General features: G+C 61.8%; 201 protein-coding genes, 1 tRNA gene, 2 pseudogenes and 3 riboswitches (1 of these 207 only partly in view). Of the genes and pseudogenes, 104 read left to right on the top strand and 100 right to left on the bottom strand.

Translation table 11 applies throughout. The features are described 5' to 3' along the window. From PKE98_RS02110 to gabD, 3 genes are all read right to left on the bottom strand, one after another. Nucleotides 1-60, bottom strand: partial view of an HDOD domain-containing protein gene (locus PKE98_RS02110; protein ID WP_271193615.1) — the 5' portion only. 1191 nt of this gene lie to the left of the window's left edge; 60 of the gene's 1251 nt are visible here — the first part of the coding sequence; it begins with the start codon at nt 58-60; its stop codon lies beyond the left edge, outside the window. A 139-nt stretch (nt 61-199) separates the two neighbouring features. Beyond that, nucleotides 200-1480 (bottom strand): 4-aminobutyrate--2-oxoglutarate transaminase, encoded by a 1281-nt coding sequence (gene gabT, locus PKE98_RS02105; protein ID WP_271193614.1) that lies wholly within the window; start codon nt 1478-1480, stop codon nt 200-202. A gap of 348 nt (nt 1481-1828) precedes the next feature. Continuing rightward, on the bottom strand, nt 1829-3277 hold the full coding sequence (gene gabD, locus PKE98_RS02100; protein ID WP_271193613.1) for an NADP-dependent succinate-semialdehyde dehydrogenase: 1449 nt from the start codon (nt 3275-3277) through the stop codon (nt 1829-1831). Nucleotides 3278-3648: 371 nt separating this feature from the next. Between gabD and PKE98_RS02095 the strand changes: the two genes are divergently transcribed. Further along, nucleotides 3649-3725 (top strand) — tRNA-Arg (locus PKE98_RS02095). A gap of 353 nt (nt 3726-4078) precedes the next feature. On the opposite strand, the gene PKE98_RS02090 is transcribed toward PKE98_RS02095, so the two are convergent. Next, on the bottom strand, nt 4079-4675 hold the full coding sequence (locus tag PKE98_RS02090) for a TetR/AcrR family transcriptional regulator (protein WP_271193612.1): 597 nt from the start codon (nt 4673-4675) through the stop codon (nt 4079-4081). Nucleotides 4676-4805: 130 nt separating this feature from the next. Here PKE98_RS02090 and PKE98_RS02085 point away from each other — a divergent pair, with 130 nt between their 5' ends. From PKE98_RS02085 to PKE98_RS02060, 6 genes are all read left to right on the top strand, one after another. Then, nucleotides 4806-6038, top strand: coding sequence for a serine hydrolase domain-containing protein (locus PKE98_RS02085; protein WP_271193611.1), 1233 nt, complete (start codon nt 4806-4808; stop codon nt 6036-6038). Nucleotides 6039-6058: 20 nt separating this feature from the next. Further along, nucleotides 6059-7162, top strand: a complete 1104-nt coding sequence (locus PKE98_RS02080; protein ID WP_271193610.1) for an extracellular solute-binding protein — start codon at nt 6059-6061, stop codon at nt 7160-7162. Continuing rightward, nucleotides 7155-7616, top strand: a complete 462-nt coding sequence (locus PKE98_RS02075; protein WP_271193609.1) for a DUF3237 domain-containing protein — start codon at nt 7155-7157, stop codon at nt 7614-7616. Before PKE98_RS02080 ends, PKE98_RS02075 begins: the two co-directional genes overlap by 8 nt. A 247-nt stretch (nt 7617-7863) precedes the next feature. Continuing rightward, nucleotides 7864-8658, top strand: coding sequence for a TorF family putative porin (locus PKE98_RS02070; protein ID WP_271193608.1), 795 nt, complete (start codon nt 7864-7866; stop codon nt 8656-8658). A gap of 21 nt (nt 8659-8679) precedes the next feature. After that, the gene (locus tag PKE98_RS02065) at nt 8680-10545 is read left to right on the top strand and encodes a CocE/NonD family hydrolase (RefSeq protein ID WP_271193607.1); all 1866 of its coding nucleotides are present in this window, start codon (nt 8680-8682) and stop codon (nt 10543-10545) included. Nucleotides 10546-10609: 64 nt separating this feature from the next. Continuing rightward, nucleotides 10610-11197 (top strand): DUF3237 domain-containing protein, encoded by a 588-nt coding sequence (locus PKE98_RS02060; protein WP_271193606.1) that lies wholly within the window; start codon nt 10610-10612, stop codon nt 11195-11197. A 1013-nt stretch (nt 11198-12210) separates the two neighbouring features. Here the strand turns inward: PKE98_RS02060 and mhpT are convergent. The 4 genes from mhpT to PKE98_RS02040 form a co-directional block, all read right to left on the bottom strand. Next, nucleotides 12211-13401 carry a 3-(3-hydroxy-phenyl)propionate transporter MhpT gene (mhpT, locus tag PKE98_RS02055; protein ID WP_271193605.1) on the bottom strand — a complete coding sequence of 397 codons (1191 nt, stop codon included), beginning with the start codon at nt 13399-13401 and terminating at the stop codon, nt 12211-12213. 63 nt (nt 13402-13464) lie between these two features. Next, a complete protein-coding gene (locus tag PKE98_RS02050; protein WP_271193604.1) occupies nt 13465-15339 on the bottom strand; it encodes a feruloyl-CoA synthase in 1875 nt (624 codons plus the stop codon). A 104-nt stretch (nt 15340-15443) separates the two neighbouring features. Then, entirely contained in the window at nt 15444-16892 is a 1449-nt protein-coding gene (locus PKE98_RS02045; protein WP_271193603.1) for an aldehyde dehydrogenase, read from the bottom strand. A 28-nt stretch (nt 16893-16920) separates the two neighbouring features. Then, on the bottom strand, nt 16921-17751 hold the full coding sequence (locus tag PKE98_RS02040) for a p-hydroxycinnamoyl CoA hydratase/lyase (protein ID WP_271193602.1): 831 nt from the start codon (nt 17749-17751) through the stop codon (nt 16921-16923). Between the two features lie 245 nt (nt 17752-17996). Between PKE98_RS02040 and PKE98_RS02035 the strand changes: the two genes are divergently transcribed. Both PKE98_RS02035 and PKE98_RS02030 read left to right on the top strand, forming a co-directional pair. Further along, the gene (locus PKE98_RS02035) at nt 17997-18467 is read left to right on the top strand and encodes a MarR family winged helix-turn-helix transcriptional regulator (RefSeq protein WP_271193601.1); all 471 of its coding nucleotides are present in this window, start codon (nt 17997-17999) and stop codon (nt 18465-18467) included. Nucleotides 18468-18472: 5 nt separating this feature from the next. Continuing rightward, nucleotides 18473-20062: a tannase/feruloyl esterase family alpha/beta hydrolase gene (locus PKE98_RS02030; protein ID WP_271193600.1), complete on the top strand. Its 1590-nt coding sequence runs from the start codon at nt 18473-18475 to the stop codon at nt 20060-20062. 119 nt (nt 20063-20181) lie between these two features. On the opposite strand, the gene PKE98_RS02025 is transcribed toward PKE98_RS02030, so the two are convergent. The 3 genes from PKE98_RS02025 to PKE98_RS02015 all read right to left on the bottom strand — a co-directional run bounded on the left by PKE98_RS02025 (nt 20182) and on the right by PKE98_RS02015 (nt 23235). Continuing rightward, nucleotides 20182-21261, bottom strand: a complete 1080-nt coding sequence (locus PKE98_RS02025) for a polyamine ABC transporter substrate-binding protein (RefSeq protein ID WP_271193599.1) — start codon at nt 21259-21261, stop codon at nt 20182-20184. 102 nt (nt 21262-21363) lie between these two features. Beyond that, nucleotides 21364-22215, bottom strand: coding sequence for a sugar phosphate isomerase/epimerase family protein (locus tag PKE98_RS02020; protein ID WP_271193598.1), 852 nt, complete (start codon nt 22213-22215; stop codon nt 21364-21366). Between the two features lie 15 nt (nt 22216-22230). Then, nucleotides 22231-23235 carry a fatty acid desaturase family protein gene (locus PKE98_RS02015; RefSeq protein WP_271193597.1) on the bottom strand — a complete coding sequence of 335 codons (1005 nt, stop codon included), beginning with the start codon at nt 23233-23235 and terminating at the stop codon, nt 22231-22233. A gap of 138 nt (nt 23236-23373) precedes the next feature. Here PKE98_RS02015 and PKE98_RS02010 point away from each other — a divergent pair, with 138 nt between their 5' ends. The 5 genes from PKE98_RS02010 to PKE98_RS01990 all read left to right on the top strand — a co-directional run bounded on the left by PKE98_RS02010 (nt 23374) and on the right by PKE98_RS01990 (nt 27653). Then, on the top strand, nt 23374-24267 hold the full coding sequence (locus PKE98_RS02010) for a LysR substrate-binding domain-containing protein (RefSeq protein ID WP_271193596.1): 894 nt from the start codon (nt 23374-23376) through the stop codon (nt 24265-24267). Between the two features lie 186 nt (nt 24268-24453). Then, nucleotides 24454-25683: a sensor domain-containing phosphodiesterase gene (locus tag PKE98_RS02005; protein WP_271193595.1), complete on the top strand. Its 1230-nt coding sequence runs from the start codon at nt 24454-24456 to the stop codon at nt 25681-25683. 108 nt (nt 25684-25791) lie between these two features. After that, a complete protein-coding gene (locus tag PKE98_RS02000; protein WP_271193594.1) occupies nt 25792-26328 on the top strand; it encodes a DUF3455 domain-containing protein in 537 nt (178 codons plus the stop codon). Nucleotides 26329-26415: 87 nt separating this feature from the next. Further along, a complete protein-coding gene (locus PKE98_RS01995; protein ID WP_271193593.1) occupies nt 26416-26955 on the top strand; it encodes a sigma-70 family RNA polymerase sigma factor in 540 nt (179 codons plus the stop codon). Then, nucleotides 26952-27653, top strand: a complete 702-nt coding sequence (locus PKE98_RS01990; protein WP_271193592.1) for an anti-sigma factor — start codon at nt 26952-26954, stop codon at nt 27651-27653. Before PKE98_RS01995 ends, PKE98_RS01990 begins: the two co-directional genes overlap by 4 nt. A 283-nt stretch (nt 27654-27936) precedes the next feature. Here PKE98_RS01990 and PKE98_RS01985 read toward each other — a convergent pair whose 3' ends face one another. The 6 genes from PKE98_RS01985 to PKE98_RS01960 form a co-directional block, all read right to left on the bottom strand. Next, nucleotides 27937-28491, bottom strand: coding sequence for a DUF2442 domain-containing protein (locus PKE98_RS01985; RefSeq protein ID WP_271193591.1), 555 nt, complete (start codon nt 28489-28491; stop codon nt 27937-27939). Continuing rightward, nucleotides 28488-28727, bottom strand: coding sequence for a DUF4160 domain-containing protein (locus PKE98_RS01980; protein WP_271193590.1), 240 nt, complete (start codon nt 28725-28727; stop codon nt 28488-28490). Before PKE98_RS01980 ends, PKE98_RS01985 begins: the two co-directional genes overlap by 4 nt. A 186-nt stretch (nt 28728-28913) precedes the next feature. Continuing rightward, nucleotides 28914-29174, bottom strand: a complete 261-nt coding sequence (locus PKE98_RS01975; RefSeq protein WP_271193589.1) for a BrnA antitoxin family protein — start codon at nt 29172-29174, stop codon at nt 28914-28916. Between the two features lie 156 nt (nt 29175-29330). Then, complete coding sequence (locus PKE98_RS01970; protein ID WP_271193588.1) at nt 29331-31445, bottom strand: hybrid sensor histidine kinase/response regulator; 2115 nt, start codon at nt 31443-31445, stop codon at nt 29331-29333. A gap of 361 nt (nt 31446-31806) precedes the next feature. Continuing rightward, nucleotides 31807-32415 carry a DUF6338 family protein gene (locus tag PKE98_RS01965; RefSeq protein ID WP_271193587.1) on the bottom strand — a complete coding sequence of 203 codons (609 nt, stop codon included), beginning with the start codon at nt 32413-32415 and terminating at the stop codon, nt 31807-31809. A 160-nt stretch (nt 32416-32575) separates the two neighbouring features. After that, on the bottom strand, nt 32576-33688 hold the full coding sequence (locus PKE98_RS01960) for a DUF1615 domain-containing protein (RefSeq protein WP_271193586.1): 1113 nt from the start codon (nt 33686-33688) through the stop codon (nt 32576-32578). Nucleotides 33689-34041: 353 nt separating this feature from the next. On the opposite strand from PKE98_RS01960, the gene putA reads away from it, so the two are divergent. After that, nucleotides 34042-37974: a trifunctional transcriptional regulator/proline dehydrogenase/L-glutamate gamma-semialdehyde dehydrogenase gene (gene putA, locus PKE98_RS01955; protein ID WP_271193585.1), complete on the top strand. Its 3933-nt coding sequence runs from the start codon at nt 34042-34044 to the stop codon at nt 37972-37974. A gap of 342 nt (nt 37975-38316) precedes the next feature. On the opposite strand, the gene PKE98_RS01950 is transcribed toward putA, so the two are convergent. Further along, on the bottom strand, nt 38317-39471 hold the full coding sequence (locus PKE98_RS01950; protein ID WP_271193584.1) for a type IV pilus assembly protein FimV: 1155 nt from the start codon (nt 39469-39471) through the stop codon (nt 38317-38319). A 282-nt stretch (nt 39472-39753) separates the two neighbouring features. Beyond that, entirely contained in the window at nt 39754-42636 is a 2883-nt protein-coding gene (locus PKE98_RS01945; protein WP_271193583.1) for a putative bifunctional diguanylate cyclase/phosphodiesterase, read from the bottom strand. A gap of 224 nt (nt 42637-42860) precedes the next feature. On the opposite strand from PKE98_RS01945, the gene uvrD reads away from it, so the two are divergent. From uvrD to PKE98_RS01930, 3 genes are all read left to right on the top strand, one after another. Next, a complete protein-coding gene (gene uvrD, locus PKE98_RS01940; protein WP_271193582.1) occupies nt 42861-45050 on the top strand; it encodes a DNA helicase II in 2190 nt (729 codons plus the stop codon). A gap of 127 nt (nt 45051-45177) precedes the next feature. Further along, on the top strand, nt 45178-46944 hold the full coding sequence (locus tag PKE98_RS01935) for a hypothetical protein (protein WP_271193581.1): 1767 nt from the start codon (nt 45178-45180) through the stop codon (nt 46942-46944). Nucleotides 46945-47043: 99 nt separating this feature from the next. Then, on the top strand, nt 47044-47910 hold the full coding sequence (locus PKE98_RS01930) for a Tim44 domain-containing protein (protein WP_271193580.1): 867 nt from the start codon (nt 47044-47046) through the stop codon (nt 47908-47910). A 43-nt stretch (nt 47911-47953) separates the two neighbouring features. Here PKE98_RS01930 and pdxR read toward each other — a convergent pair whose 3' ends face one another. Beyond that, nucleotides 47954-49432, bottom strand: coding sequence for a MocR-like pyridoxine biosynthesis transcription factor PdxR (pdxR, locus tag PKE98_RS01925; protein WP_271193579.1), 1479 nt, complete (start codon nt 49430-49432; stop codon nt 47954-47956). Between the two features lie 218 nt (nt 49433-49650). Here pdxR and PKE98_RS01920 point away from each other — a divergent pair, with 218 nt between their 5' ends. From PKE98_RS01920 to PKE98_RS01905, 4 genes and pseudogenes are all read left to right on the top strand, one after another. Further along, nucleotides 49651-50289 (top strand): FMN-binding negative transcriptional regulator, encoded by a 639-nt coding sequence (locus PKE98_RS01920; protein WP_271193578.1) that lies wholly within the window; start codon nt 49651-49653, stop codon nt 50287-50289. A gap of 10 nt (nt 50290-50299) precedes the next feature. Further along, nucleotides 50300-50749, top strand: a pseudogene (locus tag PKE98_RS01915) (GNAT family N-acetyltransferase). A 24-nt stretch (nt 50750-50773) separates the two neighbouring features. Next, a complete protein-coding gene (locus PKE98_RS01910) occupies nt 50774-51448 on the top strand; it encodes a GNAT family N-acetyltransferase (protein ID WP_373877802.1) in 675 nt (224 codons plus the stop codon). A 433-nt stretch (nt 51449-51881) separates the two neighbouring features. Continuing rightward, a complete protein-coding gene (locus tag PKE98_RS01905; protein WP_373877794.1) occupies nt 51882-54413 on the top strand; it encodes a fused MFS/spermidine synthase in 2532 nt (843 codons plus the stop codon). A 158-nt stretch (nt 54414-54571) separates the two neighbouring features. On the opposite strand, the gene PKE98_RS01900 is transcribed toward PKE98_RS01905, so the two are convergent. The 23 genes from PKE98_RS01900 to rpmH all read right to left on the bottom strand — a co-directional run bounded on the left by PKE98_RS01900 (nt 54572) and on the right by rpmH (nt 79146). Continuing rightward, the gene (locus PKE98_RS01900) at nt 54572-57931 is read right to left on the bottom strand and encodes an Ig-like domain-containing protein (RefSeq protein ID WP_271193576.1); all 3360 of its coding nucleotides are present in this window, start codon (nt 57929-57931) and stop codon (nt 54572-54574) included. Nucleotides 57932-58124: 193 nt separating this feature from the next. Continuing rightward, nucleotides 58125-58598, bottom strand: coding sequence for an MEKHLA domain-containing protein (locus PKE98_RS01895; protein ID WP_271193575.1), 474 nt, complete (start codon nt 58596-58598; stop codon nt 58125-58127). Nucleotides 58599-58712: 114 nt separating this feature from the next. Next, on the bottom strand, nt 58713-60563 hold the full coding sequence (gene glmS, locus PKE98_RS01890) for a glutamine--fructose-6-phosphate transaminase (isomerizing) (protein WP_271193574.1): 1851 nt from the start codon (nt 60561-60563) through the stop codon (nt 58713-58715). 11 nt (nt 60564-60574) lie between these two features. Beyond that, a complete protein-coding gene (locus PKE98_RS01885) occupies nt 60575-61345 on the bottom strand; it encodes a DeoR/GlpR family DNA-binding transcription regulator (RefSeq protein ID WP_271193573.1) in 771 nt (256 codons plus the stop codon). A gap of 223 nt (nt 61346-61568) precedes the next feature. Next, the gene (gene glmU / locus PKE98_RS01880) at nt 61569-62927 is read right to left on the bottom strand and encodes a bifunctional UDP-N-acetylglucosamine diphosphorylase/glucosamine-1-phosphate N-acetyltransferase GlmU (RefSeq protein WP_271193572.1); all 1359 of its coding nucleotides are present in this window, start codon (nt 62925-62927) and stop codon (nt 61569-61571) included. A gap of 189 nt (nt 62928-63116) precedes the next feature. After that, a complete protein-coding gene (locus PKE98_RS01875) occupies nt 63117-63542 on the bottom strand; it encodes a F0F1 ATP synthase subunit epsilon (protein WP_271193571.1) in 426 nt (141 codons plus the stop codon). A 44-nt stretch (nt 63543-63586) separates the two neighbouring features. Continuing rightward, entirely contained in the window at nt 63587-64963 is a 1377-nt protein-coding gene (gene atpD / locus PKE98_RS01870; RefSeq protein WP_271193570.1) for a F0F1 ATP synthase subunit beta, read from the bottom strand. Nucleotides 64964-64993: 30 nt separating this feature from the next. Further along, nucleotides 64994-65854 (bottom strand): F0F1 ATP synthase subunit gamma, encoded by an 861-nt coding sequence (gene atpG / locus PKE98_RS01865; protein ID WP_271193569.1) that lies wholly within the window; start codon nt 65852-65854, stop codon nt 64994-64996. A gap of 62 nt (nt 65855-65916) precedes the next feature. Next, complete coding sequence (gene atpA / locus PKE98_RS01860) at nt 65917-67461, bottom strand: F0F1 ATP synthase subunit alpha (protein WP_271193568.1); 1545 nt, start codon at nt 67459-67461, stop codon at nt 65917-65919. Nucleotides 67462-67482: 21 nt separating this feature from the next. Then, complete coding sequence (locus tag PKE98_RS01855) at nt 67483-68019, bottom strand: F0F1 ATP synthase subunit delta (RefSeq protein WP_271193567.1); 537 nt, start codon at nt 68017-68019, stop codon at nt 67483-67485. Between the two features lie 14 nt (nt 68020-68033). Beyond that, nucleotides 68034-68504 carry a F0F1 ATP synthase subunit B gene (locus tag PKE98_RS01850; RefSeq protein ID WP_271193566.1) on the bottom strand — a complete coding sequence of 157 codons (471 nt, stop codon included), beginning with the start codon at nt 68502-68504 and terminating at the stop codon, nt 68034-68036. Nucleotides 68505-68558: 54 nt separating this feature from the next. Beyond that, nucleotides 68559-68816, bottom strand: a complete 258-nt coding sequence (gene atpE, locus PKE98_RS01845) for a F0F1 ATP synthase subunit C (RefSeq protein ID WP_002555987.1) — start codon at nt 68814-68816, stop codon at nt 68559-68561. 127 nt (nt 68817-68943) lie between these two features. After that, nucleotides 68944-69813: a F0F1 ATP synthase subunit A gene (gene atpB / locus PKE98_RS01840; RefSeq protein ID WP_271193517.1), complete on the bottom strand. Its 870-nt coding sequence runs from the start codon at nt 69811-69813 to the stop codon at nt 68944-68946. 16 nt (nt 69814-69829) lie between these two features. Then, nucleotides 69830-70237 carry a F0F1 ATP synthase subunit I gene (locus PKE98_RS01835; RefSeq protein WP_271193516.1) on the bottom strand — a complete coding sequence of 136 codons (408 nt, stop codon included), beginning with the start codon at nt 70235-70237 and terminating at the stop codon, nt 69830-69832. 172 nt (nt 70238-70409) lie between these two features. Next, nucleotides 70410-71282, bottom strand: coding sequence for a ParB/RepB/Spo0J family partition protein (locus PKE98_RS01830; protein ID WP_271193515.1), 873 nt, complete (start codon nt 71280-71282; stop codon nt 70410-70412). A gap of 9 nt (nt 71283-71291) precedes the next feature. Then, nucleotides 71292-72080 (bottom strand): ParA family protein, encoded by a 789-nt coding sequence (locus tag PKE98_RS01825; protein ID WP_271193514.1) that lies wholly within the window; start codon nt 72078-72080, stop codon nt 71292-71294. 18 nt (nt 72081-72098) lie between these two features. Further along, a complete protein-coding gene (gene rsmG, locus PKE98_RS01820; RefSeq protein ID WP_271193513.1) occupies nt 72099-72746 on the bottom strand; it encodes a 16S rRNA (guanine(527)-N(7))-methyltransferase RsmG in 648 nt (215 codons plus the stop codon). Beyond that, nucleotides 72746-74638: a tRNA uridine-5-carboxymethylaminomethyl(34) synthesis enzyme MnmG gene (mnmG, locus tag PKE98_RS01815; RefSeq protein ID WP_271193512.1), complete on the bottom strand. Its 1893-nt coding sequence runs from the start codon at nt 74636-74638 to the stop codon at nt 72746-72748. The genes rsmG and mnmG overlap by 1 nt, the downstream gene beginning before the upstream one ends. A gap of 511 nt (nt 74639-75149) precedes the next feature. Next, nucleotides 75150-76517: a tRNA uridine-5-carboxymethylaminomethyl(34) synthesis GTPase MnmE gene (mnmE, locus tag PKE98_RS01810; protein WP_271193511.1), complete on the bottom strand. Its 1368-nt coding sequence runs from the start codon at nt 76515-76517 to the stop codon at nt 75150-75152. A 96-nt stretch (nt 76518-76613) separates the two neighbouring features. Next, nucleotides 76614-78353, bottom strand: a complete 1740-nt coding sequence (gene yidC / locus PKE98_RS01805) for a membrane protein insertase YidC (protein WP_271193510.1) — start codon at nt 78351-78353, stop codon at nt 76614-76616. A 2-nt stretch (nt 78354-78355) separates the two neighbouring features. Beyond that, entirely contained in the window at nt 78356-78601 is a 246-nt protein-coding gene (gene yidD / locus PKE98_RS01800; RefSeq protein ID WP_122449903.1) for a membrane protein insertion efficiency factor YidD, read from the bottom strand. After that, nucleotides 78594-78998 carry a ribonuclease P protein component gene (gene rnpA, locus PKE98_RS01795; protein WP_373877801.1) on the bottom strand — a complete coding sequence of 135 codons (405 nt, stop codon included), beginning with the start codon at nt 78996-78998 and terminating at the stop codon, nt 78594-78596. Before rnpA ends, yidD begins: the two co-directional genes overlap by 8 nt. Nucleotides 78999-79011: 13 nt before the next feature. After that, nucleotides 79012-79146, bottom strand: coding sequence for a 50S ribosomal protein L34 (rpmH, locus tag PKE98_RS01790; RefSeq protein ID WP_002551315.1), 135 nt, complete (start codon nt 79144-79146; stop codon nt 79012-79014). A gap of 553 nt (nt 79147-79699) precedes the next feature. On the opposite strand from rpmH, the gene dnaA reads away from it, so the two are divergent. From dnaA to gyrB, 4 genes are read left to right on the top strand one after another with little or no spacing between them, the layout of a single operon-like run. Beyond that, nucleotides 79700-81169 carry a chromosomal replication initiator protein DnaA gene (dnaA, locus tag PKE98_RS01785; RefSeq protein ID WP_271193498.1) on the top strand — a complete coding sequence of 490 codons (1470 nt, stop codon included), beginning with the start codon at nt 79700-79702 and terminating at the stop codon, nt 81167-81169. A gap of 36 nt (nt 81170-81205) precedes the next feature. Then, nucleotides 81206-82309 (top strand): DNA polymerase III subunit beta, encoded by a 1104-nt coding sequence (gene dnaN, locus PKE98_RS01780; RefSeq protein WP_271193497.1) that lies wholly within the window; start codon nt 81206-81208, stop codon nt 82307-82309. Nucleotides 82310-82326: 17 nt separating this feature from the next. After that, the gene (recF, locus tag PKE98_RS01775) at nt 82327-83430 is read left to right on the top strand and encodes a DNA replication/repair protein RecF (RefSeq protein ID WP_271193496.1); all 1104 of its coding nucleotides are present in this window, start codon (nt 82327-82329) and stop codon (nt 83428-83430) included. Nucleotides 83431-83434: 4 nt separating this feature from the next. After that, the gene (gene gyrB, locus PKE98_RS01770; RefSeq protein WP_271193495.1) at nt 83435-85852 is read left to right on the top strand and encodes a DNA topoisomerase (ATP-hydrolyzing) subunit B; all 2418 of its coding nucleotides are present in this window, start codon (nt 83435-83437) and stop codon (nt 85850-85852) included. A gap of 95 nt (nt 85853-85947) precedes the next feature. On the opposite strand, the gene phoA is transcribed toward gyrB, so the two are convergent. The 5 genes from phoA to glyQ form a co-directional block, all read right to left on the bottom strand. After that, nucleotides 85948-87387 carry an alkaline phosphatase gene (gene phoA, locus PKE98_RS01765; RefSeq protein ID WP_271193494.1) on the bottom strand — a complete coding sequence of 480 codons (1440 nt, stop codon included), beginning with the start codon at nt 87385-87387 and terminating at the stop codon, nt 85948-85950. A gap of 219 nt (nt 87388-87606) precedes the next feature. Further along, nucleotides 87607-88380, bottom strand: a complete 774-nt coding sequence (locus tag PKE98_RS01760; protein WP_271193493.1) for a lysophospholipid acyltransferase family protein — start codon at nt 88378-88380, stop codon at nt 87607-87609. Between the two features lie 30 nt (nt 88381-88410). Next, nucleotides 88411-88947, bottom strand: coding sequence for a D-glycero-beta-D-manno-heptose 1,7-bisphosphate 7-phosphatase (gene gmhB / locus PKE98_RS01755; protein ID WP_271193492.1), 537 nt, complete (start codon nt 88945-88947; stop codon nt 88411-88413). A 3-nt stretch (nt 88948-88950) separates the two neighbouring features. Beyond that, nucleotides 88951-91005 (bottom strand): glycine--tRNA ligase subunit beta, encoded by a 2055-nt coding sequence (gene glyS, locus PKE98_RS01750; protein ID WP_271193491.1) that lies wholly within the window; start codon nt 91003-91005, stop codon nt 88951-88953. After that, the gene (gene glyQ / locus PKE98_RS01745) at nt 91002-91949 is read right to left on the bottom strand and encodes a glycine--tRNA ligase subunit alpha (protein ID WP_108095231.1); all 948 of its coding nucleotides are present in this window, start codon (nt 91947-91949) and stop codon (nt 91002-91004) included. Before glyQ ends, glyS begins: the two co-directional genes overlap by 4 nt. A gap of 90 nt (nt 91950-92039) precedes the next feature. Between glyQ and PKE98_RS01740 the strand changes: the two genes are divergently transcribed. The 3 genes from PKE98_RS01740 (at nt 92040) to PKE98_RS01730 (ending at nt 93961) form a co-directional block, all read left to right on the top strand. Further along, nucleotides 92040-92591: a DNA-3-methyladenine glycosylase I gene (locus PKE98_RS01740; RefSeq protein WP_271193490.1), complete on the top strand. Its 552-nt coding sequence runs from the start codon at nt 92040-92042 to the stop codon at nt 92589-92591. Between the two features lie 153 nt (nt 92592-92744). Next, nucleotides 92745-93632 carry a lysophospholipid acyltransferase gene (locus PKE98_RS01735; protein WP_271193489.1) on the top strand — a complete coding sequence of 296 codons (888 nt, stop codon included), beginning with the start codon at nt 92745-92747 and terminating at the stop codon, nt 93630-93632. A 59-nt stretch (nt 93633-93691) separates the two neighbouring features. Further along, a complete protein-coding gene (locus PKE98_RS01730; protein WP_271193488.1) occupies nt 93692-93961 on the top strand; it encodes a PilZ domain-containing protein in 270 nt (89 codons plus the stop codon). A gap of 143 nt (nt 93962-94104) precedes the next feature. Here PKE98_RS01730 and PKE98_RS01725 read toward each other — a convergent pair whose 3' ends face one another. From PKE98_RS01725 to def, 5 genes are all read right to left on the bottom strand, one after another. After that, on the bottom strand, nt 94105-94407 hold the full coding sequence (locus PKE98_RS01725; RefSeq protein ID WP_271193487.1) for a tetratricopeptide repeat protein: 303 nt from the start codon (nt 94405-94407) through the stop codon (nt 94105-94107). A gap of 12 nt (nt 94408-94419) precedes the next feature. Beyond that, nucleotides 94420-95793, bottom strand: coding sequence for a Trk system potassium transporter TrkA (gene trkA, locus PKE98_RS01720; RefSeq protein WP_108095227.1), 1374 nt, complete (start codon nt 95791-95793; stop codon nt 94420-94422). Nucleotides 95794-95867: 74 nt separating this feature from the next. Next, the gene (gene rsmB, locus PKE98_RS01715; protein ID WP_271193486.1) at nt 95868-97196 is read right to left on the bottom strand and encodes a 16S rRNA (cytosine(967)-C(5))-methyltransferase RsmB; all 1329 of its coding nucleotides are present in this window, start codon (nt 97194-97196) and stop codon (nt 95868-95870) included. Next, complete coding sequence (fmt, locus tag PKE98_RS01710) at nt 97193-98143, bottom strand: methionyl-tRNA formyltransferase (protein ID WP_271193485.1); 951 nt, start codon at nt 98141-98143, stop codon at nt 97193-97195. The genes rsmB and fmt overlap by 4 nt, the downstream gene beginning before the upstream one ends. Nucleotides 98144-98197: 54 nt before the next feature. Beyond that, nucleotides 98198-98704 carry a peptide deformylase gene (gene def, locus PKE98_RS01705; protein ID WP_271193484.1) on the bottom strand — a complete coding sequence of 169 codons (507 nt, stop codon included), beginning with the start codon at nt 98702-98704 and terminating at the stop codon, nt 98198-98200. 153 nt (nt 98705-98857) lie between these two features. Here def and PKE98_RS01700 point away from each other — a divergent pair, with 153 nt between their 5' ends. The 3 genes from PKE98_RS01700 (at nt 98858) to tsaC (ending at nt 101693) form a co-directional block, all read left to right on the top strand. Continuing rightward, a complete protein-coding gene (locus tag PKE98_RS01700) occupies nt 98858-99883 on the top strand; it encodes a LysM peptidoglycan-binding domain-containing protein (protein ID WP_271193483.1) in 1026 nt (341 codons plus the stop codon). A 96-nt stretch (nt 99884-99979) separates the two neighbouring features. Next, entirely contained in the window at nt 99980-101071 is a 1092-nt protein-coding gene (gene dprA, locus PKE98_RS01695) for a DNA-processing protein DprA (protein ID WP_271193482.1), read from the top strand. Between the two features lie 64 nt (nt 101072-101135). After that, nucleotides 101136-101693 carry an L-threonylcarbamoyladenylate synthase type 1 TsaC gene (gene tsaC / locus PKE98_RS01690; protein ID WP_271193937.1) on the top strand — a complete coding sequence of 186 codons (558 nt, stop codon included), beginning with the start codon at nt 101136-101138 and terminating at the stop codon, nt 101691-101693. Nucleotides 101694-101696: 3 nt separating this feature from the next. On the opposite strand, the gene PKE98_RS01685 is transcribed toward tsaC, so the two are convergent. Then, entirely contained in the window at nt 101697-102674 is a 978-nt protein-coding gene (locus PKE98_RS01685) for an NADPH:quinone reductase (RefSeq protein WP_271193481.1), read from the bottom strand. 181 nt (nt 102675-102855) lie between these two features. Between PKE98_RS01685 and hemF the strand changes: the two genes are divergently transcribed. Genes hemF through PKE98_RS01670 form a run of 3 tightly spaced genes read left to right on the top strand, consistent with a single transcriptional unit; the run spans nt 102856 to nt 104993 of the window. Continuing rightward, nucleotides 102856-103776 carry an oxygen-dependent coproporphyrinogen oxidase gene (hemF, locus tag PKE98_RS01680; protein WP_271193480.1) on the top strand — a complete coding sequence of 307 codons (921 nt, stop codon included), beginning with the start codon at nt 102856-102858 and terminating at the stop codon, nt 103774-103776. Further along, nucleotides 103776-104594: a shikimate dehydrogenase gene (aroE, locus tag PKE98_RS01675; protein WP_271193479.1), complete on the top strand. Its 819-nt coding sequence runs from the start codon at nt 103776-103778 to the stop codon at nt 104592-104594. The genes hemF and aroE overlap by 1 nt, the downstream gene beginning before the upstream one ends. 12 nt (nt 104595-104606) lie before the next feature. Continuing rightward, nucleotides 104607-104993, top strand: a complete 387-nt coding sequence (locus PKE98_RS01670) for a DOPA 4,5-dioxygenase family protein (RefSeq protein WP_271193478.1) — start codon at nt 104607-104609, stop codon at nt 104991-104993. An 83-nt stretch (nt 104994-105076) separates the two neighbouring features. Here the strand turns inward: PKE98_RS01670 and PKE98_RS01665 are convergent, their stop codons facing one another. From PKE98_RS01665 to betC, 4 genes are all read right to left on the bottom strand, one after another. Further along, nucleotides 105077-105577: an anti-virulence regulator CigR family protein gene (locus tag PKE98_RS01665; RefSeq protein ID WP_271193477.1), complete on the bottom strand. Its 501-nt coding sequence runs from the start codon at nt 105575-105577 to the stop codon at nt 105077-105079. Between the two features lie 143 nt (nt 105578-105720). Continuing rightward, complete coding sequence (locus PKE98_RS01660) at nt 105721-107295, bottom strand: SulP family inorganic anion transporter (RefSeq protein ID WP_271193476.1); 1575 nt, start codon at nt 107293-107295, stop codon at nt 105721-105723. Between the two features lie 129 nt (nt 107296-107424). Further along, nucleotides 107425-108363, bottom strand: coding sequence for a choline ABC transporter substrate-binding protein (choX, locus tag PKE98_RS01655; protein ID WP_271193475.1), 939 nt, complete (start codon nt 108361-108363; stop codon nt 107425-107427). Between the two features lie 15 nt (nt 108364-108378). After that, entirely contained in the window at nt 108379-109905 is a 1527-nt protein-coding gene (gene betC, locus PKE98_RS01650; RefSeq protein ID WP_271193474.1) for a choline-sulfatase, read from the bottom strand. A gap of 122 nt (nt 109906-110027) precedes the next feature. On the opposite strand from betC, the gene PKE98_RS01645 reads away from it, so the two are divergent. Further along, nucleotides 110028-110918 (top strand): choline sulfate utilization transcriptional regulator, encoded by an 891-nt coding sequence (locus PKE98_RS01645; RefSeq protein WP_271193473.1) that lies wholly within the window; start codon nt 110028-110030, stop codon nt 110916-110918. Nucleotides 110919-111042: 124 nt separating this feature from the next. After that, entirely contained in the window at nt 111043-111966 is a 924-nt protein-coding gene (gene pbpG, locus PKE98_RS01640; RefSeq protein WP_271193472.1) for a D-alanyl-D-alanine endopeptidase, read from the top strand. 54 nt (nt 111967-112020) lie between these two features. On the opposite strand, the gene PKE98_RS01635 is transcribed toward pbpG, so the two are convergent. Further along, a complete protein-coding gene (locus tag PKE98_RS01635; protein WP_271193471.1) occupies nt 112021-112905 on the bottom strand; it encodes a LysR family transcriptional regulator in 885 nt (294 codons plus the stop codon). 238 nt (nt 112906-113143) lie between these two features. Here PKE98_RS01635 and PKE98_RS26980 point away from each other — a divergent pair. Together PKE98_RS26980 and PKE98_RS26975 are read left to right on the top strand one after the other, a co-directional pair. Beyond that, nucleotides 113144-114163: pseudogene (locus tag PKE98_RS26980) on the top strand (methyl-accepting chemotaxis protein); the annotation flags it as partial. 39 nt (nt 114164-114202) lie between these two features. Then, nucleotides 114203-115066 carry a methyl-accepting chemotaxis protein gene (locus tag PKE98_RS26975; protein ID WP_373877800.1) on the top strand — a complete coding sequence of 288 codons (864 nt, stop codon included), beginning with the start codon at nt 114203-114205 and terminating at the stop codon, nt 115064-115066. 172 nt (nt 115067-115238) lie between these two features. Here PKE98_RS26975 and trpA read toward each other — a convergent pair whose 3' ends face one another. Continuing rightward, nucleotides 115239-116048, bottom strand: a complete 810-nt coding sequence (gene trpA, locus PKE98_RS01625; protein WP_271193469.1) for a tryptophan synthase subunit alpha — start codon at nt 116046-116048, stop codon at nt 115239-115241. Then, on the bottom strand, nt 116045-117262 hold the full coding sequence (trpB, locus tag PKE98_RS01620; protein WP_271193468.1) for a tryptophan synthase subunit beta: 1218 nt from the start codon (nt 117260-117262) through the stop codon (nt 116045-116047). The genes trpA and trpB overlap by 4 nt, the downstream gene beginning before the upstream one ends. Nucleotides 117263-117392: 130 nt before the next feature. Here trpB and PKE98_RS01615 point away from each other — a divergent pair, with 130 nt between their 5' ends. Next, nucleotides 117393-118280, top strand: a complete 888-nt coding sequence (locus PKE98_RS01615; protein ID WP_271193467.1) for a LysR family transcriptional regulator — start codon at nt 117393-117395, stop codon at nt 118278-118280. 229 nt (nt 118281-118509) lie between these two features. On the opposite strand, the gene cobJ is transcribed toward PKE98_RS01615, so the two are convergent. The 4 genes from cobJ to cobG form a co-directional block, all read right to left on the bottom strand. Next, nucleotides 118510-120171, bottom strand: coding sequence for a precorrin-3B C(17)-methyltransferase (gene cobJ, locus PKE98_RS01610; protein WP_373877799.1), 1662 nt, complete (start codon nt 120169-120171; stop codon nt 118510-118512). A 121-nt stretch (nt 120172-120292) separates the two neighbouring features. Continuing rightward, nucleotides 120293-121042 carry a precorrin-2 C(20)-methyltransferase gene (locus tag PKE98_RS01605; protein ID WP_271193465.1) on the bottom strand — a complete coding sequence of 250 codons (750 nt, stop codon included), beginning with the start codon at nt 121040-121042 and terminating at the stop codon, nt 120293-120295. Next, nucleotides 121039-121665, bottom strand: coding sequence for a precorrin-8X methylmutase (locus PKE98_RS01600; protein WP_271193464.1), 627 nt, complete (start codon nt 121663-121665; stop codon nt 121039-121041). The genes PKE98_RS01605 and PKE98_RS01600 overlap by 4 nt, the downstream gene beginning before the upstream one ends. Then, nucleotides 121665-122990: a precorrin-3B synthase gene (gene cobG / locus PKE98_RS01595; protein WP_271193463.1), complete on the bottom strand. Its 1326-nt coding sequence runs from the start codon at nt 122988-122990 to the stop codon at nt 121665-121667. Before cobG ends, PKE98_RS01600 begins: the two co-directional genes overlap by 1 nt. Before the next feature lie 112 nt (nt 122991-123102). On the opposite strand from cobG, the gene cbiE reads away from it, so the two are divergent. From cbiE to PKE98_RS01580, 3 genes are read left to right on the top strand one after another with little or no spacing between them, the layout of a single operon-like run. Continuing rightward, nucleotides 123103-124305 carry a precorrin-6y C5,15-methyltransferase (decarboxylating) subunit CbiE gene (cbiE, locus tag PKE98_RS01590; protein WP_271193462.1) on the top strand — a complete coding sequence of 401 codons (1203 nt, stop codon included), beginning with the start codon at nt 123103-123105 and terminating at the stop codon, nt 124303-124305. Between the two features lie 3 nt (nt 124306-124308). After that, nucleotides 124309-125406 (top strand): cobalt-precorrin-5B (C(1))-methyltransferase, encoded by a 1098-nt coding sequence (locus PKE98_RS01585; RefSeq protein ID WP_271193461.1) that lies wholly within the window; start codon nt 124309-124311, stop codon nt 125404-125406. Next, entirely contained in the window at nt 125403-126119 is a 717-nt protein-coding gene (locus PKE98_RS01580) for a cobalt-precorrin-6A reductase (RefSeq protein WP_271193460.1), read from the top strand. The genes PKE98_RS01585 and PKE98_RS01580 overlap by 4 nt, the downstream gene beginning before the upstream one ends. A gap of 69 nt (nt 126120-126188) precedes the next feature. Here the strand turns inward: PKE98_RS01580 and PKE98_RS01575 are convergent, their stop codons facing one another. The 9 genes from PKE98_RS01575 to PKE98_RS01535 form a co-directional block, all read right to left on the bottom strand. Continuing rightward, nucleotides 126189-127670, bottom strand: a complete 1482-nt coding sequence (locus PKE98_RS01575; RefSeq protein ID WP_271193459.1) for an aldehyde dehydrogenase family protein — start codon at nt 127668-127670, stop codon at nt 126189-126191. A gap of 50 nt (nt 127671-127720) precedes the next feature. Next, nucleotides 127721-128719 (bottom strand): aminoglycoside phosphotransferase family protein, encoded by a 999-nt coding sequence (locus PKE98_RS01570; protein ID WP_271193458.1) that lies wholly within the window; start codon nt 128717-128719, stop codon nt 127721-127723. 5 nt (nt 128720-128724) lie between these two features. Then, a complete protein-coding gene (locus PKE98_RS01565; RefSeq protein ID WP_122449875.1) occupies nt 128725-129069 on the bottom strand; it encodes a cupin domain-containing protein in 345 nt (114 codons plus the stop codon). Nucleotides 129070-129186: 117 nt separating this feature from the next. Next, nucleotides 129187-129549, bottom strand: a complete 363-nt coding sequence (locus tag PKE98_RS01560; protein WP_271193457.1) for a cupin domain-containing protein — start codon at nt 129547-129549, stop codon at nt 129187-129189. Next, the gene (locus PKE98_RS01555) at nt 129542-130825 is read right to left on the bottom strand and encodes a nucleotide disphospho-sugar-binding domain-containing protein (protein WP_271193456.1); all 1284 of its coding nucleotides are present in this window, start codon (nt 130823-130825) and stop codon (nt 129542-129544) included. Before PKE98_RS01555 ends, PKE98_RS01560 begins: the two co-directional genes overlap by 8 nt. Before the next feature lie 43 nt (nt 130826-130868). Continuing rightward, nucleotides 130869-131966 (bottom strand): ABC transporter ATP-binding protein, encoded by a 1098-nt coding sequence (locus tag PKE98_RS01550; RefSeq protein ID WP_271193455.1) that lies wholly within the window; start codon nt 131964-131966, stop codon nt 130869-130871. Then, nucleotides 131959-132765 (bottom strand): ABC transporter permease, encoded by an 807-nt coding sequence (locus PKE98_RS01545; protein ID WP_271193454.1) that lies wholly within the window; start codon nt 132763-132765, stop codon nt 131959-131961. Before PKE98_RS01545 ends, PKE98_RS01550 begins: the two co-directional genes overlap by 8 nt. Continuing rightward, the gene (locus PKE98_RS01540) at nt 132762-133622 is read right to left on the bottom strand and encodes an ABC transporter permease (protein ID WP_271193453.1); all 861 of its coding nucleotides are present in this window, start codon (nt 133620-133622) and stop codon (nt 132762-132764) included. The genes PKE98_RS01545 and PKE98_RS01540 overlap by 4 nt, the downstream gene beginning before the upstream one ends. A 115-nt stretch (nt 133623-133737) precedes the next feature. Then, nucleotides 133738-134793, bottom strand: a complete 1056-nt coding sequence (locus tag PKE98_RS01535; protein WP_271193452.1) for a polyamine ABC transporter substrate-binding protein — start codon at nt 134791-134793, stop codon at nt 133738-133740. Between the two features lie 221 nt (nt 134794-135014). Between PKE98_RS01535 and PKE98_RS01530 the strand changes: the two genes are divergently transcribed. The 4 genes from PKE98_RS01530 to PKE98_RS01515 all read left to right on the top strand — a co-directional run bounded on the left by PKE98_RS01530 (nt 135015) and on the right by PKE98_RS01515 (nt 139547). After that, the gene (locus PKE98_RS01530; protein ID WP_271193451.1) at nt 135015-135938 is read left to right on the top strand and encodes an FCD domain-containing protein; all 924 of its coding nucleotides are present in this window, start codon (nt 135015-135017) and stop codon (nt 135936-135938) included. A 206-nt stretch (nt 135939-136144) separates the two neighbouring features. Continuing rightward, complete coding sequence (locus tag PKE98_RS01525; RefSeq protein WP_271193450.1) at nt 136145-137425, top strand: nucleotide disphospho-sugar-binding domain-containing protein; 1281 nt, start codon at nt 136145-136147, stop codon at nt 137423-137425. Between the two features lie 157 nt (nt 137426-137582). Continuing rightward, entirely contained in the window at nt 137583-138584 is a 1002-nt protein-coding gene (locus PKE98_RS01520; RefSeq protein WP_271193449.1) for a response regulator, read from the top strand. 9 nt (nt 138585-138593) lie between these two features. After that, nucleotides 138594-139547: a sensor domain-containing diguanylate cyclase gene (locus tag PKE98_RS01515; RefSeq protein ID WP_271193448.1), complete on the top strand. Its 954-nt coding sequence runs from the start codon at nt 138594-138596 to the stop codon at nt 139545-139547. Between the two features lie 630 nt (nt 139548-140177). Here the strand turns inward: PKE98_RS01515 and PKE98_RS01510 are convergent. The 4 genes from PKE98_RS01510 to cobW all read right to left on the bottom strand — a co-directional run bounded on the left by PKE98_RS01510 (nt 140178) and on the right by cobW (nt 146845). Further along, complete coding sequence (locus tag PKE98_RS01510; protein WP_271193447.1) at nt 140178-140921, bottom strand: vWA domain-containing protein; 744 nt, start codon at nt 140919-140921, stop codon at nt 140178-140180. Next, the gene (locus tag PKE98_RS01505) at nt 140846-141844 is read right to left on the bottom strand and encodes a magnesium chelatase ATPase subunit I (protein WP_373877793.1); all 999 of its coding nucleotides are present in this window, start codon (nt 141842-141844) and stop codon (nt 140846-140848) included. The genes PKE98_RS01510 and PKE98_RS01505 overlap by 76 nt, the downstream gene beginning before the upstream one ends. A 63-nt stretch (nt 141845-141907) precedes the next feature. After that, complete coding sequence (gene cobN, locus PKE98_RS01500) at nt 141908-145651, bottom strand: cobaltochelatase subunit CobN (RefSeq protein ID WP_271193446.1); 3744 nt, start codon at nt 145649-145651, stop codon at nt 141908-141910. 141 nt (nt 145652-145792) lie between these two features. Then, complete coding sequence (cobW, locus tag PKE98_RS01495) at nt 145793-146845, bottom strand: cobalamin biosynthesis protein CobW (RefSeq protein ID WP_309298737.1); 1053 nt, start codon at nt 146843-146845, stop codon at nt 145793-145795. 113 nt (nt 146846-146958) lie between these two features. After that, a riboswitch (cobalamin riboswitch) is annotated at nt 146959-147156 on the bottom strand. 59 nt (nt 147157-147215) lie between these two features. Then, a riboswitch (cobalamin riboswitch) is annotated at nt 147216-147380 on the top strand. Nucleotides 147381-147490: 110 nt separating this feature from the next. On the opposite strand from cobW, the gene PKE98_RS01490 reads away from it, so the two are divergent. From PKE98_RS01490 to PKE98_RS01470, 5 genes are all read left to right on the top strand, one after another. Continuing rightward, nucleotides 147491-147676, top strand: a complete 186-nt coding sequence (locus tag PKE98_RS01490) for a CbtB domain-containing protein (RefSeq protein ID WP_271193445.1) — start codon at nt 147491-147493, stop codon at nt 147674-147676. A 10-nt stretch (nt 147677-147686) separates the two neighbouring features. After that, nucleotides 147687-148403: a CbtA family protein gene (locus tag PKE98_RS01485; RefSeq protein WP_271193444.1), complete on the top strand. Its 717-nt coding sequence runs from the start codon at nt 147687-147689 to the stop codon at nt 148401-148403. A gap of 79 nt (nt 148404-148482) precedes the next feature. Then, nucleotides 148483-148896, top strand: coding sequence for a cobalamin biosynthesis protein (locus PKE98_RS01480; RefSeq protein WP_271193443.1), 414 nt, complete (start codon nt 148483-148485; stop codon nt 148894-148896). Beyond that, a complete protein-coding gene (gene cobM / locus PKE98_RS01475; RefSeq protein ID WP_271193442.1) occupies nt 148893-149648 on the top strand; it encodes a precorrin-4 C(11)-methyltransferase in 756 nt (251 codons plus the stop codon). Before PKE98_RS01480 ends, cobM begins: the two co-directional genes overlap by 4 nt. Before the next feature lie 105 nt (nt 149649-149753). Continuing rightward, on the top strand, nt 149754-150251 hold the full coding sequence (locus PKE98_RS01470; protein ID WP_271193441.1) for a GNAT family N-acetyltransferase: 498 nt from the start codon (nt 149754-149756) through the stop codon (nt 150249-150251). Nucleotides 150252-150301: 50 nt separating this feature from the next. On the opposite strand, the gene cls is transcribed toward PKE98_RS01470, so the two are convergent. Next, entirely contained in the window at nt 150302-151741 is a 1440-nt protein-coding gene (gene cls, locus PKE98_RS01465; protein WP_271193440.1) for a cardiolipin synthase, read from the bottom strand. A 123-nt stretch (nt 151742-151864) separates the two neighbouring features. Here cls and PKE98_RS01460 point away from each other — a divergent pair, with 123 nt between their 5' ends. Further along, on the top strand, nt 151865-152386 hold the full coding sequence (locus PKE98_RS01460; protein WP_271193439.1) for a DUF3617 domain-containing protein: 522 nt from the start codon (nt 151865-151867) through the stop codon (nt 152384-152386). A 197-nt stretch (nt 152387-152583) separates the two neighbouring features. Further along, nucleotides 152584-153789 (top strand): zinc metallochaperone GTPase ZigA, encoded by a 1206-nt coding sequence (zigA, locus tag PKE98_RS01455; protein ID WP_271193438.1) that lies wholly within the window; start codon nt 152584-152586, stop codon nt 153787-153789. A 7-nt stretch (nt 153790-153796) separates the two neighbouring features. Here zigA and PKE98_RS01450 read toward each other — a convergent pair whose 3' ends face one another. Next, complete coding sequence (locus tag PKE98_RS01450; RefSeq protein ID WP_271193437.1) at nt 153797-154150, bottom strand: NADH:ubiquinone oxidoreductase; 354 nt, start codon at nt 154148-154150, stop codon at nt 153797-153799. A gap of 105 nt (nt 154151-154255) precedes the next feature. On the opposite strand from PKE98_RS01450, the gene PKE98_RS01445 reads away from it, so the two are divergent. Beyond that, entirely contained in the window at nt 154256-155218 is a 963-nt protein-coding gene (locus tag PKE98_RS01445) for a CobW family GTP-binding protein (RefSeq protein ID WP_271193436.1), read from the top strand. 24 nt (nt 155219-155242) lie between these two features. Here the strand turns inward: PKE98_RS01445 and PKE98_RS01440 are convergent, their stop codons facing one another. Both PKE98_RS01440 and PKE98_RS01435 read right to left on the bottom strand, forming a co-directional pair. Beyond that, on the bottom strand, nt 155243-155551 hold the full coding sequence (locus tag PKE98_RS01440) for a Txe/YoeB family addiction module toxin (RefSeq protein ID WP_271193435.1): 309 nt from the start codon (nt 155549-155551) through the stop codon (nt 155243-155245). Then, the gene (locus PKE98_RS01435) at nt 155517-155801 is read right to left on the bottom strand and encodes a type II toxin-antitoxin system Phd/YefM family antitoxin (RefSeq protein WP_271193935.1); all 285 of its coding nucleotides are present in this window, start codon (nt 155799-155801) and stop codon (nt 155517-155519) included. Before PKE98_RS01435 ends, PKE98_RS01440 begins: the two co-directional genes overlap by 35 nt. A 279-nt stretch (nt 155802-156080) precedes the next feature. On the opposite strand from PKE98_RS01435, the gene PKE98_RS01430 reads away from it, so the two are divergent. Continuing rightward, nucleotides 156081-156962: an alpha/beta fold hydrolase gene (locus PKE98_RS01430; RefSeq protein ID WP_271193434.1), complete on the top strand. Its 882-nt coding sequence runs from the start codon at nt 156081-156083 to the stop codon at nt 156960-156962. Nucleotides 156963-157040: 78 nt separating this feature from the next. Here PKE98_RS01430 and PKE98_RS26970 read toward each other — a convergent pair whose 3' ends face one another. From PKE98_RS26970 to PKE98_RS01400, 6 genes are all read right to left on the bottom strand, one after another. Beyond that, nucleotides 157041-157532 carry a DUF3301 domain-containing protein gene (locus tag PKE98_RS26970; RefSeq protein WP_373877792.1) on the bottom strand — a complete coding sequence of 164 codons (492 nt, stop codon included), beginning with the start codon at nt 157530-157532 and terminating at the stop codon, nt 157041-157043. A gap of 91 nt (nt 157533-157623) precedes the next feature. Beyond that, complete coding sequence (gene ybaL, locus PKE98_RS01420) at nt 157624-159303, bottom strand: YbaL family putative K(+) efflux transporter (RefSeq protein ID WP_271193433.1); 1680 nt, start codon at nt 159301-159303, stop codon at nt 157624-157626. Between the two features lie 248 nt (nt 159304-159551). After that, nucleotides 159552-160043 carry an acyl-CoA thioesterase gene (locus PKE98_RS01415; protein WP_271193432.1) on the bottom strand — a complete coding sequence of 164 codons (492 nt, stop codon included), beginning with the start codon at nt 160041-160043 and terminating at the stop codon, nt 159552-159554. A gap of 179 nt (nt 160044-160222) precedes the next feature. Continuing rightward, entirely contained in the window at nt 160223-161020 is a 798-nt protein-coding gene (locus tag PKE98_RS01410; RefSeq protein WP_271193431.1) for a substrate-binding periplasmic protein, read from the bottom strand. Nucleotides 161021-161070: 50 nt separating this feature from the next. Continuing rightward, nucleotides 161071-162468 (bottom strand): glutamine synthetase family protein, encoded by a 1398-nt coding sequence (locus PKE98_RS01405; RefSeq protein ID WP_271193430.1) that lies wholly within the window; start codon nt 162466-162468, stop codon nt 161071-161073. Nucleotides 162469-162475: 7 nt separating this feature from the next. Then, on the bottom strand, nt 162476-163876 hold the full coding sequence (locus PKE98_RS01400) for an aspartate aminotransferase family protein (protein ID WP_271193429.1): 1401 nt from the start codon (nt 163874-163876) through the stop codon (nt 162476-162478). A gap of 119 nt (nt 163877-163995) precedes the next feature. Here PKE98_RS01400 and PKE98_RS01395 point away from each other — a divergent pair, with 119 nt between their 5' ends. The 3 genes from PKE98_RS01395 (at nt 163996) to PKE98_RS01385 (ending at nt 168438) form a co-directional block, all read left to right on the top strand. Then, nucleotides 163996-164775 (top strand): SDR family NAD(P)-dependent oxidoreductase, encoded by a 780-nt coding sequence (locus PKE98_RS01395; protein ID WP_271193428.1) that lies wholly within the window; start codon nt 163996-163998, stop codon nt 164773-164775. Nucleotides 164776-164847: 72 nt separating this feature from the next. Then, nucleotides 164848-165513, top strand: coding sequence for a GntR family transcriptional regulator (locus PKE98_RS01390; protein WP_271193427.1), 666 nt, complete (start codon nt 164848-164850; stop codon nt 165511-165513). Nucleotides 165514-166683: 1170 nt separating this feature from the next. Then, nucleotides 166684-168438, top strand: coding sequence for a cation:proton antiporter (locus tag PKE98_RS01385; RefSeq protein WP_271193426.1), 1755 nt, complete (start codon nt 166684-166686; stop codon nt 168436-168438). Nucleotides 168439-168539: 101 nt separating this feature from the next. On the opposite strand, the gene PKE98_RS01380 is transcribed toward PKE98_RS01385, so the two are convergent. Both PKE98_RS01380 and PKE98_RS01375 read right to left on the bottom strand, forming a co-directional pair. Next, nucleotides 168540-168947, bottom strand: coding sequence for an SMI1/KNR4 family protein (locus PKE98_RS01380; protein ID WP_108095324.1), 408 nt, complete (start codon nt 168945-168947; stop codon nt 168540-168542). A 162-nt stretch (nt 168948-169109) separates the two neighbouring features. Next, the gene (locus tag PKE98_RS01375) at nt 169110-170222 is read right to left on the bottom strand and encodes a hypothetical protein (RefSeq protein ID WP_271193425.1); all 1113 of its coding nucleotides are present in this window, start codon (nt 170220-170222) and stop codon (nt 169110-169112) included. A gap of 175 nt (nt 170223-170397) precedes the next feature. On the opposite strand from PKE98_RS01375, the gene glsB reads away from it, so the two are divergent. Further along, on the top strand, nt 170398-171306 hold the full coding sequence (gene glsB, locus PKE98_RS01370; RefSeq protein ID WP_271193424.1) for a glutaminase B: 909 nt from the start codon (nt 170398-170400) through the stop codon (nt 171304-171306). Between the two features lie 198 nt (nt 171307-171504). Here glsB and aspA read toward each other — a convergent pair whose 3' ends face one another. After that, on the bottom strand, nt 171505-172935 hold the full coding sequence (gene aspA, locus PKE98_RS01365) for an aspartate ammonia-lyase (protein ID WP_271193423.1): 1431 nt from the start codon (nt 172933-172935) through the stop codon (nt 171505-171507). Nucleotides 172936-173108: 173 nt separating this feature from the next. Between aspA and PKE98_RS01360 the strand changes: the two genes are divergently transcribed. The 4 genes from PKE98_RS01360 (at nt 173109) to PKE98_RS01345 (ending at nt 176376) form a co-directional block, all read left to right on the top strand. Further along, entirely contained in the window at nt 173109-174011 is a 903-nt protein-coding gene (locus tag PKE98_RS01360) for a LysR substrate-binding domain-containing protein (protein ID WP_271193422.1), read from the top strand. A gap of 285 nt (nt 174012-174296) precedes the next feature. Next, nucleotides 174297-174788: a 5-(carboxyamino)imidazole ribonucleotide mutase gene (gene purE / locus PKE98_RS01355; protein ID WP_271193421.1), complete on the top strand. Its 492-nt coding sequence runs from the start codon at nt 174297-174299 to the stop codon at nt 174786-174788. Between the two features lie 63 nt (nt 174789-174851). Next, a complete protein-coding gene (locus tag PKE98_RS01350; RefSeq protein WP_271193420.1) occupies nt 174852-175931 on the top strand; it encodes a 5-(carboxyamino)imidazole ribonucleotide synthase in 1080 nt (359 codons plus the stop codon). A gap of 199 nt (nt 175932-176130) precedes the next feature. Further along, the gene (locus tag PKE98_RS01345) at nt 176131-176376 is read left to right on the top strand and encodes a GlsB/YeaQ/YmgE family stress response membrane protein (RefSeq protein ID WP_271193419.1); all 246 of its coding nucleotides are present in this window, start codon (nt 176131-176133) and stop codon (nt 176374-176376) included. Here the strand turns inward: PKE98_RS01345 and PKE98_RS01340 are convergent. After that, the gene (locus tag PKE98_RS01340; RefSeq protein ID WP_271193418.1) at nt 176363-177247 is read right to left on the bottom strand and encodes a LysR family transcriptional regulator; all 885 of its coding nucleotides are present in this window, start codon (nt 177245-177247) and stop codon (nt 176363-176365) included. The genes PKE98_RS01345 and PKE98_RS01340 overlap by 14 nt on opposite strands. Nucleotides 177248-177336: 89 nt before the next feature. On the opposite strand from PKE98_RS01340, the gene PKE98_RS01335 reads away from it, so the two are divergent. From PKE98_RS01335 to PKE98_RS01325, 3 genes are all read left to right on the top strand, one after another. Further along, nucleotides 177337-178101, top strand: coding sequence for a sulfite exporter TauE/SafE family protein (locus PKE98_RS01335; protein WP_271193417.1), 765 nt, complete (start codon nt 177337-177339; stop codon nt 178099-178101). 35 nt (nt 178102-178136) lie between these two features. Next, complete coding sequence (locus PKE98_RS01330) at nt 178137-178667, top strand: DUF3299 domain-containing protein (RefSeq protein WP_271193416.1); 531 nt, start codon at nt 178137-178139, stop codon at nt 178665-178667. A 96-nt stretch (nt 178668-178763) separates the two neighbouring features. Continuing rightward, nucleotides 178764-179684 carry a ZIP family metal transporter gene (locus tag PKE98_RS01325; RefSeq protein WP_271193415.1) on the top strand — a complete coding sequence of 307 codons (921 nt, stop codon included), beginning with the start codon at nt 178764-178766 and terminating at the stop codon, nt 179682-179684. A gap of 93 nt (nt 179685-179777) precedes the next feature. Here the strand turns inward: PKE98_RS01325 and PKE98_RS01320 are convergent, their stop codons facing one another. From PKE98_RS01320 to PKE98_RS01310, 3 genes are all read right to left on the bottom strand, one after another. Next, entirely contained in the window at nt 179778-180827 is a 1050-nt protein-coding gene (locus PKE98_RS01320; RefSeq protein WP_271193414.1) for a GGDEF domain-containing protein, read from the bottom strand. 45 nt (nt 180828-180872) lie between these two features. Next, the gene (locus PKE98_RS01315; RefSeq protein WP_271193413.1) at nt 180873-181769 is read right to left on the bottom strand and encodes a D-hexose-6-phosphate mutarotase; all 897 of its coding nucleotides are present in this window, start codon (nt 181767-181769) and stop codon (nt 180873-180875) included. A 144-nt stretch (nt 181770-181913) separates the two neighbouring features. After that, entirely contained in the window at nt 181914-182312 is a 399-nt protein-coding gene (locus PKE98_RS01310) for an acyl-CoA thioesterase (protein ID WP_108095192.1), read from the bottom strand. Between the two features lie 300 nt (nt 182313-182612). Here PKE98_RS01310 and PKE98_RS01305 point away from each other — a divergent pair, with 300 nt between their 5' ends. Further along, complete coding sequence (locus PKE98_RS01305; RefSeq protein ID WP_271193412.1) at nt 182613-183902, top strand: MFS transporter; 1290 nt, start codon at nt 182613-182615, stop codon at nt 183900-183902. Here PKE98_RS01305 and PKE98_RS01300 read toward each other — a convergent pair. Next, nucleotides 183886-185196, bottom strand: coding sequence for a PQQ-dependent sugar dehydrogenase (locus tag PKE98_RS01300; RefSeq protein WP_271193411.1), 1311 nt, complete (start codon nt 185194-185196; stop codon nt 183886-183888). The genes PKE98_RS01305 and PKE98_RS01300 overlap by 17 nt on opposite strands. 292 nt (nt 185197-185488) lie before the next feature. Here PKE98_RS01300 and PKE98_RS01295 point away from each other — a divergent pair, with 292 nt between their 5' ends. The 24 genes from PKE98_RS01295 to argE all read left to right on the top strand — a co-directional run bounded on the left by PKE98_RS01295 (nt 185489) and on the right by argE (nt 211111). Then, on the top strand, nt 185489-186460 hold the full coding sequence (locus PKE98_RS01295) for a phosphate ABC transporter substrate-binding protein PstS family protein (protein WP_271193410.1): 972 nt from the start codon (nt 185489-185491) through the stop codon (nt 186458-186460). A gap of 166 nt (nt 186461-186626) precedes the next feature. Continuing rightward, on the top strand, nt 186627-188915 hold the full coding sequence (locus PKE98_RS01290; protein WP_271193409.1) for an ABC transporter permease subunit: 2289 nt from the start codon (nt 186627-186629) through the stop codon (nt 188913-188915). A 3-nt stretch (nt 188916-188918) separates the two neighbouring features. Continuing rightward, nucleotides 188919-190598 (top strand): phosphate ABC transporter permease PstA, encoded by a 1680-nt coding sequence (gene pstA, locus PKE98_RS01285; RefSeq protein ID WP_271193408.1) that lies wholly within the window; start codon nt 188919-188921, stop codon nt 190596-190598. Between the two features lie 169 nt (nt 190599-190767). Continuing rightward, nucleotides 190768-191601 (top strand): phosphate ABC transporter ATP-binding protein PstB, encoded by an 834-nt coding sequence (gene pstB, locus PKE98_RS01280; RefSeq protein ID WP_271193407.1) that lies wholly within the window; start codon nt 190768-190770, stop codon nt 191599-191601. Nucleotides 191602-191755: 154 nt separating this feature from the next. Continuing rightward, the gene (gene phoU / locus PKE98_RS01275) at nt 191756-192487 is read left to right on the top strand and encodes a phosphate signaling complex protein PhoU (protein ID WP_271193406.1); all 732 of its coding nucleotides are present in this window, start codon (nt 191756-191758) and stop codon (nt 192485-192487) included. 235 nt (nt 192488-192722) lie between these two features. Next, on the top strand, nt 192723-193631 hold the full coding sequence (locus PKE98_RS01270; protein ID WP_271193405.1) for a response regulator: 909 nt from the start codon (nt 192723-192725) through the stop codon (nt 193629-193631). 207 nt (nt 193632-193838) lie between these two features. Next, nucleotides 193839-194738, top strand: coding sequence for a peptidoglycan DD-metalloendopeptidase family protein (locus PKE98_RS01265; RefSeq protein WP_271193404.1), 900 nt, complete (start codon nt 193839-193841; stop codon nt 194736-194738). Nucleotides 194739-194809: 71 nt separating this feature from the next. Further along, nucleotides 194810-196660 carry a diguanylate cyclase gene (locus tag PKE98_RS01260; protein ID WP_271193403.1) on the top strand — a complete coding sequence of 617 codons (1851 nt, stop codon included), beginning with the start codon at nt 194810-194812 and terminating at the stop codon, nt 196658-196660. Between the two features lie 1102 nt (nt 196661-197762). Beyond that, nucleotides 197763-197865, top strand: a riboswitch (guanidine-I (ykkC/yxkD leader). Nucleotides 197866-197911: 46 nt separating this feature from the next. After that, nucleotides 197912-198928 (top strand): ABC transporter substrate-binding protein, encoded by a 1017-nt coding sequence (locus PKE98_RS01255; RefSeq protein WP_271193402.1) that lies wholly within the window; start codon nt 197912-197914, stop codon nt 198926-198928. 91 nt (nt 198929-199019) lie between these two features. Continuing rightward, entirely contained in the window at nt 199020-200045 is a 1026-nt protein-coding gene (locus PKE98_RS01250; protein WP_271193401.1) for a fatty acid desaturase family protein, read from the top strand. Nucleotides 200046-200048: 3 nt separating this feature from the next. After that, entirely contained in the window at nt 200049-200825 is a 777-nt protein-coding gene (locus PKE98_RS01245) for an SDR family NAD(P)-dependent oxidoreductase (protein WP_271193400.1), read from the top strand. Further along, nucleotides 200825-201577: an SDR family NAD(P)-dependent oxidoreductase gene (locus tag PKE98_RS01240; protein ID WP_271193399.1), complete on the top strand. Its 753-nt coding sequence runs from the start codon at nt 200825-200827 to the stop codon at nt 201575-201577. The genes PKE98_RS01245 and PKE98_RS01240 overlap by 1 nt, the downstream gene beginning before the upstream one ends. Further along, nucleotides 201574-202461, top strand: a complete 888-nt coding sequence (locus PKE98_RS01235; RefSeq protein ID WP_271193398.1) for a DMT family transporter — start codon at nt 201574-201576, stop codon at nt 202459-202461. Before PKE98_RS01240 ends, PKE98_RS01235 begins: the two co-directional genes overlap by 4 nt. After that, nucleotides 202458-203225 carry a creatininase gene (locus PKE98_RS01230; RefSeq protein ID WP_271193397.1) on the top strand — a complete coding sequence of 256 codons (768 nt, stop codon included), beginning with the start codon at nt 202458-202460 and terminating at the stop codon, nt 203223-203225. The genes PKE98_RS01235 and PKE98_RS01230 overlap by 4 nt, the downstream gene beginning before the upstream one ends. Beyond that, nucleotides 203213-203851, top strand: a complete 639-nt coding sequence (locus PKE98_RS01225; RefSeq protein WP_271193934.1) for a cysteine hydrolase family protein — start codon at nt 203213-203215, stop codon at nt 203849-203851. Before PKE98_RS01230 ends, PKE98_RS01225 begins: the two co-directional genes overlap by 13 nt. Continuing rightward, a complete protein-coding gene (locus PKE98_RS01220; RefSeq protein WP_271193396.1) occupies nt 203848-204630 on the top strand; it encodes an N-acyl homoserine lactonase family protein in 783 nt (260 codons plus the stop codon). Before PKE98_RS01225 ends, PKE98_RS01220 begins: the two co-directional genes overlap by 4 nt. Next, a complete protein-coding gene (locus PKE98_RS01215; RefSeq protein WP_271193395.1) occupies nt 204627-205424 on the top strand; it encodes a hypothetical protein in 798 nt (265 codons plus the stop codon). Before PKE98_RS01220 ends, PKE98_RS01215 begins: the two co-directional genes overlap by 4 nt. Continuing rightward, nucleotides 205421-206257, top strand: a complete 837-nt coding sequence (locus PKE98_RS01210) for an ABC transporter permease (protein WP_271193394.1) — start codon at nt 205421-205423, stop codon at nt 206255-206257. Before PKE98_RS01215 ends, PKE98_RS01210 begins: the two co-directional genes overlap by 4 nt. After that, on the top strand, nt 206257-207126 hold the full coding sequence (locus PKE98_RS01205) for an ABC transporter ATP-binding protein (RefSeq protein ID WP_271193393.1): 870 nt from the start codon (nt 206257-206259) through the stop codon (nt 207124-207126). The genes PKE98_RS01210 and PKE98_RS01205 overlap by 1 nt, the downstream gene beginning before the upstream one ends. Nucleotides 207127-207408: 282 nt before the next feature. Beyond that, on the top strand, nt 207409-208041 hold the full coding sequence (locus PKE98_RS01200; protein ID WP_271193392.1) for a phosphatase PAP2 family protein: 633 nt from the start codon (nt 207409-207411) through the stop codon (nt 208039-208041). Then, entirely contained in the window at nt 208041-208466 is a 426-nt protein-coding gene (locus PKE98_RS01195) for a hypothetical protein (RefSeq protein WP_271193391.1), read from the top strand. Before PKE98_RS01200 ends, PKE98_RS01195 begins: the two co-directional genes overlap by 1 nt. A 257-nt stretch (nt 208467-208723) precedes the next feature. Next, the gene (locus PKE98_RS01190; protein WP_271193390.1) at nt 208724-209140 is read left to right on the top strand and encodes a RidA family protein; all 417 of its coding nucleotides are present in this window, start codon (nt 208724-208726) and stop codon (nt 209138-209140) included. A 102-nt stretch (nt 209141-209242) separates the two neighbouring features. Further along, nucleotides 209243-209920: a DUF1028 domain-containing protein gene (locus tag PKE98_RS01185; protein WP_271193389.1), complete on the top strand. Its 678-nt coding sequence runs from the start codon at nt 209243-209245 to the stop codon at nt 209918-209920. 42 nt (nt 209921-209962) lie between these two features. Next, complete coding sequence (argE, locus tag PKE98_RS01180; RefSeq protein WP_271193388.1) at nt 209963-211111, top strand: acetylornithine deacetylase; 1149 nt, start codon at nt 209963-209965, stop codon at nt 211109-211111. Between the two features lie 98 nt (nt 211112-211209). Here the strand turns inward: argE and PKE98_RS01175 are convergent, their stop codons facing one another. Continuing rightward, complete coding sequence (locus tag PKE98_RS01175) at nt 211210-212046, bottom strand: MurR/RpiR family transcriptional regulator (RefSeq protein ID WP_271193387.1); 837 nt, start codon at nt 212044-212046, stop codon at nt 211210-211212. A gap of 224 nt (nt 212047-212270) precedes the next feature. On the opposite strand from PKE98_RS01175, the gene PKE98_RS01170 reads away from it, so the two are divergent. The 5 genes from PKE98_RS01170 (at nt 212271) to PKE98_RS01150 (ending at nt 217397) form a co-directional block, all read left to right on the top strand. Then, nucleotides 212271-213323 carry a polyamine ABC transporter substrate-binding protein gene (locus PKE98_RS01170; protein ID WP_271193386.1) on the top strand — a complete coding sequence of 351 codons (1053 nt, stop codon included), beginning with the start codon at nt 212271-212273 and terminating at the stop codon, nt 213321-213323. A 127-nt stretch (nt 213324-213450) separates the two neighbouring features. Continuing rightward, on the top strand, nt 213451-214569 hold the full coding sequence (locus PKE98_RS01165; protein WP_271193385.1) for an ABC transporter ATP-binding protein: 1119 nt from the start codon (nt 213451-213453) through the stop codon (nt 214567-214569). Next, complete coding sequence (locus PKE98_RS01160; RefSeq protein WP_271193384.1) at nt 214566-215468, top strand: ABC transporter permease; 903 nt, start codon at nt 214566-214568, stop codon at nt 215466-215468. The genes PKE98_RS01165 and PKE98_RS01160 overlap by 4 nt, the downstream gene beginning before the upstream one ends. Then, on the top strand, nt 215465-216322 hold the full coding sequence (locus PKE98_RS01155; RefSeq protein WP_271193383.1) for an ABC transporter permease: 858 nt from the start codon (nt 215465-215467) through the stop codon (nt 216320-216322). Before PKE98_RS01160 ends, PKE98_RS01155 begins: the two co-directional genes overlap by 4 nt. Next, a complete protein-coding gene (locus PKE98_RS01150; RefSeq protein ID WP_271193382.1) occupies nt 216312-217397 on the top strand; it encodes a DmpA family aminopeptidase in 1086 nt (361 codons plus the stop codon). The genes PKE98_RS01155 and PKE98_RS01150 overlap by 11 nt, the downstream gene beginning before the upstream one ends. Before the next feature lie 109 nt (nt 217398-217506). Here the strand turns inward: PKE98_RS01150 and PKE98_RS01145 are convergent, their stop codons facing one another. Then, nucleotides 217507-218427: a LysR family transcriptional regulator gene (locus tag PKE98_RS01145; protein WP_271193381.1), complete on the bottom strand. Its 921-nt coding sequence runs from the start codon at nt 218425-218427 to the stop codon at nt 217507-217509. A gap of 176 nt (nt 218428-218603) precedes the next feature. Here PKE98_RS01145 and PKE98_RS01140 point away from each other — a divergent pair, with 176 nt between their 5' ends. The 7 genes from PKE98_RS01140 to PKE98_RS01110 all read left to right on the top strand — a co-directional run bounded on the left by PKE98_RS01140 (nt 218604) and on the right by PKE98_RS01110 (nt 227168). Next, on the top strand, nt 218604-219383 hold the full coding sequence (locus tag PKE98_RS01140) for a carbon-nitrogen hydrolase family protein (RefSeq protein ID WP_271193380.1): 780 nt from the start codon (nt 218604-218606) through the stop codon (nt 219381-219383). A 243-nt stretch (nt 219384-219626) separates the two neighbouring features. Next, the gene (locus tag PKE98_RS01135) at nt 219627-221114 is read left to right on the top strand and encodes an aldehyde dehydrogenase (protein WP_271193379.1); all 1488 of its coding nucleotides are present in this window, start codon (nt 219627-219629) and stop codon (nt 221112-221114) included. Between the two features lie 22 nt (nt 221115-221136). Further along, nucleotides 221137-222516 carry an aspartate aminotransferase family protein gene (locus PKE98_RS01130; protein ID WP_271193378.1) on the top strand — a complete coding sequence of 460 codons (1380 nt, stop codon included), beginning with the start codon at nt 221137-221139 and terminating at the stop codon, nt 222514-222516. 199 nt (nt 222517-222715) lie between these two features. After that, on the top strand, nt 222716-223690 hold the full coding sequence (locus PKE98_RS01125; RefSeq protein ID WP_271193377.1) for an ABC transporter substrate-binding protein: 975 nt from the start codon (nt 222716-222718) through the stop codon (nt 223688-223690). 76 nt (nt 223691-223766) lie between these two features. After that, nucleotides 223767-224570, top strand: coding sequence for an ABC transporter permease (locus PKE98_RS01120; protein WP_271193376.1), 804 nt, complete (start codon nt 223767-223769; stop codon nt 224568-224570). Nucleotides 224571-224590: 20 nt separating this feature from the next. Next, on the top strand, nt 224591-225394 hold the full coding sequence (locus PKE98_RS01115) for an ABC transporter ATP-binding protein (RefSeq protein ID WP_271193933.1): 804 nt from the start codon (nt 224591-224593) through the stop codon (nt 225392-225394). Nucleotides 225395-225539: 145 nt separating this feature from the next. Further along, nucleotides 225540-227168 (top strand): GMC family oxidoreductase, encoded by a 1629-nt coding sequence (locus PKE98_RS01110; protein ID WP_271193375.1) that lies wholly within the window; start codon nt 225540-225542, stop codon nt 227166-227168. A 738-nt stretch (nt 227169-227906) separates the two neighbouring features. On the opposite strand, the gene PKE98_RS01105 is transcribed toward PKE98_RS01110, so the two are convergent. After that, nucleotides 227907-229247: a hemolysin family protein gene (locus tag PKE98_RS01105; RefSeq protein ID WP_271193374.1), complete on the bottom strand. Its 1341-nt coding sequence runs from the start codon at nt 229245-229247 to the stop codon at nt 227907-227909. A gap of 125 nt (nt 229248-229372) precedes the next feature. Further along, complete coding sequence (phoR, locus tag PKE98_RS01100) at nt 229373-230671, bottom strand: phosphate regulon sensor histidine kinase PhoR (protein ID WP_271193373.1); 1299 nt, start codon at nt 230669-230671, stop codon at nt 229373-229375. Nucleotides 230672-230686: the final 15 nt, after the last annotated feature.

The following is a 230686-nucleotide window of genomic DNA, read 5'->3' as shown; positions in this document are numbered from 1 at the left end:
CGTCCACGGGTCTTGCGCGGCTATCACAATGCGCGGTGCAGCTTTGAAATCCTTGGTCATCGACTTCCTCCTTAAGCGCACACCTTAGCCAACGGGATGACCCCTCGCCAACACTCCATTTGTCGCATGGCCATTGGATAAAAACAGGCAAAAAAAAGACCCGCCGAAGCGGGTCTCAAACTTGCCGAGCTGGTGAGCCCTAGGCGAGTTCGTCGAAGCACTCAGCGACAATGGCCAGGCCTTTGTCCAGTTGCGCCTCAGGAATGGTAACCGGCATCAGGAAGCGGATGACGTTGTAGTAGGTGCCGCAAGACAGCAGGATCAGGCCTTTTTCGCGTGCGCGCGCCACGATCTTGCCAACCAGCTCAGCCGCCGGCTTGTGGGTGTCGCCGCCTTCGAACAGCTCGATAGCGATCATCGAACCCAGGCCACGAACATCACCAATCACCTTGTGCTTGGCCTGGATGTCGCGCAGACCAGCCTTCAGGCGTTCGCCCAGGGCTTGCGAGCGTTCCAGCAGTTTTTCTTCGTCGAACACTTTCAGCACAGCCAGGGCCGCGGCGCAGGCAATCGGGCTACCGGCGTAGGTGCCGCCGAGGCCGCCCGGTGCGATGGCGTCCATGATTTCGGCTTTACCGCTGACGCCGGAAATCGGGAAACCGCCGCCAACGGATTTGGCGAACGTGGTCAGGTCCGGAATCACGCCCAACTGCTCGGTGGCGAAGAAGGTGCCGGTACGGCCAGCGCCGGTTTGCACTTCGTCCGCGATCAACAGAATGCCGTGCTGGTCGCACAGGGCACGCAGGCGCTGCATAAAGGCTTTGGAGTTAGTGTAGAAACCACCTTCGCCCTGTACCGGCTCGATGATGATGGCGGCGATGTCGGACGGCTGTGCATCGTTCTTGAAAATGCGCTCGATGCTCGCGATGGACTCGTCTTCGCTCACACCGTGCAGCTCGCACGGCGACTGGGCGCGGTACACACCGGCAGGCATCAGGCCCATGCCAGCGGAGTACGGCACCACTTTACCAGTGAGGCTCAGGGTCATCATGGTGCGGCCGTGGTAAGCGCCGGTGAAGGCGATTACGCCAGCACGGCCGGTGGCGGCACGGGCGATCTTCACGGCGTTTTCCACCGCTTCGGAACCGGAGGTCACCAGCAGGGTTTTCTTGGCGAAATCACCCGGTACGCGCTTGGCGATTTCTTCGCACAGTTCTACGTAGGGTTCGTACGCCAGCACCTGGAAACAGGTGTGCGACAGCTTGGTCAGTTGCTCTTGCACCGCCGCAACCACTTTGGGGTGCAGGTGGCCGGTGTTGAGCACGGCGATACCGCCGGCGAAGTCGATAAACTCACGGCCTTCCACGTCCCAGACGGTGGCGTTCTCGGCGCGCTCGGCGAAAATCGGGTGAATCTGGCCCACACCGCGCGGTACGGCGGCAATGCGGCGTTGCATCAGGGATTCGTTCGTCTTGCTCATGGTGCGTTCCTCATTCGCCGCTGATCGGGCGGCGCAGTGGGATATAAACGCAACCGGGAAGGGCGCGCGCAGCATTCGATGATCGACTGCGGCGCCTGCCAGTTGCTCAGGTTCTTTATTACGGTGCTGCGTGCCCGGGTGGGCCGGCTCTTTGGTTCCACCCCGGGGTACTTCAATCACTTCTTGATGCTTTTGCTCTTTGTGCTCTTGGGCTTAATGCCGCTCGAGAGCTTTGGGGCTAAGGCCAGACAAGGCGAAATGCCGGCGAAAAGCGCAGCGTACATTCGTACGTGAGCATCTGAGGCAGCATTTCAACGCAGTATGGCCTACGACCCGAAGGTCGATTAGTTACACACCCAGGCAGAGGTATTTGATTTCCAGGTAGTCCTCGATGCCGTACTTGGAGCCTTCACGGCCCAAGCCAGACGCCTTGATACCGCCAAACGGCGCCACTTCGTTCGAGATCAGGCCGGTGTTGATACCCACCATGCCGTACTCCAACGCTTCGGCGACACGGAACACACGACCCAGGTCGCGGGCATAGAAGTACGAAGCCAGACCGAACTCGGTGTCGTTCGCCTGGGCGATCACATCGGCCTCGTCTTTAAACCGGAACAGCGGCGCCAGCGGGCCGAAGGTCTCTTCTTTGGCAACTGCGGCGTTCTTCGGCACGTCGACCAGGATGGTCGGCTCGAAGAAGCTGCCACCCAGGCTGTGGGCCTTGCCGCCGAAGACGATTTTCGCGCCTTTGCTCAGGGCGTCGGCAATGTGTTCTTCAACCTTGGCCACGGCCTTGTTGTCGATCAGCGGGCCGGTGGTGGTGCCGTCTTCCAGACCGTTGCCGATCTTCAGCTTGGCGACGGCCACTTTCAGTTTTTCCACGAATGCGTCGTACACGCTGTCTTGAATGTACAGACGGTTGGCGCAGACGCAGGTCTGGCCGTTGTTGCGGTATTTGGAGATCAGCGCGCCTTCAACGGCAGCGTCCAGATCAGCATCATCGAACACGATGAACGGCGCGTTACCGCCAAGCTCCAGCGACACTTTCTTGATGTCGTGGGCGCATTCAGCCATCAGCTGACGACCGATTTCAGTCGAGCCGGTGAACGACAGTTTGCGCACGATCGGGTTGCTGGTCAGTTCGCTGCCAATATCGCCGGCGCTACCGGTCACCACGCTGAACACGCCTTTCGGAATGCCAGCACGCTCGGCCAGTACGGCCAGGGCCAGGGCGGAGTACGGGGTCTGGCTGGCAGGCTTGAGCACCATGGTGCAACCGGCGGCCAGGGCCGGGCCGGCTTTACGGGTGATCATCGCCGCCGGGAAGTTCCACGGCGTGATGGCGGCGGTAACACCGATGGGCTGCTTGAGCACCAGCAGACGCTTGTCCGGCTGGTGGCCCGGAATGACGTCGCCATACACACGCTTGGCTTCTTCGGCGAACCACTCCAGGAAAGAAGCAGCGTAAGCGATTTCGCCCTTGGCTTCGGCCAACGGCTTGCCCTGCTCGAGGGTCATCAGGCGACCGAGGTCGTCCTGGTTTTCAATCATCAACTCAAACCAGCGACGCAGCTTGTTCGCGCGCTCTTTGGCCGTCAGCGAACGCCAGCCCGGCAAGGCTTTTTCAGCGGCTTCGATGGCACGTTTGGTTTCAGCGCCGCCCATTTTCGGCACGGTGCCGAGAATCTCGTTGGTGGCCGGGTTGTTGACCTTGATGGTCTGGCCGCTGTCCGCGTCTACCCACGCGCCGTCGATAAAGGCTTGCTGGCGAAACAATTGAGCGTCTTTGAGTTGCATAGCCGTCTCCTTTAGCCCGCCGCCATGGCGACAGGCAAAATTGTTGTAAGTCGTCGCAGCGCGAGCTGCAACGAAGAATAGTGGATGACACCTGGAACGGATTGAGCGCTGATGACGGGCTTTTGGAACAGCCAAAGATCGCTGGGTTCGGTCTTGGGCTGTGAGCGTCGAGGGCGTTTGAAATCTCAAACGAATCCTAGGGTCGTCACCGCTAAAGGGCAATAGGATGTTCGAAAAAATGTACGAAAAACCTTAAAAGCTGGTGTTTTTTTGATCAGGCAAGCGCAAGGATTAGTACTTTCGTTTGATAAAGCGAACAAAACGCCCGCCATGGACGCCTGCGAGCGACATGCGTATCATGGCGCCGCGCTGCACCAGTAGCTCAGCTGGATAGAGTACTGCCCTCCGAAGGCAGGGGTCGTGGGTTCGAATCCCGCCTGGTGCACCAACTAAATGAGAAAGCCCCAGGTGAATGCCTGGGGCTTTTTTGTTTCCGCACTTTTTATACGGACATGAATACTAGTGCCTAGGCTTATCCAGCAGTTCCAGGATGGCCCCCCTAATCATGAAGCCTTGATATCTCCGCGGATCAGGAAATTGTTGGAAAGTCCGAGTCGAGAAATGGCATACCGAGCCCGCTGCGACTTGTTTTAGATACCTTTCTTCCCAGCAAAAATCCGCCCACGCCCTCCAACCACGACGCTCACAAATCATGGCCAAAAGGCTTGGGCGGCAAAAAAACGCCTCTCGCGTGGCGTTCTACAGGCGGCTAGCGCGGGGAGCGCGAGCCGCAAGAGGCGGTCAGGGTTTCAACCCGTCGAACAGGGTCTGGGTCAGTTGGCGGATGCGCTGGGCGTGGGCGTCGAAGTCCGGCACGTCGTCTTGCACCAGGCGCATAAACAACATGGAGCTGTAGTCGTTGAGGAAGTAGGCGACGAAGTCGACATCCACCGTGGTGCTGAGCATTTTCCGTTCTTGCAGTTCGCGCAGCAGGCTGGCGATCTCGCGCACCAGCCCGGCGTTGAAGTCCTGATCGGGGGGCGTGGTCGCCATGCTGAGTGGGGAAAGTTCTCGCCAGATGGCTGGCGGAAGGACGCTCAGTTCATGGCGCACGATCAGCGATTCGAGGTGGCACATGGCATCCACGGCGTTATCGAAATCAGGAATCTGCGAGCGCGCGTCAATGATGGCTTGTTTGTCGGCATGCTCCACCAGGGCCAGGAGTATTTCCTGTTTGCTGCCGAAGTAGTTGAACACCGTTGGCGTCGACACCCCGGCCTGCACCGCAATCTGCTCCACCGTCGTGGCCGCATAACCCTGCGTTTCGAAAAGCCCCAGCGCCGCTGTGACAATCGCTTCCCTGCGCGCCTTTTTTTGTCGTTGCCGTAAACCACTCACGCCACGCCCTCCTGAGCCAAGCTGATAAGTGGCTGATTCTAGGTAAATTTAGAACGCGGTCAATATTTTTAGTTGACTATAACTTTTTATATGAATAAAACATGTCATCGCCAACGACGAGACATGCCCCATGGATAGCGAGTTCGCTCAGGCCCTGCTGGGTGCTTATAAAGCGGGTGCCGAACCCACCCCAACGCTGATGCAGGGCTTTCCACCCGCCGCCGAGCACCGGGTGACCTGGCATAACTTCATGAGCCCGCCCCACAACCGCTGGGCCTTTCATAATTTGGGCCGCATTCGCCCAAGCATCAGCGTGGAACGCGGCGCCAAGCCGAGTGCACCGCTGGCCAGCGCCAGCCAAGCGCTGACCGACTTCAGCTTCGAGAGCGCTGCCGGCCACACCGTCACGCTGCAGCAGCACCTTGAGGCCAGCTACACCGATGGCTGGCTGGTGATGAAAAACGGCGCGGTGCTGCAAGAGGACTACTTCAACGGTCACCAGGCGCACAAACGCCACATCATGTTTTCGGTGACCAAATCGCTGATCGGGGTGCTGGCCGAAGGCATGGTTGGCGCCGGCCAGCTGAGCGAATCCGCCCTGGCCAATACCTACGTACCGGAGTTGACCGGCAGTGCATTTGGCGATGCGAGCGTGCGCCAACTACTCGATATGGCCGTGGCGATTGACTACGACGAGGTCTACGACGACCCGCTCTCCGGCAGCTCTCAATTTGGCTATGCCTGCGGCCTCACCGTACCGCCGCCCGGCATCAATGCCAGCCAGTCGCTGTACGAATACCTGCCGGCCACCCGCAAGAATGGCGAGCACGGCGGCTTCTTCCATTACGTCACTGCAACCACCGAGGCCCTGGCCTGGGTGATGGAGCGCGCCAGCGGGCGTAGCTGCGCCGAGCATTTGCGCGAGGTGTGGCAGGGCTTGGGCTGCGAGCGCGACGGTTTTTTTGTGGCCGACCCCTGGGGCCGCAACGTCGCCGGTGCGGGCTTCAATGCCACTCTGCGCGATATGGCGCGCTTCGGTTCGCTACTGCTGGCCAAGGGCGACGCGCACGGGCAGCAGCTTATTCCAGCCGCCGCCATTGAGTCCGTGCTGCAAGGTGGCGACCCTGCCATTTACGCCGCCAACGAGAACTTCGCGCAGTGGAGCCCCGGCGCTACCTACAAAAGCCAGTGGTATGTGTACCCCGGTGAAGCGCTGCTGGCGGTGGGCATCCATGGGCAGATTCTGTATATCGATTTCGCCCAGCAGGTGGTCATCGTCAAGCAATCTTCACTACCGATTGCCGAGAGCGTGCTGGATGTCGATACCTTGCGCCTAGTCCGTTCCCTGGCCAGGGCGCTATGAGCCAACCCCTTGGAGTTGCCATGAAAAATGTGTTGAAACACAGCGTGCTCGCACTACTGATGAGTGGCGCCAGCATGGTTGCCCATGCCGAAAAAATTGGTGGCGAGCTGCGCATCTACAACTGGATCGAGTACCTGCCCAAGGACGTGCTGGAGGACTTCAAAGCGCAGACCGGCATCAATGTGCTCTACGACGTGTTCGACAGTCCACAGACCCTCGAAGCCAAGCTTCTAACGGGTACGGCGGGCTATGACGTGGTGTTCCCCAGCAGCAGCCAGGTGCCCAATCTGGTCGGTGCCAATGCCCTGCAGCCGCTCGACCGTCAGCAACTGCCGCACTGGAACCAGCTCGACCCGGCGTTCATGGCGCAGCGCGAGCAGCTCGATCCCGGCAACCGCTACGCCGTGCCCTACCTGTGGGGCAGCACCTTGCTCGGCTACAACAAAGCCAAAGTTGAAGCCGTGCTGGGTAAGGACGTCGACATGCGTGACTACGACCTGCTGTTCAAACCCGAGAACATCGCCAAGCTCAGCCAATGCGGCGTGGCCATTCTCGACAGCCCGGATGAGGTGGTGCCTATCGCGCTGCACTACCTGGGGCTGAACCCGAGCAGCAGCAACCCGGCCGACTATGCCAAGGCCGAAGCCCTGATTAAATCCATCCGCCCCTATGTGCGTTATTTCAACTCGGCCAAGTACCCGCAAGACCTCGCCAATGGTGATATCTGCGTAGCACTTGGCTGGTCGGGCGGCATGCTGGCTGCGCGCACCATGGCGGCAGCCGCGAACAACGGCATTGATATCCGTATGGCCTTGCCGCGCCAAGGCACGCTGCAATGGTCGGACGATATGGTCATACCCAAAAGCGCAAAAAACGTTAAGCAAGCGCACGTCTTTATCGACTACCTGCTACGCCCGGAAGTGATCGCACGCATCACCAATCAGATCGGTTACCCCAACCCCAACCCGGCGAGTACTGCGCTGATTGACCCGCAGCTACTCACCGATAAAAACCTGTTCGTGCCCGAGGCCGACCGCCATCTGCTGTTTCAGATCGAGCCACCGAAACTGGCCGCGCAACGGTTGCTGACACGGCTGTGGAACCGGATTCGCTCCGATGCCTGAGCCCGCCCTGCAATTGGCCATGTACCTGAGCGTGCGCATCGGTGCCGCCATTGAACGCGGCCGTACCGACCAGGGCCAGCGGATCGACTACCCGATTCTCGGTGGCCGGTTCGCAGGCCCGGGCCTGGCCGGGGAAGTGCCCGCCGGCGGTGCCGACTTTTATCTGGAACGCGACGACGGCAGCGGCGTGCTCGATGCCCACTACCACCTGCACTGTGACGACGGTGCGGTGATTGGTGTGCGCAACCGCGGGCTACTGACGCTGACCGAAGAAGGCCAGCGGCTGGCACAGCGCCAATGGCCAGTGCCTGAAAGTGAATATCGCTGCCGCTGCGCGCCGCAGTTTCACACTGACAGCCCGCGCTATGCCTGGCTCATGCGCCACCTGTTTATCGGCAAGGTCAGTTACCCCAGCCACGACCAGGTGTGCATCGAGTTTTACCGAGTGGATTGATACGCGCCACCCAACCTGAAAACAGGAGTAATGAGCACCACCAAGACGACCGACAGCCCACCTGCACCACCGAGCAGCGCCCCTTCGTACAAGAAAAATTTCGACTCGAACCTTCGAGCCGGCGGGGTCGCTTTGCCCGAAAAAACATAAAGCCCTCCCGCAACCGTGGCGATGGGCGACAAACAACAACAGATCCACCCGCGGTTTTTTCTGCCACATCAATCACAACAAAACGGAGCAGAAACACATGAACAGATTAATCAAATGGGGCCTTGCCAGCGCAGCCCTGAGCTTTTCCCTCAGCAGCCACGCCCTCGACCTGACCCCCGAGCTCATGCTGAACCTGAACCTCATTGCAGCCAGCGACTACCGCGTCGGCGGTTTTTCCCTCACTCAGGGCAACCCCGTGCTGCAAACCGTCGGCAACCTGGTGCACAAGCCGACCGGGCTGTTCGCCGGCGTCTTTACCAGTAACGTCGACTTTGGCACCGACACCCGCCGCGAGTACGACTACTTCGTGGGTATTGCCCGGCCACTGAGCGAGAACACCCGCTTCTCCCTGGCCTACGTCGCCTATGACTACCCCAAAGACAGCTGGGTCAATTTCAACGAATGGGTAGGCACCTTCAGCTACAAAGGCGCTACCGCCGGCTTTAAATACACCAACAACCTGCAGAATCCTCCGGCCCTGGAAGAAGCCCAGGCAGCTCTGGCGCCGCTGGGCATCAAGGTGCCCGACCGCGACAACGACCGGATCATCACGTGGGTTGAATACACCCAGCCCATGCCGTACCAAAGCCTGTTGAATGTGCGCTACGGCTATAGCGATACGCACGATGAAATGGCCTACCGCTCTGGCAGCGGTGACTACCGCAGCACCTATTACGACTGGAGCGTGTCACTGAGCAAACAGCTGTTGGGGCTCGACTGGAAAGCCACCTACATCGACACCGACCTCTCGAAGGCTGAATGCATGTCCGCGTTCGGCCGCGCCGGCGATTGCTCGGCCACTGTCGTGGCTTCAGTTTCCAAATCCTTCTAATTGTTCTGGGGCAGTTCTCCTATGTACTCGAATCTTCTTACTTATCCCCTGCGGCTCGGCACCCTGGCCCTGGCCTTGTCGATGGGCACCAGTGCCGTTGCGCTGGCCCAGGCTGCGCAAAGCGAAGGGTTGCCGCCAGCCGAGCGCAGCTACCAACCCTTTTGGGCCAAGCGCGTCACCGGCTATTTGAAAGCGGCCGACGGCACCGAGCTGCGTTACTCGGTACTGCTGCCCAAAGCCGAGGGCAAGTTCCCGGTGCTGGTGCGCTATAGCGGCTATGACTCCGGCAGCATCGGCGGCGCCGCGTATCTGGGCGACAACGAAACCTTCTCGGTCACCACCGATAAACAACTGGTCGAGCAAGGCTATGCGGTGATGGGCGTGCAAGCCCGCGGCACCGGTTGCTCGCAAGGCACCTTCGACTTCCTCGGCCCGCAATACGGCACCGATGGCCGTGATGCCATCGAGTTTGCTGCAAGCCAGAGCTGGTCCGACGGCAACATCGGCATGTTCGGCTGGTCCTGGGCCGGCATGTCGCAGCTGATGACCGCCGAGGAACAACCCAAGCACCTGAAAGCCATCGCCCCCGGCATGGTGCTCGGCGATGCCCGGGGCGATAGCTGGGCACCGGGCGGCGTGCCCAACCAGGAATTCACCACCACCTGGCACTGGTTCGTCGACCAGCGCTGGGAGGCGGTGAAGGCCAGCGCCAACGCCGAAAACGACGAGCGCTGCCTGAAGCAAGTGGCCGAAAACCAGGGCAAGGTGGTGGCTACTTCGCTGATGTACAACATGATCCGCCACCCCCTGCGCGATGAGTGGGTGCAGCAGCGCAGCGCCCCGCGCGATCGCGCCGCCCGCATCAAGGTGCCGGTGCTGTCCATGCAAGCCTGGCAGGACGAGGCAGTAATGGCCCGCGAGGGTTACTACCAGGAACGCCTGGACCCCAAACAGCTGTGGATGGTGCAAGCCAGCGGCGGCCACAACCTGTATGAGTCCGAGCGCTTTCGTAAGAAGCTCGTCGCTTTCCTCGACCACTTCGTCAAGGGTCAGAGCAACGGCTTCGAAAAAACGCCGCGTGTAGAGGTGTGGCAAGAAACCGTGGCCGAAAACCGCGAAGGACGCCACGGCGCCAACGAAACAGCCCACCCTACATGGACCATTGAACGCGACAGCTTCCCGATCAAGCCCAAGGCGGTGACCTTCGCCCTCAGCGAAAACGGCCAACTGATCGAAAACGGCAAAGGCAGCGGCGCCCCGGATGGTTACAACTATCCGATCCCGGGCCCCGAGGTGAACACGTTTCTTAAAGACCACGCCTGGGGTCCGCAACATCCGATCTGGCGTGAAGGCAGCCTGGCCTACACCAGTGCGCCGCTGACCCGCGACCTGCTGACCTACGGCACCGCCAGCGCAGACATCTGGCTGACCACCTTCCTGTCACCCGATGCTGACCTGCAAGTAACGGTCACCGAAGTACGCCCGGATGGTCAGGAGGTATTCGTGCAACGGGGTTGGCTGCGCATGTCGGCGCGCAAGCTCGACGAAGCGCGCTCTACCCCGCTTCGCCCTTGGCTGTTGGATACGCCGGATGCCATCCAGCCCATGCTGCCCAATGTTCCGGCGCTGGGCCGCATGGAAATTCCGCCGTTCTCCCATGCATTTCGCAAGGGCTCAAAGCTGCGTATCTGGATCGACGCCCCATCCCGCACCGGCGGCTATGGCTTCAACTACTTCTCCATTACCAGCCGCAACAGCGTGGTGCACGACGACGCGCACCCCTCGCAATTGGTACTGGGCGAGCTGACCGGCATCGCTGTTCCAAGCGCCCTACCGGCCTGCGACACCTTGCTCAAGCAACCTTGCCGTCCAGATCCATTGAAATAACTCACCCCTCACCGTCGGGACTCTCACCCGACGGTTCTTCCCAAAATCGTACGAGACACAACACATGAAACTCCAACACACCTTATTGAATACCTGCACCGGCCTCGCTTTGCTGTTGGCGGCCACCATGGGCCACGCCGCCGAACTGAAGGAAAAAGTCGCCAACCGCCTGACCAACGACCTGGTGCTGCAAATCAATGTGCAACTGGGCCCGCGCGAAGAAATGGGCAAAGGCCCGGACGGCCTGCGCCTGAACTACCCGATAGCCGGCGGCACCTTTATCGGCAAAGACATCGACGGCAAAGAAATGAAAGGCACCGTGGTGCCTGGTGGCGCCGATATGTCGGTGATGCGCGAAGACGGCGTTACCCGCATCAACGCCCTGTACCGGCTGAAAACCGATGACGGTGAAATCATCATCATCGATAACGCCGGCATCTGGCGCATGAACGAGTCTGGTCTGGCCAAAAAAGCCAAAGGCCTGGAGCTCAAAGACATGAAAGAAACCGACTTCTACTGCCGCACCGTACCGGCCTTCAAAACCCAGCCGGGCAAACATGCGTGGATGAACGACTACATTTTTGTCGGCACCATTGATGGTGTTAGCGAGCATGAAGTGTTGATCAGCGTGTACCGCATGGGCGGCGCGTAAGTTACCCGCACACAGAAATCGCGGCCTTGGCGCCGCGATTTTTTTTGCCTGCTCGCGGGCCAATACCACCGTCATTCCAGCGAAGGCTGGAATCCAGATTCTTTCAGGCGTACACGTTCGCTCCAAAATTCTGGATTCCTGCCTGCGCAGGAATGACGTGGATTTGCGGGCGAAGACCACCGTCATTCCAGCGAAGGCTGGAATCCAGAGTCGTTCAGGACTGCACCGTTCGTTCCGCAATTCTGGATTCCTGCCTGCGCAGGAATGACGTGGATTTGCGGGCGAAGACCACCGTCATTCCAGCGAAGGCTGGAATCCAGAGTCGTTCAGGACTGCACCGTTCATTCCAAAATTCTGGATTCCTGCCTGCGCAGGAATGACGTGGATTTGCGGGCGAAGACCACCGTCATTCCAGCGAAGGCTGGAATCCAGATTCTTTCAGGACTGCACCGTTCGTTCCAAAATTCTGGATTCCTGCCTGCGCAGGAATGACGGGGATTTGTGGGCGAAGATCACGTCATTCCAGCGAAGGCTGAATCCAGAGTCGTTCAGGCGTGCACCGATCGTTCCGCAATTCTGGATTCCTGCCTGCGCAGGAATGACGGGGGTTTGTGGGCGAAGACCACCGTCATTCCAGCGAAGGCTGGAGTCCAGAGTCGTTCAGGCGTACACCGTTGGTTCCGCAATTCTGGATTCCTGCCTGCGCAGGAATGACGGGGGGGTTGCGGGCGAAGATCACGTCATTCCAGCGAAGGCTGGAATCCAGAATCTTTCAGGCGTACACCGTTCGTTCCAAAATTCTGGATTCCTGCCTGCGCAGGAATGACGGGGGAGTTGCGGGCGAAAGATGTTTTACCTGGCCTCTGCGCGTTTCAATTACCCAATAAAAGCGTCCAGGCTACAGCTCCGTTTTGTGCGCAAAAAAACCGCGTTACAACGGTCAAGTCGTAGCGCGGCAAAGGTCATCCTCAGTCGAAGCCAGTGGAGCTGAGGAGTCTGTCGCTCGGGTTAATTCAGGCCTGGCTGTCACGCTTCAACAATACGGCCGCCGCACAGGCGGCAATCGCCACCAGCGGCGAAGCGGCGAGCAGCAAACCGCTTACGCCCGCACCGGCCGCCAGCAATTGCCCCGCCGCCAACGGCCCGCTCATGGAGCCCAGACGCCCCACCGCCACCGCAACGCCTACACCGGTGGCGCGCACCGGCGCGGGGTACAGGCGTGGCGCCAGCGCATAGAGAATCAGCTGGCCACCCACAGCGCAGGCACCTGCAGCCAACCCGGCTACGTACAACCCGTGAAGGGACTCAACGGTACCCAGTGCCAGCAGCGCGGCCAGCATGCCCACGTACGCCAGCACCACGGCCAGCAAGGCCTTGCCCTGGTCCATCAAACGCCCGGCCAGCAACGAGCCGGCGACGCCGCCAATGTTGAACAGCACTTGAATGGTGGCGGTATCCAGCCGGCTTAACCCGCGCGAAATCAGCAAGGTCGGCAGCCAGTTGAGCAGCATGTAGAGAATGGTCAGGGTGCAGAAACAGGCCCCCCACAACAGCAGTGTCGAAACACCGCGGCGCTGGCCGAGCAAGTGCTGGGCAATGGCGCCCACGGGCAGTGCCTGACTGTGCCGCGTGGCCGGCGTTGGCAGCCAACGCATCAGCAATAGGGCAATTACCAACGGCGCAACGCCGCCCACATAAAACACCAGGCGCCAGTCACCACTGACGGCAAACATGCCGATCAGCGCGGCGACCGCGCCGCCTAACGGCACCCCGCAATAGGTCAGGCTCACCGCCAGGTTACGCAGCCCCGGGCTGGCCACTTCCGATGACAGCGCAATCAGAATCGGCAGCGCCGCGCCCATGCCCAACCCGGTGACCAGCCGCGCCGCCAGCAGGTGCTCGTAAGTGGCGCTATGGGCAGTCAGCAAGGAGAACAAACCGAACAGCACCACCGCCGCAATCAGCACACTTTTGCGCCCGAAGCGGTCGGCCAGCCAGCCTCCGAACACCGCGCCAGGCAGCAAGCCGAATAGGCCCGCGCTAAATACCCAGCCCAACGCGGCCGGGCTCAGGTTAAAGCTCTGGGCCATGGCCGGCGCGGCGACGCCCACCGCTTGCAGGTCTAGCCCTTCGAGCATGGCAACGATAAAACACAAGGCGATGGTGCGCAGCGACGAGTCGGTCTGCGCAAATGACGTGGGCATAGAAACCTCGATTGTTATTGTTGGGTGCCGCGCCCCACCGCCCATGGCGGGGGGCGGGAAAGATCAGGCCTGGTAGCGGATGATTTGCGGTGCCTGGCCGCGATACAGCGCTTCGACCAATGCGCTGCGGTGCTGCAATACGGCGCGTTGGTTGAGCGAGCCTTTGTCGGTGATTTCACCGCGGTCTATGGAGGGCGCCTCGCTCAATAGGCTGATCCATTCCAGCCGATTGGCGTTGCCGGTGGCCTGGCGGTTGAGGCGCTGCAACCAGGCGGCGAACCAGGCGCGCACGCGCTCGTGGGCCAGTACCTGAGCGTCGCTGGCCGCCGCTGGCAAACCTGCCAGCGCACGGCAGTCGGCCAGGCGCGGGAACACCAGCAAGCCCAGGCATTCGCGGTCCGGCCCAGCGACCACCACGTCTTGCACGTAGGGCGTGCCATCAAGCACCGCGCGGTTTCGCAGGGGCCCGACGCTGACGAACACCCCGGAGGACAGCTTGAAGTCTTCGGCAATGCGGCCGTCGAACATCAGGCCCAATTCGGGCTGCTGGGGATCAGCGAATTTCAGCGCATCGCCGGAGCGGTAGAAGCCTTCGCTATCGAAGGCTTCCAGGGTTTGCTGCGGCGAACCCCAGTAGCCGGCCATGATGTGCGGACCGCGAAAGCGCGCTTCCAGCTTGCCGTCCACCGGCACCAACTTGGTTTCGCAGCCGGGTGCCGGCAGGCCGACGTATCCGGCCATCGACAACGGCCCGGTGGTGAAAGTGCACGAGGGCGATGCCTCGGTCATCCCCAACCCGGCCATCATGCGGATGCGTTCGCCGCACTGCTGTTCGGCCACCCGGTCGAGGCGGTCCCAGATGCTTTGCGACAAGCCGGCAGCGGCGAAGAAGAACAGCTTGGCCTTGGCAAAAAAGCGCGTGCGCAATTCGCTGTCCTGCTCCAACGCATTAACCAACTCTTCCCAGCCCTTGGGCACGGTGAGGTAGGCGGTGGGCGAAATGGCCTTGAGGTTCTTCAACGTGTCGGCCATGCCCTGCGGTGTCGGCTTGCCGTGGTCGATATACAGGCTGCCGCCGTTGTAGAGCACGATGCCGACGTTATGGCTGCCACCAAAGGTGTGGTTCCACGGCAACCAATCCACCAGCACCGGCGGCTCCAGCGCGAACTCGGGGAAGGTCTGCAACAGCATCTGCTGGTTGGCGCAGAGCATGCGCTGCGTGGTGGGCACGGCCTTGGGCAGCTTGGTGGAGCCGGAGGTAAACAGGAACTTGGCGATGGTGTCGGGGCCGGTTGCCTCAAAGGCCAGGTCGGCGGCGGCGACATCGGTGGGCGTGAGCAGTTGGGCAAAACTCACACTCGGGCGGCCGGGCACTGCTCCCCGGGTGAATACCAGGGGCAGGTCGGGCGCCAGCAGTTTCTCGATGGCGCGCTGGTAGGGCTGGGCATCATCGGCGAACACCAGGCCAGGCTGCAGCAGGTCGAAGATATGGCGCAGTTTTTCCAGGTCTTGCGACAGCAGCGAATAGGCCGGCGACACCGGGCAATACGGCACGCCGACGTACTGTGCGGCGAACGCCAGCTGCAGGTGCTCCAGGTCGTTGCCGGAAAGAATCACCAGCGGGCGCTGCTCGCTCAGCTCGTAACCCAGCAGGGCTTGGCCAATGGCGCGCACGCTGGCGAGCATGTCGCCGTAAGACAGGGTTTGCCATTGGCCATCGTCACCACGCTGCGCCGCAAAAACAGCCTCGGGTTTTACCCGCGCCCAATGCACCAGGCGCTCAAGTAAACGCGCCGGCAATGGCCGCAACTGCTCTTGCGGGCGCAGATAAATCGAGCCGTCGGCAGCGTGGGTAATCGCCACCCCCGGGCTGCCGATGGCCACTTCGCGATAGCGCACCACGTGGTCGGCGTGGGCTGCTACTGGATCTCCATTCACGTGCCTTTCCTCTGTCCGGCGCCCGCACACACGCCAGGGCGGCGCGGGCGCTCACTTGTTTTTGTTATGTCGGGATACTGCGTCGTTGCTAGTTTTTGCTGCGCTCAAATCGGGTAATGGCGGGGGCCGTTCTGCACCGTCACCCAGCGCAACTGGGTGAAATGTTCAATGGAGGCCCGGCTGCCAAAGCTGCCGTAGCCACTGGACTTCACCCCGCCAAAGGGCATTTGCGCTTCGTCGTGCACGGTGGGGCCGTTGATATGGCAGATGCCCGATTCCACCCGCTGCGCCAGCGCCAGGGCGCGCGACACATCGCGGCTGAAAATCGCCGCCGACAGGCCGAATTCGGAGTCGTTGGCCAGGCGCAGCAACGCCTCGTCGCCCTCACCGCGCAGCACCACCGCCACCGGGCCGAAGGACTCTTCACGGTACAGGCGCATGCTGTCGGTGACGCCGTCGAGCAACACCGGCTGCATGATGCTGCCGTGCAATCCGCCACCGGCGGCCAGGCGTGCGCCTTTGCTCACGGCATCGTCCACCAGGGTTTGAATGCGCTCGCCGGCTGCCGCGTCGATGAGGGAGCCGAGCACCGCAGTCGGGTCATCCGAAGGCCCCGCACGCAGCTCGGCCACCTTCGCGGCAAGCTTGTGCACAAACGCATCGGCCACCTTGGTATCGACAATCAGGCGCTCGGTAGACATGCAGATCTGCCCCTGATTGAAGTAGGCACCAAAGGCCGCAGCAGCGACTGCAGCATCCAGGTCGGCATCCTCCAGCACCAGCAGCGGCGCCTTGCCACCGAGCTCCAGCAAGGCCGGTTTCAACTGCCGCGCGCACAGCTCGGCGACGATGCGCCCCACATGGGTGGAGCCGGTGAAATTCACCCGCCGCACCGCCGGGTTGGCAATCAAGCGGGCGACGATGGCGGGGGCATCTTCCGGGGCGTTGCAGATCACATTTACCACCCCGTCACCGAGGCCGGCGTCATGCAGCACCTGGCCGATCAAGCGGTGGGTAAACGGGCTGGCTTCGGAGGCCTTGAGCACCACCGTGTTGCCGCAGGCCAACGGCATGGCCAGGGCGCGTACGCCGAGAATCACCGGCGCATTCCACGGCGCAATGCCCAGCACCACACCGCAGGGTTGGCGCAGGCCCATGGCGAAGCTGCCGGGCACATTGGAGGGGATGACCTCGCCCAGAATCTGCGTGGTCATCGCCGCCGCTTCGCGCAACATGCCGGCGGCCAGTTGTACGTTGAAGCCATACCAGTTGGCGGCCGCACCGGTTTCTGCGGCGGCAGCCATAAACTCGCCGGCGCGGGCTTCCATCAGTTCGGCGGCCTTGAGCAAGCGCATGCGCCGCTCGCCGGGCGCCAGCGCTGCCCACGCCGGAAACGCACCCTGGGCTGCCGCCACAGTGGCATCGGCATCGTCGAGGGTGGCGGCTGCTACCCGTGACACCACCTCACCGGTGAACGGGCTCAGCCGGTCGAAGGTGCGGCCATCGGCAGCAGCAGCTGCCTTTCCGGCAATTAACAACGGCACGTCGAACATGAAAACCTCCTGGCGGTTAAGGGCGTGATCAGCGCTTATAGGCTTGCAGACCCGGCTTGATGCTCTTGTCGTCGAGGAACTGTTTCATGCCCTCCTCGCGGCCGCCTTCGGTGTCCAGCAGGCGCGACTGATCGAGCTTGGCGTAGAGGTAATCCTCGTTCTGCTCCCAGGTGAGTTCGCGGCAACGCTTGAAGCCGATCTTGGCCGCGCGCAGTACCACCGGGTTTTTCTCCAGCAGATTGTTGGCCAGCTCCAGCACGGTTTCACGCAGCTGCGCCAACGGCACGCTCTGGTTGACCAGGCCCATGGCCGCGGCTTTCTGCCCGCCGAAGGTTTTGCCGGTCATGATGTAGTACAGGGACTCGCGGTGGCCGCAGGTGTCGGCCATGGCCTTGCTCACCAGGTTGCCCGGCGGAATACCCCAGTTGATTTCCGACAGGCCGAAGGTGGCTTCATCGGCACAGATGGCCAGGTCGCACGCCACCAGCGGGCTGAAGCCGCCACCAAAGCACCAGCCGTTGACCATGGCGATGGTCGGCTTGGTGTACATGCGCAGCAGCTTCCATTGCCAGTACGAGGCTTCGCGGCGGATTTTCTCCTGAAGGATTTCCGGGCCGGCGTCCACTTCGCGGAAGTACTCCTTGAGGTCCATGCCGGCAGTCCACGACTCACCGGCACCGGTCAGTACCAGCACGCGAGCTGCGGCGTCCTGCTCCAGGGTTTCCAGCACGTCGGCCATTTCGCGGTTGAGGGTGGGGCTCATGGCATTGCGCTTATCCGGGCGGTTGAGCGTGACCCAGGCAATGCCCCCGTCCACGTCCACTTTCACGGTCTGCCAACGGCCTTCGTAGGTACTCATGTCACTGCCTCATGTCTGGGTTAGATGAGGCGAAATTAAGCCGCTTTTTTAGTTATGTCAATTAACTATATTTTCATTTTTCCTCGCCTTATATCTGCCTTTAGCCCAATAAAATAGAGCTAATCCCTGATAAACACTGACGTTATCGATTAATTTAAATAACCAAATCGCAAGAACACCTGTGCGGGCGAGTCAAAAAATTATTAACATGCCTAACCAGTTTTCCCCGCCCTCAGGACCTTTCCATGCCCCGCAAAGCCAAAACCCAGGCGCCGCCAGCCGACCCGGCCACGCTCGACAGCGCCTTAGGCAACCTGGTGGGGTATGTGATGCGTCGGGTACAGCTGAAGATCTCGCAGCACCTGGCCACCCGCCTGGAAAGCCATGCCATTCGCCCTGCGCAGTTCACGGCGCTGAGCATCATCGAGCAGTCTCCGGGCCTGATGCAGGCCGACCTGGCCAAGGCCCTGGCCATCGAGCCACCGCAAGCGGTGTTGATGGTGAACAAGCTGGAAGAACGCGGCCTGGCAATGCGCGTGCGCAGCAACCCGGACAAACGCTCCTACGGCCTGTTCCTGAGCAAAGCCGGCGAGCAAATGCTGAAAACCTTGAAAGAGGTGGTGGTGCAAAGCGACCTGGATGCCACGGCCGCTTTGAGCGCGGAAGAGCGGGAGCAGTTGCTCACCTTGCTCAACCGGCTGTACCGCGAAGGCTGATGCGCATGCGCAGCGTATTTCAGGCGCTGTGCCTGCTGGTACTAAGTGCCGCCGCCCACGCCGCGCCGCCCTTACCCGTGGTGCAACCGGTCATGGCTTGCGCCGCCCTGGCCGGCTTCGACCTCAGCGCCATCGGCGGTCCTGGCAGCCGGGTTACCACGGCGAAGGAAACCACCGCCAACAACAGTGCGGTCTGCGCCGTGGTCGGCGTGCTGGCGCCGAGCATCGGCTTTCGCCTGCAGTTGCCGCTGCGCACCTGGAACCAGCGCTACCTGCAAATCGGCTGCGGCGGTTTCTGCGGGCATTTCGTCAGCACCACCTTCGCCGCCGACGGTTGCGCACCACTCACCAGCGGCGGTTTTGCCACGGCCACCACCGACATGGGCCACCAAACCGCCGGCGGTGCCTTTGGCCATGACCCGCAGCAGCGTATCGACTTTGCCTACCGCGGCGTGCACCTGACGGCGCTGGCGGCGAAACGGCTTATTGCCCAGTTCTATCGCCAGGCGCCGGCATTCTCGTATTTCAGCGGCTGCTCCGACGGCGGCCGCGAAGCACTGATGCAAGCCCAACGCTACCCGGACGAATTCGACGGCATTCTTGCCGGCGCGCCCTCGCTGATTTTTGTGGTGCAAAACGGCCTGTATCACCCCTGGCAGGCCAGGGCCAACCTGGACGACAGCGGCAAGCCGATTCTGCTGGCCAGCAAATTGCCGCTGCTGCACCAGGCCGTACTGAAACAATGCGACGGCCTCGACGACCAGATCGATGGCCTGCTGAGCGACCCGCGCGCCTGCCAGGTGGACCTGTCGGTGCTGCAATGCACGCCGGGCGCCGATGCAGCGACCTGCCTGAGCAACGCTGAAATCGGCGCCGTTCGGCGTCTATACGACGGCCCCCGCGACAGCGCCACAGGCGAGCGCCTCACCATCGGCGGCCCGCAACCGGGCTCGGAGTTGGCGTGGGGACTGTTTGTACCCGGCAACGCCGAGCACCCCACCAATAGCCAACTGGTGGCACAGGAGGCCCTGAGCGCAGTGGTGTTCGAGCCCAATCCGGCCGAAGGTTTTCGCGTCGCCGACCTGCCATTTGATCGCGCCACGCTTGATCGATTGCGCGTTACGCACCCGCTGTACGACGCCAGCAATCCCGATCTGTCGGCCTTCGCCAACGCCGGGCACAAGCTGCTGCTGTGGCACGGCTGGTCAGACCAGCACATTACCCCGCTCAACAGCATCGCCTACCACGAGGCGTTACATCGCCAGTTGGGCAGCGTGCAGACGGAGGCATTCGAGCGTTTGTACCTGCTGCCCGGCATGTACCACTGCGCCGGCGGCGAAGGACCTTCGCAACTAGACCTGCTGACGCCATTGATGCAGTGGGTGGAACAGGGGCAGGCACCGGCGGGCATCGTCACCCAGGTACCGGGCACAGGCGCGAGCCGCCAGGTATTTCCGTATCCGGCGGTTGCGACTTATGACGGGAAGGGGGATCCGAAGCAGGCCAGCAGCTATCGGGCCGGGCCGGCGTTGGTCACGCCGCCACCGGTGCGCTGGTTGGGCGAAGACTGGCTGAAACCTTTCGCCCCCCGCTGACGGCGCAATGCCAGCCTTGGCGGTTCGCCGTCAGGCCGCCTGGTGCGCGGAGCACACCCTACCTGTCAGCGTTGAACCCGTAGGGTGTGCGCCGCGCACCAAGCGATTTCAACCTGACCTCACTTCTGCGCGCGAAAATCCGCCCAGGCGCGGGTCCGCTCACGCAGCACCTTGGCCGGCAGCATCTCTTCGCTGAACAACTTCGCCCGCACCTGCTGCGGCGGGTAGATGTTCGGGTCTTCGCTCACGGCCTTGTCCAGCAACGGCGTGGAGGCCTTGTTGGCGTTGGCGTAGTAGAGCGAATTGGTCAGCTCGGCCATCGACGCGGGGCGCATCATAAATTCGATAAAGGCCTTGGCCGCTTCGGGGTGCGGGGCGTTGGCGGGCATGGCCATGGAGTCGGCCCACATCAGCGTGCCTTCACGGGGAATGCGGTAAATCACTTCGAAGTTCTGCTTGGTTTCAGCCACTTGTGCTTGCGCGGTGCTGGCGTCGCCGCTGTAGGTCAGTGCGATGCAGATGTTGCCGTTGGCCAGGTCCGTACTCAGGGTGCCGTAGCCGATATAGCGCACGTTGGGGCGCAGTTTAGCCAGCAACTGCTGCGCCGCTTTGAGGTCGGCGGGGTCTTTGCTGTAGGGCGATTTACCGAGGTAGTTCAGGGCAATGCTGATCACTTCCTGAGGGGCATCCAGCACGGCGATGCCGCAGTCTTTGAGTTTGCTGGCGTACTCGGGTTTGAACAGCAGATCGAGGCTGTCGATGGGCGCATCGGGAATGCGTTTTTGCACGGCTTGCAGGTTCATCGCCAGGCCTGTGGTGCCCCAGGTATAGGGCACGGCGTAGCGGTTGCCGGGGTCAACCTGGGCAAATTTGGCGAGAATTTCCGGGTCGATGTTGTCCAGGCCCTTGAGCGTTTGCGGGTCTACCGGTTGCAGCGCCTTGGCCGGCAACAGGCGGCCGACGATGGTGTTGGTGGGGAACACCACGTCGTAGCCGGTGCGGCCGGTGAGCAGTTTGCTCTCCAGAATCTCCAGGCTGTCGAAGGTGTCGTAGTGCACTTTGATGCCGGTCTCGGCTTCGAAGTCTTTCAGCGCCTGCGGGCCGACGTAGTCGCCCCAATTGTAGATATTCACCACCTTCTCTTCGGCATGCAGCGGCAACGCCATGCCCACCAGCAACCCCAATGCGATCAGTCTCATGCTAACTACCCCGGTTCTGTGTTTTTGGTTGTTATGTGCAGCACAACGGGCAGTACAAATCGGCAACGCGAAGGCCGGTCTAATGCCGGCTCAGAGAATGGATCAGTGGGTGGGTTCAGCCTCCAGTTGCTGCCAGAGTGCTTCGGCCCAGCGCTTGATCGTCAGCGCTTCCTGCCAGCGGTCTGACAGCTCCAGGCCGTCGGCGCCGGTAATAGCATAGGGCGGCGGGCCCAGTTCGCAGAGAAACACGCAGGTGGCATCGGCGCCATTGCGCGCACGCCAACTGGCCATGCCCTCTTTCCACCAGGTTTGGAACTGCTGCACCCAGGGCTGATGCTGGGCAAAGCCGATCTGGATCTGCACCTGTTCGGCTGTGGCGATACGCCCTTGCAGGCAGTCGGTGCGTTCGTGAATGCGTTGGATAAACCCCTGATCGCGGGCGCTGATAGGCAGGGGAAATTCGCGGTCGACCACAAAGTGCGAAAGGTCGGCCGTCAGCTGCAACTCGGGAATGGCATCGAGCACTTCGAGGGTGAAATACAGGTCGTTGAGGATGCCATTGCGATGGGTTTCCAGCAGCAGATCAAAACCCATCGCGCGTGCCTGTTCCAACCAGCGATTGATCAGGGGAATGGCGCCGGCCACGCTCACCGGCATCACCTGGGCGATGGTATTGACCTTGACCGCGTTCACCTCTCGGGCAAATTCCAGCAGCGGCTGCATCTCGTCCATGCGCCGCGGAAACAGGTTGACCATGCTTTTCAAACCGTACTTTTCGAACAGCGGCACGGTCTCGCGGTAGTAGGGCAATTCATCGGTATTGGGGTCCAGGCAGATGCCGGCAAACCCCGCCTCTGCCGCCATGGCGAAGTTTTCTTCATGGCTGCGTTCGGGCTGTGTCGGGTGCTTGAGTTCCATGCCCCACAGCGATTGAAACACTTCAAGTTTTTGCATGCGGCCGCTATCCCATCAAAACGAGGTAAGGAACGAAGCGGCGTTACCACCACTGATATGCCCGGCTTGCAGCAGTGGCAGGTAGTCCGACGAATCCGCCGACGGGCCTTCCATCATCACCACCCGCGACACACGAAACCGGTGGAAGCTTTTTACCTGTGCCCAGAATGGAATCAGCATCTGTTGCTGATCGCCATACAGCTCGCGGTGCACAGCCGGCAGCCGGTACCAGGGCGTGGTCGGTTTGGCGTGGTGGGCATTGTGAAAGCCGAAATTGAGCACCAGCACATTCACCCATAGGTGGCGGACCGACAACGGGTTGCTGAAGGTATGCGCCTGTTCGTAGGTGCGGTCGCCTTTGTAGGGCGCCGGCACTTTTTCAAACAGGGTGGGCGTGCCGCCGTAGTCATGCTGCGGCGCATCCATAAAACGCAGCACCGTCATCATCAGCAGATAGGCCACGGCGTAAAGCAACGCGGCAAACGGGAAAAACCACAGCAACGCCGCGAACAGGCTGCCACGCAACACGATAAACGCCAGGTTGCGCGCACGCTGCGTTTTGCGCTGGGGAATGATAAAGGCGCCGAACACCATCACGCCGTGCATCAGCACATCGTGGGCGGGGATATACAACCACTCCAGCACCTGGATGGTTTTCAGCACCAGCGGGTGGCGGGCAAACCATTTGTCGTACTCGAACCAGATGATGTCGGCGTTATCCACATGGTGGCGAAAGTGCTTGAAGCGGATGTCTTCATAGGTGCCGTAGCAACTGCCGGTCACCCAGGTCAGCAACTTGCCGAGCCGGGCGTTTTGCTCATTGGTTCTGAACACCGTGTTATGCGCGCATTCGTGCAGCAGGTAACCGGCGATGATCATGGCGTGCGCCAGCCACAAGGTGGCCAGCAGGTTGATTGCCAGGTGCGCGCTGAACAGCCCGGCAATGCCCAGGCCATAACCGGCCAGCACATAGGCCAGTGCCAGGCCGTGGTACATGGCGCCGCGGGTTTCCTTGAACATCCCACTCTCCAGACAGGTGCCCCTCACGAGGCATTTCTTGCGGCCCAGAGTGACAAAAAGCCAGGCTTGGGGGATATCAAAAAAACAGCATGCCTGATATGACTAGCACGCATACCAGAACAGCCGCTGAGCCGCGCCATGACCCGCTTTCCTTCCCTCGATGCCTTGCGCACCTTTGTGCTGGCGGCGACTTACCTCAACGTCAGCCGCACCGCCGAGGAACTATGCCTGACCCAGTCGGCCGTCAGCCGCCAGCTCAAACAACTGGAAGCGCAACTCGATGTGCAGCTGTTTCACCGCACCAACCGCGGCCTGGCCCTGACCGATAGCGGGCAGCAGTACTTGTCGCAGATTCAGAAACCCATGCAGCAGATTCACCGCGCCACCGCGCAACTGCTGCCCAGGGCCCGCACCCTGAGCCTGTTTGTGGACGGCGCCTTTGCCCACACCTGGCTGGTGAAACGCCTGCCGCAATTTCGCGCGCAGTACCCGGATATCGAACTGGAGCTCAAGCTCGGTGCCTCGATGTTTACCCTCACCGGCAGCACGCTGGGGAGCGGCGCCGATGTGCAGATCATCTTTGGCAGCCCTCCCTGGCCCGGCTTCACCGCCCAGCCTCTGCTGCGCATGGAGGAATTTCCGGTGTGCAGTCCGGCCCTGCTCAATGGCGACGTGGCCCTGCGCACCCCGGCCGATTTGCTCAACCACACCCTGATTCACGAAGGCGACCGCAGCACCTGGCGCCGCTGGCTCGCCAGTGCCGACGCCCTGCCCTATGAAAGCGCGCGGGCCACCACGGCGCACGACTCGCTCACGTGCCTGAGCATGGCCGTCGACGGCCAGGGCGTGGCCATTGGCGACCCGCTGACTTGCGCCGATTACCTGGCCGCCGGCGTGCTGGTCAAACCGTTCGACCACCAGGTGCTGCTGAGCGAAACCTTCTGCCTGGCGGTGGCCGAAGGGCAACGCAGCCACCCCGGCGTGCAGGTGTTTTGCCTCTGGCTGCAGGGGCTATTTACGCCGCTGGGCTGACTACAGCCCGTCGCGGGCAGCCGCGAAAACCTTCAACTTTCCGCCGGTGCCGTGATCCACAGGCAACCAACGCCCGCGCCGTGTGAACACTCACCTGCATCCGGTCGCAAAATAGGTTGGCCGCAGTGGCCAGTTGCCAAGTTTCGGGCTTTAGTTTCAGGTGTTGTATATCTGGAGGCTCATGGAATGACTGCCGCGCAACTTGCCGACCTAATCGCGTTGAGACCGCAAGGGATCTCTGATTCCAGCTACATCGACCGCGTGCTCAGGGCCCTGCGCACGCATTTGGGCATGGACGTCGCGTTTATCGCCCAGTTTCGTGTGGACGACCGCGTGTTCACCCATGTCGACGCCGAGGGCCCGGCGCCCATCAACCCCGGTGACACCCTGGCGCCTCAGGCCGGCTACTGCCAGCGTGTGGTCGATGGGCTATTGCCGGAACTGATCGCCGACACCTCGCTGTGCCCGCTGGCCATGGAGCTGCCGGAAACCACCGCCATTCCCATCGGCGCACATTTGAGCGTGCCTATCTGGCTGGGCGACGGTCGCCTTTACGGCACCCTCTGCTGCTTCGGCTATGTGGCAGACGAGACCTTGAGCGAGCGCGACGTGCAAGTAATGCGCGTGTTTGCTGACCTGATTGCCGATCAGCTCGACAGCGAGCTCAAGCGTGTGCGTGATCGGGTGCAGAAGCATCGGCGTATTTCCGAGATTCTGGCGGGCGACCAACCCACCATCGTCTACCAGCCCATCCTGGCTTCGCAGACGCTGGAGCTGTGCGGCTGGGAGTGTCTGGCGCGCTTCAACACGCAGCCCCAGCGCAGCCCGGACAAATGGTTTCTCGAAGCAGCCGAGGCCGGGCTGGGTGTAGACCTGGAGTTGCGGGCCATTCAACTGGCGGTCAAAGCGCTCGCCGACCTGCCGGGCCACACCTACCTGGCGCTTAATTGCTCGCCGCAGTTGGTGTACAGCGGGAGGCTGACGCCGCTGCTGCAAAACCTGCCGCCACGGCGGTTGGTGTTGGAGATTACCGAGCATGCGGCGGTGGCCGACTATGTGCGGCTGGAGCAGGCGTTGGCGCCGTTTCGCCAGCGCGGGGTCAGGTTGTCGATTGATGACACGGGGGCGGGGTATGCGAGCATGCGGCACATCCTGGAGCTGAGCCCGGACATCATCAAGCTGGATATGAGTATTACCCAGGGCGTTGATAACGACTTCAAGCGTCGGGCGCTGGCGTCTTCGTTGATCGCCTTTGCGCGTGAGACGGGGAGCAGTGTGGTGGCCGAAGGGGTTGAGACGCAGCAGGAGCTTGAGACCTTGCGGGCGCTGGGGGTGCATAAGATTCAGGGGTATTTACTTGGGCGGCCGCAGCCGTTGGCGCAGGCACTGGAAGCGGTGAGAGCCAAGGCCGGTTAACCGGCCGCCTGCATTATTTTTGCGCCGCTGCATCCAAAAAGCGTTGCCGTGTGTAGTACCTCCAGCAGCCAAATGCGCTGCACGCAGATCCCTACTGGAGAGAACCGCATGAACAACAAAAAACTGCTTGGCCTGGCCTGTACTTCGCTGATCGCCGGCTGCCTGCTGGCACCGGTTGCACAGGCCGCCATGGAATTGCCCGAGAGCGTCAAAGTGCCCGACGGCCACAAGGTGACGCTGGAAACCGTAGGCAAGGGTGAAATCACCTACGAATGCCGTGACAAAGCGGACGCCGCCGGCCAGACCGAATGGTTTTTCGTCGGCCCCAAAGCCGTGCTGAGCGACCGCAGCGGCAAGCAAGTGGGCACCTATTTTGGCCCACCGGCAACCTGGCAAGCCCAGGACGGCTCGAAGGTCACCGGCACTCAGGTGGCGGTCGCGCCTTCCAGTGCCGGCAACCTGCCGTATCAATTGGTGAAGGCCAACCCGGCAGAGGGCAGCGGTGCCATGAGTGGGGTGACGTACATCCAGCGTGTTGCGCTTAAAGGCGGCGTAGCGCCGGCAGCCCCCTGCACCAGCGCCGATAAAGGCAAACGTGAAGTGGTGAGTTACCAGGCCGACTACATTTTCTGGGCCGCCAAATAACCGGAAACGTTCGTGACATATGGGCATTCGCAAAGTCGTCTAGGCTGCTTTGCGCATGCCCCTTCACTCCCTGCGACGGCTCACCCCTTGCCCGAACTCACCTTTGATTACGACGCTACGCTGGCTGCCTGTGCACGCGGCGAGCGCCAAGCCTTGCAGCACTTGTACGAACAGGAAGGCGCACGCCTGCTGGGCGTTGCCCGACAACTGGTGCGAGACACCGCCTTGGCGGAGGACATCGTGCATGACGCCTTTATCAAAATCTGGACCGGCGCTGGCAGCTTCGACCCGCAACGAGGGTCGGCACGCGGCTGGATATTCAGCGTTACTCGCCACCTTGCCTTGAACTACCTGCGCAGCCAGGGCCGAGAAGTACAGGTGCAGGACACCGCTCTCGATGCCCTGGCCATAGCCACTGAACGACTCGACTGGAGCGGCGTAATGCAGGCCGAGCGCATTCACCTGTGCCTGGACCAACTGGAGCCCCAGCGCCGTAGCTGTGTAATTCACGCCTACGTCGACGGTTACTCCCACGCTGAAATTTCACAAAAGCTGGCGACCCCGCTGGGCACCGTCAAAGCCTGGATAAAGCGCAGCCTGGCGGCATTGCGGGGGTGCATGGGATGACGGACGCGCGCGACGCCGAACTCGAGGAACTGGCCGGCGAATATGTGCTTGGCACCCTGGCAGCCGAGGCGCGTGCCCAGCTGCAGCAACGACTGCCGTCCGAACCGGCCTTGCGTGCAGCGGTAGACCGGTGGGAGCAACGCTTGCACCCGCTGACCGAGCTGGCTCCGGCGCAAACGCCTTCCCGCCTGCTGTGGACGCGCATTGAACGCAGCCTTGCATTTGCCCGCCCGGCCCAACCGGTGGCTACTGGCTGGTGGAACCTGCTTGCCCTGTGGCGGGGGTTGAGCCTGCTTGGGCTCACCGCATCATTGGTGCTGGCGGGTTGGCTGGTGATTCGCACCGTGCCGGTGGGTTCGCCTACTTATCTGGTGGTGTTGGTGGCCCCGCAAAGCAATGCGCCGGGCTGGGTGGTGCAAGCGAATGATCCGCGTGAAATCCAGTTGATTCCGCTGGGTAGGGCTGAGGTGCCGGCGGACAAGGCGCTGGAGTTCTGGACCAAGGCCGATGGCTGGCAAGGGCCAGTTTCACTGGGATTGGTTAAGCCTGGGGAGACGTTGCACGTGCCTTTGGACAAGTTGCCGCCGTTGCAGGACAACCAGTTGTTTGAGCTGACGTTGGAGCAAAAGACTGGCTCGCCGATTGGTAAACCGACGGGGCCGGTGCAATTTATTGGGCGGGCGGTGAAGGTGATCTAGGCTGTTGGCATTGCTTGTCGCGGGGGTATTCATTACCGCTTATGCCAAGCGGTGTTGCACGGTCCTGTAGGAGAGGCTTCAGCCTCAATTGCTTTCCCAAATATTGAGGCTGAATGTTGTCGAACGAACAAAGTAGCGCTGGCTACTTGAATAAATATCGTAGGAACAGCTCTGGGAAAAGCGTGGAGACTGACGCGGCGCAGTACCTCGGTGAAATGGCCCGCGCGCTGGTGGATGCCTCTCATCCGTTGGTGTAGGCGCTAGGCGTATAAAAAACGGGGCCTCAGAGGGCTCCGTTTTTGTTGGTGGGCTTGCGCTTGCTGGCGGATTTTTTCGGTTTGGTTGAGGCAGCCTCGACGCAGTATTGCCCGCGCTCGGATTCAGCCACGGGATAGCTACCGGCACCATGCAGCACTTCCCAGCCTTTGCAGGCCAACGCGATGTGGTAGGGAATGGGGTTGGGGCCCGAACTGTAGGCGGTGATAGTGCGGCGGGTGAGGTGCAGTGCCTGGGCCGCGCCGGTAAGCGACAGCCCGTGGCGGTGCATCCAGTCCTTGAAGGCGCGTTTGGGCATCGCCTGGCCCGCTTGCTCCATGGCCAACCGATACAGTGTGGCGGCCGACACTTCGATGTCGCCCGGCCACGCCACGTCAAAGCCCCACTCGCCTACCTGCGCCTGCTGAAATAACGCCGGGTCTTGCAGGGGCGTTAGCACAGCGAAGGTGTGTATCGCTTCAGCCAGGTTTACGTTCAAGGCACGGCCGTCGCTCCAGGTCAGGCGCAGGCTGTGCTTGGCCGGCAGCGGCTCAACGGCGGCAATTCGCAGCTTGCTGTTCATGCGTCGCTCCTGTGGTTTTGTTCGTCCCAAACCCGGCTCAGCAGGGGCTGGTGGTGCAGGGCCCATTCAAGCGCTTCTTTTTGCGCGCGCTTGTTGGCGCCATTACGGCTGACTCTCAGGGGGAGAATTTCCACCAGCGATTCACCATCGGCGGTCTGCAGGTGAAAGTGCGGCGGTGGATGGTCGTTGGGGTAGATTTTGATCTTCCATGCGCCGGTGCTTATCAACGTAGCCATTGTATTCCTGCTAGGGAAATTTTTTCCCTATTAGAAATGGCTCATCGACAACGAACAACCCACGAGCGCGGACAGCGTGCGAAGGCACCTGGACGATTTTTTGTGGGAAAAGTAACCCGGTGTGCTCGGTTTACTGCACCAACGAAAACGGGGCCTCGAAAGGCCCCGTCTTTTAAGTGTTTTGCGCTAGGCGCTGTGCATCTGTTTGGGGTCGTTTTCGACCAGCCAAGTGCTCAGCGCCAGGTTGATGCGCTTTTGCCAATCGCCGCCTGCGCTGCGAAAGGCTTCAAGAACCTGCGGATCGAGTTGCAGGTGCACCTCTTCCGGTTGGCGCCGCTCTTCGCGGGAAAAGGGCGCAGCAAGGCGCGCTTTGGCGGCGGCAGCGGCTGCTTGGGGGTCGCCAAACAGCTCTTCGAGCAATTCGTCGGTACTTTGTAGTTCAGTCATCCGGTTCCCTCTGCGTACCGCCGTGCCCGGCCGGTTCGCTTCAATTCTTCTTTCCACACGCTTGTATCCAGAAATACACAGACAAAACTCCGACTCTCGCTCAGCGCCAGGAGTTCAGCTGATACGACAAGTTGCAGGTTGAAAATGTGAAGTGGGTTAGGCGAGGGCCAGTTTCAGCATATCTACCAGCGCTTGCGGACCGTAGGGTTTGCTGAGCAGGTGGATATCGGGAGTGAGCTGGTGATTGCGCGAAATGATGTCGCGAGTGTGGCCGCTGGTGAATAACACGGGAATCGCGGGCGTTTGCAGTTTGGCCCAAGCGGCCAGATCAGCGCTTTTCACGGTGCCGGGCATTACCACGTCGGTGAAAATCAGGTCGACATGGGCGCCGCTTTGCAGCACGTCCATCGCCGCGTCGCCATTGGCCGCAAGCAGCACCGTGTAACCTAACTGCTGCAGCAACTCGTCGACGGTGCAGCGTACGTCGGCGTTGTCTTCGACCACCAGAATGATTTCGCCGCCGGTACGGGTTTCTTCATTGCCGGTTGCCACCGCCGGGCGCGGGTTCTCGGCCAGTGTGCTACGGGGAAAATACAGGTGCACCGTGGTGCCCTCGCCGGGCTGGCTGGTCATTTCGATATGCCCGCCGCTCTGTTTGACGAAGCCGAACACCATGCTCAACCCAAGACCGGTGCCGTGACCGTTGGGTTTGGTGGTGAAAAAGGGCTCGAAGGCATGCCCCAGCACCTCGGTGTCCATGCCGCTGCCGGTGTCCGCGACGCACAGGTGCACGTACTCACCGGCTTTGATCTCTTTGCCTTCGCAGAAGGCTTCATCGAGTACCACGTTATTGGCGTGGATCTGGATGGTGCCCTCGCCATGCATGGCATCGCGCGCATTGAGCGCCAGGTTGAGCAGGGCATTTTCCAGCTGGTTGCGGTCCAGGTGCACACTCCAGGGTTCGGCCGTGAGTTGCAGGTCGATCTGAATCATTTCCCCGAGGGCGCGTGGCAGCACTTCGCCCAGGCCGTCGTACAGGCTCGTCAGGCTGTACACCGCTGGTGACAGCGGTTGCTGCCGGGCAAAGGCCAGCAGTTGCGACGACAGCTTGGCACCCTTGTCCACCGCCGCCAGGGCCGAACTCAACCGCCGCTGCACATTGGTGTTGTCCGGCTCCTGGCGAGCCAGCAGGTGCAGGTTGGAGGCAATCACCTGCAGCAGGTTATTGAAGTCGTGGGCGACACCGCCGGTAAGCCCACCAATGGCCTCCAGCTTCTGCGCCTGGCGCAACCGCGCCTCCACGTCAGAGCGGGCCTGCACCTCGGCGGCCACCCGTTGCTCCAGCGTGTGCGTAAGCTGCAGCAGCGACTCTTCGGCCACTTTGCGTTCGTGAATATCAAAAATAAGCCCCGGAAAACGCAGCGGCTTACCGGTGTCGTCGAACTCGCAACGGCCACTGGCTTGTACCCACAAATATTCACCATCAGGCCGTCGAATACGGTACTCGGCGTTGTAGGGGCCGCCTTGTTTAAGGGTGTATTGAATAAGGCGGTTAACGCGGGGGAGATCGTCCGGGTGGATGACGGCATTGGCGCTGGCGATGGGCAGGTTGTCCAGCGGTTGGTCCAGCGGGTAGGAAAACGTACGGGCGAAACGTTCGTCACCGGAAAGCTGATCCTTGGCCACGTCCCAAACAAACGAGCCGAGCAAGGCACCGGCATTGAGGGCCAGTTGCAAGCGTTCGTCGGCGGCACGAAACGCCGCTTCCGCTTCGCTGCGTTGCTGCTCGGACACCACCTGAGCGGTGATTTCGACCACGATGGCAATCACACCGGCTGGCTTGCCGTGGTCGTCACACACGGGGCTGTAGTGCAGGTCTAGCCATACCGACTCAGGCTTGCCGTTGCGCAGCAACTCCAGTTCTTTTTTGGCGTAAGAAAGCGTACCGCCGGCCAGGCAGACATCGACGATATTACGATTGAAGTCGGCGACCTCCGGCCAGCCCAGCTCAACGGGAGTTCCCAATAGATAGGGGTGACGGCCGCCGGCAAAAATGGCGTACGCATCGTTGTAGATCATGTAACCGGGGTGATCCCAGAGCATCACCAAAGGTACCGGAGATGCCAGCAACATCTGCACGTTGGTGCACAGGCTTTTAGACCAGGTGTCGATGGCGCCGAGGTCCGTGCTCGCCCAATCGAACGCACGAATCCGTTCGGCCATCTCGCCACCCCAGCCGACACACGCATGGCTATCCATTAGAAAAGACATCGTCCCACCCTACCCCGCAACCCTGCGCCCGCGCCCACGAGTGCCTGCGGGTTTGGAGCGCGACTGCCGGGGAAAATTCAGAGAGTTTTGGGGGCATTAATGCCGGGCAGTCAATCTACTGATAGGCGTTGCGGGAGGCGACTGTTTGTGGCGCGGAACGTGCGCGGCGTCGGGCTGGAATAGAACACCCGCTGGCCGCAGAAACGTTCGGCGCCAATGCGTGATCAGGCAACCGGTTTTTTAGGTGGCGGGGGCGCAACCGACGCCTTCGGACGAACGATAGTGGCCGGAAGAACAGTCTTGCCATCTTCTGCCAATGCAGGACGCGAGCGACCTTGCAGAGGTTGGGGGGCTTTGGCAGTCATTTAGCTGTCCTCAGTTGTGGAGGCGAGAATTCTATCCACTGCACTTTTGCAACGTCGATTAGCAAGACCTCCGCCTTTAGCGGAGTCTCGTCTCCCTTATCGTCAAGCCAGCTTGGTTCCTGCATAACAAACTGTCCAGCACTAGGATCCGAAGGCCATTCTGATGGCCACCCGTATAGTCGTCTTTCATCCCACAGGTGCAGAACGATAAACCGCCGATAGCCGGCGAAAGCACTAAACCACTCCGACGAATAGGAAGTCTTGGAGGTGATTTTGCTGTTTCTAAGTAACCTGTGAAGGCTGTCATTATTGGCTATGTAACAAGAGCCCAAACCTAGGCTCACCGCCACCAGAAACGAACAAAGGGATTGAGCTACGGCGTTCCAGTAACCGACGGAAAAGAAGCGATCCCCAACCGCCATCAGCCCCCACCCAAGCGTGGCCACCACCCCATGAATGACAAACGTAAAAATCAACGCCTGAACAATCTGCCCAAAGCTGTCGGGGCGTTTGAAGGCGGTGAGTGAATAAAAGATCCAGGCGGCGAGAAAGCCTGGAATCAGATACTGCAGTAGCGGGATCACTTCCCTGACCAGATCATCCATCTCAACTCCCTGAGCACCTGACTGGAAGCCGTAACTTACACGCCGATACGGGCGCGCAGATATCGCCTCGTTCTCCTGCTCAAGGGTGAGTTGGCGATGATCATTGGCAGATCATTCTCTGTTTGCCGAGATTACCCAGGGCGGTCTACCGAGCCCGTGGCTACTTCCCACCCCGCTGCACACACCGCTGATAACGCTCATCCACGCGCTTGGCAAACCAGGCGGTGGTGAGGTTTCGGGTGATTTTCGGGCTTTTCAGGGTGATGCCCGGCAGGACCGCACGGGGCACGGGTTTACCGGCGCGCTGGTCGGCCAGCGCGAACAGGTCGGCGTACAAGTCGGTTTCTTCGAATGCCTGGCTTTCGCCTTTCTCGAGCGCACGGCGAATCGCGGTGTCGCCAAGGCCCAGGCGTTTGCCCAGGGTGCGCACGGCTTTTTCGGTGGAGCTGGGTAATAACGAGCCCGGCACCAGCAAGTCGCCGTCCAGAGTCAGTTCGATACCCGTCAGTTGGCTGACGGCGCGTTGAAAGGCCGCGTTGCGGCTGGCGTACCAGCCCGCATTGAAATCGGCGAAGCGGTACAGCGGCTCGGGGTAGTCAGCCGGGTAGCCAAGCAAATGCAGGGTGCCGAAGTACAAGCCGCCTCGGCGCGTAAACACTTCCTGGCGCAAGGTGCCGTTGTACGTATAGGGATAATCGCGGGCGTGCTGCTCGGCGAAGGCGATGCTCACCTGCATCGGCCCGCCGGTATGCACCGGGTTGAAGGTGCCGAACAACTGGCCGCCCAGCGGCACCATGCCGATGAAGTCATCGAAGATGGCGCTCAACTGTTTTTCGCTGCGCACGGCGGCCAGCCGCTGGTTGTAGGTTTTGCCGCTGGGCGATTGCAGGTCCAGCGCGGCACTGACCAAAAAGCCTGGAATATGCAGGCGCGACGCGCGGCGGTCGATTTCCTGCCTCGCAATTTTGCCCAAGCCCGGCACCTGGGGGTCGGCCTGATAGGTAGATTCCTGCTCCGTCACGGCGAGCACCGAACACAGGTTGCTGACGCTGGCGTCGAGCTTTTGCGTGGTGAATGCCACCTGAATGTCCGTCGCCCAGCCTTGGCGATCCTTGACGGTGCCGGGCAGCAGCTTTACCACCGTGCGTTGAATTTCCACCGGGCTGGGCTGGGGGGGTTGTGTCTGGCGGGAACCGCAGCCAACCAGGCTCAGCAGTGCCAACACCAGCAAAAAATGGGCACTGGAAAAGCATGAAGGGTGTTGAGTCGACATGAAAATTTCCGTTAGCAAGCGAGGCGGTGGCGCAGTGAAGACACACGCAACGGCCTACAGGTTCAGCGCTAATCGAGCCGGTGCCAATCGTTCATTGGTCGGTTTTATCAGTGGGAATTCGGGTTGCACCTTTGTCAATGCGGCGGCAAAAACGATCCATTTTGTAGCAACCTGAATCCGCCAAAGCCCCGTATGCACCGGGCAGGTGCGTAAAGGTAACCACTCTCCAGACCCCGTCGTCCAAGGCCTACACACCTTTGAGAGAAAAAGGTTGCGCCTGGTTGCACCTTTGACTTCCAACGGGTTTAATCCACGCTGAATTTGCATCGCTTCATCCTATTCAGGAAACCTCCATGGCCACTACCACCCTTGGCGTAAAACTTGATGACGCCACCCGCGAGCGTCTCAAACTGGCAGCTCAGTCGATCGACCGCACGCCGCATTGGCTGATCAAGCAGGCGATCTTCAATTATCTGGAGCAGGTGGAAGGTGGTCTGACCCCGCCCGAGCGCTCCGGTGTCGCCGCCGCCCTGGGTGAAGAGCCATTGGAAGCCCTGACCGAACAAGGACTGCAATGCTTCCTGGATTTCGCCGAAAGCATCCTGCCGCAATCGGTGCTGCGCGCCGCCATCACCTCCGCCTACCGCCGCCCCGAGCCGGAAGCCCTGGCCATGCTGCTGGAGCAGGCGCGGTTGCCGAAGGACCAGGCCGAGGCCACCAATAAACTGGCCATGGGCATCGCCGAAAAACTGCGCAACCAGAAGAGTGCCGGCGGCCGTCAGGGCTTGGTGCAGGGGTTGCTGCAGGAATTTTCTCTGTCCTCGCAAGAAGGTGTGGCCCTGATGTGCCTGGCCGAAGCGCTGCTGCGCATTCCGGACAAAGCCACCCGCGACGCTTTGATCCGCGACAAGATCAGCAACGGCAACTGGAGCCAGCACCTGGGCAACAGCCCGTCGATGTTCGTCAACGCTGCGTCCTGGGGCCTGTTGATCACCGGCAAACTGGTGGCCACCCACAACGAAGCGGGCCTGGCCACCTCGCTCAACCGCCTGATCGGCAAAGGCGGCGAGCCGCTGATTCGCAAGGGCGTGGACATGTCCATGCGCCTGATGGGCGAACAGTTCGTTACCGGCGAAACCATTGCCGAAGCCCTGGCCAATGCGACGAATATGGAAAGCAAAGGCTTCCGTTATTCCTACGATATGCTCGGTGAAGCGGCCCTGACCGACGCCGACGCCAAGCGCTACCTGGCCTCCTACGAGCAGGCGATTCACGCCATCGGCAAGGCCTCCCACGGCCGCGGCATTTACGAAGGCCCGGGCATTTCCATCAAGCTCTCGGCGCTGCACCCGCGTTACAGCCGTGCACAGTACGAGCGGGTGATGGAGGAGCTGTACCCGATCCTGCTCGGCCTCACCCAACTGGCCAAGCAATACGACATCGGCCTGAACATCGATGCCGAAGAGGCCGACCGCCTGGAGCTGTCGCTGGACCTGCTTGAGCGCCTGTGTTTCGACCCGACCCTGGCCGGCTGGAACGGCATCGGCTTTGTGATTCAGGCCTACCAGAAGCGTTGCCCGTACGTGATCGATTACGTCATCGATCTGGCCAAGCGCAGCCGCCATCGCCTAATGATCCGCCTGGTAAAAGGCGCCTACTGGGACAGCGAAATCAAACGCGCCCAGGTCGAGGGCCTGGAAGGCTATCCGGTGTACACCCGCAAGCCGTATACCGACGTGTCCTACATTGCCTGCGCACGCAAACTGCTCGCCGTGCCGGAGGCCATTTACCCGCAGTTCGCCACCCACAACGCCCATTCGCTGTCGGCCATCTACCAGCTTGCCGGGCAGAATTATTACCCCGGCCAGTACGAGTTCCAGTGCCTGCACGGCATGGGCGAACCGCTGTACGAGCAGGTGGTGGGCAAGGTAGCCGATGGCAAGCTGAACCGACCGTGCCGCATCTACGCGCCGGTGGGCAGCCACGAAACGCTGCTGGCGTACCTGGTACGTCGCCTGCTGGAAAACGGCGCGAACACCTCGTTCGTCAACCGCATCGCCGACCACAGCATTTCCATCAAAGAGCTGGTGCTCGACCCGGTTGTGCAGATCGAACAAATGGCCGCCGCCGAAGGTGGCCTGGGCCTGCCGCACCCGCGCATCGCCCTGCCACGCGCGCTGTATGGCGAGGCGCGCCTGAACTCCGAAGGCATCGACCTGGCCAACGAGCACCGTCTGGGTTCGCTGTCCTCTGCGCTGCTGAGCAGCACCAATAACCGCTATGTCGCCCTGCCTATGCTCGGTTGCGACACCCCGGCGCCCGCAGCGGCCGAAGCGGTGAAAAACCCCGCTGACCAACGCGACACCGTGGGCCATGTCAGCGAAGCCAGCGAAGCCGACATCAAAAGCGCCGTGCTCTGCGCGGTGTCCAGCGGCCAGATCTGGCAAGCCACCACGCCCGGCGAACGTGCCGCCGTACTGGAACGCGCCGCCGACCAGATGGAAGCGGAAATGCAGCAGCTCATGGGTCTGCTGGTACGTGAGGCGGGCAAGAGCTTTGCCAACGCCATCGCCGAAGTGCGTGAAGCCGTGGACTTCCTGCGCTACTACGCCGCCCAGGCGCGGGACTTCTTCAGCAACGACAGCCACCGCCCGCTGGGCCCGGTGGTGTGCATCAGCCCGTGGAACTTCCCGCTGGCGATCTTCTCCGGCCAAGTGGCCGCAGCGCTGGCGGCGGGCAATACCGTGCTGGCCAAACCGGCCGAGCAAACCCCGCTGATCGCCGCGCAAGCGGTGCGCATTCTGCTCGAAGCTGGCGTACCCGGCGGCGCCGTGCAGTTGCTGCCGGGGCGTGGCGAAACCGTGGGCGCGCGGCTGATTGCCGATGAGCGTGTGCGCGGCGTGATGTTCACCGGCTCCACGGAAGTGGCCGGCATTATTCAGCGCAATATCGCCGGTCGCCTGGATGCCCAGGGCCGCACCATTCCGTTGATTGCCGAAACCGGCGGCCTCAACACCATGATCGTCGACTCCTCGGCCCTCACCGAACAGGTGGTGATGGACGTGCTGTCCTCGGCCTTCGACAGCGCCGGCCAGCGCTGCTCGGCGCTGCGCGTGCTGTGTGTGCAGGAAGATGTGGCCGAGCGCGTGATCGAGATGCTCAAAGGTGCCATGGCCGAATACAGCCTGGGCAATCCAGAGCGCCTGAGTACCGATATCGGGCCGGTGATCGACGCCGACGCCAAGGCCGGCATCGAAGCGCATATCGCCGCCATGCGGGAAAAAGGCCGCAGCGTGTTCCAGGCCGCCCGCGCCAAAGCGGATGAAATCAAACGCGGCACCTTCGTGATGCCAACCCTGATCGAGCTGGACAGCTTCGGCGAACTGCAACGGGAAATCTTCGGCCCGGTGCTGCACGTGGTGCGCTACCAGCGCGCCAACCTGGCCAGCCTGCTGGAGCAGATCAATGCCAGCGGCTACGGCCTGACCCTCGGCGTGCACACCCGCATCGACGAAACCATCGCCCAGGTAGTGAACAGCGCCAAGGTCGGCAACCTCTACGTAAACCGCAATATCGTCGGTGCCGTGGTCGGCGTGCAGCCGTTCGGTGGTGAAGGCTTGTCTGGCACCGGCCCGAAAGCCGGCGGCCCGCTGTATATGTACCGTCTGCTGTCCACCCGGCCGCAGGATGCGGTGGCCAAGCAACTGAGCGGTGCCAGCAAGCTGCCCGCCGAACAGAGCAACGCCCTGCAAGCCTTCGACGACTGGGCCGCGCAACAGGAACCCGATGTCGCCGCCCTCAGCGCCCAGTTCAACGAACTGGCGCAAAGCGGCAGCGTGCACGTGCTGCCCGGCCCGACCGGCGAGCGCAACACCTACAGCCTGCTACCGCGCGAACACGTGCTGTGCCTGGCCGAGGAGCGCAGCGACTTGCTGGTACAACTGGCCGCCGCCCTGGCGGTAGGCAGCCGGGTGATCTGGCAGGACCAGCCACTGACGCAGGAACTGTTCAAGGCGCTGCCCAAAGAGGTGCAAAAACGCATCCAGCTGGTGAGCGAGTGGAGCACCAGCGACGTGGGTTTCGACGCCATCCTCCACCACGGCGACTCCGACCAGCTGCGCGCTGTGTGCGAACTGGCGGCGCAACGCAAAGGCGCAATCATCGGCGTGCATGGCTTGAACAAGGGCGAGACCGATATTCCGTTGGAGCGGTTGCTGATCGAGCACGCCTTGAGCATCAACACCGCAGCAGCGGGCGGTAATGCCAGCCTTATGACCATTGGCTAATTTCAACCCCCGTCGTCCCAGCGCAGGCTGGGACTCAGAGTTTCGGAAGGAACGTATTCCTGCAAGATGCTAGGTCCCAGCCTTCGCTGGGACGACAGGGTTTAGATGGATTACTGAAATGAACCCCGCGGCCTTCGGGCCGCACCCAGGCTCTTGCTTCAAGCGCCTGACCCCGGCCGATACCGCACTCACCTGAGCTGCGCTTCAGGCCACGCGCTTCGCATCCATTGCGAGGGCTACCCGCCCAGCGATGCGCGCCTTCCCTAGAGCACTTCGGTGCCCTGCGCCGGCTTACCCAGCCGGTGCGGGTTTTTAGGCTTTTCCTTTAATGCTGCGCCGCTATCAACGATTGGCAGTCGGTTGCACCTGCGCCAGGTCGCCCTGCGGTTCGCCTTCCTTGTTGAGCTTGGCCAACCGAGCCGTCAGCTCCGCCAACTGGCTGTCCTTCAACACAATCAGGCGCTGCAATTTATCCAACTGCGATTGCAGGTCTGCCACGCGGCTGGACAACTCCTCACCCTCGCGACGCGCCTGGGCCAGCTCTTCCTGCGCCAGAGCCAGACGGTTGTCGGCTTCCTGCTTGGCGGCGGCCTTGCTGCCCTTGCTGCCGTCCTTGTGTTCGGCACGGCCGCTGCCGGCTTCGCCTACCAGGCTAAGTTTGTCGCTGGCAGCTTGGGCGGCAGGTGCGCTGCCGGCTTCGCTGCGCTTACGGGCGTCCAGCTGCGCCAGCGCTTCGCTGCGGCCAGTGGCGTGCAGTTGCTCGCGGGTGGGCAATTGCAGGGTTTGCGCACTTTTCAGGCGGTTGATATCGCCATTGCTGAACGCGTCGGGGTTCAAGCGCTGAATCGCCAGCATGGCCTGATGCGGCGAGGCGTCGCCACGGATGGTCTGGGCGATATCCCACAGGCGGTCATTGGTGCGCGTGCGGTATTGGCCACCGGCCAGCGGGCCTTCGCTGGTTTTCTCTGCCGCTGGGCTGGCGACTGCTGCGCGGTTGGCGACAGCGGGGACGGGAGCCGCAACCGGCGCTTTCACCGTTGGCGCGGCAACGGCCACAGGCGCGCTCACTGGCGCCGGCGCGGCAAAGGCGTAATTTGGCGGATCGATCAGCAGGCTGTATTCACGCAGTTGCAGGCCGTCCGGGGAAACCACTTCCACGAGAAAATTAAGGTACGGCTCGGTGATCGGGCGCGAGCTGGTCACGCGGATCATGCTGTGCCCGTTGGCATTGAGCGTGGTGTCGAACTTGAGCGACAGAACGGCGCCGTCACGCTCAATGCCGGCTTTCCTGAAGGCCTCGGGCGAGGCCAGGCGCACTTTCAATTCTTCGGCCCCCAGGTCACGCACGCCTTGCAAGTCGATCTGCGCGCGCAGCGGCTGGCTGAGGCTGGAAAGCACCTGCGCCTCGCCCACGGCCAGGGCGTGCGCGGTGTTGGGCAGCAAGGCCGCCGAGGCCAAGGCCAGAGCCGTCAGCAGGCGGGGATACTTCTTGAGCATGTCGGCTCTCCTTATCGTTAAACCACGCTGGGCGCGTGCGGCCGCGCATGATGGCGGGGTTGGCGATAAGCAATTGCGAGGTCCGGCACAGGCTGGTGAAGGCGGGACGAGCGAAGAGTGAATTTGTGCAGCAGGTACGGAAAAAACCACGAAGGTGTCGCAGTTGCCAACCCCACCACCGTCGTCCCAGCGCAGGCTGGGACCCAGAATGGCTCAGCAAACGCTGTCCTTTGCGGCAATCTGGATTCCAGCCTGCGCTGGAATGACGGTGGCAGGCGCCTATCAGGACGCGATACTGCTCTGCTCCAGCAGCAACTTCGCAAAATGCTCCGCCGCCAATGGCCGGCTGATCAGAAAACCCTGAATTTCGTCGCAGCGCTGGGCCTTGAGGAAGTCCATCTGCGCCTGGGTTTCCACGCCCTCGGCCACCACTTTCAGTTCCAGGCTGTGGGCCATGGCAATAATGGCGCGGGTGATGGCGGCGTCTTCGCCGTTGGCCGACAGGTCGCGGATGAACGACTGGTCGATCTTCACGAAATCCACCGGGAAGCGCTTGAGGTAACTCAGCGACGAGTAGCCGGTGCCAAAATCGTCGATGGCCAGCTTCACGCCCATCTGCCGCAGCTGGTGGAAGGTGCTGATCACATTTTCGACGTTATCCAGCAGTTGGCTTTCGGTCAGCTCAAGCTCGAGGAAGTGCGGCGCCAGGCCGGTTTCATCAAGCACCTGGCGCACCAGGCTGGTGAGGTTGCCTTGGCGCAACTGGTGTACCGAGAGGTTGACCGACACCCGAATGTCCGCAAGCCCCAGCATTTGCCATTCGCGCGCCTGGCGGCAGGCTTGGCGCAGCACGAACTCGCCAATGGGCGCGATCAACCCGGTTTCTTCGGCCAGGCTGATAAAGTCGCCCGGCGGCACCAGGCCCAGGTCCGGGTGGCGCCAGCGCACCAGCGCCTCGGCCGAGGCCAGGGTGTCGGTGGCCAGGCACAGTTTGGGTTGATAGAACACTTCCAGCTGACCCAGCTCGATACCTTTGCGCAGCTGGTTTTCCAGTTGCAGACGCTCCAGGGTGCAGGCCTGCAGGTTGTCGGTGAAAAACTGGAACGTGTTACCGCCCAAGTGCTTGGCGTGCTGCATGGCCATGTTTGCCTGGCTGATCAATGCGCTCATTTCCCGCGCGTTTTCCGGCAGCAGGCTGATGCCGATGGAGGCGCTGACCACCAGCTCCTGGCCGCCCACCGTCATCGGCATACGCAGTTTGGCGAGCAGCCGGCTGGCCATGCGCGCGAGGTTGGAGAGGCTGCCGTAGTTGTCGAGAATCACCGCAAACTCATCACCCGACAGCCGCGCCAGGGTGTCGGCCTCGGGCATCGACTGGGTCAGGCGCCGGCTCATCTGCCGCAGCAACTGATCGGCCACTTCATGGCCGAGGCTGTCGTTGAGCATCTTGAAGCGGTCCAGGTCGATATGCAGCAGCGCCAGCGTGCTTTCGTCCTGGCGGGCGCGCTGACTGGCCTCGTGCAGCCGCGCCTTGAACAGCGTGCGGTTGGCCAGCCCGGTAAGTTCGTCGTAGTGAGACAGGTAGCGCAGGCGCTCTTCGGCTTCACGGCGCGACGACAGGTCGGCGAAAAAGCCGACGATATGGCTCACCCGCCCGCGCGCATCGCGCACCACGTTCAATTGCAGCCACTGCGGGTAGAGCTCGCCGTTCTTGCGAGTTTCCACCAGCTCGCCCTGCCATTTGCCGCTGTGTTCCAGTTCCTGGCGAATGACTTCGTACTGGCGGCGCGTGTCGCGGCTGGTGATCATGCGCGCCACGCTGTGGCCGTGCACTTCCTCGGCGCTGTAGCCGGTCACGTCGCTGTAGGCCTGGTTGACGGCCAGCACCTTGTAGTCGGGGTCGAGAATGATGATGCCTTCGCTGGCAGCCTCGAACACGATGCCGGCCAGGCGCTGCTCTTCGTCGCGCATTTTCCAGGCGGTGATATCGCGGCGGGTGCCGAGCATGCGCGTTACCCGGCCGCTGGCGTCGCGCTCCACGGCGCGGCCACGGTCTTCGATCCACAGCCACTGATTATTGGCGTGGCGCACGCGGTATTCGATCTGGTAGCCGTCGCTGAGCCCTTTCATATGCTCCACCAGGGTACGGCGCAGCAGCGGCAAGTCTTCGGGGTGCAGGCGCGGCTTGAGGTCGCGCAGCATCACCGTGACGGCTTCGGGATCGAGGCCGAAAATTTCCTTGAGCCGCGAGTGATGCACTTCGTCGGTGATCAGGTTCCAGTCCCACATCCCCAGTTCGCTGGCTTCCAGGGCCAGGGCCAGGCGCGCTTCGCTTTTGCTCAGGGCGTGACTGGCGGCGTCCAGCTCCAGGGTGCGCTGGGCCACGCGCATTTCCAGGTCGTTGTGAGCGTCACGCAGTTCGCGCTCGGCGCGGCGGCGCTGTTCGATCTCGCGTGCCAGTTCGCCATTGAGGCCTTCGGCTTGAGACTTGGCGTGCTCCAGGCGGCTGATCAGCGCCTGGTTATGAAACCGTTGCACCAGGCTGCGCTGCACCAGGCGATTGATCTGCCAGGCCACCACCAGCAAGGCACCGAACAGAATCAGGCCCAGCACGCCCCAACCCTGTTGCATGGGTTGGCCTACGAACAGCAGGTACACCACGGTGGGCACCAGGCACGGCAGGGCAAAGGTCAGAAACGCGGTGAGGCTGACGGCGTAGGCCACGCTGGCAGACAAGATGGCCGCGCTGATCAGGCCGAACATCAGCACTTGCTGGAAGAAGGCGTCCGGCGGCACCAGCGCGATAGCGCCAATGGCCAGGGCCACGCCGGAGCAGAAGGCACCGAGCAGAAACATCTGCCGCCACATCGGTTTGGCTTGGCGCGAGGGCAAGGCGGCGTTGAACGCGGCCACCTGAATCAGCCGCAGCACCGCCAGCAGCACTACGCCCACCAGCCAGCCGGCCAGCAGCAGGTCGCCGCGCGGCTCCCATAAGAGGTAAGCGCAGGCCAGGCCGCATAGCAGCATGAAGAGCGTGGGAATGCGTGAGCCCTCGTACAACAGACGAGTGCGTTCCACGGCCATGTCGGTGGCGAACAGCTGGCGAATTTCCCGATCGGTCTCTGCCAACGGCAGTTCGAGAGGACGCCTGGAATTAGCGGTCATAGGCCCTTTTCTTGTAATGGTTGTGCCTAGTCGTGGCCGGAGCATACACAAGCCGCGCCCGTCTCCCAAGGCTCAATATCGGCATTTTCAACATGAATACCCCGTACTTTCGATAGAAGGCCGAGCGTTTGCCTACAGACTCGCCAGTCGTCGCTATTGGTACGGGTGTGCAAATGGGACTTGCGGCGTTTGCCCTCACTACCCCAGCCCCCTAGAATGCCGCGATGCGCGACGACCTCTCCCTTCTGCTCAATTCCCTCAACGATGCTCAACGCCAGGCCGTAGCGGCCCCGGTGGGGCGTCAGTTGGTTCTGGCCGGCGCAGGTTCCGGCAAAACCCGCGTGCTGGTGCACCGTATCGCCTGGTTGATCCAGGTGGAAAACGCCTCGCCGCACTCGATTCTGTCGGTGACGTTCACCAACAAGGCCGCTGCCGAGATGCGCCATCGCATCGAGCAGTTGCTGGGCTTGAACCCGGCCGGCATGTGGGTGGGCACCTTCCACGGCCTGGCGCACCGCCTGTTGCGCGCGCACTGGCAGGAAGCCGGGTTGAGCCAGAGCTTTCAGATTCTCGATAGCGATGACCAGCAACGCCTGGTCAAACGGGTTATCCGCGAACTGGGGCTGGACGAACAGCGCTGGCCGGCCCGCCAGGCCCAGTGGTTTATCAACGGCCAGAAAGACGAAGGGCTGCGGCCCAAACATATCCAGCCCAGCGGCGATATGTTCCTGGCCACCATGCGCAGCATTTACGAGGCCTACGAAGCGGCCTGCCTGCGCGCAGGCGTCATCGACTTCTCCGAGCTGCTGCTGCGCGCCCTGGACCTGTGGCGCGACCACCCGGGCTTGCTGGAACACTACCAGCGCCGTTTCCGCCACATTCTGGTGGACGAATTCCAGGACACCAACGCCGTGCAATACGCCTGGCTGCGCCTGCTCGGCAAAGGCGGCGACAGCCTGATGGTGGTGGGCGATGACGACCAGTCCATCTACGGCTGGCGCGGTGCCAAGATCGAAAACATTCACCAGTATTCCAGCGACTTCCCCGACGCCGAGACCATCCGCCTGGAGCAGAACTACCGCTCCACGGCCAGCATTCTCAAAGCCGCCAACGCCCTGATCGTCAATAACAGCGGGCGCCTGGGCAAAGAGCTGTGGACCGACGGTGGCGACGGCGATGCCATCAGCCTGTACGCCGCGTTCAACGAGCACGACGAAGCCCGTTACGTGGTGGAAACCATCGAAGACAACCTGCGCAAAAACGGCCTGCTGCGCAGCGAAATCGCCATTTTGTACCGCTCCAACGCCCAGTCGCGGGTGCTGGAAGAAGCGCTCTTGCGCGAGAAGATCCCCTACCGCATCTACGGCGGCCAGCGCTTCTTCGAACGTGCCGAAATCAAGAACGCCATGGCTTACCTGCGCCTGCTCGAAGGCCGTGGCAACGACGCGGCACTTGAGCGGGTGATCAACGTACCGGCCCGTGGCATTGGCGAGAAAACCGTCGAAGCCATCCGCGAGCACGCGCGCCACAGCGACCTGTCAATGTGGGAAGCGCTGCGCCAGCTGGTCGCCAACAAAGGCGTGACCGGCCGCGCCGCCACCGCACTGGGCGGGTTTATCGAGCTGATCGAAAACCTCGCCGCCAAGGTGATGGACATGCCCCTGCACCTGATGACCCAAACGGTCATCGAGCAGTCCGGGCTGATCACCTACCACAAGGAAGAAAAAGGCGAAAAAGGCCAGGCCCGGGTGGAAAACCTTGAGGAACTGGTGAGCGCCGCGCGCAACTTCGAGAACAACGAAGAAGATGACCTGACGCCGCTGGCCGCCTTCCTCGGCCACGCCTCGCTCGAAGCCGGCGACTCGCAAGCCGACGAACACGAAGACAGCGTGCAGCTGATGACGCTGCACAGCGCCAAAGGCCTGGAATTCCCCCTGGTGTTCCTGGTGGGCATGGAAGAAGGCCTGTTCCCGCACAAGATGAGCCTGGAAGAACCCGGCCGGCTTGAGGAAGAACGGCGCCTTGCCTACGTGGGCATCACCCGCGCCATGCAGAACCTGGTGCTCACCTACGCCGAAACCCGCCGCCTGTATGGCAGCGAGACCTACAACAAGGTCTCGCGGTTCGTGCGCGAAGTGCCGCCGGCGCTGATTCAGGAAGTGCGCCTGTCCAACAGCGTCAGCCGTCCGTACGGCAGCAGCAACAAAGGCGCCAACACCAGCAGCATGTTTGCCAACGCAGAAGTGCCGGACACCGAATTCCGCCTCGGCCAAGCGGTGAAACATGCGTTGTTTGGCGAGGGCGTGATTCTCAACTTCGAAGGTGCCGGAGCTCAGGCGCGCGTGCAGGTGAACTTCGCGGCTGAGGGCAGCAAGTGGTTGATGATGGGCTACGCCAAGCTTGAGCCGCTTTAACCCCTGCGTTTTCTGTTAGAACCAATCGCGGCTAAAGCCGCTCCTACGGGTACGCGTGAAACCTGTGGGAGCGGCTTTAGCCGCGATGCTTTTGCGCCCCCCATTTTCGGTCGAAAGGATTCTCGCCGTGCGCCTCTCTCCTGTATTGGCTTTGCTCGCCTCTTTTCTTATCCCCCTCACGGCCGTTGCCGGCTGGTTTGGCAAAGACGGCCCGGCGCTGTCGGTCGAGCGCAAAGTCAGCCATTACCGCGACTGGAACACCGGCATGCGGCGCGAGGAGGTGACCATCATGCTGCGCGTAAACGGGCGCCCGCTAAGCAACGAAAAACTCGGCCTGGCCTTGGGCGCCAATGAGGAAGACGCCCAGCTGACCACCGTGTTCGAAGCCGTCAGCGCCGGCCCCAACGATGCCCTGGTGCTGTACCGCACCAGTGGCAATTTCGAGTTGGCCCGCCTGTATATGGAGAACGACCGCCTGCGCAGCCAGTCGCTGGTGCGCGACCTCACCCAGAACTGGTTTACCGACGCCCGCATGCCTGGCTGGATTTCGGTGCAACAGGAAAACCATCTGCACCTGGTGCAAATCAACCCACTGCGCGTGGTGGATATCGGCTCTGGCGTGCTGCTGGATGTGCGCGGCGATATCGCCCTGATGGCTGAAGAGGGTTACCACCAGCCCACGTCGAGTATTCACGCGGTCAGCATCAGCCAGGGCAAGCCGGTGGCTGAACTGCCGCTGGAGAAAGCCTGCTTTGCGCTGCCGCAGTTCGAGTTCACCCATCCGCTGGTGTACGCCAGGTTCCCCGAATCGACGCTGGAACAATTGATGTTCCAGCATGGCCCGGCGTGGTTTGACACCAACTTCGAGCTGGCCTCCGGCGCCACGCCCCAGCTGCGCTTGAAGGCGACGCAGAAACTGCCCCGTCCGGCGCTGGAGCGCTGGTATGTCGACCTGCGTGAAGAAGGCGACGGCTACGCCGACAACCGCGATACCCTCGATCTGCAACCGCCCGCGTGCCCCAACAACGCCAACCCGCGCCTGGGCGCGGACAAAGAGCCCTACCCATCGAAGTCGGTGATGGCCGAAGACTTCTGCCTTAACGATGACTACCCCGGCGTCACCGCCGCCATACGCCAGCAGCGCTGCGTATTGCCAGCAACGAGCCGGGTGGTGGTCAAAACGCCACACTGGCAGATAGAAGCGCTGCGCTTTGCCTACCGCCCGCAAAACGGCAAGGCACCGATCGAGCAGCTTGTTTATCAGTTGCGTCAGGGCCAGACCGTCAACCGGGCGATAGCCGGCGACGGCGGCGAAGACTTGCGCTTGCGTGAGGTGCTGCCAATTGGCGAGGGGCAAGCGCTGATCAAAGCGCGGGGCGATGGTGCTTACGAGCTGTTCCATGCTTACTCCGATGGCGCTGGCAAACTGCGCCTGCAGCACCTGGAAACCCTCTCCTACTCCTCCAGCCCTCTGGACACCAGCAAGCCTGGCTGGGTGTACCAGCGCAGTCGCGGCGTGCTGATCAAAATCCAGCCGTTCGGCTTTGAACGGGTGGGCAGCGGCTTGCTGGATATCCGCGGTGAGGAGCTGCTGTTCCAGTACGTCAATGACGGCAGCAAAGGCCTGATGCTGATCAGCATGCCGTTTCAGCCCGAACCCCAGGCCCCCGGGGTGGGCGATGACGCACCGCGCTACCAGCTGAGTGCGGGCTGTCGCCTGGCCGATGACCCGGATTGGGAACTTGCCGTGCCAGCGGCAGACGCCACGCTGACGGAGTCGGCGGCCTGGTTCAGCCGTAACTTCGATTACACGAACGGCAAGCCGGGCAGCATTGTCCTACATAAAGATCATCAGTTGCGCGTTAAGCTTGGCTGCGGTCCTGACAGTCAATAAGCGTTAGGGCATAAATCCGGAAACATACTGCCGCTGGTCATCATCAAGCGCCCTGTGCAACATGGCGCGCGTTGAATCCATTTAAGAGAGTTGTGAACCATGAAGCGTTTCATCAGCCTGGCCATGATGCTTTGCGTAGCGTTGACGCTCAGCCTCGACGCCAATGCAAAGCGCATGGGCGGCGGTAAATCCTTCGGCTCCGCGCCTACCCACCAAACCCGTCAGGCCACCCCGCCGGCCAGCCAAGCGGCTGCGCCGGGTAAAGCCGCACCGGCCGCTGCTGCAGCCGGCGGCGCCTCGCGCTGGCTGGGCCCACTGGCAGGCCTGGCCGCTGGCGGCCTGCTGGCCTCCATGTTTATGGGCGGTGGCTTCCAGGGCATGCAAATATTCGACTTCCTCATCATCGGCCTGATCGCCTTTGTGATCTTCCGCTTTATCGCCGCACGTCGCCGTCAGCAAGCCGCTGGGCAACCGGCTGGCGTGGGTGGCTATGCACCGATGCAGCGTGATCTGCCGCCGAACCAACCGGTTATTCCGCCCGCCAACACCATTTTTGGTGGCAGCAGCGCGGCAGCCGCAGCGCCAGTGATCAATGCGCCGAGCTGGTTCAATGAGCAGCGTTTTGTCGAAGCCGGCAAAGAGCACTTCATGGCCCTGCAACAGCATTGGGACGCGGCGGAAATGGACAAGATCGCCGAGTTCGTGACCCCGCAGATGCTCAGCTTCCTGAAAACCGAGCGCGCCGATCTGGGCGACGGCTTCCAGTCCACCTACGTGGAAGACCTGCACGCACAGCTCGAGGGTATCGACGAACTGGCTGATAAAACCGTAGCCACCCTGACCTTCAGCGGCACCGTCAAAACCTCGCGTTTCGACCAAGGTGAAGCCTTCAGCGAAAGCTGGCGCATGGAGCGAGCCAATAGCGAAAACGCACCGTGGCTGGTGGCCGGTATTCGTCAGAACTAAGTCATTGGCTACACAAAAAACCCGGCGCTTTGCTCCGGGTTTTTTATTGCCTCCACGCTTTCTTCAGCGCCGCCAGCGCAATGGCGATATGGGCTTGGTTAACCCCGGCAAAGCCCAGCACCAGCCCGGCACGCTCGTCGGCACTGCCCGGTGAATCGTCCAGCCAGTAGTCACTCAGGGCATTGAGCTCCACACCCACCGCCGCCGCCTTTTCCACCAATTCCAGCTCCCGTGCCCGGCTGGCCACCCGCACGCTCAGGTGCAGGCCGGCGTCCACCGCAGGCAATGGCTGACAACCGGCCACCTCGCTCGGCCAACCTTTGAGCACGGCATCGCGGCGCGCCTGAGCCGCGCGGCGCATGCGGCGGATGTGCCGCTGGAAATGCCCCGCCGCAATAAACTCGGCCATCACTGCCTGGGTGCCGATTTCCGAATGGCGCACCCCCAGGGCGCGCACCTGACTGAATGCGGCCGTCAGCGCCGGCGGAACCACCAGATAGCCCAGGCGCAAACCGGGGAATGCGATCTTGGAAAAGGTGCCCACATACAGCACCCGACCATGCTGGTCCAACGCCGCCAGCGGCGACAACGGCGTGCCCCGGTAACGGTACTCGCCGTCGTAATCGTCCTCGACAATCCAGGCCTGCTCGCGCGCCGCCCATTCCAGCAACTGCAAGCGGCGTGGCAACGACAGGGTCACGCCCGTGGGGTATTGGTGCGAGGGCGTGACATACGCCAGGCGGCAATCCTTGAGCCCGGCCAATTGCCGGCTATCAAAGCCGTCTTCGTCCACCGCCACGCCATGCAGGCGCGCACCGGCCAGGGCAAACGCTTTGCCGGCGGCGCGGTAACCGGGGTTTTCCACTGCCACGCCATCGCCAACATTCACCAACAGTTGCGCGCACAAACTGATGGCCTGCTGAGCGCCACTGGTGATGATCACCTGCGCCGGGTCACACACCAGCCCACGGCTATTGCGCAGATAGGCGGCGATCAGCTCGCGCAGCTGCGGGTCGCCGGCCGCAGCGCCATAACCGAGGCTGGCCATGGGCGGGCGACGCCAGAAATTGGCCTGCAGGCGCGCCCAGGTTTCGAAGGGAAACAGGTCAAAGGCCGGAATGCCGACGCGAAAGGCCCGCGGCGCATCCAGGCGCGGCTCGGGCAGATACTGAGTTTGCAAACGATCGAGCAGGTTGCTGTGCGGCACGCTGCTGGGCGGCTCGACCGGTTTCTTCGCCGTCTTGCCACGTCCCTTGGTGGCCAATTCCGCCACGTAGGTGCCATCGCCAATGCGCCCCTGCAGATACCCTTCGGCATACAGCTGGTCGTAGGCACGCACCACGGTATTGCGCGACACCCCCAGGGCTTCTGCCAGATCGCGAGTAGCCGGCAGGCGCACCAGGCTGCCGAGCTGGCCGCCGAGGATGCGCTCACGCAGGGCCTGATAGAGCTGGCGTGACAAACCCTGCTTGCGGTCCAGCTGGATACCCGAAGGGTCAAACGGAAGCGGCGTCGGTGGCATAACGAAGAACCTGTAGGAGCGGCTTAGCCGCGATACTGTTGGCGTTGATAGGGCTCCGTTTGAAACCTTTGCAAGCGGCCCAATCGAGGCTGACGCCTCTCCCACAACAAAGCGTCGCGGTTTCTCAGCCTAAATTGGCCCCATGAAAATAGCCATAAATGGCTCTTACAACAGACCAATAGCTCCCCTAGCATCAGTCCATCTGTTGGAGAGCCACCATGTACACGCCTGCTGCATTTCGCGAAGAAGACCTGCCCACCCTGCACGCGCAGATGGTGCAAACACCCTTGGCCATTCTGGTCAGCCAAGACGAAAACGGCATGCAAGCCAGCCATCTTCCCTTGCTGCTGGTGCCGGGCGCCGGAAACCTGGGCACCTTGAAAGGCCACTTCGCCAAGGCCAACCCGCAATGGAAAACCTTCCAGGCAGGCGCCGAAGTGCTGGTGATCTTCCCTGGCGAGCAGGCCTACATCAGCCCCGGCTACTACCCGAGCAAAGCCGAACACGGCAAAGCGGTGCCCACCTGGAACTACATCGCCATTCACGCCTACGGCCAGGCCGAAACCTTCGATGACCCCGAACGCCTGCGTCTGTTGCTGAGCGAATTGACCGCCCACCACGAGCAAGGCCGCGCCCAGCCCTGGACCCTCGACGAAGCGCCGCCGGCCTATATCGACAGCATGCTGCGCGCCATCGTCGGCTTCGAACTGCCCATCGAACGCCTGGAAGGCAAATGGAAACTGGGCCAGAACCGCGACAGAACCGACTACGACAGCGTGCGCGCCAACCTGGCCGGCAGCGGCCTGAGCAACGAGGCCCAACTGGCCGCCCGCATGCCACCCCACGGCTCCCAGTAAAGGAAACCCAATGAGTACCTTGAGCATCCGCGCCATCACCGCCGCCGATCACGCCGCCTGGCTGCCGTTGTGGCAGGGCTACCAGCGCTTCTATAAAACCGTGATCAGCGATGACACCAGCGCCACCACCTGGCAACGCTTCCTCGACGGCGCCGAACCCATCAACGCCGCGTTGGCCTGGCAAGGCGACAAAGCGGTGGGCCTGGTGCACTTTATCTACCACCGCTCCACCTAGACGGTCGGCAACTACTGCTACCTGCAAGACCTGTACGTAGACGAAGGCATTCGCGGCGGCGGTATTGGCCGCCAACTGATCGAACACGTCTACCAGCAAGCCAAGGCCGCCGGCGCTTCTCGCGTGCACTGGCTGACCCACGAAACCAACACCGACGCCATGCACCTGTACGACAAGATCGCCGACCGATCCGGCTTTGTGCAGTACCGCAAACTCTTCGCTTGAATTGCCAGGAACCGACCCATGAGCCTGACCCCGCACCTGAACTGGACACCCGTCGTCGCACCCACCCGCGACACCCTGCAAGGCCGCACCGTACGCCTGGAAGCCCTCGACCCGGCACACCATGGCGATGACCTGTGGCAAGCTCTGCAAGGCCCCGACTCCGACCCGTTACTGTGGGACTACCTGCCCTACGGCCCCTTCGCCGAGCGCGCGGCCTTCGACACCTGGCTGAGCAACAACGCCGCCAGCAAAGACCCCCTGTTTTTCGCCGTGGTAGAACAAACCAGCGGCCAGGTACAAGGCCTGCTCAGCTACCTGACCATCGCCCCGGTGCACGGCAGCATCGAGATCGGCCATATCTGCTACGGCCGCGTGATGCAACGCAGCGTGCAGGCCACCGAAGTCATTTACCTGCTGGCCAAGCACGCCTTCGACCACGGCTACCGCCGCCTGGAATGGAAATGCAACAACGGCAACGCCCGCTCCAAGCGCGCCGCCGAGCGTTTCGGCTTCAGCTACGAAGGCCTGTTCCGCCAGCACATGGTCATCAAAGACCGCAACCGCGACACCGCCTGGTACTCCATCATCGACAGCGAATGGCCCGAGATCGCCAAAGGGTACGAACGCTGGCTGGCTGTGGATAACTTTGATGGAGCGGGGCAGCAGATTGCGGATTTGAAGGCGTTGCGCGAGGCCTAGAGACGGCTAAAACGCTTCTCTGCTAACAGATTGTGGCCCCGGATCGTCGGACCCCCGCCTACAGGGGGCGACGGCATTTTATGCCCCCCTCAGTCATTCCCGCGCAGGCGGGAATCCAGAATCTGCTGGGGGATAGACGTACTCCGGCAAGCGCCTGGGTTCCGAATCGACGCCCTCACGCCTACAGCGGACGACGGTGTTCTTCACTCCCCACGCCGTCAGTCCCATGCACAGCTTTAGTGCAACTGGCATCGCTGAAAATTGCCGAAGAAATGAATGCAAAACCTCCGGCCAAACAATAGCCAGTGACCGTTGCTCGTCAGGCGGCGAGCAACCTGTTTTACTTCGGGACCGGCCACTGCGCCGGTCTCGTTCGTTTGAAGCCGCACCCGCGTTTTACCCGCACCCGCCATTGAACAAGGACCGCTACACAATGCCGTCTGCGAGCCGTTCAAAGACTCCCGCTCACACCTCCCGCGTCACCCCCGTTGCGGCCAGCCCGGCCCTGCTTATGTGCGCCTTGCTGCTGTTTGTTTCCGGCGGCGCGGCGCTGATTTACCAAGTGCTGTGGATAAAACAGCTGTCGTTGGTGGTGGGCGTGGAGGTGTACGCCATTACCACGGGCGTTAGCGCGTTTTTTGCCGGTTTAGCCTTCGGCAGCCTGGCCTTTGGCCGCCTCGCCGACCGCCTGGCGCGCCCCGTTTTGCTGTACGCCGGGCTGGAAGTGATGGTCGCCGTGTTGGGCATTGCCGCCACCTATGGCCTGGGTAATGCCGCCGGTTTATTTGCCCGCCTGGAAGCGCAGATCGGGCTGCTCGCCTGGTTGCTGCCGTTCGCCCTGGTGGGCGTTCCGGCCCTCCTGATGGGCGGCACCTTGCCGGTGCTGATGCGCGCCATTGGCCCCGCCACCGACCAGCTTGGCAGCGCCGGCGGCCGTTTATATGCAGCCAATACCGCCGGCGCCATTGCCGGCACGCTGCTCACTGCCTTCGTATTGATTCCCGCACTGGGTGTGCGCGGCACCGCTTTTGCTGCCGCCGCGCTCAACCTGCTCGCCGCCCTCGGCGCGCTGTGGCAACACCGCGGTCAACGGCTATTGCCGGCCACGCCCATGCTCGAGCGCAACCCGCGCAGCAAGGCCGCGCGCCTGGCGCTGGTGCTCTATAGCGTCGCCGGCGGGGTGGCGCTGGGTTACGAAGTGCTATGGTCGCAAGCCATCGTGCAATTTATGAGCACCCGCACGTTCGCCTTCTCGGTAATGCTCGCCACCTACCTTGCCGGGCTGGTGCTGGGCAGCGCCCTGTATGCCCGACGTGCCGATACCCTGCGCGACCCATGGGGCCTGTTCGGCCTGCTGATCGCCGGCGCCGGTCTGCTGGCCCTGCTGGAAATCGCCGGCCTCGGCCGCTGGCTGGTGGATGCGCAAAGCCACGTGGAGGCGTGGGTGCTGATCAGCACCGACAATGAACTGGCCGGCATGTGCGCGCGGTTTCTGGTGGCGGCGCTGACCATCGTTTTTCTGCCCACCACCTTGCTTGGCGCCGCGTTTCCCCTGGCCCTGCGCCTGGCCGTGGACAGCCGCCATGTGGGGCGAGATGTGGGCGCCATTGTGGCGTTGAACACCCTTGGCGGCATTGTCGGTGTGATGCTCTGCGGCTTTGTACTGATTCCGTTTCTGGGCCTGGTGCACAGCCTGGGCCTGCTGGCGGTGCTGGCCGGGTTGATCGGCTTGGTTGCCGTGAGCTTTGGCGAGCGGGTGACACACCGGCTGCGCAATGCGGTCACCGTAGTCGCTCTGGCGTCGGTGGCCGTGGGCCTCTTCACCCCGCCGCAAACCCTGGCAGACCTGCTGCCGGGTGCGCAGAAAGGCACGCTGGCCTTTTACGAAGAAGGCAGCGGCGGCACCGTGGCCGTTGTCACCCAGGGCAACCCGCAGCAACGCTTCAACCGCCTGTATATCCAGGGCGTATCCAACACTGGCGATGCCATGCCGTCGTTGCGCTATATGCGCCTGCAAGCGCTGCTGCCGCTTCTTATCCACAGCGGCGAACCGCGCTCGGCACTGGTCATCGGCTTTGGTACCGGCATCACCGCCGGCGCCCTGCTGCAATACCCGGCGCTGGAAAAGCCGGTAGTCGCCGAACTGCTGCCCGCCGTGGTCAGCGCTGCGTCGCTGTTCAAAGGCAACTTCGACGCCGCCAGCGACCCGCGCTTGGACATCCGCCTGCGCGACGGCCGCCGCGAACTGCTGAGAAACGCCGATACCTACGACCTCATCACCCTTGAACCGCCGCCGCCCTCGGCCGCCGGGGTGGTGAACCTGTATTCGCGCGACTTCTACCAACTGGCCGCCAGCCTCCTGAACAGCAACGGCATCGTCGCCCAATGGCTGCCGCTGCCCACCCAAACCCTGGACGAAAGCCGCGCTTTGGTACGCGCCTTTCTCGACGTATTCCCCCACGCCTCGCTGTGGACCACCGAATTCCACGAGATGCTGTTGGTCGGCTCCCAGCAACCCATGCCACTGGATGCAACCCGCATTGCACAACGCTTCGAACAGCCCAGCGTTGCGACCGCCCTGCGCCAGGTCGGCATCGCCAACCCGGCGGCCCTGCTCGGCACCTGGGTAACCGACCGCGCCGGCCTGGAAAGCTTTGCAGGCGACGTCCGTGCCGTAACCGACGACTACCCGCGCATCGAATACGCCCCCTGGGTAAAGCACGATGAAATCATCCGCACCCTGCCCGCCCTGCTCGGCAAAACCACCCGCCCACCGCTGACGAATGCCGACCCTGCGCTGGTGAATGCCGTGACGGTCCAGCAAGAGCGCCTGCAAAGCTTCTACGGCGTGGGGCTGCTGGCCTATCAAGGCAAACGGCAGGAGTGGGAACAGGCGGTGCGGGGGGTGATGCAGCGCGATAGCGGCAATCCGTACTACCGGTGGTTTCTGGGGGTGGGGTTGTAAGGGGCCGGCGAACGAATAGCACTGGTATACAGGAGCGGGCGGTCGGGTTAAACAAAACGCCCCGATAAGTCGGAGCGCTTTTTTAGGGCTAAGAGGTGAACATATTTCACTTCATCAACGCGATGAGAGGGCCTGGACCCGGTACGTTAATCGCCCTTTTATTGATAGGTTACCGTGATCGAATCGCTCAATGTACCCGAGGTGGCCCGAATCGTGACTGGTCCGGGCGTCGTGCGGCCAAACACAAAAGTGGCAACTCCGTTGGCGTTGGTGTTGGTGGTGGAGCCAACGACTTTATCCCCGTCCCATGCCACTCCAACACCGGCGCCAACCAGGTTGCCGTGGGCGTCCGTAAGGGTGGCACTGAGCGTTACAGTTCGATTGATATTGGCGGTAGCAGGCGCCGTTAGCACCAAGCTTGCAGCAGGCCCGGCCGCAAACGTTACGGTGGCGGAGCTTTGCACCGTACCGACGCGAGCGGTCACATCGGCTACCCCGGCTGTGGTCGCACTGGTCAATACCACCGTGGCCACGCCAGTGGCATCGGTCGTGGAAGTTGCACTGCCCAGCGTGCCAGCCGGGGTGCTCCAGTTCACCGTTTGCCCTGCACCTAACGCGCTGCCATTGGCATCTTCGACACGCGCACTCAGGGTAGTGGTGCTGGTGCCGTCGGCCGTAATCGAGTCTGCTGCCGGGCTCAAGCTAATAGCTGCCGCGGGGGCAAGAAAGGTTACCGTCGCCGAACCGCTTGCGCTGCCAGAGGCGGCTTGCACGGTAACGGTGCCTGCAGTGGTCGAGCTGGTCAGCACCACCGTGGCAAGACCGCTGGAATTGGTGGTGGAGGTGGCGCTGGCAAGACTGCCTGCGCTGGTGCTCCAGCTTACGGTGACACCCGCCCCCACACTGTTTCCATTGGCGTCTTCAACACTGGCGCTCAGGGTAGTTGTGCTGGTGCCATCGGCAGTGATTGAGGCCGCTGCCGGGCTCAGGCTAATAACCGCCGCGGGGCCGAGAAAGATAACCGTCGCCGAGCCGCTTGCGCTGCCGGAGGTGGCTTGCACGGTGGCGGTGCCGGCGGTGGTCGAGCTGGTGAGCACCACCGTTGCGATACCGTTGGCATTGGTGGTGGAGGTGGCGCTGGCGAGGGTTCCGGCGCTGGTGCTCCAGCTTACCGTGACGCCCGCCCCCACACTGTTGCCATTGGCGTCTTCAATACTGGCGCTCAGGGTGGTGGTGCTGGTGCCATCGGCGGTAATGGAGGCCGCTGCCGAGCTCACCGCGATAGCCGCCGGTACATCGGCGCTATAGATAACCGTGGCCGAGCCGCTTGCGGTGCCAGAGGTGGCTTGCACGGTAGCGGTGCCGGCGGTGGTCGAGCTGGTGAGCACCACCGTGGCGATACCGTTGGCATTGGTGGTGGAGGTGGCGCTGGCAAGAGTGCCGGCGCTGGTGCTCCAGTTTACGGTTACACCCGCCCCCACACTGTTGCCATTGGCGTCTTCAACACTGGCGCTCAGGGTGGTGGTGCTGGTGCCATCGGCAGTAATCGAGGCTGCTGCCGAGCTCACCGTAATAGCCGCGAGCACGCCTGCGCTGTAGATAACCGTCGCCGAGCCGCTTGCGCTGCCGGAGGTGGCTTGCACAGTGGCTGCGCCTGCGGTGGTCGAGCTGGTGAGCACCACCGTGGCGACACCATTGGCATCGGTGAGCGAGGTTGGGCTGGCGAGGGTGCCGGCGCTGGTGCTCCAGCTCACGCTGACGCCAGCGGCCACCGGGTTGCCGTGCACATCGCTAACGGTCGCAAGCAATGAGGAGGTGGCAATACCATCGGCGGTTATCGAGGCCGGCGTTGCTTCCAGTTGCAGCGCGCTGGCTGCGCCGGCGGTGAAGGTGACGGCAAAGGTGGCGCTTGCCGCGCTGGCCGCTGCCTGCACGGTGGCAGTACCTGCGGTGGTTGAGCTGGTCAGCACCATGGTGGCGACGCCGTTGGCATCGGTGCTGGAGGTGGTGCTGGCGAGGGTGCCGGCGGTAGTTGTCCAAGTCACCGTATGGCCTGCCCCTACTGGCTGGCCCTGGGCATCGGTAACAGTGGCGCTCAAGGTGGTGGTGTCGGTGCCGTTGGCCTCGATTGAGGCGGAACTGGCAACCACCGCCACTCCCACGGACAACACCATTACCGTCATCAGATTGGAGGTCACCGCGCGTCCGCCGCGGTCGATACCGTTGGCCTGAAGGCTGTAGGTGTTGCTGCCGTTGGCGTTATAGGCCGGCAGGTGGAGCATTGTTTGCGTACTGCGGGTGTTGGCGGCGATAAAACCGGCAGCGCTGCCTGTCCACGCCAGGCTTTGCAACATATCGGCACCCGTTAGTTGCAGCGGCACGGCAGTGTTTTCCGTGCCGGAGATAACAGCCTGCAGGCGCAGCTCGACGAGGTCTTTTTTAACGTTCAGCACGATTTCGTTGTTGCGCGATACCAGGTCATAGCGCATGCGCTCGAGCAGGCGGCTGGCCATCAGGTTGTCGCTGGAAAGCTGCCTGGCCAGTGGTTCACCCAGGCGGTACGTGAAGGTCAGATTGGCCGAGGTATCGGTTTGCCCGCCCAGGCCAAACCGGTGGTCCAGGTTCAGCCCCATCAAGGGCACGGGGTTGTAGATCACACCCACCGTCATTGAGTTTGGGTCTTTCTTGCGATCAGCACCGGAAAACAGGCTGACTTCATCGCCGTAGTACTGCTCGTAGGCCAACTTGCCGCCCAGTTGCGGGTAGGTCGGCAGGTAGCCTTCGGCGCGCACATCCCAGCCTCTGGCCGGGCGTTCCAGGTAGTCATCGAGGTCGGGCGAGGTTTTCCAACTGGACAGTGGCTGGTAGGTGTTGGCGCTCAGTTTGAGAAAGTCGGTCCAGGCTTCTACGCCATAGCCTATACGCTCGTTTTTAGCGGTGAGGTCACGGTCGTAGAAGCTGTTTAGGCCCAGCAACCAGTTGCCGACATCGTGCCGATAGCCCAGGCCCAGGTTGACGGTGTTGCGATAGTCCTTGGTGTAGGTGTTAGCCCGGCGTATACCGGCCTGGCTGAAGACCATACTGTTACCGGCCTTATAGAAGGGCACCAGGAGATCAAGGCTGCCGCTTTTGACACCGTGTCGGCCCGCGCCCAAGGCCAGTGCCGACGTGATGCCGTGGCTGCTGAACCATTGCTGGGTTGCCCCGCTCGCAGTGCCGCTCAACGCGCCGCCGGCCCGTGCCATTGCTTCATCAACGCCACCGGTGCGGTCACGCATGGCACCGGCTGCCAAGGTTCTGTCGGTGAACGTGCTGTCGGTGTCCGCCGCGAACCACCCGTGCGAAGCCTGCTCATTGTTCTGTGGTTTGGCGGGTGCCGGCGCGGCTGCGCTGCCCAGTTCGGGCAACTGCTGGGGCGTGGCGCCCGGTTGCCCGTGGGCAAGAGCAGGAAAGAGGGGGGAAAGGACGATGCAAAACGACAGGTACAGCGTTAGCAGGCCTCGGGCTATCGAGCGCATAAAGGTGACTTCCACGGATGGGGTTTTTCAGGAAGTCAGAATCTTCGTGGCGTCGACTGCTTGCAGATGCAAGCAGCGTCTGTGCAGGCGGGGGCGCTCTCCTTGGCAGGGCTAGGAGACCGTAACGGCTGCCCCCAGTAGATGGGTGCCGGATGTGTAGGCAGTGGCGTACGCCTGCGCCACGCTGGGCAGCTTAGGGCTCGATCAACTTCCAGCTGTCGAAGCTGGCGGCCTGGCCAATCTTCTCGCCTTGTTCATCAAGCACATTCCACACGGCAGCTTTTTCAATCCAAAACCGTTGGCCGTTTTTGGCGATACGCACGCCGCGGTAGTCGGTAACGTGGCCTTGGCTGCTCACTTGTTCAAGAAAACGTTGGCGTTCACTGCGCTCCATTGGTTCGGCGGTCAGCCGGGAGGGCGTGGCGGTGAGTTCGTCCCAGCTGTAACCCCATAGCGCCAGGGTAGCGGCGTTGCCGTAGTTGAGAACGGGGTCGCCCTGGTTGCCGTGGGAGAGCAGCGTGCGTGGCGCGTAATAGGCAGCGTCGGCCAGTTGCTCGGCACCAAGGTCGAGCGCGCCGGATAACAGGTCGTGGCCGAGCCAATGACGGTAGCTGGTGAGGATGCGGCGAACCTGAAGGATGGAAGCGGGCGTTTTCCAGGGTTGCATGGTGAAAGGCCTTTTCCGGAAGGGGTGGCCAGCGTGGCCCGTATAAGAAGGGCACGATAGAGGAAAGGCTTGAGTACGGCTGTGGATAACCTTATCCACAGCCGTTGAAAGGTCCTATTCGACTGTCACGCTCTTCGCCAGATTGCGCGGCTGGTCAACGTCCGTGCCACGCAGCACGGCCACGTAGTACGACAGCAGTTGCAGAGGCAGGGTGTAGAGAATCGGCGCCAGCGCATCGGAGATATGCGGCATGTTCACCACGTGAGTGCCCTCGCCATTGCTCATGTTCGCCTCGCCGTCAGCGAACACGATGAGCTCGCCGCCACGGGCGCGCACTTCCTGCAGGTTGGATTTGAGCTTTTCCAGCAGCTCGTTGTTTGGCGCCACGGTGACCACCGGCATATCGGCGTCAACCAATGCCAGCGGGCCGTGTTTCAGCTCACCTGCCGGATAGGCTTCGGCGTGGATATAGGAAATCTCTTTGAGCTTGAGCGCGCCTTCCATTGCCACCGGGTACTGAGCGCCACGGCCAAGGAACAAAGCGTGGTGTTTTTCGGCGAACAGTTCGGCGATTTTCTCTACGGTGCCGTCCATGGCCAGGGCTTCACCCAGGCGGGTGGGCAGACGACGCAGTTCTTCGACCAGTTCGGCCTCCACGCCTTTGGCCAGGGTGCCGCGCACTTGGCCAAGCGACAGGGTGAGCAGCATCAACGCCACCAGCTGCGTGGTGAACGCTTTGGTGGAGGCCACGCCGATTTCCGGGCCGGCCTGGGTCAGCAGGGTCAGGTCGGACTCACGCACCAACGAGCTGATGCCCACGTTGCAGATGGCCAGGCTGGCCAGGTAGCCGCCGTTGTCCGGGCCTTTGGCTTTGCCGTTGCGCAGGGCGGCCAGGGTGTCGGCAGTTTCGCCGGACTGCGAGATGCTGACGAACAGGGTGCCGGGCTGCACCACCACTTTGCGGTAGCGGAATTCGCTGGCGACTTCGACTTGGGAGGGAATGCCGGCCAATTCTTCCAGCCAATAACGGGCAACCATACCGGCATGGAAGCTGGTGCCGCAGGCAACGATCTGCACGTTCTGCACCTTGGCGAACAGCTCGGCAGCTTGCGGGCCGAAGGCTTGTACCAACACATGGTCGGTGCCAAGGCGGCCTTCAAGGGTGCGCTGCACGACCTTGGGCTGTTCGTGGATTTCCTTGAGCATGAAATGGCGGTATTCGCCCTTGTCGGCGGCCTCGGCGCCTTCGTGGTATTGCACGCTTTCACGCACCACGGGCTGACCGTCGACGCTCCAGATCTGCACGCTGTCGCGGCGGATTTCGGCGATATCGCCTTCTTCCAGGTACATGAAGCGGTCGGTGACCTGGCGCAGGGCCAATTGGTCGGAAGCGAGGAAGTTTTCCCCCAGGCCCAGGCCGATTACCAGCGGGCTGCCACTGCGGGCGGCGAGCAGGCGGTCGGGCTGTTTGGCGCTGATTACGGCCAGGCCGTAGGCGCCGTGGAGGTCTTTGACGGTGGCTTTGAGGGCAACGGTGAGGTCGCCCAGCGCTTTGAGCTTATGGTCGAGCAGGTGGACGATGACTTCGGTGTCGGTGTCCGAGCTGAATACGTAACCCAGGCCTTGCAGCTGTTTGCGCAGGGCTTCGTGGTTTTCAATGATGCCGTTGTGCACCACCGCCAGGTCACTGCCGGAGAAGTGCGGGTGGGCGTTGCGCTCGCTCGGTGCACCGTGGGTGGCCCAGCGGGTGTGGGCGATACCCAGGCGGCCCGCCAGCGGTTCACCGGCCAGGGCCTGTTCCAGCTCGCTGACTTTGCCGACGCGACGACGGCGCTCGAGCACACCTGCGTTATTGAAGACGGCCAGGCCGGCGCTGTCGTAGCCGCGGTATTCCAGACGTTTCAGGCCTTCGACGAGGATGGCGGTGATGTTGCGTTCAGCGACGGCGCCGACGATGCCACACATGGTTTATCTCCTTAAGCAGGTAGCGCCGCGCAAATGAGGTTAACCCCACGCGCGGTGATGGATGCACGTGCCTCGACGTCGAGGCGGTCATCGGTGATCAAGGTCTGGACGCTGCTCCAAGGCAGTTCCAGGTTGGGAATCTTGCGGCCGATCTTGTCGGACTCGACCATCACGATCACTTCGCGGGCGACATCAGCCATTACCCGGCTGAGGCCCAGCAGCTCGTTGAAGGTGGTGGTGCCGCGCGCCAGGTCGATGCCGTCGGCGCCGATAAACAGCTGGTCAAAATCGTAAGAGCGCAGCACCTGTTCGGCTACCTGGCCCTGGAAGGATTCGGAGTGCGGGTCCCAGGTGCCGCCGGTCATCAGCAGCACCGGTTCGTGTTCCAGCTCGCTCAAGGCGCTGGCCACGTTCAGCGAGTTGGTCATCACCACCAGGCCGGGTTTGTGGCCGAGCTGGGGAATCATCGCCGCCGTGGTGGTGCCGCTGTCGATGATGATGCGCGCGTGTTCCTTGATGCAGGCGACCCCGGCGCGGGCGATGGCTTGTTTGTACTGCGAAACGGGTTGCGCGCTGTCGGCAATCAGCTCTTGCGGCATGGGTACCGCGCCACCGTAACGGCGCAGCAGCAGGCCATTGGTTTCGAGGGCGGCGAGGTCTTTGCGGATGGTGACTTCCGAGGTGGCGAAGGCTTTGGACAGCTCGTCGACGCTCACTTCGCCATGCTCGGCAAGCAAGGAGAGGATCGTGTGGCGACGTTGCGGAGTGTTGCGCTTCGACATTCGTAAGTTTCGATTCGAAAGATAAGTGCGCGAATCAAAACAAAACGAAGGTTTTGCGTCAAGGGGGAGGTCGGAGAATTATTTAGCGGCTGTCAGCAAAAAACCGAGCGTTTGGAGATTTTTATTCGGCGGGAGATTCTGGATTCCCGCCTGCGCGGGAATGACGGCGATAACACCCAAATAGGCGTTATCCCCGTGCAGGCGGGGATCCAGTGGCAAGCGGTTACTTCTTGACCGGGCGCTTCCAGCCTTCGATGTTGCGCTGTTTGGCGCGGCCAACGCCGAGGGTTTGGGCGGGGACATCCGCGGTGATCACCGAGCCGGCACCGGTGGTGGCACCGTCTCCGAGGGTGACTGGCGCAACCAGCGCGCTGTTGGAGCCGATAAACACGTCGGCGCCCAACACAGTGCGGTGCTTGTTGGCGCCGTCGTAGTTGCAGGTGATGGTGCCGGCGCCGATGTTGGTGCGCGCGCCAATCTGGGCGTCGCCCAGGTAGCTGAGGTGCCCGGCTTTAGCGCCTTCGCCCAGCACGGCATTTTTCAGTTCCACGAAGTTACCCACATGGGCTTTGGCGCCCAGTACCGAACCGGGACGCAGGCGGGCAAACGGGCCGCAGTCGGCGCCTTCACCCACTTCGGCACCTTCGAGGTGACTGTTGGCTTTGACGATGGCGCCTTTGCGCAGCGTGCTGTTTTTGATCAAGCAGTTGGGGCCGATCTGCACATTATCTTCAAGGATCACCTGGCCTTCGAGAATGACGTTGATGTCGATGAGAACATCGCGGCCGACGGTGACTTCACCACGCACATCGAAGCGCGCCGGGTCGATCAGCGTCACGCCCTGGGCCATCAGGCGGCGGCCGGCACGGTACTGGTAGTGACGTTCGAGCTGGGCCAGCTGGATGCGGTCGTTGGCGCCAAGCACTTCCATTTCATCGCCGGCCTGTTCGGTGGCGACCACCAGGCCATCGGCCACGGCCATGGCGATTACGTCGGTGAGGTAGTACTCGCCCTGGGCATTGCTGTTGGACAGGCGGCCCAGCCAATCGGCCAGACGTTTGCCCGGCACGGCGAGAATGCCGGTGTTGCCTTCGCGAATGGCGCGTTGCGCGTCTGTGGCGTCTTTCTGTTCGACGATGGCCTGCACGCTTCCGTGTTCGTTACGCAGAATGCGGCCGTAGCCGGTCGGGTCGGCGAGTTCAACGGTGAGCAAACCCAGCTGCTGCTCGTTCACCAGCGCGAGCAGGCGTTGCAGCGTTTGCTCTTCAATCAGCGGCACGTCGCCGTAGAGAATCAGCACGGTGTCTGCCGACAGTTTGGGCAGCGCCTGAGCCACAGCATGGCCGGTGCCGAGCTGCTCGGCTTGCAGCACGAAGCTGAGGTCGTCTGCTGCCAGTTGCTCACGGACTTTATCGGCGCCATGGCCGATCACCACCTGCATGCTGCTCGGCGCGAGTTTGCGCGCGGTGTCGATAACGTGTCCCAGCATGGATTTGCCGGCGATGGGGTGCAGCACCTTGGGCAATGCGGAACGCATGCGGGTGCCTTGGCCGGCGGCGAGGATGACGATATCGAGTGACATGGGGCGGGGTCCTGAGCAGGTTGAATGTGGGGTTCGGTGAACGCGGTGTTCAGCGAGCAATGCACAAGAACTTCTAGAACAACTACGAGGCGGAACGCTCGCCCTAAGCGGGCGAAAAGCCTATTTCAGAAAAAGAAAAAGGGTAGCCAAGGCTACCCTTTTACTTCATCGCGATGAAGAGCTGCGGGGTTAGCCGCCGAACTTCTTGCGAATTTGCTGAACGGTGCGCAGCTGGGCTGCAGCCTCGGCCAGACGGGCAGCGGCGGCACTGTAGTCGAACTCCGAGCCTTTCTCTTGCAGAGCTTTCTCAGCGGCCTTAACGGCCTCTTGAGCAGAAGCTTCATCCAGGTCGTCTGCACGTTGCACGGTGTCGGCCAAAACCTTAACCATGTTCGGTTGCACTTCCAGGAAACCACCGGAGATGTAGAACACCTCGGTGTCGCCGCCTTGCTTGATCAGACGAATCGGGCCCGGCTTCAGGTCTGTGATCAACGGCGCGTGGCCCATGGCGATACCAAGATCACCCAAGCTGCCGCTCGCAACCACCATCTCCACCAAACCGGAGAAGATTTCGCCTTCTGCGCTGACGATATCGCAATGGACTGTCATAGCCATTTGCTTGCCCTACCCTGATTAGCGCCCGTTGCCGGGCGCTGGGATTACAGTTTCTTGGCTTTCTCGATAGCTTCTTCGATGCTGCCGACCATGTAGAACGCTTGTTCTGGCAGGTGGTCGTAGTCACCGTTGAGGATGCCTTTGAAGCCAGCAATGGTGTCTTTCAGGGAAACGTATTTACCCGAAGCACCGGTGAAGACTTCAGCCACGAAGAACGGCTGCGACAAGAAGCGCTGAATCTTACGAGCGCGGGATACGAGTTGCTTGTCGGTTTCCGACAGCTCGTCCATACCCAGGATCGCGATGATGTCTTTCAGCTCTTTGTAGCGCTGCAGAACGTACTGAACGCCGCGAGCGGTGTCGTAGTGGTCCTGGCCGATCACGTTCGGATCGAGCTGACGCGAAGTCGAGTCCAGTGGATCTACCGCTGGGTAGATACCCAAGGAAGCGATGTCACGGGACAGAACGACGGTGGCGTCCAAGTGGGCAAAGGTGGTCGCTGGCGACGGGTCGGTCAGGTCGTCCGCAGGTACGTATACCGCTTGGATCGAGGTGATCGAACCTTGCTTGGTCGACGTAATACGTTCTTGCAGAACGCCCATCTCTTCGGCCAGGGTCGGTTGGTAACCTACTGCAGAAGGCATACGGCCCAGCAGTGCGGATACTTCGGTACCGGCGAGGGTGTAACGGTAGATGTTGTCGACGAACAGCAGAACGTCGTTACCTTCGTCACGGAATTTCTCAGCCATGGTCAGACCGGTCAACGCTACGCGCAGACGGTTGCCTGGTGGCTCGTTCATCTGACCGTAGACCAGCGCTACTTTGTCGAGAACGTTGGAGTCCTTCATCTCGTGGTAGAAGTCGTTACCTTCACGAGTACGCTCACCCACACCGGCGAACACGGAGTAACCGCTGTGTTCGATCGCGATGTTACGGATCAGCTCCATCATGTTTACGGTTTTACCAACACCGGCACCACCGAACAGACCAACCTTACCGCCTTTAGCAAACGGGCAGACCAGGTCGATAACCTTGATGCCGGTTTCCAGGAGGTCGTTGCCGCCAGCTTGCTCCGCGAAGGAAGGTGCCGGGCGGTGAATGCCCCAACGCTCTTCTTCGCCGATCGGACCGGCTTCGTCGATTGGGTTGCCCAGTACGTCCATGATCCGGCCCAGAGTCGCTTTACCGACGGGTACGGAGATGGCTGCGCCGGTGTTGCTGACGTCCAGACCGCGCTTCAAGCCTTCGGTCGAGCCCATCGCAATGGTACGAACCACGCCGTCGCCCAGCTGCTGCTGAACTTCGAGGGTGGTTTCGGCGCCTTGAACTTTCAAGGCGTCGTAGATGCTCGGAACCTGATCACGTGGGAATTCCACGTCGATCACGGCGCCGATGATTTGTACGATACGTCCGCTACTCATAGCTGGATCCTCTGAATATTTGAACCGGTATCAAACCGCGGCAGCGCCGCCAACGATTTCCGAGATCTCTTGGGTGATCGCCGCCTGACGTGCCTTGTTGTAGATCAGCTGTAGATCGCTGATCAGATCACCGGCGTTGTCAGTCGCATTCTTCATCGCGATCATCCGGGCTGCTTGTTCAGCAGCGTTGTTCTCGACCACCGCCTGGTAAACCTGCGACTCCACGTAGCGCACCATCAGGCCGTCAAGCAGCTCTTTGGCGTCGGGTTCGTAGAGATAGTCCCAGTGATGCTTGAGATCTTGATCCGGATCGGCTTCCAGCGGAATCAACTGCTCCACTGTCGGCTTCTGCGTCATCGTGTTGACGAACTTGTTGGAAACCACGGACAGGCGATCAATACGGCCATCCAGGTAGGCATCCAGCATCACCTTGACGCTGCCGATCAGATCATTGATCGACGGCTCTTCGCCCAGGTGGCTGATTGCAGCAACGACGTTACCGCCGAAGTTGCGGAAAAACGCCGCACCCTTGCTGCCTACTACGCAGATATCAATCTCTACGCCTTGTTCGCGGTTTGCCGCCATGTCCTTGACCAGGGCCTTGAACAGGTTGGTATTCAAGCCACCGCACAGACCACGGTCACTGCTCACCACCACATAACCCACACGCTTTACTTCGCGGTCGATCATGAACGGGTGACGGTATTCCGGGTTAGCGTTGGCAAGATGACCAATCACCTGGCGGATACGCTCCGCGTAAGGACGGCTGGCAGCCATGCGCATTTGTGCTTTGCGCATCTTGCTGACAGCGACCTTTTCCATGGCGCTGGTGATCTTTTGCGTGCTTTTGATGCTCGCAATCTTGCTGCGAATCTCTTTTGCGCCTGCCATGCAACACCTATATAGGTACACCTATCGGCCAGCAGGATGGGGGCCTGGGCCCCCATCGCGGCTTACCAGGTTTGGGTGGCTTTGAACTTCTCGATACCGGCTTTCATGCCAGCGTCGATTTCGTCGTTGAAGTCACCCTTCACGTTGATCTTGGCCATCAGATCGGCCAGATCGCGGTTGAAGTAAGCAATCAGCGCTTGTTCGAAGCTGCCGATCTTGGCGATCTCGACGTCGACCAGGTAGCCACGCTCGGCGGCATACAGGGACAACGCCATGTCGGCGGTGGACATCGGCGCATATTGCTTCTGCTTCATCAGCTCGGTAACGCGCTGACCATGCTCAAGCTGCTTGCGGGTGGCTTCGTCCAGGTCAGAGGCGAACTGGGCGAAAGCGGCCAATTCACGGTACTGAGCCAGAGCGGTACGGATACCACCGGAGAGCTTCTTGATGATCTTGGTCTGAGCGGCACCACCAACACGCGATACCGAAACACCGGCGTTCACTGCCGGACGGATGCCGGAGTTGAACATGGCCGATTCCAGGAAGATCTGACCGTCGGTGATGGAAATCACGTTGGTCGGAACGAACGCGGAAACGTCGCCAGCCTGGGTTTCGATGATCGGCAGAGCGGTCAGGGAACCGGTTTTGCCAGTCACAGCGCCGTTGGTGAACTTCTCTACATACTCTTCGGAAACGCGGGATGCGCGCTCCAGCAGACGGCTGTGGAGATAGAACACGTCGCCTGGGTAGGCTTCGCGGCCTGGTGGCCGACGCAGCAGCAGGGAGATCTGGCGATACGCCACAGCCTGCTTGGACAGATCGTCATAAACGATCAGCGCGTCTTCACCGCGGTCACGGAAGTATTCGCCCATGGTGCAACCGGCGTACGGTGCAATGAATTGCAGCGCAGCGGATTCGGAGGCACTGGCAGCGACGATGATGGTGTTAGCCAACGCGCCGTTTTCTTCCAGCTTGCGAACCACGTTGGCGATGGTCGATTGCTTCTGACCGATTGCCACGTAGACGCAGTAAATGCCGCTGTTTTTCTGGTTGATGATGGCGTCGATGGCCAGAGCGGTTTTACCGATCTGACGGTCACCGATGATCAGCTCACGCTGACCGCGACCAACCGGGATCATGGCATCGACGGCCTTGTAGCCAGTTTGCACTGGCTGGTCGACCGATTTACGCCAGATCACGCCCGGTGCAACCTTCTCAACCGCGTCGGTAGCGACGTTGTTCAGCGGGCCTTTACCGTCGACAGGGTTACCCAGGGCATCAACAACGCGACCCAGCAGTTCCGGACCAACCGGAACTTCGAGGATGCGGCCGGTGCACTTGGCGCTCATGCCTTCAGCCAGCGACTGGTATGCACCCAGAACCACGGCGCCGACAGAGTCGCGCTCAAGGTTCATGGCCATGCCATAGACGCCGCCCGGGAACTCGATCATTTCACCGTACATAGCGTCGGCGAGACCGTGAATACGCACGATACCGTCAGACACGCTGACGATGGTGCCTTCGTTGCGGGCTTGGGAGGCCACATCGAGCTTGTCGATGCGACCCTTGATGATTTCACTAATTTCGGAAGGATTGAGTTGCTGCATTGCTCTGCTGCCCCTTCAAACTCAAAGTTTCAATGCTTCGGCTAGTTTCGCGATTTTGCCGCGAACTGAGCCATCGATTACCAGGTCGCCGGCGCGGATTACGACGCCACCAATAAGGCTGGCATCCTCCGCAGCGTGCAGGCGCACTTCCCGGCCGAGCCGTGCACTGAGAACCTTGGCGAGTTTGTCTTGCTGTTCGTCGTTCAATGCAAAGGCACTGGTTACATCCACGTCGACCGATTTTTCCTGTTCGGCTTTCAACAGCTCGAACAAATCGGCGATTTGCGGCAGCAGCGCGAGACGGTTGTTCTCGGCTAGTACCTGGATGAAGTTCTGCACCTTGGCATCGAACTTGTCACCACACACTTCAATAAAAGCGGTGGCCTTGTCTGTACTCGTCAAACGCGGGGCCGTAAGCACGCGCTGTACGGTGGCGTCTTGCGACACCGCCGCAGCCAGGCCGAGCATGGCTGACCAATTGGCCAGTTGCTGGTGGGCCTGAGCGTACTCAAAAGCTGCCTTGGCGTAAGGTCGGGCCAACGTGGTCAGTTCTGCCATGATCGCGCCCTCGCTTAAATTTCGGCTGCCAGTTTGGAAACCAGCTCCGCATGCGCGTTTTGGTCGATAGTGGCGCCCAGAATCTTCTCAGCACCGCTGATCGCCAAGCCACCCAGTTGGGCACGCAGGGCGTCTTTGACGCTGTTCAGTTCCTGTTCGATCTCGGCCTGAGCCTGAGCCTTCAGGCGCTCACCTTCGACACGGGCCTGATCGCGAGCTTCGTCGACGATCTGGGTAGCGCGCTTTTTGGCTTGCTCAATGATTTCAGCTGCCTGAGTTTTGGCTTCGCGCAGTTGCTGACCCACTTTCTCGTGGGCGAGCTCCAGGTCGCGAGCCGCACGGCTTGCAGCGTCCAGTCCATCAGCAATCTTCTTTTGACGCTCTTGCAAAGCCGCGATGACCGGAGGCCACACGAACTTCATGCAAAAGAGCACAAAGATGAAGAAGGCAACGGACTGGCCAATCAGGGTTGCATTAATGTTCACGCCAACACCTCGCTCGTTCGTTGTCCGTCAAACCAATCACTCGTAAACGAGTGATTAGCCTGCGAGTTGACCAACGAAGGGGTTCGCGAAGGTGAAGAACAGTGCGATACCAACGCCGATCATGGTCACGGCGTCCAGCAGACCAGCCACGATGAACATTTTAACTTGCAGCATCGGAACCATTTCCGGCTGACGCGCAGCGCCTTCCAGGAACTTGCCGCCCAGCAGGCCGAAACCAATGGCGGTACCCAGGGCACCCAGGCCAATCAGCAGTGCAACGGCGATCGCGGTCAGACCAACTACAGTTTCCATCTTTCCTCCCGACTTTTTATGTCGTATTGGTTAAGGTTTTTTAAGGTAAAGCGGTAAAGCAAAATTGCTTGCCCTTGCGGGCTGCGGCCCCAGGCAGAGGCCGCTCACTGCCAGCGCTTGCGCGCTATCAGTGGTTGTCTTCGTGCGCCATCGACAGATAAACGATGGTGAGCATCATGAAGATGAACGCTTGCAGGGTGATGATCAGAATGTGGAACACCGCCCATGCCCACTGCAGCGCCACACCCAGACCGCTCAGCCACAGTAGACCACTGCCGAACATCACAGCGATCAGAATGAACACCAGCTCACCGGCGTACATGTTGCCGAACAACCGCAGTGCCAACGAAATAGGCTTGGCGACCAGGGTGACGAATTCCAGCAGGAAGTTGACCGGAATCAGAAGGATCTGAACCGCGATGTTCTTGCTGCCGAATGGGTGCAGGGTCAGTTCACCGATGAAACCACCGATGCCCTTGACTTTGATGCTGTAGAAAATGATCAGCGCGAATACCGACAGGGCCATGCCGAGGGTGGCATTCGGGTCTGTGGTGGAAACGGCGCGGAACGGAATGTGGTGGTCGCCCGAGATCAGGATGGCCAGCTGTGGAATCCAGTCCACCGGCACCAGGTCGACGGCGTTCATCAGAAACACCCAGACGAAAATGGTCAGAGCCAGGGGCGCGATAAGCTTGTTGCGACCGTGGAAGCTGTCCTTAACGCTGGTGTCGACAAACTCGATCATCACTTCAACGAAGTTCTGCAGACCGCCAGGTTGGCCGGAGGTGGCTTTCTTGGCCGCCATGCGGAACAGCAGGATGAAGATCAGACCCAGCGCTACGGACCAGCCGAGGGTATCTACGTGGAAAGCCCAGAAGCCCATTTCTTTGGCTTCTTGTGCAGTGTGGGCAAAGCCCCAATCACCGGTCTGCGTTTTCCCGAAAGTCAGGTTCTGCAAGTGGTGCTGGATATAGCCCGAAGCGGTTTGTTCTGCCATGTTTGCCTCAAACGCCCTAAGGTCTCAAAAATCTTGTTCTAGTGAGCAGCGGTGCAAACCAATTGACCAACTGGGTCAGGAAGAACACGCCGAACACTGCCAGCGCATCCAATGGTTTTACCCCTGCGAACGTCAGCGCAAAGAGCACTGCCGTCAGAATCAGCTTGCCCGCTTCACCGGCATAAAAAGACCGGACTATCGCTTGGGCGGCCCGGGCTCCGGTAAACCGGAATGCCTTGTGGGCGAAATACATGTTCGGTAGCCAGGCGATCAAACCGCCGAGCGCGCCAGAGTACCCACTTACCGTACCGCGCCATTGCCACAAAACGACGGCTGCGATTAGCAATACGACGAGTTGAACGAGCAACACGGGAAACACCGGCAAACGATGGAACGGCAGGCGGTTGGGCGTGCGTGCATCCATCACATGTTCTCCGGCTTTCGGCCTCTGGTGTCAGTCGCCGTACAATCAACGACTTGGCATAGTTTGTGCCGACAAAATGCGCGCAGAGTATAGGGGGCGATCCCCCCCTATTCAACTGCTCGGTAGTGATTTCCGACTACCCGCTACATGACTAAGTATGTCAGCGAAGGACTTATCGGATGTGGGCAAGAACGCCTTGCAACTCATCCAGCGAGTTGTAGCGGATAACCAGTTGGCCTTTGCCCTTCTGCCCATGCTTGATCTGCACCGGAGAGCCCAGGCGCTCTGCCAGGCGCTGCTCCAGCCGACTGATATCCGGGTCGACTTTTGCCGCCACTACAGGCTTCTCTTTGGTGCTCAACCACTGGCGAACCAGTGCCTCGGTTTGGCGCACTGTCAGGGCTCGTGCGACAACATGTCGCGCCCCTTCAACCTGCTGTTCAGCCGGCAAACCGAGCAATGCACGGGCATGGCCCATTTCCAGATCGCCATGGGACAGCAGGGTCTTGATTTCTTCAGGCAGGGAGATCAAACGCAGCAGGTTGGTGATGGTCACCCGCGACTTGCCCACCGCTTCGGCCACTTGCTGTTGCGTCAGCTGGAACTCTTGCTGCAGCCGTTGCAAGGCCACGGCTTCTTCAATGGGGTTGAGGTCTTCGCGCTGGATGTTTTCGATCAACGCCATGGCGATGGCCGCTTCGTCCGGCACCTCGCGAACCATGGCCGGAATCTTGTCCAGGCCTGCCAGCTGGCTGGCTCGCCAGCGACGCTCTCCGGCAATGATCTCGAAACGGCCGGTACCGATCGGCCGGACCACGATCGGTTGCATCACGCCCTGGGCGCGAATGGACTGGGCCAGTTCTTCCAGCGCCGTGCTGTCCATGTCGCGGCGCGGCTGGTACTTGCCGCGCTGAATCAGATCCAGTGGCACATATTGCAGCTCACGGGTATCGACCTGCGCGGCTTCTTCCTGCAAAGCGTTGACACTGGTGCCGCCCAGCAGGGCGTCCAGTCCGCGTCCGAGACCTCGTTTTTTGCTGGCCATGGATAATCCTTATGCTTTTGCGGTTCGTGTGGCACTGCGCTGACGCCGGGACAGTTCACCGGCCAGTGCCAAGTAGGCGAGGGCGCCACGGGATTGCTTGTCGTACGCCAGCGCCGGCATGCCGAAACTCGGCGCCTCGGCCAGGCGGACGTTGCGGGGAATCACGGTGTCGTAGAGCTGATCACCAAAGTGTGCTTTGAGCTGCGCGGACACGTCGTTGGTCAGGCTGATGCGCGGGTCGTACATGGTGCGCAGCAGGCCTTCGATTTTCAGCGACGGGTTCAGCAGCTTGCCGATGCGCTGGATCGAGTTGACCAGGTCGGTCAGTCCTTCCAGTGCGTAGTACTCGCATTGCATCGGAATGATCACGCCATCGGCCGCCACCAGAGCGTTGACCGTCAGCATGGACAGTGAAGGCGGGCAATCGATGAGGATGTAGTCGTAGTTTTCGCGGATCGGCGCGAGCGCCTCGCGCAGACGGTTTTCCTTGGCCGGCATATCCAGCAAGGCCACTTCGGCGGCAGTAAGGTCGCGGTTGGCCGGCAGCAGTTGGTAGCCGCCATGTTCGGAAAACTGCATGGCCTGACCCAGGTCGCACTCGCCGATCAACACGTCGTAGATCGAATGCTCCAACGCCAACTTATCCACACCACTGCCGGTGGTGGCGTTGCCTTGAGGATCAAGGTCGATCAACAGCACACGACGCTTGGTCGCAACCAGTGAAGCCGCCAGATTGATGCAAGTCGTGGTCTTGGCCACACCGCCTTTCTGGTTGGCGATGGCGAATACTTTAGCCATGGTCAGCGTCAGTCCCGGTCATATGATGCGGCGCAGTATCAACAGATGGCGCTGACCTTGGCAACCGGGAACCTTGAGGACGTGCGTTGCAGCCAATTTAAAGTCGGCCGGCAGCGCTTGTAGCTCGTCATCCGGGTGCACGCCTTTCATGGCCAGCCAGCGGGTGTCGGTGTCACCGAGATGGCGAGTCCAATCGGAGAAGTCCTGCAGCGAGCTGAAGGCTCGCGAGCAGATACCGGTGAACGGCGTCGGCGGGGTGAACGCTTCTACCCGGCTGTGGATAACGTCCAGGTTGGCGAGCTTGAGTTCGAGTTTCACCTGGGTAAGAAAACGGGTTTTCTTGCCGTTGGAGTCCAGAAGGGTGAACTGGCGCTCGGGAAACATGATCGCCAAGGGAATACCCGGCATACCGCCGCCACTGCCGACGTCCAGCCAGGTGCTGCCACCTTCGGCGACGTAGGGCACCACGCTCAGGCTGTCGAGCAGATGGCGCGAAACCATTTCGTTTGGGTCGCGTACAGCGGTCAGGTTGTAGGCCTTGTTCCACTTGATCAGCAAGGCCAGGTAGCCCAGCAGGTGGCTGTGTTGCTGTGCGTTGAGTTCGACGCCTAGTTCGGCGGCACCACGGGACAATTCTTCGGCATGTTGCGCGGTAACCATGGACATCAGGCGCTTTGCTCCAGCTCACGACCGGCACTGCGTTTCTTCAGGTTGATCATCAGCAGGGAAATGGCTGCCGGCGTTACACCTGGAATACGCGAAGCCTGCCCCAGCGTTTCCGGACGAGCCTGGCCAAGCTTGCTTTGAATCTCTTTGGACAACCCGGCGATGGCGGCGTAATCGATATCTGCCGGTAGCTTGGTATTTTCGCTGGCACGCAGACGGGCGATCTCGTCTTGCTGGCGATCGATGTAGCCGGCGTATTTGGTCTTGATCTCGACCTGTTCGGCGACCTGCACGTCGTCATGACCAGGGCCTGTCACCTCGATAAGGCCGGCGTAGTCGATTTCCGGACGGGTCAGCAGGCTGAGCAGGTTGTATTCGTGGGTCAGCGGCGTGCCGAAGCGTTCGGCAATGGCATCGCCTTGCGCGGTGTTCGGGCGCACCCACGTGCTTTTCAGGCGCTGCTCTTCCTGCTCGATGCCTTCGCGCTTGGCACAGAACTCGGCCCAGCGACGGTCATCGACCAGGCCCAGCTCGCGGCCTTTTTCGGTCAGGCGCAGGTCGGCGTTGTCTTCGCGCAGAATCAGGCGGTACTCGGCACGGGAGGTAAACATGCGGTACGGCTCTTGGGTGCCGAGGGTGATCAGGTCGTCGACCAGCACGCCGATGTAAGCCTCATCGCGACGTGGGCACCAGCTGTCTTTACCCTGAGCCCGCAGAGCGGCGTTGGCACCGGCCAGCAGGCCTTGAGCGCCAGCTTCTTCGTAGCCGGTGGTGCCGTTGATTTGCCCCGCGAAGAACAGGCCGGCAATCACTTTGGTTTCCAGGCTGTACTTCAGATCGCGCGGGTCGAAATAGTCGTATTCGATGGCATAGCCCGGGCGAACGATATGAGCGTTTTCCATACCGCGAATCGAGCGCACCAGTTCCAACTGCACATCGAACGGCAAAGACGTGGAAATGCCGTTGGGGTACAGCTCATGGGTATTCAGGCCTTCGGGCTCAATGAATACCTGATGGCTATCCTTGTCGGCAAAACGATGAATCTTGTCTTCAATAGACGGGCAATAGCGTGGGCCAATGCCTTCGATAACCCCGGAATACATCGGCGACCGGTTGAGGTTGGCGGCGATGATTTCGTGGGTACGGGCGTTGGTGTGGGTAATCCAGCAGCTGACCTGACGGGGATGCTGTTCCTTGTGACCCAGGAAAGACATCACCGGGATTGGGGTATCGCCAGGCTGCTCGGTCATTACCGAGAAATCGACCGAGCGACCGTCGATGCGCGGTGGGGTACCGGTTTTCAAACGACCAACCCGCAGCGGGTGTTCGCGCAGGCGCTGGGCCAGGGCAATCGAAGGCGGATCCCCGGCACGGCCGCCGGAATGGTTCTGCAAGCCGATGTGGATAAGTCCGCCGAGGAAGGTGCCTGTGGTTAACACCACGGATTCTGCGAAGAAACGCAGGCCCATCTGGGTAACCACACCCCGCACCTGGTCCTGTTCCACGATCAGGTCGTCACACGATTGCTGAAATATCCACAGGTTCGGCTGGTTCTCCAGCGTTTCGCGAATCGCCGCCTTGTAAAGCATGCGATCGGCTTGGGCGCGGGTGGCGCGAACGGCTGGGCCTTTGCGGCTGTTGAGCACACGAAACTGGATACCACCTTTGTCAGTGGCCTCAGCCATGGCACCGCCCAAGGCGTCAATTTCTTTCACCAGATGGCTTTTACCGATGCCGCCAATGGCAGGGTTGCAGCTCATATGCCCGAGGGTGTCGACGTTGTGGCTAAGCAGCAGGGTTTTTACGCCCATGCGTGCAGCAGCCAGCGCTGCTTCAGTGCCGGCATGGCCGCCGCCGATAACGATGACATCAAAACGGGAAGGGAAATCCACCACGCACCTCGTGCCTGTTGAGAATTGGGGGAGGCTTTTAACTGACCAGGCGTCTTTTAGCCGACCGGGGAACTTGGGAAAAGCGGAAAGGCGGCAAGTATAGGGATTTAGCAGGGTTGAAAGAAGCCTTTTGAACAAAAAATAGCCAATGGCTCAAGGGGGCGAGGTCGGTCGGTTAATAAAGAAAGAGAGAAGAGAATTTTTTAAAGCTTTGTTTTTATGTTTATTACTTATGGGCACCGTTTCTGTGGATAGATTGCTGCAAGCCAGCGGCCACGGGGTGTATGGAATTGTATAAGGCTGTGGTCATCTGGGGTGGAGCCTTCTGGATAACCGCCTTAAACCTGTGGATGGAACGCTTACTTGTGCACAGGCCGATTCGTCCCCAGGTTTGCCCCCTGCTTATCGACTGGGCTTAAGGGCTGTTATCCACAGGGTTTAATTTCGCCCTGTTGATTATTTCAGGCGTGAAAAAGCCCGGGCTGGCCGGGCTTGATTCACTCGTGATGGGCTATTTGCCGATGCAAAAGCTCGAGAAGATGCGACCTAGCAGGTCATCGGAGCTGAATGCGCCGGTAATTTCGCCCAACGCTTGCTGCGCTATACGCAGGTCTTCGGCAAGCAGTTCGCCAGCGCCTGCGAGGGTCAGCTGTGTATAACCATGTTCCAGAGACTGACTGGCGTGGTTAAGCGCCTCCAGGTGCCTTCTGCGGGCGCTAAAGCCGCTCTCGGCGGTCTGTTCGTACCCCATGCAGGCTTTGAGGTGGTCACGCAAAAGCTCGAGGCCCGCGGCTGAGCGCGCGGACAGGCTGATGGTCACGTGGCCATCCTCGCTTACCTCCAGCGCCACAGGCTCGCCAGAGAGGTCGGCCTTGTTGCGAATCAGCGTAACCTTGGACGGATCGGGCCGCTGGCTCAAAAACTCCGGCCAGAGCGCGAAAGGATCGCTGGCTTCTGCGGACGTGGCATCTACCACCAGCAACACACGATCGGCTTCACCAATGGCCTTGAGGGCACGCTCGACGCCGATCTTTTCCACATGGTCATCGGTGTCGCGCAGGCCGGCGGTGTCGACCACATGCAAGGGCATACCGTCGATGTGGATATGTTCACGCAACACATCGCGGGTGGTGCCGGCGATTTCCGTGACGATGGCCGCTTCGCGACCAGCCAGTGCGTTTAGCAGACTGGATTTGCCGGCATTCGGGCGGCCGGCGATCACCACCGTCATGCCGTCGCGCAGCAGGGCGCCCTGATTGGCTTCACGCTGCACGGCAGCCAGATCGCTGCGCACCTCATTAAGCATCGCCAGAACATGGCCGTCGGCGAGGAAATCGATTTCTTCTTCCGGAAAGTCGATGGCAGCTTCTACGTAGATACGCAGAGAAATCAGCCGTTCGGTAAGCCCATGCACGCGGCGGGAAAACTCGCCCTGCAAGGAGCGCAAGGCGTTACGTGCCGCCTGTTCGGAGCTGGCCTCGATGAGGTCGGCAATGGCTTCGGCTTGCGCCAGGTCGAGCTTGTCATTGAGAAAGGCGCGTTCGCTGAACTCACCTGGCCGTGCCAGACGAGCCCCCAAACGCAGACAACGGCGCAACAGTAAATCCAGCACCACTGGACCCCCGTGGCCCTGCAGTTCCAATACGTCTTCGCCGGTAAACGAGTTGGGGCCGGGGAAGTACAACGCCAGGCCTTCATCGAGAACAACGTCCTGTTCGCCATGGAACGGTCCGTAATGGGCATACCGTGGCTTCAGTTGACGCTGGCTGATGGCCTTGGCAATTGCCTGGGCCTTGGGGCCGGAAACGCGAACGATACCGACGCCGGCACGACCCTGGGCGGTGGCAACCGCTGCAATGGTTTCTCGAACGTTGCTCATGGCGCGCTTCTCTTCACAAATAGCATTCGGCAAATAGCAAAACGCCCCGCCACGTATTGCTCGGGCGGGGCGCTCATTCAGCTTAGCAAGCCAGGCTTAGGCGTTGGCGGCCTTGGTAGCGGCTTCGATCTTGCGGGTGATGTACCACTGCTGAGCAATGGACAGGCAGTTGTTGACTACCCAATACAGCACCAGACCCGCTGGGAACCACAGGAAGAAGAAGGTGAAGATGATTGGCATCATTTTCATGACCTTGGCCTGCATCGGATCCGGCGGCGCGGGGTTCAACTGCTGCTGGATGAACATGGTGGCACCCATGATCAGCGGCAGAATGAAGAACGGGTCTTTGATCGACAGGTCGGTGATCCAGAACATCCACGGCGCCTGACGCATCTCGACGCTTTCCAGAAGCACCCAGTACAAGGCGAGGAAAACCGGCATCTGCACCAGAATCGGCAGGCAGCCCCCTAACGGGTTGATCTTCTCTTTCTTGTAAAGCTCCATCATGGCTTGCGACATTTTCTGCCGGTCATCGCCATGCTGTTCTTTCAAGGCAGCCAGTTTCGGCGCCACTGCACGCATACGTGCCATGGACTTGTAGCTGGCAGCCGACAGCGGGAAGAAGAAGCCTTTGATGATCATGGTCAGCACGATGATCGACCAGCCCCAGTTACCCAGGATGCTGTGGATATGTTGCAGCAGCCAGAAGATCGGCTGAGCGATAAACCACAGAATGCCGTAGTCGACTGTCAGTTCCAGGCCTGGCGCGAGAGAGCCCAAGTGTTTCTGGATTTTCGGACCGGCGTAGAGAATGGCCGACACTTCACCTTTGCTGCCCGGCGCCACGTTCACGCTTGGAGTGGTGAAGCCGACGATGTAGTTGCCTTGGGTGTCTTTGCGGGTTTGCACACTGTTGTCGTTGTCCTGGCTTGGAATCCAGGCGGTCACAAAATAATGCTGCAGCCAGGCGACCCAGCCGCCTTTGACGGTTTCTTTGACCGGCGCCTTGTCGATGTCTTTCATCGACACTTTTTTGTAGGCCGAGTCATGCGTCGCCATGGCTGCACCGAGGTAGGTGGCAGTGCTGGTGGCGGCGGTCTTCGACGGGTCATCGCTGTTGTCGCGCTTGAGCTGGGCATACATGTTGCCGGCCCAGGCGGTAGTGCTCTGGTTGTCGATCAGGTAACGCACATCAACCTGGTAGGACGACGGGTCGACGCAACCTGGTTTTTTCAGTTCCTGCTCTTTGGCCGAGCACTCCGGGTTTAGACCACGCTTGAAGCTGAAACGCTTGATGTAGTTGACGCCGTCTTTGGCGAAGGTCAGATCCACTACCAGAGCGTTCTGGCCGTCGGCCAGTTGGTAGCTCTTCTGCGCGCTTTGCCATACCGCACGACCATTGGCGGAATCCGGGGCGTTGCTGCCGATCAGACCGCTTTGGGCCAGGTAGGTACGTTCGTTTCCGTTGTCGAACAGCTGGAACGGAACATCCGGACGATCCTGGCGACGCGGGTATTGCGGCAGGGTCAGTTGGACGATGTCGCCACCGCTTGGATCAATGGCCAGCTCAAGTACGTCAGTCTTAACCCGAATCAGGTCTTTGCTGGCCTGTGGGGCAGCAGCAGTGGCTTCAGGTTGAGCGGACGGCGCGCTTGGCACATCGCTAGCGCCAGTACCGGCGGCAGGGACGTCGGGCAGCGCAGCGGTATTGCTGGTCGCAGCGGCGGTGTTCGCAGTCGGCAGAGCCGTTTGGCCGTAGTCTTCGTTCCACTTGAGAACCATGACATAGGACACGATTGCGAGCGCGGCGATCAGGATCGAGCGTTTAATATCCATGATTACTCGGCCATCGAAGGGGGTCGGGAAATGGGGGCGCCTGGAACCGGATCGTAACCACCGGGATTCCATGGGTGACAACGACCTAGCCGACGGAGCGTCAGCCAGCCGCCGCGCATGAAACCATGGTGTTCAATGGCTTCATACGCGTAGCAGGAGCAGCTGGGGTAAAAACGACAGTGACTGGCCATCAACGGACTGATGGCGTAGCGATAAACCTGAATCGAAGCGAGTGCCAGTTTACGCATGGGGACTGTCGGTAACCCCTGCTAGCGGAAGGACTTCCGGGCTTGGCTTACTACGTGCCAAGCGTTTCCAGAGCTTGCCGAACTGGATAGCCAATTCGGGATTTTCCAGATCACCTAGGCCTTTGCGCGCGACAACCACAATGTCCCAGCCCACCAGGTTTTCCTGGTTGAGACGGAATGAATTGCGGATGACTCGTTTGAGGCGATTGCGCTCAACAGAGAGCTTGACGCTCTTCTTGCCGATAACCAAACCCAGGCGGGGATGATCGAGATCGTTGTTGCGCGCGAGGAGCAGGACGTTCTTACCCGGAACCTTACCGCTGGGGGAGTCAAAGACTGTCTTGAATTGTCGAGGGGTCAGCAGACGCTTTTCCCGACCGAAGTCTTGACTCACCACCGATGCCGAATTATCAAACGGCCAGACGCTTACGGCCTTTGGCACGGCGACGGGACAGAACAGCGCGGCCGTTCTTGGTAGCCATACGGGCACGGAAGCCGTGGGTGCGAGCGCGCTTGATAGTGCTTGGTTGGAAAGTGCGTTTCATGGTGCGTTACCTGGGTTATCGACAACGGGCCGGAATGGCCCCCGTTTTAAGAGACCGGCAATTCTAGAGAAACCAGGCGGTCAGGTCAATTTCCAACCAACATTTCTGTAAGGAGGGTCTGGTTTGGGGGATGCGGGTAAATAAAGAATATTAAGAAGAGAGATTTAAATCTTTTTTAATCTATTAACTACTCTTAGCTAATGACCTTTCTGTGGATAAGGTGCTTCAGGCTAAGCCCTTCAAGGCGTGCGGCGGATAATAACCCTGTCCAGAACAGGTGTGTAGCCTGTACCGGTCCTGCGCATAAGCTGGGGATGAAAGGGGCTTTTATCCACAGGCAGGTTTTCCACTGGGTTCTCCCCAGGCTTATCCCGCAGGCTTATAGGCGGTTATCCACAGGGTTCAGGTTAGCCGGATTTTTCAGTTGGAAATCCATTAACACGTTGATTTTACGTGGTGAAAACTTTGGCTCGCATGTGGATAACTACCCTGGGGTGTGGGTACAATGCCGGCTGTTTTGGGCCTCGCGGCCTATTTGTCTTAGGGGATTTCTGTGTCTGTGGAACTTTGGCAGCAGTGTGTAGAACTTCTACGCGATGAGCTGCCGGCCCAGCAATTCAATACCTGGATTCGCCCGCTGCAGGTTGAAGCCTCCAGTGATGAGCTGCGTGTCTTTGCGCCCAACCGCTTCGTGCTGGATTGGGTAAACGAAAAGTACATGGGCCGACTGCTCGAGCTGCTGCATGAGCGCAGCGAGGGCATGGCTCCGGCTATCTCCTTATTAATAGGCAGCAAGCGAGCCGCTGTAGTCCGCTCGCCGATGCCTGCGCCTCAACAGCCGGTTGCCGCGCCTGTCAGTGCGCCGGTGCGCGACGAGCCGGTTGCGATGGCTGTCTCGAGTGAGCCGTCGCGCGCAAGTTTCGACCCCATGGCCGGTGCCAGTTCTCAGACTGCTCCAGTTCGTACCGAGCGCACCGTGCAGGTTGAGGGCGCGCTCAAACACACCAGCTATTTGAATCGCACCTTTACCTTCGAGAACTTCGTCGAAGGTAAGTCCAACCAGCTTGCTCGCGCGGCCGCATGGCAGGTGGCGGATAACCCCAAGCATGGCTACAACCCGTTGTTCCTTTATGGCGGCGTGGGCTTGGGTAAAACCCACTTGATGCATGCGGTGGGCAACCATCTATTAAAGAAGAATCCGAACGCGAAGGTCGTGTACCTGCATTCGGAGCGGTTCGTGGCCGACATGGTCAAGGCCCTGCAGTTGAACGCCATCAATGAGTTCAAACGCTTCTACCGTTCGGTGGATGCGTTGCTGATCGATGACATCCAATTTTTCGCCAAGAAAGAACGCTCGCAAGAAGAATTCTTCCACACCTTCAACGCCCTGCTTGAGGGTGGACAGCAGGTCATTCTTACCAGCGACCGGTATCCGAAAGAAATCGAGGGGCTGGAAGAGCGTTTGAAGTCCCGCTTTGGCTGGGGACTCACGGTGGCCGTGGAGCCGCCCGAGCTGGAAACCCGCGTAGCGATTCTGATGAAAAAGGCCGACCAGGCCAAAGTCGATTTGCCCCACGATGCTGCCTTCTTTATCGCGCAACGCATCCGCTCCAATGTGCGTGAGCTTGAAGGCGCGTTGAAACGTGTTATCGCACACGCACACTTTATGGGCCGCGATATCACCATCGAGCTGATTCGTGAGTCGTTGAAGGACTTGTTGGCGCTGCAGGACAAACTGGTCAGCGTCGACAATATTCAGCGCACCGTTGCCGAGTACTACAAGATCAAGATTTCCGACTTGCTGTCCAAGCGCCGCTCCCGTTCGGTAGCGCGGCCACGGCAAGTGGCTATGGCGTTATCCAAAGAATTGACCAACCATAGCCTGCCGGAAATCGGTGATGCCTTCGGCGGTCGTGATCACACCACTGTATTGCACGCATGCCGTAAGATTGCTGAACTTAGGGAAGCCGACGCGGACATCCGCGAGGATTACAAGAACCTGCTGCGCACGCTGACCACCTGACCCATTACGCAGCCCACGAGGCAAAGGGACGAGACCATGCATTTCACTATTCAACGCGAAGCCCTGTTGAAACCGTTGCAACTGGTCGCTGGCGTGGTTGAACGCCGGCAGACGCTGCCGGTGCTGTCTAACGTGCTGTTGGTGGTAGATGGCCAGCAGCTGTCGTTGACCGGTACCGACCTTGAAGTCGAGCTGGTCGGTCGCGTGACGTTGGAAGAGCCAGCTGAATCTGGCGAAATCACCGTACCGGCGCGCAAGCTGATGGATATCTGCAAAAGCCTGCCAAACGATGCGTTGATCGATATCCGCGTTGATGAAACCAAGTTGGTGGTCAAGGCTGGCCGTAGCCGCTTCACCCTCTCCACCCTGCCTGCCAATGACTTCCCTACTGTGGAAGAAGGCCCGGGTTCGTTCACCTTCACGCTGGTACAGAGCAAGCTGCGTCGCCTGATTGAGCGCACCAGTTTCGCGATGGCGCAGCAGGATGTCCGTTATTACCTGAACGGCATGTTGATCGAAGTGCAAACTGGCGTATTGCGTGCTGTTGCCACTGATGGTCACAGGTTGGCCATGTGCTCGATGGAAGCCGGGATCGAACAAGCGGACCGCCATCAGGTGATCGTGCCGCGCAAAGGCATTCTGGAGCTGGCTCGTTTGCTGACTGAGCAAGACGGCACGGTGGACATCGTATTGGGCCAACATCATATTCGCGCCACCACTGGAGAGTTCACCTTCACCTCGAAGCTGGTCGACGGTAAATTCCCTGACTACGAGCGCGTACTGCCAAAAGGTGGCGACAAGTTGGTGTTGGGCGACCGTCAGGCGCTACGTGAAGCATTCAGCCGTACCGCCATTCTTTCCAATGAGAAATACCGTGGCATTCGCCTGCAACTGGCCAATAGCTTGCTGAAAATTCAGGCGAACAACCCTGAACAGGAAGAAGCTGAGGAAGAAGTGGTCGTTGATTACAACGGCGGCGCGTTGGAAATTGGTTTTAACGTCAGCTATTTGCTTGATGTACTGGGCGTGATGACCACCGAACAGGTTCGCCTGATTTTGTCGGATTCCAACAGCAGCGCCCTGGTACAAGAGTCGGACAACGACGACTCCGCTTACGTCGTCATGCCGATGCGCCTCTGACCCTGAATCGAGTCTAGATGTCCCTCAGTCGCGTCACGGTCACCGCGGTGCGCAATCTGCACCCGGTGACCCTCTCCCCTTCCCCCCGCATCAATATCCTTTCCGGCGCCAACGGCAGTGGTAAAACCAGCCTGCTGGAAGCCATTCACTTGCTTGGTCTTGCCCGTTCGTTCCGCAGTGCTCGTCTCCTGCCGGTCATTCAGTATGAGCAGGAAGCGTGCACCGTATTCGGTCAAGTCGAGCTGGCCGAGGGTGGCCAAAGCAACCTTGGTGTTTCTCGCGATCGTCAGGGTGAATTTCAAATTCGCATTGATGGTCAGAATGCACGCAGTGCAGCACAACTGGCTGAAGCATTGCCGTTGCAACTGATTAACCCGGACAGTTTTCGCTTGCTGGAAGGCGCACCCAAGATTCGGAGACAGTTTCTGGATTGGGGAGTGTTCCACGTGGAACCTCGCTTTATGCCGGCCTGGCAGCGCCTCCAGAAGGCGCTGCGGCAGCGAAACTCATGGCTGCGGCATGGTACACTTGATGCCGCTTCGCAAGCGGCCTGGGACCGCGAGCTGTGCCTTGCCAGCGACGAAATCGATGGCTATCGCCGCAGTTATATCCAGGCCCTTAAGCCGGTATTCGAAGAGGTGCTTCGGGAGCTGGTGGAGCTCGAGGGGCTTACCCTCAGTTATTACCGCGGTTGGGATAAAGACCGGGAATTGCAGGCCGTACTGAGCACGACGCTTCAGCGTGACCAGCATCTCGGACATACCCAAGCCGGTCCGCAACGCGCTGATTTGCGCTTGCGATTAGGCGCTCATAACGCCGCCGAAATTCTTTCGCGGGGCCAACAGAAGTTGGTGGTGTGTGCCTTGCGAATTGCCCAAGGGCATTTGGTTAGTCAGGCACGACGCGGCCAGTGCATCTACCTGGTGGATGATCTGCCGTCCGAGTTGGACGAGCAGCATCGAAACGCGTTGTGCCGTTTATTAGAAGATTTGAACTGCCAGGTGTTTATCACCTGTGTAGACCATGAATTGTTGCGGGGAAGCTGGCGCACGGATACGCCGGTAGCGATGTTCCACGTGGAACATGGCTGTATCACCCAGACCCACGACCATCGGGAGTGAAGGCATGAGCGAAAATCAAACGTACGATTCGTCCAGCATCAAAGTGCTGAAAGGCCTGGACGCCGTACGCAAGCGGCCCGGTATGTACATCGGTGACACTGACGATGGTAGCGGTCTGCACCATATGGTTTTTGAGGTGGTCGACAACTCCATCGACGAAGCCCTTGCCGGGCATTGCGACGACATCAGCATCATCATCCACCCGGACGAATCCATCACCGTGCGTGACAACGGCCGTGGTATTCCGGTGGATGTGCACAAAGAAGAAGGCGTTTCCGCAGCCGAGGTCATCATGACCGTGCTGCACGCCGGCGGTAAGTTCGACGACAACTCTTATAAGGTATCCGGCGGCCTGCACGGCGTAGGTGTTTCGGTAGTAAACGCCCTCTCCGAGTTGCTGCTTCTGACCGTACGCCGTAGCGGCAAAGTCTGGGAGCAAACCTACGTGCACGGCGTGCCTCAGGCACCGATGCGTACCGTGGGCGACACCGATAAAACAGGTACCGAAATCCACTTCAAGCCCTCGGCTGAAACCTTCCAGAACATCCACTTTAGCTGGGACATCCTGGCCAAGCGTCTGCGTGAGCTTTCCTTCCTGAACTCCGGTGTCGGCATCGTTCTCAAGGACGAGCGCAGCGGCAAGGAAGAGCTGTTCAAGTACGAAGGTGGTCTGCGTGCGTTCGTGGAGTACCTGAACACCAACAAGACGGCGGTCAACCAGGTATTCCACTTCAACGTTCAGCGCGACGACGGTGTGGGTGTGGAAGTCGCTCTGCAGTGGAACGACAGCTTCAACGAGAACCTGCTCTGCTTCACTAACAACATTCCTCAGCGCGACGGCGGTACCCACCTGGCGGGTTTCCGGTCCGCGTTGACGCGTAACCTGAACGCTTATATCGAGCAGGAAGGTCTGGCCAAAAAACACAAGATCGCCACCACCGGTGACGATGCCCGTGAAGGTCTGACGGCCATTATTTCGGTGAAAGTGCCCGACCCTAAATTCAGCTCGCAGACCAAAGACAAGCTGGTTTCCTCCGAGGTGAAAACCGCGGTCGAGCAGGAAATGGGCAAGTACTTTTCCGACTTCCTGTTGGAAAACCCCAACGAAGCCAAGGCCGTGGTCGGCAAGATGATCGACGCAGCACGCGCCCGTGAAGCTGCCCGTAAGGCGCGGGAAATGACCCGTCGCAAAGGCGCCCTGGATATCGCAGGATTGCCGGGCAAGCTGGCCGACTGCCAAGAGAAAGACCCTGCCCTTTCCGAACTGTACCTAGTGGAAGGGGACTCTGCTGGCGGCTCCGCCAAGCAGGGACGTAACCGCAAGACTCAAGCGATTCTGCCTCTCAAGGGCAAGATCCTGAACGTGGAACGCGCACGTTTCGACCGTATGATTTCGTCGCAGGAAGTCGGCACGCTGATCACGGCCCTCGGGTGCGGTATCGGTCGTGAGGAATACAACATCGACAAACTGCGCTACCACAACATCATCATCATGACGGACGCCGACGTCGACGGCTCGCACATTCGTACGCTGCTGTTGACCTTCTTTTTCCGCCAACTGCCTGAGCTGGTCGAGCGCGGCTACATCTATATCGCTCAGCCGCCGTTGTACAAAGTGAAGAAAGGCAAGCAAGAGCAGTACATCAAGGACGACGAGGCCATGGAGGAATACATGACCCAGTCGGCCCTCGAAGATGCCAGCTTGCACGTCAATGAAAACGATCCGGGCATCGGCGGCGAGCCGCTGGAGAAACTGGTCAACAACTACCGCATGGTAATGAAGACCCTCAAGCGTCTCTCGCGCATCTACCCGCAAGAGCTCACCGAGCACTTCGTGTATCTGCCGGCGGTAAGCCTGGACAACCTCAGCGATCAAGCCGGTATGCAAGCCTGGTTGGAGAAGCTCAACGAGCGCCTGCGCACCATGGAGAAATCCGGCCTGGTGTACAAAACCAACCTGCGTGAAGACCAGGAGCGTCATCTGTGGCTGCCGGAGGTCGAGTTGATTTCCCACGGCGTTTCCAACTTCGTCACCTTCAACCGCGACTTCTTCGCCAGTAACGACTACAAGACCGTCACCACCCTGGGCGACCAGTTGAACAGTCTGTTGGAAGAAGGCGCCTACGTGAAACGTGGCGAACGCAAGAAGCCGGTGAACACCTTCAAGGACGCGCTTAACTGGCTTCTGGCCGAGAGCACCAAACGTCACAGCATCCAGCGCTATAAAGGGTTGGGCGAAATGAACCCGGACCAACTGTGGGAAACCACCATGGACCCGGATGCGCGTCGCATGCTGAAAGTGACCATCGAAGACGCCATCAGCGCCGACCAAATCTTCAATACCCTGATGGGCGACGAAGTAGAACCGCGCCGTGACTTCATCGAAGCCAACGCCTTGGCGGTGTCGAACCTGGACTTCTAAGCCTCGGTTTGAACCTACCAAATAAAAACCCCAGCCATGTGCTGGGGTTTTTGTTTTAACGGCCTAAAACAGCCCTCCCTGGCCGTTTAAACCACTTACTTCAAACCCAACGCATTCCGCATGGTGAAGTACAGGTCAGTCTGATCCGTCAGGCCAGTCACGTTCGCCGCATGGGGGCCGTAAGCGGCTACGCGAAGTTGAGTACCGGTGTGTTCCTGCGACGACCCTTCCGAGTTGCCGTAGCTTACCGCCATCACGGCGCCGTCTTTGGTGTTCAGCGCTTGAGTCAAACCTGGTGCCGAGGTTTCCAGTGCCACGATCTGACTGGAGTGCGCATGGTCGGCAGTCACGATAACCAGGGTGTTGCCGTCGGCTTTGGCGAACGCCAAGGCCATCTGTACGGCTTCATCCAGGTCGACGGTTTCGCCGATCTGGCCACAGGGGTTGGCGGCGTGGTCCTGTTTGTCGATAGAGGCTCCTTCTACCTGCAGGAAGAAACCGTTGCGGTTGTCCTTGAGCAGGTCGATGGCTTTTACCGTCATCTCAGCCAGCGTCGGTGTGCTGGCGGTGCGTGCCGCGTTTGGCTGGCAGGTGACTGGCGCCTGGTTCAGGTTGCCGTGGTACGTGGCGGTCGGGCCGATCCAGCGGGTCGGCATATTGCCTGGCGAGAACAGGCCAATCACCGGCTGTTTCTGGTTGGCTACGCGAATCTTCTTCAGAGCGGCCGCATCTTCTACCAGCACAAAGCCGCGATCGGCCGCTTGCTGACGCAGGGTTTTGCCTGACCACTTACCGGCTTTGGCGACTTCAGCAAAGGTCGTGGCGCCGCCGCCCAACGTGACGTCAGCACGTACGTTAAGCATCTGCTCGGTAATCGAGCCGGCACCGCCCTTCTCCAAGGCATTGCTCGGGCATTGGGCGGTGGTCGCGACCGGGCCATAGCACTTGCGGCCTGTAACGTGGGAGAACAAGGCCGCCGGGGTAGCGTCTTGCAGCTCAGCAGTGGACACGTTACCCGTGGCCATGCCACGCAGTTTCGCCAGCTCCAGAATGGTCTGGTGCGGCTTCTCGTGGATATCCACACCCAAGGCACCGTTATAGGTTTTAACGCCGGTGGACCAGGCTGTGGCGGATGCAGCCGAGTCGGTCACGTAGTCAGGCTTGCCGGTGTCTTTATGCAGCGCGTAGTGGGTGTATTGGCCGGTCAGCGGCAACGCGTCGATGCCTTTGAAGTAACCACCTGCGCCTTGTGCGTAGTTACGCGCCAGGGTGATTTCTGAATCGCCCATGCCGTCGCCGATAAGCAGAATCACGTTCTTGGCTTTGCGGTCGGACAGCGAGGCTTTGATCGAGTCCGTCAAGTCACGACCCACGCGGCGAGCGCCGGCGTATTCGGTGATATCGCCACGGGCTTCGCGGTTGTACAGGCTCTTGCTCACTTTTTCGTCGTGATCATGGGCAGCGCTGACAGTGGAGAAGGACAGCAACGCGGCAGAAACGGCGAGGGAAAGGGCCAGCGGTAAGGCGGTAGTCATCGATAAGTCCTTATGCGGATGAGCAGGAAGAGGAGGTGTTCTCGCGACTACTGCCAGCAAAACTGGACCGACGAGATAAACAAGCAAACCGACAATAGGGATGCTTGGTTAACGTCGCGTTACAGCGAGCGGGGCAATGAGGATTTGTGTGAAGTGCTCGGCCAAATGCAAAAGCCCCAGCACGGTGGCTGGGGCTTTTCTTTTCAAATCAGTCGGTTGCTAGAGCTGAACCGGCGTTTCACTAATGGGGTTGTCGCCGTACAGCGCGCCAATCTCACGCTGGGTTTTCTCCACCCAGTTGAACGCGCGCTCATTGAGTTCTGCGATCGCCCGCGGGCCCGTGCCTTCGGCGAACATCGCCGGGCCAATAACCACCTGGATGGTGCCTGGGGTCTTCCACCAGCCCTGTTTCGGCCAGAACTCGCCGGCGTTATGGGCAATCGGCAGCACTGGCAGGTTGGCGTTTACTGCCAGCGCAGTGCCGCCACGGGAGAACTTGCCAATCTGTCCGGCCGGTACGCGGGTGCCTTCGGGAAAAATCAGCACCCAGATATTTTGCTGCAGGCGTTCATGACCCTGCTTGGCCAGCTCTTTCAACGCCGCTTTTGGATTATTACGGTCAATGGCAATGGGTTTGAGCATGGCCATGGCCCAACCGAAAAACGGCACATACAACAGCTCGCGCTTGAGCACCTGGCTCAGCGGGGCGAAATAGCACGAAAGAAAGAAGGTTTCCCAGGTGCTCTGGTGCTTGGAAAGGATCACGCAAGGCTGGGTGGGCACGTTTTCAGCGCCTTGTACTTCATAGCGAATGCCGAGCAGCACTTCAGTCAGCTTCACCGCAAAGCGGCACCAGTTAACGTTGATAAAGCGATAACGGGCTTCAAAGGATTGGAACGGTGCGACGAAGAAACTCAGGCTGCACCAGAGCAAGGCACTGCCGCCGAGGAGGATATAGAAGAGGAAAATTCTGATGGCCAGCACGATCGACATTTAGCGTTATCCGTCGCGGGCAATCCCCGCCTATTGGGTGTGGAGTAACTGCGCGGCAACCGCCGCCAAATCGTCAAATATCAATGTCCCTTCGGGCAACGCGCCCTCCAGGGTCTTTTCACCTTTGCCGGTCTTCACCAACACAGGCTGACAATCGACGGCCAACGCCGCTTCCAGGTCACCTCGACTGTCACCAACAAACCATACGCCTGCAAGATTTGTGTCGTAATGCGCAGCGATGGATTTCAGCATGCCGGGTTTGGGTTTGCGGCACTCGCAGCCCTCGGCAGGCCCATGTGGACAGTGCACCACCAGCCCCAGTTCACCGCCCTGCCCGGCTACCAGTTCGCGCAGACGAGCGTGCATCGAATCGAGCACCGCAGCCGAGTAATAGCCGCGCGCCAGGCCCGACTGGTTGGTGGCGACCGCCACCGTCCAGCCGGCTTTGCTCAGTTGCGCAATGGCCTCGACAGCGCCGGGGAGTGGAATCCACTCCTCCAGCGTTTTGATGTAGGCGTCGGAGTCGTAATTGATCACCCCATCGCGGTCGAGTATCAGCAACTTCACGGCTTACCCCAGCAGCGAGATGTCGGCCACGCCCAGGAACAGGCTGCGCAGCTTGGCCAACAGCGCATACCGGTTGGCGCGCACCGACGGGTCTTCGGCATTCACCATTACCGCAGCGAAGAAGGCATCTACCGGCTCGCGTAAGCCGGCCAGTTGGGCCAGCGCTTCGCTGTACAGACGGGCTTGCGCCAATGGCTGTACGGCGTGGTCGGCTTGCTGAATCGCGGCATTGAGCGAGAACTCGCTCGGCGAATCGAAGTAATGCGCTTCGATACCCGCAGCCACGTTGCCGTCGGCCTTGCTCAACAGGTTGGACACACGCTTGTTGGCCGCGGCCAAGGCTTCGGCTTCCGGCAGTGCACGGAACGCCTGCACGGCTTGTACGCGCTGGTCGAAGTCCAGTGGCGACACCGGGTTTACCGCACGCACGGCCTGGTACACGGCCACGTCGACACCTTCGTCTTCGTAGCGCGCACGCAGGCGGTCGAAGATAAAGTCCTGCACCAGAGACGCCAGGCCGTCATTTTTCACCTTGGCGCCGAACTGCTCGATGGCGAAGGTGATGGTGGCGGCCAGATCGAGGTCCAGTTTCTTCTCGATCAAAATGCGCAGAATGCCAAGGGCAGCGCGACGCAGTGCATAGGGGTCTTTGCTGCCGGTGGGCAGCATGCCGATACCGAAGATGCCGACCAGGGTGTCCAGCTTGTCCGCGATGGCCACGGCCGAACCGGTCAGCGTGCTCGGCAACTCCGCGCCCGCACCACGCGGCATGTATTGCTCGTTCAACGCCAGCGCAACATCTTCCGGCTCGCCGTCATTGAGGGCGTAGTAATAACCGGCGATGCCTTGCATCTCCGGGAACTCGCCGACCATTTCGGTGGCCAGGTCGCACTTGCTCAGCAGGCCTGCACGGGCAGCACGCGGGCTGTCGCCGCCGATACGCGCAGCAATGAACGCCGCCAGCAGGGAAACGCGTTCAGCCTTGTCGAATACCGAGCCCAACTGAGCCTGGAATACCACGTTGGCCAGGCGCGCGTTGAAGCTGTCGAGCTTCTGCTTCTTGTCCTGCTTGAAGAAGAACTCGGCGTCGGTCAGACGGGGGCGAACCACCTTCTCGTTGCCGGAAATGATCTGCGCCGGGTCTTTGCTTTCAACGTTGGCCACGGTGATAAAACGCGGCAGCAACTTGCCGTTGGCATCCAGCAGGCAGAAGTACTTCTGGTTGTCCTGCATGGTGGTGATCAGGGCTTCCTGCGGCACGGCGAGGAAACGCTCCTCGAACGAGCACACCAGCGGCACGGGCCACTCCACCAACGCGGTCACTTCGTCGAGCAACGCTGGCGGCACGATGGCGCTGCCCTTCTGCTCGGCGGCCAGGGTGTCGACGCGCTTGCTGATCAGCGAACGACGCTCGGCGAAATCAGCCAACACATAAGCGCTGCGCAGGTCTTCGAGGTAGTTGGCGGGCGAGCTGATACGCACGCTGTCCGGGTGGTGGAAACGGTGGCCACGGGACTCACGGCCGGCTTTCTGCGCCAGAATCTCGCAATCGACCACCTCGTCGCCAAACAGCATCACCAGCCACTGGGTCGGGCGCACGAATTCTTCTTTGCGAGCACCCCAGCGCATGCGCTTGGGAATCGGCAAGTCGTTCAGCGACGAGGTCACGATACCGGCCAGCAGGCCCACAGCCGGTTGGCCGGGAATGCTCTGGCTGAACTTCAGCTTCGGGCCGCTGCGGTCGATGGCGGAGATATCCACGCCGCATTTTTTCGCGAACCCCAGGGCCGCCTGGGTCGGGTTGCCGTCGGCGTCGAAGGCGGCCTGCACGGGCGGGCCGTCCATGTTCACGCTGCGATCAGGCTGCTGCACGGCCAGTTGATCGATGACCACGGCCAAGCGACGAGGCGCTGCGTAAACGCGGCTGCCGCTGTAGCTCAGGCCCGCGCTTTTCAGGCCTTTTTCGATGCCGGCCAGAAAGGCGTCACCGAGAGTTTTCAGGGCTTTGGGTGGCAGCTCTTCAGTGCCCAGCTCTACCAGAAAATCTTGCGCACTCATTCTGCTGCCTCCAGCTTGGCCAATACTTCATCGCGCAGATCCGGCGCCGCCATCGGGAAGCCCAGACGCGCACGTGCCTGCAGGTAGCTCTGGGCTACCGAACGGGCCAAGGCCCGAACACGCAGAATGTATTGCTGACGGGCAGTCACCGAAATCGCGCGGCGAGCATCCAGCAGGTTGAAGGTATGGGAGGCCTTGAGCACCATCTCGTAAGTCGGCAGCGGCAGCTGCAGCTCGATCAGACGGTTGGCTTCGCTTTCATAAAAGTCGAACAACTCGAACAGCTTGTCGACGTTGGCGTGCTCGAAGTTATAGGTCGATTGCTCCACTTCGTTCTGGTGGAACACGTCGCCGTAGGTGACCTTGCCGAACGGGCCGTCGGTCCATACCAGGTCGTAAACCGAGTCCACGCCTTGCAGGTACATGGCCAGGCGTTCCAGACCGTAGGTGATCTCGCCGGTCACCGGATAGCACTCGATGCCGCCCACTTGCTGGAAGTAGGTGAACTGGGTGACTTCCATGCCGTTGAGCCAGATTTCCCAGCCCAGACCCCAGGCGCCGAGGGTTGGCGATTCCCAGTTGTCTTCAACGAAACGAATGTCGTGCACTAATGGGTCCAGACCGATGCGTTTCAGCGAACCCAGGTACAGCTCCTGGAAGTTGTCCGGGTTGGGCTTCAACACCACCTGAAACTGGTAGTAGTGCTGCAGACGGTTGGGGTTTTCGCCATAGCGACCATCACCTGGACGGCGGCTGGGTTGCACATAGGCGGCGTTCCAGGTTTCCGGGCCGACGGCGCGCAAAAACGTGGCGGTGTGGAAGGTGCCGGCGCCGACTTCCATATCGTAAGGCTGAAGCACCACACAACCTTGCTCGGCCCAATACTGTTGGAGGGCGAGGATCAAGTCTTGGAAGGTGCGCACGGCAGGCGTAGGCTGGCTCACTAATTTCACCTGTACTGAGGCTGCGACAGAAAGGGCGGGAGTATACCCGATTCACCCCGCAAACCACCCTCACCCTCCCCTAGGAGCCCTATGCCACGCTGCTTCTGGTGCAACGACGACCCGCTGTACATCACCTACCACGACGAAGAATGGGGCGTACCGCAGACAGATGCCGGTCACCTCTTCGAAATGCTGCTGCTCGAAGGCTTCCAGGCCGGGCTGTCGTGGATCACCGTATTGAAGAAACGCGAACGCTACCGCCAGGTGCTGTTCGGCTTCGATGCCGGGCGGCTGGCGCAGCTCACCGATGAAGAAATCGAAGGGCTGATGCAAGACCCCGGCATCATCCGCAACCGCCTGAAGCTCGAGGCCGCACGCAAAAATGCCCAGGCCTGGCTGCGGCTGGCGGACCCTGTGGCGTTTCTCTGGTCGTTTGTTGGCGGCGTTCCCAAGGTCAATCACTTCCCTGGGCGCAGCCACGTGCCCGCCGTCACGGCGGAAGCCGAAGCCATGAGCAAAGCCCTGAAGAAAGCCGGCTTCACCTTTGTCGGCCCGACGATTTGCTATGCCTTTATGCAAGCCACCGGCATGGTGATGGACCACACCCAGGATTGCAGCCGCTACGCCCAATTGCGCGGTTAACGTAGGGCGACTATCCGCATCGCGGATATCGCCGTTTCGTCGTCGATCGGTGCGGCGAATATCCCTTGCAGGGATATTCGCCTTACGACACCTGTGCCCCGGGCGGTCCACGATGGGTACAATGGGCCCCTGTTCGAATTCGGGGAATTTGCGGTGGAGAAGTTCAAAGGTGCGTTGATCGTCGGTTTTCTGCGCCTGTTCGCCTTGTTGCCTTGGCGTGCGGTGCAGGGCCTCGGCGGTTTTATTGGCTGGCTGATGTGGCGCTTTCCCAACGGCTCGCGCAACGTCGCTGCCATCAACCTGAGCAAATGCTTTCCCGAACTGGATGCCGCCGCCCACGACCGGCTGCTGAAAAAAAGCCTGATGGACATCGGCCGAACCCTTACCGAAAGCGCCTGCGCCTGGGTCTGGCCAGCGGAAAAATCGCTGAAGCTGGTGCGCGAAGTCGAAGGCCTCGACGTGCTGCAGGCCGCCCTGGCCTCCGGTAAAGGCGTGGTCGGCATCACCAGCCACCTGGGTAACTGGGAAGTGCTCAACCACTTCTATTGCAACCAGTGCAAACCCATCATTTTTTACCGCCCGCCGAAACTCAAAGCTGTCGATGACCTGCTGCGCAAACAGCGCGTGCAGTTGGGCAATCGCGTCGCTCCGTCCACCAAGGAAGGCATTCTCAGCGTGATCAAGGAAGTGCGCAAAGGCGGCTCGGTCGGTATTCCGGCTGACCCGGAGCCGAGTCTGTCGGCCGGGTTGTTCGTGCCGTTTCTGGCCATTGAGGCGCTCACCAGCAAATTCGTGCCCGGCATGCTCGCCGGCGGAAAAGCGGTCGGCGTGTTTCTGCATGCCCTGCGCCTGGAAGATGGCTCGGGCTACAAGGTGATTCTCGAAGCCGCCCCCGAAGGCATGTACAGCACCGACACCCAAGAAGCTGTCGCGGCCATGAGCCAGGTGGTCGAGCGCTATGTGCGCGCCTACCCCAGCCAATATATGTGGACCATGAAACGCTTCAAAAAGCGTCCCGCAGGCGAGAAGAAGTGGTATTGATGCCGCGCCGGATAGCTATTACTGTCTGAGCACCGACGCCCGGACATGACAGGATAAGCATGGATAACAAGCGCGAGTTCCGCCGCAGCCCCCTCAAGGTTCAGTTGCGCATTGATCATCCAGTGCACGGCAAAATGATGGTCACTACCCGCGACATTTCCGAAAGTGGCGTTTTTGTGGTGATTGATGATGCGCGCAGCCTGTTGAACATCGGTGAAGTGTTCAGCGGTCAGGTTCAGGGGCTGCCAGTAGAAGCGCCCGTGGTACGCCTGGAAGTGGTGCGTTTCGAACCCAGCGGTGTTGGCCTGGTCTTTCAGCACGATGCGTAGGTTGGGTTGAGCAAAGCGAAACCCAACGATACCCAGAAAGACGCCCCAACCCCGCTGCTGGTCAGGACGCCTGAGCTTTCCTCTTAACCGTTTGAAACGGTACTGGATTCAATCTCTCCGTATCGTTGGGCTTCGCCTTTGGCTCAACCCAACCTACGCAAAAAAACGCTCATTTCCTTTTCTGCCTGCTTGTCGCCCTTGCCCTGCGCGGCGCGGATGCCCTGCCCCCAGGCCGTTCGCGCAGCGGCTGTGTCACCCCGCGCCAGATGCGCCTTGCCCAATAACTTCCACGCCGCCGAATAGCCAGGGTCGAACTCGACACAGCGTTGCAGGTGCTCGATCGCTTTGGCATGGTCGTTCAGGTCGAGGTAACCCTTGCCCAGGCCGAAACGCAGCAGGGCGTTATCGACGCCTTTACCGAGCATTTTTTCCAGCGAATCGAGCATCGCGGTAGTCCCTTAAAAGAAGGTCAGGCCAACCTGGAACAGGCGCTCGACGTCGCGGATGTACTTCTTGTCCACCAGAAACAGAATCACGTGGTCGCCGGATTCGATCACGGTGTCGTCGTGGGCAATCAACACTTCCTCGTCGCGCACCAGGGCGCCGATGGTTGTGCCCGGCGGCAAGGCGATGTCCTCGATGGCGCGGCCGATCACCTTGCTGGATTTCGCATCGCCATGGGCAATCGCCTCGATGGCTTCCGCTGCACCCCGGCGTAGCGAATGCACGCTGACGATATCGCCACGGCGCACATGGGCGAGCAAGGTGCCGATGGTGGCCAGCTGCGGACTGATGGCGATATCGATCTCGCCGCCTTGCACCAGGTCGACATACGCCGGGTTGTTAATCAGCGTCATCACTTTGCGCGCGCCGAGGCGTTTGGCCAGCAACGACGACATGATGTTGGCTTCGTCATCGTTGGTTAGCGACAGGAAAATATCGGCATCGCTGATGTTCTCTTCCACCAGCAAATCGCGGTCCGAAGCGCTGCCCTGTAGCACGATAGTGCTGTCCAATGTCTCGGACAGATAGCGGCAGCGTGCCGGGTTCATCTCGATGATTTTCACCTGGTAGCGGCTTTCGATCGCCTCGGCCAGGCGCTCGCCAATATGGCCGCCACCGGCGATCACGATGCGTTTGTTGTTGTCCTCCAGGCGGCGCATCTCGCTCATCACGGCGCGGATATGCGCCTTGGCCGCAATAAAAAACACCTCGTCATCGGCTTCGATCACGGTGTCGCCACGGGGCAGAATTGGCCGGTCGCGGCGGAAAATGGCGGCCACACGGGTGTCGACGTTGGGCATATGTTCGCGCAGTTGGCGCAGTTGCTGGCCCACCAGCGGGCCGCCGTAATAGGCCTTTACCGCCACCAGTTGCGCTTTGCCTTCGGCGAAGTCGATTACCTGCAGAGCGCCTGGGTGCTCGATCAGGCGCTTGATGTAGTTGGTCACCACCTGCTCCGGGCTGATCAGCACGTCCACCGGAATGGCGTCGTTGTCGAACAGGCCGGAGCGGGTCAGGTAGGCCGCTTCACGCACGCGGGCAATTTTGGTCGGGGTGTGGAACAGGGTGTAGGCCACCTGGCAGGCGACCATATTCACTTCATCGCTGTTGGTCACGGCCACCAGCATATCGGCGTCGTCGGCACCGGCTTGACGCAGCACAGTGGGGAACGAGCCCTTGCCTTGAATGGTGCGGATATCCAGGCGATCACCGAGGTCGCGCAGGCGGTCACCGTCGGTGTCGATCACGGTGATGTCGTTGTGCTCGCTGGCCAGGTGTTCCGCCAGGGTGCCACCCACCTGACCGGCGCCGAGAATAATGATCTTCATCCGTGTGTATCCCTAGACCTGCTGTGAGCGGCCCCGAAAATAGCAGACCTGTGCCGCCGCTGCACAGGCGCGCTTCAGGCGCGCGGCGCGGCGGCGATCTTGATCAGTTTGGCGTAATAAAAGCCGTCATGGCCGCCCTCTTGCGCCAGCAATTGCCGACCATGGGGCTGTTTCAGGCCGGGCGGTTGCTGGCCCTGCTGGCCGGCGATATCCAGCTCACGGGCGCCTGGCGTGCGGGCCAGAAAGGCCTCGATGACTTCGGTATTTTCCGTGGGCAACGTCGAGCACGTGGCATAGAGCAACACACCGCCAACTTCCAGCGTGGGCCACAGCGCATTCAGCAGTTCGCCTTGCAGTGTGGCCAGGGCGGGAATGTCGTCAGCCTGACGCGTCAGTTTGATATCCGGGTGCCGGCGGATAACGCCGGTGGCCGAGCAGGGCGCATCGAGCAGAATGCGCTGGAACAGTTTGCCGTCCCACCAGGCATCGGTGTCGCGCGCATCGGCGGCGATCAGCTCGGCATTCAGGCCCAGGCGCGCGAGGTTTTCTTTCACCCGCACCAACCGTTTGGCTTCGAGGTCGATGGCCACCACGTGGCTTAGGGCGGGCTCGGCTTCAAGTAGATGGCAGGTTTTGCCGCCAGGGGCGCAGCAGGCGTCCAGTACCCGTTGGCCGGGCGCCAGATCCAGCAGGTCGGCGGCCAGTTGTGCGGCTTCGTCCTGCACGCTTACGCGGCCTTCGGCAAAGCCCGGCAAGGTGGTGACATCACAGGCCTCGGCCAGCACGATGCCGTCGCGGCTAAAGATGCAAGCGCTGGCTTCAAAGCCGACCCGTTGCAGTTCGGCCAGGTATTCATCGCGGCTGCCCAGACGGCGGTTCACCCGCAGAATCAGCGGCGGGTGGGCGTTGTTGGCGGCGCAGATGGCTTCCCAGTGTTCGGGCCAGAACGCCTTCAAAGCTTTTTGCAGCCAGCGCGGGTGGGCGGTGCGGGCCATCGGGTCGTGGTCAATTTCCACCAGCAGCGCTTGCGCCTCACGTTGGGCGCGTCGCAGCACGGCATTGAGCAGACCCTTGGCCCAGGGCTTTTTCAGTTTCTCGGCGGCGCCGACGGTTTCGCCGATGGCCGCATGGGCGGGAATGCGCGTGTAGAGCAGTTGGTACAAGCCCACCAGCAGCAGTGCTTCCACATCACGGTCAGCCGTCTTGAACGGTTTCTGCAACAGGCGTTCGGCCAGTGCGCTCAGGCGTGGCTGCCAGCGGGCGGTACCGAAGGCCAGGTCCTGGGTCAGGCCTTTGTCGCGCGCTTCCACCTTATCCAACTGCTTGGGCAGCGAACTGTTCAGCGACGCTTTGCCCGACAGTACGGAGGCCAGCGCATTGGCCGCAGCCAGACGCGGGTTCATGCGCCGGCCCCCAACACGGTACCCACGGCGAATTGCTCGCGGCGGCTATTGAACAGATCGGCAAAATTCAGCGCCTTGCCGCCGGGCAATTGCAGACGGGTGAGGCGCAAGGCGTTTTCGCCACAAGCCACCACCAGACCATCACGACTGGCGTTGAGGATTTCTCCCGGCGCGCCGTGGCCGTCGGCCGGTTGCGCGGCCAGCACTTTCAACGCTTCGCCATTTAACGTGCTGTGGCAGATGGGCCAGGGATTGAAGGCGCGAACCAGGCGCTCCAGTTCCACGGCCGGGCGGCTCCAGTCCAGACGCGCTTCGTCTTTATTGAGTTTATGGGCGTAAGTGGCCAGGTCGTTGTTCTGCACGTCGCCCTGCAAGGTGCCGGCGGCCAGGCCTTCGATGGCCTGCAAAACGGCAGGCGGGCCGAGTTCGGCAAGGCGGTCGTGCAGGCTGCCGCCGGTGTCGTCGCTGGTGATGGCCGTGGTGACCTTGAGCAGCATCGGGCCGGTGTCCAGGCCCGCTTCCATTTGCATTACGGTCACGCCGCTCTCGGCATCGCCCGCTTGCACGGCGCGCTGGATCGGCGCCGCGCCACGCCAGCGTGGCAGCAACGAGGCATGGCTATTGATGCAGCCAAGGCGCGGGGTATCGAGCACCACTTGCGGCAGGATGAGGCCGTAGGCGACGACCACCATCAGGTCGGCATTCAGGCCGGCGAGTTCGGCCTGGGCCGCCGGGTCGCGCAGCGTCGCCGGCTGCAACACCGCAATATTGTTCTCCAGGGCCAGCTGCTTTACGGGGCTGGGCATCAGCTTTTGCCCACGGCCGGCCGGGCGATCCGGCTGGGTGTAAACCGCCACAATTTCGTGTTGGCTGGCGAGCAGGGCTTTGAGGTGTTCGGCGGCAAACTCGGGGGTGCCGGCGAAAACGAGGCGCAGTGCTTGGCTCATGTTGTATCTCTAAAAGAAAAAAGGCTTGCCGTAGCAAGCCTTTGTGGGAGGCGGTTACACCTGCTGGCGGTGCGCTTTTTCCAGCTTCTTCTTGATCCGGTCGCGCTTGAGCGTAGACAGGTAGTCCACAAACAGCTTGCCGTTGAGGTGGTCGCACTCGTGCTGAATGCAGATGGCGAGCAGGCCTTCGGCGATCAGTTCATAGGGCTGACCATCGCGGTCCAGCGCCTTGATTCTCACCTTCTGCGGGCGGTCGACATTCTCGTAGAAGCCCGGCACCGAAAGGCAGCCTTCCTGGTACTGGTCCATCTCATCGGTGAGCATTTCGATCTCGGGATTGATGAAAACCCGCGGCTCGTTCTTCTCTTCGCTGAGGTCCATCACCACCACGCGCTTGTGCACGTTGACCTGAGTGGCAGCCAAACCAATGCCCGGCGCGTCGTACATGGTTTCAAACATGTCGTCGATCAACTGGCGCAGCGCGTCGTCAACCTCGGTTACGGGCTTGGCGATGGTACGCAGGCGCGGGTCGGGAAACTCGAGGATGTTTAGGATTGCCATATGCGTTGTGTGATGCACTTGTGGAATAAAGTCAAAATCCGCTGCTAATATGCTGAGCAGCATTGAAAAACGGCTTCAGGCCGCGGCTTCCGAGGGTTTCGGAGCAGCCCTTGGGCGTTCTACGTGAAGACACATAATAAAGGGATTCACCGCATGAGGAAATCACTACTCGCCCTGCTACTCCTAGCCGCCTCTGGCTTGGCTCAGGCCGAAGTGCAGCTCAAGGAAGGTCATCCGGACCGCTACACCGTGGTCAAGGGCGATACCCTCTGGGATATTTCCGGCAAGTTCCTCAGTGAACCGTGGAAGTGGCCAGAGATCTGGCACGCCAACCCGCAGGTCGAGAACCCTCATCTGATCTACCCGGGCGATCAGCTTTCGCTGACCTATGTTGACGGTCAGCCACGTCTGACGCTCAACCGTGGCGCGTCGCGCGGCACCATCAAACTGTCGCCGCAAGTGCGCAGCACGCCGATGGCCCAAGCCATTCCGACCATTCCACTGGAAGCCATCGACAGCTTCCTGCTGAAAAACCGCATCGTTGATAGCGACGAGGAATTCATCAAAGCCAACTACGTTGTGGCCGGCACGGCCGAGCGGGTAGTGAGCGGCGCGGGCGACCGCATTTATGCACGCGGCACCTTCGATGAACAGCACCCGGTTTATGGCATTTTCCGCCAGGGCCGCACCTACACCGACCCGGACACCAAAGAGTTTCTGGGCATCAACGCCGACGACATCGGTGGCGGTCAGGTGATTGCCGAGGAAGATGGCGTTGCCACCCTCACCCTCACCCGCACCACTCAAGAAGTACGTAACGGCGATCGGCTGTTCCCAACCGAAGAGCGTCATGTGAACTCCACCTTTATGCCGAGCGCACCGACCACCGAAATCCGTGGCCTGATTCTCGACGTACCGCGCGGCGTTTCGCAGATCGGCCAGTTCGACGTGGTGACCTTGAGCAAAGGCAAACGCGACGGCCTGCAAGAAGGCAACGTGTTGGCGGTGTACAAAACCGGCGAAACCGTGCGCGACCGCGTCACCGGCGAGCAGGTAAAAATCCCCGACGAGCGTGCTGGTTTGCTGATGGTGTTCCACACTTACGACAAACTCAGCTACGGCCTGGTGCTCAGCGCCACGAGGCAGCTCGAAGTGATGGACAAGGTTCGAAACCCGTAACCAACCAAAACCCCCGCCGATGCGGGGGTTTTTGTTTCTGGGGTCTTGTAGGAAATATCCCTGAAATACCCCTCTTCTCGATCAAGGACTGATCTTATGCAAAACACCTCCCCTGCCGAACTGGAAGCGCGCGTGCGCTTGCACTGCCTGCCGGACCTGGGCACCAAACGTTTCCGTACTCTTATCGACGCGTTCGGCAATGCCTCGTCCGCACTGAGCGCACCGGCCGCCGCCTGGCGCGCATTGAAACTACCTGCCGCCTGCGCCGAAGCCCGGCGCGACGAAACCATCCGCCAGCGCGTAAACGCCTCACTGGCCTGGCTGGAACAGTGCAACCACCACCTGGTGATGTGGGACCACGCCGACTACCCCGCCCTGCTCGCCGAACTGCCCGACGCGCCGCCGCTGCTATACGTGGCCGGTAACCCGCAGCTGCTGCAGCAACCCCAACTGGCGATTGTCGGCAGCCGCCGCGCCTCTAAGCCAGGCATGGACACCGCCCACGCCTTCGCCCGCAGCCTGGCCGGCGGCGGCTTTGTGATTACCAGCGGGATGGCCCTTGGCATTGATGGCGCGGCGCACCAGGGCGCGCTGGCCGTGGGCGGCAAAACGGTTGCCGTACTGGGCACCGGTTTGAACCAGATCTATCCACCACGCCACCGCCATCTGGCTACCGATATCGTGGCTCAAGGCGGCGCCATGATTTCGGAACTGCCGCTCGACACCCCGCCCCTTCCTGCCAGCTTTCCGTTGCGTAACCGCATCATCAGCGGCCTGTCGCTGGGCGTGCTGGTGGTGGAAGCCAGCCCTTCGAGTGGCTCGTTGATCACCGCGCGCCTGGCGTTGGAACAAGGGCGCGAGGTGTACGCCATCCCCGGTTCCATCCACCACCCCGGCGCGCGCGGTTGCCATCAGCTCATTCGCGACGGCGCGGCGTTGGTGGAGTGCGTCGAGCATATTCTCGAAGGCCTGCGCGGCTGGCAGAACGTGGCGCCGGCGCCGAAGCGTCGAGCCGGGCCCGTTGCCGTCAAACACCCACTGCTGAAACTGCTGTTTGCCGCGCCGCAAACCGGCGAAGCCCTGGCGGTGGCCAGTGGCTGGGACTTGCCCAAGGTGTTGGCGGCGCTCAGTGAACTGGAAGTGGAAGGCCGTGTGGCCAACGAAGGCGGTGTCTGGGTGGGCCGTTAAGCGGCGCTTCGGTACACTTCCTACAGTGAAAATGGCCCGTAGTGAAAATGACCCCGAGGTGGCGATGACCAGCAGTTGGCGTATCCAGCAGGTAGCGCGTGTAGTGCGCAATGGTGGCGTGATTGCCTACCCCACCGAGGCCGTGTGGGGCCTGGGCTGCGACCCGTGGGATGCGCAGGCGGTCGAGCGCCTGCTGGCCCTCAAGCAGCGCCCGGTGGAAAAAGGTTTGATTCTGGTAGCCGACACCATCGAGCAGTTCGACTTTCTGTTCGAAGACTTCCCCGAGCTCTGGCTCGACCGCCTGGCCAGCACCTGGCCTGGGCCCAACACCTGGCTGGTGCCGCATCAGAATCTGCTGCCCGGCTGGATTACCGGCGAGCACGAAACCGTTGCCCTGCGCGTGAGCGATCACCCGCTGGTGCGCGACCTCTGCGCCCAGGTCGGCCCGCTGGTTTCCACCTCGGCCAACCCCGCCGGCAAACCACCGGCGCGCAATAGCCTGCGTATTCAGCAGTACTTCCCCGATCAGCTCGATGCCGTGCTGACCGGGGCCCTCGGCGGGCGCAAGAACCCCAGCGTTATTCGTGACCTGGCCACCGGCAAGGTGCTGCGCGCCAGCTAAGCCCTAGGGCAGCAGCACCGTGGAGCCGCTGGTTTGCCGACCGGACAGGGCGGTATGGGCAGCGGCGACATCCTTCAGGGCAAAGCGCTGGTTGATATCCACCGTGATCTGCCCGCTCGCCAGCATGGCGAACAGCTCATCGGCCATGGCCTGCAGGTTGGCCGGCGTATCGGCATAGCTGCCCAGGGTTGGCCGGGTGACATACAACGAACCCTTGCCCGCCAGTACGCCCAGGTTCACGCCGCTGACCGGCCCGGACGAGTTACCGAAACTCACCAACAAACCCCGCGGTGCCGTGCAGTTAAGCGACGTTTCCCAGGTGTCTTTGCCGATGGAGTCGTACACCACTGGGCATTTCTTGCCATCAGTCAGTTCCAGCACCCGCGCGGCCACGTCTTCATGGCTGTAATCGATGGTCGCCCAGGCACCCAAGGCTTTGGCGCGTTCGGCTTTGGCCGCCGAGCCCACGGTGCCGATCAGCTTTACTCCCAACGCCTTGGCCCATTGGCAGGCAATGCTGCCCACGCCACCGGCAGCGGCGTGGAACAGGATGGTTTCGCCGCCTTTGAGCGGGTAGGTCTGGCGCAGCAGGTACTGCACCGTCAGGCCCTTGAGCATCACGCTGGCGGCCAGCTCGAAGCTGATGCTGTCGGGCAGCTTCACCAGATGCGCTGCTGGCAAGGTGTGCACTTCGCTATACGCACCCAGCGGGCCGGTACCGTAGGCCACGCGGTCACCGACCTTGAGGTGGCTGACCGCACTACCGACTGCCTCAACTACGCCAGCGCCTTCCGCACCCAGGCCGGAAGGCAAGGAGGCCGGGGAATACAGGCCGCTGCGGTAATAGGTGTCGATAAAATTAAGGCCGATGGCATGGTTGGCCACGCGCACCTCGTTCGGGCCTGGGGCGGCAGGTTGGAAGTCCACGTACTCAAGAACCTCAGGACCACCGTGCTGGGCAAACTGAATGCGTTTGGGCATGGAAAATTCCTATTAAATGACCGGCGAAGCCCTCTATCCAACGCTTGTGCCTGACGGGCGTCAACACCGAAGCGCCCGAGAGCGGTGGTATGCTTGCGCCCCTATTCGGGCCGAGAGCCCCACCGCCAGCGGCTTCTGGGCGGCTAACCGGTTTTTAATTTTGCGTGTTGAAGGTGATGGTGTGAGTGAACGTTCCGCGGCCGTGAAGGCCTACCTGCTCGATCTGCAAGACCGTATCTGCGCCGCCCTGGAAACCGAAGACGGCAGCGCCCGTTTTGTCGAAGACGCCTGGGAGCGTCCGGCAGGGGGCGGCGGCCGTACCCGCGTGATCGAAAACGGCGCGGTGCTGGAAAAAGGCGGGGTCAACTTTTCCCACGTGTTTGGCACCGGCCTGCCGCCCTCGGCCAGCGCCCATCGCCCGGAACTGGCCGGCCGTGGTTTTGAGGCCATGGGCGTGTCGCTGGTCATGCACCCGGAAAATCCGCACATCCCGACCTCTCACGCCAACGTACGGTTTTTTATCGCCGAGAAAGAGGGCGAAGAAGCCGTGTGGTGGTTTGGTGGCGGCTTCGACCTCACCCCGTACTACGGCAATGACGAAGACTGCCAGCACTGGCACCGCGTGGCCGAACAGGCCTGCGCACCCTTTGGCGCCGACGTGTATCCGCGTTACAAAGCCTGGTGCGACACCTACTTTCACATCAAACACCGCAACGAGCCGCGCGGCATCGGCGGCCTGTTTTTCGATGACCTGAACGAGTGGGATTTTGACACCTGCTTCGCCTTTATCCGCGCCATCGGCGATGCCTATATCGACGCTTACCTGCCCATCGTGCAAAGGCGCAAAGGCACCGCCTTCACCGCCCAGCAGCGCGAGTTCCAGGCCTTCCGCCGTGGCCGTTATGTGGAATTCAACCTGGTGTACGACCGCGGCACGCTGTTCGGCCTGCAATCGGGCGGGCGCACCGAGTCCATCCTGATGTCCCTGCCGCCGCACGTACAGTGGGGCTACAACTGGAAACCCGAAGCCGGTAGCGAGGAGGCGCGGCTGACCGACTATTACCTGCAAGACCGCGACTGGTTGGGCGAGGCGGCGCACTGATGGACCGTTATGGCGTTTTCGGCAACCCCATCGGCCATAGCAAGTCGCCGCTGATTCATCGCCTGTTTGCCGAACAAACCGGCCAGCAACTGAGCTACGAGCCGCTGCTGGCGCCGCTGGATGGCTTTACCGCCTTTGCCCGCGATTTCTTCGCCAACGGCCGTGGCGGCAACGTCACCGTGCCGTTCAAGGAGCAGGCTTACCAATTGGCCGATAGCCTCACCCCGCGTGCCCAACGCGCCGGGGCGGTGAACACCCTGAGCAAACAAAACGACGGCGGCCTGCTCGGCGACAACACCGATGGCGCCGGCCTGGTGCGCGATCTCACGGTAAACGCCGGCCTCGACCTCAAAGGCAAACGCATTCTGCTGCTGGGCGCCGGTGGCGCCGTGCGGGGCGTGCTGGCGCCGCTGTTGGCCGAGCAGCCCCATTCGCTGGTGATCGCCAACCGCACGGTGGAAAAAGCCGAAACCCTGGCGCGGCTATTCGCCGACCTGGGCCCGGTCGCCGCCTGCGGGTTCGACTGGATGGAAGCGCCGGTCGACCTGATCATCAACGGCACCTCGTCGAGCCTGGCCGGCGAGCTGCCGCCCATCTCGCCCAGCCTGATCAAAGCGGGCCATACCGTTACCTACGACATGATGTACGGCAAAGGCCTTACTGCCTTCAACCAATGGGCCAGTGGCCACGGTGCCGCACGCACGCTCGATGGTCTGGGCATGTTGGTGGAACAGGCGGCCGAAGCGTTTTTACTCTGGCGCGGTGTGCGTCCGGACAGCGCCACGGTGCTGGCTGAACTGCGGCGCCAACTGGCCTGAGTGGAGAACGGCATGACGATCGAAGCAGACAACAGCCCTACCGAAGAACAAATTCGCGGCTGGCATGCGCACGTCTACTTCGACGCCAGCACCGTCGAGCAAGCCCGCCGCCTGTGTGAAGAAGCGGCCACGCTGTTCGAGCTGAAGATGGGCCGTGTGCATGAAAAGATCGTCGGCCCACACCCGGCCTGGAGCTGCCAACTCGCGTTGCGCCCGGCCGTGTTTGCCCAACTGATTCCGTGGCTGGTGCTGCACCGCCAGGGCCTGTCTATTTTCGTTCATCCCATTACCGGCAACGACTTGGTCGACCACCGCGATCATGGTTTGTGGATCGGCCAGCCGATGGTCATGAACCTCAGCGTGTTCAATCAGCAGCCGCCAACTCAGTTCGACCTGTAGACGTTGTTTGCAGGAATCGAGGCTGAAGCCTCTCCTACAAGGATTGCGCTCTTGGTAGGAGCGGCTTCAGCCGCGATGCTCTTCTAGTTCAGAACCCCCTCCAGAATGGTGTAAACGATGCCGGTGGTAATGGCGATCAACACCACATCACTGCCTACCCGCCTCCATTCATAGCCGTTGTACTGCGGCAAGCCGTGCAGAGCGCGGGCGTCCAGGCGTTTGCCGTAGCCGTGGGGCAGGGGTCGGCCATGTTCGATACGCACACCGGGCGGCAGGTCGGGGCCACGGCCGATCTGGGCGCGATGGTCATAGAACTGCTGACGCACGGGGGCAAAATCCTGCGGGGGTTGGCCATGGCGGTTGTTGGCTTGTTGCGGCGGGCGCTGCTGGTTCTGTTGTTGGTTATGCGCCGGCTGACCGCTTTGTTGATTTCCCTGATTGCCCTGCGGCTCGCGCCCCTGACCGGGCTGGCCATTGCGAGGGTTCTGCTCCTGGCCCGGACCGCCTTGCGGGGCGGCGGTGGCCAGGCTGCTGGCCAACAGGGCGGTAATGCAGAGGCTGGCGATCAGGCGGGAAGTCTTCATGGTCTTGCTCCTTGCTCCGCGCCGCCTCGGCAACATGACTGGGCGGCGGGCCAGCGAGTATTGGCGCTGGTTGCAGGATTAGGCGTGACGCGCTGCTGAAAATTCCTCTGTATCAGGACTTTTACACAGCACTGAGGCAGCGCTTACAACGGCGGCTGAAACTCGATGGGGCATTGGTCCGGGCCTTCCAGCTTGAGCAACTCCTCCACTATCTGCGCCTTGGCGTTGCGCAGGCACAAGCTGCGACCCAGGCCGCGTAAACGGCGGGCCTCCTGGTGCAGCATGGTGACGCCGGCGTAGTCGATAAAATTCATATGCTGCCCCTCGATCACCACCCGCCTGGCCGTGCTGCGTTGCAGGCGCAACTGCACGAAATGGCAGGCCCCGAAGAAGATCGAACCCTCCAACCGCAGAATCTCCTCGTCACCGTCTACCCATTGCTGCACCCGCGGTTGCGAGGTGCGCTTGAGGTAGAAAAACAGCGAGGCCAATACGCCTGCGTAGATCGCGGTTTGCAGCTCCAGCAGCAGCGTGGCGGCCAGGGTCAGCAGCATTACTACAAATTCGGAACGGCTAACACGATACAGCGCGCGAATGCCGGCGAAATCGATCAACCCCCAGCAAATCAGCAAAATGCTCGCGGCCATGCTCGGCAAGGGGATATGAGCGATCAGGCCGGCGCCACACAAGGCAAATACTGCCACCAGCAGCGCCGAAAACACCCCGGCCAGCGGCGAGCTGGCGCCGCTTTGCAGGTTAAGCCCTGAGCGAGTAAACGAGCCGGCCGACAGGTAGCCGGAGAACCACGCGCCGACCATATTCGACAGGCCCTGGGCGCGCACCTCCTGGTTGGCATTGAGCATTTGCTGGGAGCGGCTGGCCAAGGTGCGGGAAATCGACAGGCTGGTCACCAGGCCCAGCATCCCGCACGCCACGGCCGTGGGCAGCAGGCGCAGCACTGTGGCCGGGTCCAGGCTCAGCGGGCTGAACGGCGGCAGTGAACCACTGAACGCGGCTACCCGCGGCACGCTGGCAAACAGCGTCGGCAACGCCCATACCACCAGGCTGCCGAGCACGATGCCCACCAGCAACGCCGGCGCTCTGGGCCACAGCTTGCGAATCACCAGGCTGCTGCCCAGGCTGATCGCTGCCACTGCCAAGCAAGCTGGGTTGAAACGGGGCAACAAAGCCAGCAGGTGCACCAGGCTGTCATAACCTGTGGCCTGGCTCGGCAGGTCGATGCCCAGCAGATAAGGCAGTTGCCCCAGGGCAATCACCACCGCAGCGCCGGCGCTAAAGCCGACCACCACCGAGTGCGAGACAAAATTCACCAGCGAGCCAAACCGCAGCAGGCCCAGCAGCCATTGGAACAGGCCGGCGAGAAACGTCAGCAGCAGCACCAGTTCCACATAATCGGCGCTGCCGGGCACGGCGAGCGGGCTCACGCTGGTAAACAGCACCACGGAGATGGCGGCCGTAGGCCCACAAATCAGGTGCCAGGACGAGCCCCACAAGCAGGCGACCAGTACCGGCACCACGGCGGCATACAAACCGTACTCGGCCGGCAGGCCGGCGATCAGGGCGTAGGCAATGGACTGCGGCAAGGCCAATACGGCGCCGCCGAGGCCCACCAGAAAATCGCGGCGAACGGAGCGGCCTGTTTGCGCAGGCAGCCAGGCGAGAAAGGGGAAAAGCTTCAGGCGTGCAGGCCAGTGCATGAACATCTCAGAACAAAGGGCTTGTGTAGGGTGTGCTCTGCGCACCGAGCGATCTGTCGGCGAACGCAATGGTGCGCACAGCACACCCTACGGCATTGCGCCCGACCTGAAAACGTCGGGCGCTTTCGCTTACAGCTTGGCTTTTACCGCCGCCAACGCATCACCACCGTCTTTGGTCTTCACGCCCTCAAGCCATCCGTTCAACACCTCGGGGTGTGCGGCAATCCAGGCCTTGGCGGCCTCGGCATTGCTGCCCTTCTTGTCGGCCACCTGGGCCATGATGGTGTTCTCCATTTCCTGGGTGAACGTCAGGTTGGTGAGCAGCTTGGCCACGTTCGGGCACGCCTGTGCATAACCTTTTCGCGTCAGGGTATAAACGCTGCCGCTGGCGCCGAAATACTTCTCGCCGCCGGTGAGGTATTTCATCTTGAATTGCACGTTCATCGGGTGTGGGGTCCAGCCCAGGAAGGTGATAAAACGCTCACGTTTCACCGCCCGGCCGACCTCCGACAACATCGCTTGTTCGCTGGACTCCACCAGCTTCCATTGGCCCAGGTCGAACTGGTTTTTCGTGATGATTTCCTGCAGCGACTGGTTGGCCGGAGCACCGGCGCCAATGCCATAAATCTTCTTGTCGAACTTGTCGGCAAATTTGGCAAGGTCGGCATAGTCATGCACCCCGGCGGCGTACACGTAATCGGGTACAGCCAGCGTGAACTCTGTGCCTTCGAGGTTTTTGTTCAACTGCACCACGTCGCCGGTTTTCACGAACTTGTCGTAGTGCGCTTGCTGCGCCGGCATCCAGTTGCCGAGGAAAACGTCCACCAAACCGTCTTTCATACCGCCGAAAATAATCGGCACGGCCAGGGTGTCGACCTTGGCTTTGTAGCCCATGCCGTCGAGCAAAAAGCTGGCGACGGCGTTGGTGGCGGCAATGTCGCTCCAACCCGGATCGGCCATGCGCACGGTGTCGCAGCTTTCGGCCGCCTGAACGGTGCCAATGCTCAGCGCCAACGCGCCAACGCCTGTGAGCAAAGCTGTGGATAACTTGGTGGATAAAACTTTCATGGCGTCCCCTTGGATTTAGTTTTTAGTGTGGGCAGGTGGTTGCGGAAAGCGGGCCTTGCGCTCGAGGTCGTCGAGGTCGATGTGGTTGCGCATATATTGCTGGCTGGCATCGGTAAACGGCTGGTGATCCCAGCTCTTGAGGGTGCCCAGGCTCAGCGCGCTGGCAACGAAACGCCGTCGCCGCTGGCTGGCCAACACCTGGTGGTGAATGGCGGGAATATTCCATTTGCTGCGGGCCTCTGCGAGGAATGCCGCAAACACGGATTGATGGGCGTGCGACTGGCTCAGCTCCTCCAATTCGAACGGGTCTTGCTCGGTGTTGTAGAGCAGGCACGGGTCCTGCTCCGAATACATGAACTTGTATGGGCCGCGGCGAATCATCATCAGCGGGCTGTTGGTGCCCTCGGCCATGTACTCGCCAAACACCTCGTCATGCCCGCCCTCGCCGTTTAGATGTGGCAGCAGCGAGCGGCCATCCAGCGGCAATTCGTCATGCAGTCGGCCGCCGGCCAGCGCTATGAATGTCGGCAGCAGGTCGGCGGTGGAGACCGAGGCTTTTACCCGCCCGGCGGCAAAATGCGCCGGGGCGTGAATCACCATCGGCACGCGGGCGGCCATTTCAAACCAGTGCATTTTGTACCAGAGGCCCCGCTCGCCGAGCATGTCGCCGTGGTCGCCCGAGAACACGATGATGGTGTTATCGGCCAGGCCGGTCTCTTCGAGGGTTTCCAAGAGCTTGCCGATATTGCTGTCGATATAGCTGCAGGCGCCGAAGTACGCGCGGCGGGCGTCGCGAATCTTGTTCTCGGGCAGCGGCTTGTCCCACAGGTCGATCACCTTCATCAACCGCTCTGAATGCGGGTCTTGCTCGCTTTGTGCGCGTGGGTGGCGCGGCAGCGGAATGTCTTGGCCTTCGTACAGGTCCCAGAATTTTTTCGGGATGGTGTAGGGGTCGTGGGGGTGGGTCATCGAAACGGTCAGGCAGAAAGGCTGCTCGGGTGCCTCGCGCACATGGTCGAACAGATACTGCTGCGCCTTGAACACCACCTCTTCATCGAAATCCAGCTGATTGGTACGCACGCACAGCCCGGCCTGCAGCACCGACGACATGTTGTGGTACCAGCTTGGGCGTACATCGGGTTCGTCCCAATTCACCGCCCAGCCGTAGTCAGCAGGGTAGATATCACTGGTCAGGCGCTCTTCGTAACCGTGCAACTGGTCTGGCCCGCAAAAATGCATCTTGCCCGACAACGCCGTTCGGTAACCCAGGCGGCGCAGGTAGTGGGCGTAGGTGGGCACATCGGCCGGGAAGTCGGCGGCGTTGTCATAGGCGCCGATCTTCGACGGCAGCTGGCCACTGACCAGGGTGAAGCGCGACGGCGCGCAGAGCGGGCTGTTGCAATAGGCCGAATCAAACACCACGCCCTCGCTGGCCAGGCGGCTTAGGTGCGGCATTTTGATTGGAGATGCGGGATCGTGCAGGGGCAGCAGCGGCGCGGCCATTTGGTCGGCCATGATGAAAAGGATGTTCGGGCGTTTCATGTGGCGGGCTTATCCTATGCGGATCAGTTATGCGATGCTTCGATCTTCTGCCTCACGCCTTCAGGGGTAAAGCGCATGACCATGCATGTTTCGGATAACCACTGCTTATGCGAGATGGCAGCGTGAGCCTGCCGCTGGATTTGCTCCGCGTCTTTGAAGCCGCTGCGCGTTCGCTGAGTTTTACCAGCGCCGCCGCCGAATTGGGCACCACGCAGCCAGCGGTGAGCCAGCAGATCAAGCGGCTGGAAAAGGAACTGGCGGTGCGCTTGTTCGACCGTATCCACCGCGGCATTACCCTCACCGACGCCGGGCAGGTGCTGCTGGTGCATGTGCAACAAGGGCTGGGAACCATCGATGCCGGCATCACCGCCATCACCGCGCAGAACCAGCATGAGGTGCTGCAGGTCTCCACCGACTTCGCCTTCGCTGCCTATTGGCTGATGCCGCGGCTGCCGCGGTTTCGCGCGGCCAACCCGCACCTGGATGTCAGCCTGATCACCAGCGACCGCAGCATGACGAGCCTTCGCAGCGACATTGATATCGCCATCACCTTCGGCGACGGCCGCTTCAAACACACCGAAGCCAGCCGGCTGTTCAGCGAAGAAGTGTTCCCCATCTGCAGCCCGCGCTTGCTTGAAGGCCGCACCTTGCCGCTGAGCAACGAGCAGCTCGCCGGCATGCCGCTGCTGCACCTCAAGCCCGATATGAGCAGCCGCTGGTTCGACTGGAACGGCTTGTTTCAAGCCCTGGGCATTACCCAGCAGGTGGGGCCGGCGGCGCTGAGTTTCGACAATTACACCCTGCTGATTCAGGCCGCGATTGCCGGCCAGGGCGTGGCGATTGGCTGGAGCCACCTGGTGGATGAGCTGCTGGAACAGGGTGTGTTGTGCAAGGTGATCGAGGGTCAGGCGCAGTCGCGGTTTGGCTATTACGCCGTGTTGTCGGAACGCAAACGCCGTGCGCGGTTGTTGCAGCCGTTTGTGCAGTGGCTGCATGCGGAGCTGGGGTTGTGACTCGTCGATTCGTGTAACGATGGGTTTCGCTGCGCTCTACCCATCCTACGGGGTGTTTCCTATACTGCGCGGGCCGGCAAGGACTGCTGTGGCGCCCTTATCCTCTGCCTCGTGGACCGTCCTTGTGAATATTCGCCCTGCCCTCTCCCGTTTGCTGTTTTGCAGTTTATTCGCCATCAGCGCCGTTTCGGGCGCGGCTGAAAAGATTACGGTCAAAACGCAGCCGCTCAAGGTGCAGGAGCTTGCCTCCGGCAGCGCGCTTCTGGTCGACCTGAAAACCAACCAGGTGCTGTATTCCAGCAACCCCGACAAAGTGGTGCCCATCGCGTCGGTGACCAAGCTGATGACTGCCATGGTCACCCTCGACGCCAAGCTGCCGATGGACGAAGTGCTGCCGGTGCAGATCCAGGACGTAAAGGAAATGCGCGGCGTGTTCTCGCGGGTCAAGGTCGGCAGCCTGGCCACGCGCCATGAAATGCTGTTGCTGGCGCTGATGTCGTCGGAAAACCGCATGGCCGCCAGCCTCGCCCACCACTACCCAGGCGGCGTGCCGGCATTCGTTGCCGCCATGAACAACAAGGCCAAGGCCCTGGGCATGGCGCACACCCGCTACGTGGAGCCCACCGGCCTGTCGGAGCTGAACGTCTCCAGCGCCAACGACCTGGTGAAACTGCTCAAAGCCAGCCAGCAATATCCCCTGCTCGGCCAGCTCAGCACCACGCCGGAAACCACCGCCAGCTTCAAGAAACCCAACTACAGCCTGGGCTTTCGCAACACCAACCACCTGATCTACAAAGCCAACTGGAACATCCAGCTGACCAAGACCGGCTTTACCAACGAAGCCGGCCACTGCCTGGTGATGCGCACCATGATGAACAACCGCCCGGTGGCCTTTGTGGTGCTGGATGCGTTCGGCAAATACACCCATATCGCCGATGCCGGTCGGTTGAAAACCTGGGTGGAGACCGGCCGCGTGTCGCCAGTGTCGGCGGCGGCATTGGCGTATAAGCGCTCCAAGCAAGGGGCGCATCAGCTCGCCGCTGAGTAACCACCCTCTTACCAGTCACCGTCGTCCCCGCGTAGGTTGGGCTTCGCCTTTGGCTCAACCCAACCTACCGCTCACATAATCCAAAAAGCAGGTAATCCGCGAAGCCAGCGCGGTGTTGCGGTAATACACCGCATGAATCGGCTGGCGCACATCCACCGTGTGCGCTTCCAACACCTGCACCAAGCGCCCGTCCTCGCGGTCCTGGCGCGTCATAAAGTCCGCCAGGCACACCAGCCCAGCCCCCTCCAGCGCCAACTGCCGCAGCGTTTCGCCGCTGGAGGCCTTGATGCTCGGCGTCACCTGCCAGTACTGACCGCACTCATGGCGCAGCGGCCATTGGTTAAGGGTTTCCGGCTGGGTAAAACCAAGCAGGCTGCGCCCGTTCAATTCCTCCACCGTCTGCGGCGCGCCGAACTGCGTTAAATACCCCGGGCTGGCCAATACCCGCAGGCGATTGCTGCCCAACGGCCGCGCATGCAGCGTGGAGTCGCGCAGCGGGCCAATGCGAATGGCCACGTCGGTGCGCTGCTCGATCAGGTCGATAATCTGGTCGCTGCTGTGCAGCTCCAGTTCGATATCCGGGTACTGCGCGCGAAAGCCGGCCACCAGCGGCACGATCACGTGCAGCATAAAGGGCGAGGCGGCGTTCACCCGCAGACGTCCCGCCGGGCGCTGGCGGCGCAAGGCCATCTGCTCTTCGGCATCCTCCACACTGGCGACAATTTTCCGCGCCTGCAGCACGAAGGCACGGCCCTCCTCCGTCAACTCCAGGCGCCGCGTGGTGCGGTGCAGCAAGGTGACTTCCAGCTTTTCTTCCAGCCGACTCAGGGCACGGCTCACGCCGGACGCTGTTTGCCCGAGCTGTTCGGCCGCGGCCGTAATGGAGCCGCTGTCCACCACTGTGGTGAGCGCGAGCAGTTCGTCGAGGGTGGTTTTCATTGTTGACCCACAGTCAATATCGGCCGGCTAAAACATTGGTTTTACGCACGAGTGTGCCGCGCCTTTAAGGTCCGGCGCCAGGTGGTCGCCGTATAAAAGTGGCTCAGGCGGCGCATTCGGCGTCGATGCATCGCGAGAACTGGTTCAAAAACAACAAAACCTCCAGGTTTCCTACCCACAAACCCGTTAGCCATACCCTTGCGCCGTAGCTAGACAAGGCGCCAACACTGGAGTGTTTATGAACGAATGGTTCGGCAATATCAGCGTCAATCGCAAACTCGGGCTGGGCTTCGGCCTGGTGCTCGTGCTCACTGTCATCCTTGCCGTCACCGGCTGGACCAGTCTGGGCAGCCTGATTAACCGCAGCATCTGGATGGGCGATATTTCTCAGCTCGACGCGGCCCTGACCAAGCTGCGCATCAGCCGCCTGCAATACATGCTCGCCAATGGCGACGAGACCATTGCGCAAAACGTGCAGGTGACCCTCGAAGGTTTTGCCGCGCAGCAGAAGAGCCTGCTGGAAACCTTCAAAAGCCCCGAGAACCTCAAGCTGCTCAATGAGCAAACGGCGCAAATCGAGGCCTACCAGAAATCGCTGAACGCCATGCGCACCGCCTACAAGGCCAACAACAGTGCACGCACCGACATGGGCACGAATGCCGAAGCCGCGTTGCAGCTGCTCGACATCCTCAATGCCGACGCCCTGCAACGTGCCAGCGAAGACCCGAGCCGCCTGGACACCTTCCAGACCATTACCCGCACCCGCGAGCAGCTAGTGCTCGCCCGCTATGAAGTGCGCGGCTACACCGCTAGCCCAAGTGCCGACACCGAGCAGAGAGCCATCAAGCAACTCGATGCTGCCGTCGCCGGCCTGGAAAGCCTGAAAGGCCCATTCGGTGCCAGCCACAGCAGCGAGCTAACGCAGCTCGAAGGCCACTTGGAAAGCTACAGAGCTGCGCTCGGCCGCTTCAAAGTGGCGACCGATGCCATTGTGCAGGCTCGTAAAGAGATGACCGACCAGGGCGCCGCCATCGTCAGCCTCAACGACGAACTGAAAAAAATCCAGATCACCCGCCGCGATATCGAAAGCGCCGAAGCCCGGCAGATGCAACTGGGCGCCACCCTGCTCGCCCTGCTCTTCGGCGTGCTTGCCGCCGTGTTGATTACCCGCCAGATCACCCGCCCGTTGGCGCAAACCCTGGCCGTGGTGCAACGCATTGCCGATGGCGACCTGACGCACACCCTGCACATCACCCGTCGCGACGAACTCGGCGTGCTGCAACAAGGCATCCAGCGCATGGGCGCAACCCTGCGTGATCTGATTGGCGGCATCCGCGATGGCGTCACCCAGATTGCCGCCGCCGCCGAAGAGCTGTCGGCCGTTACCGAACAAACCAGCGCCGGCGTCAACAGCCAGAAGATCGAGACCGATCAGGTGGCCACTGCCATGCACGAAATGTCCGCCACCGTGGCCGAGGTCGCCCGCAACGCCGAAGACGCCTCGCGCGCCGCCAGCGTCGCCGACCAGGAAGCCCGTGACGGCGACAAGGTGGTCGGCGAAGCCATCGCCCAGATCGAACGTCTGGCCGATGAAGTGGCGCGCTCCACCGACGCCATGTTTGTGCTGCAACAGGAAAGCGACAAGATCGGCAGCGTGATGGACGTGATCAAGGCCGTGGCCGACCAGACCAACCTGCTGGCGCTGAACGCCGCCATCGAAGCGGCGCGTGCCGGTGAAGCCGGCCGTGGCTTTGCCGTGGTGGCCGACGAAGTACGCAGCCTGGCCCAGCGCACCCAGCAATCCACCGAAGAAATTGCCGGGCTGGTAGCCGGCCTGCAAAGCGGCTCGCAACAAGTGGCCACCGTGATGAGCAACAGCCGTAGCCTCACCGACAGCAGCGTCGTGCTCACCCGAAAGGCCGGCACGGCCCTGGAAAGCATCACCGCCACGGTGAGCAACATCCAGGCAATGAACCAGCAGATTGCCGCAGCGGCCGAAGAGCAAAGCGCCGTGGCCGAAGAAATCAGCCGCAGCATTCTCAACGTGCGCGATGTGTCGGAACAGACTGCGGCGGCCAGCGACGAAACCGCCGCCTCCAGCGTTGAGCTGGCGCGGTTGGGCGGCAAGTTGCAGGAGTTGGTGAGCCACTTCCGCGTGTAATCGGTTTCTTTGCATGGCGTAGGGCGGATACCGCCCATGGCGGTATCCGCCGCTGCGATTGATGCGGCGGATATCCGCAAAGCGGATATTCGCCCTACGCCATTTGATCCGTGCACAAAAAAACCGCCATGCCCGAAAGGACATGGCGGTTTTTTATTGGGCGAAGCGGCGGTTATTTCCGCGCGCCACGCACCCCTTCAGCCAGTTCGGCGCACAGGCCCAGCACGCCTTTGACGGCCTCCTGCGAGCTGCCGGCATTGGCGATATGGTCGATCAGCGCCGAGCCCACCACCACACCATCGGCCAGGCGCGCGATGGTCGCAGCGTGTTCGGCGGTGCGGATACCAAAACCGATGCTGATCGGCAGGTCGGTGTGGCGACGCAGGCGGGCAACCGCCTGTTCCACGTGATCCAGCGTGGCCGAACCCGAACCGGTCACGCCGGCTACCGACACGTAGTACACAAAGCCCGAGCTGCCGTTGAGCACTTTCGGCAGGCGTTTGTCGTCGGTGGTCGGGGTGGTCAGGCGGATAAAGTCCAGGCCAGCGGCTTGCGCCGGGTCGGCCAGGTCAACGTTATGTTCTGGCGGCAGGTCGACCACGATCAGGCCATCGACGCCCGCCTCTTTCGCATCGGCAATAAACGCCGGCACGCCGTATTTGTGAATCGGGTTGAAGTAACCCATCAACACCAGCGGCGTGTCGCTGTTGCCTTCGCGGAATTGGCGAACCATCTGCAAGGTTTTCTTCAAATCCTGCTTGGCGGCCAGGGCGCGGATGTTGGCGAGTTGAATCGCCGGGCCGTCGGCCATCGGGTCGGTAAAGGGCATGCCCAGCTCAATCACATCGGCGCCGGCAGCCGGCAGGCCTTTGAGAATTTCCAGCGAGGTGTCATAGCCGGGGTCGCCGGCGGTGATAAAGGTCACCAGCGCGGCACGGTTCTGTTGTTTCAGTTCGGCGAAACGGGCTTGCAGGCGGCTCATATGTGTTCTTCCTGTTCGTCGTAGTGGTGCATGACGGTTTGCATATCCTTGTCGCCACGGCCGGACAGGTTAATCACCATCAGGTGGTCCTTTGGCAGGCCAGGTGCGCGTTTGAACACTTCAGCCAGGGCGTGGGCGCTTTCCAGCGCGGGGATGATGCCTTCCAGGCGGCAGCATTTATGGAACGCGGCCAGGGCTTCGTCATCGGTGACAGAGGTGTATTCAACGCGACCGATATCGTGCAACCAGGCGTGTTCCGGGCCGATGCCGGGGTAGTCCAGGCCGGCGGAAATGGAGTGCGCGTCGATGATCTGGCCGTCGTCGTCTTGCAGCAAGAAGGTGCGGTTGCCGTGCAGCACACCCGGTACGCCGCCGTTCAGGCTGGCGGCGTGTTTGCCGCTTTCGATGCCGTGGCCGGCTGCTTCGACACCGATGATCTGCACGTCTTTGTCATCGAGGAACGGGTGGAACAGGCCCATGGCGTTGGAACCACCGCCGATGCACGCCACAAGGGAATCCGGCAGGCGGCCTTCCTGGTCCAGCATCTGCTCGCGGGTTTCTTTGCCGATCACGGCCTGGAAATCACGAACCATTGCCGGATATGGGTGCGGGCCGGCTACGGTGCCGATCATGTAGAAGGTGCTGTCGACGTTGGTGACCCAGTCGCGCAGCGCTTCGTTCATGGCGTCTTTCAAGGTGCCGGTGCCGGCGGTGACCGGAATCACCTTGGCGCCCAAGAGCTTCATGCGAAATACGTTGGCCTGTTGGCGATCAATGTCCGTTGTGCCCATGAAAATTACGCATTCCAGGCCAAAGCGGGCGGCTACCGTGGCAGTCGCCACGCCGTGCATGCCGGCGCCGGTCTCGGCGATGATGCGTTTTTTGCCCATGCGCCGTGCAAGCAGAATCTGGCCGATGCAGTTGTTGATCTTGTGCGCGCCGGTGTGGTTCAGCTCTTCGCGCTTGAGGTAAATCTTGGCGCCGCCGCAGAACTCGGTGAGGCGTTCAGCGAAATACAGCGGGCTCGGACGGCCCACGTAATCGCGCTGAAAGTAGGCCAGTTCCTTGAGGAAGGCTGGGTCTTCTTTGGCTTTTTCGTATTCGGCGGCCAGATCGTGGATCAGCGGCATCAGGGTTTCGGCAACGTACTGGCCGCCGAACGAACCGAACAGGCCGGTGGCGTCGGGGCCGGTGCGGTAGGAAGTCTGGGTCATGGGGTGGCTCCTGCTGGAAGCTGGATTTCGATGGCGTTCACTGTAGGCGCGACGGTCGCGGGAATAAAGCGATAAGATGGCCGTAATCTGTTAGAAAAACTCACAGGTTCCCAGTCAGGATCTTTAGAAAGTGGCTCGCGATCTTCCTCCTCTGAACGCATTACGTGCCTTTGAAGCCGCCGCGCGGCTGCAAAGTATCAGCAAAGCCGCGCAGGAACTGAGTGTGACGCACGGCGCGGTTAGCCGGCAGATTCGTGTGCTCGAAGACGATTTGGGTGTGGCATTGTTCAGCAAGGACGGGCGCGGCCTAAAACTCACAGATGCCGGCGGGCGGTTGCGAGATGCCAGCTTTGATGCCTTCGACCGTTTGCGCAGCGCCTGTGCCGAGCTAAAACAGCAAACCGCCGATGCGCCGTTCGTGCTGGCCTGCCCCGGCAGCCTGCTGGCGCGCTGGTTTATTCCGCGCCTGGACCGGCTTAACCGCGCGTTGCCGGAGCTGCGTTTGCAGTTGTCGGCCAGCGACGGCGAGCTGGACCCACGCCGCGCCGGTATCGACGCCACGCTGTGGTTTGCCGAGCCGCCGTGGCCGGCGGATATGCAAGTTTTCGAGCTTGCCGCGGAGCGCATTGGCCCGGTTCTGAGTCCGCGCTACGTTGGTTTCCCAACCCTCAATAAAGCCGCCCCTCATCAGCTTTTAAGCGAACCGCTGCTACACACCACTTCACGCCCGCAGGCCTGGCCGCAATGGGCACAGAGCCAAGGGTTGAACCGCGCGCAGCTGCAGCTGGGACAGGGGTTCGAGCATTTGTATTACCTGCTGGAAGCAGCGGTGGCAGGCCTGGGCGTGGCCATTGCACCGCAGCAACTGGTGGCCGATGAACTGGCGGCCGGAAGGCTGGTGGCGCCTTGGGGGTTTGTGCAAACCAGCGCGCGCTTGGCGCTGTGGGTGCCGGCCCGAACGCCGTCGGCGCGGGCGGCGAAGTTGGCGCAGTGGTTGGCGGGGGAGTTGGGGCAGTGATCAACGGCTGGTGCGCGGAGCACACCCAAGAGCGACGCGCGTTGGCTTTTGTAGAGTGTGCTCCGCGCACCAAGCGATGGCGCAGGCGGCTAATGTTTCCTGGCGTAAACGCGGACAAAGCAACGCCACCCATTGTCGCCGCGATGATATTCGGCTGGCCATTCTGGATCCCAGCCTGCGCTGGGATGACGGTGGGGTGAGTACAGAGCTGTACCAGACGGTGGGTGTTTTACGCGCCCGGGTACGACCTTGGCGTATACACCCAGTCCACCTCACTACCGGCCTTGGCAAAGCGCCGCGTGGTACTGGAACCGATGATCACCATGGTGCGCATATCCACCTGCTCGGGCCGCAACTCGCCAAGGGTGGTGACGGTCAGCGCCTCTGCCGGACGGCCGATATCGCGGCCCAGTACCACCACCGTTTGCGGGCTGCGTTGTTCGCGCACCACGTCCAGCGCACGTCCCAGTTGCCAGGGGCGGGCGCGGGAGATGGGGTTGTAGAAGGCCAGGGCGAGGTCCGCGAGGGTGGCGTGTTTGAGGCGAAGCTCGATCACGTCCCAAGGCTTGAGGTTGTCCGAGAGCGAGATCATGCAGAAGTCGTGGCCCAGCGGCGCGCCGGCCTTGGCGGCGGTAGCGAGCGAGGCGGAAATGCCGGGCAGGATGTGCAGTTCAACGGCATGCCAGTGCGGGTCGCTGCTGGCTTCCAGGGCTTCGAGTACGGCGGCGGCCATGGCGAAGACGCCGGGGTCGCCAGACGACACCACCACCACGCGCCGGCCACTGGCAGCGAGCTCGAAGGCATGGCGTGAGCGCGCCAGTTCTTCGCGGTTGTCGCTGTTGTGCAGCACCTGATCCGGGCGGAACGGGCCGGCCATGGTCACGTAGGTTTCGTAGCCCAATACGTCTTCGGCTTCCTGCAACGCACGCTTTACCGCTGGAGCGGTGAATTCGCTGGCGCCGGGGCCCAGGCCCACTACGGTGAGCCGGCCACGGGGTTGGCCGAGGCTGTGGATAGCCACCGGCTGCGCCGCGATGGCCAGGTGCAGGTTTTCACTTTCCAGACGCTGATGTTCAAAGGGCAGGGCGGCTTCATCGCTGAAGCGCAGCGGCACGCCGAGGCTGTCGGCGGTGCCGTGCAGGGCGTTGTCGGTCATGCGTTCACGCGGACACAGCAGGCAGGCCAGGGCGTGGGCGCTGATGCCGGCGGCGGCCAGGCTGGCGTGAATCCGTTGGCTATCGGCCGGCGGATCGAGCACCACCACGCTGCGCGGATGAATGAGCAATTCATCGGCGCTGCCGTTGGCATCGGTGCTGATGCGGATGCGCAGGTGGGCATCGTCGGCCAGCGGTAAGCGCGCCTGTTCCAGCCACGGCGCAGCGCCCTCGATGCGCACGGTTTCACCGCCGAGCAAGGAGGACACAAAGCGTTTGCCCTGGTCGATATCGCCCAGCACGTAGCCGCTGGGTGGGTTGAGCACACAGGTGTCGAAGCGCAATTCACCGCTGGTGGTAATGGCGGGCGCCACCTCCAGGGCGGCGGCAATTTCCCGCGCCAGTACGTTTACGCCCGCCAGGCCGCCGAGCAGCGGCACCACAGCGCTGCCGTCTTCGGCCACGGCCAGTACCGGCGGCTCGGCGCCTTTGCTGTGCAGGAGTGGCGCCAGGCAGCGGATGACGATGCCGGCGGCGCACAGCGCGATGACCGGGCGGTTGCTTTGATACAGCTCGCGCAATTGGCTGGCGAAGTCGCTGTAACTGATGTCGGCGGCGACGCGCTCGGCCAGGCCGTACACCTGGGCGCTGGGGTAGAGCGCCTGGATGCGCCGGGCGGTGGTGAGGGCGCCGGTGCCGAGGATGATGATGGCGGGGGACATTGGGGCTCCGGATATTTATGGAGGGCCCGTAGGAGCGAGCTTGCTCGCGAACCGTGGAACCGAGGTTCTTCAGGTAGACCGCGTAACGGCTTTCGCGAGCAAGCTCGCTCCTACAAAGGCGGTGCTGGCGGCGTTTTCAGGCCTGCCATTTCTCGCCAGGCACGATAATCAACGAAAAATACGGCGACGCCATCGGGTCCACGTCCGCCAGCGGCACAATCCGTTGGTTCTCCATGGTCGCGCGTTCCACATAGTGCGCACGCTCGGCCAAGCCCAACTCGTCGAGCACGCCACGCACCTTGTCGAAGTTGCGCCCCAGCTTCATCACCACGGCCGCATCAGTAGCCGCCAGGCGTTGCTTGAGTTCGTCCGCCGGCAACACACCGCTGAGCACAGCCAGACTCTGATTGCGGTACACCAGCGGAATACCCAGCACCGAGGCGCCGCCCAGCATCGAGCACACCCCCGGCACCACTTCGGCGAGGTAACGGCTGGCCAGGCGGTCGTGCAGGTACATATACGAGCCGTAGAAAAAGGGGTCGCCTTCGCAGATCACGGCCACGTCGCGGCCGGCTTCCAGGTGTTCGGCAATCTGCTCGGCGCAGGTGTCGTAGAAGTCGCTGATGATGTCTTCGTAGCTCAGCGGTGGCGCGAGCTTTTCGGTGGTCACCGGGTAGACCATGGGCAGCCGTTGCTGCGCTTCGGTCAGGTGGCCGGCGATGATGCCGAAGGCGTTGCCGTGCTGGCCGGCGGCAACCTTGGCCTTGGCCACGAAGTAGCCGATGACCGGCGTGGCTTGCAGCAAACGCAGGGCTTTGAGAGTGATCAGCTCCGGGTCACCGGGGCCGACGCCAATGCCGAGCAGGCGTCCCTTCGCGCTCATCACTCCACCTCCGTGGCCAGGGCATTGACGGCGGCCGCCGCCATGGCGCTGCCGCCACGGCGACCGCGCACGATCACATACGGCACGCCACGGCTGTCGGCGGCGAGCAGGTCTTTGGATTCGGCCGCGCCGACAAACCCGACCGGAAAGCCCAGGATCAGCGCCGGTTTTGGTGCGCCGGCATCGATCATTTCCAGCAGGTAGAAGAGGGCAGTCGGCGCATTGCCGATCACCACCACGGCGCCTTCCAGGTGCTCGCGCCAATGTTCCAGGGCGACGGCCGAACGGGTGTTGCCCAGTTCGCGCGCCAGGTCCACCACGCCTTCATTGTTCAGGGTGCAGATCACCGGGTTATTGGCCGGCAAGCGGGCGCGGGTAATGCCTTCGGCCACCATGCGCGCATCGCACAGAATCGGCGCGCCCTTGGCCAGGGCCGTGCGCCCGGCGCTGCCGGCACCGGGAGAAAAGCGCAGGTCTTGCACCACATCGACCATGCCGCAGGCATGAATCACCCGCACGGCGAGTTTTTCCAGGTCGGCAGGAATGCCAGTCAGATCAGCTTCGGCGCGGATGATGGAAAACGAGTGGCGGTAGATTTCCTGGCCATCGCGGATGTACTCAAGCATCAAGGGGCTTCCATGGTTCGGGGCTGCGCGGTCAGGGTGTCGGCGGCGTCTGTAATGGTCAGATTGCGTGCCAGCAGGCGGCCGAAACCGGCGCTGCTGCTGTCACGTTTATAGAGGTCGTAGCGCCCTTCGGCCACTGCCAGCAGCGTATGCGGCGCCACATGGGCGGCGGCGCAGGAGCGGGTGCAGGCGCTGAGGTGCACTTGGTCGATGGTGCCTTTACCGGCTAGCAAATCAGCCAGCAACAGGGCATCGCTTTTGCTCGCGGCCAGGCCTTTGCCGCAGTCGGTAGAGCCGCTGCAGGCGACGATACGTGCCAGCGGCAGGGCGCTGTCGGTGAGCAGGCCGAGGGCGTTCAGTTTTGCCAGCAAAGCCGGTGACTCGGCGCTGGACACATCACGCAGCAACAGACTTTGCCAGGGGGTGAAATACAGCGCGCTGTGGGCGAGGTGAGCCACAGCGGCCAGTTGCGCGGCGCTGATTCTGCCCAGCACCGGCGCTGCGCCAATATGCACCCAACCTGCCTGGCGTTGCGCCCGAATACCCAGATGCGCCCACGGCTCGGCAGCGGGCCGACGCCAGGCCAGTACCTCGGCGGTTTGCTCAAGTGCGAAGGGCAGGCGGGCTTGCAGCGTGGCGAGAAAATCGTCGATAGGCATCTGCTCAAGCAGATGACGCATCCGTGTGTGCTTGGGGCTGGCGTGCTGCAGAAACAGCTCCAGGCAAGCCTTTACCAGCGCCGGCACCTGCTCGGCAGTTACCGCTGCCAGCGCCTCGGTGGGAACGCTCGCCAGGCCAAAGGCGAAACGCTGCTTATCCAGCGCACTTATCCACAGGTCATGGTGATGCTCGAGCATCGCCAGGCTTTCGCCGCCGTCCAGTTGCAGGGCGAATTTGGCCGAGAGCCGGTGCAGGGTGTCGTTGCTTTCCAAAAGCATCAGCAACTGCTCGGCCAGCGGGCGTACGTCCAGCCGCTGCTGGGCATCCACGCCAGCGGCCGGGCTGAGCATCAGGTTGCGGACATCATCGGCGCCGGCATTGTTCGGCCCCAATTCAGCGGCCAGCAGCGCGTCGATCAGCGCCTCTTCTTCACCGCCACGCACGCCGCGAATCTGCAGGTTGGCGCGGTTGGTGATTTCCAGCACGCCGCTGGCATGACGCTCGGCGGCCGCGCTGATGGCCAGCGCCTGCGCCACGCTCAGGCGCCCACCTGGCAATTTCACCCGGCAGATGCCGCCGTCGCGTGCCTGCACAATGCGCAGCAAACCCGGGCACGCGGTATGGCGTGGCAGGGGAGCATCAGGCGTGGGCTGGGTGTTGTTCAAAAAGGTCACCGGTTCGCCGTGGCTGGCTGTGGGTGCCGGCGAACGCGCTATTATGCCCGCTTTGCCCGACCCCAGGAAAAGCCTGCTGGTCGGCTGGTTTCAAGGAGTGCCCATGGCGGCGTGGCTCACAGTGGTGGGAATTGGCGAAGACGGTTACAGCGGCCTGGGCAAACCGGCGCGCCGCGCGTTGCTGGATGCTCGCCTGATTGTCGGCAGCCCGCGCCAGTTGGAGCTGCTGCCCCATTGCCTGAGCGCCGAGCGTTTGCTCTGGCCCAGCCCCTTTAGCCTGGGCCCGGTATTGGCCGCCCGTGGCACGCCGGTGTGCGTATTGGCCAGCGGTGACCCCATGCTGTTCGGCGTCGGCGCGAGCCTGGCGCGGCAGGTGCCGGCCGAGGAGATGCAGGTGTTCCCGGCGCCGTCTTCGTTCTCGCTGGCGGCGGCGCAATTGGGCTGGGCGTTGCAGGATGTCAGTTGCCTGTCGGTGGTGGCCCGTCCCTTGGCGGCGCTGCACAACCATATTCACCCCGGCCAGCGCTTGCTGGTGCTGAGTAACGATGGCAGCAGCCCGGCGGCCATCGCTCAGCTGTTGGTCGAGCGCGGTTTTGCCGGTAGTCGCTTGCGCGTATTGGAGCATTTGGGCGGCCCGTTGCAGCGCTCCATCGATGGCCTCGCCAACGCCTGGGCCTTGTCGGAAGTGGCCGCACTGAATGTGCTGGCCATCGACTGCGTCGCCGCTGCCGATGCGCGATTACTGCCGCTGACGCCGGGCTTGCCCGATAGCGCTTTTGCCCACGATGGGCAACTGACCAAGCGTGATGTGCGGGCCATTACCCTCGCGCGCCTGGCGCCGTTGCCGGGTGAATTGCTTTGGGATGTCGGCGCCGGCTGCGGCTCCATCGGTATCGAATGGATGCGCGCACACCCTAGCTGTCGGACGATTGCCATCGAAGCCAATGGCGAGCGCCAAGGGTTGATCGCACAGAACCGCGATGCCCTCGGCGTGCCCGCTCTGCAATTGGTGGCTGGCAGCGCTCCGGCAGCGCTGCATGGCCTGCCGCAAGCTGATGCCATTTTTATCGGTGGCGGCGTCACCATCCCCGGTGTGCTGGAGCACTGCTGGGCCAATCTGCGCCCCGGTGGCCGGCTGGTGGCCAATGCGGTCACGCTGCAAAGCGAAGCCGCCTTGGTGAACTGGCGCGAGACCCATGGCGGCGAACTCACGCGCATCAGCGTCGCCCAGGCGCTACCGTTAGGCGAGTTCGACACCTGGCGCACGGCGCTGCCCATCACCCTGTTGCACGCGGTAAAACCCTGACCCATGCGCGACGAAACCCCCGAGCAACCCGCACCGCTACGCAGCGGCTACACCACCGGCAGTTGCATCACCGCAACCAGCCTCGCGGCGGCGCGGCTGTTGCTTGGCGGTACGGTGAGCGATGCGGTGGGTATCGTGTTGCCCAAGGGCCGCGAAGTGGTGATGCGGTTGGAGTTTTGCCGGCCGTTTGCAGACGGCGCCGAGGCCGGCACGCTCAAGGATGCCGGCGACGACCCGGACGTCACCCATGGCGCATTGGTGTTTGCCCGCGTGCGCTTACGCACCGAACCGGGCGTGGCTTTTTTTGCCGGGCCGGGTGTGGGCACCGTTACCAAGCCGGGCCTGACCCTGCCGGTCGGCGAACCGGCGATCAACCCGGTGCCACGGCAGATGATCACCAGCCACTTGTTTAGCCTGGCCATCGAGCACGGCTATGCCGGCGGTTTTGAAGTGACCGCCTGCGTGGAAAACGGCGAAGCGCTGGCACTGAAAACCATGAACCCGCGCCTGGGCATTTTGGGCGGGCTGTCCATTCTCGGCACCAGCGGCATCGTGCGGCCGTTTTCCTGCGCGGCGTATATCGCCTCCATTCACCAAGGCATCGACGTCGCCCGCGCCAATGGCTTTACCCATCTGGCTGCGTGCACCGGCAATGCCAGCGAAGACTGCATGCGCCGCCACTACCAACTGGACGACACCGCACTGGTGGAAATGGGCGATTTTGTCGGCGCCGTGCTCAAGCATTTGCGTGTGGCACCGGTGGCGAAATTGAGCCTGTGCGGCGGCTTCGGCAAGATCAGCAAACTGGCCGCCGGCCATATGGATTTGCACAGCCGCCACTCCAGCATCGACCTGCCGCAACTGGCCGCATGGGCTGCCGCCATCGGCGCCAGCGCCGAACTGCAACAGGCAATTGTCGCCAGCAACACCAGCCAGCAGGCCCTGGCGCTGGCCGCTGCCTCGGGCATCGCACTGGGCAATGCGGTGTGCGCCCATGCCTTGGCATTTGCCCGCAGCATCGTGCCGGCCGAGGTCGACGTGGAGGTGTTTGCCATCGACCGCCAGGGCGGCATTGTCGGGTACGCGGGGGCAGGGCAGTGAGGCCGAAGGTGCTGCTGCTCGGCGGCGTAAGCGAAGCGTTGGCGTTGGCTCGGCACCTGGAGGCAGACGATATTTACAGCCTCGCGGGCCTGGGCCGCGTACCGGAGGATTTGCCCTGCCAGGTGCGCGTCGGCGGCTATGGTGGCGCCGAAGGGTTGGCGCAATTTATTGCCGAAAACAGCATCGGCTTGCTGGTGGACGCCACCCATCCCTACGCCGCGCAGATCAGCGCCAACGCCGCGCGCGCTGCCACACTCGCCAGCATTCCCTGCTGGGCGTTGCGCCGGCCTGGGTGGGTAGCTCAGGCGGGTGATGACTGGCGTGAAGTGGCCGATTGGAACGACCTTATCCACAGCCTCAAACCCTTCCGGCGCCCGCTGTTTACCCTGGGCCGTGAGCCGCTGGAACACCTCGACGAAATTCCCGAACACCAACACTGGACCGTGCGCTGCCTGCAAAGCCAGGCGGCCACGCCGCGCGCCGAGATCATTGGTGCCCGTGGGCCGTTTACGTTGGAAAGCGAGCGCGCGCTGTTTGCCCGGTTGCGCTGCGATGTGCTGATCAGCAAGAACAGCGGTAGTGAGGCGACGGAACATAAGCTCCAAGTGGCGCGCGAGTTGGGCGTGCCGGTGCTGGTGCTGCGACGGCCAACATTGCCGGCAGTGGAGCGCGAGTTCACCGACGGCGTGGCGCTGTTGAACGCGCTTTTGTAGGGTGTGCTGTGCGCACGGTGGCGACATCGGGAGAATCGCCCGGTGCGCGGAGCACACCCTACAAACGCATCAGTGCTCGCTGTAAAACACCTCATCCTTGTACGGATACCACCATTCGTGAATCTGCGGCTGGTGGTCGATGATCACCATCTTCGAGCGGCGGAAGGCGTCCAGGCCCTGGCGGCCCAGTTCGCGGCCCATGCCGGACATTTTCCAGCCGCCAAAGGGCAGGGCGTCGTTGTCGATCAGCGGGTTGTTGACCCACACCATGCCGGCTTCCAAACGGTCGGCGGCTTCCATGGCTTCAGCCAGATCCGTGGAGAACAGCGAGGCGCCGAGGCCGAAGTGTGAGTCGTTGGCCAGGCGCACGGCTTCGTCGAAGTCCGCCACCTTGCAGATGGCGGCCACCGGGCCGAAGCATTCTTCGTGGAGGATATCCATGGCCTGGGTAACGCCGGTGAGGATTGTTGGCTCGTAGTACCAGCCCACCGGCTGGTTCGGCGGAATGCGCCCGCCGCAGACCACGGTGGCCCCTTTGGCCACGGCATCGGCCACCAGACGCATGACTTTGTCGCGCGCCGCCTCACTCACCAACGGGCCAATTTCACTGTGTTCCAGGCCGTGGCCGATGCGCAGCTTTTGCGTCATTGCGGCAAAGCGTTGGACGAACACATCGTGAATGTCATCCACCACAAAAAAGCGTTCGGCCGAGGTGCAGATCTGCCCGGTGAGGTGGAACGCGGCGGTGACCGAACCCGCCACGGCCACGTCCAGCGGCGCGTGCTTGGAGACGATCAGCGCATCGCTGCCGCCGGCTTCGATCACGCAGGGTTTCATCCGCTCGGCGCAGGCCATGGCCACCGCTTTGCCGGCGGCCACGCTGCCGGTAAAGGCCACCGCGTGGGTGCCTTCGGACTGGATCAGCAACTGCGCGGTTTTCGCATCGCCCGGTACGCAGCTCACCAAACCGGCGGGCAGCAGGCGGAAGTGTTCCATGAATTTCAGGGTGCACAGGGTGGTGGCTTCGGCCGGTTTGATAATGCAGGCGTTGCCGGCGGCAAGCGAGGCGGCCACGGTCCAGCACATCAGCAGAATCGGGAAGTTGAACGGCATGATGTGCACGCTCACCCCCATGGCGTCATAGCGTACATGCTGGAACGAGCCCAGTTGCGTGGTGCCGGCCACCTTGCCGGCATCGTCGCGGGCCATCTCGGCGTAGTAGCGGAAAATCGGCGCGCAGTTGGCCAGCTCGCCCATGGCTTCGGGAAAGGGCTTGCCCATTTCCAGGGTCATCAAGCGGCCGGCTTCGCGGTTTACCGGGTTGACGCCGTCCAGCGCATTGGCCAGTTGATGGAGGATGGCAGCGCGGCTTTTCGCATCCACCTTGCGCCATTCTTTTTGCGCGGCATTGGCAGCGGACACGGCGGCGTTCACATCGGCCTCGTCACCCAGCACGATGCTGCCCACTTCCTCCAGCGTGGCAGGGTTGATGATGGCGCGCAGGCGGTCGCTCTGCGGGGTAATGAAGTCGGGGTTGATAAAATGCTTCATAGCGGCTCCAGGCGTGGGCTGCGGGGTTTATCCACAGCCCGGAAACAGGGTCATTGGGCGGGCAGCGGTTGTGCCCAGCCGGGCAGATGACGGTCGAGAAATGCGCGTAGCGGTAGTAGCGTGGGGGTGTGCAACGCGCGGTCGAGCTGGCCGATTACGCGCGGCAGATGGGCCAGGTAGTGCTGTTTGCCGTCACGCTGGGCCAGGCGCACAAAAATGCCGGCAATCTTGGCGTGGCGCAGGGCGGCAAGCACGGCATAGTCGGCGCTGAATTGCTCGGCGTTGATGTCCGGCCGTTGCGCCAGGTAGCGGGTCAGCAGGTGGTCGCGAAGGCTGTCGGGTACATCCCGTCGGGCGTCTTCGAGCAGGGACATCAGGTCGTAAGCGTGGGAGCCGATCAGGGCGTCCTGAAAGTCCAGTAATCCACAGGCCCGCACGCCGTCCTGGCCGTCCAGGCGCATCAGGTTGTCCACATGGAAATCGCGCAGCACCAAGGCTTCGCGGCGGCTGGCGGCGGCTTCGGCCAGTTGTGCACAAAGTGCCAGATAAGGCGTGCGTAGCGTTTCGGCGGTGGACTTATCCACCAGCAGCGGCGCGTACCAGTCGATAAACAGCACGGCCTCGGCCAGCAATGGTTCGAGGTCGTAGGCCGGCACCTGCACGGCCAGCGCACGGGGCGCCTTGTGCAAATGCACCAGGGCATCCACCGCCAACTCGTACAGCGGTTGTTCGGCATAACCCATGGCGAGCAGCCGGGTGTAGGTGGCCTGGCCGAAATCTTCGATCAGCGCCAGGCCTGCCGTGCGGTCGCTGGCCAGCACATGGGGCGCCGACAACCCCAGCTCGCGCAGGTGCAGGGCCAAGGTCAGAAACGGCACGATGGGTTCATACGCAGGGGGCGAATCCATCAACAGCAAACCCGCCTGCGGCAAGCGAAAATAGCAGCGCCGCGAGGCATCCATAGGCAGGGCTTCGAGGCGGCAATCGGCGTACCCGGCGCCGGCCAGAAAGGCGCGGCGTTGCTCGGGGCGGGCGTACTGTTCGGCCATGGTGGTCACCGGATCATGTAGACCTTTTTGATGGTTTCGTGGACGGTGCAAGTGCCTTTCCAGTCTTTGGGGAAGAACGCTGCGGTGTCCGGTTTGATCTCGATGACTTCGCCGTTTTCATGCACATAGGTGCTGCTGCCTTCGAGGAAATGGCAGAACTCGTCGCTGGTGACATGGCAGAACCACTTGCCCGGCGTGCACACCCAGATGCCACATTCGGATTGGCCTTCGGGGCCTTTGTGCAGCACCACACCGGAGACTTTGGATTCGCCTTCGAGCATGGTGGGGATGGTGCCCCAGTCTTTGAGGTCGGTGATTTCGAGCGGGTTGTAGAGGTGTGGGGTGGTCATGGGTTTCTGATCCTTGTGGAGATTTTGTGGCGGGCCCAGGTGCGTAGGGTGTGCTATGCGCACCGTTGCGATTACGGGAAAATCGCCCGGTGCGCGGAGCACACCCTACGCACTGAACTACGCCAACATGTAAAGGTTGCGGATGGTTTCCTGCACGTGGCATTCGCCAGTCCAGCCGGCGGGGAACAGCACCAGGGTGTTGGGCTTCACTTCGATCACCTCGCCGTTGTCCTCCACGTAGGTGGCGCGGCCGCTGACGAAGTGGCACAGCTCGTCACGGGGAATCGACAGGCGCCAGCGCCCCGGCGTGCATACCCACAAGCCGGTTTCCGGGCTGTTGTTGGGGCCTTTGAACAGCAGGCGGCCGCTGGAGTGGGAGACGCCCTCGACGGCGTCGCTTTGCACGCCCCAGTCCACCAGGTCGGTACGGGTGCTGACGTCGTACAGCGCCGGGGCGGTGCTCGGGGTTGGGTTAGTCATGGTTAAGCAGTCCATCCAGAATCTTGGCCGCGTCTTGCGGGCCTTTGCGTGATTGCATGTAGGCGCTGGTTTCTTTCAGGCGCGCCTGCATGGCGGTGTCGGTGAGGCAGGCCTCGAGCTTGGCGGCCAGGTCGGCCTCGTTCCATTCGTAGCGATCAAGCTTGAAGCCGTGGCCGCTTTCTTCGGCGCGCATGGCGTTGTCGTGGCCGTCCCAGACGTATGACATGACAATCGCCGGCTTACCGAAGAACAGGCACTCGGTAAAACTGTTGTTGCCGCCGTGGTGGATCACCGCGTCGACCTTTTCGATCACCGACGGCTGCGGGTACCAGTTGGAGACCAGCACGTTGTCCGGCAGCTCGGTGTACTTCTCCAGATGCTCGCCGACGTTGAACAGCGCACGGTACGGCAGTTGGCCGATGGCGCTGATCAGGCGCTTGAGCAGGTCCACGTCGCCGGAGCCCAGGCTGCCGAAACTCACGTACAGCAGCGGTTTGTCGTTGTTGGCTTTGAATTGGGGAATGTCATATGGCTTGTCGGCGCGCACGCAGCCTTGCAGGTAGTGGAACTGTTCGGGCGGCAGGGCGTGGCGACGCTCGAATTTCACCGGGTCCGGGTACAGCAGCAGGTTCATGAAAGGCGAGGCTTCAAAGAAGGTGCCCAGCGGATAGGGCTGCTCGCCATGGGCGACGAGGAACTCGTTGAAGTCGGCGTGAATGGGGCCGACCTCTTCATCAAAACGGCGGCGGAATTCGGCGTGGCCTGCCTTGTCATGCACGCTCATGCCCGACAGGTGCGGCGGGATATCCGGGTCTTCGATTTCGTTTTCCGAGCAGGAAATAATCCGCACCCACGGCTTGCCGTATTGCTTGATGGCCGGGAACAGAATCACGTTGTCGACGCAGATCAGGTCCGGCTGCACCTTGGCCAGCACGCTGGGCAAATCCTTCTCGGCCCACTTGGCGGTTTCGACGATGGCTGCCCAGCATTCCTTCACGTAGTTGGGGATTTGCTCAAGCGGACTTTTGCGAAAGTTGGGGATATGGCCGTTGATGAAATCGACCCAGTACTTGGCCATTTCTTCCGGCGGCATGGGCGCCGACATATTCACCATATGCTCTTCGAAGCCGTAGCCCGAATACACGCCGCTCATGCCGGGGTCGGTGAGAAAAACCGCCTTGTGGCCGAGGGCTTCACAGGCCTGGGCGATGCCCACTGAGTTCAAGGCCGGGCCGTAAGCGGCTTCCGGGAAAAAGGCGATGACTTTTTGCTTCATTGCACTGCTCCTGCCTGATCCTGATTTGTGATTGTTGGTGTGCTTAGCGGGTCAATACGCGGGCATGCCGCGCTTGCCAGCCGAGGCGGATGCTGGCGCCCTGTTCAAACTGGGCGTATTCAAATTGCGACGAGGGCACGCGCACGATCAGCGGCTTGTCGCTGAGGGCGGTTTGCACGTGCAGGTTGGTATCCAGGCCGTGGTAGGCGACCTCGACGATCTGGCCGTCCACCCGGTTGGCGCAGGCTTGTTCCTCGGCCAGCGGGGTGGCGCTGCTCAGCACCTGCAGACGCTCGGGGCGAATCACCAGGGCCACGGCTTGGCCGCGTATTTCACCGACTGCCGATTCCACCGTCAGGGCGCGGTTGCGCACCATCACGCTGTTGTCGCTTTCGCGCACGCCTTCAAGGATGTTGCTCACGCCAATGAAGTTGGCGACAAAGCGGCTGTTGGGGTTTTCGTATAGCTCGGCAGGCGAGCCGCATTGGCACACCTTGCCGCCGTCGAGCACGGCCATGCGGTCGGACATCACCAGGGCTTCTTCCTGGTCGTGGGTAACGATGATGAAGGTGATGCCGCTCTCGTGTTGCAGGCGCTTGAGCTCCAGCTGCATTTTCTCGCGCAGCTTTTTATCCAGCGCGCCGAGGGGTTCATCCAGCAGCAGTACGCGGGGGCGTTTCACCAGCGCGCGGGCCAGCGCCACGCGCTGGCGTTGACCGCCGGAGAGTTGGTCGGGCTTGCGCTCGGCCAGTTCGCCCAATTGCGCGGTGGCCAGAACCTCGTCTACACGCTGGCGGATTTCGGCAGCCGGCAGCTTTTCCATTTCCAGGCCGTACGCGATGTTTTTGCGCACCGTCATGTTCGGGAACAGCGCATAGCTCTGGAACATCAGGTTCAGCGGGCGTTTGTTGGCCGGCAGCGGCGAGATATCGGTGCCATCCAGGTAGATGCAGCCGCCGCTCGGCGTTTCAAAGCCGGCGAGCATGCGCAGCAGGGTGGTTTTGCCGCAGCCGGAGGGGCCGAGCAGGGCAAAGAATTCGTTTTCGCGGATGCTCAGGGAGACGTTGTCGACGGCCAGCAGGTTCTCGCCGTAGCTCTTGCTGACCTTGTCCAGGACCAGCACGTTTTTTACTTCACTCATGATGGGTCGGGGCCTTGTTCAAACGCTGCGACGCCAGCAGCGCCGTGATGCTGACCAGCATCACCAGCGTCGCCAGGGCATTGATTTCCGGGGTGACGCCGAAGCGGATCATGGCGTAGATCTGCATTGGCAATGTGGTCGAGGCCTGGCCTGAACCCGAGTTGAAAAAGGCGATGATGAATTCGTCCACCGAGAGGGTGAACGCCAGCAAGCCGCCGGCCAGAACGCCTGGGAAAATCGCCGGCAGCAGCACCCGCCGCAGGGTGGTGAACCAACTGGCGCCCAGGTCTATCGAGGCTTCGAGAATCGAGTAATCAAAGTGCTTGAGGCGCGTGCGCACCACCGCGCAGACAAAGGCAATGTTGAACACCGCATGGCTGATCACGATGGAGTGCAGGCCCAGGCCCATCTTCACCAGGTTGAAGAAGCTCAGCAGCGCAATCGCCAGCACGATGTCGGGGATGATCATCGGCGCCATCAGCAGGGTGTCGGCGACGTGGCCTTTGTTTTCACCCTTGCGGCGCAGCTCCACGCCCAGCGCGAGAAGAGTGCCGAGTACGCAGGCGATAAAGGTCGAACTCAAGGCCACGATCAGGGTGTTAAGCGCGGCCGAGAGCACCGCTTTGTTGTTGGCTAGGGCGGCGTACCACTTGAACGAAAAACCGCTCCAGGAAGTGGGAAGCCCGGACTTGTTAAAGGACAGCAGGATCAGCACCAGGATTGGCACATAGAGGAATGCATACACCAACCACAGGTGAGCACCGAGGGCGGCGGAACTGCGCAGGCTGGGCTGGCTCATGCTTTACCCTCCGCGGCGCGACGGGCCAGCAGCGCCTGCACGAACAGCAGCAGCAACATGATGGCGATCAGGATAAAGCTCAGCGCCGAGCCGAATGGCCAGTCGCGGGCAGTGAGGAACTGCGCGTAGATCAGGTTGCCAACCATCTGCACCTGCTTGCCGCCGAGCAGATCGGCGGTGATGAAGTTGCCGATGCTGAGCACGAAAACGAACACTGAACCGGCGGCGATGCCGGGCACGCTGAGCGGCAGAATCACCCGGCGAAACGTCATCCAGCCGCTGGCGCCGAGGTCACGGGAGGCTTCCCACAGCTCGCCGTTGATGCGCGAGAGCGAGGAGTAAATGGCCAGAATCACAAAGGGGATGTAGTTGTACACCAGGCCCAATACCACCGAGCTTTCGGTGTAGAGCAGGCTGATGGGGTCGCCGCTGTAGCCCAGCGTTGCCGCCAGCTTGTTGAGCAGGCCTTCGCGGTTGAGCAGCACGATCCAGGCATAGGTGCGGATCAGGTAGTTGCTCCAGAACGGCAGCATCACCAAAAACAGATAAACCGGCTGGCGGTGGCGTGGCGCACGGGCAATGGCGTAGGCCGCCGGGTAGCCGATCAGCACGGCAAACAGGGTGGCCAGCGCGGCGATTTTGGCCGACTTGAGCAGAATGCCCAGGTACAGCGGGTCGAAGGCGCGCTGGTAGTTTTCCAAGGTAAAGGTCCACTCGATGCCGCCATAGGCACCGCGCTCGACAAAGCTGTAGACCAACACCAGAAGGCACGGCAGCACCAGAAACAGTGCCAGCCAGCCAAGCCCGGGCGTAAGAAGCCAGGCCGACAGTTTCCTGTCAGCGTGCAATGAACTCATTGGAACGACTCTGGTTGAGAATACGGATGCCCTGCAGGAGCGAGCTTGCTCGCGAAGCGCTTGATCCAAAAAGCTTCGCGAGCAAGCTCGCTCCTACGGGATTCGACTGCTTGGCTTAGCTACCGGACGCCATGATTTCCGTGACGGCTCTTGTGTAAGCCTTCTGCGTGGAACCCCCCACATCACGCAGCTGCTCCATCTTCAACAACTCAGCCGGGGTGGTGGTGAGGTTGGGGTATTTTTGCAGCAGCTCGGGCGAAAGCCCCGCCATGGCGGCCTGGTTAGGCACTTTGTAGAGGATGTTTTCCGCGACCCAGGCGTGGTTTTCCTTGGCCAACATAAAGTTGATGAATTTGTAGGCGTCGTCCTGATGCTTGGAGCTTTTCAGCACGACCATGGTGTCTACCCACAAATCCGACCCCTCTTTGGGCACCACGAATTTGATCGCTGCGTTGTCGGTGGTGCCGTAATTGCACCAGCCATCCCAGGCGTGGGCCATCAGCGCTTCACCGGAGGCGAGCTTGGAGTAGAAGGTGGTGTCGTCGAAGGACAGGATGCGTTTTTTCGCCGCGATCAGTTCGGCGCTCACAGTGGCCAGGTGCTTGGCGTCGCTATCGTTGACCGACCAGCCATTGGCGAGGAAGCCGGCGCCGAGCATCCAGCGGTCGGTGGCCAAGAGCGTGACTTTGCCTTTGAGGGCGTCGCTGGGGTTGAGCAGTTCTTTCCAGCTGGTGGGCGCGGTGGCGATCTTGTCCGAGCGGTAGCAGATGCCGGTGGTGCCCCAGGTGTAGGGCACGGAGAATTTGTTGCCGACGTCGTACTCGAGCTTGTTGGCTTCGGGGTAGAGGTTTTTCAGGTTGGGCACTTTGGCCGGGTCAATGTCGGCCAGCAGGCCTTGCTTGTGCAGCACTTCAGCGAAGGGGGAGGAGACGAACACCACGTCGTAGCCTTCGCCACCGCCTGCCATCAGCTTGCCCATGATTTCTTCGTTGGTGGCGTGCAGGGCTTTGTCGGTGTCCAGGCCGCTGGCGGCTTTGAATTTGTCCAGCGCATCGGGGGCCATGTAGCCGTCCCAGATGGAGATGACCAGGTCTTTGGCGCTGACCGCCTGGGCCGAAACGGCCAGGGAAACAGCGAAACCCAAAGACAGCAGGTTTTTCAGCTTGCTCATGTTGCGCGCTCCTAACGACTGTTGTTGTTGGTGTTCGAAGGCAGTGCTGCAAAATCTAGCTAATATGTTTTTTTTCCGAAATTAAGACCGGAAAATTCCTATGTCAACGGTTTTTTGTTCAGGGTGCGCCGTTCTTGTTGCCCATCGAGGGCTGTGGCATAAGGTGCCCAGCACCACGACCGGGGCGGCTTGGCGCCCCCACAGGCAGGGATAAAACAGGCTTGAGCAGCAGCGAAAAAAAACCACGGGGCAACCACCTGGAACTGGCCCGGCGCATTCTTGAGCATGTGCAGGAAAGCGGTTTGGTGATCGGCCAGGCGTTATCCGAGCAAGCCTTGGCCCGTACCTTTCAGGTGTCGCGCACCTTGGTGCGCGCGGCGCTCAAGCTGTTGCAGGAAGAAGGGCTGCTGAGCCACGAGGCAGGTAAGGGCTACAGCCTGCTGGCGCTGCCAGACCAGGCGCTGAGCGCGGCTTTGCCGCAGGCCGAAGAAGAGGCGCTGGCCACCTCTGCATTGCGTGACCGTATGGCCGGGCGCCTGGGCAGCAGCATCAGCGTCAGCGAGTTGATGCGCCGCTACAGCATCGGCCGGCCGGCGGCGCAGAAGGTCATCACCCAGCTCAGTGAAAGCCAGGTGCTGGAGCGCGGGCCGGGGCAGTCGTGGTTGTTCCGGCCGCTGCTCAATAACCTGGCGGCGCTGGAAGACAGCCTGCATTACCGCCTGCTGATGGAGCCGCAGGCCATTCTCTGCCCAGGCTTCGAGCCGGACCTGGCGCGCCTGGCGCTGCTGCGTGAAGGCATGGAAACCCTGCTGGGCCAGAGCATCGGCAGCTTCGATATCCAGCAGTTTCGCGAGGTGGATATCAGCTTTCACGAGTGCATCGCGCAAAGCTGTGGCAATCAATTTATTCGCGATGCGTTGCTGCACCACCAGGCGCTGCGGCGTTTGCCGAACCTGTTGCCGATGGTGAGCGTGCACCGTCTGCAAGAGGCGCTGCGCGAGCATTTGCGCATCATTGAGCATATCGAGCGTGGGCAGCTGGAGATCGCCGCCGACTTGTTGCGTCTGCACTTGCGCCTGTCTTCGGCGCAGCGGCCGCAGACGGCTAACCGGGGCGTGCCGCAAGTGGGACCGCTGCGCCGGTAAGCAATTTCCTACACGGCTGGTTTTTTTGTGCTAAAAAATACCGCGTAGCCAAAACCCAATCCTCCACCGTCATTCCGGCGAAGGCCGGAATCCAGAATTGCAAAGGGATCCCCGTTAGCTCGGCGATCTTCGTACCTGGGCCCCAGCCTGTGCTGGGGCGACGGTGGGTTTACGCGAATGTTGATGTTCCTGCTGGATTTCCGTGCATGCCCAAAGAACCGCTAATCGCCTTTTTCCCTGAAGCCAGCTTTGGTGCGGCGCTCAATTGCATCGGCATCGCCCAGGTGCTCAAGGGCCTTGGTGCCAAGCCTGTGTTTATTTGCCATGGGCATTTCCAGGGGATTTTCGCCGAGTACGGTTTTGCCGAATTTCCGATTCCAGCCCAGACCAAGCTGTCGGCCGCCGAGCACCAGCACTATTGGGAAACCTTTATCGAAAAAAACATCCCGTACTTCGATCAGACGCCACTTGAGCAGATCGACAGCTACGTGGCGCCGGCCTGGGAAGCGATCATCGATACCGCCATCGAGGCGGAAAAACCCTTGCAGCAGTTGCTGGCCCGCTTGCGCCCGGATGTGATCGTGCTCGACAACGTGGTGACCTTTCCGGCCATCAGCAACGCCGGTTGCCCGTGGGTGCGCATGGTGTCGTGCGCTGAAACCGAATTGCCCGATGCGGCGGTGCCGCCCTATCTCTCCGGGTGTGCCGCGAGTGATGCCGCTGCGCGTGAGGCGTTCGTCAGCCGCTATAACGCCGCCGTGGCGCCGGCCCATGCGCGGTTTTCGCGCTTTCTGGAAAGCTGCCAGCACCCGCTGCACCCGCCCGGGCAATTTCTTGAAGATTCGCCCCACCTGAACCTGCTGCTGTCGCCAACGCCGGTCCGCTACAACCGTAAGCAGCCGTTGGCACCCGAGCGCTACGTGTACCTCGACGGCTGCGTGCGCTCCGAAGCGCCTTACGTGGTACCTGAATTTCCGGCCCACAACGAAGCGCCGCTGATCTACGTGAGTTTCGGCAGCCTGGGCGCCGCCGACGTGCAGATGATGAAGCGCCTGATCGCCACCGTGGCCGGTTTGCCGTATCGCTTTCTGATCAACGTCGGCGCCTACCGCGAGATGTACGACAGCGTGCCGGACAACGTCTACCTCGACAGCTGGTTCCCGCAGCCTGCGGTGCTGCGCGAATGCAGGCTGTTCGTGCACCACGGCGGCAATAACAGTTTTTGTGAAGCCCTGTATTTCGGCCTGCCATCGGTGGTTATTCCCTATTGCTGGGACGGCCACGACAACGCTCGTCGGGCAGAAGAAGTGGGCGTTGGCGCCTATCTGCCACGCTACGCCGAACCGCTCGCAGCTCTGCCTGAGGCACTGCGCCAACTGCTGGCGGACGAGGCCCTGGCTGCCCGTTTGCAGGGCATCAGTGCCACCATGCAAAGCAACCCTGGCAGTGTTAACGCCGCGCAAGCGATCCTCGCCCTGACCGAGTAGCCAGGGTTCTGCGTCACAAATTCTCTGCAAAGGCCGATGTGGCGCGTTACTTGCCATCATTTTGCCGTGGACGCAATTGCCATCATTGAGCCATTATCGGCACCTTGTTCTCGGTTGGCCGATTTCGGCGTAGTACGAGCGCGTAGAGAATTCCGCAATGCCTTCAATTCCGCTGTTGGTGTGTGACGACTCAAGCATGGTGCGCAAGCAGCTGCTGCGTGCGCTGCCGCCTGAATGGGCGGTGTCGGTCACCGAAGTGGACAACGGCAAGGCCGGGCTTGAGGCCATTCGTAATGGCCTGGGCAAGGTGGTGCTGCTCGACCTGACCATGCCGGTGATGGATGGCTACCAGGTGCTCAACGCGGTGCGTGAGGAAGGCCTGCAATCGCACATCATCGTGATTTCGGCCGACGTGCAGGAAGAAGCGGTGCGCCGCGTGCTGGAACTCGGCGCCCTGGCGTTTTTGCGCAAGCCCTTCGACCCCTCGGAATTTCGCGCCACCCTGCACAAACACGGCCTGCTGGCCGTGCCGCAGCAGGATGTGGCCGCCAACGCCCCGCAAATCGATGGCCCCAGCAGTTTTCGCGATGCCCTGCAGGAAACCGTCAACGTCGCCATCGGCCGTGCCGGCGCGATGCTGGCGCGGGTGCTGGATGTGTTTGTGCAACTGCCGGTGCCCAACGTCAACCTGCTGGAAGTGGGCGAACTGCACATGGCCCTGGCCGACGTGCAGCGCGGTGATGAGCGCCTGACCGCCATCTGCCAGGGCTATATCGGCAGCGGCATTGCCGGTGAAGCGCTGCTGATTTTCCATGACTCGGAAATCGCCGACATGGCCACCCTGCTGCACCGTGACGGCAACGACGGCGGCGACCTGGAAATGCTTCTGGACCTGTCGACGCTGTTGATCGGCGCCTGCCTGTCGGGCATTGCCGAGCAGATCGACGTGGTGTTCTCTCAGAGTCACCCGCAGATTCTGGGCGAGCACCTGGCCATTGACGAGCTGATCTCGGTAAACAGCCGGCGCAACCAGAAAACCCTGGCGGTGGAGATCAGCTACAGCCTGGAAGGCCACGATATTCACTTCGACCTGCTGATGCTGTTCAGTGAAGACTCAGTGCAACTGCTGAACAAAAAACTCGCGTACCTGATGAACTAGGCGGCCACGATGAAAGAGCCGATCGACCTCAACGAATTCCACTGGCTGCTCGCGATTGTGCAGAGCATCGACGTGGGCGTTGTGGTGTTCGACGAGGACTATCGCGTACTGGTGTGGAATACCTTTATGGAAAACCGCTCCGGCATTCAGCCAGGCACAGCCCACGGCAATTCGTTCTTCGAACTGTTCCCGGAAGTGGACAGCAAGTGGTTTCGCAAGAAGGTCGAAGGCGTGGCCGCCCTCGGCACGCCGGCCTTTACCGTGTGGGAACAGCGCCCGTACCTGTTGCGCTTCAAGAACTACCAGCCGATCACTGGCCGTGAAGACTTTATGTACCAGAACACCACGCTGTTCCCGCTGCGCTCGGCGAACAGCAAGATCGGCCATATCTGCCTGGTGATCTACGACGTGACCGACGTGGCCAACAACCGTCGGCAACTGCTTTCGGCCAACGCCGAGCTGCAAAAGCTTTCCAGCACCGACCGCCTGACCGGCCTGTACAACCGTGGCCATTGGGAAGAAAGCCTGCAGAAAGAACACGCCCGCCATCGTCGCTACGACAGCACGGCGACGCTGATCATGCTCGACATCGACCACTTCAAGCGTATCAACGATACCTACGGCCACCAGGCCGGCGACAAGGCGATTCAGCGGGTGGCCGACTCCATTCGCGAGCTGATTCGCGATGTGGACGTGGCCGGCCGTTACGGCGGCGAAGAGTTCGTGATTCTGCTGCCCGACACCAGCAAGGAAGGCGGCCGGGTGTTTGCCGAGCGGCTGCGCCAGCATGTGGCGGCGTTGAAGATCGAGCATGCCGGCGAAGTGTTGCGCATGACCATCAGCCTTGGGGTGGCGGATTTGTCGGTCTCCTGCGACCACCATGAAGAGTGGATTCGCTGGGCGGATGAGGCGTTGTATGCGTCGAAAGAAGATGGACGTAATCGGGTGACGGTGTACGAGTAAAAGCCCTCGAAACCTCCACCGTCGTCCCAGCGCAGGCTGGGACCCAGAATCTTGCGTCGTATCAAAATCCCGCACCTTTCAAAATTCTGGATTCCCGCCTGCGCGGGAATGACGGAAGTTTGCAGGACGTTATGGGGTCGACCGCAACTCTTCGATATGGCGGTATTCAGCTCCGGGAAATACACCCGTCGTCCCCGCGAAGGCTGGGACCCAGAATCTTGCGCCGTATCTAAATCCCGCACCTTTCAACATTCTGGATTCCCGCCTGCGCGGGAATGACGGAAGTTTGCAGGACGTTATGGGGTCGACCACAACTCTTCGATATGGCGGTATTCAGCTCCGGGAAATACACCCGTCGTCCCCGCGAAGGCGGGGACCCAGAATCTTGCGTCGTATCAAAATCCCGCACCTTTCAACATTCTGGATTCCCGCCTGCGCGGGAATGACGGAAGTTTGCAGGATGTTATGGGGTCGAGCGCAACTCTTCGATATGGCGGTATTCAGCTCCGGGAAATACACCCGTCGTCCCCGCGAAGGCGGGGACCCAGAATCTTGCGTCGTATCAAAATCCCGCACCTTTCAACATTCTGGATTCCCGCCTGCGCGGGAATGACGGAAGTTTGCAGGACGTTATGGGGTCGACCGCAACTCTTCGATATGGCGGTATTCAGCGCCCAGTTGCTCTGCCAACACCTGCGCGCGTCCCAACCGAATCGGCCCGCTTTCGATATCCACCAACACCGCCGGGCAGCTCAGCGGCGCCACTGGCGACCACTCACGCAAACGCCCATCGGTAATCACCAACACGCGCTGCTGCTCCCCCGGTTTGCTCCGCTGGCGCTGCACCAGCCATTCGCCGGTCTGCACCAACCCCTCAATCAATGGCGTACCGCCGCCGGCGCCTAATTCGTTTACCCACGCCAGCATTGCCGCCGAGCTTTTCTGCCCTTGGAACGGCCACTGCGCCTGCATGCCGGTGGCCTGCAGCACCGCCACTCGGGCGCGCTGTTGATAGGCCTGTTGCAGCACCGTGCCGAGCAGGCCTTTGGCCTGGCTCAGGGCGCCATGGCGGCAGGTGGAGGCTGAGGCGTCTACCACCAGCACCCATAATTCACTGGGCCGATGGCTGCGGGGCTTGCGCAGCAACTCGCTGGCCCGTTTCGGCCGGCCGCGCAAGAGGGTGGCGAGCCAGTCTATAGCGCCACTCTGCCCGCTGCGGCTAGCGCCTTGGCGGCCGCCGATGAGGGCGCCGGGTCTGGGTTGGGCATCCGCGCCAGTGACCTGTCGCGGGCGGATGCTCAGGGCTTTTTTGGCCAGCGCGGCAACTCGCGGGCAGCGCCGGTAGGCATGGCCTGGGCCGGCAGTTCGCCCCATTGGCCTTCACCGGTTGCCGCGCTCGAACGGGCGGGCGACTGCGGTGCCGATTGCGGCGGCTGGGTAGCGGTCGGTGGGGTGTGGCGCCGGCGGTGCTCCAGGGCAAAGGTCTCGACCGCGTCGATATCTGCGCCGGTGATCTGTCCGTCACCGCGCCACGCCGCATGGGCACGGGCCGCGCGCAGCCACACCAGGTCGGCGCGCAAACCATCCACGCCGGCGGCATAGCAGCGCTCGGCAATGGCGTTGACGCTGACATCGTCCAGCGCAATCTGCGTGAGCAGCTCGCGGGCCGCCAGGCAGCGTTCACGCAGGGCCTGTTGCGGGGCCGCCCACTGCTGCACAAAGGCAGCGGGGTCGGCATCAAAAGCCAGGCGCCGACGGACGATTTCCGCGCGCTCGGTTGGCTGCGGCTGGGCGTCGAGAATCACCTTGAGGCCAAAGCGATCCAGCAGCTGCGGACGCAGTTGGCCTTCTTCCGGGTTCATGGTGCCGATCAACACAAAACGTGCGCTGTGCTGATGAGAGATGCCGTCGCGCTCGACATGGTTGATGCCGCTGGCCGCCACATCCAGCAGCAGGTCCACCAGGTGGTCGGGCAGCAGATTCACTTCATCCACATACAACACGCCGCCGTCGGCCTTGGCCAACAGGCCTGGGGAAAACTGCGCACGGCTTTCGCCCAGGGCGGCGTCCAGATCGAGGGTGCCGACAATACGTTCCTCGCTGGCACCCAGCGGCAGGGTGACGAAATGCCCGCCAGGCAACAGCTGCGCCACACCCCGGGCCAGGGTGGATTTGGCCATGCCGCGCGGGCCTTCGATCAATACCCCGCCAATGGCCGGGTCGATGGCGGCCAGGCACAGCGCCAGCTTTAGCGAGTCGGCGGCGACAACGGCGGCGAGGGGAAATTGAAGGGTCATGGCAATAGCTCAATGGCAGGTTGGCTGAAGTGTAAAGGCGAACGCCTACAGGGGACGGTCGCTTCAAGATTCTTCGGTGTCGATCAACAGGTTTTCCAGGGCCTCTCGGTACTCCCCGGGCTCCTGCCACAACCCGCGCTGCTGTGCTTCGAGCAACCGCTCGGTGATATCGCGCAGGGCGCCGGGGTTGTGTTGCTGGATAAAGTCGCGGGTGTCTGTGTCGAGCAAATAAGCGTCGGTGAGCAACGCATATTGATGGTCGTCGATCAGCTCGCTGGTGGCGTCGAAGGCGCACAGATAATCCACGGTGGCGGCCAGTTCGAAGGCGCCTTTGTAGCCGTGGCGTTTCATGCCTTCGATCCATTTCGGGTTGGCCGCACGGGCTCGCACCACCCGGTTGAGTTCTTCTTTGAGGGTGCGGATACGCGGGTTGTCGGCCTGGCTGTGGTCGCCGTGGTAGCTGGCCACCGGCGCGCCGCGCAGGGTTTCGACCGCCGCCAGCATGCCGCCCTGAAATTGGTAGTAATCGTTGGAGTCGAGAATGTCGTTTTCGCGGTTGTCCTGGTTGTGCAGCACGGCCTGCAGACGTTCGAGCTTCTGCACAAATTGCTCGCGGGCCGGGGTGCCGGCATCACCGGCGCCGTAGGCGTAACTGCCCCAGTTCAAGTAGACCTCGGCGAGGTCCGCGCGGGTTTGCCACAGGCGTTCTTCGATGGCGTTCTGAATGCCGGCGCCATAGGCCCCGGGCTTGCTGCCAAAAATTCGCCAGCCGGCTTCGCGGCGCGCCTGCTCGGTGGCCATGCCTTGTTGTTCCAGGCGTTGACGATCTTGGCGCACGCGGGCAGCCAGGGGGTTCATGGCATCCGGCTCGTCGAGCTCGGCCACCGCCTGCACGGCGGCATCGAACAGGCGGATCAGGTTGCTGAAGGCATCGCGGAAAAAGCCCGACACGCGCAGCGTTACATCCACTCGCGGGCGGTCGAGCAACGACAGCGGCAGAATCTCGAAGTCTTCCACCCGCTGGCTGCCGGCCTGCCACACCGGGCGCACGCCCATCAGCGCCATGGCCTGGGCCATATCGTCGCCGCCGGTGCGCATGGTGGCGGTGCCCCACACCGACAGGCCGAGTTGGCGCAGGTGGTCGCCGTGGTCTTGCAGGTGGCGTTCCAGCAGCAGGCTCGCTGATTGAAAGCCGATGCGCCAGGCCGTGGGCGTGGGCAGGTTGCGCACATCCACGGAGTAGAAATTGCGCCCGGTGGGCAGCACATCCAGGCGCCCGCGGCTCGGCGCGCCACTCGGGCCGGCTGGCACAAAGGCGCCGCGCAGGGCGGCGAGCAGGCCGTGCATTTCGGCCGGGCCGCAGGCGTCGAGTGTCGGTGCAACCTGGTCACGCAGTGCATCCAGTACGGCGCTGGTGTGATCGCCACACTCAGGCTGCGCGCCATTCAGGGTGGCTTCGATCAACTGCACGGCATACAGCTCCAGCCGCTCGCGGGTGTCGCCATGGCTGCGCCAGCTGTCGGCGCTGACGGCGGCCAGCACGGCCGGTTGGGGACCTTGCCAAACAGCCGCCATCTCGCAATTGAGCGGGTTGAAACCTAGCGCCAGATCCTTGCTCAGCGCCTGCAACAGGCTGGCGTTGCGACCTTTGCCATCACCCCTTGGAATACGCAGCAACGCCAGCAGGGTATCCAGACGCAAACGCCCGGCCGGCGATTCGCCGAATACGTGCAGGCCATCGCGAATCTGCGATTCCTTCAAATCGCACAGGTAGGCATCCAGCTGCGGCAGCCAGGAGTTGGGGTCGTCGTTGATCTGCAGTTGCAGCTCGCGGTCCAGCTGGGTGGCGCGCACCAGGGCAAGAATTTCGCCGCGCAGCTCCAAGGCCCGGCGTTCGTCCAGCAAGGAGGCGTCGTAATACTCGTCGGCCAGGCGCTCGATATCGCGCAGCGGGCCGTAGCTTTCGGCGCGGGTGAGCGGCGGCATCAGGTGGTCGATGATCACCGCCTGGGTACGCCGTTTGGCCTGTGCGCCTTCGCCGGGGTCGTTGACGATAAAGGGGTAGACGTTGGGCGTGGCGCCGAGGATCGCGTCCGGCCAGCAGGTGGCAGACAGCCCGACGCTCTTGCCCGGCAGCCATTCCAGGTTGCCGTGTTTGCCCACATGCACCACGGCGTTCATGGCGAAGGTGTCGCGTAGCCAGAAGTAGAACGCCAGGTAGCCGTGGGGTGGCACCAGGTCGGGGTCGTGGTACACGGCGCTGGCGTCCAGCTGATAGCCCCGTGCTGGCTGAATACCGACAAAGGTCAGGCCGTAGCGCAGGCCGGCGATCATCATGCGGCCTGAGCGAAACATCGGGTCTTGCTCGGGCTCGCCCCAGCGCTCGCGCACGGCCTGCTGGTTGGCCTCTGGCAGGCGGGCGAACAGGCGATGGTAATCCTCCAGTGCCAGGCTTTGCGCGCAGGGACGCAGGTCGAGGGTGTCGAGGTCGTTGGTGACGCCGCCGAGCAGTTCGTGAATCAACGCCGTGCCGGATGCCGGCAAGCCTTCCACGGGATAACCCTCGGCTTGCAGGGCGCGCAGGATATTCAGCGCAGCGGCGGGCGTATCCAGCCCCACGCCGTTGCCGATGCGACCGTCGCGTGTGGGGTAGTTGGCCAACACCAGGGCGATACGTTTGTCGGCGTTATCGCGGTGTGCGAGCTCGACCCAGCGGCGCGCCAGTTCGGCGACAAAGTCCATGCGCTCCAGGTCCGCTTCGTAGCACACCACATCGCTTTGGCTGCGCTCACTGCGCCAGGCCAGGCCCTTGAAGCTGATGGGGCGGGTGATGATGCGCCCGTCCAGCTCCGGCAGGGCGATATGCATGGCCAGGTCGCGCGAGCCCAGGCCCTGCGGGTTGGCCTGCCACAGCGGCTGGTTATCCAGGGCGCAGATGGCTTGCAGCACCGGCACGTCGCGGCTGAATGGGCGCAGGTTCGGTTGCTCGGGGTTGGATTGGGCAAAGCCGGTGGTGTTGATGATCAGGCTGGCCGCGTTTTGATCGAGCAGGTCTTCGACCACGGCCAGGCACGCCGCTTCTTTCAGACTGGCGACGGCGATGGGCAGCGGGTTCAGGCCCTGGGCGCAGAGCCGTTCGCAAAAGCTGTGGATAAACGCGGTATTCGCCGACTGCACATGGGTGCGGTAGAACAGCAGGCCCACGACAGGTTGCCCGGGTTGCCAGCTGGCTTGCCAATCCGCCAAGCCGGCGTTGACCACCGTGGGGTGATACACGCCCACGCGCGGCAGCGCCTTGGGTTCGACCCAGGCGTACGCGCCGCCGAGCCAGGTGCTGGCCAGGTAATGGAACAGCTGCCGGGCGTTATCCACGCCGCCCTGGCGCAGGTACTGCCACAGGCGGTCGGCCTGCTCGGCGCTGACGGTGCCGAGCGCTGTGAGCTCGGGGTCCGGGCTGTCGTCGCCGGGTACCAGAATCAGCTGTGCACCGCGTTCGGCCAGCTCCACCAGACGTTCGATGCCGTAGCGCCAATAGCTCAGGCCGCCATGCACCGACACCAGAATCACCTTGGCGTGTTGCAGCACCTCCTCGACGTACAGGTCGACCGAGGCGTGGTTCTGCAATTGCGCGGGGCTGGCCAGGCGCAGGCTGGGGTAATGCGCGGGCAGGTTCTGGGCGGCGGCGGCCAGAAGCGACAGGTGCGAATCGCCGGTGCACAGAATCACCACATCGGCCGGGGTTTGCGCCAGATGGGCGATGCCATCGGCGGGGACGAAGCCGCCGGGTTGGGTGCGTAGGAGGTGCAAAACAGAGTCAGCCGCTGTGCATCCCTCTCCCGCGTGCGGGAGAGGGACCGAGGGTGAGGGCTTGGGCTAACGCAAAAAAGCGGCCCTCACCCCAACCCTCTCCCGCACGCGGGAGAGGGGGCCAACGCGCATCGTGTGCGCTCACAGCAACGCCGTACGCAGTTCGTTGCTAATCACCGCCTGATCCAGCTCCTGCCCAATAATCACCAAATGACTGGCGCGCACTTCATCGCTGCGCCAGGCGCGGTCGAAGTGTTTGTCGAAGCGCTTGCCCACGCCCTGAATCAACAGGCGCATCGGCTTGTTGGGGATGGCGGCAAAGCCCTTGATGCGCAGCACGCCATGGCGCTCCACCAGGCCATTGAGGGCGGCCAGCAACGGCGCTTCTTCCACTTCCGGCAGCTCGACCGAGAAGGAGTCGAATTCGTCGTGGTCGTGCTCTTCGTGGTCTTCCAGGTCGTGGTGGGTTTTGCGGCTGTCGATATGCAGCTCGGTTTCCGAGTTCAGGCCCAGCAGCACCGAAAGCGGCAGCACGCCGCTGCGCGCTTCGATCACTTTTACCGCTGGCGGCAGTTCTTCGGCCACTTCGGCACGCACGGCGGCCAGGGCTTCGGGGCTGAGCAGGTCGGCCTTGTTGAGAATCACCAGGTCTGCGCTGGCCAGCTGGTCGGCGAACAGCTCGTGCAGCGGCGATTCGTGGTCCAGGTTGGGGTCTTCGCGGCGCTGGGCATCCACCTGGTCGGGGAACGCGGCGAAGGTGCCGGCGGCCACGGCCGGGCTGTCGACCACGGTAATGACGGCGTCCACGGTGCAGGCGTTGCGGATTTCCGGCCAGTTGAAGGCCTGCACCAGCGGCTTAGGCAGGGCCAGGCCCGAGGTTTCGATGAGGATCTGGTCGAGGTCGCCACGGCGCGCCACCAGCTCGCGCATAACGGGGAAGAACTCTTCCTGCACGGTGCAGCACAGGCAGCCGTTGGCCAGCTCATACACGCGGCCGTTGGCTTCTTCTTCGGTGCAGCCGATGGCGCATTGCTTGAGGATTTCGCCGTCGATGCCCAGCTCGCCGAACTCGTTGACGATCACCGCAATGCGGCGGCCTTCGGCGTTGTCGAGCATATGGCGCAGCAGGGTGGTTTTACCGGCGCCGAGAAAGCCGGTAACGATGGTGACGGGAAGTTTGGCCAAGCTTTTCATCGGTTGCAGCCCTGTGTGATGCGAGCGAAATCGGATCGGCGGGGTGCGGCGAGGACGGCAACGAGCAGGCCGCTCGCAGCAGGCGTTCGCTACCGGATCACCCCGCCCGGTTGTCGTGAATGCTTTGCGAGGCAGGTCTCCTGGCTTTCAACCTGGCCCGTTGCCCGGGCCGCTTTCTTCGCCTTCCCGCAGGTGCAGTGGCATTGGAAGAAAGCAGGTTGTTCACAGTTGCGGGGGCAGCCGCGGCTAAACCGCGTTCCCTCTTAGCTCCACAGCCAACGGCGTGGAGAACCTCGAAGCGAGCAAGGCTACGCAGGGAAGGGGTGTGGGTCAAATTCGGCAACGTTGACCTTTGCCCCTGAAAATGGTGTCCTTGCGCGCTGTTTCAGGTGTCTTGCGTCGTCGTGCGCAAGGTGAAACGGGAAGTCGGTGCGCACTCTTGTCAGTCAGGGGGAGCTAGTCCGACGCTGCCCCCGCAACGGTAGGCGTGTTCAACCACGCGAGCCCGGAGACCGGCCTGAATTCATACCAAGAGGCAAAACCCGCGGTGGGCGGGCGCAAGCCGGAAGTCTGAATGCGCTCGCATTTGGCTCCTCGTGCGTTCCCTTCTGCTACGTTTTCATTTCCAGTTCAGAGGGAACGGTCATGTCCAGTAGCACCCTTACACATTCTGCCGAGGCCAGCGCCTCGCTATCCCAACGCCTGGTTCTGGCGATTGGCGCCGGCTTGCTGGGCGCCTTGCTGGTGTATTTCGCCGGTTTTTCGCATATCGAGGCGGTGCACAACGCGGCCCACGATACCCGTCACAGTGCCGCGTTTCCGTGCCACTAAGGGGTTCGCAATGATCAAGCGTATTGCGCAGACCGCAGGCTTCGCCGGCCTGGCGGGCGCCCTGTTTCTGACCTTGCTGCAAAGCTTCTGGGTGGCACCGCTGATTCTCAAGGGCGAGACCTTCGAGAGCGCCGAGCCTGCCACCGAGCACGTGGTCGCCGAGCACAGCCATGCGGCGGGCGCCCCTGCCCACGAGCATGAGCACAGCAGCGAAGCCTGGTCTCCAGAAGATGGCTGGCAACGCGTGCTGTCCACCACCGGCGGCAACCTGGTGGTCGCCGTGGGTTTTGCCCTGATGCTGGCCGGCCTGTACACCTTGCGGGCACCGGGCCGTACCCGTGATGGCCTGTTCTGGGGCCTGGCCGGTTTCGCCACCTTTTGTCTGGCGCCCTCGTTAGGCCTGCCGCCGGAATTGCCGGGTACCGCCGCTGCCGATTTGCAGCTGCGTCAGTATTGGTGGATCGGCACCGCGACCGGCACGGCCGTTGGCCTGGCGCTGATGGTGTTTGCCCATCACTGGGCGGTGAAGATTGTCGGTGCCGTGCTGCTGGTTATTCCGCATGTGATCGGCGCGCCGCAGCCTGAGGTGCATTCGAGCCTGGCCCCCGAAGCACTGGAGCACCAGTTTATCTGGGCTTCGCTCATCACCAACGCGCTGTTCTGGTCGGCGCTGGGTCTTTTGAGCGCCTGGCTGTACCGTCGCTTCGCCGGCAGCAACGCGGTTTAATTCGCCGCTGCTGCGCACAAACCCGCTGGTGGGCACGCCCTCAGCGGGTTTTTTCTTGATTCTTGCAGGCGTTTTTCTTGTGCCCATCGTGCCGCCTTATATCGCTGGAATTGGTTGTCGCGCGGGGTGCAGCGAGGCTGAGTTGCGTCAGTTGCTGGACCAGACGCTGGCGGCCCACGGCTTGTGTCTGGCGGACCTCGGCGGCCTGGCGAGTGTTGAGCACAAACGAGGCGAACCGGGGTTGCTGGCGCTGGCGGCACAGTTGAACCTGCCGCTGAACTGGTGGGCGCCGGAGCGGTTGCAGGCGGTGGGTGATCGTATTGGCCAGACGTCCGAGCTCGCGTTGCGTACAACCGGTACCGCCAGCGTCGCCGAAGCCTGTGCCTTGGCGCAGGTCGAAGCCATAACCGGGCGCCGGGCCAACGTGCGCATCGGCAAACACAGCAGTGCTCAGGCCACCGTGGCCGTGGCAGGGGCGGAGGAACAGGCATGACGGTCTATTTTATCGGCGCCGGCCCTGGCGACCCGGAGCTGATCACAGTCAAAGGCCAACGCCTGATCCGCTGCTGCCCGGTGCTGCTGTACGCCGGCTCCCTGGTGCCGGAAGCGGTGCTGGACGGGCATCGCGCCGAGACGCTGGTCAATACCGCCGAGCTGCATCTGGACGAGATCATCGCCCTGATCGAGACGGCCCACGCCAACGGCCAGGACGTGGCCCGCGTGCACTCCGGCGACCCCTCGTTGTACGGCGCCATTGGCGAGCAGATCCGCCAGTTGCGCCGCCTGAATATCCCCTTTGAAATCATCCCCGGCGTAACCGCCACGGCAGCCTGCGCGGCGTTGCTGGAAAGCGAGCTGACGCTGCCGGGCATCGCCCAGAGCGTGATCCTCACCCGCTACGGCAGCCGCTCGAAAATGCCGCCCGGCGAGGAGCTTGCCGACCTGGCGCGCCATGGCACCACCATGGCCATTCACCTTGGCGTGCAGCATTTGGCCAAGATTGTTGAAGAACTGCTGCCGCACTACGGCGCCGATTGCCCGATTGCGGTGGTGCATCGCGCCAGTTGGCCGGATCAGGATTGGGTAGTTGGAACGCTGGCCGATATCGAAGCGGGCGTGGCGGCCAAGGGTTTTCAGCGCACGGCATTGATTGTGGTCGGCAGGGTGCTGACGGCGGATGCGTTTGCCGACTCCAACCTGTACCGCGCCGGCCATGCGCACCTGTATCGCCCCGCTAGCGAGTAGCGCTTGGGGCGTAGATCTGTACGGATAAAAAAACCGTCAGCTGGTTGTGCCCTCGAAGGCGTCGGTGGATTAACCTCGGCGCCGAATTCCACTCAGGGGCCGGTTATGGCAGCCGTTGAAAACATCACGTACTACCTGGAAATGCACAGCAGCGACGCCGTTCGTGGCAAGCCGCTGCCGGCTGCGCTGAGCATTGTCGAATGCGTCATCAAGCAGTTCCCGCTGAACCGTTTTCTGTACCAACTGGTGGGCGGGCCGTGGGAGTGGACCGACAAGCTGGTGTGGACTGACCAGCAATGGCGCGACCTGCTGGAGCGCGACAACCATCGCACCTTTGTGGCTTACGAGCAGGGCGCCATTGCCGGTTATTACGAGCTGCAGCAAAGCGATAACGGCGATGTGGAGATTCTGTATTTCGGCTTGGTAGAAGCGTTTTTCGGCAAAGGCTTTGGCGGCCCGATGCTCACCCATGCGTTGCAATCGGCGTGGGCCTGGCCAGGCACCAAGCGGGTGTGGGTGCATACCTGCACGCTGGATCACCCGAGTGCGCTGGGCAATTACCAAGCGCGGGGACTGCACATTTACAAGGAAGAAACGGAGTAGCTGCTGGTGCCGTAGGGCGAATATCCGAGAAACGGATATCCGCCGTGTTCTTATAAAATCGGTGAGATAAGGCGGGCAATGCGCATGCCCAACTGCCGCAAACGGTGGATGTTCTGGTCATCGCCGGCGGCCAGTTCCATAGACTGGGAAAAGTCGTTTTCCAGCATATGCTGCACATCCAGGGCGAAGTCTTCGTCGGCAGTGATCAGCATGATCTCGAAGTTCAATCGGAACGAGCGGTTGTCCAGATTGGCGCTGCCGATGGCGGCGATTTTCTGGTCAATCAGCACCACCTTCTGGTGCAGAAAACCCGGCTGATAACGAAACACCCGCACCCCGGTATGCAGCGCAGCAAAGGCATACAGGCTGGAGGCGGCGTACACGGTGCGGTGGTCCGGGCGAGATGGCAGCAAGATTCGCACATCAACGCCACGCAGCACGGCCAGGCGCAGCGCCGCAGACACCGATTCATCCGGAATAAAATACGGGCTGGTTATCCACAGGCGCTCGCGGGCGCAATTGATGGCTTCGACAAAAAACAGCGAGCAGGTTTCCTGGGCATCGGCCGGCCCGGTAGTCAGCACCTGGCAGAGCTTGCCTTCGGCGCCATAAGCCTCCGGCAGCATCAGCGGCGGCAGTTGGCGGGTGGCCCAGAACCAGTCTTCGGCGAACGACTCCTGCAGGCAGGCCACCGCCGGGCCGCGCAGTTCCAGGTGGGTGTCACGCCACGGCGCCAGGGGCGCTTTCAGGCCCATGTATTCGTCGCCGACATTTAGCCCGCCGACAAACCCGAACTCGCCGTCGACCACCACAATTTTGCGGTGGTTGCGGAAATTCAGTTGAAAGCGATTGAGGATGCCGCGGTGGGTGCTGAAGGCGCGCACGTCCACGCCGCCGTTGCGCAGGGTTTGTGCGTAACGCTTGGGCAGGGCATGGCTGCCGATGCTGTCGTAGAGCAGGTACACCGAGATGCCGGCGGCGGCGCGCTCCAGCAGCAGGGCGTGCAGGCGGCGGCCGAGTTCATCGTCGTGGATGATAAAAAACTGCACCAACACCACCTGCCGCGCCTTGGCGATGGCGGCGAATATCGCCTCGAACGTGGCGTGGCCGTTGATCAGCAGGCGCACCTGGTTGTTGGCCAGGCACGGCATATGGCCGAGCGAGGGCAGCGCGCGCAGGGTGCGGTAGGCGTCGGTATCCTGCGCGGCGAGGGCTTCCTCGGCCCAGGGGCGCCAGTTGAGATTGCCCATGGCGGTGCGCATTTCCCGGTCGGCGTGGCGCCTGGCGCGAATATAGGCGTCGAAGGTGCTGCGACCGAATACCAGATAGGGAATCAGCGTGAGGTACGGGATAAACAACAGCGACAACGCCCAGGCAATCGAGCCCTGGGCGGTGCGTACGGTGAGGATGGCGTGCAGCGCGGCGCACACGCCCAGAATATGAGTCAGGGCTATCAGATAGCCGAAGAGCGGTGGAATGATCAGGTCCATGCCAGGGTCGCTTGGGCAATGTGCTGATACGCAATGTGCCGTGTGTGGCTGCAACTGTCACCCTCGGTTAGCGTCTACATCACTGTTCGCGCTGCCTACTCCCTGCCAGAAGGACCCTGCTTTATGAAACTGCACGTTGTTTTCGCCACCGCCGCCGCGCTCTGTTTGCCCGCCCTTGCCCAGGCCCAGCAGTTGGAACCGGGGCTGTGGGAAATCAAATCAACCGCCCTGCAGGTCAACGGCCAGCAACTGCCTGATCTGCAACTGCTGATGGGCAGCCTGCCGCCGGAGCAACGCAAAATGGCCGAGCAGGCGATGGCCAAGCAGGGCGTCGCAATGTCGGGCAACGGCGTGCGGATGTGCATCACCCCGCAGCAAGCGCAAACCGACAGTTTTCCCACCCAGACCACGCAAGCCGGTTGCAGCCAGCAGATCACCCAGCGCACCCCGCAAATGATGAAGTTCAACGTGAGCTGCCCGCAGGGCAAAGGCCAGGGGCAGACCACCTTTCTCAGTTCGCGCGAGTTCGCCACCACTATCAACGGCACGTTTTTGATGGGCGGGCAGAACCAGCAAGGGCGCTCGGAATCGCAGGGGCGCTGGCTGGCGGCAGACTGTGGAGGCTTGCCAACGGGTCAACGTTGAGGCTGATTGCACAGCGCTATTAAATCGCTAGTTCCATGTGGAACCCCTGGCCCTGCTGGCTTACAGCGATGGCGCAGGGGTTTTTTGTGGGCGCATAAACATGAACGCTTGCGGAAAAGTTCGGCTTAATTGTTATAGTATAACAATCCAATTGACGCCCCAGCGCTGCGCTCCAGCAGCCGGATGAGGACTTTTCCATGCACGATCCGCGTTTACCCGTCACTGTCCTGTCCGGCTTTCTCGGTGCCGGCAAAAGCACCTTGCTCAACCACATCCTGAAAAATCGCGACAACCTGCGGGTGGCCGTGATCGTCAACGACATGAGTGAAATCAACATCGACGGCAGCGAGGTGCAGCGCGATGTCAGCCTGAACCGAGCCGAAGAAAAACTGGTGGAAATGAGCAACGGCTGCATCTGCTGCACCCTGCGCGAAGACCTGCTGGAAGAGGTCAACCGCCTGGCCCGTGATGGCCGTTTTGACTACCTGCTGATCGAGTCCACCGGCATTGCCGAGCCGTTGCCAGTGGCCGAAACCTTTACCTTTCGCGGCGAAGACGGCCTGAGCCTGAACGACGTGGCACGCCTGGACACCATGGTGACGGTGGTCGATGGCCTTAATTTTTTGCGCGACTACCAAGAAGCCGAAAGCCTCTCCAGTCGCGGTCAGGTATTGGGTGAGGACGACGAGCGCTCCATCACCGATCTGTTGATCGAGCAGGTGGAGTTCGCTGATGTAATTCTGGTCAGCAAGATCGACCTCATCTCCCGCGAAGAGCGCGCCGAGCTCATGAGCATTCTTGGCAGCCTGAACACTCACGCGGAAATTCTGCCGATGGTGATGGGCCAGGTGGCGCTGGGCAAAATCCTCGACACCGGCCGCTTTGACTTCGAGCGCGCCGCCCAGGCGCCGGGCTGGCTCAAGGAGTTGCGCGGTGAGCATCTGCCCGAAAGCGAGGAGTACGGTATCGCCTCATTCGCTTACCGAGCACGGCGACCGTTTCATCCGCAGCGCTTTTACGACTTTATCAACCGCGAGTGGAGCAACGGGCGCTTGCTGCGTTCCAAGGGTTTTTTCTGGTTGGCGAGCAAACACCAAGATGCCGGTAGCTGGTCGCAGGCCGGCGGTTTGATGCGTTATGGCTTCGCCGGCCGCTGGTGGCGGCATGTACCCAAAGACCACTGGCCGCAGGACGACGAAGGCGTGGCCACCGTAATGCGCCACTGGAGCGCGGAGGTGGGCGATTGCCGGCAGGAGCTGGTGTTTATCGGGCAGAACATCGACTTCGTTCAGCTCAGCGCCGAGCTGAACAGCTGCCTGCTGAGCGATACGGAAATGGCCTCGGGCAGTGAAGGCTGGGCGCATTACGCCGACCCCTTCGGCCCCTGGCACGAGGCCGCTTGAAGCGGAATTAGCGATCCATCCACACGCCGCGGCTTTGTTTCTCGCAAGCCGGTTTCAGAAAGGCCGCATCGCTGGCGACGCCGTAGTAGTGGATATCCTGCTGATACGGCATGCCGCCTACGTGGGCCGAGCGGCACACGCCGAAGGAGCCGGTGGGGCACTGGTCCACGAATTCGACGGAGACCTTTTGCCCCTTCAACGTGGGCTGGCAGAAGCCGGAGTGGAACAGGTTGGGCGGGATACTGCGGTTTTGCTGGCACACTTTCACATCCAGGCGCTCGGCCTGGGTGTGCACCACACACGCCTCGGCCAACACCTGGCCGGACATCAGAAGCAGCAAGGGCAACAGCAGTACGCGCATAGTTGGGCTCCGGCGCCGGAAAAATTTGCCGGCGACTCTAGCATGCCCGGCTGCCCGCTTGGGCCGGTATAGTCTCACCGGCCAACACACCGAGAACCGCCGCGCATGCTCAGCAATATACCCACGCACCTGATTGCCGGCCCCCTGGGCGCCGGCAAGACCAGCCTGATCCGCCACCTGCTGGCCCAGCGCCCGGCTGATGAACGTTGGGCCGTGCTGATCAATGAGTTCGGCCAGATCGGCCTGGACGCGGCCTTGCTGACCACCGCCGATGACGGCATTGCCCTGAGCGAAGTCGCTGGCGGCTGCCTGTGCTGCGTCAACGGCGCGCCGTTTCAGATTGGCCTGGCGCGCTTGCTGCGCAAAGCCAAGCCCCATCGCCTGTTTATCGAACCCTCCGGGCTGGGTCATCCGGCCGAGCTGTTGCAGCAACTGCGCGAGCCGCCGTGGGAAGGTGTGTTGGCAGTGCAACCGAGTGTGCTGGTGCTGGATGCCGAGGCATTGGCAAATGGCCAACCGCTACCTGCTACCCAGCAGGCCGCACTGGCCGGTGCCGGTTTGCTGGTGCTGAACAAAGCGGAAAATCTTGACGGGCCAACGCGCGACAGCCTCGCCCAGCACCTGCCGGCCCGGCCGCTGTTCTGGACCAGCCAGGGCGCGCTGCCCGTTGCCGAGTTGCCCGGCGTGGCTACGCAGGCCAGCGCCGAGGCTGGCACGCTTGAAGTGCCCACTAGCGCTGCCAACCTGGCCAGCGTCTGGCTCGACCCCCGCCAACCCATCTGCCAGAGCGGCGGCCAGGCCGAGGGCTGGAGCATCGGTTGGCGCTGGCACCCCAGCCAACAGTTTGAGCTGATGCGCGTGCAAATGTGGCTAGCCACCTTGCCCTGGCGCCGCGCCAAGCTGGTGCTGCACACCAACGCCGGCTGGCTATCGGCCAATGCCCTGAATGGCGAGGCGCTGCATTGGCAGAGCATTGAATGGCGCAAGGACTCGCGGCTGGAGCTCATCTTTAGCGAGCCGCAGGATGAGCAGGGGTTGGGCACGGAGTTCGCGAGGTGTTTGTCGTAGGGGGCTGTTCAAAACGTCCGAAGGTTATTTGTCGTAGTGAAAACGACATTGGAGGATGGTGAGCGTCCCACCTTCATAGAAATAGATCAGTCGATGTTCGCGAGTGATCCGGCGCGACCAGAAACCGGATAAGTCGCCCTTCAATGGCTCTGGTTTGCCGATCCCCTTGAAGGGGGTACGCAGACACTCGCCGATCAATGCGTTGATGCTGCGAAAGATGTCCACGTCCTGGTCCTTCCAGTGGCAATAGTCTTCCCAGCCCTCGGAAGTAAACGCGACGCTTACACCGCTTCTGGCTTCAGTCTTGTTGCGTTGCTTGGACTTCGTGTTCATCAACAATCAGTTCCTTGGTAACGGTTTTACCGGCCCGGAGCTGATCAATGGAGGAGCGAAGGCGTTTGGCGTTTGCAGTCGATCCCAGCAGGTACATGGTTTCGCGCATGCCGTTGTAATCCTCTAGAGAGATCATCACGACGGGTTCGCCACGCTGACGCGTGATAACTGCGGGCTCATGGTCCCGGCAAACATCATCCATTGTCTGCTTTAGATCGGCGCGGGCCTGGCTAAAAGTCAGTACGTGCATTTCTTCAAATCCTTCCCGGGCACCGCCCAAGGTGAGGTTTCTTTCAGAACCCACAAGCACCGCTTGATGGGTGGTTAAGTTTTGTGGGCCGATAGCATCTTTGGTGTGTGGCCCTTGCTGTCGGCTTCCCGAACAGTCGTTATTTGTACCATGTTCTGTACAACTAAAGTAAGCCTGCAAGGTTGCGTCCTTCTCTATCGCCGCTTGCGCAGCGAAGCTTTTAGCCGGCAGACAGGCAGCGTTAAACTCCCCCGCTCGTTTTCCCAAAAGCTCGCCACTATGACTCCCTTCACCCTCCACCCCTGGTCCCACGTCAGCTCGGCTCACTTCACGCTGCGGGGTTGGCACAGCGAACCCAGTGGCAAACCGCTGCTGCATTTCCTCCATGGCAATGGCTTTTGCGGGCGTGCGTATGAGCCGATGCTCAAGCACCTGGCGGCGGATTTCGACCTGTGGCTGTGCGATATCCAGGGCCATGGCGACAGCGATCATGGCGGCCGTTTCCATGGCTGGAACCGCAGCGCCGAATTGGCGGTGGAGGCGTTCGAGGCTGGGCGTGCGCCGTTTGGCGAGGTGCCGCGGTTTGCCCTGGGCCACAGTTTCGGTGGCGTGCTCACAAGCCTGATTCTGGCCAAGCATCCGGACTTATTTCAGCGCGCTGTGCTGCTGGACCCGGTGCTTTTCCCGCCGGCATTGATCGGCGTAATGGCCGTGTCTGAGGTGCTGGGCTTGCACCGCCGGCATACCATGGCGCGCAAGTCAGCAGCGCGGCGCAAGCACTGGCCGGATCGCGCGGCGGCCTATGCCGGCCTGCATGGCCGTGGCACCTTCAAGGGCTGGGACGATGCGGCGTTGTGGGCCTATGTGGAGCACGCGCTGAAAGACGTGGAAGATGGCGTCGAGTTGAAATGCCGGCCCAGCCGCGAGGCGGAAATATTCAGTTCGTATCCGCGGCGGTTGTGGAGTTCGCTTAACAAGATCGTCACCCCCACCGACATTCTCCACGGCCAGCACAGCTACCCGTTTGTGGCCAAAGCAGTGGCGCGGGTGACGGCGTTGAACAGCCATGTGCGCGCCCAAGTGGTCGCCGGCGGGCACTGCTTTATGCAGCAGACGCCCGAAGACAGCGCCGAGCGCGTGCGCGGTTTTTTGCTGCCGTAACAAACTCAACGGCTTTTCACCCCTCGCCCGCTTGCGGGAGAGGGGCCGGGGGCTAGCAGGGTCTAAGGCCGGCCACTATCAGTGCAGCTTGTCGTGCTTGCGACGCCAGTCGCTGAGCTGCACCACGTTGTTGGCGGAGGGCTGAACGTTGACGCGCTCCGGCACCACATCAATCACCGAAGCGCTGGCGTGCGGGTCCATCACCACGCTGTCGCCGACCACGATGGGCTGCTCGCTGAGCTGACCGGGTTTTTCGACGAAGGGATGGGGCGCCAGTTCGATGGTGCCCACGTGCGGGCCAAACATGGTGATGGTGCCGGCATGGCGTTGTTCGCTGGTGACGGTGAATTCGAACCCGTACACCCGCGCCAGGCGCCGACGGCCTTTGGCATCGGGTAGTAGCGCCACTTTGCGCAGGGCCACGTTGTCGTCCAGCAGAATCACTTCCATGCGCTGGCAGTGTTGTTTTACCCGTTCCAAGGCGCGCTCGCGCAAGCCGTGGGCGTGCCAGAGCCAGGCGGCACCGGCAGCCAGCAACATCAGCACGAACATATTGCCCAGGGTAAACATGGTGGGAGCGCTCCAACGTGAACGCCAAGCTTACTCGCGTCTCACGGGGCAACTCCAGCCTGACGTGTGACCGTCAGGCGGGAGGATTATTTCAGCTCGATGCCGGGGTTTGCAGCCCCAGCCTCTCGAACATGATGCGGGCGATTTCCCGCTCGCCCATTACCACCAGATCCACACCTTGGGATTGCAGGTAATCCACTTCGTCGTCGAAATGCGTGCGGGCAATGATGTCCAGGTCCGGGTTGGCGGCGCGGGCATGAATGGCGATTTGCCCGGCTTCCAGGCCATTGGGAATGGCGATCAGCAGCCAGCGCGCATTGGCCACATTGGCCAACTCCAGAACGCGGGTACTGGCCGCGTTGCCATGCACTACGCTGTGGCCCACTTCACGCAACTCCTGGGCCTGGGTGCGGTTGTCTTCGATGATTACCAGCGGCACGCCTTCGGCTTGCAGACGCGCGCTGATGCGGCTGCCTACCCGGCCGTGGCCGATAAGAATGGCATGGCCAGTCTCGGTAATCGGCTGGAACTCCTCGGCTGGCACTTCTTCCACGGCTCCGGCCGGAGCGGTGTTTTCCCGCGCATCAAGCCAGGGCTGGATACGGTCGATCAGGGTAAACAGCATCGGGTTGATGACAATGGAGAGAATTGCCCCGGCCAGCACGAAGTCGCGCGCCGCTTCCGGCACCAGATCCAGGCCCACGCCCAGGCCGATCAAAATAAAGGAGAACTCGCCGATCTGCGCCAGGCTGGCAGAGATGGTTAGTGCGGTGCTCAGCGGTTTGCCGAACGCCAGCACGATCAACAGTGCCGCCAGCGATTTGCCGAACACGATAATCACCAGCGTGGCGAGCACCAGCAGTGGTTCGTTGATCAGCACCATGGGGTTGAACAGCATGCCCACCGACACAAAGAACAGCACGGCAAAGGCATCGCGCAGCGGCAAAGAATCCTCAGCCGCCTTATGGCTGTATTCCGACTCGTTGAGAATCATGCCGGCGAAGAACGCGCCCAGGGCGAATGACACCCCGAACAGTACCGCCGAGCCATAGGCTACGCCCATGGCGATGGCCAGCACGGCCAGGGTGAACAACTCCCGTGAACCGGTACCGGCGCTTTTCTCCAGCAGCCAGGGAATCACCTTGCCGCCCACCACGATCATGAGGGCGACAAAGGCCGCCACCTTGGCCAGGGTGATGCCCAGTTGCAGCCAGATGTCCTCATCGGGCGCGGCGTCTTTGCCGCCCAATACGCCGGCCAGCGCGGGTATCAATACCAACGCCACCACCATCACCAGGTCTTCGACAATCAGCCAGCCCACGGCAATTTTGCCGCGTCGGCTGTCAATGAGTTGCCGCGACTCCAGCGCGCGCAGCAGCACCACGGTGCTGGCCACCGACAGCGCCAGGCCGAAAATCAGGCCCGCACCCCACGGCCAGCCCAGCAGCCAGGAAAGGCCCATGCCCATCAACGTAGCCGCGCCGATCTGCACCAGGGCGCCGGGGATGGCGATGTTTTTTACCGACATCAGGTCTTTGAGCGAGAAGTGCAGGCCCACGCCGAACATCAGCAGAATGACGCCGATTTCCGAAAGCTCGTTGGACAGGTCTTTATCAGCGACAAAGCCCGGAGTAAATGGGCCGACCAGCACGCCCGCCAGCAGGTAGCCCACCAGTGGCGAGAGACGCAAACGGTTGGCCAGGGTGCCGAGTACAAAGGCCAGCACAAAGCCGGTGGCCAATGCGGCAATCAGAGGGGTGTGGTGAACCATGGAATCTCCCGAATAGTGCGCGATGGGCTGGCCGCAGTGCATGCAGTGTGGGCCAGTCTGGAACAACGCGCTGCCGGGGCCTGAGCTGGAGGGGAGGCAGCTCGGGTTTGCCGTTGGTCGGCGGACGCGTGGCGGGCCCCAGTCTAACGCAGCGAACGTGCCAGATCGGTTGCTGTTTTTGCGGCGTTTTTAAACAGGATGTTTATCAGGGCAAAGGCATCGCGGCCGAAGTTGCGATGCTTGGATCCTTACGCTTGGTCGTTGTCCTGGCGAATTTCCTGATACCGCTGCTCCAACTCCTGGCGCAACTCGCGCCGCTGTTTCGCCTGTTTGAAGCGGCGCTTCTCATCGGCGCTGCCCGGCTCCAGCGGCTGTACCACGATCGGTTTGCCGTCATCGCCGACCGCCACCATGGTGAAGAAGCAGCTGTTGGTATGGCGCACCGAGCGTTCGCGAATGTTCTCGGTCACCACTTTTACGCCGATTTCCATCGAGGTACGGCCGGTGTAGTTCACCGAGGCAAGAAAGGTCACCAGCTCGCCGACGTGCACCGGCTCGCGGAAGATCACCTGGTCGACCGACAGGGTTACCACGTAGGTACCGGCGTAACGGCTGGCGCAGGCGAAGGCCACTTCGTCGAGGTATTTGAGCAGGGTGCCGCCGTGCACATTGCCGGAAAAGTTGGCCATGTCGGGGGTCATCAAGACGGTCATTGTCAGCTGGGAGTTTCCGGGTTCCATGGTCGTCTCTTGGGCATTGGGAGAAGAGGTTTGCCACTCTAACGGCCGGCAGCGGCTGGCGCTGTTTGCCATTGGCTATTGGAACGATGCAAAGCAATAGCGCGTCACGCCCGAATACGCCACGGGTCGGAAGAAAATAGGTAAAAGAAGGGTGTTCTTGAAGGCCCGCTCAGTGGTGTTCAGCGCGAGCTGGCCATGTTTTGCGCACGGCAGGCCGGCTGCTCTTCACTCAGGTCGCTGGCACTGCACGCCAGCCCATACTGCTGACGCAGCGCCGCCAGCTCGCCGGCATGCTGCTCGAGAAAATGGTTGAAGCGCTCTAGCAGCTGCGGCTGTTTCACGGTGCTCAAGTGGTAGCTGGTACGCGCCAGCGGCAAGCCCGGGTCGGCGATCAGACGGTTGCTGTCCTCGCCCATCTTCTGCAATTGCAGGCGCACCACCTCGGGGTTGGCGTACAACGCGTCGATGCGCCCGCGCAGAGCCATACGAATCAGCCCGGCGATATCGTTGGCTTCCAGCAGTTGCAACTCGCCGCGCTCCATCGCCTCTTGCCAGGCCTGAGGCGTGAAGCCGCGCACCGTGCCGAGCCGTTTTACCGCGCCCGGCCCTAACCCCAGGCGCTCGTGCACCACCAGGCTTGCATCCACCACATTGATGGCTGCGTGGCTGTAATGCAGACGGCTGTCACCTTTGAGTTCACGCGACCATTGCGGGTTGTCGGGGAAGATCAGGTCCAGGTTCTGCGTATTGAGCAGGTCGTGGTGCAGGCGATTGAGCGGGCGCGGCAACAACTCGAGGGTCATGCCCTGGTCGGCGGCGAAGCGTTGCAGTACTTCCACGGCATAGCCTTCCACCGGTTGCCCCGCCTGAGCACGGAAGTACGGCATATAGTCGTGGCTCTCAATACCGACGCGCAGCGTTTGCGCCTGTACCTGGCCAACCATCAGCAGCGCTGTCAGCAACAATAAAGCCCGCATGCCTCTACTCCGAAAACTGTTCACTAAACCGTAGCAACTGGTTTGCACGGTCACGCGTGGGTTAGGTACCAGCGCCAATCTTGCTCGCCTACTTCACCCATGAATTGTCTGTATTCATCGTGTTTGATGGCCAGGTAGATATTCAGGTACTGCTCGCCCAGCGCTTGCTTCGCCCACTCCGATTGCTCCAGCGCTTTCAGCGCCGTCAGCCAGTCCGTCGGCAAAAACTCCGTTGCTTGTGCATACCCATTGCCGGTGATCGGCGCACCCGGGTCGAGTTGCTGGCGGATGCCGTGCTGGATGCCCGCCAGAATCGCTGCCGCGGCCAGATAGGGGTTGGCGTCGGCGCCGCAGATACGGTGTTCGATGTGCCGGCTGGCGGCCGGCCCGCCCGGCACCCGCAGCGACACCGTGCGGTTGTTGATGCCCCACGTCAGCGCCAGCGGTGCGTAGCTGTTGGCCTGGAAGCGGCGGAACGAGTTAGCGTTGGGGCAGAACAGCGCCAGCGAATCCAGCAGCGTGGCCATCATGCCGCCGATGGAGTGGCGCAGCAGCAGCGTGCCGGCCGGGTCTTCGCTGGCGTACAGGTTGTTGCCCTCGGCATCGGCCAGGCTCACGTGCATATGCATACCGGTGCCGGCCAGGTCGCCAAACGGCTTGGCCATAAAGCAGGCTTGCAGCCCGTGTTTATTTGCGACGCCTTTGACCAGGCGCTTGTAGCGCACGCCTTCGTCGATGGCTTGCAGGGCGTCGAAACGGTGCTCCAGAGTGATTTCCACCTGCCCCGGCGCGTACTCGGAAATCGCCGTGCGCGCCGGCAGGCCCTGGGCTTCGCAGGCGTCGTAAAGGTCGTCAAGGAACGGCTGCAACTGTTCCAGCTCGTATACGCCATACACCTGGGTGGCGTGGGGGCGGGCGCCGTTGGCCTGGCGCGCCGGCAGCGGCCGACCGTTGTCGCCACGCTCGCGGTCGAGCAGGTAAAACTCCAGCTCCACCGCCATCACCGGGTGGTAGCCGTCGGCTTTCAGGCTGTCGATCACCCGCACCAGCACATGCCGAGGGTCCGCCACAGCGGCCGGCAAACCCTGCTGCGGGTGCATGCTCACTTGCACCTGGCCGGTGGGCCGGTCGCGCCAGGGTTGCAGGGTGAGGCTGCCGGGCAGGGGGTAGGTCCAGCAATCGGCGTCGCCTACTTCCCAGACCAGGCCGGTGTCTTCGACGTCGTCGCCGTTGATGGTCAGGCCCAGGATGGTGCTCGGCAGCGGCCGGCCATTGGCGTACATGGCCAGCAGCTCGTCACGGTGCAAGAGCTTGCCGCGCGGCACGCCGTTACTGTCGATGATAAACAGCTCGATGCTGCGTACCTGCGGGTTGGCGGCGAGGAAGGCCTGGGCTTCCTGGATATCGGCAAACTGAGAGTGGGCAAACTGAGAGTCGGCAAAGGCCATGCTGAATTTACTCGTGTGTTTCGCGGGCGCCGGGCAACGCCAGCAGTTCGGTCAGGGCCTGGTCGAGGGTGGTCAGCAGGCGGTCGACATCGGCCGCCGTGGTGTCCGGGCAGCACAGGGTCATGTTGTGGAACGGCGTGATCAGAATGCCGCGGTTGATCAGGTACAGGTGCAGGGCCATTTGCAGTTCGTCATGGAACGCCGCCTCCGCCTCGGCGCCGGTAACCGGCAGGCGGGTGCAGAACTGGAACTCGCAACGCGCGCCCAGTTGGGTAACGGACCAGGCCAGTTGGTGTTTGCCGATCAGCGCCGCAAAGCCCGACGCCAGGCGCTCGGCCAGCGGCAACATATGGGCGTACGCGGCCTCAGTCATCACTTCTTCGAGGTTCACTCGCATGCAGTGCATGGCCAGGGCGTTGGCCGACAGCGTAGTGCCCATGCCGCTATGCCCGTGGGCCTGGCCATGGCTGCTGGCGCGGGTGCGCGCTTCGATCATGGCGTGGGCCATGGCAGCGGTGCAGCCATACACCGAACACGGCACGCCGCCGGCAATGGGTTTGCCGAGGGTGATGAAATCCGGCTCCAGGTTCCATTCGCGGGTGCAGCCGCCGGGGCCGGTGGAGATGGTGTGGGTTTCGTCGATGATCAGCAGCGTGCCGTAGCGGCGGGTGAGTTCGCGCAGCTTGGCCAGGTAGCCCGGCGCCGGCAGCACCATGCCGATGTTGGTCATGGCCGGCTCGCACAGCACGGCCGCCACATCTTCGCTTTGCAGCGCCGCCTCCAGGGCTGCGAGGTCGTTGAATGGCACGCTGCGGCTGTGTTCGGTCAGATCGTACGCTTGGCCGAGCAGGCCGGGGCGGTGCACGGTGCGGCCGTCCTGGCAGCGCACCATCACGTCATCGACAGTGCCGTGGTAGCAGCCATCGAACACCAGCAATGTGTTGCGTTGAGTAATGGCGCGGGCCCAGCGCACCACAAAGCGGTTGGCGTCGGTGGCGGTGGTCGCCACTTGCCAATAGGGCAGGCCGAAGCGTTCGGCCAGCAGTTCACCCACCACCACGGCATCTTCGCCGGGCAGCATGGTGGTCAGGCCATTGGCACCTTGCTTGGCCAGGGCGCGGGCAATTGGCGCCGGCGAGTGGCCGAACATGCTGCCGGTATCGCCCAGGCAGAAATCCACGTACTCGTGGCCGTCCACGTCATAGAAGCGCGCGCCCTGAGCGCGGCTGACAAACAGTGGCGAAGGTGTCGACCAGTCGCTCATCCAGTGCATCGGCACACCGCCGAACAGCGAGCCGCGAGCGCGCTCGGCCAAGGCTACGGAGTTGGGGTTGTTGGCCAGAAAGTGCGCCCGTTCGCGGGCGGCAAATTCGGCGATTACGCGGTCACTGATGCCACTGGCGGTCATGCGAAAAGCCTCGAACGAATATCTAGCCATCCTCTTTTGTGATCACAGATAAGTCAATAGCTAGTCATAACCCGGTTTTTGGCTATGATTACTCATCTTTGTGATCACAAGAGCGGCACATGACTGGCGTAACCTGGAAAGGACAAGTGGCGATCATCAGCGGCGCGGGCAGCGCGCAAGGCATTGGCTTTGCGATTGCCAGGCGGCTGGCTCGCGAAGGCGTGCGGTTGCTACTGACTGCCAGCAGCGAACGCATTGCCCAACGCACCGAGGAGCTGCAAGCCGAAGGAATCGAAGCCCGTTGGGCCGTGGCCGACCTCACCGATGAGGCGCAGGTACAGGCGCTGGCCGAATGGGCGCAGGCGCAGTGGGGCCATGTGGACATTCTGGTGAACAACGCCGGCATGGCCCAGCTGGGCAGCGCCGAACCGTTTGCCAACGTGGCGCAGATGGATTTGGCCACCTGGAACCTGTCTATCGCGCGCAACCTCACCAGTGCCTTTCTGCTTACGCGCGCGTTGCTCCCCGGCATGCAGGCACGCGGGTATGGCCGCATCGTCAATATCAGCTCCACCACGGGCACCCGCGGCAGCAACCCGGGTGAGGCGGCGTACAGTGCGGCCAAGGCCGGCATGCTCGGCATGAACATGGGCCTAGCCCTGGAAGTGGCGAAACAAGGCATTACCGTGAATAGTGTGGCGCCGGGCTGGATCGCCACCGGCTCCAGCACCGAAGAAGAACACCGCGCCGCCCATTACACCCCGCTCGGCCGTGCCGGGCACCCCGCTGAGGTCGCCGCTGCCGTGGCGTTCCTGGCATCCCCCGAAGCCAGCTATATCACCGGCGAAGTGCTGGTGGTTGACGGTGGCAATTGTCTGATCGAAAACAAGGCACCCTGACCATGACCCACGAATGCAGCCTGACCCTGAACCAACTGCCGGCACCGCCGGTATCGGCCGAGTGAGAGCGCCATGGCCGAGAACCTCCAGGACCTGTTGTACCAACAGCTACGCGCCGGCCTGCTAGCCGGGCAATTCAAACCAGGCGAACGCCTGAAAATTCGTGACCTTGCCAGTGCCCTGGGCACCAGCCCCATGCCCGTACGCGCCGCGTTGCAGCGCCTGGTGGCCGAAGGCGCACTGGAAGGCGAGCCGCAGCGCTCCCTGCGCGTGCCGGCCATGACCCGTGAACGCTTTCTGCATATTTTCCAGGTGCGTTTGGCCCTTGAGGGGCTGGCCGTGGAAATTGCTGCCAGCCAACTGACGGCAGCCGATATGGCCATTCTTGAAGGCTGTGTCGCGCGTATGGAAGAGGCACTTGAACGCCGCGATGTGCAGGGCTACCTGAACGACAACAGCCAATTTCACCTGACGCTCTACAGCGCCTGCGGCAACCCGATTCTGCTGCGCCAGATCGAAAGCCTGTGGTTGCAAGTGGGGCCGTTTTTCAATCGGCTGTTTACCGAGGCGGACTTGTCGCTGCGCCTGAACGACTTCCATGACGACACCTTGCAGGCGCTGCGTGCCGGAGACGGCAAAGCGGCGCGCGCGGCGATGGAGCAGGACCTGACCTACTTCGGTAATTTTTTGCTTAACCTGTTGGACCTCGAAAGTACGCAGAGCCAGGCTCGGGGTTAATACGCTGGCGATTTCGTCACCTTCAAAACTCTGGATCCCGGCCCGCGCCGGGATGACGGAGGACTTTCCTGGCATTACCGTTATCCCGGCGAAGGCCGGGATGCAGAATCGCAAGCCGGGCATGAATAGCTGTTGGCTCAACCTGTGGGTCTGTGCAGCGTGCAGCGTGCAGCGTGCAGAGCCAGGCTGGGGTCAATGACAGGCGATTTCGTCACCTTCAAAACTCTGGATCCCGGCCCGCGCCGGGATGACGGAGGACTTTCCTGGCATCACCGTTATCCCGGCGAAGGCCGGGATGCAGAATCGCAAGCCGGGCGTGAATAGCTTTTGGCTCAACCTGTGGGTCTGGACAGCGTGCAGAGGCAGGCTTGGGGTCAATGACAGGCGATTTCGTCATCTTCAAAATTCTGGATCCCGGCCTGCGCCGGGATGACGGAGGACTTTCCTGGCATCACCGTTATCCCGGCGAAGGCCGGGATGCAGAATCGCAAGCCGGGCATGAATAGCTGTTGGCTCAACCTGTTGGGTCTGGACAGCGTGCAGAGCCAGGCTTGGTGTCAATGACAGGCGATTTCGTCACCTTCAAAACTCTGGATCCCGGCCCGCGCCGGGATGACGGAGGACTTTCCTGGCATCACCGTTATCCCGGCGAAGGCCGGGATGCAGAATCTCAAGCCGGGCATGTGTAGCTTTTGGCTCAACCTGTTGGGTCTGGACAGCGTGCAGAGCCAGGCTGGGGTCAGTGACAGGCGATTTCGTCACCTTCAAAACTTTGGATCCCGGCTTGCGCCGGGATGACGGAGGATTTTCCTGGCATCACCGTTATCCCGGCGAAGGCCGGGATGCAGAATCTCAAGCCAGGCGTGAATAGCTTTTGGCTCAACCTGTGGGTCTGGACAGCGTGCAGAGCCAGGCTTGGGGACAATGACAGGCGATTTCGTCACCTTCAAAACTCTGGATCCCGGCCTGCGCCGGGATGACGGAGGACTTTCCTGGCATCACCGTCATCCCGGCGAAGGCCGGGATCCAGAATCTCAAGCCAGGCACCAATCCCGACCTAACCCACGCATAAATGTTTCATTCTATTGCCCCCACCCAGACCCTCCGGGTGGCGGTGATATCGTCGGACTTTTCCCGCAATTCACGGTCGTGAACAAGGAGTCCGACGCCATGCATGCCATCAGTTTTATTCAGGACTTGGCCGTGATCATGCTGGTGGCGGGCATCGTCACCATCCTCTTTCATCGCTTCAAACAACCGGTGGTGCTGGGCTATATCGTGGCCGGTTTTATCATCGGCCCGCACACGCCGCCCTTCGGCCTGATCCACGACGAGCAAACCATCAAGACCTTGGCTGAGCTGGGGGTGATCTTTCTGATGTTCTGCCTGGGCCTGGAATTCAGCTTGCGCAAGCTGTTCAAGGTCGGTGCCACGGCATTTATCGCGGCGTTCCTGGAAATCGTGCTGATGATCTGGCTCGGTTTCGAGATTGGTCGCTATTTCGGCTGGAGCACCATGGACTCGCTGTTCCTCGGCGCCATTCTGGCCATCTCGTCCACCACCATCATCGTCAAGGCGCTTGGCGATCTGAAGATGAAAAACGAGCGCTTCGCCCAGCTGATTTTTGGCGTGCTGATTGTGGAAGATATCCTCGGCATCGGCATCATCGCGCTGCTGTCGGGCATCGCCCTGAGCGGCAGCGTGGAGGCCGGCGAGGTGTTCGCCACGGTCGGCAAGCTCAGCCTGTTTATGGTGGTAGCGCTGGTAATCGGCATCCTGCTGGTGCCGCGCCTGCTCGCTTACGTGGCCAAGTTTGAAAGCAACGAGATGCTGTTGGTCACCGTGCTGGGTCTGTGCTTTGGCTTCTGCCTGCTGGTGGTAAAGCTGGAATACAGCATGGTGCTCGGCGCCTTTCTGATCGGCGCGATCATGGCCGAGTCGCGCCAGCTGGCGCAGATCGAGCGGCTGGTGGAACCGGTGCGCGACCTGTTCAGCGCGATTTTCTTCGTGGCCATCGGCCTGATGATCGACCCCGCCGTGCTGGTCGAATATGCCTGGCCGATTGTGGTCATCACCCTCGCCGTGGTGGTCGGCAAGGTCGTCTCGTGCAGCATTGGCAGCGTGATTGCCGGTAACGACGGGCGCACCTCGTTGCGCGTCGGCATGGGCTTGTCTCAGATCGGCGAGTTCTCTTTCATCATCGCCGCGCTGGGCATCAGCCTGCAGGTGACCAGCGATTTTCTCTACCCGGTGGCCGTGGCCGTCTCGGTGCTCACCACCTTGTCCACGCCCTACCTGATTCGCGTGGCCGACCCGCTGTCGAACAAGTTGGCTGCCGTGGTGCCTCTGCCTGTGGCGCGGGTATTCGGCATGTACGGCGAATGGCTGCGCAGCATTCAGCCGCAAGGCGAAAGCGCGGTGCTGGCGGCGATGATCCGGCGAATTCTGCTGCAGGTGGGCGTCAACCTGGCGCTGGTGGTGGCGATCTTCTTTGTCAGTGCGTTCTTTGCCGATCGCCTGGCGTTGTACCTGGTGGACTGGGTGCAGGCCGAGAATATGCAGAAGGGCCTGATCTGGGGCGCCGCATTGCTGCTGTCGCTGCCGTTCCTGATTGCCGCGTACCGCAAGCTCAAGGCGCTGTCGATGCTGCTGGCGGAAATGGGCGTGAAAGCGGAAATGGCCGGGCGTCACACCGCGCGGGTGCGCAAGGTGGTGGCCGAGCTGATTCCGGCGTTGTCTTTGGTGGTGATTCTGCTGCTGTTGATGGCGCTGTCGGCGAGCATTCTGCCGACACTGGAATTGCTGCTACTGATCGCCTTGCTGGCGGCGGGCATCAGCGCGTTGCTGTGGCGCTGGCTGATTCGCGTGCATACGCGGATGCAGATTGCGTTGTTGGAGACGTTGGAGCAGCGGGATCCGCATTGAAAAGGTGATTGTCTCGTAGGAGCGAGCTTGCTCGCGAAGCTTTTTAGATCATGCGCTTCGCGAGCAAGCTCGCTCCTACGGTACAGGTATTCCCCGGGCAATCAGCTTTCCAGCCACACCTCACGCGCCCATTTCCACACCGAGTCCCAGCTCTCGTCGGTGAGGTCTTCTTCGTCGCCGTCCCACAGCAGTACTGTGCCGTCGAGCTCGACGCAGTAGTAGTTGCCGTTGTCTTCGCACAGTGGAATCAGTTCGCGCGGCACGCCGAGCGACCAGGCCACCGAGGCCACTTCCGGCAGGTAGGTGTGCGATTGCGGGTCGGTGACGGTGACCGGCTCCAGGCGCCCGTACACCACGTCGCTGACCTTGAGCAGAAATTCGCGAAATTCAAACGGGATGCTGATCAGCAACTGCTCTTCAATTTCCACCAGCAGCTCTTCGTCCGGCAGCTCAAGCGGCACCGGGACTTTCTCGTTGAGTTCACGCAGCTCGTCGATAACTTCTTCCATGGCTGGTTCTCCTCGGGCAATGGGGGGTGGATTTATACAGTAGCTGGGCCGAAGAAAAAAACTAACTGCGCTATGAAAAGTAGGGTGTACTCCGCGCACCGTGGCGATTTATGCGCAACCGCCTGGTGCGCGGAGCACACAAGGGCATTCGAAAAAAGGTTTTCAGCCGTTCACCGCCAACTTGGCCGCCGCCGGCGCAGCCGCAAACGTGGTGGTGATGGTTGGGTCGATCAGCCGCGCGGCGCCCACTTTCAAGGCGTACAACCCCAGCAGACCCAGCAGCCCGACCACCCAGATATGGTCGAGGAAGTAATACGCCACCCCGGCGCTGACCACGGCCACGCCCAACGGAACGCGGGCCGCCTGCAGGCGGGTGAGTTTTTCCACGCTCATATTCAGGTTGGCCGGCAGCGCGCGGGCAATGCGTTGCAGGGCGTGGGCTTTGACGGTGGCGCTGAGGAATTCCAGGCTCAGGCTTTCGTCTTTGCCGTCTACGTTGTATTTCAGGTGAATGGTGTCGTCGTAGTGCTCGCTGGTCATCTTGCTGACGGTGCTGAGGTCCACCAGGGTGCGCTTGGTTTCCACCTTGGAAAGCAGTTCCTCCAGGTAGTTACCGTTCAGGCCGCCGCGCTGATAGATCTCTTGCACCTGGTCGCGGTGCTTTTTGTCGAAGCTCATCGACAACAGGTGGTTACCGTCGAGCACGATCAGGCGGTCGTCTTCCACGTCCAGCCAGCTTTTCTCGGTGTAGAAACCTTCCGGCAATTTGCCTTTGGGTTCGCGGCCGAACAGAAAGGTCAGCAACAGGTTGAGCACCACCACTACCGGAATAAACCAGGTGGCCACGTCGAATACGCGCTCGCCAGCAGGCTCATTGGCCAGGTGCTCGACGACCAATTGCGGCTGGGCGGCGTCCGGCTTGCCTTCGGGGTACCAGACTTCCACGGTGTCCTGGCCTTCCAGGGCATCGTATTGGCCGGCAGTGAGGGGTTGTTCGTGGGTGTAGTGCGCGTCGTTGATGTCGTAGGCGTAGCTCACCGAGTAGACGATGCGGGTTTTCTTGCGGCCTTTGCGGCCCCGGTATTCTTCTTCGGCCTGGTCCAGCGAGGCGACGGTGGCCTGCGCGCTGTTGTGGTGTTTGGCCAGTTGGATAGCGGCGACTTGCGCCGGCCCTTTGATGAAGTAGGCCGCGGTCAGGCCCAGTACCGCCAGCACGACCATGCTGGAGCGGATCCACAACTTACGTTTTTGCCCAGGGCTACGTAGCTTCGCCATGTGTCATTCCTTGATTGAGTAATACGTCCATGAGGGTGGGCGGCGCGGGGCTGCCCGAGGCGAGTATCGTGTGAAATATTCAGTTACGACAAGAGCCAATCCGTGACGGCGTCCGCGCGCTGTGCTTTGCGTGGCGCTGCCTGCGTCTAGAACAGGGTTGCCAGGGAGCCTATGCATGCAAGCGTTGTTGACTGAAATTCTCGACGAAGTCCGGCCATTGATTGGCCAGGGCAAGGTCGCCAGCTACATTCCGGCGTTGGCCGAGGTGCCGGCGGCGCAGTTGGGCATTGCCGTATATGGCAATGACGGACAGGTATTTACCGCAGGCGATGCCGATACGCCGTTCTCGGTGCAAAGCATTTCCAAGGTCTTCAGTCTGGTGCAGGCCATTGAGCACTCCGGCGAAGCCATTTGGCAGCGCCTGGGCCATGAGCCTTCCGGGCAGCCGTTCAACTCGCTGGTGCAGCTGGAATTCGAGCGCGGCAAACCGCGTAACCCCTTTATCAACGCCGGCGCGCTGGTGATCTGCGATATCAACCAGTCGCGCTTTGCCGCGCCGGTGTTGTCGATGCGCGACTTTGTCCGGCGCCTATCGGGCAACCAGGCCGTCACGGTGGACCGCCATGTCGCCGACTCGGAATTCCAGTTTCGCGCTCGCAACGCCGCCATGGCCTACCTGATGCAATCTTTCGGCAATTTCCACAACGACGTGGAAGCGGTATTGCGCAGCTACTTCAGTTACTGCGCGCTGCGCATGAGCTGCGTGGACCTGGCGCGGGCCTTTTGTTTTCTGGCCAACGACGGCTTCTGCAAACACAGCGGCGAGCAGATTCTTAGCGCGCGGCAAACCCAGCAGGTGAACTCCATCATGGCCACCAGCGGGCTGTATGACGAGGCGGGCAACTTCGCCTACCGCGTTGGCTTGCCCGGCAAAAGCGGGGTGGGCGGCGGCATTGTGGCCGTGGTGCCGGGGCAATTTACGGTGTGCGTGTGGTCGCCGGAATTGAATGCGGCGGGCAATTCGCTGGTAGGCATGGCGGCGTTGGAGTTGTTGAGTCAGCGGATTGGGTGGTCGGTGTTTTAAGCGCCGCTAGTTTTTGTAGGAGCCAGCTTGCTGGCGAAGCTTTCAAGATCAAGGGCTTCGCGAGCAAGCTCGCTCCTACGCAATGTTCCCTGAAGAGTCTGGCGCATAAAAAAAGGAGACACGGCCTGAGCCGTATCTCCTTGAAGGGCTTGGGATGAGTGGCCCCAATGCCTGGTGATGGTTAAATCGGTAATGCCGTTACGCGGTCGCTTTGAGCGGCACCAGACGCGGCGCAATCATGTTTTCCGGGCGCAGAATTTCCGCCAGGCTAGCGTCGTCCAACAGCTGCTCTTCACGCACCAGCTCCAACACCCCGCGGCCGCTTTCCAACGCTTGCTTGGCAATGCGTGTGGCGTTTTCGTAGCCGATATAGGGGTTGAGCGCGGTGATCAGGCCGATGGAGCTTTCCACCAGTTCGCGGCAGCGTGCTTCGTTGGCGGTGATGCCGACGATGCAGTGCTCGCGCAGCATGTCCATGGCCCGTTGCAGCAGGCGGATCGAGTCGAAGATCTTGTAGGCGATCAAGGGCTCCATCACGTTCAGTTGCAGCTGGCCGCCTTCGGCCGCCATGGTTAGGGCCAGGTCGTTGCCAATCACTTCGAAGGCCACCTGGTTTACCGCTTCCGGAATAACCGGGTTGACCTTGCCGGGCATGATCGAGCTGCCCGGCTGGCGCGCCGGCAGGTTGATTTCGTTGATGCCGGTGCGCGGGCCGCTGGAGAGCAGGCGCAGGTCGTTGCAGATCTTCGACAGTTTGACGGCGGTGCGTTTAAGCATGCCGGAGAACAGCACGAAGGCGCCCATGTCCGAGGTGGCTTCAATCAGGTCGGCGGCTGGCACCAGCGGTTGGCCGCTGATAAGCGCCAGGCGTTCTACCGCCAGGTGCTGGTAGCCGGGGTCGGCGTTGATGCCGGTGCCGATGGCGGTACCGCCCAGGTTCACTTCGGTGAGCAACTCCGGCGCCAGGCTTTTCAGGCGCGCCAGGTCTTCACCCAGGGTGGTGGCAAAGGCGCGGAACTCCTGGCCGAGGGTCATCGGCACGGCGTCTTGCAACTGGGTGCGGCCCATCTTCAGCACGTGGCTGAACTCTTCGCCTTTGGCGGCAAAGGCTTGAATCAGGCTGTCGAGGCTGGCCAGCAGTGTGTCGTGGCCCAGCAGCAGGCCCAGGCGAATGGCGGTGGGGTAGGCGTCGTTGGTGGACTGCGCCATGTTCACGTCATTGTTGGGGTGCAGGTGCTGGTAATCGCCCTTGTTGTGGCCCATGGCTTCGAGGGCGATGTTGGCGATTACCTCGTTGGCATTCATGTTGGTCGAGGTGCCGGCGCCGCCTTGAATCATGTCGACCACGAATTGATCGTGGAACTCGCCGCGTACCAGGCGGGCACAGGCTTCACTGATGGCCGCGTGTTTGGCGGGGCTCAAGTGGCCCAGTTCACGGTTGGCGTCAGCCGCTGCCTGTTTCACCATCGCCAGTGCTACCACCAGTTTCGGGTAGTGCGACAGCGTCACGCCGGACAGGCGGAAGTTATGCACAGCCCGCAGGGTCTGAATGCCGTAGTAAGCGTCGGAAGGAACTTCGAGGGTGCCAAGCAGATCTTTTTCGATGCGCGATGATGCAACGGGGGACATGATGAGGTTCATCTCAGGGTAGGCACGGGCTAGGCCGCGATGCAGGCTAGACTAGGGTTGAGCGGTTTTTATGGCCAATGCTGTTAAACGCTGGGGTATGCACAATCGGCATAATATGGGTGTGACTGCCGCTTGTCGGCGAGCGTAATAAGCGGTATCGCGACGGAGAACCCATGAACCTCGAAAGCAAATGGCTGGAAGACTTTGTCACCCTGGCCGGCACCCGCAGTTTTTCCCAGGCGGCGCAAAAGCGTTTTGTCACCCAGCCAGCCTTCAGCCGGCGGATTCGCAGCCTGGAAGAGTCGCTGGGCCTCACGCTGGTGAACCGTTCGCGCACGCCAATCGAGCTGACCGAGGCTGGGCAATTGTTTCTGGTCACCGCCCGCAGCGTGATCGAGCAACTGGGTGAGGTGGTGCGTCACCTGCACCACCTGGAAGGCCAGCAGGGCGAGGTGCTGCAATTCGCCGCCGCGCATTCCCTGGCGCTGAGTTACTTCCCGGCGTGGATCGCGCGCTTGCGCAATGAAGGGCTGAATATCGCCAGCCGCCTGGTGGCCACCAACGTCGGCGAGGCGGTGCACGCGCTGCGCGAAGGCGCATGCGATTTGATTCTGGCGTTTTACGACCCGGATGCCGCGTTGCAGATGGACCCGGAAATCTTTCCTTCACTGCTGCTGGGGCGCAGCGAGATGCTGCCAGTGTGCGGCGTAGATGCAGACGGCAAAGCGCTGTTCGATCTGGAGAGCGGGCAGAGTGTGCCGCTCCTTGCCTATAGCGCTGGCGCGTTTCTCGGCCGTTCGGTAAATGCCCTGCTGCGCCAGCGCGGCTTGCGCTCCACCACCGTGTACGAAACGGCAATGGCTGACAGTTTGAAAAGCATGGCCTTGCAAGGCTTGGGGGTGGCCTGGGTGCCACGGCTGAGCATCGGCGCCGAGCTGGCGCGGGGCGAGCTGGTGGAATGCGGCGGGCCGCAGTGGCAATTGCCGTTGGAGATTCGCTTGTACCGCTGTGCGCTGGTGCGCAAGGCGGCGATTCGTCTGCTGTGGCGCAAGCTCGAAGCCGGCGCCGGTTCGTAGGGCGAATATCCCCTCAGGGATATCCGCCGCCTCCGTTCGCCGGGGGGGCGCGCTGGCGGATATCCGCTGCGCGGATATTCGCCCTACATAGGTGCCGAAATTTGTGTTTTTCCGCCCGCCAAACGGTCGCTTTTCGCGGGTACTCCCAGCGCCGGCCTTTACGTTATACTGCGCGGCCTTTGGCCGGCTTCGCTCCGGTCTTCGCATACAAGCCACGCCTGGTTTTCCAGCGTGGCTTGTTAGTTTTTGCCGCGCCGACAGGCGCCAATGAGAAGAGGCACGACGATGAGCGCACTGGTTGGCGTGATCATGGGCTCCAAGTCCGATTGGTCCACCCTTAGCCACACCGCCGATATGCTGGAGAAGCTGGGCATTCCTTACGAAGTGAAGGTTGTCTCGGCTCACCGCACCCCGGATTTGCTCTTTCAATACGCAGAAGAAGCCGAAGGCCGTGGCATTCAGGTGATCATCGCCGGTGCCGGCGGCGCGGCCCATTTGCCGGGCATGTGCGCGGCCAAGACGCACCTGCCGGTGCTGGGCGTGCCGGTGCAGTCCTCCATGCTCTCGGGCGTCGATTCGCTGCTGTCGATCGTGCAGATGCCGGCCGGCATTCCGGTCGCCACCCTGGCCATCGGCAAGGCCGGTGCAGTCAACGCGGCCCTGCTGGCGGCGAGCATCCTCGGTCACCAACACCCCGAGTTCCATGCCGCGCTGAAGCAATTCCGCACTGAGCAGACGGATACCGTGCTGGATAACCCGGACCCGCGCATCGCCTGATAGGCCGTGGGTTTTACGCGGTGCCCCGCGCCGCTGTGATTGAGTTCGAATAGGGCTGTTGAGATGAAAATCGGTGTAATCGGTGGCGGCCAACTGGGTCGCATGTTGGCTCTGGCAGGCACGCCGCTGGGCATGAACTTCGCCTTTCTCGACCCGGCGCCAGACGCCTGTGCCGGCGCCCTGGGCGAGCACCTGCGCGCCGATTACAACGACCAGGACCACCTGCGCCAACTGGCCGATGAAGTGGACCTGGTGACCTTCGAGTTCGAAAGCGTGCCGGCCGAAACCGTGGCCTTCCTCTCGCAATTCGTGCCGGTGTACCCGAGCGCCGAAGCGCTGCGTATTGCCCGTGACCGCTGGTTCGAAAAGAGCATGTTCAAAGACCTCGGCATTCCTACGCCCGAGTTCGCCGATATCCAGTCCCAGGCCGACCTGGACGCCGCAGTCGCCACCATCGGCCTGCCGGCCGTGCTGAAAACCCGCACCCTGGGTTACGACGGCAAGGGCCAGAAGGTTCTGCGCAAGCCTGAAGATGTGCTCGGCACCTTTGCCGAGCTCGGCAGCGTGCCCTGTCTGCTGGAAGGCTTTGTACCGTTCACCGGTGAGGTGTCGCTGGTGGCGGTGCGCGCCCGCGATGGCGAAACCCGCTTTTACCCGCTGGTGCATAACACCCATGTGAACGGCATTCTCTGCCTGTCCATCGCCAGTACCGCGCACCCGCTGCAAGCGCTGGCTGAAGACTATGTGAGCCGCGTGCTGACCCAGCTCGATTACGTGGGTGTGCTGGCCTTTGAATTCTTTGAAGTGGATGGCGGCCTGAAAGCCAACGAAATCGCCCCGCGCGTGCACAACTCCGGGCACTGGACCATCGAAGGCGCCGAGTGCAGCCAGTTCGAAAACCACCTGCGCGCCGTTGCCGGTCTGCCGCTGGGGTCCACCGCCAAGCTGGGCGAAAGCGCGATGATCAACTTCATCGGCGAAGTGCCGGCGGTCGAGCAGGTGATCGCCATCGACGATTGCCATCTGCACCACTACGGCAAGGCGTTCAAGGCAGGCCGCAAGGTTGGGCACGCCACCGTGCGCAGCAGCGACCGCGCGACCCTCGATGCGCAGGTTGCCAAGGTGCAGGCGCTGATCAAGTAAGCGTCAGGCTTGGGATTCTGGGCCCTAGCCTGCGCTGGGGCGACGGAGGTTTGTGCCGCAGACGCCGTCATCCCAGCGCAGGCTGGGATCCAGAATCTCAAGCGCAACCTCGCTATCCAAACATGGAACCTCCTTCGGCCCTTTACTCTCTGATCTCAAGGCGCCAGCGTTGGCGCTTGCCACTGAGTAAGGAGTTCCCATGGGCATTATCGGCACCATCGTTATCGGTTTCTTCGCGGGCCTGATCGCTCGTTTCCTCAAGCCTGGCGACGACAGCATGGGCTGGATCATGACCATCCTGCTCGGCATCGCCGGCTCGTTGGCCGCCACTTACGGCGGCCAGGCACTGGGCCTGTACCAGGCCGGTGAAGGTGCAGGCTTTGTAGGCGCTGTGGTCGGCGCAATCGTCTTGCTGGTCATCTACGGCCTGGTTACGAAGAAGTAAGCGCGTCCAGCAACGTCCGGGCATAGCCGGGCAGGGCGGCAAAGTCCGTGGCGCACAGCAGCAAGGTGCGCTGTGCCCACGGATCGCTAAACGCCACGCTGGCAAACCCTTTCGGCCCGTGCCAGCGGTCGATTGCCGCCTGCGGCACCACGCCCAGGCCCGCCCCCCGCGCCACCATGCGCAACACGCCATCAAAACTCTCCGCCCGCACCCGAATGCGCAGGCGTCTGCCGGCGTGCAGTGCCTGTTCTTCCAGGTAGATTGCCAGCGCGCTGTTCAGTGCAAGCCCGACAAACTCATGGTCCAGCGTCTCGCTGAACGGCACGGTCTCGCGTCCGGCAAAGCCATGGTGCAGCGGCATCACCAGCGCCAATGGGTCACGGCGGAACGGCCGAGTTTGCAGCCCGCTGCTGTCCACCGCGTCGGAGAGGATGCCGATATCCGCCGCGCCCTGACGGATGCCCTGCAGAATGCGCAGGCTAGGCTGCTCCTGCAGGTCGATATCGATATGGGGGTGACTGGCGAGAAAGTCGGCAAGCACTTCGGGCAGGTATTCGCTTAACGCCGTGGTGTTGCACATCAGGCGCACCTGGCCTTTGAAGCCTTGGGCGTAGTCGGCCAGGTCGAACTGCAAATGCTCGACCTGCTGCACAATCAGTCGCCCATGCCGGGCCAGGGCATTGCCGGCGGCGGTAGCGGTAACGCCACGGCGGCCGCGCTCCAGCAGCGGGGTGCCGAGCGAGTCTTCCATGGCACGAATGCGCGCACTGGCCGAGGCCAGCGTCAGGTGACAGCGTTCGGCACCGGCGGTGATGGTGCCGGCTTCGAGAATGCGCACAAACAGGCGCAGGTCGATCAGATCAAAGTGCATGGCGTCTCTCCTTAGCCTCAGTCTAAGCCAGAGGCTGGCTCTGCCATTCACCGTTTTTCATCAGCCTGGAACCGCTGCACCATGGCGGCATGACGACTTACCTCGACTTCTATCAACACCTAGGCCTTGGCCTGTCTTTACTGGTGCTGGCGACCTTTTTGCTGGCCGGCACGGTGAAGGGCGTTATCGGCCTGGGCCTGCCTACGGTGGCCATGGGCGTGCTCGGCCTGGCTATGTTGCCACCACAGGCTGCGGCGCTGTTGCTGGTGCCTTCCACCGTGACCAACCTCTGGCAACTGGCATTCGGCGGCGCGCTACGGGCGTTGCTGGCGCGCCTGTGGCCGATGCTGCTGATGGTGGTGCTCGGCACCGCAGTGGGCACCTGGTGGCTGGGCGTGGGCAGCGGGCACGGCATGACCCGCGCCTTGGGCGCCGCGCTGTTGCTGTACGCCCTGAGCGGTTTGCTGTTGCCGCCGCTGCGGCTGCCGGCAACGTGGGAGCGCTGGCTGGGCCCGCTGTGCGGTTTGCTGACGGGCATCGTGACGGCGGCCACCGGGGTCTTCGTGATTCCGGCTGTGCCCTATCTGCAGGCGCTGGGGTTGCAGCGCAATGAACTGGTACAGGCGTTGGGCGTTTCTTTCACCGTATCGACGCTGGCCCTGGGCGCTGGCCTGTTCTGGCGCGGTGAGGTGGGCGGCGCAGAACTGGGAGCCTCGTTGGTGGCGTTGTTGCCGGCCCTGGCGGGCATGGTACTGGGCCAGTGGTTGCGCCACTGCATCAGCGCTGATGTGTTCAAGCGCGTGTTCTTTATCGGCTTGAGCCTCCTGGCTCTGCACCTGCTTATAGCCGGCTGATAGACTCGCCGGCTTTCCCCCGCCCGAGTTTTTTCATGCGCCGCTTACTGTTCAGCCTGCTGTTACTCAGTGGTTTTGCCCACGCGCAGCTTCCGGAAACCGATTGGTTGTCGCTGATGCCCAAGTCTGATCAGAAGGCCTTGGAAGAGATGCCGGAAATCAGCCACAACACCCCCGAAGGCGACGGCACGTTTACCAGCAAAGGTGGTTTGAAGCAGGAGAAGGGCCTGCCAGCGGTGATGTATTCCACCAGGACCGTGGCGGCGATGGACAACAAGAACATCCGCATTGGTGGCTACCCGGTGCCGCTGGAAACCGATGCCAAGGGGCGCGCCACTCTGTTTTTCCTGGTGCCATATCCGGGCGCCTGCATCCATGTGCCGCCACCGCCGCCCAACCAGATGGTGCTGGTGCGTTACCCGAAGGGCCTCAAGCTCAACGACATCTACAACCCACTTTGGGTAACCGGCACCCTGAAGGTGGAAAAGGTCAGCAACGACCTTGCCGACGCCGCATACGCGCTGGATGCCAGCAACGTGCGGGCGGTTACCGAGGCCGATCTATAAGCGCGCGCACAACTGCGTAATAGATTTTTTCTTATGGCCAGAAGCCAGCGATAGGTTTTAGTCTGGCAACCAGTTCATTTGCCGCTGGTTGCCGCTATGCCGACTTCCCTGAATGCCATGCGTAACGCCTGGATCAACCAGGCCCACACCCACCCCTTCACCACGTTGGGCTTCGGCGCTGCCGGCCTGGCCGTGGTGGTGCTGGTGGTCATCAGTATCTACAACGCCTTTCAGGGTGACGGTTCGGGCCACCTGAACTATGCCTTGCTCGGCGGCATGGCCGGCTTTGGAGCCACGGCGGCGGGCGCGGTGTTTGCTCTGGCGCTGGGCTCGATCAAGGCCCGCACCCAGGACACCATGCTCGGCTTTGCCGCTGGCATGATGCTCGCCGCCAGCTCCTTTTCGCTGATTCTGCCGGGCTTGGCCGCGGCCAAGGAAATCACCGGCAACGGCCCGATGGCAGCGCTCACCGTGGTGGTCGGCCTGGGCCTTGGCGTATTGCTGATGCTGGGGCTGGACCGCTTCACCCCCCATGAACACGACAGTACCGGCCCCTGCGGCCCGGAAGCCGAGCGCATCAACCGCGTGTGGTTGTTTGTGCTGGCGGTAACCTTGCACAACATTCCAGAAGGCATGGCCATTGGCGTCAGCTTTGCTGGCGGAGACATGAGCGTCGGCCTGCCGCTGACCACCGCCATTGCCATTCAAGACATCCCCGAAGGCCTGGCCGTGGCCATGGCCCTGCGCGCTACCGGCATGTCGTCGGTCAGAGCGGCAGTGCTGGCGATTCTCAGCGGGGCGATGGAGCCGTTGGGGGCGTTGATCGGTATTGGTGTGTCGAGCGGCTTTGCCCTGGCGTACCCGATTGCCATGGGCCTGGCGGCCGGGGCGATGATTTTTGTGGTGTCCCACGAAGTGATCCCCGAAACCCACCGCAACGGTCACCAGACGCCGGCCACCCTGGGCTTGATGGCAGGGTTCGCGGTGATGATGTTCCTTGATACGGCGTTGGGTTAACGCGTTGCGCCTTTTGTAGGGTGTGCTCCGCGCACCGAGCGATTCATGTGCCAACGCAACGGTGCGCGGAGCACACCCTACGAGCGTTCGCCTTTAGGGATGCACGCTGCTCAAGACCAGCCGGTTGCGGCCCATCTCCTTGCCGCGATACAGGCGCTGATCCGCACAGCGGTACAGCTCACTGGCGCTATGGCCGTCGGCCGGCCATTGCGCCAGGCCGAAGGTGGCGGATAGCGGAATGCTTTCGTCGCCATACACCAGCGCATGGTTGGCGATCTGCTGGCGCAGGGTTTCCACCAGTGGCGTGGCCGCGGCCAGATCGGTATTGCGCAATATCAGGCCAAACTCTTCGCCGCCCAGGCGCCCGAGGCTGTCGGTCACCCGCAGGCGCAGCAGCAAGCCGTGGCAGATATGTTGCAGTGCCTTGTCGCCGGCGTCGTGCCCCCAGCAATCGTTGACCCGCTTGAAGTGGTCAACATCCATGATCACCAGCACCAACGGCAAGCCGCTGCGCTCGCCTTCCAGAATGCTGCGCTCCAGCGCCTGCTGAAAGCTGCCACGGCTGGCCACCCCGGTCAGCGCATCGGTCTGCGCCTGGCGTTCCAGTTCGTCGTAGGCGGCCGCGCGGCGGGCTTCGTAGAGGTGCACGAAGATGATGATCATCACCCCGCAAAGCACAGCATTGAGCACATCGATCATGCCGGCAGAGGTGCTGGGCATCGGGAATTTGTAGAAATACAAAATGATGGAGGCCACGGCGAACGGCGTGGTCAGCAGAAACCCGCGTACCCGGCCCAGCAGCAGATAGGAGAGCAGGGGAATGATGTAAATCCACACGTAGGCGGTGGTGGAGGCCGCCGGCATCACGATGATGTACAGCAAAAAGCAGTAGGTCGGCAGCAGAAACAGGTAAATCCACGGCACCAGGTTGCGCGCGGTCACAATCTTCCAGCCACCCCACACCAGCACGGCGCTGGCGATTAGCTCGAAGCTGGCGGTGAGCGGGTTACCGGCGAGAAATTGCAGGACGCTGAAGCTGCTGAGCACCAGCCCCGTGCTGACCAGAATCAGGCGCATAAGTGAGCGCTTGCCGGTTTCTTCCAGGCCATTCTTGCCAGCGGAGACGCGGAATTTGATGAGCATGGGAACTCGGCACGTTGCGGGGTTTCACTCGGGGATTAAAGCGGATTACGCCGGTTCCGCCCAGAGGGTCACCGCCATGCAATGCTCGGCGCCCGGCGCCAAGGTGATGAAGTCGTCCAGCACATTGGCCGTTTCAATGCACAGCATGGTCGGCCAGGCGTCGTCAGCGAACTGGCTCAGGCGCTGGGCCTTGTCTATCCATGGGTTCCACACCACCGCCGAGCGCGAGCCGCTGCTGGCCAGGTAAATACGGCGCTGCCACAACGGGTCGAGAATGCTCAGCTGGGCAGGAATATCCAGGTAGATGCGGTCGGTCTCGCCAGCGAAGGTGACGTCGCCCTGTTGCTGGCGCTGCTGCCAGTCTTCCAGGGTTTCGATATAGCGGGTCTGGTCGAGGCCTTCGATGCGCGCCTGGTGAATGTCAGCAACGGCAAAATAGGTGTGCAGTGCCTGGCTCAGGGGCAGCGGCTGGTTACCGGTGTTGCGGGTGGTCAGGCTCAGGGTCAGGCGTTCGTCCAGGCGCACTTCCAGGCTCAGTTCGATGCCGCTTGGCAGCGTGGCCAGGGAGTTGGCTGGAAAACTGAAGCGCAGGGTGACGCTGGCGTCGTCGCTGTCGATGCCTTGCAGTTGCCAGTCCAGGCCACGCACCGGGCCATGGGCGGGCGCGGCGCCGCCTGCATGTTGCTGTTGAATGGGCGCGGGGTTGCGCGCCAGGTCGCCAAACCAGGGCCAGCACACCGGCACGCCGCCGCGCACCGATTGGCCTTTTTTATAGGCCGCTTCTTCGCTGAGCCAGATCACCGGCTGCTGCCCATGGGGTTGATAGCGCAGCACCTGCGCGCCCTGTTGCGCCACCAGCAGTTCCGCCTGTGCTGTGCGCACGCGCCAGCACACCAGTTCATCCAACTCGATACGTTCGACCTGAGGGGTGGGGGTGGGCATAGGGGCGGGGCTCCGTTTTTTAGGCTCCCTCTCCCACGCGTGGGAGAGGGTTGGGGTGAGGGCAGCGGGGCGAAAAGGTTGCCGATAGCGTCACGGCCGACCCTCACCCCTAGCCCCTCTCCCAAGGGGAGAGGGGAACCTGAATCAGCGGCGTGGCACCGGCCGGGTGCGCCCACTACCGTCGATGGCAACGAACACAAATACCGCTTCGGTCACCTTGCGCCATTCGCTGGACAGCGGGTCGTCGCTCCACACTTCCACCAGCATCTGGATCGAGCTGCGGCCGATTTCCAGGGTCTGGCTATAAAAGGAAAGCTGGGCGCCGACGGCGACCGGTACCAGAAAGGCCATGCGGTCGATGGCAACGGTCGATACCCGCCCGCCCGCGACTTTGCTGGCCATGGCGGTGCCGGCGAGGTCCATCTGCGAGACCAGCCAGCCGCCGTAAATATCGCCAAAACCATTGGTTTCGCGCGGTAGCGCAGTAATTTGCAGCGCCAGATCGCCCTGCGGCGTTGGGTCTTCTTGTTCGAGTTCGATCATGCGTTGGTGCCTCTTGCCCGTCACTCTTATTGGATGTGGCCAGTCTCGGGCTTGACTGCTCACTCGGCTAACAGGCCGCAAGTTGGGTTCGCAGAAGACCCGGCCGCTCTAGCCGGGGCCAGACGCAGACACGGCGCAGTATATATAGGCTTGGGCCCCAGCACGACTAGGCAGTCTTAGATTTGACCGGGAACATGACATTGGCTGTGTGACGACGTCGCAATTTGTTATCGTGCGCCCCTGCCGCGCGGGGCTCGAGCCCGCTGTGGCTGCGCTTTCAGCCGATGAGAAGCCCTTTTTATGTCCACCGCCGCCTTGCCAACCACACCTGCCAGCCGACCGCTGACCCGCAGCGATTACAAAACCCTGTCGCTTTCCGCCCTGGGCGGCGCGCTGGAGTTTTACGACTTCATCATTTTCGTGTTTTTCGCCGCTGTGGTCGGCAAGTTGTTTTTCCCGGCGGAGATGCCCGACTGGCTGCGCCAGATGCAGACGTTTGGCATCTTCGCTGCCGGCTATCTGGCCCGCCCGTTGGGCGGCATTGTGATGGCCCACTTCGGTGACCTGCTGGGCCGCAAAAAGATGTTCACCCTGAGCATTTTCATGATGGCCGTGCCGACGCTGCTGATGGGCTTGTTGCCCACCTACGCGCAAATCGGCATGTGGGCACCCATCGCCTTGCTGGTGCTGCGCGTAATTCAGGGTGCGGCCATTGGCGGTGAAGTGCCGGGCGCCTGGGTATTTGTGGCCGAGCACGTGCCCCAGCGCCATATCGGCTACGCCTGCGGCACCCTGACCTCGGGGCTTACCGCCGGCATTCTGCTGGGTTCTCTTGTCGCCACACTCTTTAATAGCCTGTTCACCCCTGAAGAACTGCTGGCCTACGGTTGGCGTGGGCCGTTCCTGCTCGGTGGCGTGTTTGGCCTGCTCTCGGTGTACCTGCGCCGCTGGCTGCACGAAACCCCGGTGTTTGCCGAGCTGCAACAGCGCAAGGCGCTGGCCGAAGAAGTGCCGCTCAAGGCCGTGGTGCGTGATCACCGTGGCGCCATCGTGCTGTCGATGCTGCTGACCTGGGTGCTGTCGGCCGGCATTATCGTGGTCATCCTCATGACGCCGACCCTGCTGCAAACTGTTTACGGCTTCAATGCCGCCACGGCGTTGCAGGCCAATAGCCTGGCCATCGTGTTTCTGAGTGTGGGCTGTGTGGCTGCCGGTGCGCTGGCGGATCGTTTTGGCGCAAGCCGGGTGTTTATCATTGGCAGCCTGTTGCTGCTGGCCAGCTCGTGGGCCTTCTACACCCGCATCAGCAGCCATCCGGAGTGGCTGTTCCCGCTCTATGCGTTGACCGGCCTGTTTGTCGGCATGATCGGCGCGGTGCCGTTCGTGATGGTCAATGCCTTCCCGCCGGTGGTGCGTTTTTCCGGGCTGTCGTTTTCCTACAACCTGGCGTACGCCATCTTTGGCGGGCTGACACCGATGATGGTCACCCTGTTGTTGAAGACCGACCCGCTCGGGCCGGCCTACTACGTGGCCGCACTGTGTGGCCTGGGGTTCTGTGTGGGCCTGTACCTGCTTACTTCGAAGCGCTGACCCGCCACACTTTATTGCCGACATCGTCGGTTACCAGCAGGGCGCCCTGGCTGTCGTTGGCGACGTCCACGGGGCGGCCCTGGGCTTGGCCCTCTGCATCGAGGAACCCGGTCAGCACGTCCACCGGTTCGCCCTTGGGCATGCCCGCGCTGAACGGCACGAAAATCACCTTGTAGCCAGCGCGCGGGTCGCGGTTCCACGAACCGTGCTGGGCGACGAACAGCCCTTCCTTGCGCTCAGGCAGCGCACTTTTTTCGCCAAACACGATACCCAGTGACGCGGTGTGCGCGCCCAGGGCGTAATCCGGCACCAGGGCTTTGGCCACCAGCTCCGGCTTCTGCGGTTTTACCCGCTCATCCACGTGCTGGCCGTAATAGCTGTAGGGCCAGCCATAGAAACCGCCGTCTTGTACCGAGGTGATGTAGTCGGGCACCAGGTCATTGCCCAGTTCGTCGCGCTCGTTCACCGCTGTCCACAGCTTGCCGGTGCTCGGCTCCCAGGCCAGGCCGTTGGGGTTGCGCAAGCCGGTGGCGAACAGGCGTTTGTCGCCATTGGTGGGGTTCACTTCCCAGATCGCGGCGCGGCCTTCTTCCATTTCCAGGCCGTTTTCGCCGACGTTACTGTTGGAGCCGACGGTGACATACAGCTTCTTGCCATCGGCGCTGGCGATGACGTTCTTGGTCCAGTGGTGATTCAGCCCGGCGGGCAGGGCGGTGACCTGGGTCGGTGGCTCGCTGATCTGGGTTTGCCCGGTCACGTACGGCACGCGCACCAGCGCATTGGCGTTGGCGATATACAGGTCGTTACCCACCAGGGTCATGCCGAACGGCGAATGCAGGTTTTCCATAAACGCGGTTTTAACTTCCGCCACGCCATCGTGGTCGGCATCGCGCAGCAGGGTGATGCGGTTGGCGCTCGGTACACCGGCGCCGGCCTTTTCCATGATTTTGCCGGCCACGAAATTCTTGATGCTAAAGCCTGGGTCTTGCTCGGGCGGCGGCGTGTTGCTTTCGGCCACCAGCACATCACCGTTGGGCAACACGTACAGCCAGCGCGGGTGGTCGAGGCCTTCGGCGAAGGCGTTTACTTGAGTGCCGGCTGCTGCGGTGGGCGTGGCGCCCTTGGCCCAGCCGATGGCTTTGGCCACGTTCACGGTGGGTACCAGGCTGGATTCAGGCGCGGGCAATGTCGGGTTCGGACCAAAGCCCACGGCGCCAGATTGGGGGGTGGTGTCAGCGCAACTGGTGCACGCGACGGCGAGCAGGGTAAAGGGCAGTAAACGAGCGAATGGCATTGGGCAGTCTCCGGGTCGTTTCAGGTAGCTCAATTAAGGACAGCAGAGTGATCGGGTTGTTATTAAAACCTACGCGGTGAAGCGGTCTGCTGTTTGTAGGCTGTGCTCCGCGCACCGAGCGATGGCGTGGCTAACGCATTGGTGCGCATAGCACACCCTACGCAAAGCAAGAGCGCAGCAGCCCCATGATGGCCTTTCATCCAATTGTCACAATTGAGTCATAGAGTCTTCACACGGCCTACAGATACTTGGCCCCGTTTCCAACACACCCCTATCCTGCTAGGAGCAAGGCATGAAACTTAAGCGTTTGATGGCGGCCCTGACTTTTGTCGCCGCTGGCGTCGCCACCGCAAGCGCGGTTGCCGCTGTTGACCCGTCGATCCCGGCCTATAACAAGACCACCGGCGTATCCGGCAACCTGTCCAGCGTTGGTTCCGACACCCTGGCCAACCTCATGACTCTGTGGGCTGAGGAATACAAGCGTCTGTACCCGAACGTCAACATCCAGATCCAGGCCGCCGGCTCCTCCACCGCGCCACCCGCTCTGACCGAAGGCACCGCTAACCTGGGCCCGATGAGCCGCAAGATGAAGGACGTTGAGCTGCAAGCGTTCGAATCCAAATATGGCTACAAGCCGACCGCCGTTCCGGTAGCCGTCGACGCCCTGGCCGTATTCGTACACAAAGACAACCCGATCAAAGGCCTGACCATGGCCCAGGTTGACGCCATCTTCTCCGCTACCCGCCTGTGCGGTGGTTCGAAAGACATCAAGACCTGGGGCGACCTGGGCCTGACCGGCGATCTGGCCAACAAGCCAGTCCAACTCTTCGGCCGTAACTCGGTTTCCGGCACCTACGGCTACTTCAAAGAAGAAGCCCTGTGCAAAGGCGACTTCAAGGCTAACGTGAACGAGCAACCAGGTTCGGCTTCGGTTGTGCAGTCGATCAGCTCCTCGGTCAACGGCATCGGCTACTCGGGTATCGGTTACAAAACCGCCAGCGTTCGCACCGTGGCCCTGGCCAAGAAGGAGGGCGGCGAGTTCGTCGAAGACAACGAGCAGAACGCCCTGAACGGTTCCTACCCGCTGTCGCGCTTCCTGTTCGTGTACGTGAACAAGGCGCCGAACAAGCCTCTGGCTCCGCTGGAAGCTGAATTCGTGAAATTGGTTCTGTCCCAGCAAGGTCAGCAAGTGGTCGTAAAAGACGGCTACATTCCTCTCCCGGCCAAAGTGGCTGAGAAAGCGCTGAAAGACCTGGGTCTGTAAGACTCATCGAGGCGGCACATGCCGCCTCGATGTAAACACAAGCCTGGTTGGGTGATCCTCGGCCAGGTCTATCGCAAGCCCGCTATCAATGCTGTCATTGATCGGCGGGTTTTTTGCGTCACTGCTTTGTCATGTTTCTGTCATACAGAGCCGCTAGGGTGTGCGCATGAACGATCTGGCAAATTCCCCCATGACTGCGAATTCCTCCTCCGGACGCATTGATTTCAATACGCCCGAGCTGCAACGCAAGCGCCGTATCCGCGCGCTTAAAGACCATTTGGCGCGCTGGTACGTAATGATCGGCGGCCTTTCCGTGCTTGGCGCCATCACGCTGATCTTCTTTTATCTGGGTTATGTGGTGTTCCCGTTGTTCCAGGGCGCCGAGCTGACCGAAAAGAAAGTTCAAAGCCCCGCCTGGCTGCAACAAGACGCCGGCAAACCCCTGCTGCTGGCCATCGAAGAGCAGAACCAGGTGGCCATGCGCGTTTCCGATAAAGGTGAGGTGATTTTCTTCGCCACCAAGTCGGGCGATGAAATCAAACGTGTCGCCCTGCCGCTGCCCGCCGGCGCCACCGTGGCGTCTATCGGCCAGGCGCAAGCCGGCAACAACCTGGTGGTGCTGGGCCTGTCCAACGGTTCGGCGCTGGTGTTCAAACACAGCTACATCGTCACCTACCCGGACAACCACAAAACCATCACCCCGGGCCTCGAATACCCCTACGGCGAAGCGCCGCTGGTGATCGACCCGCAGGGCCGAGCGCTCGAACACGTGAGCCTCAGCGCCACGGATGAAACCATGTTGCTGGGGGCTTCGAGTGGCAGCGAACTGCTGATGCTGTCGCTGACCAGCGAAGAAAACATGATGACCGGCGAAACCACGCTGACGCAGGATCGCATCGCCCTGCCGCAGATCGCCGAGCCGATCAAAGCGCTGTATATCGACCCGCGCCAACAGTGGCTGTACGTGCTCAATGGCCGCGCCCAGGCTGACGTGTTCAACCTGCGCGACCGTACCCTTAACGGCCGCTACAAACTGCTCGAAGACGCAGATGCCGAAGTGACCGCCAGCACTCAGCTGCTGGGCGGCATCTCGCTGATGATCGGTAACTCCAAAGGTGGCATCAGCCAGTGGTTTATGGCCCGCGACCCGGATGGTTCGTCGCGCTTCAAACATATCCGCGACTTCCAGCAAGGCGATTCGCCCATCGTGCAGATCAACCCGGAAGAGCGTCGCAAAGGCTTCGTCGCCCTGGACGCTGCCGGTGAGCTGGGTATTTACCACAGCACCGCCGAGCGCACCTTGCTGGTGGAAAAAATCGTCGACGGCAAAGGTGCCCTGGCCCTCTCGCCACGGGCCAACCGGCTGGTGGTTGAAGCCGGCACCGAGCTGCACCCGCTGTCCCTGAAAAACCCGCACCCGGAAGTGTCCTTTAGCGCGCTGTGGGGCAAGGTCTGGTACGAAAGCTACGACGAGCCGAAATACATCTGGCAGTCCACCGCCGCCAACACCGAGTTCGAGCCCAAGCTGAGCCTGGCACCGCTGACCTTCGGCACCTTGAAGGCCGCGTTCTATGCCATGCTGCTGGCCGCGCCGCTGGCCGTTGCGGCCGCCATCTACACCGCCTACTTCATGGCACCGCGCATGCGCCGCAAAGTGAAGCCGGTGATCGAGCTGATGGAAGCGCTGCCCACGGTCATTCTCGGCTTCTTCGCCGGCCTGTTCCTGGCGCCCTATGTTGAGGGCCACCTGCCGGGCATCTTCAGCCTGCTGATTCTGACGCCGCTGGGCATTCTGCTCGCCGGTTGGGGCTGGAGCCGCCTGCCGGATTCCATCCGCCTGCGCGTGCCGGAAGGCTGGGAATCGCTGACCCTGATCCCGGTGATCCTGATCGTTGGCACCTTTGCCCTGGGCATGAGCCCGTACATGGAAAACTGGTTCTTCGGCGGCGACATGCGCCTGTGGATTTCCCATGACCTGGGCATTACCTACGACCAGCGCAACGCCCTGATCGTCGGCCTGGCGATGGGTTTTGCGGTGATCCCGAACATCTTCTCTATCGCTGAAGACGCCGTGTTCAGCGTGCCGCGCAGCCTGACCCTGGGCTCGCTGGCGCTCGGTGCCACCACCTGGCAGACCATGACCCGCGTGGTGATCCTGACCGCCAGCCCCGGCATCTTCTCCGCGCTGATGATCGGCATGGGCCGCGCGGTCGGTGAAACCATGATCGTGCTGATGGCCACCGGCAACACCCCGGTCATGGAAATGAACCTGTTCGAAGGCCTGCGCACCCTGGCGGCCAACGTCGCGGTGGAAATGCCCGAATCGGAAGTCGGCGGCAGCCACTACCGCGTGCTGTTCCTCTCGGCACTGGTACTGCTGCTGTTCACCTTCATCATGAACACCTTGGCCGAACTGATTCGTCAGCGTCTGCGCAAGAAATACGCAGCGCTCTAAAGGATGAATGCCGTGAAGAAGAATTCTCTCAACGCCTGGTTCAAAAGCGGTTCGCCGGGCATCTGGATGAGCGGCGGCGCGGTGTCCATCGCCGTGATCATGACCATCGGCCTGCTGCTGGTCATCGCCGTCCGAGGCCTGGGCCACTTCTGGCCGGCCGACCTGCTGCAAGCCACCTATGCCATTCCGGGGCAAGCCAGCCACGTGGTGGTGGGTGAAGTGGTGCAGGCCGAAGAAGTGCCGCTGGCGCGCTTGAAGGGCGCTGGCTTGCCGGTGCCGGACAACGGCCCGGAGTTTATGACCCGTGAGCTGCTCAAGGTCGGTAACCGCGATATCTACGGCGCCGATTTCACCTGGCTGGTCGGTGACTGGCTGGTGGATCAGAAGAAACCCGTGGAGCTGATGACCCTGGTCCGCCGCGAGTGGGGCAACTTCTACGGCACGCTGGTCAGCGTCAAGGAAAGCGGCAAGGTAATCGCCGAGGGCGAGGCCGGCTGGCCGACCCTGCAAGAGCGCATCGTGCGCGTCGAAGACCTGGCCAAGCAGCTGTCCAAGCTGGAAAAGAAAGACATCGGTGCGATCAACCATGGCCTGGAACGCCTGCGCCTGAAAACCCGCAAGCTGGAACTGGAAAAGACCCTGACCGCCGAAGCGCAAGCCGACATCGACGCCGAGCGCGCCGAGCTGGATGCCAAGTACAAAGGCCTGGAAAGCCAACTGCTGGAACTGCACCACGCCGTGGACCGCGACAGCATCGTGGTGCGCGAAGCCGACGGCAAAGAGATCGAAATCAGCCTGGGCAAGATCGTTCACGCCTACCAGCCCAACGGCATGAGCGTCTTCACCAAGCTGCGCATGTATTTCGCCAACCTGTGGGAATTCCTGAGCGACGACCCGCGTGAAGCCAACACCGAAGGCGGTATCTTCCCGGCCATTTTCGGCACCGTGATGATGACCCTGATCATGGCCATGATCGTCACCCCGTTCGGCGTGCTGGCTGCCGTGTACCTGCGCGAATATGCCAAGCAGGGCCCGCTGACCCGCGTGATCCGCATTGCGGTGAACAACCTGGCCGGCGTTCCGGCGATTGTATACGGCGTGTTCGGCCTGGGCTTCTTTGTGTACGTATTGGGCGGCTCCCTCGACCGTCTGTTCTTCGCTGAAGCATTGCCTGCTCCTACCTTCGGTACGCCGGGCCTGATGTGGGCCTCGCTGACCCTGGCGATTCTGGCCGTGCCGGTGGTAATTGTGGCTACCGAGGAAGGCCTGGCGCGTATTCCGCGTGCCGTGCGCGAAGGCTCGCTGGCCCTCGGCGCGACCAAGGCTGAAACCCTGTGGAAAGTGGTATTGCCGATGGCCAGCCCGGCCATGATGACCGGCATGATCCTCGCCGTGGCCCGCGCCGCCGGTGAAGTGGCGCCGCTGATGCTGGTGGGTGTGGTGAAACTGGCGCCGTCGCTGCCGGTGGACGGCAACTACCCGTACCTGCACCTGGACCAGAAGATCATGCACCTGGGCTTCCACATCTACGACGTGGGCTTCCAGAGCCCCAACGTGGAAGCGGCCCGCCCATTGGTATACGCCACCGCCTTGTTGCTGGTGATGGTGATTGCCGGTTTGAACCTGTCGGCGGTGGCCATTCGTAACCACCTGCGCGAGAAGTACAAGGCGCTGGATCATTAAGTACAAACACCGTCGTTCCCGCGTAGGCGGGAACCCAGAAGGGGTTGGACAACGCATGCGCCTAACCGAATCTGGATCCCAGCCTGCGCTGGGATGACGGAGTAAAGCATTACAGAACTTACGCTGCCCCCCGGTCAGCCAAACGTAAATTACGCATCGAGGTTTCTCCATGCAGCACGAATCCCAGCCACACGGCATCAACATTTCTGCCCTTGGCCGTGAAAAACAGAACCTGAGCCTGGCCAACGAGCCGGTGACGCTGGAAGTTCCTGGCCTGAGCCTGTTCTACGGCGAAAAGCAGGCGCTGTTTGACGTCAAGATGAACATCCCCAAGCAGCGCGTGACCGCCTTCATCGGCCCGTCCGGCTGCGGCAAGTCGACCTTGCTGCGCTGCTTCAACCGCATGAACGACCTGGTGGACGGCTGCCGCGTCGAAGGTGAAATCAACCTCGACGGCACCAACATCTACCGCAAAGGCGAAGACGTGGCCGAACTGCGTCGTCGCGTCGGCATGGTGTTCCAAAAGCCCAACCCGTTCCCTAAAAGCATCTACGAGAACGTGGCCTACGGCCTGCGCATTCAAGGCATCAACCAGAAGCGCGTACTCGACGAAGCCGTTGAGCAATCGTTGCGCGGCGCGGCCCTGTGGGACGAGGTGAAAGACCGTCTGCACGAGTCGGCCCTGGGCATGTCCGGTGGTCAGCAACAGCGTCTGGTCATTGCCCGCACCATCGCCGTACAGCCCGAAGTGCTGCTGCTGGACGAACCGTGCTCGGCCCTGGACCCGATCTCCACCCTGAAAGTGGAAGAGCTGATCTATGAGCTGAAATCCAAGTTCACCATCGTCATCGTGACCCACAACATGCAACAGGCCGCGCGCGTCTCCGACTACACCGCGTTCATGTACATGGGCAAGCTGATCGAGTTTGGTGATACCGATACGCTGTTTACCAACCCAGCCAAAAAACAAACCGAAGACTACATCACCGGTCGCTACGGCTAGCCTCCTGGCTATGCCAGAGCGCGCCGGGCGGCGTTAGCGGGACTTGCCGTACGGGTTGTACTGTCTGCGTCCTGCTGCCTTGCCCGACACGCTCTGGCAAAGGCCAGGAAACCGAGAAGTGCCAACACCAAATTTAGCTTCCAAGGGCTAGAACATGATCAACAAAGACAGCCTCACCCACCATATTTCTGCCCAGTTCAACGCTGAGCTGGAAGAGGTGCGCAGCCACCTGCTGGCCATGGGCGGCCTGGTGGAAAAACAAGTCAACGACGCCGTTACCGCGCTGATCGACGCCGACTCCGGTCTGGCCCAGCAGGTGCGTGAGATCGACGACCAGATCAACCAGATGGAGCGCAACATCGACGAAGAATGCATCCGCATTCTGGCCCGTCGGCAGCCTGCCGCCTCCGACCTGCGTTTGATCATCAGCATCTCCAAATCGGTGATCGACCTGGAGCGCATCGGCGACGAAGCCACCAAGATCGCCAAGCGCGCCATCGAGCTGTGCGAAAACGGTGAATCGCCGCGCGGCTATGTGGAAGTGCGTCATATCGGCGATCAGGTACGCAAGATGGTTCAGGAGTCCCTGGACGCCTTCGCTCGCTTTGACGCTGACCTGGCCCTGTCGGTGGCCAAGTACGACAAGACCATCGACCGCGAATACAAAACCGCGCTGCGTGAACTGGTCACTTACATGATGGAAGACCCGCGCTCCATCACCCGCGTGCTGAGCATCATCTGGGTACTGCGCTCGCTGGAACGCATCGGCGACCACGCGCGCAATATTGCCGAGCTGGTGATTTACCTCGTGCGCGGCACCGACGTAAAACACTTGGGTCTGGCCCGTATGGAAGAAGAAGTAAAAGGCACTGCCGACAAGGGTTAATCGATAACCGGGTAGGGCGAATATCCGCAAGGCGGATATCCGCCGATACACCGTCCCATACGGCGGATATCGCCAAGGCGATATTCGCCCTACGCCGCTCCACGAACGTCCCGACACTCGCCCGGCCTTGTCCGGGCGTTGTCGTTTTTGTGCGTTAGCGTCGGCTTCGCGCACGTGGTTTGGCTATTCGCCGGCAGGCGAGGCTATGCTTATGCCATTACTGAAGGGGTGGTCGATGAGCAAAATCAGTGTGCTGGTGGTGGATGACGCGCCGTTTATCCGTGATCTGGTGAAGAAGGGCCTGCGCAACGCGTTCCCCGGCATCCAGATCGAAGACGCGGTGAACGGCCGCAAAGCCCAGCAAATACTGGGTCGACAGGCGTTCGACCTGATTCTGTGTGACTGGGAAATGCCCGAGCTGTCGGGCCTGGAGCTGCTGAGCTGGTGCCGCGAGCAACCGACCCTGCAAGCCGTGCCCTTTATCATGGTCACCAGCCGTGGCGACAAAGACAACGTGGTGCAGGCCATTCAGGCCGGCGTCTCGGACTTTATCGGCAAGCCCTTTACCAACGAGCAACTGGTTACCAAGGTCAAAAAAGCCCTGCACAAAGCCGGCAAGCTGGAAGCCCTGATGGGCAGTGCGCCGAAAACCGCGTCCTCGCCCTTTGGCAACGACTCGCTGTCGGCCCTCACTGGCGGCAAGGCTGAAGTGGTCAAACCCAAAGCGCCCGCCCCTGCCGCCACCGGTTCTGCCGCTGCCCTGCTGGGTGGCGCGGCCAAGCCTGCGGCGGCGCCAGCGCCTCCCTCCGGTCGTGGCCAGGGCCAACTGCGCCTGGCCAGCGGTAACCTCGCCTGCGTGATCAAAGCCCTGAGCCTGAAAGAGGCGGCGCTGTTGGTGAAGCGTCTGGACACCCTGCCGCAAGTGCTGGAAAGCGCCGTGCTCGATCTGGAGCAAGGCGATGGCGGCGAAGTGGCGCGCCTCAATGGCTATCTGCATTCGATAGCGGCGTTCGAGCCCAAGCCTGATACCGAATGGTTGCAGCTGGTCTTCCGCTTCGTCGACCGCGACCCGCAGAAGCTCGACTACCTGTCGCGCCTGATTGCCCGTGGCTCTGCGCAAAAGCACTTCGTTCCCGGTGCCTAACGCTATCCCCTTGTAGGAGCCAGCTTGCTGGCGAACCCTGGAAAAGTCATGGCCGGTGTGCCCGATTCGCCAGCAAGCTGGCTGCTACAGTTGTGATTGGCCGACCAGCGGCGCGTGCTTGTTCACATCACAACAGCCGCTGTCTCGCCTGACGCCCACGGCGCTGCTAGTCTTGCCCGTTCAGGAACCCATTAGAACGATGCCGTTATGCTAGGGCGCATTATCCTTCTCTGTGGTCTGCTGCTGGCCGGTGCCAATCCGGCGCTGGCGTTGACCATCTACAAATACACCGACGCCAATGGCGTAGTGACCTACACCGACAAAGCCGCGCCCGGTGCGCAGGTGTTCGTGTTCCGCGACCGTATGGTCGAGCGCCTGGACACCCAGGTAAAACTGGAAACCAAAAAACACGACGCCGGCGAAACCCTGCTGGTGCGCAACGACCTGTACGCGCCGGTGGAAGTGGAGCTGAGCCTCAACAACGCGGTGAACGTATCCGGCATGCCGGACAAACCCATTCACTGGGTGCTGCCCCCGCGCAGCACGATCCGCCTGGCCACCCTGGCCCCACGTGACGCCAGCCAGCCCATGCGCTACAAGCCGAAACTGCGCACGGCCCTGGGCGATCCGCGCCTGCAACCCATCGTCTACGACTACCCGCTGCCGTGGGTCGGTGGCCCGTTCCGACAAAGCCAGGGCGCCAATGGCAAATACAGCCACTTCACGCCCAAAGGCCGCTACGCCATCGACATCGCCATGCCCGAAGGCACGCCCATCGTTTCGGCCCGCGCCGGCACCGTGGTGAAAATCGAAAACGGCCAGAGCGGGCGCGGCAACAACCCCTCGGGCAACTTTGTACGGGTGCTGCACGACGACGGCACCATGGGCGTTTACCTGCATTTGATGCGCGGCTCTGTGCTGGTCGGCGAGGGGCAACGCATAGATCTGGGCACGCCGCTGGCACGCTCGGGCAACACCGGCAACAGCAGTGGCCCGCACCTGCACTTCGTTATTCAGCGCAATATGGGTCTGGCGCTGGAGTCGATTCCCTTCGATTTTGTGCAACCGGTCGACACCTTGCCCAATTTTGCCGTGGGCGGTGAGTGAGCAGGCCTGCTAGCCTGTGTGGCATCACGACTAATATCGTCAAGGACTGACCTACCGGCTAAGGGTGAGCAATGCGGCTGCGCTTTCACGTCATGACCCTGTTGCTGTGCTGGCTTGCGGCCTTTGGCTGCCAAGCGGCACTGGTGCAACTGCAAGATGAAATGGAGCCCCTGCGCCTGGGCCCGCAGCTTGAGTATTTACTGCCACAACAACCCCTGCAATTTGTCGACGCCCAGCGCTCGCGCGGCTGGCAACTGGTCAATGCCGACTCGCTAAACCTCGGTCATCAGGAACAGGCGGTGTGGGTGCGCGTGCACCTGCTCAATATCGCCAACATCAACGACTGGCTGCTGGTGGCGGACTGGCCGATCCTCGACCGTGCCGACGTGCGCCTGTACTACCCCGAAAGCCGAAGCTGGGGCGCCATGCAATCGGCTGGCGACCACCTGCCCTTCAGCACCTGGCCACGGGCCGAACGGCAGCTGGTGTTTCCGCTGAGCCTGGAAAAAGCCGAAGAGGCCTGGGTGTACATGCGCGTCAGCAGCAAGGAAAACCTGGTGCTGCCCCTGGAGCTGTTCAGCGATGAGCAATTCCAGGCCCAGGAAAAAAGCATGCGCATGCTGCTGGGCATGTTCTTCGGCGCCATGCTCGCCATCCTGCTCTACAACGCCAGCCTCTACCTGTTCACCCGGCACCGCAGCTACGTCTGGTACACCCTCTATCTGCTCGGGGTGATCATTTACGAACTGAGCATTTCCGGCATCGGCCCGCTTTACGTCTGGCCGGACCTGGGCACCCCGGCGCGACAGATCTACGCGTTGTCGGCGATCTGGAGCTTCTTTGCTGCCGCCATGTTTATCCGCGCCTTTCTGCGCCTGCCGCGTTACGGCGGCTGGCCGCTGTGGACCAACAATCTCTTGGCCCTTTACTGGTTGGCGGCGTTGGTGCTGGTGCTGGCCGAGCCTGACTGGGTGTACTGGATCGGGGTCAATCAGGTGGCACTGGCCTCCTGCATTCTGGCGCTGGTGGTGGCGGTGTCGGCCTGGCGCCGCGGCAATGCGTCGGCGCCGATGTTTATCCTGGCCTGGAGCGTTTTGATCGTGTGCACCTTCGTGCACGTGGCGGCGCTGGAAGGGCTGCTGCCAATCAACCAGATCACCCTGCGCGCACAGACCTTGGGCTTTTTCGTCGAATTCATTCTGCTGTCCGTGGCCCTGGCCGACCGCCTGAACCGCGAGCGCGCGCAGCGGGTAGCGGCCCAGCACAGCTTGCTTGAAGCCCGCGAGCAGGCACTGGCCACCCAGCAGCAAATGCTTGAGGTGCAGCGGCGCACCAACGAAGAACTGGAACACCGGGTACAGGAACGTACGTCTGCGCTGCAACGCACCAAGCTGGATCTGGAGCAAGCCAACACCGAGCTCACCCGCATCAGCCATACCGATGCCCTGACCCAGTTGGCCAACCGGCGTTATTGCGACCAGCAACTGGCGCACCTGAACGACCCGGCTCTGGCGGTGCTGATGATTGATATCGACCACTTCAAGCGCATCAATGACACCTATGGGCATCCGTTTGGCGACACCTGCATCAGTGCGGTGGCGCAGGTCTTGAAGCAGGCGACCCGGCGCAGTGCCGACCTGGCGGCGCGCTATGGCGGTGAGGAGTTTGTGGTGTTGCTTCGCGACAGCAATCCCAAGGATGCCTTTGAGTTGGCTGAGCAGGTGAGGCAGGCGGTGGCGGGGATTACGCTGGATGCTGACGGCGTGCAGGTGCGGCTTACGGTGAGCATTGGGGTGGCGTGTAATTCGGCGGAGCATGTGCTGGATGTGCAGGCGCTGTTGAGTGCGGCGGATCGGGCGTTGTATGTGGCTAAGCAGGGGGGGAGGAATCAGGTGCAGGGGGTTCAGGCGTTGCCTGCTTGAGGACTCGGTTTGCTCGGATCTGGTGGAGGTATTCATTACCGCGTGTGCGGCGTTTTTGTTTCGCGCCTTACGCGCGAGGCTTTTGTAGGGTGTGCTCCGCGCACCTTTCTTTCTTCTGGTTGGCGGTGATTTTCTTCGTTATCGCGTGCGCTGAACGTTTTATTTCGCGCCTTACGCGCGACTGACTTTTGGCATTGCCCCAAAAGTCAGCAAAAGGTCTAGCCCCCACCTTGGGTTTTCACTGCGTGAAAACTTCCCTCGTTACATCGCCGCTCCAGGGGCACGCCACGACGGGCCGTCCCTGGCCCATCGTGCCTCTCGCGGCATCCATGCCGCTCAACCCCCTACGCGACGATTCCACTCGGCCTGCGCTCAAGGGGCGGGTAGATCAAGATCAAGATCAAAAGTAGATCAAAAGCCCCTCACCCCAGCCCTCTCCCGCAAGCGGGAGAGGGGGCAAATCAAATGCGGTAGCCGCCATACGTCACCCCTCGCCCGCGTGCGGGAGAGGGGGCGGGGGTGAGGGGCCGTTGATCTGGCTTGTGATCTACCGCTTGTGATCTACCCGCCCCTTGAGCGCCCGGCCGAGTGGAGTCGTTGCGTAAGGGGTCGTAGCGGCCGGGAGCCGCGAAGAGGGATGGGGCCATGGATGGCCCTCAGCCCGGCCCCTGGAGCGACGACGCAGCGAGGGAACCCGAAGCGCAGCGTAGGGCCCAGGTAGGGGCAAGATTTTTTGGTTTCTTTTTCATCGATTGGAAAAAGAAACTCGCGCGTAAGGCGCGAAACAAAACGTTCAACACACGCGGTAATGCAGAAAAACAACAGTCGCCTGATAAACCGCAAGGTGCGCGGTGCACACCCTATATAAAGCCTCCCTGTAACCAAAGCGCACTGAAACCAAGCACCCCGCCTACCAAAGGTGCACCACCCCCCTTCGCCCATCCCTCCAACCACCCACCCCAAAACACCAACCCCTTGAAACCGTGAGGTTTTCAACGCCTGGCACCGACCTTGCTATATCCCTTCCCGAACGGGATGAGTTTTTCGCGTCGGCACCGCCGTCACAAAGCCACTCATGACGCTTGGCACACAGGAGCTGTAACCAGAGGCGAACTAGGGTTCCGGTCCACCGAGGTGGACGCTGGTCCGAGAGTTTTCCGGCCCTAAGGAAGAGGGCTACACGGCGGGAGAAAAGCCCGGGAGACGTGATGTCATCCCGTGCCTGTTTCCTTAACGTGTAGGAGTGTTGCCATGACCACGCCGTTGTCTTGCTTCAAGCTTCCTTCGTTGCGCAAAAGCCTGCTCGGGGCTTGCCTGGCCGCTGCTGCCAGCCTCTTGCCCATCGCCTCCCAAGCCGCTGAAACCCTGAAAATCGGTACCGTTGTCTGGGCCGGTTACGCGCCGTTCTATGTCGCCGACAAACTCGACCTGTACAAACCCCACGGCCTGAAAGTGGAACTGCAGTTTTTCAACGACCCGGCCTTGATCCCGACCGCTATGGTCGGCGGCGCGCTGGATGGCGGCATGCTCACTTACGACCAAGTGGTCGGCGGCGTGGCCAAGGGCCTCAAGCACAAGGTGGTCATGCCCATCGACTTCTCCAACGGCGGCGATGCCATCGTGGCGGACAAGGCCATCACCTCGGTCAAAGACTTTAAGGGCAAGAAGGTCGGCTACAACCCGCTTTCGCCCTCTGACTTCTTGCTGGCCTATGCCCTCAAGTCCAACGGCATGACTGAAAAAGACATCAGCCCGGTCAACATGACCCCGGAAAGCATTCCAGGCGCCATGGCCTCTGGCAGCCTGCCGGTGGGCGTGACCTACGAACCGAACGTGTCGCAGATTCTCGGCATGCCGGGCGACAAGTTTCACGTGGTGTATTCCTCCAAAGATGCCCCGGGCCTGATCACCGACGTTTTGGTGTTTGACGAAAAAGTCATCGCCAAACGCAAAGTCGCAATCAACGCGCTGATGCAGGGTTACGTCGATGGCCTGGCGTATATCAAAAGCCACCCGGCCGAAGCGGCTGAAATCATCGGCAAGGTGCTGGGCGTAAGCGCCAAGGAAGCCACTGAGCAAATGAGCGGTGTGTACAACATTCCGCTGGCGGAAATGAGCAAGAACTTCGAGAAATCCGACGCCACCAGCTCGTTCTTCGGTAGCGGCGCGGTGATCGGCACCCTGCTCAAAGACAACGGCCAGATCCCGACCATTCCGAATTTCGCCACCACGTTTGACGCGTCCTTCGTCGAAGCCCTGGCCAAGTAAGGCCGGCACACGACATCACGTTGCCGGTGCGCACACCGCCGTAGGGTGTGCTGTGCGCACCACAGGCAACGCCGATTAAACAGGAGCCATCATGTCGACCCAGATTTTCCGTTACGCCGACGGCAAGCTGCCTAACTCGCTGGCGTTCGCCTATGTCTTCGCCACGTTCATCGGCGGTTTTGCGCTGCTGTTCAACACCCACTGGGCACTGAACCTGCTCGGCACCCTATTGCTTGGCCACGCGATGATCATCGCGGCTTACCTGATTCACGAATTCGCCCACGGCACCATTTTCGCCAAGCCCAAACACAATGAGTGGGCGGGGGAGTTCTGTAGCTGGCTGTGTGGCAGTTGCTACGCCGGCTTCCAATACCTGCGCAAAAAACATATGCGCCATCACGTCGACCGCGCGGATGTGATCACCTTCGACACCAAGGCCTTTATGAAGGCCTGCCCGGTGTGGTTGCGCAAGGTCATCCTGGCGCTGGAGTGGGCCTATATCCCGGCCATCGAGCTGGTGATGCATTACTACGTGGTGGTGTTGCCCTTTATCACTCACGACGAAAAGCATCGCGCCAACCGCAAGAAGGTGCTGCTTACCCTGGCCATTCGCTCGGCGCTGTTTGCCGTGCTCGCGGCTGTATCGTTCAAGGCGCTGGTGTTGTATTGCCTGGCCTGGATGCTGATGCTCACCGTGCTGCGTTTTGCCGATGCTTATCAGCACACCTACGACGCCTTTGCCGTGCTCGAAGACGGCGGCGCCATTCCCAATGACAAGGTGCGTGACCGCGTTTATGAGCAGCACAACACCTACAGCAACGTGGTGTCGGCGCGCTGGCCGGTGCTCAATCTGTTGCTGCTGAATTTCTCCTACCACAACGCCCACCACGAGAGACCGGTGGCGCCCTGGTACCGCCTGCCGGCCTTGCACCGCGAGTTGTATGGCAGCGATTACGCCCAGGTGCTGCCGATGCACTTGCTGCTCAAAAGCTTTCACGAACACCGCCTGCGTCGGGTGATGGACGACCACTACGGCGAAGTGGCCGCGCCTGAGCAGCAACGGCGTGCCGATGGTTTCTACGGCGCGGTCGGCGTGTCGTTTCTGACGGCGGTATAGGCGATGAACCTCGATTACAGCGGCAAGACCGTGCTGCTCACCGGTGCCGCCAGCGGCATCGGTAAAGGCCTGGCGCGTGCCTTTGCTGAACAAGGCGCACGCCTGGAATTGCTCGACCGCAACGGCGAGGCGCTCGCGGCGGTGGCCGAGGCGTTGCACAACCTCACGGCGGTGACGATTAGCACCCTGGATCTGGGCGACAGCGCCGCCGTCGCAGCCTTTGCCGCCGGCCGCGAAGGCCGCCCAATCGATGTGTTGATCAACAACGCCGGCGTCGAATACGCCACGCCATTGAGCGACACCGGCAGCGCTGCCGATGCCCACTGGCAGGCGCTGCTGGATAACAACGTGGCCTCAATGCTGCGCTTGACCCGCGCGCTGCAAGGCCAGCTCAAGGCCGGCAGCAGCGTGATCAATCAGGCCTCGATCTGGGGCCTTAAAGGCGTGCCGGGTTTTAGCGCCTACGTGGCAAGCAAACATGCCGTAATCGGCCTGACCCGTTCGCTGGCCTGGGAGCTTGGCCCTCGGCGTATCCGCGTCAATGCGGTGTGCCCCGGCTGGATCGGCACCGAGGCGGCCATGCGTTCGCTCAAGGTCATGGCCGATACCAACGGCCGTAGCGAAGCCGATGAGCTGGCGATAATCCTCGCCGCCCAGGCCGTGCCGGAATTGCTGACGCCCGCCGACCTGGCCGGCACCTTTCTGTTTCTCGGGAGCGCTCTGGCGCTGCCGCTGACCGGGCAGGCGCTGTCGGTCAGCCATGGTGAGGTGATGCACTGATGAGCGACTTACCCCTCAGCGGCCAGGTGGCGCTGGTCACCGGCGCTGCCACCGGTATCGGCCGCGCCACCGTGTTGGCCCTGGCCGCGGCCGGCGCCAAGGTGTGGATCAATCATTTCGGTCAGGCGCAGGCCGCCACCGGGTTGGTCGCGCGCATTACGGCGGCCGGTGGCTGGGCGCGGGCGGTGGAAGCGGATGTCAGTTCTGCCGCGCACGTGGAGGCCATGTTTGAAGAGATTTTTGCCGTCGGCGCCCTGGATATTCTGGTGAACAACGCCGGCATCATTCTGGAAAAACCCTTTCTGGAAACCAGCGAAGACGACTGGGCCACGCTGCTGGGCGTCGACCTCAGCGCCGTGTACCGCTGCTGCCGCCATGCGCTGGGCCATATGCAGCCGCGCGGCTCGGGCAGCATCGTCAATATCGCCTCGGAACTGGGCCACCTGGGCCGCGAGAAATACGCCGCGTATTGCACCGCCAAAGCCGGCGTGATCGGCCTGACCAAATCCCTGGCCCGCGAATTCGCCCCAGCCATCCGTATCAACGGCGTGGCCCCGGGCCCGGTGGACACGCCGATGGTGAGCGCAGAAAACATGAGCGCCGAGATGATCGCCAAGGAGGTGGCCATTCCTATGGGCCGCCTTGGCCGCCCGGAAGAAATTGCCGCTGCCGTGCTGTTTCTGGTGTCGCCGCAGGCGAGTTTTTTCCAGGGGCAGATGCTTGGCGCCAACGGCGGGGCGTGGATGGGATGAACAGCCTGCTCAAACCGGAAAGCATTCTGTTGTTTGCCGCCGTGCTCTGGGGCCTGGGCTGGATGCCGCTGCACCATTTTGCCGATCAGGGCCTGAGCGGTATGCCGGTGGTACTCGCCACCTATGGGTTGTTGTGTGGGCTGGCCATTCCGGTGCTTGTCTGGCAGCGCAGGGCGTGGTGGTCGCAACGCTGGGGCTTGCTAGCGATTGGCGTGCTGGGCGGGTTCGGCACCGGTGGGCTGGTCGGTGCGCTGTCCGAAGGCGACGTGGTGAGAGTGATGTTGCTGTTTTACCTGGCGCCGGTCTGGGGCCTGCTCGGCGGCTGGCTGGCGCTGGGCGAAAAGCTCAGCGCGGAGCGGTTGTTGGCGCTGGGCCTGGCCATGCTGGGCATTGCCCTGACGCTGGGGCTTAGCCGCGACACCTTCAAACCGCTGACCGCTGCCGACTGGCTGGCGCTGGTCGCCGGGTTTGCCTTTGCCATGAACAACCTGGTCACCCGCGCCGCCGACCAGGTGCCGCTGGCGAGCAAGTCGGTGGTGGCGTTTCTCGGCAGCGCGGCGGTGGGCGCGGTGTTCTGCTGGCTGCAAGCCACGCCGTTGCCGCCGATGTCGCCGACGTTGTGGGGGCAGGTCTTGCTGTTCGGCATTTTCTGGCTGGTGGCCATGGCCACCGCTCAATACGGCTTCAGCCATGTCGAGATCGGTCGCGCTTCCGTGCTGGTGGTGATGGAGCTGGTGGTGGCGGTGCTCACCAGCGCCTGGTTTGGCGATCGGGAACTGGGCTTGCGTGAATGGTGTGGCGGCGCGCTGGTCACCCTGGCAGCGGTACTCGCTGCCCGGCCGCCACGGGTTAACAGTCAACAGTCTTGTGAGGCGTCTCTATGACAAGCGTACGCATGGACCAGCTCAGCTGGGTGGAATACGCGCGCCAGGTGCGCGAACTGTCGCCGGTCGTCTTTTTGCCCTGTGGCGCCACCGAGCAACACGGCCCGCACTTGCCGCTGGGCACCGATGCGCTGCTGGCCAGTGCGCTGTGTGAAGACGTGGCGGCCAAGGTCGGCGGGCTGGTGGCGCCGGCGCTGTCCTACGGCTACAAATCCCAGCCCAAGTGCGGCGGCGGCAATCATTTCTGCGGCACCACCAGCCTCGATGGGCAAACCCTGATCGCCCTGGTGCGCGACGCCGTGCGCGAGTTCGCCCGCCATGGCGTTACCCGCCTGGTGCTGGTGGACGGGCACTACGAAAATCAGTGGTTTGTCACCGAAGGCATCGAGCTGGCCATGCGCGAGCTGGGCAAGGACAGCAAACTTGAAGTGATGCGCCTTGAGCACTGGGACTTCTGCACGGAAGAAACCCTGGCAGCGGTGTTCCCCAACGGCTTCCCCGGTTTCGCCCTAGAGCACGCGGCGGTGATCGAAACTTCGCTGATGCTGCATTACCTGCCCAAGCTGGTGCGTATCGACCTGATTCCGGATGAACCGCCGGCCGACTTCCCGCCCTACGACATGTACCCCAGTCGCACCGAGTGGGTGCCGGCCTCTGGTGTGCTGTCATCGGCCAAGGGCTCGACGCCGGAAAAGGGCGCGCGCATGGCCGCCGACATCACCCAGGGCATCGCCCAGGCGGTGCGCAAGGAATTCAAGCTGTGAGCACCGCCCTGATCGTCATCGATATGCAGCGCGACTTCTGCGCGCCGGGCGGCTACGCCGATCAGGCCGGGCTGGATATCAGCTTGCTGCGTGCGCCGATTCCGGCCATCCAGGACCTGCTGGCCTGCGCCCGCGCCCAGGGCCTGCTGGTGCTGCATACCCGCGAAGGGCATCGGCCGGATTTAACCGATTTGCCCGAGCCCAAGCGGTTACGTGCGCACAATGCCGGCGCGCCGATTGGCCACCCGGGGCCGCTGGGGCGTTTGCTGGTGCGGGGTGAATTTGGCCACGACCTGATCGACGAACTGCAACCGCTGCCGGGCGAGCCGGTGATCGACAAGCCCGGCTACAGCGCCTTTGCCAGCACGGACCTGGACCTGCTGCTGCGCAACCGCGGCATTGACCACCTGGTGATCACCGGCGTTACCACCGAAGTGTGTGTGTCGTCCACGCTGCGCAGCGCGGTGGATCTGGGTTACGCCTGCACGCTGGTCAGCGATGCCTGTGGCTCGGCCTACCCTGAACTGCACGCTGCCGCGTTGGCCATGGTCGATGTGGAAGGTGGCTTGTTTGGCCGGGTATGCGACAGTCAGCGCCTGATCGCGGAGCTGGAGCAGCGGGTATGACGCAGGTAAAAAAACTCTGGCCGTTGCTCACCGCCACCCATCGCTACGACAAGACCATCTCCACCTATAACCGTGGCCATGGCGTGCAGATCGAGGCGCCGATTCTGGCCTACCTGATCGAGACCAGCCACGGCCGCATTCTGTACGACGTCGGTTGCGACTACGCCAAGATCAACGACCCGGTTCAGCGTGCGCGCTGGTACGACCCGGTGGAATTTCCCATGGGCGCGCCGCAGATGAGCGAAGACCAACGCCTGCCCGCACACTTCGCCCGCCTGGGGCTGACGCCCGCCGATATTGACCTGGTGTTTCTCGGCCACCTGCACTTCGACCATGCCGGCGGCTTGTGCGAAGTGTGCGGCGCCGAGGTGCATGTGCACGGCGCCGAATTGGAGGCAGCGAAAGCCAAGGCCGACGACGCCTATTTCGCCGATGACTTTGCCGGCGACTACCGCTGGAAAATCCAGACCGACGAATACGACCTGGTGCCGGGCGTGCGCGCCATCAACACGCCTGGGCATACCGCCGGGCATATGTCGCTGCTGATCGAGCTGCCGCAGGGCCGGCCGGTGATTCTGGCGGGTGATGCGGCCGACCTGACCGAGAACATTGACGACGAAATCGCCCCCGGCACCCTGTGGCAGGCGCGCGAAGACCTGGCGGTTGCCAGTATCCGCAAGCTCAAGGCGCTGGCCAGGGAGACTGACGGCGAGCTGTGGCCTAATCACGACATGGCGTTCTGGCGCGGGCTCAAACAGTTTCCGGAGTTTCATTCATGAGTGGTTCGCCGCTTACCTCAAGCCCGGTGCCTGAGCGTTACCTGGGCGTGTGGCAGCGCACGCTGCTGACCACCACGGGCGGCGTGCGTGACAGCAGCACCCAGGTGTACTGGACGCAGACCGCGCGGCTGTTCGCTGACCTGCGTATTCCGCAACCGGCACCGCAGAGCGTGCGCGAACTGGCAACCCAGGCGGGTTTTGCCGGTGTCACCGAAATCACCGAGCCGGCCGGTAGCGCCGAGCTGTGCCAATGGCACCGCGCCTTCGATGTGCAGCCGCCTCGGGTCAGCAAAGACATCGGCACCATGCGGTTCGAGCATTCCGAGTGCGTATTCGAAGACGGCCTGGATGGCAGCTACCACGAGGTATGGGAGCGCCTGCCGGACTCCATCGGGCGTAACTGGGGTCAATGGCTGGTGGCCGCCGATGGCCGCCAGGGCTGTCTGCTGCTGGCCGGCGACTACTTTGTGTTTGCTGCCAGTCGGCACAAACCGCTACCGCCCGCCGGCTCCCTGCTGGCGCTGTTGGAGCAGGGCGTCTGTCAGGTGCATCTGTTGGAGTGTGAGCTGTCCTTTGGTCGCCATCACCACGGCAAGCAGCCGTGGCAGATCGAGCTGTCGACCATTCCCGAACGGATCGGCCAGGCTCTGTTGCCCGCCACCATCGACCCCGACCACGCCGAGCAGCTATGCGCCGTCGATACCCTGGCGCAGCTGGGCCATGTGTTGCCCATCGGCGGCTGGCGGCGGCGTGCGAATCCTATTTTTCCCCCTGCTGAGGAGGCCTTGTCATGAGCGCCCATCAACCCTTGCCCGAACCGCAAGCGGCGACGCAACCTGCCCGCCAGAGCTGGTGGGTGATCCGTGGCGAGCTCTCGCGCGGCGCCATCTGGGGCTTGGCCGCCGCTGGCCTGATTCTGCCGTTGCTGGTCTGGTGGGCTTACACCGCTGCGGGCCTGGCCAACCCGATGTTTATGCCGGGGCCCGATGCGGTGCTGGCACGGGTAGGCCGCTGGTGGAGCGATGAAGGCCTGCTGGCCGATATCGGCATCAGCGTGTACCGGGTGATGACCGGCTTTCTGCTCTCGGCGCTGTTTGCCCTGCCGCTGGGCCTGTATATCGGCACCTACCGCCCGGTGCAGGCCTTTCTCGAACCGCTCACCGACTTTATTCGCTATATGCCGGCGGTGGCCTTTATCCCGCTGGTGATGCTGTGGGTGGGCATTGATGAAAGCTCCAAGGTGCTGATCATCTTTATCGGCACCTTTTTCCAGATGGTGTTGATGGTGGCCGAAGACGTACGTCGGGTGCCGATGGCGCAGATCGAAGCGGCGCAGACCATGGGTGCCAGCCGCAGCGAGATCGTCAAGCTGGTGATACTGCCCTCGGCGCGCCCGGCGCTGCTCGACACCCTGCGTATCACCTGTGGCTGGGCCTGGACCTACCTGGTGGTGGCCGAACTGGTGGCCGCCAACTCGGGCCTTGGGTACGCCATTCTCAAAGCCCAGCGCTATATGCAAACCGACAAGATCTTCGCCGGCATCATTCTGATCGGCGTTATCGGCCTGCTCACCGACCAGGCGTTCCGCTGGCTCGGCCGTGCAGCCTTTCCCTGGTTGAAGAGGTAATGACGATGGCAGTGGAGAACAGCAGCGGCGCCAAGATCCGTATCCGCCAGGTCAGCAAGGTGTTCAAAACCCGCAACCGCGAGGTGCAGGCGCTGCAGGACATCAACCTGGATATCCAGCGCAACGAATTCATCACCTTCGTCGGCGCCTCGGGCTGCGGCAAGTCCACCCTGCTGCGCAGCATCGGCGGGCTGGAGCAGCACAGCCGGGGGGAAATTCTGCTCGATGGCCGCGCCGTAACCGGCCCCGGCATCGACCGCGCCATGGTGTTTCAGCACTACAGCCTGTATCCGTGGCTGAACGTGATGCAAAACATCAAGTTCTGCCGCCAGCTCAAGGTGGTGTCCGACACGGTGAAAACCGACGGCGATATCGAAGTGGCCAGCGGCCGCGCCGATGCGCTGCTCAACCTGATGGGCTTGTCGGCGTTCCACCAGGCCTACCCCAATCAGCTCTCCGGCGGCATGCAGCAGCGGGTGGCGATTGCCCGCGCGCTGATGCCCAAGCCGGAAATTCTGCTGATGGACGAACCCTTCGGCGCCCTGGATGCGCAAACCCGCGAAGTGATGCACGACCTGATCCGCCACGTGCACCGCCTGGAAAAGAGCACCATCCTGTTTGTGACCCACGACGTGGAAGAAGCGATTTACCTCGGTGGCCGCGTGGTGCTGATGGCGCCACGCCCCGGGCGCATCGACACCATCTACGACGTACCGCTGCCAGCCGAGCGCAATCAAGACATGAAACTGTCAGCTGAATTTCTTACCTTGAAGCGCGAGATTCTGGCGCGGATCCGTGAAACCTCGGGCATGAGTACCGATTTGGAACTCCTCGAGCAATTGACCCGGACCCAGCCGGCGGCGTTGTAGGGCGAATACACCAACGGCATGTCCGCCGTTTCGGCGTTGGTGAATCGGCGGCTACCCGCGTGGCGGGTATTCGTCCTACGCGGCGGGCGACGAGAGGCGCAACTAACCTGCAACCGTCAGGTCTCATTTCAGCACGGCGTGGAACTTGCTTTTCCAAACCGGTGCAGCGTCACCCCCTTCTAATAAAAATCGATCAATACCCCCCTTGTTGCGTGGCGTTCTGCCGAGAATAATCGCCGCCGTCGAGTGACCGACTGCGGCTGTGTGAATGTGAGGGACAACGTGGAAAGCGAATTCTCGATTACGCCCTATATGGGTATTACCGTGATGATTCCGGCCTTGCTGCTGGTGGCCGCCTGGCTGAATTACAGCGCTTCGCGCGGCGCGGCGCAGCTGTGGCTGCTGGTTGTGGCGCTCGCCTATGGTGCAGTCATGGTCAGCAAAGTGGCGTTCAAGGGCTGGGGCCATGGCCTGGAAACCCTGAATATTGCCGTGTTCAGCGGCCACGCCATGAACGCCTGTCTGGTACTGCCGGTATTTTTCAGCTTGCTGGTGCGGCAATGGCGCCCCTGGTTGCGCTGGCCGGTCGCGCTGGCGGCGCTGGTATGGGGTTGGTATTTCGCCATCACCATCGTTGCGCCTACCGTGCACCCGGTTTCCGAAGCCATTGCCGGTGCGTTGATCGGCAGCCTGGGTTCGCTCACCTTTCTGGCCCTGGCCGAACGCGTCGACATCCGTCCGCTTCCGGGCCGCGCCATGGCCATGGGCTTTACCGTGATCGCCGTGTGCGCCAGCTTCCCCAAATACACCGCCGAGGGCGTACTCAACCACTTCGCCATCATCCTCTCGGGTGCCGAAGAGCCCTATATCAAGCCGCACTGGCATCAGTCGCCGACGGCCCAGTCCTCGCGTTGATGGGCTCGCGCGCTCTGCTGGCGGCAGCGGCGGTTATCGCCCTGCCGGTCGGCGCGTATATCTGGGCCAAAGCTGAGCATTACCCGGTCGAAGCGGTGGACCGCGCACAGGCGTTTATCACCCTGCTGGAAGCCGGTCAGTTGGACAAGGCGCAGGACCTGGCGCTGCGTAACGAATACGTGGGTCGCACACCGGCTGAATTTGCCGCGTTGATGCAACGCCAGCTCTGCACCGTCGACCGCGTGGAATGGACCGCCCCGCCGCAAACCAACGGTAACCGCCTGCGCCGCTGGTGGAACGACGCGCCGGTGGAGATGCCCGAGGTCGACGTGGAGTTCGAAGGCGCCTGCCTGCTCAAGGTCAGCCTGCGTTACGGCGACGACGGCCAGTGGCGGGTATTCAATATGCAGCGCCACGCCGGCTAAGCTCCACCCCGGCTCAGCCCCACCCCAGTTTTTACCTAACCCACGACGACAAAAAACCTAATTTCGCTCTGGCCTGGGTGTGGACAGAATGCTGGCATAGGTCGTGGGCGTGGCAAAAAGCGCCCTCACCCCAACCCTCTCCCGGAGGGAGAGGGGGCCGACCGGGAATGATTGCCGAACTCCGCTCCAGTACCCTCTCCCTGTGGCAGAGGGCTAGGGTGAGGGGCTTTTCCAAACACCGAACCAGCAGGTCGCCCATGAGCAAACCCACCCACACCCGCATTCGCATGTTCAACACCAAGGACACCTACCCCAACCAGACCCTGGACAACGACCTGTGCCAGGCCGTGCGCGCCGGCAACACCGTGTATGTACGCGGGCAGGTAGGCACTGACTTCGAAGGCAACCTGGTGGGCCTGGGCGACCCGCGCGCACAAGCCGAACAGGCGATGAAAAACCTCAAGCAACTGCTGGAGGAGGCGGGTAGCGACCTGAGCCATATCGTTAAAACCACCACCTACCTCACCGACCCCCGCTACCGCGAGCCGGTGTACCAGGAAGTGGGCAAGTGGTTGAAAGGCGTGTTTCCGATTTCCACCGGGTTGGTGGTTTCCGCCCTCGGTCAGCCGCAGTGGTTGATGGAGATTGATGTGATCGCTGTTATCCCGGATTGAAAGCTACTGCGCTTGGCGATACTGCGTTGAAAACCTCTTCATCGGTTTTCGCCTTGTCTCGCCTGCGCTCGTGACGCTTTGTTGGTTTTTTTAGGAGCATTCATGACCTTCTCCATCGTCGGCCGCTGCGCCGAAACCGGCCAGCTGGGTATCGCCATCAGCTCCTCCAGCATCGCCGTGGGTGCCCGTTGCCCATGGGTGCGCGGCGGCATTGGTGCGGTGTCCACGCAGAACATCACCCTGCCGGCCCTGGGCCCGGAAATTCTCGACTTGCTGGAGCAGGGCGCCAGTGCCAGCGAGGCCCTGGACAAGGCGCTGACCACCCACGGCTTTAGCCAGTTTCGCCAGGTAACGGTGATCGACCACCACGGCGCCACCGCGTTGTTTACCGGCAGCGAAGCGCTTGGCCTGCACAATGCGGTGGCCGGTGAGCAATGCGTGGCGGCGGGTAATTTGCTGTCCAGCCCGCAGGTGATCGAGGCCATGGTGGCGGCGTTCGAAGGCAGCGCGGGCGAAGCACTGCCCGACCGCTTGCTGGCGGCAATGAATGCCGCAATGGCCGCCGGTGGCGAAGCCGGGCCGGTGCATTCGGCGGCGATGTCGGTGGTGAGCGACTTGCTGTGGCCGATTGTCGATTTACGCGTGGACTGGGCTGAGCACGATCCGATTGGCGAGCTGGGTGAATTGTGGACGGCGTATCGCCCGCAGATGCAGGACTACATCACCCGTGCCCTCGACCCGACCAAGGCGCCGAGTTACGGTGTGCCAGGGGACGAGTGAACTCGCCTTTCACGGAAGTTTGTTTAGCTACCGAGTCCGATCATGCCCACCAGCCGCGACCTGCTATCCCACCTTATCGCCTTCGACACCGTCAGCCGCGCGTCGAACCTGGCGTTGATCGAATTCGTCCACGACTACCTCTCGGGCCTTGGCATCGACAGCGAGCTGATCTACAGCGATGACCGTCGCAAGGCCAACCTCTATGCCCGGCTCGGCCCAGCGGGCGCGGGGGGGGTGATGCTCTCCGGCCATAGTGATGTGGTGCCGGTGGACGGCCAGGCCTGGACCGTGCCGCCCTTTGCAATGACCGAACAGGACGGCAAGCTCTACGGCCGTGGCACGGCGGATATGAAGGGCTATATCGCCTGCGTGCTCGCGGCCTTGCCGGCGTTTCTCGCCAAGCCCTTGCGGGTGCCGCTGCACCTGGCGATTTCCTATGACGAAGAGGTCGGCTGCCTCGGTGTGCGCAGCCTGATCGAAGCACTCGAGGGCCGCCCCGAGCGCCCCAGCCTGTGCATCATCGGCGAGCCAACCTTTATGCGCCCGGTGCTCGGCCACAAGGGCAAGCTCGGGATGCGCTGCGACGTGCATGGTGCCGCCTGCCATTCGGCCTATGCGCCGCAGGGCGTAAATGCCATCGAATACGCCGCGAAACTCATTGGCCGCCTCGGCGAAATCGCGCAGCGCCTGGCCGCCAAAGAGCGCCACGACAGCCGCTTCGACCCGCCGTATTCCACCGTGCAAACCGGCACCATCAGCGGCGGCAGCGCGCTGAATATCGTGCCCGAGCACTGTCGTTTCGACTTTGAAGTGCGCACCTTGCCCGCCGACAACGCCGAGCAGGTTGCCGCTGAGCTGCAGGCCTATGCAACCGAGCTGGTGCCGCAGATGAATGCGGTGCAGCCGGGCACAGGCATACGCTTTACACCGATCAGCGCGTATCCGGGGTTGGCTACGGCGAACGATAGCGAGGCGGCGAAGTTGCTGGCGCTGATCAGTGGTTCCAGTGATTTCGGCACTGTGGCGTTTGGCACCGAAGGCGGGTTATTCGACCAGGCTGGTATCGCCACTGTGGTGTGCGGGCCGGGGAGCATGGACCAGGGGCATAAGCCGGATGAGTTTGTGAGCCTTGAGCAACTCCACCAATGCGATGCCATGCTGGCGCGGTTGGCCGAGTGGATGCAGGCGTAGGGCGAATATCGCCTTGGCGATATCCGCCGCTGCGATTGCCTAGCGAACCCGGCGGATACCCCTGAAGGGGATAGTCGCCCTAAGGTCCGCGTCAGATCTCAAGGCCGATACAACTTCAAACTCTCCACCCGCGAGCGGTACGCCGCCAACCGCTCCTTCAGCTCACCTTTACGCTGCGACGCCACGCAGTGCAGCAGCACATTCAGCGCACTGGTCAGCCCGCCGGTGGACTCCAGAATCAGCCCGGTCTTGGTTTTCATGGTGATGATCAGCGGCGTGTCGATGTGCCGGGCAATGCCGTATTCGTCGGTGAACACCACCAGGTCGGTGTCGCTTTGCAGGCAGTTGTTGGCAAAGGCGATACCGGCGTCGGCATAGGGCGCGATGTCGATCAGAATCACGCAGCAGCGCTTGTCGCGGCTGTCGATCCAGCGCCCCAGCACGCCGCTGTAGAGGTCGAGAAACTCCACCCCGCTGCGCACCAGTGACAGGCGGTTGGCAAAGTCTTCAGCCAGGCCCTTGATCGTTTGAAAGCCGCAGACAAACACGCGCTCGGCTTCGCTTACGCGCTGCACCACGTCTTGCCAGTGCTGGCCGCTGAGCTGCGCAGCAAAGGCGCTGAGGGCTTCGATTTCTTCGTTGAGGTGGGCGACCAGATCGTCGGGTTGCTGGTCCACGCGCTCGATAAGCGTGGTGTTGAGCAACGACTGAATGCGTACGTCATCGCGCAATTCTTCCTTGAGGGTTTTCAGGCCCTTGTAGCCAAGGCGGCGTAGAAAGCGGCTGACGGTGTTGGGGCTGACCTTGCTCTTTTCGGCCAGGCTGGCGCCATTTTCAAAGGCGATGGTTTCCCGGTTGGCCTGGATATAGGCCCATAGCGTGCGTTCTGCGGGGGTCAGCTTGCCGTCCAGTTGTTCCATTTTGCTATCGAGCATGCCTGCGCTCCGGCTGGCTGAAAAATTAAAGTCTGACACGAGTATGTCAGAGTGTTGATCTTTGGAAGAAATATATTCTATTCTCGAGTCGCCCTACAAAGGTTCGTTCAGCAGACCCAGGCACTCAGACCTAACCCGATATCGCTGAACAACCTACGCAATTCCTGCCGCAACAACAGTGCCAGGCCACGCCTTGCGCAATCAAAACAGTGGAGAACAGGAACATGCTCGACCTTATCACCCGTCCCCTGCGTCACGCCGTCATCGGCGGCACTCTGATCTTCAGCATCGGCGCTGGCACCGCGCAGGCCGCCGAAGAACTGCGGCTGTACAACTGGGGCGACTATATCAACCCGGAAGTACTCACCCGCTTTACCGCCGAAACCGGCATCAAGGTGGGCCTGGATACCTACGGCAGCAACGAAGAAATGCTCGCCAAGCTGCAAGCCGGCGCCACCGGTTACGACATCGTGTTTCCCTCGGTGCACATGCACGACACCATGGCCGCGCTGAACCTCCTGGAAAAAACCGATATCAACCAGAGCCCGGCGTTCAAGAACATTGACCCGGCGTACCTGCGCGCCAAGTCCGACCCCAAGGGCGAATACTGCATGCCCTATGCCTGGGGCACGGTCGGCATCTTCTACAACAAGAGCAAGGTGAGCAAACCCATCGAGACCTGGACCGACTTCTTCAACGAAGCCCGCGCCGGCAAGAAGGTGGCCATGCTCGACGATATGCGCGAAGTCCTGGCGGTGGGTTTGATCAGCAACGGCAAGTCGGTGAACACCACCAGCGCGGACGACCTCAAGGTGGCCCAGGACTGGTTACTGGAACGCAAGCCGCTGATTTCCGCGTTCAGCTACGAAGTAGTGCCGATGGTGCAGTCGGGCGATGTGGTGGCCGCGCAATACTTTGTGGGTGCGCTGATGTACGTGAAGCAAGACCCGGCCAATCTCACCTACGTGATTCCGAAAGAAGGCGCGACGATGTATCAGGAAGATATGTGCGTGCTGAAAACCGCCCCCAACAAGGCCAACGCCAAGCGCTTTATGGAGTTCTTCCTGCGCCCGGAAATCGCCTCGCTCAACACCATCCAGCAAACCAACGGCACGCCCAATGGCGAGGCCCTGAAACTGCTGCCCGCCGAGCTCAAAGACAACCCGGCGGCCAACCCGCCGGCAGAGGTCAAGGCCAAGCTGCAGATCTTCAACGACCTGGGTAAAGACCTGAAGAAATACGACCGCGCCTGGACGCGAGTGCGTACGGCCAACTAACCGTAGGGCGAATATCCGCATTGCGGATATCCGCCGTTCTGCGAAATGCAACGGCGGATATCGCCTCTGGCGATATTCGCCCTACGCCGCCGCACGATTTGCGTCTTCCGTTTCTCCGGAGCTTTTCATGTCTCACACCAACACCCCGGTGGTCGAAATCAAGGCTGCCGTGAAGCATTACCGTACCCCTGAAGGTCAGGCGGTGCGGGCGTTGGATGGGGTCGACCTGAGTGTCGGCGCCAATGAATTCGTCACCTTGCTGGGGCCTTCGGGCTGCGGCAAAACCACCTTGCTGCGGGCCATCAGCGGCTTCGAGCAGTTGGACAGCGGCAGCCTGATCATTCAGGGCCAACCGATGAATGATGTGCCGCCTTACCAACGCCCGGTGAACACTGTGTTTCAGAGCTACGCCCTGTTCCCACACCTGAGCGTGGGCGACAACGTCGGTTACGCTCTGGAGGTGCGTGGCGTGCCGCGCAAAGAGCGCGATACCCGCGTTGGCGAAGCGTTGGAAATGGTCGGCATGGGCGGCCTGCAAAAGCGTAAGCCGGGCCTGCTTTCCGGCGGCCAGCAACAGCGTGTGGCCCTGGCCCGCGCCATCGTCAATCGCCCGGCCTTGCTGCTGCTCGATGAGCCGCTGTCGGCACTCGACCGCCACCTGCGCCAGAGCATGCAGCGCGAGCTGAAAAAGTTGCAGAGCGAGTTGGGCATCGCCTTTGTGTTTGTGACCCATGACCAGGAAGAAGCCCTGACCATGTCCGACCGCATCGTGGTGCTCAACGGCGGCCATGTGCAGCAGATCGGCCGCCCCGAAGCCATCTACGACCGCCCGGCCAATGCCTTCGTCGCCGGCTTTATCGGCGAGAGCAATCTGTTCAAGGCTCGGGTCAGTGTGGTGGATGACCAGCACGCCGAGTTGGTCAGTGACGTGGGCGATACCCTGCGGGTGCGCCGTGGCGAGTTGCAGTTGAACCAGCAGGTGCAGGTGCTGCTGCGTCCCGAGCAGTTTCACCTCGACTGCCCCGGCAGCAGCGATAGCCACGCCTGGCTGGAAGGCGTGGTGGAACAAACCGTGTTTGTCGGCAAAGACTTTGAAGTGAGCATGCGCACGCCCCAGGGCAGCCAGGTAAAAGCCGTGGTGCGTGATGCGGCGCGCCAGGCCCTGCAACGTCTGCACGCCGGCGAAACCCTGCGCCTGTGGTACGCCAGCCAAGCCGCCCATGTACTGGCGGGTGGCGCCAGATGAGCGGCCTGACCCTGCAAGGCCGCAACCGCCTGCGGCTATTCGGTTTGCTAAGCCCGGTCACGTTGCTGATCGGCGGTTTCTTTGTTGCGCCGCTGCTGATCATGGCCGCCTATAGCCTGGCCGAGCCGGGCATGTATGGCGGCGTGGAGTGGAATTTCTACCCGGACAGTTTCGGTCGTGTGCTCGGCTGGGCCGATGGCAGCAACGAAGAGTTCGATATCGTCTACCTGGAAATCATCCTGCGCTCGTTCCGCATTGCGCTGCTCACGGTGCTGGTGTCCTTGTTGGTGTGCTACCCGGTGGCGTTCTGGGTCAGCCGGCTCGACGCGCGCAAGCGCAATTTCTTTCTGTTTCTGATCACCCTGCCGTTCTTCGCCAGCCTGATCGTGCGCCTGTATGCCTGGGTGCTGATTCTGCGCCCCAGCGGTTTTCTCAATCAGTTTCTGCATCATCTCGGCATCAACGCCGAGCTGGACTTGATCTACAGCGAAACCGCCGTGCTGATTGGCCTGGTGTATATCTTTATCCCGTTTATGTTCCTGCCCATCTACGCCAGTGTGGAAAAGCTCGACCGCCGCCTGATCGAGGCCTCACAAGACCTCGGCGCCAGCCGCTGGCAAACCTTCCGCAAAGTGATTCTGCCGCTGACCATGCCCGGCGTGGCCGCCGGCTCGATCATTGTGTTTATCCCAAGCCTGGGCAATTTCATCGTGCCGTCGCTGCTCGGGGGCGCCAAGGTATTGATGATCGGCAGCCTGGTGGAACAGCAATTTCTTGCCGCGCGTAACTGGCCGTTCGGCGCCGCCCTGGCGATGCTGCTGATGGCCAGCGTGCTGGTGTTTTTGCTGCTGTACGTGCGCAGCTTGAGCCGCGCCGAAGCACTGGAGGGTCGACCATGATGCGGCGTCTGGGGCAGAACCTGCTGTCCGGCTATAGCCTGCTGTTCTTTGTCTTTCTCTACCTGCCGATTGGCCTGATCTTCGTCTACTCGTTCAACGGCAACCCGCTGAACATGATGATCTGGGGCGGCTTTTCGCTGGACTGGTACCGCTCGATCTTTGGCATGGCGAATAGCTTGGCCGACAACGTGCAATACATCGAGTCCACCGACCAGTTGCTGGGCTCGCTGCGCACCAGCCTGAGCGTGGCGTTGATTACCGCGCTGATCAGCACCGTGATTGGCACGCTGACCGCTCTGGCCTTGGCGCGCTTTCGCTTCCGCCTGCAAGGCTTCTACCGCATGTTGCTGTTTATGCCGATGATGATGCCGGACGTGGTGCTGGGCATTTCCCTGCTGATTTTCTTCGTCAACATCGGCATCCCCCTGGGCAAGGTGTCGATCATCATCGGCCACTGCAGCTTTCTGGTGAGCTACGTCTTTATCGTCGTCAGCGCGCGCCTGGCGGGCATGGATACGCGACTCGAAGAAGCTTCGGCAGACCTGGGCGCCAACCCCTGGTACACCTTCCGCCGCATCACCTTGCCGATGATTCTGCCTGGCGTGATCGGTGGGGCGCTGTTGTCGTTCATCATTTCCATGGACGACCTGGTGATCACCTACTTTATCTCCGGCGTCGACTCCACCACGTTGCCGGTTTACATCTACGGCATGATCCGCCGCGGCATCAAACCCGAGATCAACGCCATCGCCACCTTGCTGATTCTGGCCTCACTGCTGATTGCAGCGGTGGGCCTGTACCTGCGCAACCGCCAACCTGCTGCACTGAAAGCCGAGGACTCCCATGGCTCCTAACAAGCCCCGCGCCCGCCAGCTTGGCCTGGCCTTCGCCGGCCGCACCGGCCCCGACAACGCCATCACCGATGTGCCCGGCGTGTTGGTGGGTTACCAGAATGTCGAAGGAACGGCGGCCAACGGCAAACGTATCCAGACTGGGGTAACCGCCATTCTGCCGCGTGGTTACGAGCCTGAGCCGATGCCCGTGTGGGCCGGTTTTTCGGCCTTGAACGGCAACGGCGAAATGACCGGCACGCACTGGATTGAAGACGGCGGTTACTTTGTTGGCCCGGTATGCCTGACCAACTCCCACAGCGTCGGCATCGTGCACCAGGCGGCCACGCGCTGGACCATCGAGCACTACGCACAGGCCTGGGAAAGCAATCACCTGTGGGCGATGCCGGTGGTGGCGGAAACCTACGACGGGGTCATCAACGACATCAACGGCCTGCACGTCACCGAAGCCCACGCCCGCGCCGCGCTCGACGGCGCCATGACCGGGCCGCTGGCCGAAGGCAACGTCGGCGGCGGCAACGGCATGATTGCCTACGGTTTCAAAGGCGGCACCGGCACGGCGTCGCGCGTCATTGAAGTGGACGGCAACACCTACACCCTCGGCGTGCTGCTGCAAGCCAACCATGGCATGCGTGACTGGTTCAAAGTGCTCGGTGTGCCGGTGGGGGAACGCTTGCCGGATGAGCTGCCAGATGGCCTGGACCGTGAGCGCGGTTCCATCGTGGTGATTATCGCCACCGATGCGCCGATGCTGCCGCACCAGCTGCGCCGGCTTGCCCGTCGGGCGGGGTTGGGCGTTGGCCTGGCAGGGACGCCGGGGGGCAATAATTCCGGGGATATTTTCTTGGCGCTGAGCGTCGCCAATCCACGGCCGCTGCCGCAGCTCTCGGGGCCGCTGCAGAACCTGGATTATTTGAACGACGATTGTTTCGACGCGTTTTATCTGGCGGCGGTGCAGAGCACCGATGAGGCGATTTTAAATGCCATGCTGGCGGCCGAGGATTCGCCCATGCAAAAGCCCGTGGGGGTGTGCAAGGCGTTGGATGGGCAGCGGTTGTTGGCGGCGATGAAAGCGTAGAGCGTCCCCTCACCCCGGCCCTCTCCCGCAAGCGGGAGAGGGAGACCAGCCAGATCGCGTTAGCTGCTAAGACCCCGATCAAGTCCCCTCTCCCGTTTACGGGAGAGGGTTAGGGTGAGGGCAGCTTTTCCGCGGCCAACTCCTGCTGGCAATAATCGGCAAACAACTGCGCCACCTTGGTCAACTGCGAGCGCTTCAACCACGCCGCCACCAACCCCGAGCCGGTCACGTCTTCGGCGATATTCACCGCCACCACCTTCTGCCCGTCATACGTGCATTCCGAATGCGGCCGCGTCACCAGCACTGAGAACCCGAACCCTTGCCCGACCATGCCGCGCACCATTTCGATGGAGGGTGAGCTGAAGGCGATATGCGGGGTCAGGCCCAGTTCTTCGAACAGGCTGACGAAGTAGGTTCGGCTGGGCAGTACGTCGAGCAGAATCATCGGTTCCAGCGCCAGGTCACGCAGCGACACCTGGGCCTGCTGGGCAAAGCGGTGGTCGGCTGGCAGCAGGGCGTAGGGGCGCGCCGGTGGCATTAGTGCCTGGGTTTCGATGGTGCCGTCCAGGTCGTGGTCGTAGAGGATCGCCAGATCGAAGCTGCCGGAGGTCAGGCCCTGCACCAGCTCCTGTTGCTCACCGTCGCGGATGCGGATTTCCACGCCCGGGTAGAGCGCGTTGAAGCCGGCAATCAAACGCGGCAAATACAGCGGTGCCACGGTTTCAAAACAGCCGATATCGATCTGCCCGGCAATGATGTCGTTATCGGCCAGGGCGTTCTGTTCGAACTCCTTGGCCATGCGCAACAACTCCTGCGCCTTTCGGTAAAAACGCGCGCCGCTGGGGGTGAGCGATACACCCTGGGCGTGGTGGCGAATAAACAGCTGCACGCCAAAGCTTTCTTCCAGCCCCTTGATCGCCGTGGAGATCGACGGCTGGGCGATATACAGCTTGCGCGAAGCCTCGGCGACGCTGCCGCATTCCACGGTGGTGACGAAATATTTAAGTTGGCGCAGGGTATAGGCAGCCACGACAAACCTCGGGTAAGACATTTCCGTGCACACCTTACCGCGTTGGCGGGGCCGGGCGTGCACACCTTTTTACGCAGCACAGGGCATATTTTTCTTGGCCGGTTGCTTGCTACAACCGTAGCCGGCTCGTAGCAAAACCCGTACACACTCAGCATAAAAACAAGGGAGGTAGCAGCATGCGTCTGGCGCTCTGGCAAACCGAAGGACACCCCGGCGATATCGCCGCCAACCTCGCCGACCTGGCCGTGCAAGCGCGCGCCGCTGCCGCTTCTGGTGCGCAGTTATTGCTGTGTTCAGAGTTGTGGCTGGGCGGCTATAACCTGCGCGCGCAGCCGGCAGAGCCTGCCGATGGCCCGTCCGCCCAGCGCATCGCAACGCTTGCCCGCGAGCACGGCATTGCCATCTGCTACGGCTACGCCGAAAGCCATGAAAGCGGCGGTAAACCCTATAACGCCGCACAGCTTATCGACGCCACCGGCAACCGCCTGTGCAACTACCGCAAAACCCATTTGTTCGGCGCCTTCGAGCGCACTTTGTTTACACCCGGCGAACGCCTGGAGCAGCCGTTCGAATTCAATGGCTGGCGCATCGGTTTGCTGATCTGCTTCGATGTGGAGTTTCCGGAAAACGTGCGCAAGCTGACCTTGCAAGGCGCCGAGCTGCTGCTGATCCCCACCGCGTTGACCCCGGAATACGGCGCGGTGCCTAACCTGATCGTGCCGGCCCGTGCCGTGGAGAATCAGTTGTTTGTCGCCTACTGCAACCACAGCGGTATCGAGGCCGGCCTGGCGTTTCTCGGTGGCTCCTGCGTGGCAGCGCCCGATGGCAGCAAGCTGGCCAGCGCGGCCAATGGCGAGGCGCTGTTGGTGGTGGATCTGGACCATGGGCAGCGGGAGGCGCAGGCAAGCACCTTTCCGTATCTGGCCGGCCGCAGACCCGAAATTTACACCTCGTAGGGTGTGCTCTGCGCACCAAGGCGGACGCCGCCGGACCGCCCGGTGCGCGGAGCACACCCTACGGGGCGTGGCGTTCGCCGGGGTTGGCGAGGTTATGCACAATAATCCAGCGTCTGGCACCACGCTGGTGCAGCCCAAAGCAGCTTTTTCATATACCCCGAAGACATTTTTAATAATTTTCCTATCCAGCCCGTTCCGCCACCATCGCTCTCACCAAAAGTTTATCGGCGAGAGGGCGACGGGGTGTTTGAGTTAACTGACTGGCAGCAACGGGCAGCCAACCTGCGTTTTCCAACCCTGGCGTTTATTGCCGGGCAACAGGTGCCAGCACAGTCCGGGGCAACCTTTGCGGCGATCAACCCGGCAACGGGGCAAACGCTGGCCCAGGTGGCGGCCTGTGGCGATGTGGATGTGGAGGCTGCCGTTCGTGCGGCGCGTCAGGCATTCGAAGCCGGGGTATGGTCCCGTCGTTCTCCCACCGAGCGTAAGGCCGTGCTGCTGCGCCTGGCCGAGCTGATTCTCGAGCACCGCGAAGAATTGGCGCTGCTGGATTCGCTGAACATGGGCAAGCCGGTAATGGATGCCTATAACGTCGACGTGCCGGGCGCCGCTGGCGTGTTTCGTTGGTACGCCGAGGCGCTGGACAAGCTCTACGACGAAGTCGCCCCCAGCGCGCAGAACGTACTCGCCACCATCACCCGTGAAGCCTTGGGTGTGGTCGCCGCCGTAGTGCCGTGGAATTTCCCCCTGGACATGGCCGCCTGGAAACTCGCGCCGGCCCTGGCTGCCGGTAACTCGGTGCTGCTGAAACCGGCCGAGCAGTCGCCGTTCTCGGCACTGCGCCTGGCCGAGCTGGCGCTGGAGGCCGGTATTCCGGCGGGCGTGCTCAACGTGCTGCCGGGCCTGGGCGAACACGCTGGCAAGGCCATGGGCCTGCACCCGGATATCGACTGCCTGGCTTTTACTGGCTCCACCGAGGTGGGCAAATATTTTATGCAGTACTCGGCCCAGTCCAACCTCAAGCAGGTGTGGCTGGAGTGCGGCGGCAAGAGCGCCAACCTGGTGTTCGCCGATTGCGACCTGGACCTGGCGGCAGAAAAAGCCGCGTTCGGCATTTTCTTCAACCAGGGCGAAGTGTGCTCGGCCAACTCGCGGTTGCTGGTGGAGCGCTCGGTTCACGATGAGTTTGTCGAGCGCCTGATTGCCAAGGCACAAGGCTGGCAGCCGGGCGACCCGCTGAACCCGAAAAGCACCACCGGCGCCATCGTTGAAGCGCGCCAGACGGAGCGCGTAATGGGCTATATCCGCAGCGCCCTCGAAGAAGGCGCACAACTGGCCTGTGGCGGCGAGCAACTGAGCTTCAACGGCTCCAACAACTTTATTCAGCCGACCATCTTTACCGGCGTGACGCCGGCCATGCGCCTGGCACAGGAAGAAGTGTTCGGCCCGGTGTTGGCGGTCATTCCGTTCGACAGCGAAGAAGAGGCCGTGCGCCTGGCCAACGACAGCATCTATGGCCTGGCCGCTTCGCTGTGGACCGACAACCTGCACCGCGCCCATCGTGTGGCCCGGCAATTGCGCGCCGGTACCGTGTCAGTGAACACCGTCGACGCACTGGACGTCAGCACGCCATTTGGCGGCGGCAAGCAATCGGGTTTTGGCCGCGACCTATCCCTGCATTCGTTTGATAAATACACCCAGTTGAAAACCACCTGGTTCCAGCTGCGATAAGAAAAGATCCGGAGACTTTGAGATGACTGCCCCGACGTCCAAACGCGCAACCAGCGACTACCAAGCCTCTGACGCCGCCCACCACATCCACGCCTTTCTCGACCAGAAAGCGCTGAACGCCGAAGGGCCGCGGGTGATTGTGCGTGGCGAGCGTTTGCACCTGTGGGACAACGACGGCAACAGCTACCTCGACGGCATGTCGGGCTTGTGGTGCACAAACCTCGGTTACGGCCGCCGCGACCTGTCGGCCGCTGCGACCCAGCAGATGGAGCAACTGCCGTACTACAACATGTTTTTCCACACCACCCACCCGTCGGTGGTCGAGCTTTCCGAGCTGCTGTTTAGCCTGTTGCCGGGCCACTACAGCCACGCGATCTACACCAACTCCGGCTCCGAGGCCAACGAGGTGCTGATCCGCACCGTGCGCCGTTATTGGCAGATTCTCGGCAAGCCCGAGAAGAAAATCATGATCGGCCGCTGGAACGGTTACCACGGCTCCACCCTCGCGGCCACGGCCCTGGGCGGCATGAAATTCATGCACGAAATGGGCGGCATGATTCCCGACGTGGAGCACATCGATGAGCCGTACTGGTTTGCCCACGAAGGCAACCTCACGCCGGCCGAATTTGGTTTGAAAGCGGCGCAGCAACTGGAAGAAAAAATCCTCGCGGTGGGTGCCGAGAACATTGCCGGTTTTATTGCCGAGCCGTTCCAGGGTGCCGGCGGCATGATCTTCCCGCCGCAAAGCTACTGGCCCGAAATTCAGCGCATCTGCAAGAAGTACGACGTGCTGCTGTGCGCCGACGAAGTGATTGGTGGCTTCGGCCGCACCGGCGAATGGTTCGCTCATGAATACTTCGGGTTCGAGCCCGACACCCTGTCCATCGCCAAGGGCCTGACCTCCGGTTATATCCCCATGGGCGGCCTGATTCTCAGCAAGCGCATGGCCCAAGTGCTGGTGGAGCAGGGCGGTGTGTTCGCCCACGGCCTGACCTATTCCGGTCACCCGGTCGCCGCGGCGGTTGCCATTGCCAACCTCAAGGCGCTGCGCGATGAAGGCGTAGTTACCCAGGTGAAAACCGACACCGGCCCATACTTGCAAAGCTGCCTGCGTGAGGTGTTCGGCAACCACCCATTGGTGGGCGAAATTCAAGGTGCGGGCCTGGTCGCCGCGCTGCAATTTGCCGAAGACAAAGCCACGCGCAAACGCTTTGCCAATGAAAACGACATTGCCTGGCGCTGCCGCACCATCGGCTTTGAAGAGGGGTTGATCATTCGCTCGACCCTGGGCCGCATGATCATGGCGCCGGCGCTGGTGGCCACCCGTGCTGAGCTGGATGAGTTGGTGGCCAAGACCAAGCGTGCGGTGGACCGCACGGCGCAGGAGATCGGTTTGCTTTGAGATCGCTTGGTGCGCGAAGCACACCCTACGGTCGTACGCCTCGTAGGGTGTGCTTCGCGCACCGCTTCACCGAATGACGCAACACCGCAGAACAAGAACCCCGCCCGACAGAGGCCGGGTCACGGAATACCTTGGCCGCTGGCCATTACTGCCCCGCAATTCAATCAATAACTAAGCCTTCAGGCTGTGGGAGTGTTCCATGCGTAAGTCCTTGCTCAAGCGTGTCTCGCTGTCCCTCGTTCTAGCCGCCGTCGCCACGGGTGCGCAGGCGGGCAAATTGTCGATCGGTCACACCACCTGGGTGGGCTACGGCACCCTGTACCTGGCCCGCGATCTTGGCTATTTCAAGGATGCCGGCCTGGACCTGGAACTGACCACCATTGAAGAAGCCTCCATGTACATGGCCGCTCAGGCCTCGGGCAAGCTCTCGGGTTCAGCGTCCACCATCGACGAAATTCTCAAATACCGCTCCAAAGACTTCTGCTTCAAAACCGTGGCCGCGCTGGATGAAAGCCATGGCGGCGATGGCATCGTGGTCACCAAAGACATCAAGAGCATCAAAGACCTCAAAGGCAAATCGGTTGCCGTAAACGAGGGCTCGGTGTCGCAGTTCTGGCTGTCGTATTTGCTGAAGAAAGAAGGCATGAGCATGGCCGACGTCGAGGTGCAGAACATGACCGCCGACGACGCCGCCAGCGCCTTTATCGCCGGCCGTATTCCAGCCGCCGTGACCTGGGAGCCAAACCTGACCATGGTCAAGCAGAAAGGCACCGGCGACGTGCTGGTCGACAGCTCGGCCACACCGGGGGTGATCGTCGATGTGGTTGCGCTGTCGTGTGATGTGATCGAGAAACAGCCTGCGGATGTGAAAGCCCTGGTGGCCGGTCTGTACAAGGCCGTGCAGTACACCAAGGACCATCCAAAAGAGGCTTACACCATCATGGCCAAAGGCGTGGGCGGCTACCTGTCCAAGCCTGAAGACCTGGCAGAAGCAGCCAAGGGCGTGAAGTTCTACGACCAGGCAATGAGCGAGAAACTGCTCGGCACCAAAGGTAAATCCGGCGACATCGCCGAGATCATCAAACTCGCCAACGAAACCTGGAGCGAGCTGCAAGGCAAGCCATTCGCGGTGAGCTATGACGACCTGGTGGATACCCGTTTCGTCACGCCGTAAGCCTTCGCGCCGCGTGTTCCGGCACGCGGCGTGCTTCTCTGTGCCTTGTTTCCCTGCCTTATGTGGAGGTGGCGCTGTGGCCACTGCTCGTTCCTGGATCAACCGCTGCCTGACCCCCAAGGTCGGCCTGCCGGTGAAAATCATTTTTGCCGCCAGCACGCTGTGCTGGCTGGCGGTACTGGGCCTGTGGGTCGGCCTGTCGTATGGCGGCGTGGTACCCAACATGTTCCTGCCCACACCGGGTGCGGTGTTCGATGCCGCCGTGCGCCTGACCAACGATGGCACCCTGGCCAAACACGTGGGCGCCAGCCTTGAGGTGGTGCTGATCGGCTTCGCCATTTCCTCCCTGGTGGCCGTGCCGCTGGGGCTGCTGATGGGCAGCTTCCGTATCGTGCAGGCGTTCCTCGAACCCCTGGTGAACTTTATCCGTTACCTGCCGGTGACCTCGTTCGTGCCGCTGTTCATTCTGTGGATCGGCATCGGCCTGGAGCAGCGGGTGGCGGTGATTATTTTCGGCACCTTCTTCCAGCAGTTGGTAATGATTGCCGATGTGTCCAAAGGCGTTTCCAAGGACCTGGTCAATGCCAGCTACACCCTCGGCGCCACCCGCCGCGATGTGGTGTTTCACGTGCTCGGCCCGGCATCCCTGCCCGGCGTGCTCGACACCCTGCGCGTAACCATGGGCTGGGCCTGGACTTACCTGGTAGTCGCCGAACTGGTGGCCGCCTCCAGTGGCCTGGGTTACATCAGCCTCAAAGCCATGCGTGGTTTTCAGGTGGACGTGATTTTCCTCGCCATCGCCATCATCGGCCTGCTGGGCCTGATCACCGACCAACTTTTCCGCCTGCTCCGTCTGAGGATTGCCGCATGGGCACAGTAGCCTCCACCAAGCCCTACATCATGCCGGCCTTAAGCGAGTACGCCGCCGTTGAAAGCCGCCTGAAGGTGGAGGGTGTCAGCCTGCGTTACCAGTCGCCCAGTGGCGAGACATTCACGGCGTTGGACAACGTGTCGTTCGAAGTGCCGGACCAGCAGTTTGCAGTCATCGTCGGGCCCTCGGGCTGCGGCAAATCCAGCTTGCTGTACCTCACGGCCGGTCTTTCCGAGCCGAGTGACGGCGCCATTTATGTCGGCGGCAAAAAGGTCGACGGGCCGGGCGCCGATCGTGGCATGGTGTTCCAGAGCTACACGCTGTTTCCCTGGCTGACCGTGCGCCAGAACATCGAGTTCGGCCTCAAACGTCGCGGTCTGCCGGGTGATGAAATCAACACCATCGTCGAGTTCTACCTCAACGAAGTGGGCCTGGCCAAGTTTGCCCAGCATTACCCCAAGCAACTGTCGGGCGGCATGATGCAGCGCGTGGCCATTGCCCGTGCCCTGGCCAACGACCCGCAGATTCTTTTGATGGACGAACCCTTTGGCGCCCTCGACAGCCAGACCCGCCTGCAGATGCAACAGCTGCTGTTGCAGGTGTGGGGTAACGCCAAGAAGACCGTGGTGTTCGTGACCCACGACATCGACGAAGCCATTCTGCTGGCTGACCGCATCTACGTGATGGGCGCGCGGCCCGGGCGGATCAAGGAAGTGTTGGATGTGCCCATCGACCGTCCGCGCTCCATGGACGTGGTGATGGAGCCGGAGTTTATTCGCATGAAGCGGCGGATTCTGGAGCTGCTGCACGATGACCTCGCTGAGGTTCATTAACCCCATTCTTCACCCACACACCGTCATTCCAGCGCAGGCTGGAATCCAGAATTTCGCAGGAATACGTCGGTGCTTCTGCATCACCGCGCCTGGATCCCGGCCTACGCCGGGATGACGGTGGTTTTGGTACAGACCGAGGCCATCCATGTCTGAGCAATTCGACTACATCATCGTCGGCGCCGGCTCCGCCGGCTGCGTGCTGGCCAACCGCCTGAGCGCCGACCCCGCCGTGCGCGTGTGCCTGCTCGAAGCCGGCGGCAGCGATGCCAGCCCACGGGTGCAAACCCCGGCCGGCACCATCACCTTGTACAAGAGCAAGGTCTTCAGCTGGAATTTCTTTTCCACGCCGCAGAAAGAACTCAACAACCGCCGCCTGCATACACCGCGAGGCAAAGCCCTGGGCGGTTCCAGTTCGATGAACAGCATGATCTACATCCGCGGCGATGCATCGGACTACGACCGCTGGGCCGAGCAAGGCTGTGTCGGCTGGAGCTGGGCGGACGTGCTGCCGCTATTCAAGAAATCCGAGCGTAACCTGCTGGGGCAGAACCCGGCGTTGCACGGCACCCTTGGCGAGCTGCTGGTGGACCGTGCGCGTGACCCCAACCCGCTGTCGGCGCTGTTTGTAAAAGCGGCCGGGCGTGTAGGCATCAAGGCCAATGACGACTTCAATGGCGGCGACTTGGAAGGCGCCGGCATCTACAACCTGACGCAAAAAGACGCCAAGCGACTGTCGGCCTACCGTGCCTTTGTGGCACCCGTAAGTGACCGACCGAACCTGAAGGTGCTGACCGGCTGCAACGTGCAATCGCTTGTCTTCGAAGGCACGCAGGTGCGCGGTTTGAACCTGCTTCAGGACGGCCAGCCGGTCACCTTGAACTGCAGCCGCGAAGTGATTTTGTGTGCCGGCGCCCTGGGTTCGCCGCAGATTCTGCTGAACTCCGGCATCGGCCCGCGTGCCGAGCTGGAAGCGGCCGGTGTGCCGGTGGTGTGTGACTTGCCGGGCGTCGGCAAAAACCTGCAAGACCACCTCGACGGCCTGGTTACCGTGCGCTCGGCCAGCCCGCTTACGCTCGGGTTTTCCTGGGGGTCGCTGGGCAGCATTCTGGCCTCGCCCTTCAAGTATCTACTGCAGAAAAAAGGCTGGCTGACCACCAACTACGTCGAAGCCGGCGGCTTTGCCCGTACACCGTTGGCAGGCGCATTGCCGGATGTGCAGTTTCACTTTGTGCCTGGTTACCGCAGCCACCGTGGGCGGCTGTTCGAGTGGGGGCATGGCTATGCCGTGCACACCTGCGTATTGCGGCCCAAGTCCATTGGTGAACTGCGCCTGAGCCCGCAACGGGAGTTGGAGATCGACTACAACTTTCTCGCCGATATGGACGACGCCAAGGTGCTGATCGAAGGACTGAAATTGGCGCGCAAAGTATTGGCCGACAGCAGCTTCGACGGTTTGCGCGGCAAGGAAATGCTGCCCGGCGCCCAGGTGCAGAGCGATGAACAACTGATGGCCTATATCCGCGAATACGCCGCCACCGTGTTCCACCCGGTGGGCACCTGCAAGATGGGCGTGGACGCCATGAGCGTGGTGACGCCGCAGCTGGACGTGATTGGCGTGCAAGGGCTGCGGGTGGCCGATGCCTCGATCATGCCGACGCTGATCAGCGGCAACACCAATGCGCCGTGCATCATGATTGGCGAGAAGGCGGCGCAGATGATTGTGGCGGGGAAGGTGACGAATCCCGCCACCCAACCCACCGTCGTCCCAGCGTAGGCTGGGACCCAGGCGCGGTGATGGCCGAATCACCGACGTTCTCCTGCAAAATTCTGGATCCCGGCCTGCGCCGGGACGACGGAGGTTTTGCTTGGAAGCTGGGTTAATCCAGCTTCACAACCGTGGTCATCATCATGATTGGAGAGAGAAGGCGGCGCAGAGGCGGGGAGGTTAACGAAGCTCGCCGCCCAAAACACGGTCGTCCCAGCGTAGGCTGGGACCCAGGCGCGGTGATGGCCGAATCACCGACGTTCTCCTGCGAAATTCTGGATCCCGGCCTGCGCCGGGACGACGGAGGTTTTGCTTGGAAGCTCGGTATAGCTTCACAACCGTGGTCATCATGATTGCGGAGAAGGCGGCGCAGGTGATTGTGGCGTGGAAGGTGACGAATCCCGCCACCCAACCCACCGTCGTCCCAGCGTAGGCTGGGACCCAGGCGCGGTGATGGCCGAATCACCGACGTTCTCCTGCAAAATTCTGGGTCCCGGCCTGCGCCGGGACGACGGAGGTTTTGCTTGGAAGCTTGGTATCCAGCTTCACAACGGTGGCCATCATCATGATTGCGGAGAAGGCGGCGCAGATGGTTGTGGCGTGGAAGGTAACGAAGCCCGCCACCCAACTCACCGTCGTCCCAGCGTAGGCTGGGACCCAGGCGCGGTGATGGCTGAATCACCGACGTTCTCCTGCGAAATTCTGGGTTCCCGCCTGCGCGAGAACGACGGCGGCTTGGCAGCTGGATTAATCCAGCTTCACAACCTTGGCCAGAATCACCTTCGGCCCTTTCATCTTCTTGATGATGATGCGCAGGCCTTCAACGTCGAGCACTTCTTCCTCTTCCGGCATGCGGTTGAGGGTTTCGTAGATCAGCCCGGCCAGGGTTTCGGCTTCGATATGGTCCAGGTCAACGCCCAGCAGGCGCTCGACTTTGAACAGCGGTGTGTCGCCGCGCACCAGCAGTTTGCCGGGCTGGTAGGCGAGGATGCCGCGCTCGGCCTTGCGGTGTTCGTCCTGAATATCGCCCACCAGGGCTTCCAGCACGTCTTCCATGGTGAGGTAGCCGATCACCTTGCCGTCGGCTTCTTCTACTAGGGCGAAGTGCGAGCCGCCTTTGCGGAATTCTTCCAGCAGGCTGGACAGCGGCATATGCCGGGTCACGCGCTCCACCGGCATCATCAGGTCGCTGATTTTCAGTGCCGAGGGCAGCATTTCCAGCAGCGACAGGTGCAGCAGCAAATCCTTGATATGCAGCACGCCGACGAATTCTTCGGTCTCTTCGTTGTACACCGGGTAGCGGCTGTATTTGTGGCGGCGGAACACGGTGAACACTTCGTGCAGCTCGGCATTCAGGTTCAGGTACACCAGGTCTTCACGGGAGTTGGCCCAGTCGACCACTTCCAGCTCGCCCATTTCCACGGCCGAAGCCAGTACGCGCATGTCCTGGTCGCTCGGGTCGCTGGCGCGGCTGGAGTGCAGGATCAGTTTCAGTTCGTCGCGGCTGTAGTGGTGCTCGTGGTGCGGGCCGGGTTCACCCTGACCGGCGATACGCAGAATGGCGTTGGCGCTGGCGTTGAGGATAAAGATGGCCGGGTACATGGCCCAGTAGAACAGGTACAGGGGCGCGGCCGTCCACAGCGACAGCAGTTCCGGCTGGCGAATCGCCCAGGATTTGGGGGCCAGCTCACCCACCACGATGTGCAGGTAGGAAATGATAAAGAACGCGGTGAAGAACGCGATGCCGTGCACCAGCTGCGGCGAGTCCACGCCCAGGCTGTGCAACAGCGGTGTCAGCAGTTCGGCGAACGCCGGCTCCCCCACCCAACCCAGGCCAAGCGATGCCAAGGTAATACCCAGTTGGCAGGCGGACAGGTAGGCGTCGAGCTGGTTGTGCACCGTGCGCAGGATATGGCCGCGCCAGCCGTTCTTGGCGGCGATGGCGTCCACACGGGTGGCGCGCAGTTTGACGATGGCGAATTCCGCTGCAACGAAGAAGCCGTTTAGCAGAACCAGCAGGAGTGCGAAGAGGATAAGGCCGAAGTCGGCGAAATACGTGGCGGCGTCGTAACTAGGAGAAGGGTCCATAGGGGTGGTTCAGAGTGTCCGGATTTATAGGTAAAGGGTGTCGATTAGGGGCCGGGCAACAGGCCCAGGCGAATCAGCAGACTAGCCGCTCGCGGCGCGCTTGCCCAGCGTCGAACAGTGCAGGTTTACCGTCTGACCACCTGCGCCGGCGCAAAGTGGCAAGTAAATGTGCTGCCCTTGCCCATTACGCTGCTGATATCCAGGCGTGCGCGGTGGCGCAGCAGCACGTGCTTGACGATGGCCAGCCCCAGCCCGGTGCCGCCGGTATTGGAGGCGCGGCTGGAGTCTACCCGGTAGAAGCGTTCGGTCAGGCGCGGCAGGTGCTTGGCGTCGATGCCGATGCCGCTGTCTTGCACCGAGAGGTGCGCGCCGTGCTCGTCGGCCCACCAGCGCACCCGGATTTCGCCGTTGTCGGGCGTGTACTTCACCGCGTTGAACACCAGGTTGGAGAACGCGCTGCGCAGCTCCGCTTCGCTGCCTTTGAGGCGAACGCTATTGTCGGCTTCCAGCGTGATGCGGTGGCGGTCGTTGGACAGCGCCTGGGCATCGCCCTTGATCGACAGCAGCAACAAATCGACCGACACCGGCTGGTTATCCGAGGGGTAGTCGGTGGCCTCGAGCTTGGCCAGCAGCAACAGATCGTTGAGCAGGTTCTGCATGCGCCCGCCTTGCTGCTGCATCTGTTGCAGCGCGCGCAGCCAGCGCGGGTTCACGTCGTCGACGTTATCGAGCAGGGTTTCCAGGTAGCCGGAGATCACGGTAAGCGGCGTGCGCAGTTCGTGGGAGACGTTGGCGATAAAGTCCTTACGCATCTGTTCCAGCTGATGCATGCGGGTGATATCGCGCACCAGCATCAGGTGTTCGCCATTGCCGTACTGCGTGATGTGGAACTGCAGGTGCATGCGATCGTTGACCGGCGAAATCAACTCCAGCGGCTCGGGGTGTGCGGGCAGTTCGAAATAGTCTTTGAAGCGCGGGTGGCGCACCAGGTTGGTCACCGGCTGGCCACTGTCTTGCGGGGTTTTCAGGCCCAGCAGGGTTTCGGCGGCGCGGTTCCACCATTCCAGATTGCCGTCACTGTCGAGCATGACCACGGCATCTCTCAGCGCGGCGGTGGATTCCTGCACGCGGTCAATTACCGCTTGCAGGCGCCCGCGCACACGTTGGTCGCGGCGTTGCAGGTGGTAGATGCTGTCGAATACCTCGCCCCACAGGCCATAGCCATCGGGCGGCGGCTGGTCGGTCTGGTGGTGCTTGAGCCAGTTGTGCAGACGCAGCAACTGAGCGAGGGTCCAGCCCAGGTAGGCACCCAGGCCCACCACCAGGCTCCAGGCATATTCACCACTGATCAGGCCCACCAGCAGGCAGCCGGCGATCAGCAGTAACAAGCGGCGGATAACTACGCCACGCCAGTCTTGATTCACTCTGGGTTTTTTCCC

The organism is Pseudomonas turukhanskensis (assembly GCF_027922365.1).
GTDB classification, from domain to species: Bacteria; Pseudomonadota; Gammaproteobacteria; order Pseudomonadales; family Pseudomonadaceae; genus Aquipseudomonas; species Aquipseudomonas turukhanskensis.
The sequence above is the reverse complement of the archived record's forward strand: the minus strand, read 5'-3'. Positions and strand labels throughout refer to the sequence as shown.

Coding starts and splice junctions, on each gene's coding strand:
- gabT (WP_271193614.1), bottom strand. CDS start 1,480: ATGAGCAAGACGAACGAATCCCTGATGCAACGCCGCATTGCCGCCGTA.
- gabD (WP_271193613.1), bottom strand. CDS start 3,277: ATGCAACTCAAAGACGCTCAATTGTTTCGCCAGCAAGCCTTTATCGAC.
- PKE98_RS02085 (WP_271193611.1), top strand. CDS start 4,806: ATGGATAGCGAGTTCGCTCAGGCCCTGCTGGGTGCTTATAAAGCGGGT.
- PKE98_RS02080 (WP_271193610.1), top strand. CDS start 6,059: ATGAAAAATGTGTTGAAACACAGCGTGCTCGCACTACTGATGAGTGGC.
- PKE98_RS02075 (WP_271193609.1), top strand. CDS start 7,155: ATGCCTGAGCCCGCCCTGCAATTGGCCATGTACCTGAGCGTGCGCATC.
- PKE98_RS02070 (WP_271193608.1), top strand. CDS start 7,864: ATGAACAGATTAATCAAATGGGGCCTTGCCAGCGCAGCCCTGAGCTTT.
- PKE98_RS02065 (WP_271193607.1), top strand. CDS start 8,680: ATGTACTCGAATCTTCTTACTTATCCCCTGCGGCTCGGCACCCTGGCC.
- PKE98_RS02060 (WP_271193606.1), top strand. CDS start 10,610: ATGAAACTCCAACACACCTTATTGAATACCTGCACCGGCCTCGCTTTG.
- mhpT (WP_271193605.1), bottom strand. CDS start 13,401: ATGCCCACGTCATTTGCGCAGACCGACTCGTCGCTGCGCACCATCGCC.
- PKE98_RS02045 (WP_271193603.1), bottom strand. CDS start 16,892: ATGTTCGACGTGCCGTTGTTAATTGCCGGAAAGGCAGCTGCTGCTGCC.
- PKE98_RS02040 (WP_271193602.1), bottom strand. CDS start 17,751: ATGAGTACCTACGAAGGCCGTTGGCAGACCGTGAAAGTGGACGTGGAC.
- PKE98_RS02035 (WP_271193601.1), top strand. CDS start 17,997: ATGCCCCGCAAAGCCAAAACCCAGGCGCCGCCAGCCGACCCGGCCACG.
- PKE98_RS02030 (WP_271193600.1), top strand. CDS start 18,473: ATGCGCAGCGTATTTCAGGCGCTGTGCCTGCTGGTACTAAGTGCCGCC.
- PKE98_RS02025 (WP_271193599.1), bottom strand. CDS start 21,261: ATGAGACTGATCGCATTGGGGTTGCTGGTGGGCATGGCGTTGCCGCTG.
- PKE98_RS02020 (WP_271193598.1), bottom strand. CDS start 22,215: ATGCAAAAACTTGAAGTGTTTCAATCGCTGTGGGGCATGGAACTCAAG.
- PKE98_RS02015 (WP_271193597.1), bottom strand. CDS start 23,235: ATGTTCAAGGAAACCCGCGGCGCCATGTACCACGGCCTGGCACTGGCC.
- PKE98_RS02010 (WP_271193596.1), top strand. CDS start 23,374: ATGACCCGCTTTCCTTCCCTCGATGCCTTGCGCACCTTTGTGCTGGCG.
- PKE98_RS02005 (WP_271193595.1), top strand. CDS start 24,454: ATGACTGCCGCGCAACTTGCCGACCTAATCGCGTTGAGACCGCAAGGG.
- PKE98_RS02000 (WP_271193594.1), top strand. CDS start 25,792: ATGAACAACAAAAAACTGCTTGGCCTGGCCTGTACTTCGCTGATCGCC.
- PKE98_RS01990 (WP_271193592.1), top strand. CDS start 26,952: ATGACGGACGCGCGCGACGCCGAACTCGAGGAACTGGCCGGCGAATAT.
- PKE98_RS01985 (WP_271193591.1), bottom strand. CDS start 28,491: ATGAACAGCAAGCTGCGAATTGCCGCCGTTGAGCCGCTGCCGGCCAAG.
- PKE98_RS01980 (WP_271193590.1), bottom strand. CDS start 28,727: ATGGCTACGTTGATAAGCACCGGCGCATGGAAGATCAAAATCTACCCC.
- PKE98_RS01975 (WP_271193589.1), bottom strand. CDS start 29,174: ATGACTGAACTACAAAGTACCGACGAATTGCTCGAAGAGCTGTTTGGC.
- PKE98_RS01970 (WP_271193588.1), bottom strand. CDS start 31,445: ATGTCTTTTCTAATGGATAGCCATGCGTGTGTCGGCTGGGGTGGCGAG.
- PKE98_RS01965 (WP_271193587.1), bottom strand. CDS start 32,415: ATGGATGATCTGGTCAGGGAAGTGATCCCGCTACTGCAGTATCTGATT.
- PKE98_RS01960 (WP_271193586.1), bottom strand. CDS start 33,688: ATGTCGACTCAACACCCTTCATGCTTTTCCAGTGCCCATTTTTTGCTG.
- putA (WP_271193585.1), top strand. CDS start 34,042: ATGGCCACTACCACCCTTGGCGTAAAACTTGATGACGCCACCCGCGAG.
- PKE98_RS01950 (WP_271193584.1), bottom strand. CDS start 39,471: ATGCTCAAGAAGTATCCCCGCCTGCTGACGGCTCTGGCCTTGGCCTCG.
- PKE98_RS01945 (WP_271193583.1), bottom strand. CDS start 42,636: ATGACCGCTAATTCCAGGCGTCCTCTCGAACTGCCGTTGGCAGAGACC.
- uvrD (WP_271193582.1), top strand. CDS start 42,861: ATGCGCGACGACCTCTCCCTTCTGCTCAATTCCCTCAACGATGCTCAA.
- PKE98_RS01930 (WP_271193580.1), top strand. CDS start 47,044: ATGAAGCGTTTCATCAGCCTGGCCATGATGCTTTGCGTAGCGTTGACG.
- pdxR (WP_271193579.1), bottom strand. CDS start 49,432: ATGCCACCGACGCCGCTTCCGTTTGACCCTTCGGGTATCCAGCTGGAC.
- PKE98_RS01920 (WP_271193578.1), top strand. CDS start 49,651: ATGTACACGCCTGCTGCATTTCGCGAAGAAGACCTGCCCACCCTGCAC.
- PKE98_RS01905 (WP_373877794.1), top strand. CDS start 51,882: ATGCCGTCTGCGAGCCGTTCAAAGACTCCCGCTCACACCTCCCGCGTC.
- PKE98_RS01900 (WP_271193576.1), bottom strand. CDS start 57,931: ATGCGCTCGATAGCCCGAGGCCTGCTAACGCTGTACCTGTCGTTTTGC.
- PKE98_RS01895 (WP_271193575.1), bottom strand. CDS start 58,598: ATGCAACCCTGGAAAACGCCCGCTTCCATCCTTCAGGTTCGCCGCATC.
- glmS (WP_271193574.1), bottom strand. CDS start 60,563: ATGTGTGGCATCGTCGGCGCCGTCGCTGAACGCAACATCACCGCCATC.
- PKE98_RS01885 (WP_271193573.1), bottom strand. CDS start 61,345: ATGTCGAAGCGCAACACTCCGCAACGTCGCCACACGATCCTCTCCTTG.
- glmU (WP_271193572.1), bottom strand. CDS start 62,927: ATGTCACTCGATATCGTCATCCTCGCCGCCGGCCAAGGCACCCGCATG.
- PKE98_RS01875 (WP_271193571.1), bottom strand. CDS start 63,542: ATGGCTATGACAGTCCATTGCGATATCGTCAGCGCAGAAGGCGAAATC.
- atpD (WP_271193570.1), bottom strand. CDS start 64,963: ATGAGTAGCGGACGTATCGTACAAATCATCGGCGCCGTGATCGACGTG.
- atpG (WP_271193569.1), bottom strand. CDS start 65,854: ATGGCAGGCGCAAAAGAGATTCGCAGCAAGATTGCGAGCATCAAAAGC.
- atpA (WP_271193568.1), bottom strand. CDS start 67,461: ATGCAGCAACTCAATCCTTCCGAAATTAGTGAAATCATCAAGGGTCGC.
- PKE98_RS01855 (WP_271193567.1), bottom strand. CDS start 68,019: ATGGCAGAACTGACCACGTTGGCCCGACCTTACGCCAAGGCAGCTTTT.
- atpE (WP_002555987.1), bottom strand. CDS start 68,816: ATGGAAACTGTAGTTGGTCTGACCGCGATCGCCGTTGCACTGCTGATT.
- atpB (WP_271193517.1), bottom strand. CDS start 69,813: ATGGCAGAACAAACCGCTTCGGGCTATATCCAGCACCACTTGCAGAAC.
- PKE98_RS01835 (WP_271193516.1), bottom strand. CDS start 70,237: ATGGATGCACGCACGCCCAACCGCCTGCCGTTCCATCGTTTGCCGGTG.
- PKE98_RS01830 (WP_271193515.1), bottom strand. CDS start 71,282: ATGGCCAGCAAAAAACGAGGTCTCGGACGCGGACTGGACGCCCTGCTG.
- PKE98_RS01825 (WP_271193514.1), bottom strand. CDS start 72,080: ATGGCTAAAGTATTCGCCATCGCCAACCAGAAAGGCGGTGTGGCCAAG.
- rsmG (WP_271193513.1), bottom strand. CDS start 72,746: ATGTCCATGGTTACCGCGCAACATGCCGAAGAATTGTCCCGTGGTGCC.
- mnmE (WP_271193511.1), bottom strand. CDS start 76,517: ATGAGCAACGTTCGAGAAACCATTGCAGCGGTTGCCACCGCCCAGGGT.
- yidC (WP_271193510.1), bottom strand. CDS start 78,353: ATGGATATTAAACGCTCGATCCTGATCGCCGCGCTCGCAATCGTGTCC.
- yidD (WP_122449903.1), bottom strand. CDS start 78,601: ATGCGTAAACTGGCACTCGCTTCGATTCAGGTTTATCGCTACGCCATC.
- rpmH (WP_002551315.1), bottom strand. CDS start 79,146: ATGAAACGCACTTTCCAACCAAGCACTATCAAGCGCGCTCGCACCCAC.
- dnaN (WP_271193497.1), top strand. CDS start 81,206: ATGCATTTCACTATTCAACGCGAAGCCCTGTTGAAACCGTTGCAACTG.
- recF (WP_271193496.1), top strand. CDS start 82,327: ATGTCCCTCAGTCGCGTCACGGTCACCGCGGTGCGCAATCTGCACCCG.
- gyrB (WP_271193495.1), top strand. CDS start 83,435: ATGAGCGAAAATCAAACGTACGATTCGTCCAGCATCAAAGTGCTGAAA.
- phoA (WP_271193494.1), bottom strand. CDS start 87,387: ATGACTACCGCCTTACCGCTGGCCCTTTCCCTCGCCGTTTCTGCCGCG.
- PKE98_RS01760 (WP_271193493.1), bottom strand. CDS start 88,380: ATGTCGATCGTGCTGGCCATCAGAATTTTCCTCTTCTATATCCTCCTC.
- glyS (WP_271193491.1), bottom strand. CDS start 91,005: ATGAGTGCGCAAGATTTTCTGGTAGAGCTGGGCACTGAAGAGCTGCCA.
- PKE98_RS01740 (WP_271193490.1), top strand. CDS start 92,040: ATGCCACGCTGCTTCTGGTGCAACGACGACCCGCTGTACATCACCTAC.
- PKE98_RS01730 (WP_271193488.1), top strand. CDS start 93,692: ATGGATAACAAGCGCGAGTTCCGCCGCAGCCCCCTCAAGGTTCAGTTG.
- PKE98_RS01725 (WP_271193487.1), bottom strand. CDS start 94,407: ATGCTCGATTCGCTGGAAAAAATGCTCGGTAAAGGCGTCGATAACGCC.
- trkA (WP_108095227.1), bottom strand. CDS start 95,793: ATGAAGATCATTATTCTCGGCGCCGGTCAGGTGGGTGGCACCCTGGCG.
- rsmB (WP_271193486.1), bottom strand. CDS start 97,196: ATGAACCCGCGTCTGGCTGCGGCCAATGCGCTGGCCTCCGTACTGTCG.
- fmt (WP_271193485.1), bottom strand. CDS start 98,143: ATGAGCCAAGCACTGCGCCTCGTTTTCGCCGGCACCCCCGAGTTTGCC.
- def (WP_271193484.1), bottom strand. CDS start 98,704: ATGGCAATCCTAAACATCCTCGAGTTTCCCGACCCGCGCCTGCGTACC.
- PKE98_RS01700 (WP_271193483.1), top strand. CDS start 98,858: ATGAGGAAATCACTACTCGCCCTGCTACTCCTAGCCGCCTCTGGCTTG.
- dprA (WP_271193482.1), top strand. CDS start 99,980: ATGCAAAACACCTCCCCTGCCGAACTGGAAGCGCGCGTGCGCTTGCAC.
- tsaC (WP_271193937.1), top strand. CDS start 101,136: ATGACCAGCAGTTGGCGTATCCAGCAGGTAGCGCGTGTAGTGCGCAAT.
- PKE98_RS01685 (WP_271193481.1), bottom strand. CDS start 102,674: ATGCCCAAACGCATTCAGTTTGCCCAGCACGGTGGTCCTGAGGTTCTT.
- aroE (WP_271193479.1), top strand. CDS start 103,776: ATGGACCGTTATGGCGTTTTCGGCAACCCCATCGGCCATAGCAAGTCG.
- PKE98_RS01670 (WP_271193478.1), top strand. CDS start 104,607: ATGACGATCGAAGCAGACAACAGCCCTACCGAAGAACAAATTCGCGGC.
- PKE98_RS01665 (WP_271193477.1), bottom strand. CDS start 105,577: ATGAAGACTTCCCGCCTGATCGCCAGCCTCTGCATTACCGCCCTGTTG.
- PKE98_RS01660 (WP_271193476.1), bottom strand. CDS start 107,295: ATGCACTGGCCTGCACGCCTGAAGCTTTTCCCCTTTCTCGCCTGGCTG.
- choX (WP_271193475.1), bottom strand. CDS start 108,363: ATGAAAGTTTTATCCACCAAGTTATCCACAGCTTTGCTCACAGGCGTT.
- betC (WP_271193474.1), bottom strand. CDS start 109,905: ATGAAACGCCCGAACATCCTTTTCATCATGGCCGACCAAATGGCCGCG.
- PKE98_RS01635 (WP_271193471.1), bottom strand. CDS start 112,905: ATGAAAACCACCCTCGACGAACTGCTCGCGCTCACCACAGTGGTGGAC.
- PKE98_RS26975 (WP_373877800.1), top strand. CDS start 114,203: ATGGGCGCAACCCTGCGTGATCTGATTGGCGGCATCCGCGATGGCGTC.
- trpA (WP_271193469.1), bottom strand. CDS start 116,048: ATGAGCCGCCTGCAAGCCCGTTTCGCCGAACTGAAACAACAGAACCGT.
- trpB (WP_271193468.1), bottom strand. CDS start 117,262: ATGACCCAGACTTCCTACCGCACCGGCCCCGACGCCACCGGCCTGTTC.
- PKE98_RS01600 (WP_271193464.1), bottom strand. CDS start 121,665: ATGCTTGAGTACATCCGCGATGGCCAGGAAATCTACCGCCACTCGTTT.
- cbiE (WP_271193462.1), top strand. CDS start 123,103: ATGGCGGCGTGGCTCACAGTGGTGGGAATTGGCGAAGACGGTTACAGC.
- PKE98_RS01585 (WP_271193461.1), top strand. CDS start 124,309: ATGCGCGACGAAACCCCCGAGCAACCCGCACCGCTACGCAGCGGCTAC.
- PKE98_RS01575 (WP_271193459.1), bottom strand. CDS start 127,670: ATGAAGCATTTTATCAACCCCGACTTCATTACCCCGCAGAGCGACCGC.
- PKE98_RS01570 (WP_271193458.1), bottom strand. CDS start 128,719: ATGGCCGAACAGTACGCCCGCCCCGAGCAACGCCGCGCCTTTCTGGCC.
- PKE98_RS01565 (WP_122449875.1), bottom strand. CDS start 129,069: ATGACCACCCCACACCTCTACAACCCGCTCGAAATCACCGACCTCAAA.
- PKE98_RS01560 (WP_271193457.1), bottom strand. CDS start 129,549: ATGACTAACCCAACCCCGAGCACCGCCCCGGCGCTGTACGACGTCAGC.
- PKE98_RS01555 (WP_271193456.1), bottom strand. CDS start 130,825: ATGAAGCAAAAAGTCATCGCCTTTTTCCCGGAAGCCGCTTACGGCCCG.
- PKE98_RS01550 (WP_271193455.1), bottom strand. CDS start 131,966: ATGAGTGAAGTAAAAAACGTGCTGGTCCTGGACAAGGTCAGCAAGAGC.
- PKE98_RS01545 (WP_271193454.1), bottom strand. CDS start 132,765: ATGAGCCAGCCCAGCCTGCGCAGTTCCGCCGCCCTCGGTGCTCACCTG.
- PKE98_RS01540 (WP_271193453.1), bottom strand. CDS start 133,622: ATGAGTTCATTGCACGCTGACAGGAAACTGTCGGCCTGGCTTCTTACG.
- PKE98_RS01535 (WP_271193452.1), bottom strand. CDS start 134,793: ATGAGCAAGCTGAAAAACCTGCTGTCTTTGGGTTTCGCTGTTTCCCTG.
- PKE98_RS01525 (WP_271193450.1), top strand. CDS start 136,145: ATGCCCAAAGAACCGCTAATCGCCTTTTTCCCTGAAGCCAGCTTTGGT.
- PKE98_RS01520 (WP_271193449.1), top strand. CDS start 137,583: ATGCCTTCAATTCCGCTGTTGGTGTGTGACGACTCAAGCATGGTGCGC.
- PKE98_RS01515 (WP_271193448.1), top strand. CDS start 138,594: ATGAAAGAGCCGATCGACCTCAACGAATTCCACTGGCTGCTCGCGATT.
- PKE98_RS01510 (WP_271193447.1), bottom strand. CDS start 140,921: ATGGGGCGAACTGCCGGCCCAGGCCATGCCTACCGGCGCTGCCCGCGA.
- PKE98_RS01505 (WP_373877793.1), bottom strand. CDS start 141,844: ATGACCCTTCAATTTCCCCTCGCCGCCGTTGTCGCCGCCGACTCGCTA.
- cobW (WP_309298737.1), bottom strand. CDS start 146,845: ATGAAAAGCTTGGCCAAACTTCCCGTCACCATCGTTACCGGCTTTCTC.
- PKE98_RS01490 (WP_271193445.1), top strand. CDS start 147,491: ATGTCCAGTAGCACCCTTACACATTCTGCCGAGGCCAGCGCCTCGCTA.
- PKE98_RS01485 (WP_271193444.1), top strand. CDS start 147,687: ATGATCAAGCGTATTGCGCAGACCGCAGGCTTCGCCGGCCTGGCGGGC.
- cobM (WP_271193442.1), top strand. CDS start 148,893: ATGACGGTCTATTTTATCGGCGCCGGCCCTGGCGACCCGGAGCTGATC.
- PKE98_RS01470 (WP_271193441.1), top strand. CDS start 149,754: ATGGCAGCCGTTGAAAACATCACGTACTACCTGGAAATGCACAGCAGC.
- cls (WP_271193440.1), bottom strand. CDS start 151,741: ATGGACCTGATCATTCCACCGCTCTTCGGCTATCTGATAGCCCTGACT.
- PKE98_RS01460 (WP_271193439.1), top strand. CDS start 151,865: ATGAAACTGCACGTTGTTTTCGCCACCGCCGCCGCGCTCTGTTTGCCC.
- zigA (WP_271193438.1), top strand. CDS start 152,584: ATGCACGATCCGCGTTTACCCGTCACTGTCCTGTCCGGCTTTCTCGGT.
- PKE98_RS01450 (WP_271193437.1), bottom strand. CDS start 154,150: ATGCGCGTACTGCTGTTGCCCTTGCTGCTTCTGATGTCCGGCCAGGTG.
- PKE98_RS01445 (WP_271193436.1), top strand. CDS start 154,256: ATGCTCAGCAATATACCCACGCACCTGATTGCCGGCCCCCTGGGCGCC.
- PKE98_RS01440 (WP_271193435.1), bottom strand. CDS start 155,551: ATGAACACGAAGTCCAAGCAACGCAACAAGACTGAAGCCAGAAGCGGT.
- PKE98_RS01435 (WP_271193935.1), bottom strand. CDS start 155,801: ATGCACGTACTGACTTTTAGCCAGGCCCGCGCCGATCTAAAGCAGACA.
- PKE98_RS01430 (WP_271193434.1), top strand. CDS start 156,081: ATGACTCCCTTCACCCTCCACCCCTGGTCCCACGTCAGCTCGGCTCAC.
- PKE98_RS26970 (WP_373877792.1), bottom strand. CDS start 157,532: ATGTTTACCCTGGGCAATATGTTCGTGCTGATGTTGCTGGCTGCCGGT.
- ybaL (WP_271193433.1), bottom strand. CDS start 159,303: ATGGTTCACCACACCCCTCTGATTGCCGCATTGGCCACCGGCTTTGTG.
- PKE98_RS01415 (WP_271193432.1), bottom strand. CDS start 160,043: ATGGAACCCGGAAACTCCCAGCTGACAATGACCGTCTTGATGACCCCC.
- PKE98_RS01410 (WP_271193431.1), bottom strand. CDS start 161,020: ATGCGGGCTTTATTGTTGCTGACAGCGCTGCTGATGGTTGGCCAGGTA.
- PKE98_RS01405 (WP_271193430.1), bottom strand. CDS start 162,468: ATGGCCTTTGCCGACTCTCAGTTTGCCCACTCTCAGTTTGCCGATATC.
- PKE98_RS01400 (WP_271193429.1), bottom strand. CDS start 163,876: ATGACCGCCAGTGGCATCAGTGACCGCGTAATCGCCGAATTTGCCGCC.
- PKE98_RS01395 (WP_271193428.1), top strand. CDS start 163,996: ATGACTGGCGTAACCTGGAAAGGACAAGTGGCGATCATCAGCGGCGCG.
- PKE98_RS01390 (WP_271193427.1), top strand. CDS start 164,848: ATGGCCGAGAACCTCCAGGACCTGTTGTACCAACAGCTACGCGCCGGC.
- PKE98_RS01385 (WP_271193426.1), top strand. CDS start 166,684: ATGCATGCCATCAGTTTTATTCAGGACTTGGCCGTGATCATGCTGGTG.
- PKE98_RS01380 (WP_108095324.1), bottom strand. CDS start 168,947: ATGGAAGAAGTTATCGACGAGCTGCGTGAACTCAACGAGAAAGTCCCG.
- PKE98_RS01375 (WP_271193425.1), bottom strand. CDS start 170,222: ATGGCGAAGCTACGTAGCCCTGGGCAAAAACGTAAGTTGTGGATCCGC.
- glsB (WP_271193424.1), top strand. CDS start 170,398: ATGCAAGCGTTGTTGACTGAAATTCTCGACGAAGTCCGGCCATTGATT.
- aspA (WP_271193423.1), bottom strand. CDS start 172,935: ATGTCCCCCGTTGCATCATCGCGCATCGAAAAAGATCTGCTTGGCACC.
- PKE98_RS01360 (WP_271193422.1), top strand. CDS start 173,109: ATGAACCTCGAAAGCAAATGGCTGGAAGACTTTGTCACCCTGGCCGGC.
- purE (WP_271193421.1), top strand. CDS start 174,297: ATGAGCGCACTGGTTGGCGTGATCATGGGCTCCAAGTCCGATTGGTCC.
- PKE98_RS01350 (WP_271193420.1), top strand. CDS start 174,852: ATGAAAATCGGTGTAATCGGTGGCGGCCAACTGGGTCGCATGTTGGCT.
- PKE98_RS01345 (WP_271193419.1), top strand. CDS start 176,131: ATGGGCATTATCGGCACCATCGTTATCGGTTTCTTCGCGGGCCTGATC.
- PKE98_RS01340 (WP_271193418.1), bottom strand. CDS start 177,247: ATGCACTTTGATCTGATCGACCTGCGCCTGTTTGTGCGCATTCTCGAA.
- PKE98_RS01335 (WP_271193417.1), top strand. CDS start 177,337: ATGACGACTTACCTCGACTTCTATCAACACCTAGGCCTTGGCCTGTCT.
- PKE98_RS01330 (WP_271193416.1), top strand. CDS start 178,137: ATGCGCCGCTTACTGTTCAGCCTGCTGTTACTCAGTGGTTTTGCCCAC.
- PKE98_RS01325 (WP_271193415.1), top strand. CDS start 178,764: ATGCCGACTTCCCTGAATGCCATGCGTAACGCCTGGATCAACCAGGCC.
- PKE98_RS01320 (WP_271193414.1), bottom strand. CDS start 180,827: ATGCTCATCAAATTCCGCGTCTCCGCTGGCAAGAATGGCCTGGAAGAA.
- PKE98_RS01315 (WP_271193413.1), bottom strand. CDS start 181,769: ATGCCCACCCCCACCCCTCAGGTCGAACGTATCGAGTTGGATGAACTG.
- PKE98_RS01310 (WP_108095192.1), bottom strand. CDS start 182,312: ATGATCGAACTCGAACAAGAAGACCCAACGCCGCAGGGCGATCTGGCG.
- PKE98_RS01305 (WP_271193412.1), top strand. CDS start 182,613: ATGTCCACCGCCGCCTTGCCAACCACACCTGCCAGCCGACCGCTGACC.
- PKE98_RS01300 (WP_271193411.1), bottom strand. CDS start 185,196: ATGCCATTCGCTCGTTTACTGCCCTTTACCCTGCTCGCCGTCGCGTGC.
- PKE98_RS01295 (WP_271193410.1), top strand. CDS start 185,489: ATGAAACTTAAGCGTTTGATGGCGGCCCTGACTTTTGTCGCCGCTGGC.
- PKE98_RS01290 (WP_271193409.1), top strand. CDS start 186,627: ATGAACGATCTGGCAAATTCCCCCATGACTGCGAATTCCTCCTCCGGA.
- pstA (WP_271193408.1), top strand. CDS start 188,919: ATGAATGCCGTGAAGAAGAATTCTCTCAACGCCTGGTTCAAAAGCGGT.
- pstB (WP_271193407.1), top strand. CDS start 190,768: ATGCAGCACGAATCCCAGCCACACGGCATCAACATTTCTGCCCTTGGC.
- phoU (WP_271193406.1), top strand. CDS start 191,756: ATGATCAACAAAGACAGCCTCACCCACCATATTTCTGCCCAGTTCAAC.
- PKE98_RS01270 (WP_271193405.1), top strand. CDS start 192,723: ATGAGCAAAATCAGTGTGCTGGTGGTGGATGACGCGCCGTTTATCCGT.
- PKE98_RS01265 (WP_271193404.1), top strand. CDS start 193,839: ATGCTAGGGCGCATTATCCTTCTCTGTGGTCTGCTGCTGGCCGGTGCC.
- PKE98_RS01260 (WP_271193403.1), top strand. CDS start 194,810: ATGCGGCTGCGCTTTCACGTCATGACCCTGTTGCTGTGCTGGCTTGCG.
- PKE98_RS01255 (WP_271193402.1), top strand. CDS start 197,912: ATGACCACGCCGTTGTCTTGCTTCAAGCTTCCTTCGTTGCGCAAAAGC.
- PKE98_RS01250 (WP_271193401.1), top strand. CDS start 199,020: ATGTCGACCCAGATTTTCCGTTACGCCGACGGCAAGCTGCCTAACTCG.
- PKE98_RS01245 (WP_271193400.1), top strand. CDS start 200,049: ATGAACCTCGATTACAGCGGCAAGACCGTGCTGCTCACCGGTGCCGCC.
- PKE98_RS01240 (WP_271193399.1), top strand. CDS start 200,825: ATGAGCGACTTACCCCTCAGCGGCCAGGTGGCGCTGGTCACCGGCGCT.
- PKE98_RS01235 (WP_271193398.1), top strand. CDS start 201,574: ATGAACAGCCTGCTCAAACCGGAAAGCATTCTGTTGTTTGCCGCCGTG.
- PKE98_RS01230 (WP_271193397.1), top strand. CDS start 202,458: ATGACAAGCGTACGCATGGACCAGCTCAGCTGGGTGGAATACGCGCGC.
- PKE98_RS01220 (WP_271193396.1), top strand. CDS start 203,848: ATGACGCAGGTAAAAAAACTCTGGCCGTTGCTCACCGCCACCCATCGC.
- PKE98_RS01215 (WP_271193395.1), top strand. CDS start 204,627: ATGAGTGGTTCGCCGCTTACCTCAAGCCCGGTGCCTGAGCGTTACCTG.
- PKE98_RS01210 (WP_271193394.1), top strand. CDS start 205,421: ATGAGCGCCCATCAACCCTTGCCCGAACCGCAAGCGGCGACGCAACCT.
- PKE98_RS01205 (WP_271193393.1), top strand. CDS start 206,257: ATGACGATGGCAGTGGAGAACAGCAGCGGCGCCAAGATCCGTATCCGC.
- PKE98_RS01195 (WP_271193391.1), top strand. CDS start 208,041: ATGGGCTCGCGCGCTCTGCTGGCGGCAGCGGCGGTTATCGCCCTGCCG.
- PKE98_RS01190 (WP_271193390.1), top strand. CDS start 208,724: ATGAGCAAACCCACCCACACCCGCATTCGCATGTTCAACACCAAGGAC.
- PKE98_RS01185 (WP_271193389.1), top strand. CDS start 209,243: ATGACCTTCTCCATCGTCGGCCGCTGCGCCGAAACCGGCCAGCTGGGT.
- argE (WP_271193388.1), top strand. CDS start 209,963: ATGCCCACCAGCCGCGACCTGCTATCCCACCTTATCGCCTTCGACACC.
- PKE98_RS01175 (WP_271193387.1), bottom strand. CDS start 212,046: ATGCTCGATAGCAAAATGGAACAACTGGACGGCAAGCTGACCCCCGCA.
- PKE98_RS01170 (WP_271193386.1), top strand. CDS start 212,271: ATGCTCGACCTTATCACCCGTCCCCTGCGTCACGCCGTCATCGGCGGC.
- PKE98_RS01165 (WP_271193385.1), top strand. CDS start 213,451: ATGTCTCACACCAACACCCCGGTGGTCGAAATCAAGGCTGCCGTGAAG.
- PKE98_RS01160 (WP_271193384.1), top strand. CDS start 214,566: ATGAGCGGCCTGACCCTGCAAGGCCGCAACCGCCTGCGGCTATTCGGT.
- PKE98_RS01155 (WP_271193383.1), top strand. CDS start 215,465: ATGATGCGGCGTCTGGGGCAGAACCTGCTGTCCGGCTATAGCCTGCTG.
- PKE98_RS01150 (WP_271193382.1), top strand. CDS start 216,312: ATGGCTCCTAACAAGCCCCGCGCCCGCCAGCTTGGCCTGGCCTTCGCC.
- PKE98_RS01140 (WP_271193380.1), top strand. CDS start 218,604: ATGCGTCTGGCGCTCTGGCAAACCGAAGGACACCCCGGCGATATCGCC.
- PKE98_RS01130 (WP_271193378.1), top strand. CDS start 221,137: ATGACTGCCCCGACGTCCAAACGCGCAACCAGCGACTACCAAGCCTCT.
- PKE98_RS01125 (WP_271193377.1), top strand. CDS start 222,716: ATGCGTAAGTCCTTGCTCAAGCGTGTCTCGCTGTCCCTCGTTCTAGCC.
- PKE98_RS01115 (WP_271193933.1), top strand. CDS start 224,591: ATGCCGGCCTTAAGCGAGTACGCCGCCGTTGAAAGCCGCCTGAAGGTG.
- PKE98_RS01110 (WP_271193375.1), top strand. CDS start 225,540: ATGTCTGAGCAATTCGACTACATCATCGTCGGCGCCGGCTCCGCCGGC.
- PKE98_RS01105 (WP_271193374.1), bottom strand. CDS start 229,247: ATGGACCCTTCTCCTAGTTACGACGCCGCCACGTATTTCGCCGACTTC.